Source organism: Citrobacter sp. Cpo142, from assembly GCF_030332425.1.
In the GTDB taxonomy this organism is placed as follows: domain Bacteria; phylum Pseudomonadota; class Gammaproteobacteria; order Enterobacterales; family Enterobacteriaceae; genus Citrobacter; species Citrobacter portucalensis.
Window position 1 is genome coordinate 228,992 of record NZ_JAOWHW010000109.1, and the last position, 230,686, is coordinate 459,677.

Consider the following 230,686-nt stretch of genomic DNA (forward strand, 5'->3'; position numbering starts at 1 on the left):
GGCAGCTGTTTCTTGGCCTGATCTTTATTGGCGTTACGCTTTTTTTACCTAGTGGTGTGATTGGCCTGTTTCGCAAAGGAGACAAATAATGCAGCCGGATGAAGGACTTTTTACACGCCAGATGCCGGGCGATCGGTTTCGCGAACAAACGGACCCGGTACTCCAACTGGAAAAAATTAACGTTAATTTCGACGGATTCCAGGCGTTAACGGATCTCTCGCTCAATATTGGCGTCGGGGAACTGCGCTGTATTATTGGCCCCAACGGCGCCGGGAAGACGACGTTAATGGATGTCATAACCGGTAAAACCAGACCGCAAAGTGGTCGTGCGATATACGACCAGTCGACCGATTTAACAACGCTGGATCCCATCGCCATCGCGCGTCAGGGGATTGGACGGAAATTTCAGAAGCCCACGGTATTTGAAGCATTAACGGTGGAGGAGAACCTGGAGTTGGCGCTGAAAAATGATAAATCTGTCTGGGGTTCTCTACGGGCACGACTCTCAGGCGAACAACGGGATCATATTGATGAAGTACTGGCGCTGTTGCGGCTGGGTAATGAGCGGGCCCGCCGCGCCGGACTGCTTTCGCATGGGCAAAAACAGTTTCTCGAAATTGGCATGCTGCTGGTGCAGGAGCCGCATTTACTGCTACTGGATGAACCCGCGGCGGGGATGACGGATGCGGAAACGGAATACACGGCGGAGCTGTTTCGCCAGCTTGCCGGTAAGCACTCTCTGATGGTTGTTGAGCACGATATGGGATTTGTTGAAACTATTGCCGATCGCGTCACAGTATTACATCAGGGACGTGTCCTCGCTCAGGGGAGCCTTCGCGATGTGCAGGCCAACGAGCAGGTTATTGAAGTCTATCTCGGGCGTTAAGGAGTTCATATGCTGCAGGTGAAAGAACTGAATCAATATTATGGTGGCAGCCATATTCTGCGCGGGGTGAGCTTTGAAGCGCGTATCGGCGAGGTGACATGCCTGCTGGGGCGTAACGGCGTGGGGAAAACAACACTACTAAAGTGTCTGATGGGGATTATTCCGGCCCGTAGCGGAAGCGTGCTCTGGCAGGATAAAAATGTCACTCACTGGAAGCCGCATCAGCGGGTCAGGGCCGGTGTGGCGTATGTCCCACAGGGGCGTGATATTTTTCCGCGTTTGACGGTAGAAGAGAATCTGCTGCTCGGTCTTTCCCGTTTTTCAGCACCGGAGGCCCGGCATGTGCCAGATGATATTTACGCGCTCTTTCCGGTTTTACAGGAGATGAAGCATCGGCGAGGCGGAGATTTGTCCGGCGGGCAACAGCAGCAACTGGCGATTGGGCGAGCGCTGGCAAGTCGCCCACAGCTGTTGATCCTCGATGAGCCCACCGAAGGGATTCAGCCTTCGGTAATTAAAGAGATTAGTCAGGTTATTTCTCAACTGGCGCACCGGGGTGATATGGCCATTTTGCTGGTGGAGCAGTTCTATGATTTTGCGCAGCAGCTAGCCGACAAATACCTGCTGATGTCGCGGGGCAGCATTATTCAACGCGGCGACGGTAAAAATATGGAGGCCGAGGGCGTACGGGGACTGGTTGCTATCTGAGGTATGCGACAGAGCGGTTTCGGCTCTGTCGCTATACTCATCAGCAGACTGCCGTCTGCCCCCAGGGCTTGGCGCGCATGCCTTTTATCATGAGCGTCCAGGCAAGAACGATCGCCACTATCAGCGCGACAAACAGCGACCATGGCGGCAATGTGGTTAAAATGACGCCGCTGACTAATGGGTTAACCGCTGCGCCAAGCCAGCCCAACGACTGGGCGGAAAAATAGCTGGCTTTCATGCCTGCTGGCGCGATGTTGTCGATAAGCATATATTCGCCCGGCGCGTAAATGACTTCGCCGATAGTGAAAAAGGCAGCAGAAATTCCCCATAACAACAGACTGTTGCCGGAAAAGGCGAAACCGATCAGGCCAACGACAAAGAAGACTGTACCCATTGTCATTAACGGGCGGATATTCGTGGCGGTGAGCCTGCGACCAAGTGCGTATTGCAGTGATACTACGATGGCGGCGTTCACGGGCAGGACCACCGCCACGACTTTCTCGGCAAAATCGCCATCGGCGACCACCATAACGTATTGCGAAATACAGGACGCAAAAGCACCGCCAACAAACGATGCCAGAAAGGCCGATAACGTAAACCAGAATAATGCCCGGTCGCGCAGGAGTACCGAAGGGGACCACACCGCGGCGTTTAAACCTTCTGATGGTGCTGTTGAACGTTTTACCCAGGTCTGGATAAACACCAGTGGCAATGCTGAACAGGCGGCAGCCAGCCAGAATGGCAGGTTAATGCTTTGCATCACCAGCAGCGTGCCCAGCGGTGGACCAACGGTCCAGCCAATATTCAGCACGGTATAGTTAAGCGAGAAAATTTTAGTCTTGTTGGTAGCAGACAGATTATCGGCAAACCAGGCCTTCAGCACCGTGGCGAAGACGGAGTAGGCACAGTTGATCAGAGCAAAGAGCAAAACCACGACCACCACGTTATGCACCAGTGGGATCGCAATAAAGCCGGACGCAAAGCCACAAATTGCCAGCAGCATAAAGCGTTTTTTTTCAAATTTATCGGCCAGGATGCCGAATCCAAGACTGAAAACGACGCCAATAGTCAGTGCTACTGTCATTGCATAACCGATCAGATCGACACCCAGGCCATACTGACGACTGAGGTAAATCGTCATGAATGGCAGAGTGGCGCCACGGCCAATTGTTAATAACAAAGATGACGCGAGTAACGCGAGAGTGGACCTTCTCAGAGAGATATTCATTTTCCTGCCCGACAATGCATGTTGTTATGTTTTTTTTAGATATAAGAAACAAATAGCATGCTAAAACTGTGATGTACACTCAATAAGTTGTCCGAAAATGCCTTGCGTGGCCTACCTGAAATAATGATCTGTTACGGCACAACGATTTCCGTTACTTTAACTTGTTTACAAAAATTTAATATTTGCAGGGGCGGTGGTATGTCGCGTAAAGACGGGTTATTGGCGTTACTGGTCGTTGTGGTTTGGGGACTGAACTTTGTGGTCATCAAAGTGGGGCTGCATAATATGCCCCCTTTAATGCTGGCAGGGCTGCGTTTTTTACTGGTGGCGTTCCCGGCAATACTCTTTGTTGCCAGGCCGAAAATCCCACTTTCGCTGTTGCTCGGCTATGGGCTGACCATCAGTTTTGGGCAGTTTGCGTTTCTCTTTAGCGCTATCAAATTCGGTATGCCTGCCGGGTTAGCTTCTCTGGTATTACAGGCTCAGGCGTTTTTCACCATCATTCTGGGGGCATTCGCCTTTGGCGAACGTCTGCAGGGTAAACAGCTGGTAGGCATTGCGCTGGCGGTATTTGGCGTGCTGGTGCTGATTGAGGCCAGTCTGAACGGGCAGCATGTTGGCATGCTCGGTTTTATGCTGACGTTGGCGGCGGCGCTAAGCTGGGCCTGTGGCAATATCTTTAACAAAAAAATCATGCAGCATACCTCGCGCCCGGCCGTTATGTCGTTGGTGGTATGGAGCGCGTTAATCCCTATTGCTCCGTTCTTCCTTGCTTCATTAATTCTCGATGGTCCAGCGCAAATTACCCAAAGTCTGGTGGCGATAGATATGACCACCATTCTGTCACTGGTTTATCTGGCGTTTGTGGCGACCATCGTGGGTTATGGTATCTGGGGTTCGTTACTCGGACGCTATGAGACCTGGCGTGTAGCGCCGCTGTCGCTGTTGGTGCCGGTCGTTGGACTGGCGAGTGCGGTTGTGCTGCTGGATGAAACGCTGACCGGATTGCAACTGCTCGGTGCGCTACTGATCATGGCTGGGTTGTATATCAATGTGTTTGGCTTTCGGTTGCGTAAGGTTGCGTCGGTGAGGGGCTAAAAAAAGCCCCGCAGTGGCGGGGCAATATAATTACAGGTTGCGCATATTGTAATATGGCACACCTAATTCGTCGGACTTGTCGCTGCCTGCACCCATATGATTAAAATCGAACGGGGACTGATCGTTCGCAGGGGGCATAATCATCGCGTCGCGACTGTTCTGGGTGGCAGGTTGCGCGGTCTGTTCCGCCATGCTCTGGCCCGAAACAACAAACAGTAGGGCCAGCATTGCATAAGACAGAAGTTTCATGATTTCCTCGGTTACGTCGTTAACTGGCGTTTAGCAATTACATTGATTAAGTGGGAGCAAATAGCGTGATTCGCCGTGCATATTCGTCATACGGTATTTATGCGGCGGAACATCAAAATAGTTTTTGAATGTCCGGGTCAGCGTCTGCTGAGACTCAAAACCGTAACGCTCTGCCAGATAAAGAATAGGTTCGTTACTTTCTTTTAGTTTTTGCGCTATTTCAGTCATTTTACGGCTGCGAATGTATTGACCCAGTGAATGACCGGTTTCTTTTTTAAACATCCGTTGCAGGTGCCATTTGGAGTAACCTGAACGCTCTGACACTTTTTCCAGTGAGAGCGGCGATTCAAGGTTATTTTCGATCCAGTCCAAAATGCTATGAATAGTGATTGTGTCAGTATTGCGTCTGGACATCGTCATACCTCTTTCTGTTTACGGCAGGATTCTCTTAAGCAAGTGCTCAAGTGTGGCTACTTCATCCGCCGTTAAGTTTTTTGTTAGTTCCTGGTGCAGGTCTTGCCCTACTAATTGATGACACTGCTCGCAAATTGCTGCGCCATGCTCGGTGAGTTTCACCAGCACGCCACGCTTATCATGTGGATTCGGAAGCCTTTCTATCCAGCCTTTACAGGCCAGTCTGTCCAGCATCCGCGTCAGGGCGCCAAGGTCGACAGACAGCACTTTTTTCAATTCGACAGGGGTGATGCACACCGCGCAACGGATGGAGCAGAGCACCTTGAACTGCGATGCCGTGATATCCAGCGGTGACAAATAGTCGTTTAACAAACGATCTTTTTTCTGATTAACCATATAGATCAAACGACCCAGTGGGATGATTTCGTTAAACAGATCACTGGTGTTTTTCACAATGGTTGCCCTGGCAAGTAGTTAGTCACGGCTGATATTATTGCTTAGGCAAATATAAGTCAAACGAATGAATCAGCAAATGCCACGTTTTGCTAAATCATCAGACTCAATACCTGGCGTGTGGAAATTTAACGATCTGATAATTATGGTTTATACGCGTAGATGAAAAATGAATCCTTACATCGCGAAAATGGCTTATCTTCTGGATTTCACCGTATACTTGCCGTTGACGATTAACGCACAGGAAAGATGACATTATGATGGACTTGTTTAAAGCAATAGGGCTGGGGCTGGTAGTCCTGTTACCGTTGGCAAACCCGTTAACCACCGTGGCGTTGTTCCTTGGCCTCGCGGGCAACATGAACAGCGCAGAGCGTAACCGTCAGTCACTCATGGCATCTGTTTACGTGTTTGCCATCATGATGGTGGCGTACTATGCCGGGCAACTGGTGATGAATACCTTCGGGATTTCGATTCCCGGACTCCGTATTGCGGGTGGGTTAATCGTTGCGTTTATCGGCTTCCGGATGCTGTTTCCGCAGCAGAAGGCACATGATTCTCCGGAAGCGAGAAGCAAGTCAGAAGAGCTGGAAGACGAGCCGACTGCCAATATCGCCTTTGTACCTCTGGCTATGCCAAGCACTGCCGGTCCGGGGACGATTGCGATGATCATCAGTTCCGCGTCAACCGTGCGCCATGGCTCCGAATTTCCGGACTGGGTGATCATGATCGCGCCGCCGATTATTTTTGCGGTTGTCGGGATTATCCTGTGGGGCTGTTTGCGCAGTTCCGGGGGGATCATGCGCCTCGTCGGCAAAGGTGGTATAGAAGCGATTTCTCGTTTGATGGGCTTCCTGCTGGTGTGTATGGGCGTGCAGTTTATTATTAACGGCGTGCTGGAAATTATTAAAACCTACGCTTAGAACACTGTGCCCGGTAATCGGTAATGTCTACCGGGCACATTTTTTACGAATGCTGAGGCTGTTCTTCCAGCGATACCGGCCATTTACGAAAGATAATCACCGACCATATCAACGCCACCACGGCAGGCACTGCGCCGACGTAACCAATCGTAGACATTGACCACTGCAAACTCACCTGATTGCCTACCAGCGCGCCAGCGCCAATACCGATATTAAAGATGCCTGAGAACAGTGCCATTGCGACGTCAGTCGCATCAGGAGCAAGCGCCAGCACTTTCACCTGCATGCCCAGACCTATCAGCATGATGGCGACGCCCCAGAAAATACTCAGGATAGCAAGGTGCATTTCGCTGTCAGCAGCGGGAAGTAACAACACCAGGCATACCGTCAACAGGGCAATGGCACTGCTAATCAGTACGGAAGCATGCAGATTCCCCAGCTTACCGAAAATGACGCTACCGACAATTCCCGCGCCACCCAGAACCAGCAACAGCACGGTAGCAAAGTTTGCGCTCAGACCCGCGACGGTCTGCACAAACGGCTCGATATAGCTGTAGGCCGTGTAATGTGCGGTGACCACAATCACCGTCAGTAGATACAGACTCATCAATGCCGGACGATGGAATAACACCGGCAGGCTTTTTAAAGAGCCGGAGTGCTCACTGGGTAGTTTGGGCAGGAGCTTAATCAGGCAAAGCAGGGTAACTAACGCCCCCATGCCGATGGCGAAGAAGGTGGTGCGCCAGCCAAAATACTGACCGACAATGCGCCCGATGGGCAGACCCAATACCATAGCCAGCGCGGTGCCGGTGGCAATCAGGCTGAGAGCCTGTGCACGTTTACCGGCAGGAGCCAGGCGGATCGCCAGCGATGCGGTGATCGACCAGAAAATAGCGTGCGCAAAGGCAATACCAATACGGCTAATTACCAGCACGGTAAAATTCCATGCCAGGAAAGAGAGAATATGACTGGCGATAAACACAACAAACAGACAGATCAGCAGTTTTCGGCGCTCCACCTGACTGGTAAGTAACATAAAAGGGAGCGACATCAGGGCGACAACCCAGGCGTAGATCGTCAGCATGATCCCGACCTGAGCAGTCTGCATATTGAAGCTTTGTGCGATGTCGGACAGCAAGCCGACAGGGACAAACTCTGTGGTATTGAAAATAAAACCGGCAATGGCAAGCGTAACTACCCGTAGCCACGCGACCTTGCGGGAAACAGTGTCTGTTGTCATATCAAATAAGAGGATTAGCTGCGAAAAGGTAAGGCCACGATCTTAAAACGTTTGCTGGCGAAAATACAATCATTTTGTGATGCGGATCTCATTTCATTGGCAGGGCGCCACAATTTGCTGCCGAACATTCCTCGTATTTTTAAGTATTTCAATAATAATGAAATTCCGGGCGTATGACTTCACCCGGATTTACAGGTATTCATGTTCTTTGAGGAGCGCCAGTTACTCCGGGCTCTGTGATAACTGAGGGTTCAACACCTCAATAAACGCTTCCAGCTGACGTGTCATTGCACCTCTGCGCCAGACCAGCCATGTATTCAGCCAGCGCCAGTTCTCGCTTAGCGGCCAGGCGTTGACCTGATGATGCCCTGGCATGCTCTCCAGCATCGAACGCGGGATCAATGCGATACCCGCGCCGGCAATGACGCAGGCCAGCATGCCGTGATATGACTCCATTTCATGAATGGTGCCGGGCATGGCGCGATCGGCATGAAACCAGCTTTCAAAATGGCGGCGATAGGAACAGTTGGCGCGAAAGGCGTAAATACTGCAACCGTTGACGTCACTGGCCCGCTTAATGGGGGGATGACCGTTAGGCGTGACAATCATCATCTCTTCACGGTAGACCGGCATTCCTTCAAGTCCCGGATGGGTAATTGGACCATCGACAAAGGCAGCGTTCAATGTACCGTCGAGCACGCCGTCCAGCATTGTGCCTGAAGGACCTGTCGCCAGCGCGAACTGAATTTTGGGGTAACGCTGGTTATATTCAGCCAGCGTGGCGGGGATGCGAACTGCTGCTGTACTTTCAAGCGAGCCGAGAGAGAAGAATCCTTGCGGCTCATCCCCGGCGACGACCATCCTGGCTTCCTCAACCAGTGCCAGGATCCGCTGGCTGTAGCGCAAAAAGTTGTGCCCGGATGGGGAAAGCCGCAGGCGCTGGTTTTCACGAATAAACAGATCAACACCCAGGTCGGCTTCAAGCTGACGTATACGGGTGGTGAGATTGGATGGCACGCGATGCACCTTCGCGGCGGCCTGCGTAATACTGCCAGTCTCCGCGACGGCATTGAACATTTCCAACTGCGTCAGATCCATAATATTCTCTATTCGTGAATGGTATGGTTAATATTATTCATTTTTCAGAAAGAGTAAATATGCTCATGATATAACCATACCCTGCGATAAAGAGAGGCACTTATGACTATCACAGCAGCAACACATGCGATTTCCATTGACCCTGCCAGCGGTGAAAGGCTGACGGCAACGCCGTGGGCCAGCGCGGAAGAGATTGATCATGCGCTGAACCTTGCCGCGAATGGCTATAACGAATGGAAACATACTTCCGTTGAGCACCGTGCGCAAACGCTGCGCCAGATCGGGCAAGCTCTGCGCCATCGTGCGGAAGAGATGGCGGAGTGTATCTCACGTGAAATGGGTAAACCCATTAAGCAGGCGCGTGCTGAAGTCGCCAAGTCAGCTGCATTGTGTGACTGGTACGCCGAGCATGGACCGACGATGCTCAATCCGGAACCCACGCTGGTGGAGAATAACCAGGCGGTGATTGAGTATCGTCCGCTAGGAACCATTCTGGCGATCATGCCGTGGAACTTCCCGCTCTGGCAGGTAATGCGAGGTGCCGTCCCGATTCTGTTGGCCGGAAATGGCTATCTGTTAAAGCATGCGCCTAACGTAACCGGCTGTGCTGCAATTATTGCGCAGGTTTTCGCTGATGCGGGTGTACCCGCGGGGGTTTACGGTTGGGTGAATGCCGATAACGCCGGGGTCAGTCAGATGATCAATGACCCGCGTATCGCGGCGATAACGGTAACGGGAAGCGTACGTGCCGGTGCGGCGATTGGCGCCCAGGCGGGTGCCGCGCTGAAAAAATGTGTGCTTGAACTGGGCGGCTCCGATCCGTTTATTGTCCTCAATGATGCTGACCTCGATCTGGCCGTTAAGGCGGCGGTCGCTGGGCGTTATCAGAACACAGGGCAGGTTTGTGCGGCAGCCAAGCGCTTTATTATCGAAGAAGGGATTGCGGCAGAATTTACTTCACGCTTTGTGGCCGCTGCGAGTGCGCTCAAAATGGGCGATCCGCTAAACGAAGAAAACGATCTGGGGCCGATGGCGCGATTTGATCTGCGTGATGAGCTACACCAGCAGGTAGAAGCCACCCTTGCCGAAGGGGCACGGTTACTGCTCGGCGGGGAAAAAATTGCGGGTCAGGGCAATTACTATGCCGTGACGGTACTGGGCGATGTCACTCCGGAAATGACGGCGTTCCGCCAGGAGCTGTTTGGTCCGGTTGCGGCAATTACCGTGGCGAAGAATGCTGAACATGCCTTAGCGCTGGCGAATGACAGTGATTTCGGCTTATCCGCCACGGTGTTTACTGCGGATGAAGCGCTGGCGCAGAAGATGGCGTCACGCCTGGAGTGTGGTGGCGTATTTATCAATGGTTACAGCGCCAGCGATGCTCGCGTTGCGTTTGGTGGTGTGAAGAAAAGTGGCTTTGGCCGCGAACTTTCGCACTTTGGCCTGCATGAGTTTTGTAACGTGCAGACCGTCTGGAAAAACCGCCTTTGATGGTGTGGGTGCCTCCGCTGGGGGCACCTGTCTTATTTCTGCAATTTTTCTGTCATTTACTCTCCGTACACTCGCGACTAACGCTTTGATACAGAAGAGTAATATGAACATAACGCAAATTTCCCATCGTCTAATACCCCGTCAGTTCGGTCTGTTAACGGGCATTTTTTGCATTATTGCGCTGTTCTCTGTTTTGCAGGTCGTGTCCTCCTTGATGCTCTCGGCCTCAGTCAGTGACGCACAGCAGAATGAAGGGCGTAATCAACTCGCGCTTTTGCAGCAGGCAAAGGTTGATGAAGCGCGGGTGGCGTTATTATCTGCCAGCGATTTACTTAACCGTGCGGGGATTTATTTTATGCAGGATGCCGCCACCGGATCGGACGGGAGTTGGCGTCCGTTAATGGAAGAGGCGTATCGGACGCTGGCGCAGTCAAAAAGTGCATGGGAGGCCTGGCGGGATATGAAGCCGCAGTCGGATCCGGATCTAACGGAGAGCTATCAGCGTTTTTATAGCGGTATTAAGGAGCAGGCGGACGGGCTGATGCAGTCAGGTTCTATTGATGCATTTTTTGCCGTACCCGTGCAGGCCTTTCAGACAGACTTTAACGGTAATTACGCGCGCTTTCAGCAGGGCAGTGGGCGACATGCGGAAGCTGGGCGTCAGCAGCTGTTGACCAGTCTTGAGCGTTTACAGAATCTATTTTTGTTTATTCCTCTGGTACTGGTGGTTATCGCCTTTCTGGTCTGGCGTAGTATGTTCCGTTGGGTGATTATGCCGCTGCGACGGCTGATCGATCATATCGATATTTTAGCGGCGGGTGATCTTTCCCGGCCAGCCCCGCAGGTAAGTCAGTTTAATCGGGAAGTGACGCAATTAAGTTCGCGTATTGCTGCAATGCAGCAGGGACTCTGCGCGCTGGTACGGCAGGTGAATGATGCCACCACCGCAATGGTAGGAAATATCAACGAACTTGCGCAGAACAATAAACAGCTATACCAGCAGTCGGCAAAACAAAGTGAAGAGTTGAGCACTGTGACATCGCATATTTCGGTTCTGGAAACGCATGTTGAGGATAACAGTGGCTTTGCTGAACTGGCGAATCAACGCGCAGTGCAGGCGCGTGATATTGCGGCAGGTGGAGACCGAATGATGGCGACGGTAAATGCGTCAATGCAGGCGATTGTGACTCGCTCGTCTGAAATGCGAGGGATTACAACGCTTATCGACAACATTGCATTTCAGACAAATATCCTGGCTCTCAACGCCGCAATCGAGGCAGCACATGCCGGGGAGCAAGGGCGCGGGTTTGCCGTGGTTGCGAAAGAAGTTGGGCTGCTGGCGCGAAAAAGCGGTCAGTCTACGCAAAACATTCAGACACTGATTAAACACTCGTTACAGGGCATTGAAGAGGGCTTTCACGCGGTTAACGGACTGGATAAGAATTTGCAGCAGGTTATCGCACTGGTGGAAAACCTCGGCGCGTTACTGAACGACATTTCGACTGCAACGTTAAATCAGGGGAACAGTATTCACCAGTTAACCCGTCAGCTCCATGTCCTGAACGGCGAAGCCCGACAAACCAGTGATCTGGTGAATGCTGCATCTGATTCTTCCTTACAGCTTCACCATGAATCTAACCAGCTTATGCAGGCCGTGGCCAGATTCCGCCTTCCGGCCTGACGTTGCGTATTCAGCTCTGTTATACTCGCAGGCCTTTCATACCTGCGAGCAAGGAGCATGTTGTGGCCAGGGCCATGGACAATTCAATTTTAGAGACCATTGTGCAGCAGGTTCGTCCGCTGATTGGTCAGGGTAAAGTCGCTGATTACATTCCGGCATTAGCCTCCGTCGACGGTTCAAAACTGGGTATTGCTATCTGTACCGTTGATGGGCAGCACTATCAGGCGGGAGATGCGCAAGAACGTTTTTCTATTCAGTCAATTTCAAAGGTGCTCAGTCTGGTCGTGGCGATGCGTCACTATCAGGAAGAGGAGATCTGGCAGCGCGTCGGCAAAGATCCTTCCGGTCATCCATTTAACTCCCTGGTGCAGCTGGAAATGGAGCAGGGTATCCCTCGCAACCCCTTTATTAATGCCGGGGCGCTGGTGGTTTGCGATATGCTGCAAGGGCGTCTAAGCGCACCTCGTCAACGGATGCTGGAAGTGGTGCGGGCATTAAGCGGCGTTTCGGATATCGCCTATGATGCGACGGTCGCGCGATCGGAGTTTGAGCACTCGGCGCGTAACGCCGCTATTGCCTGGCTGATGAAATCCTTCGGCAATTTTCACCATGACGTGCCCACCGTTTTGCAGAACTATTTTCACTACTGCGCGCTGAAAATGAGCTGTGTGGAACTGGCGCGGACTTTTGTCTTTTTGGCAAATCAAGGGCATGCCTTTCATCTTGCGGAGCCAGTGGTCACACCAATGCAGGCCCGGCAGATCAATGCGCTGATGGCGACCAGCGGCATGTATCAGAACGCAGGGGAATTTGCCTGGCGGGTTGGGCTTCCGGCGAAATCTGGCGTCGGCGGCGGCATCGTGGCGATCGTGCCACACGAGATGGCGATTGCTGTCTGGAGTCCGGAACTGGATCCGGCGGGAAATTCACTGGCCGGTATCGCCGTGCTGGAACAATTAACACAACAGCTGGGGCGCTCGGTTTACTGATGAAAACGCTCGATCCTCTTTTTGCCCGGCTGGCGAAATCAACGTTTCGCTCGCGGTTTCGTCTTGGTCAGAAAGAAAGGCAGTATTGTCTGGATAAAGGGGCGCCAGTTATCGAACAACATGCTGCGGATTTTATAGCTAAACGACTGGCACCTGCGTTTCCCGCCAATGATGGAAAACAGACGCCTATGCGTGGTCACCCGGTATTTATTGCTCAACATGCTACGGCGACGTGCTGTCGAGGGTGTCTGGCGAAATGGCATGATATACCTCAGGGTGTAGCGCTAAACGATGAACAGCAACGTTACGTTGTCACGATTATTTACCACTGGTTAGTGCTCCAAATGAATAAGCCATAGATAACATTATCCTATAATATGCCCCCTTGTGTTGTGTAATTGTTAAAAGCAGTATGAAGGGGTCAATCTAAGGAGAAACCATGGCTTCCGGCAAACCCTGCTTTGTGCTGAGCGCGACACAGATTCTGTCGCGAATCGACGAGCTCAGCGATGTTCTTGAACAGTGCGTCAATGACGGCGCCTCCATCAGTTTTATGCTGCCCTTTAATCGCGAAAAATCAGAGCCTTTCTGGATGAAGGTCGCGCAAAGTGTTTCTCGCGGAGAACGGATCGTTCTTGGTATGCAGAATGCGCAGGGGGTGCTTGTCGGTACCGTCCAACTCATTATCGATCAACCCGAAAATCAACCTCATCGTGCTGATGTCGCCAAACTGCTGGTTCACCCCTCAGCGCGACGCGGTGGCCTGGCCCGTGAATTGATGAACGAACTGGAAAGTTGCGCGCGTCAACAAGGTAAAACGCTGCTGGTGCTTGATACGGCGACTGGCAGTGGTGCGGAGTTGTTCTACCACAATTGCGGGTGGAAAAAGGTAGGGGTGATACCTGACTATGCCCAAATGCCCGATGGGACACTGACCGGAACCACACTTTTCTATAAAACGCTCTAATTTGTCGCCGGGGATTGATCAAAACAGGGTTTCAATGTATTAAAGTTTGCTAACCTATTGGACCAATTCAATCAGGTTGTATGACTAATCATAAAGGGAACCCATTGTGCAAACACTAAATCGTCGCGATTTCCCCGGTGCTCAGTATCCTGAACGCATTATTCAGTTTGGTGAAGGAAACTTCCTGCGCGCCTTTGTAGACTGGCAGGTAGATCTGCTCAACGAACATACCGATCTGAACGCTGGTGTGGTCATTGTTCGTCCTATCGAAAGTTCCTTCCCGCCATCGCTGAGTACGCAGGATGGCCTCTATACCACTATCATTCGTGGTTTGAATGAGAAGGGCGAGGCCGTCAGTGATGCCCGTCTAATTCGTTCAGTTAACCGTGAAATCAGCGTCTATAGCGAATACGATGAGTTCCTGAAGCTGGCGCATAATCCTGATATGCGTTTTGTGTTCTCTAACACCACGGAAGCAGGTATCAGTTACCACGCGGGCGATAAGTTTGACGACGCGCCAGCGGTTAGTTATCCGGCTAAACTGACGCGTCTGCTGTTCGAACGCTTCAGCTATTTTAACGGCGCATTGGATAAAGGCTGGATTATCATCCCTTGCGAACTGATTGATTATAACGGTGATGCACTGCGTGAACTGGTTCTGCGCTACGCTCAGGAATGGGCGCTGCCGGAAGCGTTTATTCAGTGGCTGGATCAGGCCAATGCATTTTGCTCCACGCTGGTGGACCGTATTGTTACTGGCTATCCGCGTGATGAGGTAGCTAAGCTCGAAGCTGAACTGGGCTATCATGATGCTTTCCTCGATACCGCAGAACATTTCTATCTGTTTGTCATTCAGGGGCCGAAGTCATTAGCAGCAGAACTACGTCTGAATAAGCATCCGCTGAATGTCCTGATCGTGGATGACATCAAACCGTACAAAGAGCGCAAAGTGGCGATTCTCAACGGTGCTCACACCGCGCTGGTCCCTGTTGCCTGGCAGGCAGGGTTGGACACCGTGGGTGAGGCGATGAATGACGCTGAGATTTGTGCTTTCGTGGAGAAAGCGATCTATGAAGAGATCATTCCGGTACTGGATTTGCCACGTGATGAGTTAGCTTCTTTTGCCAGCGCGGTAACCGGTCGATTCTGCAACCCGTATATAAAACATCAGCTGCTGTCTATTGCCCTGAATGGCATGACCAAGTTCCGCACCCGTATATTGCCGCAACTGCTGGCAGGGCAACAGACCAGCGGTAAACTGCCGGCGCGTTTGACGTTTGCGCTTGCCGCGTTAATTGCTTTTTATCGTGGAGAGCGCAACGGTGAGTCTTATCCGGTTCAGGACGATGCGCATTGGATAGAACGTTTTCAACAGCTGTGGTCCCAGCATCGCGATCGCCAGATAAGTACCGAAGCGTTGGTCAAATCTGTACTGGGTGTCAAAGAACACTGGGAACAAGATCTGACGCAGGTTTCTGGACTGGTGGAACAGGTCTCTACCGATCTGGATACCATTCTGGCAAAAGGTATGCGTGAAGCCGTTAAGCCACTGTGCTAAGGCGACTACCGACAACCCGGCTCAGGCCGGGTTTTTTCTGGATATGCATTAGTTACAACATACTATGTGGTTTAAATAATAAACCCGGTCTGTGACTTAGGTGCGACTTCGTTTTAAGCAGGACAAAAGTTGTTGGGATAATGTTGCGATTAACTTGCAACATTGATCGCTATCGCGTCTAATGTGACGGATTTCACATTTTCCCGAAGATAACCATGATCGTTCGTCCCCAACAACACTGGCTGCGCCTGATATTCGTCTGGCATGGTTCCGTATTATCTAAAATATTTTCACGACTGCTGCTGAACTTCCTGCTCTCCATCGCCGTTATCATCATGTTGCCCTGGTATACGATGTTGGGTATCAAATTTACCCTGGCACCGTTCAGTATTCTGGGCGTGGCGATTGCTATCTTTTTAGGTTTTCGCAATAACGCCTGCTATTCACGTTATGTCGAAGCCCGACACCTGTGGGGGCAGTTGATGATTGCTTCCCGATCACTACTTCGCGAGGTGAAAACCACCTTACCGGATGACGCCGAACTGGGACAGTTTGTTCGTCTGCAAATCGCATTTGCCCACTGTTTACGCATGACATTACGTCGAAACCCACAGGCAGAGCCGTTGGCGAAATATCTCAGCGAGAAAGATCTGCAGACGGTATTTGCCGCACAATCGCCAGCAAACCGCATTTTGTTGCTGATGGGGGAGTGGTTGGCCGTACGCAGACGTGATGGACAGCTGTCCGATATATTATTTCATAGTTTAAACAACAGATTAAATGATATGTCGGCAGTATTGGCAGGTTGTGAGCGAATTGCGAATACGCCAGTGCCGTTTGCTTATACTTTGATCCTTCATCGCACTGTTTATCTGTTTTGTATCATGCTGCCATTCGCGTTAGTGGTGGATCTTCACTACATGACACCGTTTATTTCAGTGCTTATTTCCTATACTTTTATCTCGCTCGATGCGCTTGCGGAAGAGCTTGAAGATCCGTTTGGTACTGAGAACAATGACCTGCCGCTGGATGCGATTTGCAATGCAATCGAAATCGATTTACTGCAAATGAACGATGAAACCAATGTGCCAGCAAAACATATGCCGGATAAACATTACCAACTAACTTAGTTTCGTTCTGTTTCCCACCATGCTGGCCGCATATCAGAAAACGAATGAAACTCCGGCGCCAGATCTTCATCATTAGGATCGTCAAAAGCGCCGGCTAAAAGCGCAATGACCGGAGCGTCATCGATGGCGCCCACGGAACTCCCGCACTGAGGGCAAAAAGCCCGACTGGTGGTTTCAGATGAGCGCCAGGTTGTCGGTTTTCCGGCTTTTCCCGTCCATTCTACATTTTCTGCATCAAACTCAATCCAGACGACGGTCGGGGCACCAGTATGTTTCCGGCATATATCGCAGGAGCAGGTATGGGAATTATTAGGACTGCTGGCTGTGAAACGGATCGAGCCACACAGACACCCACCAATGTAGACTTTAGACATAACAACTCCCGTCAGAAACATGTGGCAAGACACTAGCAGATGCCTGACATAGCCACTAGATCCTTATGATAAAAAGGCGAGGGCGCGCATACTCGGTAGCCCAGTCCTGTGATCTGTCTGATGATAAACGCTTAACTATTGCGTCTGGCAACAATAAACAACCGCGGAAATGCCAGCAAAATATTGCCGTTTTCCTGCAACGGATATTGTTCCTGGAGCAGTTCATGATAGCGCGCCAGGTAATGACGTTGCTCGCTTTCGCTCAAATCCTGCAGCCAGGGGCGGAGTCCCGTTGAGCTTACCCAGTCGATAATCGCCTGATGCGAATCCATAATGTGATAATACGTAGTACGCCAGATATCCACATCACAACCCGCTTCGGTCAAAATATCATAGTAGGCGTGAACGCCAGGAAGCGCTGCTCGGCCCCGATCAGGATAACCTTTTTCATAAGCCACTTCGCGCATCAGCACATGCGTGGGCTCCAGCCAGTTATCAGGCATTTGCACGGCCAGAACGCCGTTGTGACCGAGTTGTGAGACCAAATGTGGGAATAAGTCATAGTGATCGGGCACCCACTGTAACGACGCATTTGCATAAAGCAGATCCACGGGATGCTCGGGCTGAAACTGGCTAATATCCGCTTCGATAAAATGGCAGTCAGGTAATGCGTTGCGCGCTTCATTCAGCATAGCAGGTGAAGAATCGACACCTGTTGTCTTTGCCGTAGGCCAGCGCTGATGCAGCAATGCCGTACTGTTTCCCGGACCACAACCAAGATCAACAACTGAGCGGACATTTTCTAACGCCACACGGCTGAGTAATTCTGCTGCGGGTCTTGAACGTTCAGTTGCATATTGCAGATAAAGCGAAGGGTTCCAGTCGGCCATGTATAAATCTCCAGTATGAGAGGAAAAGTCAGAAAAGGACGGTATAAGACCTTGCCGATGAGCCACTTATTTTAGAAGATTATATGAAAATGAATGATAAGGGCAGGAATATGCTGGAAACATCAAGGTTGATATTACGACAATGGGAGGCTAAAGACCGGGCCCCTTTTGCTGCACTCAATGCCGATTCTGACGTGATGCGCTTTTTCCCCGCGCCGCTAGAGAAAGCTGAAAGCGATAACCTGGACGATAGATTTAGTGAAGGTATTGCAGAACGCGGCTGGGGATTTTGGGCCGTAGAGCTAAAAGAAACACACCAGTTTGTGGGCTGTGTGGGGTTACATCCACAACCTGATAAATTTCATTTTTCACCCTGCACCGAAATAGGCTGGCGCCTTGCTAAAGCATACTGGCACCAAGGTCTGGCGTTAGAAGCCGCGCAAGCGAGTCTTGCATTTGCTTTTGACGTACTGGCGCTAAATGAAGTCGTTTCATTTACTTCTGTGCTGAATAAGCCGTCAGAGAATCTGATGATACGAATTGGTATGAATAAAACAGAAGAGTTTGTGCACCCCGCGTTGCCGCCAGATCATCGATTGGCACAACATGTCCTGTATCGTCTTTGCCGATAATTAATCAGTCTATTTTGCTCCTTTTCTCATATCAGAGAAAATAACTAAGCCAATTCCAGCCAAAATAATGACGCTTGCGAGAAGGATTCTGACGGTGAGCGTTTCGCCCAAAAATATGATCCCACCGAGAGTGGCCAGACAAGGTACGCTGAGTTGAATAGTACTGGCCGTTGTGGACCGGAGTAAGGGGAGCAATGAATACCAGAGCAGATATGCACCTCCCGATGTAATTGCACCAGAAAGCACGCCCAGAACTAATCCATATATATCAATATGAAGATGAGAGCGGAAGAACAGAGGAATAATCAATGCGACCGGGATTGCCAGGATGAAATTCCCCCCGGTTGAGGCAGCAGCATCCGTGATTTTCTTCCCTGTGATACTGTAGAAAGCCCAGGCTAACCCAGCAATAACCATCATTATTGCGGCATAAAAGGAAGGACGCTCCACACCAGGAAATAGCAAAATCGCTATTCCAGCCAATGCCCCGAGTATTCCTGTTATTTTTAAAATTACGAGTTTCTCTCCCTGGGCTATTCCCCATACCGTCATGACGAGCTGAACGGTACCAAAGAGCAGCAGGGCACCCGCGCCGGTGCTAAGAGAAACATAGGCAATGGAGAATGAAAAAACATAGATGCAAAGGAGCAGGGCATTTAACCACTTGAACTCAAATTTTCTGCTGTCAGATGTTATCGCGATAAATAAAAAAAGGGCAATTGCGCCACTTATCAATCTGATGCTGCTGAATGAGATAGCATCAGCATGCATACCCTTCAATGCGAGTCGGCAAAGCACTGAATTTCCAGCAAATGCGATCATTGCGATGATGATTCTGATGAGCAAGATAGCGTCCTTTAGTCGATACGAGGTTTAGCGCAATATGCAGGTGTTGCCTTCAAAAACAGGTGTGTTGATTAATATAGTTGCCGACATCAACGACTGTGTTCGTGCTGGGCTCGACATTAAGAACGACAAAACGCATTTGCGGGCAGAACAGCTCTGCACTTTTCTTGCTGCACTCAGTTTGTAGCCATCGATGCTCACCCTGTTCGGTTACAACCGTGTTCACGTTTCCGTATTCGCTGCACACAAAACCTTTTTCAGTTGCTCTTTGCCTTGCTGCCTCCAGGCTCAGACCAATAACATTCAGCTCATCGACCTCTTTGGCGAGTGTGCTGTCGGAAACACGGGTTAATGTGCAGCTCGACAGCGTAGAGGTAAATAGTAGCAAGAGCGCGAAGCGTAGGATGGTTTTGCTTTTTTTGTTTCGCATTGTCCGATATGTACTCAATTTTATTATCGTATTTCTGAAAGTAAGTGAAGTCACCTGGTTCAGTATATAACGAACGATTACATACCATTGCTTAAAAATCACAGATGTGCGGCTTTATATTTTTAAATGAAAGCTACTAAAGACAGAATCTCATGACGTAATAATTGAGACTATGTACTTTTGGTCAGAGATATGCATTTCAAATTAGCGACGATGAAGATAAGAGCCTTCCCAGAGAAATGTCATCTTTCACATCAAATGAAGACCTCATTCTCACTAACATTGCGTAAGTGAAAGGCTGGTCTATGCTAAAAAAGCAATCAAATTTGCGTTGGCTTTTTGAATAATAACGATAATTCTCGCGTTTTCGGTGGCGAATATGAACAGGATTGTGATCGCTTTTTTAATGTGCTGTGGCGTTTTTTTTACAGTGAAGAATTGGGCGTCAGACGGATACAGTTACACAGTTTCACACCTCCTGCAACAATGGCGCAGCGTTACACGTTAGCTGCCTGGTTGGCGGCGAATCTGGCATTTGAACTAGCTCAGTGGCACGAAATTGCTCAATGGTATGGATTCGAGTCTGTTCCCGGTTTTTCTGCATTTTCCCCGGAAGACCTCTATTCAAATCTACTTGGTGCGCGTATCGCCATCAACGTGATTTTACGGGGCAGGGTGGAATCCATTGCGGCATACAACGCGGCGGTGGATCGCGAACTGCAGCAGGTTTTACTGCAACTTGGCGTCGCAACCCGGACTGAAACTGAGCGTAAGTTTCGCGAATTGGACGGCGACTGGTGGAACAGTAAACGTAGGGTTCCAGATAAATTTCTGGTGTTAAAGCGTAACTATAATCTTGAGCATAACCGGTTACCAACCCCAGTTTCGTACGAGAACGCCACGCCACTGCAACTGACTTTTCCCGCCGTGATCGAAGGATATCGGCTTGCGCGCCTGAGCGAGTTACAAATTTACCCGGGCACTTCCATGCAATCGCTTCCGCGACCGAAAACTTATTACGCACCCGATAGTTTTCAGTCCTTGGCTGACACAGCGAGTGAAGCAGACAAAATCCAGCTCGAACGTATGCACAAGTCGCGCTTTTAATCCGGTGCTTTGGCCTGGCAATTTAAATGCTGCGAGCTACGCTTTTACAGACGCTAACTCCTTCAATAATGAAGAAATTCTGCAGGTGGCATATGAAAACAGTTTTGATGTTCAGTGAAGTGAGAGTTGCGGTGGAATTGTAGAGGACATAAAACAGCTATTTGCATAACCAGCTGTAGCCGAGAGCCATCATCCAAAACTGTTAGCGCTGTTGAGGCAACTGCGCTTGAAAGAGTTTTGAGGCGTCATTATTGAGCAGCACAAGGATGACCATAAAACAGCAGATTCCGCCTTTATCTATGTTAGTGCGCATAATGTATGACGTTATGTTACAAAAGGGTTCTGAGCCATTCCGGTAGAATGGGGTTGGGTTTACCGGAATGGCGAGGGTTCGTCTTTACACATAGCGTGCATTATGCGCACCAGTGTTTCTTTATGAGTATGTTATAGAGATTGTGCCATCATCTAATATTTGTAGTTCAATATCGGACTTTACAAATTTCTCTCTAGTAAGCCCGCCAAAGGTTGATTGTACTAACCAAATCGTATGGATTAAATTGAATGTGGAATATTCTATTTTTTCCTCATCCACTTGATTTTTAATTGTTTTTATTAATTCACTAGCGAAGATAGGCAGGCCATCGAATGCCCATTTTGCGCCTTTCTCTTTTATAAGAGCTAGTTTTTTCTCGTCTTTTGCTTCTGCGATAATAGCTAATTTATTAACATCATACTTACTTTCAAAAAACAAAATCCCATTTTCATCAAAAATTTTGGTATGCACTGTCATTTTTATTTAGCCTAAATTGATTTAGTCGGCATCCCCCGTCCTGTAAAACGGGGGTAGTCTCAGGATAACTACGGGCTTTCAGCCAGCATAGCTAACTATTTTTGACCTTAAACGTTAATTCACCTTTTTCGTTTACATCTATCTCATTCATTTTATTTTCGATTAAAAAATGCACTAAATCAGACTCTTTATAAATGATGTTTATTCCATTCATAATGTTTTTCTTAGTGAGTTCATACGAAAGAACTCCTAAATCGATAGACTCAGAATCCTTCAATCGTATTGTTTTAATTAGATTTTTCTTCATTTCGGCTATCTCTGTATCTGTTTTGATTAATCATATTACATGTATACATATTTTCAATTACTAGTTGACAGGTAATCCGTTACAGGTGTACTTTTCTACTAAATGTAATTAGTAATGTGTATACACGGTGCTTTTATGAACATCATCTACTTCGACTACATACCAGATTTTGGAGTCAATGCTAGCATCGGCGGGGAATGGGACTTTTACCGCTCCTTTGATGAGCTGGTAGATGAATGTTTTTGCTTCTATGGTGATGATTTTCTTTTAGTTTCTGTCGTTCTGCATTCTGATTCTTTCGTGGGTTACAGGGAGTCACTGACATGCAACTGACGGAAAGAAATGTAAAAATTGACTATCTTGCATTTACCATGCCTTTCTGTTCCCTCAAATCGTTGGAAACGTACCCGCATGGGCTAAATGAATGGCGCAAGTACGGAATTTATCCAACATTTCATAACCATGTATCTCATAAGGATGCTTTTTTTACCGATGTGATTAAAGGTGGTAAATGGTGTCCGTCCGACGATGAGCTAAACGAACAGGTTCAAAGCTACACGACTGATTCAAAAGGTGAACTTGAGCAAAAAATAAATGACCTGAATAGGGAGATTTATTTAGCGCGTATGCATCGTCTTAAATTGTGGTTGTCCGCTGTCTTTGGGCTTCATCTTGGGCCAGAACGGGACAGAGGAGGCTATAACTATGACCGTTCAGCGCCTCTGTATTCAGTTGATGGCGGTTATGAGCATCTTGGAATGGTGTTTTGGGGTGGAAATAACGACACGATCTATATTCAGATCAGCGGTGAAGGGTGTACTCATGTTTTTAATGGCACGTCACCACATGAAATTTATAACTGGCTCAATCATCTTGATGTAACGATGTTGAAACGTATAGATCTTGCTGTTGATGATTTTGACGGTGTATTTACTGTTTCTGCTGCCATGCGGGATCATAAATGTGAGGCTTTTTATGGCGGTAAAGGCCCGAAGCCGGGTCTTGGCATTTCTCACAAATATCATGGTGATGGATCGTTACAGCAGGAAATGATTACTGTTGGTTCTCGTGAATCTCGTGTTTATTGGCGTATTTATAACAAAGCGCTTGAACAGAAAGTTGATGATGTCTGGCATCGTTCAGAAGCTGAACTTAAAGGCTTTCCGCTTGAGATACTACTGAACATAGAAGGGATTTTTACTGGTCTTTGTGAATACGCGCAACAGATCAATCCAGCCAGACCTAAAACACTTCAGCGTTCTGGAATTGTCCGGCTGGCGATTAACAGTTTTGAATCTGATGTTCGTTGGCTTCGCAAGCAGGCATCGAAAACCATTGCCAGAATTTTCCATCAACTTGGCAATGATTATGAAGCTGTCTTTTCTTCCATTGTTCGCAAAGAGCATATGGATGACCTGACGCTTAAATTCAGGACGCCAGATATTTACCAAAATATAGTGGCTCAAAAATTCTACAACCGTGAATGTGCATTCTAATAGAGGTTATTTATGGAACAGGAAACACTCAAAGTATTTTTTGTACAGTTTGGCACAATGAAAAATGATAAAACAAATGAAGATTTTAATTGGGGTAATGCGCAGGCATTATCTACTGAATTTGAATCAACGAATAGCTCATGTGGCTTTGCTCCGGCAAAAGTGAAAATTACACCAGATAATCGTCATGCTGTTTGCCTGAAAATGCGTGATGACCTGGAGAGTGCTTATAAATCTGGAAAGCCTTTTCTTGAAATTATACCGTCATATGGGCTTAAGGCATCTAAAGGTGTCATGATTCCTGTGATTGTTGATTACAAAATTGTTGGAAAGATAGATTTGAAGGGGTGATTTATTCCATCTGTTAATGTCACTTAGGTTTTTTGGGATATATGTCTGCTACAGACTTCGATTCTCTTTATCAATTAATATTTAATGCGGGGCTTGTTATTTGCTTTGGCCTTGGCGTTATTAGTGGTGGTCAAAGATGAGTGTACTATCTTACTTCTTTGCTGCTTATTGTGTTGGATGGGTTATATCCCATTCTATTCTGGTGTTTAAAAAACTATCTGAGGTTTCAATATGAAAAAATCAGTCGTTGCAAAAATCATTGCTGGCTCAACTCTGGTTATTGGTTCATCTGCCTTTGCAGCAGATGATGCAACCAGTCAGGCTAAAGCTGCTTTTGATTCTTTAACCGCTCAGGCAACCGAAATGTCCGGGTACGCATGGGCGCTTGTTGTTCTTGTTGTTGGTGCAACGGTGGGAATTAAACTGTTTAAGAAATTTGTAAGCCGCGCATCTTAATTCAATATCCTTTCGCTCCAACCATTTATTTGGGTGGCATCTGCCACCCTTTATTCAGGTAGCATAAATGAAGAAAATAATTATTGCTTTATTTTTTGCTCCTTTCTTTACCCATGCAACTACAGACGCTGAATGTTTAAATAAACCCGCATTTGATGGCACATTAAGTAATGTCTGGAAAGAAGGAGACTCACGTTATGCAAATTTTGAAAACTGCATTTACGAACTTTCGGGTATTGGTATCGGTTATGATAATGATACTTCGTGGAATGGGCACTGGACGCCTGTTCGTTCTGCTGATGGCTCTGGCAATGGTGGTGATGATAATTCATCTGGCGGGGGTAGTAATGGAGACTCAGGAAACAATTCTACGCCAGATACAGTAACACCAGGGCAGACTGTAAATTTACCGTCTGACTTATCTGCTCTGAGCGTTCCTTCTAATGTGGTTAAATCTGACTCAATAGGTTCTCAGTTTTCGCTTTATACAAATGCCAATTGCACAATGTGCTCAGGGTATTATCTGTCTAACAATGCTGATTCAATTGCCATTGCTAGCATTATGGAAACGGTAAAGTATGATTATAACCAGCCTGATATGTGGTTTGAGCAAACCGACAGTGACGGCAATCATGTTAAAATACTACAGAACAGTTATAAGGCTGTTTCTTATAATATCGAATCAAAACAGTCGGACGTGAATAACCCGACATACATTAGTTATTCTTATTCCGTTAATGTAAAGCAGGTTTCCTATGACACATCAAACGTCTGCATAATGAACTGGGAAACTTTTCAGAATAAGTGTGATGCCTCACGTGCTGTTTTGATAACTGATACGGTTACGCCATCTTATTCCAGAAATATAACAATACAGTCGAATATTAATTATCAGGGTGGCAATGGGTCAGGCGGGTCAGGCGGGTCAGGCGGGTCAGGCGGGTCAGGCGGGTCAGGCGGGTCAGGCGGGTCAGGCAATGATGGTGGCGGAACCGGGAATAATGGCAACGGAACCGGTGATTTTGATTACGTCAAAATGGCAAATGCCAATAAAGATGCACTGACTGAATCATTTGACTTGTCAGCTTTACAGGCCGATACAGGGGCATCTCTTGATGGTTCTGTACAGGGAACGCTGGATTCTTTAAGCGGATTTTCCGACAGCATTGGTGGGCTTGTTGGCAACGGGTCAGCTATTTCTGGTGAGTTTGCAGGTTCATCATCTGCGATGAATGCAATTGGTGAGGGTGATAAATCTCCTCTGCTGGACTCATTTCTGAAAGACGGATTATTTCCGACCTTACCTGAATTTAAACAATGTACGCCATTTGTATTTGCTCCCGGCAAAGAGTACGAGTTTATTATTGAGTGCAAATACATTGATATGTTTAAAGGTATTTTTGCTTTCATATTATATTTCTGGACGTTCGTTACTGTTTACGATTCTTTTTCTGGAATATTACGTAAGGGAAGGGGGTAACTATGCCAGCTTTTCTTGGGCTTCCTGTTCTGGCAAGATTTATTGGATGGCTTGCAGGTGCTCTTATTGCATATGCTGCCAAGTTTTTTACATTGGGTATTGCCAGAATAGCACTTGCAATTTCGCTATTCCTTGGTCTCATTATCGGTCTGAATGGATTGTTAGTTTCCTATCTCTCAGATCTTACTTCTGTATTACCGCCTGAAATTGCCAGTGCAATTTCTTATGTTGTTCCTGCTAATGCAGCACCATGTTTGTATGCGATTTTTTCGCTTAAAGCAGCAGTTTTTATTTTTGACGTTAAAGACAGAATTATAGGATACCTTGACTGGAATAAATCATAATGGCTGTATATGTCGTAACGGGAAAGCTTGGTGCAGGTAAAACACTGGTCGCTGTCGGTAAAATCCAGGACAAAATTGTTTCTGGTTGCAGGGTGGCAACGAATCTCGACTTGAGCATTCATAAGTTACCGAGAGTGGGAATATTTGCAAAGTCACCGGATGTTATACGGATACCTGATAAACCCTCACTGGAGGATTTACTGGCAATCGGGAGAGGCAATAATTCCTATGATGAAAATAAAAATGGATTATTGGTTCTTGATGAATGTGGAACATGGTTTAACTCACGCTCATGGGCTGATAAAGAAAGACAGTCCGTAATTAATTGGTTTTTACATGCCAGAAAACTGGGCTGGGATATTATTTTTCTTATTCAGGATTTATCCATCATGGATAAACAAGCTCGTGTGGCACTGGCCGAGCATGTTGTTTATTGCAGACGCCTCGATAAAATCACAATCCCATTCATTGGCTCAATTTATAGTGTAATAACGGGTTCAAAACTTCCGCTGCCAAAAGTACATGTCGGAATTGTTAAATATGGTGACTCTCCTCAGTCAATGACTGTAGAACGCTGGACTTATACGGGGCGAGATCTGTATGCCGCTTATGATACCAAACAGGCATTTTCAGACGCTTATGAGCATTCATCATTCTCATACCTGACACCATATCTTTCACATGGCAGGTATGCCGTAAAGAGGGACGCTACATTTTATATGAGACTTTCCAGAATCTATTTAAAGAAATATTCAAGAGTATTGTGCCTGTTTTGTGGTTTTGTATCAGCATTCGCATACCTCAGTCTGTCCAGACCGGAAGCGACAACTCAGATAAAACCAGCATCGCCGCAGATTATCACATCCCGTTATAAACCATCAGATTTGAAAATAACAACATCGTATCGAATGGGAAATACGGTTGGTTTTGAGTTTATGGATGCTAAGAAGCAAAAAATCGCATCTGACGATCTAATTAAAGACGGTTTCCGCATGGTCTATATAGCACCTTGCGCGGTAGAGCTTATTAAGGATGGGAAACATGAAAAAGTTACTTGCTAGTTTGCTTTGTGCATTGTCATTTCAGAGCTTTGCTATCCCTGTCGAACTGAATAACGCGCCAGTCAGGGAGTTTGTTTCATGGTATTCAAAAACAACCGGAAAGCCTGTGATTATTTCACCGGACGTAAAAGGGGAAATTACAGTTTACTCAGCGGATGTCACCAAGGATGAACTGTCTCAGTTTTTTACGTCGGTTCTCCGGGCGAACGGTTTTGACCTCAGTCCGGGTAATCCTGCTGTGGTTCAAAAGTTTAACCGTGATACGTATGAATATTCCGATTCATTCTCAGAGCCGGTTCCGGCATCCTCTTATGAGGGGGATGTTCCTCCTCCAACTGGAGACTTTTTCACTAAATCTGAGATGCGCGCCAATTTGATTACTCAGACGTATCCGGTCAATAACGTCAGAGCAAAGGATCTCGCACCAGTTATTGATATATTCCTGAAGGGGGAAAATATTGCAGGTACTAAAGTTTATCCTTTTGATGGGGCGAATATTCTTGCTGTAACGGCATCAGCATCACAACATAAAGAACTTGCAGCATTTTTTCCCTCTGTTGATGTGCCAAGAACGCAGGTTCTTGTTGAATCAGTCATTTTTGAAACAACGGCTTCCGATGGTTTTGATTTCTCCTTTGCAGCGGGAGATCCTTCCGGCAGTCCGGTGGCGGGAGGAATCAATACTGATCGCCTCACGTCTGTTTTATCCAGCACTGGCGGCTCCTTTGGTATTTTTAACGGCAACATTCTGGGGCTTAGCCTGAAAGCGCTTGAAACATCGAGCAAATCAACGCTTTTATCAATGCCGCGCATCCTGACTATGTCAGGCCATCCAGGAACATTTACGGCAGGGCAAAATGTTCCATTTGTTACGGGACGGGTCACGGGAGAAGCTGCAAATGTTAATAATCCATTTCAGACGATCGAGCGTCATGATGTGGGGATCTCATTGAAGGTTGTTCCGGTCGTGACACCCGGAGGATTGTTAATCATGGATGTTTCAACAAATGCGGACAGTATTTCTGATTCGCAAACGGCTTCCGACATCATCACAAATACACGCTCAATTTCGACAACCGTTCAGCTAAAATCCGGCCAGACAGTTCTGCTCGGCGGGATGGTGGATAACAGGGAAAGCGACAGTGATTCATCTGTACCGTGGGTATCGAAAATTCCCTTAATTGGTGCGCTCTTCACGTCCAAAAGCTCAAATGCAAACAAGCGCACGCTGTACATTCTCATTCGCGCCCGCGTCGTTAACCTGCTTTAATCCCGGATCACCGGCGTTCTCCCTGCGCAGCGGGGGGAACGTTGGTGAGAAGGGCGCTCAGACAGGAAAGTCCCCCCGTGCATATCAGGTGGAACAAATCGCCGCTTATCTCTTTTTTAATTATCGGCAGGCGGAACAAATCACCGTGCAACATTCCTGACTCAAAGGTGGGGAGCTATGCCGTTAAGGCATGGCAATAAATTAATAACCTAATAACCAATTGATAATATTATGTTTTTACAACCTTTTAAACTTGAAAGGTGGGGTGTTATGCCGTGGAACATAAGGAGAGGCAAAAATCAGGGGGGGAACAAATCGCCGCTTTCAGCTAATCAAGTGGATAGTTTTTTGCCTCATACTGCATAATCAGCGTAGACAGTTCATCCAGTTTTCTGGCTTCCTCAGAACCATCCGGCGGGTCGAGATCGTAAAGCGGTGAGACTTCTTTTAGAGCAGCGTAATATTCCTGTTCATTTTTTATCATGACGGAAGCGTTCCTTATGCTGATGGCAAGACGCCAGTTTATCGCATGCGAAAAAAATTTCTTTTCAGAGCAGTAGTAAACAACCGTGAACCCTGACATGCCCACGAAACCCGGACTCATTTTGCGGTAAGAGACAAGTAAGGTGCATGAGCCATTGCATAACCGCAGAGCTTGTCCGTCCTATAACATCGCAGACGATTTGTCGTGTGTAACTGGTGAGGAAACAGTACGACCATCCGCTTTGCATAATTGCTTACGACTGCATGACGATAATAGGACAGAAGCAATTGTGGCTGCAAAGGCTTTGGCGTTCATGTTTTTAACGGTAACTCCGGGAAGTGACAAAACTTGTTTTGGTGCTGACCGGGGTTGGCCAAGCCGCGCAGTCATTGATTATAGGTTTGGAGCTAATCCGGCGCGGCAGCTTCACCAGAGCCGTCCTGACGGACGATGACCTGATGGCTGGGTTTTCCTGTGCCAGAATGCTGGATTCTCTCTTACGCCTTACTGGTGCGCATAATGTATATTATGTTAAATACAATTGCTGCGTACTCAGTTGAGACTCCATGTGGCCCACGTTTGGCCATTGACCTCCTCTGCTCATTACAATCATGAAAGCCTGAGGAACAGAGTGCGTTCCTGCAGTTGAGATGCTTTGAATCCGTGGTGAAGATAAAAACGTTTAGCTTCGTCTGTGAGCGCATGTACCATAACGGCACGCACGCCAATATTTTCTGCCACTTTGTAACACCGCAGTACCGCATCGTGAAGCAGATCGGCCCCTAACCCTTTTCCACGAACAGAAAGATCTACGGCCAATCTGGCAAGGATAATTACGGGGATTGGATCTGGCATGTTACGCCGAAGATTGCCTGTTGCTTCTGTGTGGTTGACGCTACCTGTGGCCAGTGAATAAAAGCCAGTGACGTGTCGCGTGTCTGTTTTGCAGACAACAAACGTCCTGGCTGCGCCGAGAGCCTGATTTTTTAGCCCTTTTTGCTTTAACCAATCATCGAGAACAATTTCTCCGCTGACAAATTCCGCTAATTGATGAATGTGAGTTAGTGGTTCCGGTGCGGTTACAAATCCCACTGTGGTTTCCTTGCCAGTAGCTTCCTGATAGCGGGATCTTCGGCAACCGGAGCATCAAGCATCTCGATAAACTCAGCGTATTGTTCATCATTAAAATTAAACACTCGGCGATCGAGAATAACGTTCTCTGCCGCCTGGCAGGCCATTTCCAGAATAAAGTCTGTACGCGATTTATGTAGAATCTCTGCGGCCGCATCAATAAGCGCGCGTTGGGATTCTTTAGCTCTAAGGTTTAGCTGGACATCTGATTTCATTATTAAGCCTCTTGTATAGCAATTGCTTTACAAGCATATCATAAGGCTTATGTATAGCAACTGCTATACAGCATCGTTCAACTCAATACTCTGATAAGCAACAATAAAAAACCCGCCAGTGCTGGCGGGTTATGGCATGGTTTGTCTCTACAGTTAAGGCGTTACCATGTTAAACCAGAAATCAAAGCTATCTAAATACCCGAGGAACTCATCAAGCTTGGCATGATTGCCGGAAATTTGTACATCACCCTTCTCTTCTGCCTGTTTCAGCGATTCTTCCTTGAGAATGATTTTGTTCAACGTTGCACGGTTAAGCGTAATGGAGGCGTCAGCATTGCTGGCCTGTGTATCAGCGCTATGGTTAAGAACACCGTTTTCCAGTTCCAGTTTGTATTTACCGCCATCAGCACCTAAATCGACGTTGAAGACTGCCTGCGCATTTGCCGCTTTTTCTCCGTTAATATGTACCGCGAGATAATCAAAGAACATCTCAGGTGACATGGCTTTAACGGTATCCGGGCTGGCGGTATTTGGCGTCGCGCCTTTCACCACACCGTTGCGTAATTCTTGTGCACCAGTCAGATAAAAATTACGCCATGGACCGGACTCAGCCTGATAACCCATTTGCTCAAGGGCATCTGCTTCCAGATTACGGGCTTCTCTATTGCTCGGATCAGCAAAGACGATATTGTTAGTGACTTGCGCCACCCAACGGTAATTGCCTTGGGCGTAATCAGTTTTCGCTTTTTGCATGATTGCATCGGCGCCGCCCATATAATCGACATATTTCTTCGCGGCATCAACGGGCGGTAATTCATTCAGTGTTGCCGGATTACCGTTGAACCAGCCGAGGTAAAAGACATACGTTGCTTTCACATCATGGCTGACAGAACCATAGTATCCGCGGCTGGCCCATGATTTTTCCAGACCAGACGGCAGTTTGAAGTTAGCGGCGATTTCGTCACGGGTCAGCCCCTGGTTAGCCATGCGCAGCGTCTGATCGTTGATGTAACGGTACATATCACGCTGACTTTTCATTAACTTCACCACATTTTCATTACCCCAGGTCGGCCAGTGATGCTGAGCAATAATAATGTTTGCCTTTCCCCCCCAGCGGCCAATAACGTCATTGATATATTTTGACCATGCCAGCGGATCGCGGATCTTCGCGCCACGTAATGAATAAGTGTTATGCAGCGTATGGGTGACATCCTCTGCAGCTTCGATCATTCCCTTCTCTTCTACATACCACAGCATTTCAGAAGGTGCTTCCGATCCCGGCGCCATCATGAAGTCATAGGTTAGACCGTCGATAACTTCTTTCTGCCCGGTGTGGGTAATATAGTTAGTGGGTTCAATCAGCGTGACCGTACCGGCGGAGGTTGTCGTCCCCAGACCCGCACCGACCTGACCTTTTGCATCCGGTTTCAACAGATTGCCATACATGTAACTAGCTCGGCGACTCATGGCGTTACCTGCCATAATATTTTCAGATACAGCTTCCTTCATAAAACCAGCCGGTGCATATACCTTCACTTTACCGGATTTCACATCCGCTTCATCAATCACGCCGCGGACACCACCGTAGTGGTCAACATGGCTGTGCGTATAAATGACGGCAACAACGGGTCTTTTACCGCGATTCTTATAATAAAGGTCCATTCCCACTTTCGCGGTTTCTGCAGATACCAGCGGATCAATGACCGTAATACCCTCTTTCCCTTCCATAATTGTCATATTCGAGAGATCAAGATTACGGATTTGATACACGCCATCAGTGACCTGGAACAAACCGCCAATATTGATCAACTGTGACTGACGCCACAGGCTTGGATTAACCGTGTCGGGGGCTTTTTCGCCCTCTTTGATAAAGGCATATTGCTGAGGGTCCCAGACAACATTTCCCTGCTTCCCTTTAATCAATTCACTGGGAAGCGGAGCAATAAAACCTTTATGTGCGTTCATAAAATCGGTTTTATCAGTGAATGGCAATTGACCATATAAGGCGTCATTCGCACTTTTGGTCTGAGCAGTCGCATCTTTTGCTCCTTCCTGTGCCAATACAGGTAGTGATATTAATGATGTTGAACACACGCCAGCTAAAGTCAGATAACTTACTAGTTTATTAAGTTTCATAAATCCTCGCTAATAATATATTATCCAGAAGAAAGAAATCCTGCAGTTCTGATTGTTGAGAAGCTTCCGTAATACTGTACTTATCAGGTTTCTATGATCTAATGCTCGTAGGCTAACATGGTCTTATGAAACAATGTAATGCAATGGCATTTAATTTTAAATTTCCTTTTGTTTTTATTTAAACAAAATAGCTGTAGACACCTGACTGTATAAAAAGATAATAGCTGGCATCCATTGTCTTTAGAACACTATATATGCGCACTCTCTATCTACTTCTCATCGTTGGGATACTTTCTGGCTGTAATACTTCTCCCCCAGAGAAAGTTGTTAAAATCAATAAAATGGTGATCCCTGTTGTTCAGGCACAACCCGAGTCAAAATCAAGTAGTGACTCGGCATCCCTGTCCTTATATCAGGATAATAAACAGAAAATTGAAAACGTCGCGAGTTCATTAAAAAATGAATATCTTCATGAGGTTAAGCCAAGAGATATGTTTGACGTTCATAGCCAGGCATACCAGGTTTATGCTTCTTTAACCAAGCTCGAACAAATGCAGCAAATGAACAATTTTTATTATAAGGAGCATAATCAAACAGGACTGTTAAGCATTAATCAGTCCGTGAACTCTCTTATTGAATAACAAGAAATCCTCCTCAGAAAATGATGAGGAGGATTTCTTACGATTGATATATGGCATGCCACAACAATAGAATATTAAATTTAGATAATCGATTTGTAACTTGTTTGTGGGTTTATTTAAAATCGTTCAGGCAATTTATTGATGGAAGTAAGATACCCTCCGCGTTCAAAATCAATATACCCTCCTTTTTTTAACGCAGATACAACATTTAAAACACTGCTGCGCGATAAGTGGGTCCGATCCTGAATATAATCTAAAATAGAGACTCGCGTGCGCGTCTCTTCCGGCAACAAAATCATCTCTTCGAGGTGGTTACGTATCACTGAATAAGTACGCTGCTGTACGACTAAATCATCACGATAAAAGAGATAGCCCGTATGATATGAAAGCACTGCCGCCGCATCTTCCCACAAGCCTTGTTGATGAAAGAGTTCTCGTGCTTTATCGGCATCGACGCGTAATAATGTTGACTCAGCTTCAGCGCGCAATAAATGGCCGTGTACCGGTTGGATCATTTCGGCAATACCGAACAGATGGGGTTCATAGACGGTCACGATTAACAGACCATCAGAAGAACGTAAAATAGACAGCTCCCCTTGCAAAAAAAGGTAGAGTTGAGGCTTATTCTTGTATTTCCACATGATACGCCGCCGCGGCACAACCTTCATCTTTTCTGCAATCGGTTCAAGTGCTTGCATTAAGCGTTGTATGCTTTGTTCTGGGCGTACCGGAGGTGAAATTTGCATAATCAAACCTGTATTATTTAGATTGAAAACAATATGCTTTTACCTATATTCCATGAAGGTAGTACAGATTCATATTAAAACCATAAATTGCTCAATAATAAAAGTAGAAATTTATTTTTATTTAAACGAGCGTGTGTGATAAGACCACCAGCAGACGGTTACCAGACACTGTCGGATAGATAATCCGCCATGGTGACTATTAACAATGCGTGAGATAGTTAATCGGGAATAACGGCGCTAGAATTGATAGCTGTAGTTGACACTGGCAAACCATAGCCACGGATTCTTATACTGGCCTGCAAAGATATCAGATTTGACATTAGACGACTGCATGTGCAAATACTCAACGGCAACGCCAATATTGCTGGCTGGCGTAATCTGGTACTGTGCACCGGTGGCAAGTCGCCATTCATCGCCGGTTGGCATCGAAAGCGCTACATCACTTTGCGATTTGTACGGTGAACTGTCATAGGCAATACCGGCATTAATGCGCCACTGCTCATCGGGATGATATTGCACGCCCAGCGCTGTATGCCATGTATCTCTCAGACGATTATCACGATCGCTTTGCTGACCATTTATTGTAATCTGCGGGCTGCCAAACTGACTCCAGTCCTGCCAGCCAAGATCGCCCATCACTGACCATTGACAGTTGATATCGTGAACCAGACTAAGCATCACCTGCTGCGGAGCACGGACCTGTGTGGAGATCGGCAGATCATATCCAATATTAGGTATATTGGGAAAACGCGCTGTCCCGTCAATATTGAAATGATAATCAGTCTTACTGGTCCAGGTTACACCCGCCCGAGTATTGTCAGTTAAGTCCATTAATAACCCAAGGTGGTAATTCATCGCCCAGTCATGATCGCTTTGTTTCTCATCGTGGCCATCGACATCTCTGCTTAGCGACAGAAAACCATAGTTTAGCCCTGCAGCTGCGCCAACCGACACCTTATCACTTAGTTTCCATGCAACGGCGGGACTCAGCGTCATCGCAACCATGGTACTTTGTTTAATTAACCGATCCCCTGCCCAGTTGCCGAAGTCGATACCTAATCCATAGTTGCCGTACAAACCCAAACCGGCAGAAACGGTATCACTCAGCCGTTGCGTATAAAACATGCTGGCATTGGGGAAAAGCGTCATTACATTACCGGGGCTTTGCCTTCCATCTGTCGTATTGTTCAGCGTATAGGGAATATCTCCGCCCATCGCCTGTAATCCTCCGCTGACCATATGGTCAGGTAAACGGGTCATCCCCGCAGGGTTCGTTAACAGCGTAGAGGCATCCTGAGCACGAGCGGCCTGCCCTGCACCAGCCAGTGCGGTATCCTCCGTTCCGACTTCATAGAAGTAGAGCGCACTGGCGTGACCGACTGACGAAAAAATCATCCCGGAGAGAAAAATTATATTTTTTTTCATTGCATTACCTGTTTGGAGGGGGCGTTCTTTACTAAACGTAGGGTCAGCTATCACACTGTATTGATTTATGCTAATAGCATAATCAGGCATCAGGAATGATGTCGTGTTAAATTTCATCCAATATTAAATTTTATAATTCAACACAATGACATCTTAAAAGTCGACTTAATGAGAATTCTTCTTAAGAAGAGATTTGACATAAATTCTAATGTAAAGAAATGAAAATTTAATCTTTTCATAATAAAGTATGAGTGAAGTCGCCAACGGAAAAACCATAGTTATGATCATCACATAACTGTAATATGCGTTTTAAAAAGTAAAACCTTTACAGCCTTGAGGAGACCTTGTCTTCTCAAAACTGCGTGTCTCGAATATACCTTTAATTTCAATGGGGCACGATGGTCATCAACCGCTCAAACCTAATATATAAGTGAGGTGCATATCTTACTGTGCTAACTAAATTTCAGGAGAATAATGCTAATCAAGTCGTAGATACTTCATTTTTTTAAATATGGAGTTTTAATCATGTAATAACAATCAGGTATCTTATACGACTCATTCTTCTGTCAGTTTTTGTAAGTGGAAGAAAAGAGTGATGATAGCTAATACAGGTAAAGATAGGGGTAATGACTTATGGCCTCACAATATGACTTTACTGTCACTCTGCACGATCTTGCTTTTATTCTTAAGCAGATCAAAATATCCGAAGCGGCAACTAACCCGGATGGTAGCGTTAATGCTGAATTGCTTAGAGAATTAGTTTCCAGTCCGCTATTGCCTTATGGACTTCGCACGGTAGATGGTTCATGGAATAATCTTCTACCAGGCCAGGAGTTATATGGCTCTGCCGACCAGACAATGCCGAGATTAACCGCGTTAAACTGGCAAGATGCGGACCAAATGACCAGTTATATCCAAATTGGTGGCACCGTTATTGATGCCGACCCACGTATTATTAGTAACTTAATTTCCGATCAAACGGCATCTAACCCAGCCGCACTGGAGGTATTTAACGCGTTAAAAGATGCTCCCGGCGGGGGGACTATTACAGGAGACGGAGAAACGTTATCCATTCCTAATCAGTCTCCCGATATCGGTCTCTCCCCTGCTTTTAACGGCTGGATGACCTTCTTTGGCCAATTTTTTGACCACGGTCTGGATTTGATTCCCAAAGGCGGCAACGGTATCGTTTTCATTCCGCTACAGCCGGATGACCCTTTATATGTGGAAGGGTCGTCGACAAACTTTATGCTATTAACCCGGGCAACGGTGGATGAAAACCGAGAGACAGTAAACCTGACGACCCCCTTCATCGACCAAAACCAAACCTACACCTCCCATCCTTCACATCAGATTTTCATCCGCGAATACGTCATTATTGATGGGAAACCTGAGCCTACCGGGAATTTATTAGGCGGTGCGAACGGCGGACTGGCGACCTGGGCCGACGTTAAAAACCAGGCTGAAACTCTGCTAGGCATTAAACTCACCGATCAGGATGTGTTTAATGTTCCCCTGCTGGCAACGGACCGCTACGGTAATTTGATTTTAAGTGAAAATGGAAAGGTACAGATTGTTACCACCGGGGGACTGGTTGAAGCAAACGGCGGTCTGTTGCCTGAGGGAACATTCCGCACCGGCCATGCGTTTCTTGATGATATTGCGCATACTGCCGCGCCCAAAGTGGGTCTGCTGGCAGATGATGACACTGCGATTGGGGGCGAAGGAGCGCAACCGGCAGGAACCTATGATAACGAACTGCTCGATCGTCACTTTATTACCGGTGACGGGCGTGGGAACGAAAATATAGGTTTAACCGCGGTGCACGCCGTTTTTCACAGCGAGCATAACCGTCTGGTTGAGCAATATAAAACAACACTGCTGGAAACCGGTGATATCGACCTCATTAATCAGTGGTTGATGCCCAATCATCAAATAACGGAATTACCTGCCGATACCAGTACGCTGGTATGGAACGGTGAGTACTTATTCCAGGCAGGCCGCTTCTCCACGGAAATGCAATATCAGCACCTCGTATTCGAGGAGTTTGCCCGTACCGTACAACCCGCCGTCGATCCGTTTGTTTTCTCCAACACGGCGGATATAAACCCGATGATCTTTGCCGAGTTTGCGCATGTGGTTTACCGTTTCGGGCATTCAATGCTGACAGAAACCGTGGCGCGCACCGACATTGATATGCAAAGCGGTGATATTGACCTGATTTCAGCATTCCTGAATCCGGTAGCATTTAATCAAATCAACGGGGCCACCGTCACGGACGATCAGGCTATTGGCGCAATTGTGCGTGGTATGACGCGTCAGGTGGGTAACGAAATTGATGAATTTATTACCGATGCGCTGCGTAATAATCTCATCGGCCTGCCCCTCGATTTAGGCGCGCTTAATATAGCCCGTGGCCGTGACACCGCAATGCCGACGCTGAACCAGGCCCGCGAGCAGTTTTTTGCATTAAGCGGTGATAGTCAACTGAAGCCTTATACCAGTTGGGCTGACTTTACTACCTACCTGAAAAATCCCGCTTCAATCATTAACTTTATGGCCGCCTATGGTCAGCATGAGCTGATCCTCAATGCCACCAGCCTTGAAGGTAAGCGTGCAGCGGTAAACTTCCTGTTGTTTGGTGATGCTAACAATGCCCCGCCTGCGGATGCGATGGATTTCTTTAACAGTACCGGAGCGTGGGCAACCAAAGAGACCGGCCTGAATATGGTCGATTTCTGGATTGGCGGGCTGGCAGAGCGCAAAAATGAATTTGGCGGCATGCTCGGCTCAACCTTCAACTTCGTCTTTGAAACACAAATGGAAATGCTTCAGGACGGCGATCGTTTCTACTATCTGAGCCGCGTTCAGGGACTGAACTTACTCAATGAACTGGAGGCCAACTCGTTTTCCGCGCTGGTAATGCGTAACAGCGATCTTGGTGATGAGGGATCCTCCCACCTGCCCGCTAATCTGTTCCAGACACCGGACCATATTTTTGAAGTGAACCGCGTGCTGCAAACGGAAATCGACCCGAAATGGGGTAATCCGCTGAAGGATCTGCTCTCGCCGTTGTTGGTGCGTCGCGACCCAGGAGTGGATGTTGACGGCGATAGTTTTGCCGATGGCGGGTATCTGAAATATACCGGCGATGGGCATGTGGTGCTTGGAGGGACGGCAGGCAATGATACGTTAATCGGCGGTAAAGGGATCGACAGTCTGTGGGGTGATGGCGGAGATGACCGGCTGGACGGCGGCGACGAAGCAGACGTGGTCCATGGTGGTGACGGTGATGACATTATTACCGATACCGGTACGCCTGTTGGTGATGCGGACTTCCTGCACGGTGATGCCGGACATGACGTTATCTTCTCCGGTAACGGAAACGATCTGGTCTTTGGTGGCAGCGGTAGCGACTTCGTGGTGGTCGGCGAAGATGCGCAGGAGGTCTTCTCGGGTCAGGATAACGACTTTGCGCTTGGCGGCTCGGGTGGTGATTTCCTGATGGGCAACGAAGGCGATGACTGGCTGGAAGGCGGCGACGGGTTTGACACACTGGCGGGTGACAACTCTGAGTTGTTCTTCAACAGTACCATTATCGGTCACGATGTCCTCAACGGTCAGGGTAACGACACCGACTACGATGGCGAAGCCGGTGACGACATCATGATTCAGGGCGCGGGGATCCAGCGCAATAATGGCATGGCCGGTTTCGACTGGGCTATCCATAAAGGCGACCCAAATGGCGCTAACTCTGACCTTGGGATCCCTATTTTCGTCAACCAGCAGGAGTTTATTCTACGCGACCGTTTTGATCTTGTTGAAGGGCTGTCGGGCTGGAAATACGACGATATCCTGACCGGGACAGAACAGCCGATAGGTACTGCGCCTGTTCAGGGCGTTCCCCTCTCTAACAACCTGACCCAGGAAGGTGCGGACAGGATCACCGGTTTACAGGCTATTCTCGGCGTAGAGCGTTCTACAAATCCGGACGCGGTGCTACTGAACCCTGATGATGGTAGCGATATTTTACTCGGCGGTGGCGGTAGCGACCGCATTATGGGTAAAGCCGGTAACGATATCATTGATGGTGATGCATGGCTCAACGTGCGTATTGCCGTTACAGGTATGGCGGGACTCACCAGCGCCGAAGGTATGGCCGAACTGAAATCGTACATGCTGGCCGGCACGCTGAAACCGAATCAGCTGTCGATTGTGCGAGAAATCCTGCATGAAGGTAACGGCACGGAAACTGACGTCGCGGTGTACCGTGATGTCAGCAGCAACTATGTCTTTACCCGTATGGCGGACGGTAGCCTGCGCGTCGATCACGCCACGCCGGATGCCGCGCTGAACCTGAATGATGGCATCGATCGTCTGTTGAACATCGAAAAACTGGAGTTTGGCGATGGGAAGCAGCTGTGGGTGACGGCGCAGCAAGCGACGGGCGATCTGACCATCAGCAATCCTAACCCTTCGGTGGGCGACCTGCTGCGCGTCAACGTGGCGAACTTGCTGGATGGTAACGGCCTGGCGGCGGATGTGGCCATCACCATGACCTGGCAGGCATTCGTCAACGGCCAATGGCGAGACCAGGCAACCGGTGTTGAGTTCAGAGTGCCTGGCGCTATTCAGGGTGCTCCGCTGCGTGTGGTAGCCAGCTTTAACGACCGCATGGGTGACGCTGAAACCCTGGTGTCGGCACAAACTCAGGCGATCCTACCGCGAAATCAGGCCACGACCGGTGTGCCGGTAATTAACGACCTCACCCCAACTGAAAGCCTGACGCTGACCGCGGTGGTTTCAGGCATTGCTGACGCCGATGGTCTGAGCGGCGGTAATTTCACTTATCAATGGAGAATGAGTTCGCCAACCGGATTCGTCAACATTAACGGTGCGACTTCCGCCACCTATACGCCGGGTCAGGCTATGGTTGGCAGAACGTTGCAGGTGGTCGTTACCGTCGTCGACGATGAAGGCAACCCCCCTGTTGTCCTGACGTCGACCACCACCCAGCCCGTGGGCGATCTGATTGTGGGTACCAACGGGGCTAACACCCTCGTCGGCACTGCCTGGAGCGATATCCTACGCGGTGAAGGCGGTAATGACACCTTACTCGGCGGTGCAGGTGACGATCTGCTCATCGGCGGTGCAGGAAACGACAACCTCTCTGGTCAGGCTGGGCAAGATATTCTGCAAGGTGATGCCGGTAACGACACGCTTGATGGCGGACTTGGTGCCGACAGTATGACCGGTGGTACGGGCGATGATACCTACATCGTTGATGATTTCGGTGATGTAGTTATCGAAGGTGTGAATGGCGGCACGGACGTTGTCCGAACCAACCTTAGCAGCTACGACCTCACCGATAACGTGGAAGAACTGGTATTTACCGGCAGCGGCAGTTTTATCGGTACCGGTAATGCCATTGCGAACACCATTACGGGAGGGACCGGTAACGACTATCTGTTCGGTATGGGCGGTAACGACCAGTTGTTTGGTGGTATCGGGAATGACTTCCTCGATGGCGGAGATGGCGCTGATAACCTGCAAGGCGGAGTTGGTAACGACGTCATGATTGGCGGTGCGGGAGCGGATACCCTCTCCGGCGGTAGCGGGGACGATATTCTTAATGGTCAGGAAGGTAACGACATTCTGGACGGTGGTGCCGGGAGCGATATCTTCGCCTTTGGTGCCAACTTTGGGCAGGACCGAATTACCGGTTTTGACAGTAACCCCAACGGCGGGCAGGACTTCCTTGATCTCGTCTTGTTAGGTATCAACGCGGGTAATTTTGCCAGCAGCGTGTCTATCACCGGAAACAATGGCAACACCATTGTGACTATCGGTACAGATACCATCACATTGGTGGGCGTCAATTCGAACACCGTGAATATTGGTGACTTTTATCTGGAAATGCCCACTACCCTTGCCAGTAACAATGGCAATAGTTCATTGATCGTATAAGGAGAAGACTATGTCGCGCCAGCATACGCCAACAGAACTGAATGATGCATTAAAGGGAACGAAACCCACTTTTCTGATGCTGTTGTTTTTTAGTTGTGTGATTAATATGCTTATGCTGGCGCCGGCAATTTATATGCTACAGGTTTATGACCGTGTGCTGGTCAGTAAAAATACCACCACGCTGTTAATGTTAACCTTATTAATTGTCGGCTTGTACATCGTTATTGCCATGATTGAATCTGCCCGCGCGCAGGTTATGGTCAGGCTTGGCAACAGGCTGGATATAAAGCTAAGCCAGTTGGTTTTTAACGCAGCCTTTAAAAGAAAGATGGTTACCGGTGATAACAATCCGGCGCAATCTTTAGCCGAATTAGATCAGGTTCGTCAGTTTCTTTCCGGGAATAGCCTGTTCGCCTTACTGGATATTCCCTGGACGCCAATATATCTGTTCATCGCCTTTTTGGTCCATCCCCTGCTGGGATATCTTTCTCTCGGCGGAATAACATTATTATTTATTCTGACGCTGGTATCTGAAATCTCTACCAAGCGCCCGATTCAGCAAGCGCACGCCTTAACCATTAACAATGCTAGCAAACTGAATAAACAGCTGCAAAACGCCGATGCCATTGAAGCGATGGGGATGCTTTCGACCCTGAAGTCCAACTGGCAGGAGCAACATAACAAAGTGCTGGCGCTACAAACGCAGATTGCCGACAAAACGGCCGGGTTAAGCAGTCTCAGCCGCTTTGTGCGGGTGTTGCTGCAATCTATTGCGCTGGGCGCCGGGGCTTTACTGGTGATCGGCGGCCATATTACTCCGGGCCTGATGATCGCCGCCTCGATCATTCTTGGCCGCGTCCTCAATCCGGTAGAACAAGTCATTGGCAGCTGGAAGCAGTTCGTGCAGTTTCGTAGCGCGTGGCATCAGCTCTCAACCTTGCTGAAGGAGTATCCGGCACCGAAAGAGGTACTGACCCTGCCGCGTCCTAACGGCAACATCAGCGTCGAAAGCGTCTTCGCCGCAGCCCCCGGCCAGCCTTCCCCGCTACTGCGTAATATCTCATTCCAGCTGGAGCAAGGTGAAGTTCTGGGGATTATCGGCCCCTCAGCCTCAGGGAAAACCTCGCTGGCAAAGGTTCTGGTTGGCGTCTGGAAACCGCTATCAGGGAAAGTCAGATTAGACGGCGCAGATATTTGTCAGTGGGATAAAGCGCTGCTGGGCCCGTCTATTGGCTATCTGCCGCAGGATGTGGAACTGTTTGACGGTACCATCGCGCAAAACATTGCCCGCTTCGCGCAGAATGACAGTGAGCTTATCGTCGCCGCCGCATTACTGGCAGGCGTTCATGAGATGATCCTGCGCTTGCCACAAGGTTATGACACGCTGTTGGGAGCAGGTGGATATCAGCTCTCCGGCGGGCAGCGGCAGCGCATCGGGCTGGCACGCGCCGTGTATAACAATCCTGCATTCATCGTGCTTGATGAACCGAATGCCAATCTTGACGACGCGGGCGAATTCGCACTCGTTAAAGCCATCAATACCCTGCGTACTCAGGGACAAACCACTGTCATTATCTCACACCGCCCGACGCTGCTCGGCGTGGTCAATAAGGTTTTGCTGCTTAACGATGGCGCTATACAGGAGTTTGGTACCCGCGATCAGGTTTTTGCCCATTTGCGTCAGGCCAACGTACTGAAACCAGTGGCTACGCCTTCTCCATCCACGACTGAACAGCAACGTGAGGCCTGATGATGAAAAAGAAATCTGAGAACGCGGCCTCTGCTGGCGTTGATACTAATATCTGGTCGCCGATTATCCGGGGCGTGATCGTCATTGTGCTTGGTGTCGGTAGTTTTATCCTCTGGGCAGTGCAAGCGCCGTTAGATGCGGGCGTGGTCGCCGATGGTACGGTAACCGTATCGAGTAACCGCAAAACCATTCAGCATCTGAGCGGCGGTCGGGTAACGGATATCTTTATCAAAGAAGGCGACTTCGTGAAGAAAAATCAGGTCCTCGTCCGGTTGGATAAAATGCAGCTTGAAATGCGTTTCAGCGCGTTAAATGCCCAGTATATTTCTGCAAAAAGTATCGAAGATCGCCTGTTGGCAGAACGCGATGGACTGGATGCGATCGTCTTTAATACGACGCTGACGCAGCAATTATCTGGCAATAAACGGCTGGCAGAAGTCAGAAATCTGCAGGCTAAACTTTTCGATACCCGTCGCAAAACGATTCAGGATGAACTGTCGATGATTCAGGAAACGCTCGATGGTCTGGTAGGACAAACGGATAATCTCAATAAAATAAAAGGCTATCGTGACCACCAGTTTTCTCTGATTAACCGGGAGTTAGGGGCTATTCGCGCGCTGAGTGAAAAAAACTATTATCCCAAAGCGCAATTACTGGTGCTGGAGCGCGAGGCGGCAGAAATATCTGGCAGCGTTTCAGAAGATATTCTTAACATTGCCAAACTGAAATCGCAGCAAAACGAATTAAAAATTAAAGCCTACCAGGTGCGTCATCAATATTTACGTGAAGTTGAGTCTGAACTGACGGAAAACCAAAAAGAAGTGGCAATGCTGGAGGATGAACTGGCGTCCACCCGTCACGAGCTGGATAACACCGAGATCCGCTCGCCGATTAACGGCATCGTGCTGGATGTTAAAGTCAGTACCGTTGGCGGCGTCATCCAGCCTGGAGAACATTTAATGGATATCGTTGCCGCCGGGCAACCGATGCAAATCGATGCCAAAATACCGGTGCACGCCATTGATAAACTGGTCCCCGGTTTAACCGTTGATGTGCTATTCCCTGCCCTTAACCACGCGCTGTTACCGTCGGTCCCGGCCCGGGTTCTCACCATCTCGGCGGACCGCTTAATTGATGAAGCCACTCAGCAGCCTTACTACCTTGCGGAAGTACAGGTTTCAGCAGAGGGTGCGCGTTTGCTGGGCGATTACAAAATTAAAGCGGGAATGCCCGCCAGCGTGACGATCAAGACCGGTGAACGAACCCTGATGAGTTACCTGTTTAAACCGTTGATTGCCCGTCTGGAACTGGCTTTTAAAGAGTATTGAGCCATCCATTGCCGGTATGGCGTACGGCTTGTCGCGCCATACCGCTTTCTGCCATTGCTGGCAGCTTTGCTTTCTTGTAACCTCCTTCCCGTCACACTACTGACAAAATCTGGAACCACTGAACTGGACTTCATATGAATGCTCATATTTCTAAAGACCCTTTACATGGCGTAACGCTTGAAATGCAGGTCAATGCCCTGGTTGAACGTTATGGTTGGGCTGAACTGGCGCAACGCATTAATATCAACTGCTTTAAAAATGAACCGAGCGTTAAATCCAGTCTGAAGTTTCTGCGCCGTACGCCGTGGGCGCGGGCAGAAGTTGAAGCGCTTTACCTTGATTCGCAGCATGACCTGGCCTCAAACAACACCCCCGAACCGGCCTTCGATCCCTGGGCTAACAGCCGCAATAAAAAGAAATAAGAGCAAAATCAGATGGCAGCATCCGGTTTCTTTTCAGGAAATTATCAGAAAAAACTGGCGAAGATTCTCGCCCGTTCTCGTGCCAGACTACCGCTGACCAACATGAAATGGTTTGCTGTACTTGTGGGCAGTATGTTGTTACTTGGCAGCTGTTCTTCACAACCACCCGGTCACAAGACCACTCCGCTACCTCCGGTGAGCAAACCCCAGCAGAGCAAGGAGCCAGTGCGCGGGATCTGGCTGGCGACGGTTTCACGTCTTGACTGGCCGCCGATTTCATCCGTGAACATCAGTTCGCCTGCCCTACGCATCAGCCTGCAGCAAAAAGCGCTGACGGATAAGCTGGACAACCTGAAACGGCTTGGTATTAACACCGTTTTTTTCCAGGTTAAGCCCGATGGGACCGCATTGTGGAAGTCAAAAATTCTACCGTGGTCAGATACCCTGACCGGCACGATTGGCCAGGATCCGGGTTACGATCCGCTGCAGTTTATGCTCGATGAAGCGCATAAGCGCGGAATGAAAGTTCATGCCTGGCTTAACCCCTATCGCGTGTCCGTAAACACCAAACCTTCGACGGTCACTGAATTAAACAGCACGCTGTCACAGACGCCGTCCAGCGTATACGTCCTGCATCGGGACTGGATCCGCACTGCGGGCGAGCGTTTTGTGTTAGACCCCGGTATTCCCGACGTGCGCGACTGGATCACCAGCATCGTGGCGGAAGTGGTTGAGAATTACCCGGTTGACGGTGTGCAGTTTGATGATTACTTCTATACCGAATCTCCCGGCTCTGCGCTCAACGACAGCCAGACCTTCAGAAGATACGGTCAGGGGTTCGCTTCCAAAGCTGACTGGCGGCGCGATAACACGCAAAGGTTGATTGCCCAGGTATCGCGGACCATCAAGAAACTCAAGCCTGAAGTCGAGTTTGGCGTTAGTCCTGCGGGCGTGTGGCGCAACCGTTCGCACGATCCAGCGGGCTCCGACACGCGCGGCGCCGCAGCGTATGATGAGTCGTATGCAGACACCCGCCGTTGGGTGCAATTAGGTTTGCTGGATTACATTGCACCGCAACTCTACTGGCCTTTTGCCCGTGACGCAGCGCGTTACGATGTACTGGCAAAATGGTGGGCAGATGTCGTGAAATCAACCAACACTCGCCTCTACATTGGTGTAGCTCTGTATAAAGTCGGTGAACCATCGAGAAAAGAGCCGGACTGGACGGTAAAAGGCGGTGTGCCGGAACTGAAAAAGCAGCTCGATTTAAACGAATCCGAACCGTACATCAACGGCACGATCCTGTTTCGCGAAGATTATCTTAATCAACCGCAAACGCAGGAAGCTGTGACCTATATTCGCAATCGTTGGGGACGTTAATGGTTGTCCTCTGGTCAGTTTAGCGGGGAAATGTAGCGGGGAAACCTTGCCCCGCTCAGCTTTAATTTTCCGGGAAGTGTTGCGGCCGTATCTGCGTCACCGGGACATTAGCCGGCGGACATTATCATTAATTTGTTTCTGAATCGTCTTCAGCGTAGATAGCGTTATCTGATCGGGGTATTTGTCCCTGGCGATAGCGCTCAATGCAGTGGCAAAGTGACAGACTTTTTCGATTATGCCGTTCACATGGTCAGCAGATAACTCAGCTTCCTGAACGCCAAGCGACTGAAGGTGCTTTCTTTCGATATCCAGCGCCTCTCCCAGCACGTCCATTTGGTGATACCCACCAGGCCCTTCGCACCAGGTGACGTCGTAAGCCGGAGCCAGAGTCCAGTTTCCATCGGCGGACATTAAATAGGCAAAATTCTTCGGATGATCGTCGCGGTTGTTAAAAGCCACGTTGAAAACCACGCGTTCGAACGCTTTTGCCTTTTCTCTGACATCATTGGTACAAATCTGCGTGGCGCGCAGAAAATCCCGGTAGTCTAAAGCACCGGGTATCTGGTAATTTGCCCCGGTAAGTGCAGCCAGGCTCTGCATAGGAATTCGTATCGACTGGTCACGGTCGAAACGGCGAGTGGCAAATGCCGCCTGTCCGCCGGGCAGATTGAAATACGCCGTATCAGGCGTGGTGATCCCACATTGGCGCAAGCATTCAGCATAAACCGCTTCGATGGCACATACCTCAGCATGCTCCTGCTTGGCGGGAAATTTAATCAGCCAGCTTTCGCTCCCGGGTTGCGGCACCGTGGTGAATTTAGATGTGACAGCGTCACGATAAAGTAGCGCCTTAGGCCTTGCTCCTTGTGGCGAACCGCCCATCTGGAGCAGTTTGTGCAAAAATTCCCCGCCTTCGCCGCTCAGGACTTCCTGAACCTCAGCGGCCAGTTGTTCGAGAGGAACATTCTCTTTTGACAGCATCTCGACATCTGACTGAACGGGCTGGAATGTCATGGCGCCCATCGCGTTGTTGCCGACCCAGGTTAAACGCTCTAATGGACCTATGCGTGCTGCGTTGAGTCCGCGGCGTTTAAATAGTCGGTCCATCAACAGCATGCCCCAGCCGTCAGGTAGCGAATCATAAACCGGTCCGGGTAATCCCAACTGATGAGCCGGGAAATCCCTGCGCAAACGGGGACCGTTCAGCGGTAACATCAGACGGGACAGCTCCAGGCCCCTACGTAAGGCGTCTTCACTGTATTCAAAGGCGATCAACGGACGTCCGGTCAGGGCTGTGGAAGACACCAGTTTTCCCCACAGCCATTTTTCACCCCAACCTTCATAGAAGACATCAACTTGTTCAGGCATCAGGTTTTTTCCTTTTGATCCGCTGGCGCGTTGCGCTCTTTTCGTAACGCAAAATATCATCCAGACTATCAATCCTGGGTTTGAATAACCCCTCCAGTGCATCGCCATAGCCTAACACCATTGCGACTTTGACCAGATTCTCAAATCCTACATTCTTACCTGTTTCCAGATTTGAAACGGTATTCACACCGACACCTGAACGCGCGGCAACATCAGCCTGCGTCATTTGCCGCGCGAGTCGTTCTTTACGTAATCTGTCGCAAAGCAGTTTGACGATATCAGCAGCTGTATTGAGCGTTAAATCCATAATATTGGCCCTTATAAGAATAAAAGCTACTTTACACCCAATATTATAGAGTTAAATGATGGGGAATTCAAAATCTTATAAAACACAATAAAAGGGAGTTAAACCGGAAAAATTTACTTAAAAGCCATTATACTAGAGTTATCCGGGCACAAGGTCTGTACCCGGATATGGTGTGGTTATCAGGCAACGGAAGGCTCAGGTAACCTGAAGGATGAGACCAGCAGTGCCAGCTGTTCCGCCTCCTCTTTCAGCGCCTGCGTCCGTGCTGCGGCATCATCAATTAACGAGGCATTCTGCTGAACGGTGCTGTCCATTTCGGTAACGGCCAGCGTGACTTCGGAAACGCCCTTACGTTGTTCTTCACCCGCAACGCGTATTTCCCCCATCAACTGGCGCACCTGACGCACATTGCTGACCAGTTCTCCCAGACGTTCGCCGGCAGTGTGGATTTGCTGACTTCCGCTACCTACATGAGAAACGGATTCATCAATCAACGTTTTAATTTCCTGGGCGGCGGTGGCACTGCGCTGAGCCAGCGTGCGCACTTCGGAGGCCACGACGGCAAACCCCCTGCCAGCATCACCCGCTCTGGCGGCTTCAACCGCGGCATTCAGGGCGAGAATATTGGTCTGGAATGCAATGCTGTCGATGACCGCGACAATTTCCACCATTCTGCCGGATGAGGCGCTGACGTTATCCATTGTTGAGATCACGCCCTGCATCACATCGCCGCAGCGGTTGGCCGTTTGCGCGGTGCTATCGGATAGCTCATCCGCCAGTTGTGTATTACTGGCGTTTTGATGAACGGTCGCATTTAACTGTTCCATCGCCGCCGAACTCTCTTCCAGCGCAGCGGCCTGCTGCGTGACGCGAGATGAAAGCTCCATATTACTGTCAGCCAGGCTAACGGCGTTATTCGCTACCACTGTGCTACTGCTTCTGACGGTGATCAGGATGGCCGAGATTTTATCGACGAACAGGTTAAACGCCTCGGCGATAGCTGAAATCTCGTCTTTGCCACGAACATCCAGACGACGGGTAAGATCGCCTTCGCCCTGCGCAATATCATCAAGTGCCTGGCGAGTATCATCGAGACGCGAAATCAGTCGGCGAACCACCAGCCATGATCCCACCAGCAACAGCGTCATGATAGGGATCAATACTTCCAGAACATCCTGCATCATCACTTTGGCGAGACCGACGATGCGTGATTCAGGTGTCACCAGCCCCACGACCCAGCCGGTATCCGCCATCGGGAACAGCATTACCCGGGATGGCGTATTCAACACGTTGTCGTTCGCAAGCGTAATCGTCTTCACTCCATCCGCCGGGCGCAAGGATTTCAGACCGTTTTGCACCGGGATAAGCCACTGTGCGCTTTGCGCCAAATCGTTAATGGTTTTATATTTTGCCAGGTCGGCCTGCGGGAAATAGAGAATTTGTCCCTGCTTGTCTACCACAAACGCGTAACCACCGGTGCTGTTTCCCTGCTGCTGCATAAAAGTGGCGACGTTATCCAGACGGATATCGGTGGTAGCGACACCGGCAAACTTGCCCGCCTGTTGATAAGGCACGCTGCATGTCACCATGTTGACGCCTGAACTGGCATCCTGGTAAACGTCAGACCATAAACAGCTGTTTTGTGAATGGCCTTTGGCCAGTTGATACCAGCTTTCATTGTGGTATCCACTCGATCCTTCGACGTTATAATCATTGGAATACACCAGCTTTCCTTCAGCATTACGCGCCCAGAAAAAGCTTCTTTTCTCCACACCTGCGGTGAAGGCGTCTGGTTCTGGCCAGATGCCGCCGCCGGTAATAATCGAGTCTTTACCTTCACCAATAAGATGCGGAACAACGCTTTGGTACAGTGATTCATCGTTAGGCAACACTTCAGCCAGTCGCGACAGGCTGACGGTCTCACCTTCAATTCGGGACAATACGGTACTCAACTGACGGGTTAAACCTTGCCCTGTTTCTTCGATCAGAGCGGTGTTGATTTCAACGACGCGTGGCTGACCGCGCCAGAGCATAATCACCACGATAACAAGGCTCGTTACTGCAAGCAGCAGAATGCCGCCGATGGTTAAACGCGTTGAAATACGAGTAGGATACCAGGCCATACAAACTCCTTCTGCAAAAGGCTAACTTTTATCCAGTATCGGCACAGGCGTTTATATCTTTATAAAGTTTTCTTAAGTATTGCAAAACAAATTAGTGACAGTGTCACAAATAACAAAACCCAGCACTTTGGCTGGGTTTTTATAACAGTTAAATCTTATTTAGATAATTCTTTTTTGATTTCGTCTTTTATTTTACTTAATTCACTCTGCGGATGTTTCTTGCAAAGTTCAACGGTCAGAGGAACTGCAGTCGTAACGGTTTCGTTATAGTCGACGTAGTCACCACCTTTGAAGTCTTCGTCTTCATTGAGCACCCAGAAGGCCACCGGAGCCATAGTTTGTGGGTTTAAATCAATAAACTCCTGGCAGTTCATGCCTTTTGGAGTCACTTCAGTTTTAGCGTTATCTGTTGCTGCATTGACGCTGACACTGGTTAACAGCGCTGCGACCAGAATACCTGCTGTAGAAAGGGAGAATTTATTCATTGTAGTACTCCATTTATAATATAAATAATACCTACACTTGCGCTTAACACCGTTAATGTAGCTCGCGAAAAATAATACCCCTACCATCATAAGAATAAAGATTACTGTTATTGATATGGCTGAAATTTATATTTCCCATTACTGATTCTTATGTCTGAGGGGTAAATGTTGCCCACAATGTGATCGTTCCGACGAAATCAGCAGATTCATACCCCTCTTCCTCTGCCGTTGCACCAAAACTGAACTACGCTGCACAAATGTTGATCATTGGTTAATTAATATCGGTTTATTTTTAACAAAAACAGCCGACGTGCCGCTGTTACGCACATGGCACGCGTCCTGCATTGTTAATTCGCTAACAGAAATACGGTATCTGACAGGCAACTAACAGCGAGAAGGTAATGACAGCCAAACCAGAGTTATTTACCCGCATAGAGCAAACCTTTAGCCAGCTGACGCCCAGCGAAAAGCGCGTGGCCGGGTGGCTGTTAGCCCATGCTGTGCAGATCCCATTTGAAACCGCAGATGGCATCGCCAAAGCAACCGGCACCAGCGGCATTACCGTCGGACGTTATCTGCGTAAACTGGGCTTTCGTAACCTGGAGGATGCAAAAGCCAGTCTGCGTGAGCTTCCCGTTGTTCCCTATCAGCCCTGGGGAATGAACGAACGACTGGACTCCTGGCACCAGCAACAAAGCCTGCCGGATCGGGCGCATCAGTCGCTGTTGCTGGAGATCGACGCTATTACCCACGTCTACCAGCTCGCACAAGGCGAAACGTTTTTACGCATTGCACAGCAGCTGGCGCATGCGGAAGCCGTGTACATCCTCGGGATCCAGTCCACCCGCGGGATCGCCAACGCCTTTTTTAGTCACCTGGAATACCTGCGACCTAAAGTCAGCTACTCCGAAGGCCTTTCCGGCAGTTGGGTAGAGTCGCTGAACTCGGGATTCAGCCAGCCTTACGTGGTTATTACCGATATGCGCGCCTACTCCGCTATTTCGCGACAATATTGCCGTGTCGCCACAGAGCGCTGCATTCCGCTGGCGCTCATTACCGATGTGTGGTGCCCATGGGCCAGGGATTATTCCATTGATTTACTACAGGTAAAAACCGACACCGGACATTTCTGGGACTCACTGGCGCCTGTGAGCTGTCTGTTCAACTTATTACTTTCTGCGGTGGTGGCGCAACTGGGTGACGCCCTCGCAGGACGCCTGCAAACCAATCGCCAGTTACAACAACAATTTGGTCAATTCGAACAATAAACAGGAAACGTGCTATGTCAGAACTCCCAGAACTGGTCGATCTGTCGGTGATATTTCCGTCGCTGCATATCGATCTTAAATACGCTACTGCCGACAACATTACCGGCGCACCTATCTACCGGGAAGCGCGTTGTCTGTTGCACACTGAGGCGGTAACCGCGCTGGCTAAAAGCATCAGCATTGCGCAACTGGCCGGCCTGCAGCTTGTGGTGTACGACGCGTATCGCCCCCAGCAGGCGCAGGCGATACTGTGGAATGCCTGTCCCGACCCGCAGTATGTTGTCGATGTCGCAATTGGTTCCAATCACAGTCGCGGAACGGCCATTGACGTTACGTTGATGGACGATCGCGGCCATCTCCTTGATATGGGGGCCGGTTTTGATGAAATGCACGACCGTTCCCATGCCTGGCACCCGTCTGTACCTCCGGCAGCGCAGCGTAACCGCCTGCTGCTCAATGCCATTATGTTTGGCGGTGGTTTTGTCGGTATTAACAGTGAATGGTGGCATTTTGAATTACCTGATGCCGCCCGTTACCCGCTGCTTGACGATCAAATAAATTGTTACACCGTCACGTCCATAACAACACAACATCCCCTTTAATTCTGGAGCCTGGTTATGAAGACTACACCTGCGTTAAACGCGTTTTTCCGCCCCGCTCTGATAGCCGTTGCGTTAGCGTTTGCCCTGCCCGCCGCACAGGCTGCCGTTCCCAAAGATATGTTGGTGATTGGTAAAGCCGCCGATCCGCAGACGCTCGACCCCGCCGTGACCATCGATAACAACGACTGGACGGTTACCTATCCTTCTTACCAGCGGTTGGTTCAGTACAAAACCGACGGAGGTAAAGGCTCCACGGAAGTTGAAGGTGATTTAGCCAGCGGCTGGAAAGCCTCTGACGATCAGAAAGAGTGGACGTTTACCCTGAAAAACGATGCCAAATTCGCCGACGGAACGCCGGTAACGGCAGATGCGGTAAAGCAATCCTTTGAACGTTTGCTCAAAATTGGTCAGGGACCTGCGGAGGCTTTCCCAAAAGATCTGAAGGTCGACGTCATTGATAACAACACGGTGAAATTTACCCTCAGCCAGCCGTTTGCCCCGTTTCTGTATACGCTGGCAAATGACGGTGCCTCAATCATTAACCCGGCCATCTTAAAAGAGCATGCCACAGACGATGCCCGCGGATTCCTCGCGCAGAACACGGCAGGCTCTGGTCCCTTCATGCTGAAGAGCTGGCAAAAAGGACAACAGCTGGTACTGGTGCCGAACCCGCATTATCCCGGGGCTAAACCGACATTTAAGCGTGTCTCAGTCAAAATCATTGGTGAAAGTGCCTCCCGTCGCCTGCAACTGTCGCGTGGCGATATCGACATTGCCGATGCGCTGCCTGTTGACCAGCTTGCCGCTTTAAAACAGGAAGGCAAAGTGAACGTGGCGGATTATCCCTCATTGCGCGTGACCTATCTGTATCTCAACAACAGTAAGGCCCCGCTTAATCAGGTGGATTTACGCCGCGCCATCTCGTGGGCCACCGATTATAAGGGCATGGTCAACGGGATCCTGAGCGGCAACGGAAAGCAAATGCGTGGCCCGATCCCTGAAGGCATGTGGGGTTTTGACGATAAAGCCATGCAGTACAGTTTCGATGAAGCCAAAGCCAAAGCCGCGTGGGACAAAGTTGCCACCAAACCTGAAAGCCTGAGCTTCCTGTACTCCGATAATGACCCTAACTGGGAACCTATCGCGCTCGCCACCCAGGCAAGCCTTGGCAAACTGGGTATTAAGGTGAAACTGGAAAAACTGGCAAACGCCACCATGCGCGACCGCGTGGGCAAAGGCGATTACGACATTGCCATTGGCAACTGGAGTCCGGATTTTGCCGACCCGTACATGTTTATGAACTACTGGTTTGAGTCAGATAAGAAAGGCTTGCCGGGTAACCGTTCGTTCTATGAAAACGGTGTGGTCGATAAACTGCTGCGCAGCGCGCTGGCCACGACCGATCAGGTGGCCAGAACCAATGACTACCAGCAGGCGCAAACCATCGTGATTGATGAAGCGGCCTACGTCTATTTATTCCAGAAAAACTATCAGCTGGCGATGAACAAAGACGTCAAAGGATTTGTATTCAACCCCATGCTGGAACAGGTCTTCAATATCTCCACCATGAGTAAATAAGCCACGTTTATGCGGAGCCGCTCTGGCTCCGCAAGGGGAAGCTAATGACGTTCTGGAGTATTTTACGCCAGCGATGCTGGGGACTTATTCTGGTGGTTATCGGTGTTTGCGTAATCACCTTTATTATTTCACACCTGATACCTGGCGACCCCGCGCGGCTGCTGGCGGGTGACCGTGCCAGCGATGAAATTGTCGAAAATATTCGCCAACAGCTGGGGCTGAATCAACCGCTGTATGTCCAGTTTTTTCGCTATGTCAGCGATATTTTTCACGGCGATTTAGGCACCTCCATTCGCACCGGGCGTCCGGTACTGGATGAGCTGCGCATTTTCTTCCCCGCGACCCTTGAATTGGCTTTCTGTTCTTTGTTGCTGGCGCTGGTGATAGGTATCCCGCTGGGTATTTTATCTGCGGTCTGGCGTAACCGCTGGCTTGATCACCTTGTTCGGCTAATGGCAATTACCGGTATCTCCACGCCTGCATTCTGGCTGGGGCTGGGGGTTATCGTGCTGTTTTACGGTCATCTGCAAATTTTACCAGGCGGTGGGCGTTTAGACGACTGGCTGGATCCACCTGCTCACGTCACCGGTTTCTACCTGATTGATGCTCTGCTGGAAGGCAACGGCGAAGTCTTTTTCAATGCGCTTCAGCACCTGATTTTGCCATCGCTGACATTGGCTTTTGTACATCTTGGGATCGTTGCCCGTCAGATTCGTTCCGCCATGCTGGAGCAACTGAGTGAAGATTACATACGTACCGCCCGCGCCAGCGGGCTCCCGGGCTGGTACATCGTGCTGTGCTATGCATTGCCTAACGCACTTATCCCATCAATCACCGTCCTCGGCCTGGCGCTAGGCGATCTGCTCTACGGTGCGGTATTGACCGAAACGGTCTTTGCCTGGCCTGGCATGGGCGCCTGGGTGGTGACCTCAATTCAGGCACTCGACTTCCCGGCGGTAATGGGATTTGCGGTGGTGGTCTCGTTTGCCTATGTGCTGGTCAACCTGGTGGTGGATTTACTCTATCTGTGGGTAGACCCTCGAATTGGACGTGGAGGTGCTGAATGATGCTCACTCAAGAAACACCGACCGCCCCTCAGACTGCACGCCGCCGCACGGACTGGGCCAAACTGTTCTGGATGATGAAAAGTAGCCCGCTGACGCTGGTTGGCGGGGTCATTATCGTATTGATACTGCTGCTGATGGTGCTGTCGCCGTGGATAACACCCCACGATCCGAATGCCATCAATTTGAGTGCGCGCCTGCTGCCCCCGTCAGCCGCTCACTGGTTTGGAACCGATGAAGTCGGTCGCGATCTGTTCAGCCGCGTCTTGGTAGGAAGTCAGCAATCTGTCGTTGCGGGTCTGGTGGTAGTGGGGATCGCCGGGGGATTGGGCTCACTGCTGGGTTGCTTATCGGGTGTCATGGGCGGGCGTGCCGACGCGATAATTATGCGGATGATGGACATTATGCTGTCCATCCCTTCGCTGGTGCTGACGATGGCGTTGGCCGCCGCGCTGGGCCCCAGCCTGTTTAACGCCATGCTGGCGATTGCAATCGTCCGTATCCCTTTCTATGTACGCCTCGCCCGTGGCCAGACGTTAGTGGTGCGCCAGTTTACTTATGTACAGGCTGCCCGGACCTACGGCGCTTCACGCTGGCATCTGATTAGCTGGCACATTTTACGCAATTCTCTGCCGCCGCTCATTGTGCAGGCATCACTGGATATCGGCAGTGCGATCCTGATGGCCGCCACGCTCGGGTTTATCGGTCTGGGCGCGCAGCAGCCCAGCGCTGAATGGGGTGCGATGGTCGCAATTGGCCGCAATTACGTGCTTGATCAGTGGTGGTATTGTGCTTTTCCCGGCGCCGCCATTCTGATTACCGCCGTGGGCTTTAATCTCTTTGGCGATGGTATTCGCGATCTGCTTGATCCGAAAGCCGGAGGAAAACAGTCATGACACAACCCGTACTGGAAATCGAAGATTTGCATCTGAGTTTCCCCGGCTATAAAGCTGACGTGCATGCGCTGAACCATGTATCACTGCACATCAACCGCGGAGAAATTGTTGGTGTGGTGGGTGAATCTGGTTCCGGTAAGTCCGTGACCGCCATGCTCACCATGCGTCTGCTACCGGAGGGAAGCTATCGTATTCACCAGGGACGCGTTTCGCTGCTGGGTGAAGATGTGCTCAACGCCAGTGAGAAACAAATGCGCCAATGGCGCGGCGCACGCGTCGCGATGATCTTTCAGGAGCCCATGACGGCACTGAATCCGACCCGCCGTATCGGCCAGCAAATGGTGGAGGTGATCCGCCATCATCAGGCGTTAAGCCGAACGGATGCCCGCCAGAAAGCCGTTGCTCTACTCGAAGAGATGCAAATCCCGGACGCGCCGGAGGTCATGAAACGATTTCCGTTTGAGCTTTCCGGCGGTATGCGCCAACGCGTGATGATTGCGCTGGCCTTTTCGTGCGAGCCGGAGCTTATCATTGCCGATGAACCGACCACTGCTCTGGACGTCACGGTGCAACTGCAGGTGCTGCGTTTGCTGAAGTTAAAAGCGCGCGCCAGCGGAACAGCGGTGTTATTTATCAGCCATGATATGGCGGTGGTTTCACAGTTATGCGACCGGTTGTATGTCATGTATGCCGGGAGCGTGATTGAGAGTGGCCCGGCGCAAACCGTTATTCAACGTCCGACGCACCCCTATTCCATTGGCTTGCTGAAATGTGCACCGGAACACGGCGAACCGCGCGCATTGCTGCCCGCCATTCCCGGCACCGTGCCGAACCTAACCTGCTTACCTGCCGGATGCGCGTTTCGCGAACGCTGCTTTGCCGCTGGTCCTCGTTGTGAAGAGATGCCTGCGTTAAGTAGTCAGGGAGGCGCGGATCAACAATCTGCCTGCTGGTATCCGCAACTGGAGACAACACATGTCTGATTATTTACTGGCGCTGCAGGATGTTCATGTCAACTTTCCTGCGCGTAAAAACTGGCTTGGCAAGGTTACGGAACGGGTGCATGCGCTCAACGGTCTGGATTTACAGATTCACCAGGGTGAAACGCTGGGGATTGTTGGCGAATCCGGCTGTGGAAAAAGTACGCTGGCGCAACTGCTGATGGGCATGTTGAAACCCAGCCAGGGAAGCTATTCTCGCCGTGGTGAAAAACAGCATAACGGTATGCAAATGGTCTTTCAGGACCCTCTTTCATCGCTGGATCCGCGCTTACCGGTGTGGCGGATAATTACCGAACCGGTGTGGATCCAAAAACGGAGTCCGGAGCGTGAACGACGCATGCTTGCCGAGGATTTGGCACGGCAGGTGGGGATTCGTCCTGAATATCTCGACCGCTTGCCGCACGCGTTTTCCGGTGGACAGCGCCAACGTATTGCTATTGCCCGGGCGCTATCGTCAGAGCCGGATGTTATCGTCCTTGATGAGCCAACTTCAGCACTGGATATCTCCGTGCAGGCGCAAATTCTTAATCTGCTGGTGTCATTGCAGGCGCGCAGAAATCTGACTTACGTGCTGATATCGCACAACGTGTCGGTGGTCCGCCATATGAGCGACCGTGTGGCGGTGATGTATCTCGGGCAAATTGTTGAGCTGGGCGATGCCCAACAGGTTCTCACTCACCCCGCCCATCCGTACACACGATTATTGCTGGACTCGGTCCCTAAAACGGGCGCACCGCTGGCGGAAGATTTGGTGTTACGTAAGACTGAGCTACCGGGAAACCGAACGTTGCCCCAGGGCTGCTTTTTCCGTGACAGATGTCCATTGGCAACCCACGGTTGTGAGAAAAAACAGGCATTGCTGAAGGGTGATACCGGCTGTGACGTTCGCTGCTGGCGGGCGGTTACATGACCAGAGCCGTTGAGAAAAGTCAGGTGCGATACGCCTTTTTCAGTGAATCCACCAGCACCTCGGAAGCGGTAGATAATTTATGATGCGCCGAACGCAAAACCCCGATCCGACGCTGGATCACCGGCGTATCCAGATCGATACAGGTTGCGCCTAACTCTGTCATTTGCGTGCGGCATAGTGCAGGTACGGCGCTACCGCCCAGGCCGTTAGCCACCAGGCGGCCAACGGTTACCAACTGGTGGCTCTCCAGCGCCACTTCCAGCGTATGTCCGCTTTGCACCAGTTGTTCTTCCAGCATCAGCCGCACGGCGGACGGGCGTTGCAGGGTGATAAAATCCAGCGTCAGCAGTTCGCGCCACGCAATACGATCCCTGTCTGCCAGTCGACAGGTTGGCGGCACAATGGCGATAAAACGATCCACACCGAGCGGCGTGAAATGCAGATGTCCCGAATAGTCCGGCTCGAAGGCTATGCCCATCTCGACCCGCCCTTCACTGACCATTTCAATCACGTGTTCATTGATCACATCATGAACCGTTACGTTGATACCGGAATAAGAATCACGAAATGTTTTCAGTACCGATGGCAGGACGTTAGCGGCAAATGAGGGCATGGCGGCGATCGATATTTTACCGCGCTGCAGCGTAAAGCGCTGGCGCATGGCTTCTTCCGTATTCTCCCAGTCCGCCAGCAGCTGTCGCCCCATATTCAGCAGCGTTTCTCCCTCCTGCGTCAGGGTCACTTTGCGGGTCGTTCTTAACAGTAACGCCCCACCCAGCGAATCCTCCAGTCCTTTAATCGCCAGGCTTAACGCGGGTTGCGACATATTCAGTCTTTCGCTGGCATGAGCAAAATTCAGAGTGTGAGCTACCGCTAAAAACGCGCGTAACTGTTTGATGCTCATTCCCATTTCGCATTCCCTTAACTTGTTGAATACCTTTAATTAACATTAAATTGATAAAAAAACCCAATGAGTGAGTCACAAATTTAAAATTAACAAATCATTTTTCACCCCCAATGATGTCGGCAAGGACAACTTGGGAGGCAAGTGTATGGCTGGACTGGATAAACGTGTTGCCACTTATCAAGAGGCGCTGGAAGGACTGACCGACAACATGACGCTGCTGGCGGGCGGTTTTGGCTTATGTGGGATCCCTGAGAACCTGATTGCTGAAGTTCGCCGCCGGGAGGTTCAGGGACTTACCGTTGTGTCTAACAACTGTGGTGTGGATGGCTTTGGTCTTGGCGTGCTGCTGGAAACGCGTCAGGTGCGCAAAGTGGTCGCGTCCTATGTAGGGGAAAACGCCCTGTTTGAGAAACAGGTGCTTAGCGGCGAACTGGAAGCCATCCTAACGCCACAGGGTACGCTGGCAGAGCAGTTGCGCGCGGGCGGCGCGGGGATCCCGGCATTCTTTACCGCGACCGGATATGGAACCCCCGTGGCGGAAGGGAAAGAGGTTCGCGAGTTTGCCGGACGCCCTTACATCCTGGAGCAGGCGATAACCGGCGATTTTGCATTAGTTAAAGGCTGGAAAGCCGACTGGTACGGCAACGTCATCTATCGCCACACCGCACAGAACTTTAATCCGCTGATGGCCGCCGCCGGGCGCATTACCGTCGTGGAAGTCGAAGAGATTGTCCCTCCCGGAGAACTGGATCCTGCTGCGATTCACACTCCTGGAATTTTCGTTAACCGCATTATTCAGGGGCAGTTTGAAAAACGTATTGAACAACGCACCCTGCGCCAGAAAGGAGCCTGACCATGTTAACGCGTGAACAAATGGCGATGCGCGTCGCCCGCGAGCTGCGCGACGGGTATTACGTCAACCTTGGGATCGGCATTCCCACGCTGGTGGCGAACTACATCCCTGATGGCATGGACGTGATGCTGCAATCAGAGAACGGTTTGCTGGGGATGGGCCCGTTTCCCACAGAAGACGAAATTGATGCCGACATGATCAACGCCGGGAAACAGACCGTGACAGCGCGCAAAGGCGCGGCGATTTTCGACTCTGCGCAATCCTTCGCCATGATCCGCGGCGGCCACGTTGATCTGACGGTGCTCGGTGCGTTTGAAGTCGATGTTAACGGCAATATCGCCTCATGGATGATCCCCGGAAAAATGGTGAAAGGCATGGGCGGCGCGATGGATCTGGTTGCCGGAGCCGACAACATCATCGTGGTAATGACCCATGCTTCCAAAAGCGGTGAGTCCAAATTGCTTCCCGCCTGCACCCTGCCGCTGACCGGCGTGGCCTGCATCAAACGCGTGCTTACCGACCTGGCTCTGCTGGAAATTGCCGACGGTGCGTTCATTCTGCGTGAACGCGCACCGGGCATTAGCGTGGATGAGATTGTCGCCAGAACCGCAGGCAAGCTGATCGTTCCCGAAACTGTCCCCGAAATGCAATTTAACTGAGGAGCTGACCATGCAGGATGTTGTCATTGTCGCGGCAACGCGCACCCCGATTGGCAGTTTTCATGGTGCGCTGGCACCACTTTCCGCTGTGGAGTTAGGTACAGCGGTAGTCCGTTCGCTGCTGGAAAAAACGGCTGTGGCGCCTGAGCAAATTGATGAAGTGATTTTAGGTCAGGTTCTGACTGCGGGCTGCGGTCAGAATCCGGCCAGACAAACGGCGTTACGGGCAGGACTGCCGGTCACCACGCCCGCGTTAACCATCAACTTGGTGTGTGGTTCGGGTCTGAAGGCGGTGCATCAGGCGGTACAGGCGATTCGCTGTGGCGATGCGCAAATCGTGATTGCCGGAGGCCAGGAGAGCATGAGTAATGCGCCCTATTTTCTCGACGGGGCGCGGGCCGGTCTGCGGTTGGGTCATGCCAGCATGAAAGACAGCGTGGTGCATGACGGTCTGTGGGATGCGTTCAACGACTATCACATGGGAATTACCGCCGAAAATCTGGCGGATAAGTTTGTTATCAGCCGTGAGCAGCAGGATGCTTTTGCCCTGCGCTCCCAGCAAAAAGCCGCCGCCGCCATTGAAGCGGGTCGTTTTAGCGCGGAAATCACGCCGGTTAGCGTCCCACAGGGCAAAAAGCCGCCACGTGTGGTGGACCGTGACGAACAGCCTCGCCCGGATACTCAGGCCGACAAACTGGCGCAGCTTAAACCGGCATTTCGTCCGGGTAACGGCACGGTGACCGCCGGGAATGCATCATCCATCAATGATGGTGCCGCCGCGGTGATGTTGATGAGCGCAGCCAAAGCCGCAGAACTCAATTTGCCGGTGCTTGCCCGGGTGGCAGGCTACGCGGTTTCTGGCGTCGATCCCGCCATTATGGGCATTGGGCCGGTAGAAGCATCACTCCAGTGCCTGAAGCGTGCTGGCTGGACGCTGAATGACGTGGATCTTATCGAAGCCAACGAAGCATTTGCCGCACAAGCGCTGGCGGTTGGCGAATCCCTGAACTGGGACAGCAACCGGGTGAACGTGAACGGAGGCGCAATTGCGCTAGGGCACCCGATTGGCGCCTCAGGTTGCCGGATTCTGGTAACACTGCTGCACGAAATGGCTCGCAGCAACGCCGCAAAAGGGCTGGCTACGTTGTGCGTGGGCGGCGGTCAAGGTGTGGCGCTGGCAGTAGAGCGTTCACAGGAGGTATCTCATGCATAGTAAACCTATCTGCGTCCTGGGGGCGGGTTTAATGGGCGTCGGCATTGCTACCCACTTCGCCCGTTATGGTCACGATGTCTGGTTATACGATACCGATAGCAGCCGAATTGCAGAAATAAGCGGAGTTGCCGGCGGTATCCTGGATGAGCTGATAGCCACCGACCAATTTGCCATTGGTGAAAAAACGACGGTCGTGTCTCGCCTGCACGGCACGACCTCGCTACAGGATATTGCCGCATGCCGGTTACTGATTGAAGCGATCCCGGAGCGGCTCGAACTCAAGCACGCACTGTATGCGCAACTGGAAGATCTGATCGCGCCTGAAGCCGTTATTGCCAGTAATACCAGCGGCCTACCGCCGGATGCGCTGGCAGAAAAGCTCGCCCATCCTGAACGGTTGCTGATAGCCCATTTCTGGCACCCGCCTCATTTTATTCCGCTGGTCGAAATTGTGCCTGGCACCGCAACAAAGCCGGAATATCTCCATGAATTACAACAAATGCTGATCGCGATGCAACTTGAGGCGGTGGTGCTCGACCGCGCTGCCCCAGGGTTTGTCGGCAACCGACTACAGTTTGCCCTGCTACGCGAAGCGCTACATATCGTTAAAAGCGGCATCGCCAGCGCAGAAGTGGTTGATCAGGTGATGCGCGCCTCGCTCGGACGTCGCTATGCAATGGTCGGTCCGCTGGAGGCTGCTGATATGACCGGACTTTCTACGGTGCAGGACATTTGTCGGCATCTGCTTCCGGAACTGGCAACCGGCAGCGACATGATGTCGCTGGTCGCTGACAAGGTTGCCAACGGTGATACCGGTTTACGCAGCGGTCAGGGATTTTATCGCTGGGATGATTCGCGCAAGGAGTACATCCAGCAACGCAGAGAGCATCAGCTGCGTTTTGCCCTGAAACCATAACGTCTCTTTCTGTACCCCAATATAATAATAAGGAGTCATGATGAGTGTATTAATCGCCCTGGCAGCGCTGGGCCTGCTGATGCTGGCAGCCTATCGCGGATACAGCGTCATTCTGTTTGCCCCCATCGCGGCATTAGGTGCTGTATTGCTTACCGAACCCAGCGCCGTCGGCCCTGCCTTCACCGGCCTGTTTATGGAAAAAATGGTCGGTTTTGTGAAGCTGTACTTCCCGGTGTTCCTGCTGGGGGCAGTGTTTGGCAAGTTAATCGAGTTATCTGGATTTTCACGTTCCATTGTTGCCGCCGCTATCAACATCCTCGGTCGTCGTCATGCCATCCCGGTGATTGTGCTGGTATGCGCGCTGTTGACCTACGGCGGCGTATCGCTGTTCGTAGTGGCGTTTGCAGTGTATCCGTTCGCGGCCGAACTGTTCCGTCAGAGCAATATTCCTAAACGCCTGATCCCGGCAACCGTTGCGCTGGGTGCCTTCTCCTTCACCATGGATGCCCTGCCAGGCACACCGCAGATCCAGAACATTATTCCGACCAGTTTCTTCGGTACCAACGCCTGGGCCGCGCCGTGGCTGGGTTTGATAGGTTCCGTATTTATCATCGTTGTTGGGCTGGTTTATCTCGAACGTCAGCGTCGTAAAGCACAGGCTAAGAATGAGGGTTATGGCACTGAACTGTTAAACGAGCCGGAAACTCCGGATAACATTAATCTGCCGAACCCGATCATCGCGATCTCTCCGCTGATCCTGGTTGGGGTATTTAACCTGCTGTTTACCCGCTGGATCCCACAATGGTATGGCGCCACGCATCAGCTTGAACTTCCGGGCCTTGCCAAGCCGATTACCACCGAAGTCGGTAAAATCACCGCTATCTGGGCAGTGGAAGCGGCGCTGATTTCTGGGATCCTGCTGGTGGTGCTCTTCGGCTACCGCAACATAAAAGGTCGCCTGGCGGAAGGCAGCAGAACGGCGGTTGGCGGCGCGATCCTCGCGGCGATGAACACCGCGTCAGAGTACGGTTTTGGCGCAGTGATCGCCGCCCTGCCAGGTTTCCTTGTACTGTCAAAAGCACTGGCGGCTATTCCTGACCCGCTGCTCAATGAAGCTATCAGTATCACTACGCTCGCCGGGATCACCGGTTCGGCGTCTGGCGGGATGAGTATTGCCCTTGCCGCCATGTCTGACACCTTTATCGCGGCCGCTCACGCTGCCAATATCCCACTTGAAGTCTTCCACCGCGTGGCGTCTATGGCAAGCGGCGGTATGGACACCCTGCCGCATAACGGCGCGGTCATTACCTTATTGGCTATCACCGGTCTCAGCCATCGTCAGGCGTATGGGGGAATTTTCGCTATTACCGTCATTAAAAGTCTGGCCGTACTGTTTGTCATCGGCGTCTTCTACACCACCGGAATTGTTTAAGGAGAATCATCATGAACTTAACGGGAAAAACCGCTCTGGTTACCGGCTCGACCAGCGGTATCGGATTAGGTATCGCACAGGTGCTGGCGCAAGCTGGCGCCACCCTGATCCTTAACGGGTTTGGCGATGTTGAAGCAGCCAAAGACGCCGTGGCGCAGTATGGCAAAACACCAGGCTATCATGGCGCGGATCTGAGCGATGAAGCGCAAATTGCCGACATGATGCGCTATGCCGAGAGCGAATTTGGCGGTGTGGATATTCTTATCAACAATGCAGGGATCCAGCATGTATCCCCGGTGGAAACCTTCCCGGTTGATAAATGGAACGCGATTATCGCTATTAACCTCTCTTCCGTTTTTCACACCACGCGTCTGGCGCTTCCTGGTATGCGCGAGCGTAACTGGGGTCGCATCATTAATATCGCTTCTGTTCACGGCATGGTGGCTTCAAAAGAGAAATCTGCCTACGTAGCGGCGAAGCATGGTGTGGTGGGATTCACCAAGACCATCGCGCTGGAAACCGCGCAGACGGGTGTCACCTGCAATGCGCTGTGTCCCGGCTGGGTGCTCACGCCGCTGGTTCAGCAACAGATCGATAAGCGTATTGCCGAAGGCGCAGAGCCTGAGGCCGCGCGTGATGCCCTGCTGGCGGAAAAGCAGCCGTCGCGTGAATTCGTTACCCCAGAGCAGTTAGGGAATCTTGCGTTATTCTTATGTTCAGACGGTGCGGCGCAGGTGCGCGGCGTGGCGTGGAATATGGATGGCGGTTGGGTAGCGCAATAACATCATCAGGTGCCGGATAAGACCGACTTACATCCGGCACCATATCCTTATACGTTGTAGGCCGGATAAGACACAGTCGCATCCGGCACGCCACGATTAAGACTTCAGCTGATAATCCAGCGTTATTTCCGCTTTCAGAACCTGAGATACCGGGCATCCGGCTTTTGCTTTCTGGATGATGCCGTCAAACGTGGCGGCGTCTATCCCCGGCACGCTCACCTGGCTATGCAACGCGACTTTAGTGATCGCAAACCCGGCATCTACTTTATCCAGAGAAACATCGGCAGTGGTATCAATGGCATCTGGGGTAAACCCCGCTTCGCCCAGCATCAGCGAAAGCGCCATCGAGAAACAGGCTGCATGGGCCGCGCCAATCAATTCTTCAGGATTGGTGCCTTTCTCACCTTCAAACCGTGTATTAAACCCATACGGTTGCTGATTCAACACGCCACTTTCGGTCGACACAGTGCCTTTGCCGCGCTTAATGTCGCCTTCCCAGTGTGCCTGACCTTTCTTATGGATAGTCATTACCGCTCTCCTGTGTTGTCGTCGGAGTTACTAGTATAGGACGCCCGGGAAAAAGCATGTTACATACGGGATAGTTCTCATTTGCCGCTTAAGCATTGACCTTTCAGATAAAATGACCGACCATCCAGAAAGCCGTTATGTTGAACATCGGCTTTAAATCAGGTTGTATTTCGTCCGTTCTCATACGGGCTCGCCCTTGAAACCAGTAACAGGATTAAGGAGTTAGAATGAAATCGAACCGTCAGGCCCGTCATATTCTCGGACTGGACCACAAAATCTCAAATCAACGTAAAATCGTGACCGAAGGTGACAAAACCAATGTGGTCAATAATCCTACTGGAAGAAAGCGCCGCACTGACGGCAAGTAGCCTTTCGCACGTCTGACTGAGTAACGAGATAAACACCATTGCAACCGCAGTGGTGTTTTTGCTTATAAAACCCCTTAACCCATTCACAATGCTTTATACTTCGCCCGTTTCCCTGGCGGACAGGCTACATACGATCATAAAGAGCGCCAGGGACGGTTATTCAAAAAAGAGTGAGTGACATGGAAAACGAAACCAAAAAACTGCGTTCCCTTTACATCCCCTACGCTGGTCCGGTACTGCTGGAATTCCCTTTACTGAATAAAGGGAGCGCCTTCAGTGTGGAAGAACGCCGTAACTTCAACCTGCTGGGGTTACTGCCGGAAGTGGTCGAGACGATTGAGGAACAGGCTGAACGCGCCTGGATCCAATATCAGGGATTCAAAACCGAAATCGACAAACATATTTACCTGCGCAACATCCAGGACACCAACGAAACCCTGTTTTACCGACTGGTGCATAATCACCTGGATGAGATGATGCCAGTTATCTATACCCCAACGGTCGGCGCGGCCTGTGAGCGTTTCTCTGAGATTTATCGTCGTGCGCGCGGCGTGTTTATCTCTTATCAGAACCGCCACAATATGGACGATATCCTGCAAAACGTCCCTAACCACAATATCAAGGTCATCGTTGTCACCGATGGCGAACGTATTTTAGGTCTTGGCGATCAGGGGATCGGCGGGATGGGCATTCCAATCGGTAAACTGTCGCTGTATACCGCATGTGGCGGAATTAGCCCGGCCTATACTCTTCCGGTGGTACTGGACGTGGGGACCAACAACCAGCAACTGCTGAACGATCCGCTGTATATGGGCTGGCGCAATCCGCGTATCACTGATGATGAATACTACGAATTCGTTGATGAATTCATCCAGGCCGTGAAGCATCGCTGGCCGGACGTGCTGTTGCAGTTTGAAGATTTCGCCCAGAAAAACGCCATGCCGCTGCTGACCCGTTATCGTGATGAAATTTGCTCGTTTAACGACGATATTCAGGGCACCGCGGCGGTTACCGTCGGTACGCTGATTGCGGCTAGCCGCGCGGCCGGTAGCCAGTTGAGCGAACAGAACATCGTCTTCCTCGGTGCGGGTTCCGCCGGTTGCGGGATTGCCGAGCAGATCATTGCGCAGATCCAGCGTGAAGGTTTAAGCGAAGAAGCGGCGCGTCAACGCGTATTCATGGTCGATCGCTTCGGCCTGTTAACAGACAAAATGCCGAACCTGCTCTCCTTCCAGACCAAACTGGTGCAAAAACGCGAAAATCTCCAGCACTGGGATACACAAGAAGATGTGCTGTCGTTGCTCGACGTGGTCCGCAACGTTAAACCTGACATCCTGATCGGCGTTTCCGGACAAACCGGCCTGTTTACCGAAGAGATCATCCGCGAAATGCACAAGCATTGTCCGCGTCCGATCGTCATGCCGTTGTCTAACCCCACTTCCCGTGTTGAAGCTACGCCACAGGATATTATCGCCTGGACCGAAGGTAACGCGCTGGTTGCGACCGGTAGTCCGTTCGCACCAGTACTGTGGAAAGATAAAATTTACCCAATCGCCCAGTGTAACAACGCCTATATCTTCCCGGGTATTGGTCTGGGTGTGATTGCGTCTGGCGCGTCGCGCATCACTGATGAAATGCTGATGTCGGCGAGTGAAACGCTGGCACAGTATTCACCGTTGGTGCTCAACGGCGAAGGCCTGGTGCTACCGGAACTGAAAGATATTCAGACCGTTTCTCGCGCCATTGCCTTTGCCGTCGGTAAAATGGCGCAGCAGCAAGGTGTGGCGGTGAAAACCTCCGCCGAAGCGCTGCAACAGGCGATTGACGATAATTTCTGGCAAGCAGAATATCGCGACTACCGTCGTACCTCTATCTGACGCTTTGCCCGGCGGCAAACTGCTGCCGGGCGTTCAACACTTGCGCTTTTGCGCAACTTACGATTACACTTTCACCACCGATTAACATTCTGAAAAACAAAAGGAGGATACTTATGCTGTACTGTGAACGTTTTATCGTTTCACATGCTTTTGGCGATCGCCAGTGCTCAAGCGTTATCGGTATCGTGCTGCGATAACTTCTGCTTGAGCGAAGCTAACTTCTAAATCCCCTTCTCTCGGGCTTACCGGGTTATCGTCAGCGATGTTTGACGAGGCGTTTTTGCGCCTGTAACTCTTGAGTAAGCAACAATGAGCACATTACTAACCGCACAATCCTTACACGTTGATACGGCATTCGGCACGCTATTCGACGATCTTTCCTTTACCCTGAAAAAAGGCGACCGCATCGGGCTTATCGGTTACAACGGCTGCGGCAAAAGCACGCTGTTAAAACTGCTCGATGGCACGATCTCGCCCACCAGTGGGGCAATCGCGCAGGCGAATCACTGCCATCTCGCGCGTGTAGAACAACATCTACCTGACGATATACTGCCTCTTACGCTGCAGGAAGCCGTTCTCGCTCAATTTCCCGAGCATGAACGCGCAGCTCAGCAGTGGCGAGTTGAAGCACTGCTTGCCGAAATGGGTTTTACGCCAGAGAATTTATCTCTTACAGCGCAAACGTTGAGCGGTGGCCAGCACACGCGCTTGCTATTAGCGCGGGCACTGATGCGTAATCCTGACCTGCTGCTGCTGGATGAGCCGGGTAACCACCTGGATTTGCCTACATTACTGTGGCTTGAGCAGTTCTTACAGAACTGGTCTGGCAGTTTTGTGGTGGTCTCCCACGACCCGCAACTGCTGGATGCGGTGACTCACGGAACCTGGATCTTGCGCGATCGCACCCTCCATGCGTTTGATCTACCCTGTAGTGCAGCGCGTAAGGCTCTGGCAGAAAGAGATGTCAGCGATGCTCTGCGCCACAAGGCTGAGCAAAAAGAAATAGACCGGGTGACTGCCAGCGCCAAACGGCTGGCAACCTGGGGGCGGGTCTACGACAACGAAGATCTCTCCCGCAAGGCCAAGCAGATGGAAAAACAGGCACAGCGCCTGAAAGAGGTACAAACAGAAGTGACGTCAGGAAGTCAGTGGACACTAACATTGCAGGGTGATGCCCTGCGTGCAGATCGTTTGCTGGAGATGACCAATCTGTCTGTAGCCCCTGCTCCTGGTGCAGATACACTGTTTTCCATTGCCGGTATCCGGTTAAAAAGCGGCGATCGCGTGGCGATTGTCGGGCGTAACGGTTGCGGGAAATCATCGCTGTTAAGGCTTATCTGGCAACAGTTCCAGGCACAGATAGCATCAACTTCACTGGTGTTACACCCGCGCGTTACGCTGGGTTATTACGACCAGACGCTGCATCAGCTTGCCGATAACGATTCATTGTTTGACGCGCTGGAAGCGTTTGCCCCGGAGCCAGAGATTCGCAAGATGGCGCTGATTAGCGCGGGATTTCCGTGGGTTCGTCATGCGCAGCGGGTCAGTACATTAAGCGGCGGTGAGCGCTCCCGGCTACTGTTTGTGGGGCTGACGCTTGCACGCTACAGTCTGCTGATGCTCGATGAACCGACCAACCATCTGGATATGGAAGGCAAAGAGGCGCTGGCAGAAACGCTACAAAGCTATAACGGCGGCGTGTTGCTGGTCAGTCACGACCGGCAGCTTATCAGCCAAAGCTGTAATCGGTTCTGGTTAATCGACAATGGCGAACTCAGTGAATGGCACGATCTGGAGGCGGTCAATGCGCGTATTCGGGAAACGTCTGCGGAGATAACCGTTCCCAAAACGGCGGTCGTAGAGAAAACTGAAATAAGCGGTGACAGCGATAGATTACTGGAACAACTTCTCGATCTTGAGCAGCGTCTGGCCGACGATCTCGCCCGCAAGCCGAAACATCAAAAACCGTTGTTACAGGCGCAATGGCGCAAGGAGATAGAGGAGATAACGGCGAAACTCTGATAGCAACGCCCGGTGGCGTGACGCTTACCGGGCCTACAAAAACGTAGGCCGGATAAGCGCAAGCGCCATCCGGCAATGCGTTATTGCTGCGGTTTTTTCTCTTTCCAGGCATCCCAGGCCTGTTTGATCTCTTGCTTTGCCGTAGCGGCATCATTGAAACCGTTTAATTCGACCTTCTTGCGCCCTCCCGGCAGATCTTTGTATACGCGGAAGAAAGATTCCAGACGTTGAACTTCAATCTTGGGCAGATCGCTTAACTCTTTGATGTCGTCATAAGTGGGGTCAATTTTACTGGCCGGAACAGCGACAATTTTGTCGTCCTTTTCACCGCCGTCGATCATCTTCAGTACGCCAATAGCGCGCAGCTTAATCAACGTTCCCGGAGCAAGCGGCGCACGGGTATAAAAAATGACATCCAGCGGGTCGCCGTCACCGGCTAAAGACTGGGTGAGTGAACCGTAGTTGGCGGGATAGGCAACCGGCATTGACTGGAAGCGATCGGCAACGATAAAACCGGTTTTGGCGTCGGTTTCATATTTAATCATTCCGCCTGCCGGGATTTCGGTTACGGCATAAAACTCTTCCGGGTTGTTCTCCGTCTGAGGAAATTCGAGGATGTTCTGCGCCTGAGCTGAAGCACAAAGAAACACGCTGACTGCGAGTAATTTTTTCACCAGATGCATTGTCTTGTAACTCTTCTATTATCGGAAAGACAACACCTTACGTTCAGCAGATGACAGAAACATGACGTTTTTTTGGCAAAAAAATGGCGCTACCAATGTAGCGCCATTGCGTAGAGGGAACATCAGGGATTAGTTAACCCCCTCCTCGCTCTCTTTTTTCGCTTCTTGTCTTTCAACTTCGCGATACCAACGCGGGTGATGTTTCTTCGCCCAGCGACGGCTCACTTTCCCTTCAACCATGCCTTTAATCGATCCTTTCACCCAGAATGCCATATACATATGGATGAGGATGGCGTGCATCAGGATAATCCCCGCAGCCGCATGGATCAGCAGGCTATAGCGCACGACCTGCATCGGGAAGAACTGCGCAAAGTACGGACGCCAGATAATGATACCGGTAATCAGCAGCACGAAAATCATGCTCATAATCGACCAGAACATCATTTTCTGCCCGGCGTTGTATTTGCCCACATCCGCCACTTTGTGTTCATTGCCTTTCAGTACTTCCACAATGTTTTTCAGCCACGGAATATCTTTCTTATCCGGGATGTTGTGGTGCACAAAGCGTACAAACATGAACATCAGCGCCACGAAGATCAGTATGCCGAAGAACGGATGCAAAATGCGTCCCATCTGCGGCGTACCGAAGGTTTGCGTCAGCCATTGCAGAGTCGGGAAGAAAAATGAAATCCCCGACAGCGCTACCAGGAAGAAGCAGATCACCACCGTCCAGTGACAGGCGCGGTCGATAAATTTCGTGCGCACAATCATTTTCGACTTACTCATGATGATCCTCCTCGTCGTCGTCCACTTCCTTATTCGGACCAATACCAATGTAGTGGTAAATCAGTCCGGCGAAGGTGGCGATAAATCCGGCAGCGGCCAGCGGCTTCAGCGCCCCTTTCCACAGATTGATAGAGGTATCTATCTGCGGGTCTTTTGGCAGACCGTGATACAGTTCAGGCTGGTTGGCATGATGCAGAACGTACATGACGTGCGTGCCGCCCACACCTTCCGGGTTGTAAAGACCGGCATGTTCAAAACCGCGTGCTTTCAGTTTTGCCACACGCTGTTCGCCCATTTCCAGCATTTCCTGCTTGGTGCCGAAATGTATTGCCCCGGTCGGACACGTTTTCACGCAGGCAGGTTCCTGCCCGACGCTGACTCGGTCCACACACAGCGTACATTTATACACGCGGTTATCCTCTTTATTGAGGCGCGGAATATTAAATGGACACCCGGCAATACAGTAGCCGCAGCCGATGCAGTGCTCTGACTGGAAATCGACAATCCCGTTGGCGTACTGGATGATGGCCCCGGCAGACGGGCACGCCTTCAGGCAGCCCGGATCTTCACAGTGCATACAGCCGTCTTTACGAATCAACCACTCCAGCTTGCCGTTCTGTTCGGTTTCGGTAAACCGCATCACCGTCCAGGACTTGGCGCTGAGATCGGCGGGGTTGTCATACACCCCGACGCAGTGGCCAACTTCATCGCGGATATCGTTCCACTCTGAGCATGCCACCTGACAGGCCTTACAACCTATACAGGTGGAAACGTCGATCAGCTTCGCGACTTCTGCTTTGTAATCACGGGCCTGAGGCGGCGGCGTGATGGAGTTTGTTGCGGACCGTTTGATGATGTCCTGCGTTTCCATAGACATATGTTCGCCTCCCTTACGCCTTCTCGATGTTAACTAAAAACGCTTTGTATTCCGGCGTTTGCGAGTTTGCATCACCGACATTCGGCGTCAGGGTGTTGGCGATAAAGCCTTTACGCGCGACTCCTTCAAAGCCCCAGTGGATTGGGATCCCAACCGTTTCAACCTGCTGACCGTTGACGTTCAGGGTACGCAGACGACGAGTGACCACGGCAACTGCGCGAATAAATCCACGTTTGCTGCTGACTTTCACGTGATCGCCGTTGTTGATCCCTTTCGCTGCCGCTAGCGTTTCGCTGATTTCCACAAACTGCTCTGGCTGGGCAATCGCATTCAGTAATGCGTGCTTGGTCCAGGTATGGAAATGTTCGGTCAGACGATAGGTCGTCCCGACGTACGGGAAGTCCTGTTTCGTGCCCATACGGAGTTTATCCGCTTCGTACAGACGTGCTGCCGGGTTGGAGATCACATTCGGGTGCAGCGGGTTAGTACCCAGCGGCGTTTCCATCGGCTCGTAGTGTTCCGGGAACGGACCTTCCGCCATCTTATCGATAGCAAACAGACGCCCCAGCCCTTCCGGCTGCATGATAAACGGATTGGTGCCACTGCCCGGTGCCGCGGTGTTGAAGTCCGGGATATCGTTCCCCGTCCACTTCGTACCGTTCCACTGGATAAGCATGCGTTTTGGATCCCACGGTTTACCCTGCGGATCCGCCGAAGCGCGGTTATACAGTACGCGACGGTTCAGCGGCCATGCCCAGGCCCAGCCCAGCGTATTACCGAGACCTGACGGGTCGGCGTTATCGCGATTGGCCATCTGGTTGCCCTGTTCGGTCCAGCTACCGGTATAAATCCAGCAGGACGATGAGGTAGAACCATCATCACGCAGCAACGCAAAGCTGTTGAGCAACTGACCTTTTTTCGCAACCAGCACGCCGTTGGCATCATAGAGATCTTCCAGCGCATAGCCGTTGTTCTCTTTTGCCACTTCCTCGGAATGCGGTTCGTCCGGCTGCTTATAGTTCCAGCTCATTTTCAGAACGGGCTCTACAGCTTTACCGCCTTCAGTGCGATACATATCGCGCAGACGATGGTAAATACCGGCCAGAATTTCGCCGTCGTTGCGGGCTTCACCCGGTGCGTCCTGACCTTTCCAGTGCCACTGTAGCCAGCGGCCGGAGTTGGCAATGGAGCCGTCCTCTTCCGCAAAGCAGGTCGATGGCAAACGGAAGACTTCAGTCTGAATCGATGCCGGATCAACGTCGTTTGACTCGCCGTGGTTTTGCCAGAAAGTTGAGGTTTCGGTCACCAGCGGATCGATAATCACCAGATACTTCAGTTTGCTGAGACTCTGCACCACTTTGTTTTTGTCCGGGAAGGACGCAACCGGGTTAAAGCCCTGACAGATGTAGCCGGTGACTTTCCCGCTATCCATCATGTTGAAGTATTTGATGACGTCGTAGGACTGATCCCACTTCGGCAGCCACTCAAAGCCCCAGTCGTTCTCTTTCTGCGCCGCATTGCCGTAGAAAGATTTCATTAGACTGACGAAGAACTTCGGATAGTTACCCCAGTAGTTAACCTGGTCGGCCAACGTCGCTTTAGGCGTATTAGCAGCCAGATAGGTTTGCAGATCCGCCTGTTTCTCTGACGGCAGCGTCAGGTAACCTGGCAGACTGGTAGAGAGCAGACCTAAGTCGGTTAATCCCTGAATGTTGGAGTGACCACGTAAGGCGTTAACCCCGCCACCTGCCATCCCCATGTTGCCGAGCAGCAACTGGATCATCGCCATGGTACGGATGTTCTGCGCCCCTACGGTATGCTGTGTCCAGCCCAGCGCATACAGGAACGTAGTGGTGCGATCGGCTGCGCTGGTGGAAGCCAGCACTTCGCAGACTTTCAGGAAGTCTTCTTTCGGCGTACCACAAATGTTTTCCACCACATCCGGCGTGTAGCGGGAAACGTGCTGTTTTAACAGGTTCCAGACACAGCGAGGATGGCTTAACGTTTCATCGCGTTTCGCGTAGCCGTTTTCATCGAACTGGTAGTTCCAGGACGATTTATCGTATTGGCGTTTTTCCGCGTCATAGCCGCTGAACAGACCGTCTTCAAAAGCAAAGTCATCCCGCACCAGCAGGCTGGCGTTGGTGTAATGCTTCACGTATTCAGCGTTAATTTTGTTGTTTTCAATCAGGTACAGCAAGACGCCAGACAGGAACGTAATGTCCGTGCCGGAACGAATTGGCGCATAGATATCCGCCACCGAGGCTGTACGAGTAAAACGAGGGTCAACAACAATCAGCGTGGCATCATTGTTGTTTTTGGCTTCCATCGCCCAGCGGAATCCCACTGGATGTGCTTCAGCGGCGTTACCGCCCATCACCATCACGACGTTAGCATTTTTGATATCAACCCAGTGGTTGGTCATCGCACCGCGACCAAATGTTGGAGCAAGACTTGCTACCGTTGGTCCGTGTCAGACGCGCGCCTGGTTGTCTACTGCCAGCATGCCGAGTGAGCGCACAAATTTTTGCGTCAGCATGCCGGTTTCATTACTTGCCGCAGATGCACACAACATCCCGGTTGAAAGCCAGCGGTTTACCGTTACGCCCTGCTCATTCTTCTCAATAAAGTTGGCGTCACGGTCAGTTTTCATCAGCTTCGCGATACGGGTGAATGCTTCATCCCAGCTGATACGCTGCCATTTGTCGGAACCAGGAGCGCGATATTCCGGGTAACGCAGACGGTTTTCACTGTGCACGTAATCCAGTAATCCTGCGCCCTTAGGACATAATGCCCCGCGGCTCACCGGATGATCCGGATCCCCTTCAATATGGTAAATCGACTCTTTGGCGTTTTTTGCTCCATCTCCCAGGCTATACATTAATAGCCCGCAACCTACGGAACAGTATGTGCAGGTGTTTCGGATCTCTTTGGCGCGTAACAGCTTATAGTTTCGCGCCTGAGCCAGTGCCATTTTGGGTGCAAAACCCAAAGCGGCTACTGTTGTTCCCGCCATACCGCCCGCGCAGATTTTAAAAAATTGTCTGCGGCTGACGTCCATTGCTTTCCTCTTTTTTGCAGGGATTCGTACAGGACATCTCTCAAATCGCGCCAGCGCGGCATAATTGAAAGATGACATGTACAACTTCGCGACGAAACTATCAGCTATATCCATATTTTTTTTGCGTCAAATCAATAACGAAACGGTTCCGCTACTAAATAGTGCACTTTGTTTAACCTTTGTACCCATAAAGGAGTATGTGAAAAGCAATTAATTAGCGCGCTACGGTGTAAAGGTGCTATAAATTTCAGCTTAAATTTTTGCCAGTACCATGGACAGACAATCAGAATGACAAAACAAAAAGCAACGTTAATTGGGCTCATTGCCATTGTGCTCTGGAGTACGATGGTCGGACTCATGCGTGGGGTAAGTGAAGGACTGGGTCCTGCGGGCGGCGCAGCAATGATTTTTTCGTTAAGTGGCCTGTTGCTGATTTTTACCGTCGGCTTTCCGAATATAAGAAAGATTCCTGTGCGTTATTTAATCGCGGGTAGCGTGCTTTTTGTTACCTATGAAATATGTTTAGCGCTGGCTCTCGGTTATGCGGCTACTCGTCACCAGGCTATTGAAGTCGGTATGGTCAATTATCTCTGGCCGAGTTTAACGATATTGTTTGCTATTTTATTTAATGGTCAAAAAACAACCTGGCTGGTGATCCCTGGATTAATTATCGCATTGACCGGGGTTTGTTGGGTATTGGGTGGTGAAAACGGTCTTAATCCTGGTGAAATTATAAACAACGTTGCCAGCAGTCCGCTGAGCTATTTCCTCGCCTTTTTGGGCGCATTTATCTGGGCAACGTATTGCACGGTGACCAATAAATATGCAAAAGGCTTTAACGGCATTACGGTATTCGTTTTACTGACGGCCGCAAGTTTGTGGGTTTACTATTTTATGACTCCGCAACCAGAAATGATTTTCAGCACTTCGGTGACTATTAAAATGTTCTCAGCGGCATTAACGTTAGGATTTGCCTATGCGGCGTGGAATATTGGCATTTTGCATGGCAACGTGACCATCATGGCCGTAGGTTCCTATTTTACCCCAGTGCTCTCCTCCGCCCTGGCTGCTGTGTTACTCAGCGCCCCGTTGTCGCTATCTTTCTGGCAGGGGGCATTGATGGTTTGTGCGGGTTCGCTACTTTGCTGGTTGGCAACACGCCGCGCCTGAAAAAAATCCGGGTTTTATCGCGCAAATCTAAAACCCGGCTACACTGTAATCAAATTAATGAATAATAAATGTTCATTCCATTTGTGGCTTATGTTTATTTTTGTTTAATCAAATGTTAATAATTGGTAATTAATTAACTCAAGAAAATATTTCATGCTTATCTATAATCCTCGACATGTATATATTACACCTGCGTGACTAACGTCATTTAAACCATAGGCGGCACAATAGTCCCCTACGTAAATATACCCATTCAGATTTGTCACATATAAAGATTAATACAATCAGCTATATTATGTAGATCTGGATCACACAAACTCAAATATTTCGCAATATTATGAAACTTATTATTGAACTTATACCACTGCGTCATTTAAAAATAGTTTGCCATTGACGAACCCCTTCGTTTAGCAATGGTTTAGGAAACACACCAAGAAAAAATTATAAGGATTATTTAGAATGAAACTTAAATTAGTTGCAGTGGCAGTGACTAGCCTGTTGGCGGCAGGTGCGGTAAACGCAGCTGAGGTATATAACAAAGACGCAAACAAACTGGATATCTACGGTAAAGTTCACGCTCAGCATTACTTCTCTGACGACACCAGCAGCGATGGCGACAAAACCTACGCACGTCTGGGCTTCAAAGGCGAAACTCAGATCAACGACCAACTGGTTGGTTTTGGTCAGTGGGAATATGAATTCAAAGGCAACCGTTCCGAAAGCCAGGGTTCCGAAGCAGACAAAACCCGTCTGGCATTCGCTGGCCTGAAATTCGCTGAATACGGTTCTTTCGACTACGGTCGTAACTACGGCGTAGCTTACGACATCGGCGCATGGACCGACGTCCTGCCTGAGTTCGGTGGTGATACCTGGACCCAGACCGACGTATTCATGACCCAGCGTGCTACCGGCGTTGCAACCTATCGTAACACCGACTTCTTCGGTCTGGTTGAAGGTCTGAACTTTGCCGCTCAGTACCAGGGCAAAAACGATCGTACCGATGAAGTTGAAGCGAACGGTGATGGCTTCGGTCTGTCTACTACCTATGAATACGAAGGTTTCGGCGTCGGTGCTACCTATGCGAAATCTGACCGTACCGATCGTCAGGTGCGCAACGGCACCAACGGTCTTTACGCTTCAGGTCAGAATGCGGAAGTGTGGGCTGCTGGTCTGAAGTATGATGCGAACAACATCTACCTGGCGACCACCTACTCCGAAACCCGCAATATGACCACATTCGGTAAAATCGACGGTATTGCTAACAAAACTCAGAACTTTGAAGCTGTTGCACAGTACCAGTTCGACTTCGGCCTGCGTCCGTCCATCGCTTACCTGAAATCCAAAGGTAAAGATCTGGGTGCATACGGCGACCAGGATCTGGTTGAATACGTAGACTTGGGTGCTACCTACTACTTCAACAAAAACATGTCTACCTTCGTTGATTACAAAATCAACCTGCTGGATGACACTAACTTCACTAAAAATGTTGCGCAGATCAGCACTGACAACATCGTAGCTGTTGGTCTGAACTACCAGTTCTAATTTTGTTGTAGTCTGAATACAAAGCCAGTCCTTCCAGGGCTGGCTTTTTCTCTTAATGTAGACTCGGTCATAAGGAGTATGCCGTGCAGACATTCACTGGTCGTTGTCTTTGCGGACAGAGTCATTTTACCGTTGACGTCGAAATGCTGGATGTCTATGCCTGCCACTGTACGCTGTGTCAGAAATGGTCAGGCGGCATCGCCATGTATCTGGAAGCCAGCGCTCACCCGCTGATGTCGCCAGAATCGGCAGAACCTTCGCACTTCCCTTCTTCAAATCGTGGTGAACGGTTCTTCTGTTCCGGCTGCGGATGCCCACTGTGGTTTACGTTGACGGACAGCGATCGCTACTTTATTCCGTGGACACTTCTGGAACTTAATGAGGTAGATCGCCGCCGCCTGATATTAGCGGCAGAAATCTATACGGAAACACAGCCTGCGTTCTGGAGACTGACGGGGCAATACGCTCGACTGAGTGGGAAAGAAGTCGAAGAGATGGATTACCCCTGTCATTTAGCTCACTAGTTATTAACGTTGTACCTTTGCCAGACTGAACCACATTCCTATCGCTAATACGATAAGCATGCTGCCGGCGCTGCTTAATGCCACGCTATGTGACCAGGTGAACGCTTCTCTGGCAGCCGTCAGCAATGCTTCACTCAGTGACGGCGGGAGCGAGTGCGCCAGTTGTACCGCCTCCCCCATTGACGATGAGGCACGTTCCATTTCCTGCGCATTAAGTCCGGCTGGCGGCAGAATCGATGCAGAAAAGCTACGGCTCAACAGCAAACCAAAGATAGCGATCCCAAGTCCTGCCCCCAGTTCATAAGCCATTGTCTCAATGGCGCCCGCGGCCGCGGCTTTTTCCGCCGGCGCTGCTGCCATGATAGCCGCTGTTGAAGCCAGGAGCGCACTGGCGGCGCTGAAACCGAGCAAAGCCATCAAAATCCAGGCTTGTACCTGTTGGCTACTGAAATCCGTCATCGCCAGGCCGTAAAAACTAACGGCGCTCAGCGCCATGCCCGCCGTTGCCACACAACGTAATCCCAGGCGTGAAACCAGCATACCGGCAATCGGTCCGCTGAAACCACTGGCCAGCATCACCGGCAGCATGAACAACCCTGCCTGATACGGTGTTAAACCTTGAACAAACTGTAGTTCCTGTGCCATCAGCAACTCGAAACCCACCAGCGTTATCATCGCGGTCATCGCCATCACTACGCCACTTAAGATAATGCGATGCGTGAACAGACGCATATCAATCATCGGGCGGGCTGCCGCAAGCTGGATACGGACAAACTGCCACAACAGTAAAGCGCCGGTTAACAGCGTCAGGGCGATGGCAACGGTCGCCGTATGCCCTTTTAGCGCGGTTTTGGCGCTGTAAACCAACAGCAGAATGGCAACAATCAGCATGATCGCATGACCAAAATTTAACGATTGATCGCGACGTCCGGCCTGGCGTGGCACTAAGCGTGCGGTTAAGGCCATTACCACCAGGACAATTGGCACATTAATTAAGAATACGGACCCCCAGTAGAAGTGCTCCAGCAGCATCCCGCCAACCAGTGGGCCAAACGCCGCACCGCCGGAACCGACCGCTGCCCAGACGCCGAGCGCCATATTTCGATGCCGTTGCTCAGAGAACGTGGCGCGAATACCCGCCAGCGTTGCCGGAACAATCATCGCCGCGCCAATCGCCAATACCGCCCGGGTGGCAATCAGCCAGCTTGCGCTATGAGCAAAAGCGGCCGCCAGCGATGCGAGACCAAATAATCCACCGCCTAACAGCAGCAGACGTTTAAAGCCGATGCGATCCCCCAGCGCGCCCATTGGCAATACCATACCGGCCATTACCAGGGAATAAATATCAATGATCCACAGCAGCTCGTTACCACTGGCACCCAGCGTCATACTCAGCGTGGGCGCGGCAACGTGCAGCACCGTTGCATCAATCGCAACAGGGATGTAGACCAGCACAATAATGACTAACGTTAACCACTGACGAAACATAAAACTCCCTAACGAAACCAAAACTGGACACATGTCCAGCTTTAGCGATCCTACGGAAAATTGAACATATGTCCAACTTTTTGTTAGACTGCGATCTATACGGATACAGGAGGAATGATGAGCTATCTAAATCGGGATGAACGTCGGGAAGTGATTCTGCAAGCGGCAATGCGTGTCGCACTTGAAGAAGGATTTTCCGCCATGACGGTTCGACGCATTGCTGCCGAAGCTCACGTCGCGACGGGCCAGCTACATCACCATTTCGCCTCTGCCGGTGAGCTCAAATCCCAGGCATTTGTGCGCCTTATCCGCACCCTACTTGATGCCGAACTGGTCAGCGAAGACGCCAGTTTCCGTGAGCGACTGCATGCGATGCTAGGCAGTGAAGATGGTGGTCTGGAACCCTATATTAAGCTATGGCGTGAAGCACAGGTTGTTGCGGGTAAAGATCCGGAAATTAAAAGCGCCTACCTGTTGACCATGCGAATGTGGCACGAAGAAACCGCCAACATTATTACTCAAGGGCAGAAAGCCGGTGAGTTCTCATCCACGCCTGATGCCGCCGACGTCGCATGGCGTTTAATCGCATTAGTCTGCGGCCTGGATGGTATGTACATATTAGGTATTGAAGAAATGGCCGATCCTGCATTCGATCGTCATCTTGATCGTATGATTACGCAGGAGTTATTTATTTGATGTAATAGATGAATTAACAATACATCTTTTATGTTTACAATTAGTAACACTTAAGCAACGTGTAATTCTCCTATCACGCCGCGTTATTGCACTTTTTTATCTATTCTTTCAGTCAATATTCCTAAAACTTTTCAATAGTTTCTAAAAAGAAGCCGCGCGGCGCTGCATGCGTTTATTTCTTTTTCATGAACGGCATGTGCATGGAGAATAATATGTCATCATCAAATGAGAAAAATAATCGTTATCTTTTAACGGACTGGAAACCAGAGAACCCCGGCTTTTGGGAAAATAAAGGCAAGCACATTGCGCGCAGAAATCTCTGGATATCAGTAAGTTGCCTGCTGCTTGCGTTCTGCGTCTGGATGTTGTTCAGCGCCGTTGCCGTAAATCTGAATAAAATTGGCTTTAATTTCACCACTGACCAACTGTTTTTATTAACGGCACTGCCTTCTCTTTCTGGTGCAATATTGCGCGTTCCCTACTCCTTTATGGTACCTATATTTGGTGGGCGTCGTTGGACCATTTTTAGTACGATTATTCTGGTTATTCCCTGCGTCTGGCTCGGATTTGCCGTGCAAAATACCACTACTCCGTTCGGTGTATTTATTATCATTGCGCTGATGTGTGGTTTTGCTGGCGCTAACTTTGCCTCCAGCATGGGCAATATCAGCTTTTTCTTCCCCAAAGCGAAACAAGGTAGCGCATTAGGCGTTAACGGTGGTCTCGGCAACCTCGGCGTCAGCGTGATGCAGTTGATCGCGCCACTGGTGATCTTTCTGCCCATATTTACCTTTTTGGGCGTACAGGGCGTACCACAAGCTGATGGCTCGTTATTGTCGCTGGCCAATGCCGCATGGATTTGGGTGCCGTTACTGCTGATAGCCACCGTGGCAGCGGGCATGGGAATGAACGACATTGCCAGCTCGAAGGCCTCAATTGCCTCCCAGTTACCGGTCCTCAAGCGTTTTCATCTGTGGTTATTAAGTCTGCTGTATCTCGCCACCTTCGGTTCATTTATCGGTTTTTCAGCAGGCTTTGCCATGCTGGCGAAAACCCAGTTCCCCGACGTGAATATCCTGCAACTGGCGTTCTTCGGTCCCTTCATCGGTGCGCTTGCGCGATCGGCGGGCGGTGTTATCTCTGACAAGTTTGGTGGTGTGCGTGTCACCTTAATTAACTTCATCTTTATGGCACTGTTCAGCGCCCTGCTGTTTCTCACTTTGCCCGGCTCGGGCGAAGGAAGCTTTATCGCGTTTTATCTGGTGTTTATGGGCTTGTTCCTGACCGCGGGTCTGGGCAGCGGTTCAACCTTCCAGATGATTGCGGTGATCTTTCGCAAAATCACAATTTATCGGGTGAAGCTGCGCGGTGGTACCGAAGAGCAAGCTCAGCGGGAAGCGGTAACCGATACCGCAGCCGCCCTGGGATTTATCTCCGCCATTGGCGCTGTGGGGGGCTTCTTCATTCCTAAAGCGTTTGGCTCATCGCTGGCATTGACCGGCTCTCCTGTGGGTGCCATGAAAATATTCCTCGTGTTTTACATCGTCTGCGTGCTGGTGACCTGGTTGGTCTATGGCCGTAAATCACAAAAAAAATAACAAAATGGATACCGCAGGATCGGACATTTAGGTAGGCCGGATCAGGCCTGGCGTTCGATTCACCGTCGGCAATATTATCGAAGCAGGAGTTATGTCATGAGTAAACTGTTAGACCGCTTTCGCTACTTTAAACAAAAGGGCGATACGTTTGCCGAGGGGCATGGGCAAGTAATGCACACCAACCGGGACTGGGAAGACAGCTATCGTCAGCGCTGGCAGTTCGACAAAATTGTGCGTTCTACCCACGGCGTTAACTGTACCGGCTCATGCAGCTGGAAGATCTACGTTAAAAACGGGCTGGTGACCTGGGAAACGCAGCAAACCGACTACCCGCGTACCCGTCCTGACCTGCCAAATCATGAGCCCCGTGGCTGTCCACGCGGCGCCAGTTACTCGTGGTATCTCTATAGCGCGAACCGCCTGAAATATCCGCTGGTGCGTAAACGCTTAATCGAATTGTGGCGCGACGCCCTCTCCCGCCAGCCCGATCCGGTGCTGGCCTGGGAATCCATTATGAACGACCCGCAAAAATGCCAGAGCTACAAGCAGGTACGCGGGCGCGGTGGGTTTATCCGTTCTAACTGGAAAGAGCTTAATCAGCTGATTGCTGCCGCCAACGTCTGGACGGTGAAAACCTACGGCCCGGATCGCGTGGTCGGCTTCTCCCCGATCCCTGCGATGTCGATGGTTTCCTATGCCGCCGGCACACGCTATCTCTCGCTAATCGGCGGAACCTGTCTGAGCTTCTATGACTGGTACTGCGACTTACCGCCCGCGTCACCGATGACCTGGGGCGAGCAGACCGACGTTCCTGAATCCGCCGACTGGTATAACTCCAGCTATATCATCGCCTGGGGCTCTAATGTGCCGCAGACCCGTACCCCGGATGCGCACTTTTTCACAGAAGTACGCTACAAAGGCACCAAGACGATTGCCATTACGCCAGACTACTCGGAAGTCGCCAAACTGTGCGACCAGTGGCTGGCACCTAAACAAGGGACCGACAGCGCGCTGGCAATGGCCATGGGCCACGTCATCCTGAAAGAGTTCCACCTCGACAACCCCAGCGATTATTTCCTCAATTACTGCCGTCGCTATACCGACATGCCGATGCTGGTTTTACTGGATGCCCGGGAAGATGGCAGCTACGTGCCTGGACGCATGATGCGCGCCTCAGATCTTGTCGATGGTTTGGGCGAAAGCAACAATCCGGAGTGGAAAACGGTAGCCTTTAACAGTGCTGGCGAACTGGTTGTCCCGAATGGATCTATCGGTTTTCGCTGGGGGGAGAAAGGCAAATGGAACCTGGAACCACTGGCGGCAGGCGCTGAAACTGAACTTTCTCTCTCGCTGCTCGGTCAGCATGATGAAGTGACCGGTGTGGCATTCCCCTATTTTGGCGGCAACGAAAACCCGCATTTTCGCAGTGTAAAACAAGAACCGGTGCTGATCCGTCAACTGCCGGTAAAACATCTTACCCTCGCTGATGGTAGCCGTTGCCCGGTGGTAAGCGTCTATGATCTGGTGCTGGCGAATTATGGCCTCGATCGTGGTCTGGATGACGTTCATAGCGCACAAGATTACAGCGAAGTGAAAGCCTACACCCCGGCCTGGGGCGAGCAAATCACCGGCGTGCCACGCCGTCATATCGAACAGATCGCCCGTGAGTTTGCCGATACGGCACACAAAACGCATGGCCGTTCGATGATCATTCTCGGTGCTGGCGTTAACCACTGGTATCACATGGATATGAACTACCGTGGGATGATTAACATCCTGGTGTTCTGTGGTTGCGTGGGACAAAGCGGCGGTGGCTGGGCGCACTATGTGGGTCAGGAGAAACTGCGTCCGCAAACCGGTTGGTTGCCGCTGGCCTTTGCGCTGGACTGGAACCGTCCGCCGCGTCAGATGAACAGCACCTCGTTTTTCTACAACCACTCCAGTCAGTGGCGTTATGAAAAACTCACCGCGCAGGAACTCCTCTCTCCGCTGGCCGATGCGTCGAAATTTAGCGGACATTTGATTGACTTTAACGTACGTGCTGAACGAATGGGCTGGCTGCCGTCTGCGCCGCAGCTTAACCTCAACCCGCTGACAGTCAAAGCAAAAGCCGAACAAGCGGGGCTATCTCCTGCGCAATACACCGCACAGGCGCTGAAATCGGGTGATATTCGTTTTGCCTGCGAGCAGCCGGATAACGGCAAAAACCATCCGCGCAACCTCTTCGTCTGGCGCTCTAACCTGCTCGGTTCCTCCGGTAAAGGGCATGAATACATGCTCAAGTATTTACTGGGTACCGAAAGCGGGATCCAGGGGGAAGCGCTCGGTTCAAGTGAGGGGATTAAACCTGAAGAAGTTGAATGGCAGTCCGCGGCGATAGAGGGCAAGCTCGATCTGCTGGTTACCCTCGATTTCCGTATGTCCAGCACCTGTTTGTTCTCCGATATCGTTTTGCCAACCGCGACCTGGTATGAAAAAGACGATATGAACACCTCGGATATGCATCCGTTTATTCACCCGTTGTCCGCGGCGGTCGATCCGGCATGGGAATCGAAGAGCGACTGGGAAATATACAAAGGCATCGCCAAAGTATTCTCTGAGGTTTGCGTCGGACACCTTGGACAAGAAACGGATGTCGTGTTGCAACCGCTGCAACACGACTCTCCGGCAGAGCTGGCGCAGCCGTTTGACATTCAGGACTGGCGCAAAGGCGAATGCGATCTCCTCCCGGGCAAAACGGCACCGAATATCGCCGTTGTGGAGCGTGACTACCCCGCCACCTACGAACGCTTTACTTCACTTGGCCCGCTCATGGACAAACTCGGTAATGGCGGGAAAGGCATTGCGTGGAATACCCAGGCGGAAGTCGATTTCCTCGGCAAGCTGAACTATACCAAGCGCGAAGGCCCGGCAAAAGGACGCCCGCTGATTGACACCGCGCTGGATGCCTCTGAGGTGATCCTTGCCCTGGCACCGGAAACAAACGGTCAGGTGGCGGTGAAAGCCTGGGAAGCGCTGGGGGCGATGACCGGACGCGACCATACGCATCTGGCGTTGAACAAAGAAGACGAGAAGATCCGTTTTCGCGATATCCAGGCGCAGCCGCGCAAAATCATCTCCAGCCCCACCTGGTCTGGGTTGGAAAGTGAACATGTTTCCTATAACGCAGGCTATACCAACGTCCACGAGCTGATCCCATGGCGTACCCTGTCCGGTCGCCAGCAGCTGTATCAGGATCATGCGTGGATGCGTGCGTTTGGTGAAAGTCTGGTGGCGTATCGTCCACCTATCGATACCCGCAGCGTCAGTGAAATGCGCGAAGTTCCGCCTAACGGCTTCCCGGAAAAAGCGCTCAACTTCCTGACGCCGCACCAGAAATGGGGGATCCACTCTACCTATAGCGAAAACCTGCTGATGCTGACGCTGTCGCGCGGCGGACCGATTGTCTGGATCAGCGAGACCGATGCCAAAGAGCTGGGCATTGAGGATAACGACTGGATTGAAGCTTTCAACGCCAACGGTGCGCTCACCGCACGTGCAGTGGTGAGTCAACGTGTGCCGCCGGGAATGACCATGATGTATCACGCTCAGGAGCGAATCATGAATATCCCTGGCTCTGAAGTCACCGGGATGCGTGGCGGGATCCATAACTCGGTGACCCGCGTCTGCCCGAAACCCACGCACATGATAGGTGGCTATGCGCAGCTGGCATACAGCTTCAACTATTACGGTACGGTCGGCTCTAACCGCGATGAGTTCATCATGATTAGAAAAATGAAAAATATTAACTGGCTGGATGATGAAGGTCGCGATCAGGTACAGGAGGCGAAAAAATGAAAATACGCTCACAGGTAGGCATGGTTCTTAATCTGGATAAGTGCATCGGCTGCCACACCTGCTCCGTCACCTGTAAAAACGTCTGGACCGGGCGTGAAGGGATGGAATATGCGTGGTTTAACAACGTCGAGACTAAACCGGGGATTGGGTATCCAAAAAACTGGGAAGATCAGGAAGAGTGGCAAGGCGGCTGGGTTCGCGATGTTAACGGCAAGATAAGACCGCGTCTGGGCGGTAAGATGGGCGTCATCACCAAAATTTTCGCCAACCCGGTGATCCCGCAAATCGATGATTACTATGAGCCGTTTACCTACGATTATCAGCATCTGCATAGCGCGCCGGAAAGCAAGAATCAGCCCACCGCGCGTCCGCGTTCGCTGATTGATGGAAAGCGGATGGACAAGATTATCTGGGGTCCAAACTGGGAAGAACTGCTTGGCGGCGAATTCTCAAAACGTGCTCGCGACCGTAACTTCGAGAAGATGCAAAAGGAGATGTACGGCCAGTTCGAAAACACCTTCATGATGTATTTACCGCGCCTGTGCGAGCACTGCCTGAACCCAAGCTGTGTCGCCACCTGCCCAAGCGGTGCTATCTATAAGCGTGAAGAAGACGGCATTGTGCTGATCGACCAGGACAAATGTCGCGGCTGGCGCTTGTGCATCAGCGGCTGTCCGTACAAAAAAATCTACTTTAACTGGAAGAGCGGTAAGTCTGAGAAGTGCATTTTCTGCTACCCGCGTATTGAGTCCGGCCAGCCGACGGTATGTTCGGAAACCTGCGTTGGGCGTATCCGTTATCTCGGCGTATTGCTCTACGACGCCGACCGCATCGAAGAAGCGGCCAGCACCGAGCATGAGACCGATCTCTATGAGCGTCAGTGCGATGTATTCCTCAACCCGCACGATCCGGCGGTCATTGAAGAGGCGTTAAAACAAGGTATTCCGCATAACGTCATCGAAGCGGCCCAACGTTCGCCAGTCTACAAAATGGCGATGGACTGGAAACTGGCGCTGCCGCTGCACCCGGAATATCGCACCCTGCCGATGGTCTGGTATGTACCGCCATTGTCACCGATTCAGTCGGTCGCCGACGCGGGCGGACTGCCGCACAATGGTAACGTTTTGCCGGCGGTTGAGTCGCTGCGAATTCCGGTTCAGTACCTCGCTAACATGCTCAGTGCGGGTGATACCGGTCCGGTGCTGCGCGCGCTGAAACGTATGATGGCCATGCGTCACTATATGCGTGCGCAAACAGTGGAAGGTGTGACGGACACCCGCGCGATTGAGGAAGTGGGTTTGACCGTTGAGCAGGTTGAGGAGATGTATCGCTATCTGGCCATCGCCAACTATGAGGACCGCTTTGTGATCCCGACCAGCCACCGTGAAATGGCGCGCGATGCCTTCCCGGAGAAAAACGGCTGCGGATTTACCTTCGGTGACGGCTGCCATGGCTCAGATACCAAATTCAACCTGTTTAACAGTAGCCGTATTGATGCGATCGACATCACTGAAGTGCGCGATAAAGCGGAGGGTGAATAATGCAAATCCTGAAGGTTATCGGCCTGCTGATGGAATATCCCGACGAGCTGCTGTGGGAGTGTAAAGACGACGCGCTGGCGCTTGTGGCCAGCGATGCCCCCATGCTTACCGAATTTAGCCAGGGATTGCTCAATGCGCCACTGCTGGATAAACAAGCGGAATGGTGCGAAATCTTTGACCGGGGCCGGGCCACCTCTCTGCTGCTGTTTGAGCACGTGCACGCCGAGTCCCGTGACCGGGGTCAGGCGATGGTTGATCTGCTGGCTCAGTATGAAAAGGTCGGGCTACAGCTCGACTGCCGCGAACTGCCGGATCATCTGCCGCTGTATCTGGAGTATTTGAGCGTGTTGCCGGAGGACCAGGCCAAAGAAGGACTGCAGAACGTTGCACCGATTCTGGCTCTGTTGGGCGGGCGCTTAAAACAGCGCGATACGCCGTGGTATCAACTGTTTGACGCACTGCTGCTGCTTGCCGGAAGCCCTCTTTCAAGTGACAGTGTCACTAAGCAGGTTGGTGCTGAAACCCGCGATGATACTCGTCAGGCGCTGGATGCGGTGTGGGAAGAGGAACAGGTGAAGTTTATCGAGGATAACGCCACCGCTTGCGACAGTTCACCGTTACAAAACTATCAACGACGCTTTAGCCAGGACGTGGCGCCGCAGTATGTCGACGTCAGCGCGGGAGGCCCGAAATGATACAGTACCTGAACGTCTTTTTTTACGACATCTACCCGTACCTGTGCGGTACGGTATTTATCCTCGGCAGCTGGCTACGCTATGACTACGGGCAATATACCTGGCGCGCCTCTTCCAGCCAGATGCTGGACAAACGCGGCATGGTGCTGTGGTCAAACCTGTTCCACATCGGCATTCTGGGGATCTTTTTCGGTCACCTGTTCGGCATGCTAACGCCGCACTGGATGTATGCCTGGTTCCTGCCGATTGCGGTGAAACAACAGATGGCGATGATTGCCGGTGGGCTTTGTGGCGTACTGACGCTGGTTGGTGGCGCAGGTTTGCTGGTGCGCCGTCTGACCAACCCGCGTATTCGTGCGACATCTTCCACCGCCGATATTCTGATCCTCTGCGTTCTGTTGATTCAGTGTATCCTCGGCTTAACCACCATCCCGTTCTCTGCGCAACATCCAGACGGCAGTGAAATGCTGAAACTGGTCGGTTGGGCGCAGTCAGTGGTGACTTTCCAGGGCGGCGCATCTGCGCATCTGGATGGCGTGGCGTTGATTTTCCGTGTGCACCTGGTTCTGGGGATGACTATCTTCTTGCTATTCCCGTTCACCCGTCTGGTCCACGTATGGAGTGCGCCGTTTGAGTACTTCACTCGCCGCTACCAAATAGTGCGTTCCCGCCGATAATTGAACTCTGATGCCCGGTAGCGCTTGCGCTTACCGGGCCTGCATCGCTATCCCGCTTTTTGTGCGTTATGATGCTTCTCCATTTCAGGGAGAACGCTAATGAAACCACAGGTTTACCACGTCGATGCCTTTACCCCGGTCCCTTTTCGCGGCAACTCAGCAGGTGTGGTTTTACATGCTGATGGACTGAGCGACGCGCAGATGCAGCTCATCGCTCGCGAGCTGCGTCATTCAGAAACCGCATTTCTGCTGACCAGTGACGACAGCGATGTTCGCATCCGCTATTTCACCCCGACGGTCGAAGTTCCTATCTGTGGGCATGCTACCGTCGCCGCGCATTACGTGCGGGCCAGGGTGCTGAGTCTGGGTAACTGCACGGTCTGGCAAACCTCGTTGGCCGGACGTCATCGCGTGGATATTGACGCTACCGGGAACGACTATCGCATTAGCCTTGAGCAAGGTGAACCGGGTTTTGAACCTCCGCTGGAGGGCGCTGTTCGTACTGCGATTCTCGATGCGTTGCACCTGAGCGAAGACGATATGCTGGCAGGCTTACCCATTCAGGTTGCCACGACCGGGCATTCGAAAGTGATGATTCCACTGAAACCCGAGGTGGATCTCGACGCCCTTTCCCCTGATTTACCGGCTTTGACCGCCATCAGCCAACAAATTGGCTGTAACGGTTTCTTCCCTTTTCAAATCCGCGAGGGCGAAAACGCCACTGATGGCCGCATGTTTTCACCTGCTATTGGTATTGTGGAAGACCCGGTTACCGGCAATGCCAACGGTCCAATGGGGGCGTGGCTGGTTCACCATGGGCTGATGGCGCATGATGGGAAAACGTTACGTGTTCAGGGGCATCAGGGCCGTGCGCTCGGGCGCGACGGGATTGTTGATGTGACGGTGACTATCCGTGAAAACCAGCCGAAAAAAGTCACCATTACCGGTTCGGCGGTGATCCTGTTTCACGCAGAATGGGCGATAGATTTTTAATTGTTCCCGAAAGCCGGATAAGGCGATGACGCCGCATCCGGCATGACTTCCGATGCCCCTATTTCCCCGCCTCCGGATGCGTATCAAACGCCGCCATTACCGTCGCTAACTCATCTTCGGTAAACCCATGCTTCACGTCATCCACACCCAGTCCAAATCGTTCTTGCAACAACGCATACAAACTGGCGACGTCAGGCAAATTAATCTGCTCTACCGCATGTCCATCCTGATAATGGGTAAAGTGAAAATTGGTTAACGTTAATTTCCCGCCGTCGGGCAGATGACGGCACATCAGCAGATGATGGCGAAAATGTGATTGCGGCCAGTGTGCGGACCAGAAGTTGCCCATCAGATAATCGCTCTGATGCTGCACGACCAGATCGAAACGATACATTGACTGCCAGTGTTCGTGATGACGGAACTGGAGGATCCAATCTTCACCTTCCTGAATCAGCCGATATTCGCCGTGTGGCGTCTTCTGCTCAGTGTTAGCCTGCAGACGAATCGGCGCTGTCAGCGTTTGCCCGCCGAAGCCAACGTCGGCAATCCACTGTTCACCCTGTAATTCAATCAGCAACAAACGATGCGTGCGCGGCGGCAGGCTTGACGGATTTGCCAGTACCACGCGACCGAGAAGGCTACGTACGTTAAAACCGATTTCGCGTAGCGCGCGTTCAAACACGCCGTTCTGTTCAAAGCAATAACCGCCACGACGCGCCGTTACCAGCTTCTCTTCCAGCGACAAATCGTCAAGCTGCATCTCTCTTGGCAGTAATACGTCCAGGTTTTCAAAGGGAATCGCGGCGTTATGCAGTAAATGCAGCGCTTGCAAGGTTTCAATGTTGACGTTGGCCGAACCTGACCAGCCAATACGGGCAAAGTAAGCGGTTAAAAAAGGCGTCATACGGAGTTCCTGTTCGATTAATGCAGTACTTATAACGTATTTTTCGTTTTACGCTGTCGATTTTGTGCGTTGTTAATTCCTGTGAGGCGACAAAATCGCTAATACCGTTAATATCTATGTTTATTGTGGTGTGTTATCTCTCAGCCAAGGAGCATCCATGAGCCATTTTCGTCCGATCGAATTAAAACATGCCAGTCGGCTACTCAATCATGGCCCAACGATATTGATAACCAGCCGGGATGAGCATACCGAGCGGCGAAATGTGATGGCTGCGGCGTGGTCAATGCCCGTGGAATTTGAGCCGCCGCGGGTAGCAATTGTTGTTGATAAGACCGCCTGGTCGCGGGATCTCATTGAACGTAGCGGTAAATTCGGCATCGTTATTCCGGGTATCGCCGCCGTCAACTGGACCTGGGCCGTAGGCAGCGTTTCCGGTCGCGTGGAAGATAAATTCAACTGTTACGGCATTCCCGTGGTGCAAGGACCCGTGCTAGGTTTACCGCTGATAGAAGCGAAATGTCTGGCCTGGATGGAGTGTCGCCTGTTGCCAGCCACGGCGGCACAGGAAAAATATGACACTCTGTTTGGGGAAGTGGTCTCCGCTGCCGCTGATGAGCGAGCCTTCGTGGAAGGACGCTGGCAGTTTGATGATGGCAAGCTCAATACTCTGCATCACCTTGGGGCCGGAACGTTTATCTCCAGCGGGAAACGTATTATCGCAGGTGAATGATAGTATGCTAGCGGATGGCAGTTCTGCTCTGTCATCCGCAACTGTTTTCTTAAAACCTCTGAAAAACCAGTTAGATAAATTACTCTGCCTTCCTTGCCTAATCATTCATGTGAATTATAGTTAATCTTGCACTAACTCAAATACCTAATCAAAACGCTATCCGTCAAAGCAGCATCCCCAACTGTACTTTTGAAGTGTCAGAGAGGTTTTACGATGCAACTTAACAGAATCGCACAAAGTTTTATACTTGCTGGGTTACTCACATCGTTTTCTGTTCCTGTTATGGCCGCTGAAGCCCCCAAAGACGCAACCGCCGCCACGCAACAAGCCAACAACGCGCTTTACAACCAACTGCCCTTCTCCGATAACACCGACTTTACCGACGCCCACAAAGGCTTTATCGCTCCACTCCCGCAGGACGTGATCAAAGGCGAGCAGGGAAATGTTATCTGGAATCCGCAGCAATATGCGTTTATCAAAGAAGGCGATAAAGCCCCGGATACGGTAAACCCGAGCCTGTGGCGTCAGTCCCAGTTGATCAACATCAGCGGGCTGTTTGAAGTAACGGATGGCGTTTACCAGATCCGTAACCTCGATCTGTCGAACATGACCATTATTGAAGGTAAAGAAGGCATCACCGTCGTTGACCCGCTGGTCTCGGCAGAAACGGCCAAAGTCGGGATGGATCTTTACTTTAAAAACCGCGGTCAAAAACCGGTTGTCGCGGTAATTTATACCCACAGCCACGTTGACCATTACGGCGGCGTTCGCGGCGTTGTTGATGAAGCCGACGTTAAAGCGGGCAAAGTGAAAGTTTATGCACCAGCCGGCTTTATGGAAGCCGCGGTCGCTGAGAATATCATGGCGGGTAACGTCATGAGCCGCCGCGCGAGCTACATGTACGGCAACCTGCTAAAACCTGATGCCAAAGGCCAGGTCGGCGCGGGACTGGGAACCACGACCTCCGCGGGAACCGTTACCCTGATTGCGCCAACAAATATCATTGAGAAAGATGGACAAAAAGAGGTCATCGACAGCCTGACTTATGACTTCATGCTGGCCCCGGGTTCCGAAGCACCGTCGGAAATGCTGTGGTACATCGAAGAGAAGAAACTGATTGAATCCGCTGAAGATGTCACCCACACCCTGCACAATACCTACTCCCTGCGCGGAGCCAAAATTCGTGAGCCGCTGCCGTGGTCCAAATACATCAACGAAGCGATTGTGCGCTGGGGTGATAAAGCCGAAGTGCTCATGGCGCAGCACCACTGGCCAACCTGGGGTAATGACAAGGTGGTCAGCCTGCTGAAAAGCCAGCGCGATCTGTATCGTTACATCAACGACCAGACGTTACGCATGGCTAACGAAGGTCTGACCCGCGATGAAATCGCCGCCAACTTTAAGCTGCCGGACTCACTGGCCCATACCTGGGCTAACCGCGGTTACTATGGTTCCGTGAGCCATGACGTAAAAGCGACCTATGTGCTCTACCTCGGCTGGTTTGACGGCAACCCGGCAACGCTGGATGAGCTGCCGCCGGAAGAGTCTGCGAAGAAATTTGTCGACTACATGGGCGGCGCTGACGCCATTTTGCAGAAAGCCAAAACCGACTATGACCAGGGTAACTATCGCTGGGTGGCTCAGGTGGTGAGCAAAGTGGTATTTGCCGATCCAAATAACCAGACCGCGCGTAATCTGGAAGCGGATGCGCTGGAGCAACTGGGTTATCAGGCTGAATCCGGCCCGTGGCGTAACTTCTATCTGACCGGGGCGCAAGAGCTGCGAAACGGCGTAGTCAAAGGCCCAACCCCGAATACCGCCAGCCCGGATACCGTTCGTGCTATGACGCCGGAAATGTTCTTCGATTATCTGGCAGTGCATATTAACGGACAAAAAGCGGGTGATGCGAAGTCTGTATTTAACATCGATCTTGGCAGTGATGGCGGTAAATATAAGCTTGAACTGGAGAATGGCGTCCTGAACCATACCGCCAATGCCGAAGCGAAAGATGCCGACGCCACTGTCACGCTTAATCGCGATACGCTGAACAAAATCATCCTCAAAGAAGTGACGCTGAAACAGGCACAAGACAGTGGTGATGTGAAGATTACCGGTGACGGCGCCAAGCTTGATGCCATGCTCGGCTATATGGATAAATTCGAATTCTGGTTCAACATCGTTACACCATAAGCACAACGAAAACGGGCGGAAATCCGCCCGTTTTTTCTTACATGCTGTAGCCAGGTTTTTTAATTAATCTCGCCATCTGCGGCGCAATTTCCGCATCCCACACGCCCTGCCACGCCTCTGGCTCAACTTCATTGAGCGCCACGCTGACTGAACTGTCTTTGCTTTGCAAATGGCGAATAATAACCTCGGAAATATCCGCCGCCAGGGCGGTTTTTTGTTCGTCGGTAAGAGCGCGAGGAAAACATTTAATATCAACGTGCGGCATAGCAGATTCCTTATAGTTTTGGATTGCAGGTAACTTATGCGGACTCTCGTTCTACCAGATGAAAACCGACATCAATAATATCGTCTTCACGCGGAATTTGTTCGATACGATCGGCAAGCAGTGAGGCGGCGCGTTGCCCGATGGCCCGTCTGTCGACGCTGACGGTGGTGATGGCGGGCCGGTTGCTGGCAGCAAAATCCAGATCGCCAAAACCGATTACCGCTAACTCTTGCGGCACGCGTATACCGCGGCTCTCGGCTTCCATGATTGCCCCCTGAGCTAACGTATCTGAGCTACAGACAATGACATCAAACTCGCGATCCGCCAATAGCTGCGTCAATCCTGCGCGTCCCAATGCCAGAGAGGCCGGAAGCGGGACATCCACCTGTGCGTCAGCCGCAATACCATGACGACTCAACGCATCGCACAGTCCTTGTTTACGCTGGCCTGCCCGACGATCGGCTGTCCATAACAACCCCGGACGTCGATAACCTTTTTCCAACAGATAGTCTGCCACCGCCTGCCCGACCTTTTCATGCGAAAAGCCGACCAGCATATCGATGGGTGTTGGGGTTAAATCCCAGATTTCCACGACCGGGATGGCCGCATTAAGAATCACCTTTTTCAGCTCGGCGGTATGATGAATACCGGTAAGTACTACGCCATCCGGGCGACGAGAAAGCAGCGTCGCCACCAGCTCCGCCTCTGTTTGCGGCGTATAACCCGACACGCAGAGCAAAATGTGGTATCCGCGTTCTGCCAGTTCATCACTTAATGACTGGATGGTATCGACAAACATATTGTTGTTAATTTGCGGAATAACCACGGCGATAAGCTTGCTGCGACGTGACGCCAGTCCCCCAGCCAGTGCGTTGGGAATATAGCCGGTGGCGCGCACCGCCTGCATCACTTTTTCAACCGTTTTCGGGCGCACCATCTGCGGGGTATTCAACGCCCTGCTCACCGTCATGGGTGACAATCCCGCGGTACGGGCAACATCTTCCAGCGTGGGGGCGCGCGGAGGTTTGGGATTTTTCACTGTCGATGCCCTTGTCAAAAATCGCTGATTTATGCTGGCATTATTCATCATGATTTGGGCTATTGCCAGCGACTCTCGGCGATAACGCTGAGAAAACAGCAGCTTAGTTAATTATCGTTAATTAAAATGATAGCGCAATCATAATGATTTGTGCATTTCTCCATAAAGTACTGGAATGTGACGTCGTTTATAATTTACCACCCTTTTCTCTCTGTATTTGTGAGCGATTGTTCAAATTGCAGTCAATTCACTGGCGCTGTGATTGCGCTAACATTAAAAATGATAGCGCAATCATTTGTTATCACCAGGAGAGAACAATATGTCTTTAAGTGCCAATTCCGATGCCGTAACCTATGCCAAATCGGCCAACGCCAAAACCGCAGCAGAAACCGGTGACCGTATTGAATGGGTAAAACTGTCTCTGGCTTTCCTTCCGCTGGCAACACCCGTGAGCGATGCCAAAGTGCTCACCGGTCGCCAGAAACCGCTAACCGAAGTCGCCATAATCATTGCCGAGATCCGCAGCCGCGACGGGTTTGAAGGTGTGGGATTTAGTTACTCCAAGCGGGCTGGCGGCCAGGGGATCTATGCGCATGCCAAAGAAATTGCCGATAACCTGTTAGGCGAAGATCCAAACGATATTGACAAGATCTACACCAAGTTGCTCTGGGCTGGCGCTTCCGTGGGGCGCAGCGGCATGGCGGTACAGGCTATCTCCCCTATCGATATCGCCTTATGGGATATGAAGGCCAAACGTGCAGGATTGCCGCTGGCAAAACTGCTTGGCGCGCATCGGGACTCCGTTCAGTGCTACAACACCTCCGGCGGATTCCTGCATACCCCGCTGGATCAGGTGCTTAAAAACGTGGTTATTTCCCGTGAAAACGGCATTGGAGGTATCAAACTCAAAGTTGGTCAGCCAAACTGCGCCGAAGATATTCTCCGCTTAACCGCGGTGCGTGAAGCACTGGGGGATGACTTCCCGCTAATGGTCGATGCCAATCAGCAATGGGATCGGGAAACCGCCATCCGTATGGGACGTAAAATGGAGCAGTTCAATCTAATCTGGATTGAAGAGCCGCTGGACGCCTACGATGTTGAAGGCCACGCCCAACTGGCCGCCGCGCTTGATACCCCAATAGCCACCGGTGAAATGCTGACCAGCTTCCGCGAACATGAACAGCTGATCCTCGGCAATGCCAGCGATTTTGTGCAGCCCGATGCACCGCGTGTGGGAGGGATTTCACCGTTCCTGAAAATTATGGACCTGGCGGCTAAACATGGTCGCAAACTGGCTCCGCACTTCGCTATGGAAGTTCACCTGCATCTGTCCGCCGCTTATCCACTTGAACCATGGCTGGAGCATTTCGAATGGCTGAACCCGTTATTTAATGAACAACTTGAGCTGCGTGATGGCCGGATGTGGGTTTCCGATCGTCACGGTCTGGGCTTCAGCATCAGCGAGCAGGCGCGCCGCTGGACGCAATTAACCTGCGAGTTTGGCAAACGACCTTAATGTATTTGGCGGGTAAGCAATACCCGCCCTCCTCCCCTACAAAAACGCTCTCAACCTTATGAAAGGAGTGGGTGATGAACACAATAATAAAGCGCACAAAAGTGCGTTACGGCATTCTGATATTTCTGTTTCTTGCGACCGTATTTAATTATGCCGATCGCGCGACGTTATCCGTCGTGGCGCCGATTATGAGCAAAGAATTAGGTTTTGATCCTGAAGCTATGGGGCTGGCCTTTTCTGCCTTCGGTATTTCTTATGTCATTATGCAACTACCCGGCGGCTGGCTGCTGGATCGCTATGGCTCGCGTCTGGTATACGGCTGCGCACTGATTGGCTGGTCGCTGGTGACTATGTTTCAGGGCACCATTTATCTGTACGCCAGCCCGCTTGTCGTATTGATTATCTTACGATTACTGATGGGGGCGATTGAAGCTCCGGCCTTTCCGGCCAATAGCCGATTAAGCGTGCAGTGGTTTCCTAATAACGAACGGGGCTTTGTTACCTCAGTCTATCAGGCCGCGCAATATATCTCGTTAGGGATTATTACGCCGTTAATGACGATTATTTTGCATAATCTCAGTTGGCACTTTGTGTTTTATTACATTGGGGCAATAGGCGTTCTTCTTGGCATCTTCTGGTTGGTCAAAGTCAGAGATCCCATGCATCATCCAAAGGTGAACCAGCAGGAAATTGACTATATCCGGGAAGGCGGTGGTGAACCGTCGCTGGGTAATAAAAAAGAGCCACAGAAGATTACCTTTGCGCAAATTAAAAGCGTCTGCGTCAACCGCATGATGATTGGCATTTACATCGGACAGTTCTGCGTAACGTCAATTACCTGGTTCTTCCTGACCTGGTTCCCTACCTATCTGTATCAGGCGAAAGGCATGTCGATCCTCAAAGTGGGATTTGTCGCCAGTATCCCGGCCATTGCCGGTTTTATCGGTGGATTATTAGGCGGCGTTTTCTCCGACTGGCTTTTAAAACGCGGCTACAGCCTGACGATTGCCCGTAAGCTCCCGGTTATCTGCGGGATGTTACTTTCCTGCGTCATCGTTATCGCCAACTACACTTCGTCAGAATTTGTGGTGATCGCGGCGATGAGTCTGGCGTTTTTCGCCAAAGGCTTTGGCAATCTGGGATGGTGCGTACTTAGCGATACCTCGCCAAAAGAAGTGCTCGGTATTGCAGGCGGCGTATTCAATATGTGCGGCAATATGGCCAGTATCATCACGCCACTGGTAATTGGCGTCATTCTGGCGAATACCCAGTCTTTTGATTACGCCATTCTGTACGTCGGTTCGATGGGGCTGATTGGCCTGATTTCTTATCTGTTTATCGTGGGTCCATTGGATCGTATTACGCTGACCCCTTCTGTCGCGTAATTTAAACTTATGGCGATAGTTCGCCCGCTGTTCCGGGATTTGCACTCCTGCGGAACAGCGTTTTTTTATTCAAATAATCTTATTGCTTTTCAGTACAGTACGCAGTCTCGGATGCTGACAAACCGCATCGGCGATGGCGCTAATATTCGGCGTGTTGTCCTGAAACCAGTCATGCCCTGGTCCCCAGGTGCGCATAACGGCAATGTAAATGTCCAGCAGTGTTAGCTGATCCCCAAATGCGTACGGCTCGGCGCTTAGCTGGTTGTTCAGCCACATATAGAGGGATTTACGGTACTCGATACAGTTCTTTTTCAACTGAGCCGGGGCGTCCGGTACCCATCGATCAGGATAATCGGCATAGGTAAACGTGGGATAGACATTTGCGACCAACCATATCAGCAGACGCTGAAACTGCTGGCGTTCGGCGTGTCCAACGGGTGGTGAAAGTTCGGGGCGACGATCGAGGATCATCAGCGCGATCGCCGCCGTTTCCGTCATCACGCTGCCATTTTCCAGTACCAGCGTGGGCACCTGACACAGTGGATTCATTGTTTTAAGCAACTCCCGCGAAGGACCATCGCTGTCAAAACCGTCCACATCAATAAAGCTGTAAGGGATATCCGCCAGTGTGAGCATCACTTCACTGATGGCCGATCCCCAGCCAGGTACCCCATAGACCTTAATCATGCTGCAATCCCCAAAGTTAAAACCCTAAGTGTAGAGCAGCATTCGACAACCTATGCAGGCATGATTATTACTTTCATAATAACAATGGTCGAATACCGGGGGAGAATAAGCAATGCGTTCCAGTATGTTTGAATACATGAACATTTTTGTACAGGTTGTTGAGCAAGGTGGATTTGCCAGAGCCGCAGATGTGTTACACCTGCACCGCCCTGCGGTCACCAAAGCTATCCAACATCTTGAAGACGATCTGGGGGCAAAGTTGCTTAACCGCACGACTCGTAAAGTGAGTCTGACAGAAGAAGGTGATGCCTTTTACCAACGCACAAAAAAACTGCTCAGCGATGTTGATGACATCATGGCTTCTTTTTCACCTACTCGCCCGCCACGCGGAAAACTCAGGGTTAATGCTCCTCTGTCGCTTGCGCACTCCGTGTTAGTTCCTGCGCTGAAAGATTTCCAGTCGCGATATCCTGACATCGAGATGGTACTCACCTCCACCGACCGTAGAATCGATATGCTTGCCGAAGGCATCGATTGCATGATCCGTATTGGCGAGCTACAAGATTCGACCTTGATCTCCAGGCGGCTTGGTGAGGTCAAAATGGTGACCTGTGCTTCACCTGATTATCTGCAAAGGCAGGGGGTGCCGCAGGTGCCAGAGGATTTATCCCGACACCAGGCGCTTAACTTTTTTAGCGAGCGTCATCGCGAAGCGCTGGAATGGACCTTCATCAATAGAGGTAAAACCGAATCGTTCACCCCCGCAGGGCGGATAAGCGTTGATAACTCCGATATTCTGTTAACCGGCTGCTTATCTGGACTCGGCATTATTCGTGGCGTTCATGCTGTCCTTGCGCCCTATCTTCAGTCAGGCCAGCTTGTTGAGGTGCTGGCCGATTATACCGGAGAATCAAAACCAGTTTCGGTGCTTTACCCGGACAGACGTCATCTCGCCCCTCGGGTTCGGGTATTCATTGACTGGTTATGCGAACTTTTTAGCCAACAAAAACCGCGGCTTCAGGGATTATTACAAAATAAGTAATAATGAAGTTCCGCAACAGCGGTTTTTCACTCTCATCTGAGTCGTTAAATTGTGCAGACCCAATACAGAACAATTTACTGAGGTCTGCTATGTCTAAGGTCGTAGTTTTTAATCAAATTGGTGGCGCTGAAACCCTGAAGATTCAGGAGATGCAGGTTCCCGCGCCTGATGCAAATGAGGTTCAGATCCGCGTGCGGGCTATTGGTATCAACCGTGCTGAAGTTATGTACCGCACCGGACAGTATATTTACCAACCTAATTTCCCGGCGCGACTGGGTTATGAAGCCGCTGGAGTCATTGAATCAGTGGGAGACAACGTACGTGAGTTTGCACCTGGCGATTACGTTAGCGTCATCCCGGCATTCAGCTTTCATCAATATGGAATGTATGGTGAAGTCGTTAATGCCCCCGCTCACGCGGTCGTAAAGCATCCACAAAACCTGAGCTTTACTGAGGCTGCTGCCAGTTGGATGATGTATGTGACCGCTTTCGGTGCGCTGGTTGAATATGCGGATATTAAGCCCGGTGATAACGTGCTGATCAATGCTGCTTCCAGCAGCGTCGGACTGGCGGCAATTCAGATTGCTAACATGCGGGGAGCAAAACCGATTGCGATGACACGGACCAGTGAGAAACGTGATCAGCTGCTGCAACTGGGCGCGGCAGAGGTTGTTGCAAGCCAGGAGCAGGATCTGGTGGCCGAGATTCAGCGGATTACTGAGGGTAAGGGAACCCGCGTGGTGTTCGATCCGGTCGGTGGCCCAGCGGTGGCAAAAATTGCCCAAGTGATGCCAGCCGGTGGGCTCTTTTTCCAGTATGGTTCGCTTGATTCACGTGACCTTTCTATCCCGGTCATTGAGATACTCGGCCGTCATCTGACCTTCCGCGGCTATGAGATTTTCGAAATCACCACGGATGCAGAAAAACTTGCGCGGGCGAAACGGTTTATCTTTGAAGGATTGCAGTCTGGCCAGCTCAAGCCGCTGATTGATAAAACCTTTGCCTTTGATGATATCGTCGAAGCACATCAATACATGGAAGCCAACGGCCAGGTAGGCAAAATCGTCGTCACTGTATAACCTCTGTGCGGCACAGCATTGTGCCGCAATGTATCTCAAAGCACTTTCGACAAAAACTGCTGAGTGCGCGTGTGGCATGGATGATTCAGCACCTGCTCGCTGCTGCCCTGCTCGACGATTTTGCCATCGACCATAAACACCACCTGATCCGCCACTTCCCGGGCGAAGCCAATCTCATGCGTTACCACAACCAGCGTGGTTCCCGACCTCGCCAGTGCTTTAATGACATCCAGTACTTCACCGACCAGTTCAGGATCCAGCGCAGATGTAGGTTCATCAAACAACATGACGCGCGGATTTAGCGCCAGCGCACGGGCAATAGCGATACGCTGCTGCTGACCGCCGGATAAGTGACGCGACCAGGCATCGGCTTTATTACGCAACCCAACTGCATCAAGCAGAGTTAATGCTCGCTCGGTGGCGGCTTTACGCGATGCCAGTCCGTGTGCAATGGGCGCTTCAATCAGGTTCTCCAGCACCGTTAAGTGCGGGAACAGATTAAAGTTCTGGAACACATAGCCGACATTAACCCGCTGGCGCAAAATTTCCGCCTCTTTCAACTCATACAGCTTGTCTCCCTGCCGACGATAGCCAATGTAATCGCCATCGATTTGAATAAACCCCTCATCGACGCGTTCCAGATGGTTGATGGTCCGCAGGAGTGTTGATTTCCCTGAACCGGACGGGCCAAGAATAACCGTTACCGTACCGGGAGGGATCTCCAGCGACACATTATCCAGCGCTTTGTGGCGACCAAAGTATTTGCTGACACCGGTAATAGAAATATGGCCTTCAGGCGAGTGGGACATGGACGGCCTCCTGCTGTGGACGTTGACGACTGCGTTTTTCTGCACGACTTACCCGGGCGGTATTGATGGCTGAACGTCGTTCGCTGCGTGCCAGCGCACGTTCGACCAGGTGCTGAATTAACGACAGGACGCTGGTGATCACCAGATACCACACCGCACCCACCATCAACAGCGGGATCACTTCCTGCGTGCGGTTGTAGATCATCTGGATGGTGTAGAACAGCTCCGGCATTGCCAGCACGTATACCATCGCCGTCCCTTTCGCCAGGCTGATGATTTCATTGAAGCCAGCAGGCAAAATGGTGCGCAGCGCCTGCGGCAGAATGATCCGCAGCGTACGTCGCCCTGCCGGTAAGCCCAGTGCTGCCGCTGCCTCGTACTGACCGTGATCGACCCCTAAAAATCCACCGCGAATAATTTCAGCGGTATAGGCGCTTTGTACCAACGTCAGGCCAACCACCGCAGTAGAAAACTGGCCGAGCACATTGATGGTCTCAAAACTTCTCCACTGAATGGGAGTGAACGGAATACCAATTGTCAACGTGTCGTACAGATAGGAGAAGTTGTACAAAACGATCAGCACCACAATCAGCGGTAACGAACGAAACAGCCAGATGTACCCCCATGCCAGACCGTTCAACAGCCAGGAAGATGAAAGCCGCGCCAACGCCAGCAGACCGCCGATGAGAATACTCAACAGCGTCCCGATCAGCGTCAGTAACAGCGTTTGCCCGAGGCCGGACAAGATAACCGGATCAAAGAACCAGCGGGCAAACACGCTCCATTCCCAGCGCGGATTAAACGCCACGGACTGGAGAATTACCGCAAGGGCAAATAAGGCAATGACCGCGCCTACGGTACGCATGGGATAACGTGCCGGTACGACTCTAATGCTATCTGTCGTTTTCATTTTCTCTCCTCAGGCGATTCTGGCCTGACCGGCAATAGTCAGCAGTTTGGTAAAGCGCAGCCGTCCATCAAACGGCGGCAGGCTGTACTCTTCGGGATCGCGCGTCGTATCAAATTGCGGATCGTAGCCCTGGCTTAAATAAAGTCTGACGGCCTCCGGCTGGCGAAATCCCGTGGTCAGATAAATCCGGCTGTAGCCTGCGAGCAGCGCTCTACGTTCCAGTTCCTGCACCACGCGCGCTGCCAGCCCCTGCTGACGCAGGCTGCTTTTTGTCCAGATACGCTTAATCTCGGCGGTGTCCTTGTCGTAAGGTTTGTAAGCCCCGGTGGCGATAATTTCGCCGCGGCGCTCCAGTACCACAAAAAGTCCCTGCGGCGCCAGATACCATTCGGTCAGTTCCACTTCAGCGTCGCGAGAAAAGTAATCGCCATAGCGGGCGGCATATTCACCGAACAGACCGTTCAAAATGGGCTGCAGTTCGCTGGCTTCCGGTGAGAGCACGCGAAATTGATCGCTCACGATGACCTCCTTAGTCGCCTAAACCGGCCGGGTTGATTTCAGATTGTGGAATGCGTTCCACCCCTTCTCCCCAACGATTCAGCACCTTGTCATAGTCGCCGTTGCCAATCACACCGTTGAGGGCGGTTTGTACCGGCAGAACCAGACCGCTGTCTTTTTTCAGCGTCACAGCAATGTGTGCCGCTTTTGGCCAACCGCCATCAACGCTACCCACTAATTGCGTTTTACCGTTGAGTGCAGCTTTCCACGCGCCGATTACATTAGGACCGAAGTAGGCATCGGCGCGGCCTGACTGTAGGGCCAGGGTTTGCGCGGCATCATCTTTGGTATACACCGGCGTAAACGGCTGTAACCCTTTCTTCACGTTCTCATCATTCCAGGCCAGCAGGATGGCTTCCTGGTTAGTCCCCGAACCGACGATAATGCGCAGTCCGGCGATATCTTCCGCCTGCTCGATTTTCTTCAGCTTGCTGCCGGTTTTGACATAAAAGCCAAGAGAGTCCTTCCGATACGTCGCGAAATCGAATTTTTCTTTGCGTGCTTTGGTGACGGTAATATTGCTGATCGCGGCATCGTATTTGCCGGAAGTGACGCCCAGCGGCCAGTCTTCCCATGACGTGGGCACAACGTTGAGCTCCAGTCCCAGGCTGTCCGCCACCAGACGCGCGATGTCCGCCTCGCTGCCGATCAACGTCTTATTGTCATCGGCAAAGACGGTCAGCGGCGGCTGGCTGAGCCCGGCAATCGCCACGGTGAATTTACCCGGTACGGCCAGGTGCAGGTTTGCGGGCAACTGCGCAATCGCCTGCGGATTCTTTGCCGTATTGATCGGCGCTTTATTGGCTTCCAGGCTTACGCCGGTGCCGTTAATCGTCACCTCATTTGCCCAAACGGTCGCGCTGAAAGCCAGTGACAGCGCGAGAAATACTGATTTTTTCTGCATAGCGTTTTCTCTTATTGTGTGAATTGATTTGCAGGTGTCGCTAATCCCAGGCTTGCGCGCAGGGTCGTACCGGGATATTCATGGCGGAACAGGCCTCGCGTCTGAAGCACAGGGACAACCTGTTCGACAAAACGCGGGAAGGTATCCGGCGTACCTCCCTGGATGATAAAACCGTCTGCGGCTTTTTCGTCGAACCACTGCTGCAGGCCGTCGGCAACCTGTTGTGGCGTGCCGCTGAAACGCGGACGTGGACTGGCCGCTTCCAGAGCGACCTGACGAAGTGTTAAGCCTCGCTCGCGCGCGTTGCGCTTGATCTCATCAGTCGTACTGCGAAAGCTGTTTTGTCCGAGGGAACCCAGATCCGGGAACGGTGCGTCCAGCGGATATTGGGCAAAATCATGATGTTCAAAGTAGCGGCCAAGATAGTTCAGCGCGTCAGTAACGGAGACCAGCGCAGCGGTAGTCTGATACTGCTGCTCCACGTCCTCTGCGCTGTCGCCAACAATAACGCTGACGCCCTGGAATATATGCAGTTGATCGGGATGTCGTCCGGCGATTTCCAGCTGGCTTTTTACATCCTGATAGAACGCTTTAGCCTCTGCCAGCGACTCCTGATGGGTAAAAATGGCATCAGCATGCTGCGCCGCTAATTTTTTGCCATCTGCTGAAACTCCCGCCTGAAATATAATCGGACGGCCTTGTGGCGTACGCCCAATATTTAACGGCCCGGCAACCTGGAAATAATCTCCATGATGGTTAAGCGTATGCAGTTTTTGCGGATTAAAAAATTCCCCGCTTGTTTTATTACGGGTAAAAGCATCGTCTTCCCAGGAATCCCACAGCCCTTTCACTACCTGTAAATATTCATCAGCAATACGATAACGCTGGGCATGCTCTGGATGCTGAGCGCGAGAATAGTTTTTTGCCGATCCTTCCAGAGGTGACGTAACCACGTTCCACCCGGCGCGCCCCTGGCTGAGATGGTCCAGGCTAGCGAACTGCCGTGCGGTCGTAAACGGCTCGCTGTATGATGTGGACACAGTGCCAACCAGTCCCAGATTCTGGGTGATGCTGGCCAAAGCGGATAATACCGTCAGCGGCTCAAAACGATTTAAAAAGTGCGGGATTGATTTTTCATTAATATACAGACCATCAGCGACAAAAATAAAATCCAGCTTCCCTTTTTCCGCAATAAGCGCCGTCTCTTTGACAAAATCAAAATTAATACTGGCATCGGCCTGAGCCGCCGGATGACGCCATGCGGACATATTTCCCGATGCGCCATGCAGAATAGTGCCGAGCCGTAGTTGCCGATTTTCAGCCATAATAACCCCTACCCAACAGGTAAACTTAAAGATGTGCGAATGCCGTTTTTGCTAACTGCGCAAAATAATGCGCGGCAGGTTCAATTAAACGCTCGTCCGGATTGAATCCCGGGTGATGTAATCCGTATTCACTGGCGCTGCCAATACTGACAAATGCGCCAGGCGTATTTTGCAGGTAGACGGCAAAATCCTCCCCGCCCATATGCAGGTCGGCATGGTGGGTGGTATAGCCTGACTGTTTCGCCACCGCGGTGGCAATATCGGCCCAACGATCATCATTTACCAACGCGGTCGGTCCCGCATGCCAGATTACGTCGATTTGTGCGCCAAAGGCGTGGGCAAATCCGGCGGCGATGTCATTAAACCGGGCCTTAACCTGCTGCTGTACCTGGGTTCGGTGCGTTCTGAGCGTCCCTTCCAGCTCAACGGACTCTGGCAGTACGTTCCATGTGTTTCCTCCCTGAATACGGGTCACGCTGAGCACCACCGAATCCAGCGTGTTAACGTCGCGGCTGGCAACGCTTTGCAGCACCGTTACCAGTTGGCTGGCGAGCAGGATGGCATCCTTACCTTCATGCGGACGCGCCGCATGTGCGCCCTTGCCATTAATGCGCAGTACGAAGCGGTCGACATTGGCATAAAATGCGCCGCCGCGTGTGGCAAATTCGCCCACCGGCAAACCGGGCTCATTGTGCATACCGAAAATAGCCGCTACGTTTTGCAGCGCACCGGCGCGGATCAACGTTTTTGCGCCGCCGAAACTCTCTTCAGCTGGCTGAAACAAAATACGTACTCGCCCCGGTAAGGTTGTTTCCTGTTGTTTTAGCAGAAGTGCTGCACCAAGCATAACGCTGGTATGGACGTCATGCCCGCAGGCATGCATCACGCCCGGCGTGAGGGAGCGAAACGGAACGTCGGCGCTTTCTTCTATCGGTAGCGCGTCGATATCCGCCCGCAGCGCGATGACATCTTCCCCCTGACCAATTTCCGCGACCAGACCGGTTTTCAGCTCGAATGGCAGAATGTCGACGTCCGCAGCGTGCAACCAGGCGTGAATGCGCGCCGTGGTTGCTTCCTCCTGTAGAGAAAGCTCCGGATGCTGATGTAGTTCACGACGCCAGTCGATAAGCGTTGAGCCGAGAGTCATCAGAGCACCTCCACGGCATTATGGGCTTGCGCCAACAAACGCAGCGATGTCAGACGCGCATGCCCTTGCGCCACTGGCGTGTCGATAATGAATTCGTCAATGCCAAATTGCGTATGCAGAGCATTCAGCTTTGCCATCACCTCCTGAGCGGTGCCGTGTAGCAACGCCTGCTCACGACGCGCGATTTTGCGTGGTGGGCTGCCAGACTGAGCGGCAAACGCCAGCGCCTGTTCTTCGCTGGCTACCGTGACACGTTGACCATCTTCCAGCTCCACGCCCCAGAGTTGTACGTTTTCCGCCAGTTGCGCAGCGGTGTCGTAACTGTCAGCCACAATCACCTGCACGGCGACTATCGTCGGGCGTGCACTGTGGGTCTGCCAGAAGGACAAAACGTCATGCAATAACGCTTTGTCACCATTGAGGTGCGCTGCGAAGATGAAATTCCAGTCGGATTGCGCTGCTAACTGCGCGCTTTGCACACTGGCTCCCAGAACAAACTTTTCCGGTGGTATCGGTGGAATTGGCGTCGGGAATACCGTCTCCCCGCTTTCCGTTCCGCTCAGCGCCAGCCAATCGTTAAGCAAAGAAAGCTGGTCGGCAAAACTGCCTTTTTCTTCCTGATGCAGCCCATGCTGTAACGCCTGGGTCGACAGCGGTAAGCCGCCAGGGGCTTTCCCTACGCCGAGATCGACACGTCCAGGAGCCAGCGATGCCAGAAGATTGAAGTTTTCCGCCACTTTGTACGGGCTGTAATGTTGCAGCATCACGCCGCCGGAACCTACGCGGATATGCTGGGTTTGCCCGAGGATCCAGGCGATCACCAGCTCCGGCGATGGGCTGGCCAGCTGTGGTGTATTATGGTGTTCCGCGATCCAGAAACGATGGTACCCCCACTCTTCTGCCTGTTGCGCCAGGCGCAACGTCCGGGAAAGCGCGGTCGCGGCAGTTTCACCTTCCCCGATGGGGCTTTTATCCAGAATACTCAGGCGATATGACATGTTACGAGCCTATGTTTGTTAACATGTCTTTATTATTAATTTATCAAATAGCCATACTGAAACATTTAATTCACATTTACTCAGCTAAAAAGTAGATAACAGCCCCTGTCGCTGCCAGGGTTAAAATTTGGATCGCCCAGTACTGGTTGTAACGCTAAACAGAAAAACACCCGCAATTAATAGCCTACAAAATATAATAGGGTCGTTGGCATCACGGTAATAGCATCAAAATCATTTCATGCCAGTTTTCTTTTTACGAAAAGGTTTTTTAACGCGATTTACGTTAAGTCAGTTTAAACGACTTGTCACGTTATACGCTTGTATTAATTGTTTCAATTTTATGATGCAGGATGAATGATTTACATAGAAATTTTTATTTTAACTACTTCCACAGAATTGATGATTAGTAGAGAATGCAACGTTTCTTATTAAAACGGTCTAAAACAGATTTTTATATCCCCCGATTTTATTGCGGGGATTTTTGTATGGATTATACATAGCACCATGGGACCTCTATGAAAAGTAACATGCCCGTTACACAAATTGAGCACGCACTTAACGATAAAGCGACGCTGCTTTCTACGACGGATAAAGAAAGTCATATTACCTACGCTAACTCCGCGTTTATTGATGCCAGCGGATTTAACGAACAGCAATTAATGGGCGAACCGCATAATATTATTCGCCATCCCGATATGCCTCCCGCGGCGTTCGCCGATATGTGGTACACGCTACAGCAGGGAGACAGCTGGACGGGGATGGTGAAAAATCGCCGGCAGAATGGCGACCATTACTGGGTTCGCGCCAACGTTACGCCGGTCTGGCACAATGAAAAACTCACCGGCTACATCTCGGTGCGTACCGTTCCTTCGCGCGATGAAATAACTCAAAGCGAAAGCTTATATCAAAAAATTAATAATCAGCAGCTTAAAGGATTTCGACTTTTTAAAGGCATTGTCATTCGTCGCGGAATATTGTCATGGGCATCAATGTTTAAATGGCTGAGCATTAGCCAGCGCGTCAATTATTCTTTAGGGGTAATCGCTCTGCTCGCTGTTCTATTTCTCTTCGCTCCTGTTAATCCATTTATTCAGGCGGGAGGGTTGCTGTTCTTATTTCTGATGCTTGCTATTTACCTTAAGTATCAAATTTGTCAGCCAGTTAATACGCTACTGACGCAAATGAAGAAAGTGGTATCTGGGAGAAAACCTGATAACTGTCATTTAAATCGGGTGGATGAGATCGGAATGCTGATGCGTCTGGTTAATCAGTCCGGGCTTAATCTGAATTCACTGGTCGATGATGTCAGTACGCAAATATCCGGCATTCGCGCCATCAGTCAGCGGGTATCAAAAGAAGGTACGGCACTGCACAAGCGTTCAGAAGAAACCTCTGCCGACCTGCAACAAACCGCTGCAGCCATTGAAGAAATTGGTAGCGCGGTACAGCAAACTGCTGAGACTGCGGCTCATACTATGACCATGGCCGATAAAACCAGCGCCAATGCGGCAGAAGGCGGCGATATTATGAAACAAACTATTGCCATGATGCAGGCGATATCGCGTGACAACGGGCAGATAGTCGACATCATCGGCGTTATCGACAGTATTGCTTTCCAGACTAATATTCTGGCGCTCAATGCCGCGGTTGAGGCCGCGCGAGCCGGGGAGTCCGGGCGTGGTTTTGCCGTTGTGGCGGCAGAGGTCCGTAATCTGGCGCAGCACTCGGCGTCTGCAGCAAAAGAGATCAAACAACTGATCGAGAAGAACGTCGCCAACGTGAATAGCGGCGTCAAAATGGTGGAGCAAACGGAAACGCATCTCACCGGGATGATTGGCGATGTCCTGCAGATGTCGATGATGATCAAAGATATTAGTCTGGCGACGCGTGAGCAAACCCAGGCGCTGGATCTGATTAACGATTCGATTTCACGCGTTGGCACCATGACACACAATAACGCCGAGATGGTGGAGCGTGTCACCGATGCTACCGCCGATCTGACTCAACGTTCATCGCGCTTACAGCAGGCCGTTCAGGTCTTTGGCGTATCAGCATAACCTTACGGCGCTTATCGGGTTAATGTCTCGATAAGCGCACTCCTCTCCACGTATTTACACCCTTCTCTTTTATTGGCTGAATCGAGGCCACACCGCGCCAGTGCTGGCTGTACAAAATGCTGAATTCTTGTTATCGGGGCTTTGCGGAACCGAACAATTGAATGTAGGATGCTCGGCCGGCAGTTTTCCCCCATAACACAATGAAGGGTAAGGCTGTTTTCGCCGCAGCTGGTGCGGCAAAAAGGATTTTGTATTTTTGTCAGGTCAACAGGAAAAGTAATGAACACAAACAACACGCAAGCCGCGGAACAACATGCGGCGAAACGACGCTGGTTGAATGCCCACGAAGAGGGGTATCACAAAGCGATGGGTAATCGACAGGTACAAATGATCGCCATTGGCGGCGCAATTGGTACCGGGTTGTTTTTAGGGGCTGGCGCACGCTTGCAGATGGCGGGCCCCGCTTTAGCGCTGGTTTATCTGGTGTGCGGTATTTTTTCGTTCTTTATACTGCGCGCGCTTGGTGAACTGGTTTTACATCGCCCTTCCAGCGGCAGCTTTGTCTCCTACGCTCGTGAATTTTTAGGTGAGAAAGCCGCCTATGTGGCTGGCTGGATGTACTTCATCAACTGGGCGATGACCGGCATTGTCGATATCACCGCGGTGGCGTTGTATATGCATTACTGGGGCGCATTTGGGGATGTACCGCAGTGGGTGTTCGCCCTCGGCGCGCTGGCTATTGTCGGCACCATGAACATGATCGGCGTGAAGTGGTTCGCGGAGATGGAGTTTTGGTTTGCGCTGGTCAAAGTGCTGGCGATTGTGATTTTCCTGGTGGTGGGTACCGTCTTTTTAGGCACTGGAAAGCCGCTGGATGGTAACACCACCGGTTTCCATCTGATCACCGACAACGGTGGATTCTTCCCACATGGCCTGCTGCCGGCGCTGGTACTGGTTCAGGGGGTGGTTTTCGCATTTGCCTCTATTGAACTGGTGGGCACTGCCGCTGGTGAGTGCAAAGATCCGCAAACCATGGTGCCAAAAGCGATCAATAGCGTTATCTGGCGTATTGGTCTGTTCTATGTCGGTTCTGTCGTGCTGCTGGTTCTGTTACTGCCGTGGAATGCCTATCAGGCGGGGCAAAGCCCGTTTGTTACCTTCTTCTCCAAACTGGGCGTGCCGTATATCGGCAGTATCATGAATATTGTGGTGCTCACCGCGGCGCTTTCCAGCCTTAACTCTGGGCTGTACTGCACCGGGCGTATTTTACGTTCCATGTCGATGGGCGGATCGGCGCCTAAATTCATGGCTAAAATGAGCCGTCAACAAGTACCCTGGGCTGGGATCCTCGCCACGTTGGTCGTCTATGTCGTCGGGGTATTCCTGAACTATCTGGTGCCGTCGCAGGTGTTTGAGATCGTGTTGAACTTCGCGTCGTTGGGCATTATTGCGTCGTGGGGCTTTATCATGGTCTGTCAGATGCGTCTGCGCCGGGCCATAAAAGAAGGTAAAACGGCAGACGTCAGCTTTAAACTGCCGGGCGCTCCGTTTACCTCGTGGCTAACCCTACTGTTCCTGCTGAGCGTGCTGGTGCTGATGGCGTTTGACTATCCAAACGGCACCTACACCATCGCGTCGTTACCGTTGATTGCCATCCTGCTGGTTGCAGGCTGGTTCGGTGTGCGTAAACGCGTCGCGGAAATCCACCGCACCGCGCCGTAATGGCTGAAGGCCTGACAGGTTAACCCTTCAGGCCTTCTTTTTTAGTTCGCTTCAATCAACTGCGCTACATCGCTGCTGTTAATTTCCCGCGCATTTCCATCCTGATCGGTATAGCTGGTCATTCCCGTATCTTTATCCAGTTTTGGCTTGCCCTGGGTGGTAATGGTTTGTCCGCTTTTGGTCGTCATGACGTAATCGGTGGTGCATCCTGCCAGGGTAAACAGCATTACGCCTGCACAAAGACAGATAAATGGCTTTTTCATGGTATTCCCGTGTTATTCAGTTAGCCGTTGAGGGCGTAGTGTAAGTCCCTGAAGTGGGTCGGGCTACCGCCGGGGTGTAACGAGGCGTATCGTGGGGTTTAGAGAAATGACAGGAGGGGGTTCCCCCTCCTGATATTTTATAGCGCAATACGAATAACATCGTCCGGCTGGGTGGCTTCCTGCTCGCGGGTAGATTTCTGTTTCACGCTGACGTACAGGGTTTTGCCATCGGCGGAGAGCGCCAGGCTATTCGGGAACGTTGGGGTCTCGAATGTTTTGACGACTTTATAGCTTTTCGCGTCGATCACACTCACTTTACCGGCCTGGCGATGAGTCACGTAGGCTTCATTACGCGTTGGGTTGAACAACACGGCCAGGGATTCCGGCGCGGCGACTTTTGCCAGTACATTGCCATTACGGGTGTCGATTACCAGCACTTCCGCCGCTTTAGAGTCGGTGACAAATGCGCGGTTGCCCGCTGTGTCCAGGCTCAGGTTGATAAAGAAATGCTCTTTCCCATCATCCAGCAGTTTTTTGCGGCTAAGAATTTTGTTGGTGGCGGTGTCGATGGTAATGAATTCACCGTCCGCATTGGCGGTGTACAGGCGTTTAGCCTTGCTGTCGACCGCCAGAGCGGTGCTCATTTTGCCGGTATTTTGGATGGTGTCCTTCAGTTTAATGGCCTCGCCGTCCACCACCCAAATCACGCTTTCTTTACCAATGCCGCTAATGTATACCGTGTTGGTGGCGTCATCGGCGGCCAGCTCACGCGGCTGCAGCGGGCGAACATCTTCAGAACGCTTACGCGCATCCAGCACCAGACGTCCTTTCACCGCGCCCGTTTTGGCATCCATCGCCGTTACCGCGCTGTTTACCGTGTTACCGAACCACAGCGTTTGCGTGGCGTTGTTGATGGTGGCACCAAACGGTTTGAGATCGTTATGAATCACTTGAGTCACTTCGAGGGTGACCGGGTCAAGGCGGTAAACCACCCCGCCGGTATCCAGTTTGCGGCTCTGTGAGGTCGCCAGCCACAGCGCGTTCTCTTGCTGGCTGTACGCCATTTCATAGGCGCCTTTGCCCACGGCTTTGCGCAGCAGTTCTTCTGCGGCCTGCGTAGTAAAAGATGATGCAACGAGCAGTGAACCTAACAGTAAAGAACCACGCAGACGCGGTGAAAACAGATGACGTAAAGACATGACGACTCCCTTTGATAAATTCGTTTGTTACTGCTTCACATAGCTTCAATGAGCAAAATCATGGTTTTGCCTTTTTAAGAATGAGAATAGTAATCATTATTTATCTCAATGTGGAGTGTTTATTCGCTTTCGTGTAGTAACCTTCTTATTTTCTCCATGAATAATCGCTTTTCATCCAGATAACGTCATTGGCATTTTACCAGGCCTACATTTTGTACGAAGCAGGCCTGGTTACAGGCATTCACCGTCTTCCACCTTTACGTATCAATCCTCAGCAAGACGAATCACTACCTTGCCGAAGTTTTTGCCGGTCAGCAGACCGATAAAGGTTTGTGGCGCATTTTCCAGACCGTCGGTCACCTGCTCGCGGTAGTGGATTTTGCCCTCTTTAACCCAGCGCCCCATCTCCCGCTGAAATTCATGAATGCGGTGCCCATAATCCTGACCAATGATAAAACCCTGCATGCGGATACGCTTTTTCAGCAGCGTTGCCATTAACAGCGGTAATCTGTCAGGTCCGGCCGGAAGCGACGTGGCGTTATAACCACTGACAAGGCCACAAAGTGGAATCCGCGCTGAGGTATTGAGCAGTGGCAGAACGGCATCAAATACTTTTCCGCCGACGTTTTCGTAATAAATATCGATCCCCTGCGGGCAGGCTTTTGCCAGTTGTTGCGCAAAATCTTGTGCGTGGTGATCGAGGCAAACATCAAAGCCCAATACCTCGGTGGCATGTCGGCATTTCTCTGCCCCACCCGCCACACCGATCACCCGACAACCTTTAAGCTTACCGATCTGCCCGACCGTTGCGCCAACCGGCCCGGTTGCGGCGGCTACCACCAGCGTTTCTCCCGCTTTCGGCTGACCGATATCCAGCAGGCCCATATAAGCGGTAAACCCCGGCATACCCATAACACCCAGCGCCCAGGAGGGATGTTCGGGATGATCGCCAAGCTTCACCAGCCCGTTACCGTCGGAGATGTCATAGTCCTGCCAACCGCTGTAGCTCAATACCCATTCGCCTGGCTGGTAGTCCGGATGGTGGGATGACACCACGCGACTTACGGTCCCCCCCACCATAACACCACCAATCTCTACTGGTGGTGAGTAAGATGGCTCATCGCTCATACGGCCACGCATGTAGGGATCGAGGGAAAGATAAACGGTGCGCAGCAAAATCTGGCCTTCACCTGGTGTTGCCACCTCATCTTCTTCAAGACGGAAGTTCTCTGGGACCGGCGCGCCATGCGGGCGGGAAGCCAGTACCCAGCGACGGTTACGATTAGTCTGTTGACCCATGATGTGCTCCTCTGCTTTTGGCATGAATCCATCAATAGTAGCAGTCTGCGCCTGCTATTTAGCTGACGACGTGGTTTAACCGCACAACCAGGTAAACGCAGGGTTGCGCGGTTTCATTGATAAACCGACAGTCATTCGGCGGGCCAAGTTCCAGGCAATCACCTGCCTGCATTTCATGGCGTACGTCCCCTTCCACAAAGACTAATTCCCCGTGCTGTAACCAGATAAGTTGTCTGGCCTGCACATAGGAAGAGGCAGGCATCGGGATATCACTACCGGCGGGTAATTCAATCTGCACCAGATCGATAGGCAGATCGCTGCGCGGTGAAACATGGCGGCGCAGATAGTGGCTTTGCGGGTCGTGCCAGACGGGCTGATCGACGAAGCGCAGCAGCTTGCCCTCCTGCATTTCAGCCCGCGCAATCAGGGTAGACATGCTGATGCCAAACGCACCGGAAAGCCTACCCAGCAGCGTAGCCGTTGGACTACTCTCGCCGCGTTCTATTTTATGGATCATGGCCCGCGACACGCCCGCGCGCTCGGCAAGTTCCGTGAGTGACCAACCTCGGGATTCCCGCTCAATGCGAATTCTTGCACTGATCCGTTGATTTATGCTGTCTTCAATAGTATTCATATTGTAATACTATAGTGAACAACCCCTGAGGTTCAACATGTCAATTCGATTTGCCAGCAAGGAAGACTGCGCCGCCATTGCAGAAATCTACAACCATGCGGTACTGCATACGGCGGCTATCTGGAACGATCAAACGGTCGATGCCGAAAACCGTATTTCCTGGTATGAAGCCCGCCAATTGATGGGGTATCCGGTGCTGGTGAGTGAAGAGAATGGCGTGGTTACGGGATACGCCTCCTTTGGCGACTGGCGTAACTTTGATGGCTTCCGTCATACCGTTGAACATTCGGTGTATGTTCATCCTGAACATCAGGGAAAAGGGCTAGGACGGGCACTGCTCAGCAGACTGATAGACGAAGCCCGCGCATGCGGCAAGCATGTGATGGTGGCAGGTATTGAATCTCAGAATCAGGCATCACTGCATCTGCACGGCTTGCTGGGCTTTAAAACCACCGCGCAAATGCCGCAGGTTGGCACTAAATTTGGGCGGTGGCTGGATCTGACCTTCATGCAGTTACAGTTAGACGATCGCCGCGAACCGGATGCCCGTATATGAACCAGACGCTGACCCTCTCCTTTCTGATTGCCGCGGGTATTGGTCTGGTGGTGCAAAATACCTTGATGGTACGCATCACGCAGACGTCTTCGACGATCCTTATCGCCATGTTACTTAACTCGCTGGTCGGGATCGTGCTGTTTGTCAGCATATTGTGGTTTAAGCAAGGTTTGGCAGGGTTTGGTGAATTGGTTTCCAGCGTACGCTGGTGGACGCTCATCCCCGGATTGCTGGGATCGTTCTTTGTTTTTGCCAGCATCAATGGGTACCAAAATGTGGGGGCCGCTACCACTATCGCGGTGCTGGTGGCTAGCCAGTTAATCGGCGGGCTGGTGCTGGATATTCTACGTAGTCACGGCGTGCCGCTGCGGGCGCTGGTAGGTCCGGTCTGTGGCGCGGTGCTGTTGGTCATCGGGGCGTGGCTGGTGGCGAGACGTTCGTTTTAATTGCCTGATGGCGCTTCGCTTATCAGACCTACAGAACGTGCCTGTAGGTCGGATAAGGGAAATATCAGAGGATTGTGCCGCCTTTGGTCAACTGTTCTCGACGGGCTTCCATATCTTCTTTATGCTGACGGCCATGATGTGCGATCGCCGTACGCAAACGCTGTTGCTGGGTATAGCGATCTTCCCGGCTCAACGCGACATCATCGCTGAGCTCAATCAGCAATTCATTCATATGCGTAATGACGCTCTCTTCAATGGCGGCATCAACACGTGCGCTGACCTCATCCAGATGCGACATAACCTCTCCTTAACTCATTAATTTAATTTTGCTTTTGAAAAATCACTGCCCATCAGGCTGACGCTGTATCCGCTGACATTGCTGCGCGTAGCGTAGAACGTTTTACCGTTTGCCAGGGCTATCCACGGAGCCTGCTGGTAGAAAATCTCTTGCGATTGCTGGTAAAGCGCGGCGCGCTCTTCCGGTTTACTCACCAGCTTCGCCTTTTGAACCAGCGAATTATACTCTTTATCGCACCAGCGCGCGGCGTTAGATCCGGTTTTTATGCTGTCGCAGCCCAGCAGCACATCGGCGAAGTTATCCGGATCGCCGTTGTCTGACATCCAGCCAAACAACGCGGTGTCATGCTCACCTTTACGCATTCCGGAGAGATATTCCCCCCACTCGTACGACACAATTTTCGCCTTCACGCCCACCTTTGCCCAGTCGCTCTGGATCATCTCAGCAATCCGTCGGGAGTTCGGGTTGTAAGGGCGCTGAACCGGCATTGACCACAGCGTCGCTTCAAAGCCGTTTTCCAGCCCCGCCTGCTTCAGCAGATCTTTCGCCTTTTGCGGGTCGTAAGTGTAATCCTGCAGATCTTTATTGAAGCCCATCATATTCGGCGGAATCGGCGATTTTGCCACCGTACCGGAACCTAAAAAGACGGCGTTAATAATGGCCTTTTTATCGGTCGCGTAGTTTAGCGCCTGACGCACCAGTACGTTATCAAACGGTTTTTTCTCGGTATTAAACGCCAGATATCCGACGTTCAGCGCTTCAACCGAATGCAGCGTCAAATCTTTATTCTTTTTAATCTCGTCAAACTGTACGGGGGCTGGCGCCGGGATTATCTGGCACTCATTGGTTTGCAGTTTTGCCAGCCGCGTCTGGACGTTTGGCGTGATTGAGAAGATCAGGTGCTTCGTTGGAACGGCGCCATCCCAGTAGTTAGGGTTGGCAAGATAGCGGATTTGCGAGTCCTGCTTGTACTGTTGCAACACGTAAGGCCCGGTGCCAATCGGCCAGTTATCGACGTTTTCCGGGGTGCCTTTTTTCAGCATCGCGTCGGCATATTCCGCAGAAAGGATGGAGGCAAAATCCATACCCCAGTCGGCAAGAAACGCGGCGTTAGGTTCATTGAGGACAAACTGAACGTGAAAATCATCAACCTTCTTCACTTCTTTAATCAGTTTATCCAGACCGACATCGTTAAAGTATTCGTAGCTTCCCTGAGAAACCTTGTGATACGGATGATCGGCATCTTTCTGCCGTAATACCGAGAAAATCACGTCATCAGCGTTGAAGTCGCGGGTCGGTTTAAAGAATTTATTACTGTTGAATTTCACGCCCTGACGCAGGGTAAACGTGTAAGTCTTACCGTCCGGGGAAATCGTCCAGTCCGTTGCCAGAGACGGTATCGGGGTATTCTTTACCGGATCAAAGTTGATGAGTCGGTTGTAGAGCACCTGTGAACTGGCCACAAATGAAGGACCTGAACTGGCGATTTGCGGGTTAAATGACTCCGGCGATGCTTCAGAGCAATAGATGATGGTGTCAGTATTGGCCGCGAACGCAGCGCCTGACGGTAAGACGGCGCTGAGAGCCAGCGCGAGTATCGTTTTCCTTGCAATCATGGTTATAAGCCTTCTTATTTTATTATTAACAGGGATATCAGAGCATAGCTGACAAAAACTGACCAATAACAAATCACTATCAGGTTATTCTAATCCGGTGTATTTCGCTGAATAATTCATCACCCTAAGCGAATTAATTTCCCTTAAGTCTTTTTCAAAACGTCAAGATTTTTCCCGGCACTCTATGCCATGAAAATTAGCCCCTTTTTGCCTCTCTTTCGCCGTTTGCTCGTTTTTATAAAACGTAAAGTAGATACGTGAAGAAGTCTAAGGGGTAACAACGTGGCAAAAACTCTCTTGCGCAGCGGCAATTTGGATGACTATCAGGCCGTGGGCGGCGGTGGTCAGGCCGTGTTTGATTCAGCATTGCAAATTCGTGAAACGCTTCGTCTGCGTAAACAGCAGGCGATGGTGGATTGTCTGGCGATCCCACAAATTAACGACAGCGGCGATCGGGTTGACTGGTATTCCCCGATAGAAGGGAAAGCCGTGGCGTGGAAAGCCGCTGATGAAGAGGCACGTTTTCGTGCGCTGCGCTATCTGGGAAGCACGCTGGAAAATGCGGCGACCCTGAGCCGTAAAAGTCTGCAATCGGGGAAAACCTCGCTACAGCTGTTTGGCTCACTGCTCGAAAAAGCCATCCAGTTTCCCGGTGAAAACCACGTATTTCTGGTTGATGGCAAACCCGTTATTACGTTCTGGGGCTTCGTCAATTTGAATGAAAATCCCCGCGACGATGTCCTCGACTGCCTGCGCATTGCCGATGTTCCTCCTGTGGTTACCGTAGCAGAGCCAGAACAGGAAGCAGAAATCGCACCGGAAATTACCTTTGCCGAGGCCGATGTCCCCTTACTGACGCCGGTCGTTGATCTGCCAAAACCGACTGAACCTGAACCCACGGTCATTGTTAACGAACCTGAAGTTACTGCGCCGCCGGTACAGGAGAAGCCCATACGCCGCCTGCCGCTGTGGAGCCTGCCCGTTGCCGCAGTGATTATTGCAGCCATCGTTGGGCCGCTGCTGTGGAAGCAACAGACCGCCCAGCCCGGACCCGCAGTCGCCGCTGTTGAAGTCGCTAAGGTTGATATGGCACCGCTGCCAGCATTGACATCTGCACTGCCCCTGCATCGTGCTGAAGTGACTCCCGCTGTGAAGAAAGAGAAACCTGTCGAAGGACCGGTGGTGATTGCCGCAATTCCAAAAGATGCACTGGTGATGGATGCCAACCAGATGAAGGCAGGAACGACACGTTTTCTCAACGGTAACTGGCGCGTCATGGTCGATGTTAAAGATCCGGTGAGCGGCAAAGCGCCGTCCCTGCGCTATCAGATCCAGGCCAATAAAGGCACTGCACGCGTGGTTCATGGTGACAATATTGTTTGTCGTGCCGAGATTTTCTCCGGTTTGCACCAGTCGGGTGAATTAATGATTAAGAGTCGCGGCAATGCCCGTTGTACCGACGGGTCACGTTATCCGATGCCTGAAATTACCTGTAAAGCGGGAACCAACGACGTCGCCGCCTGTACCGCGCGTTATGACGATCACGCGGAAATCCCTCTGACGATCAAAAAGATAGGTGCCTGATTTTATGTTGGTGAATCTGTGTGATTACAAACAGAGCGTGACGCTCATCGCCAATAGCGGTGTGCAATTTCTGGATTTCGGCCTCACGCCGCAGGAATCTGCGCACCATGGACGCTTTGTACGCAAAACGGCAAACGGTCCGCTACTGCGACTGGATTTCGATCTGACGTCAGGACGCTATACCTTACCGGGCAGCACCGGCGCACAACCTGAAGTGGTGAAGCCGGAAAGTACCCAGACGTTACATTATTCGCTGGACGTGCTCGACGGCGTCTGGCTGCCGCTGCCGTTTCTGCGCTTTAACCCGCCGCGTACATTTATTGAAGGCCCGGATAACTGGGCACGTGTGCAGGTTCGAAAGCTGGCGCAGCCGGACAGCGCGGGCAACACCCACCGTGTTACCGTAGCGCTGGACAGTCAGCTTACTGAAAATGCCCCCGCAGCGTTAACCCCCAACGAAAACGATCTGCTTAACGGTACACGGTTTGCGCTGGCCTGGCATGACAGCGAAATTGCTGATTTCCTTGACCAGACCTGGATTGATGGCTGGTTGCGCGAATCTTTTATGCACCATGTCACCCAACATGAGAACCGCTCAGAACAAGAGATCCAGCAGGCGCTGCGTAACTTTGAATACCAGGCGCACTGGCTGAATGTGCTGACCCTGTTAGGTGAGCAGCTTTCTGTCCCGGAAGTGAAACTGGTTACGCACACCCTTAGCACACCCGCCATTCCCGTCGATCTTATTTTGGATATCGGTAATACCCATACCTGTGGTGTCCTGATTGAAGATCACGGGGATGCCAATGACGGGCTGCGTCAGACCGCTGAATTGCAGGTCCGTTCGTTAAGCGAGCCGCAGTTCCTCAACGATCCGCTATTCACCAGTCGGCTGGAGTTTTCCGAAGCGCGCTTTGGTAAGCAGCATTTTTCCGTTGAGAGTGGGCGTGATGACGCCTTTATCTGGCCGTCGATTGTGCGTGTGGGTGATGAAGCCCGTAAGCTGGCGATGCAGCGTATGGGCACCGAGGGCAACAGTGGGATCTCAAGCCCGCGCCGCTATCTGTGGGATGAAACGCCGGTGTTACATGACTGGCGCTTTAGCCAGATGAATGGCAAAACCCAGCGCGAACCGCTGGCTACCGCCTTCCCGCTGATGAACCTGATGAACGATGACGGGCAACCGCTGTTCAGCCTGCCGCAGGACGATCGTCTGCCGGTATTCTCACCGCAATACAGCCGCAGCACGCTGATGACGCATATGCTGTGCGAAATACTGGCTCAGGCGCTGGGGCAAATCAACAGCGTGGCGACGCGTTTGCGCCTCGGATTCCCGGCGTCTCCTCGTCAGTTACGGACGCTAATCCTGACCCTACCGTCGGCGATGCCCAAACAGGAGCGCGAGATTTTCCGCCTGCGCATGTTTGAAGCTATTGCCCTGGTCTGGAAAGCAATGGGCTGGCACCCGCAGGATGAAGACTTCACCACCCGTAAGCAGCAGGAAAAGAGTGTGGTTCCCGTACCTGAAATTCAGATGGAATGGGATGAAGCCAGTTGCGGGCAACTGGTGTGGCTGTATAACGAGGCTATCTCACACTACGATGGCCACACCGAATCGTTCTTTAACGCCCTTGCCCGCCCGGACCGTTTGCCAGAGCCTGGTGAGACTAAAGGCCGTGCACTGCGCGTGGCATCGATCGACATTGGCGGCGGGACAACGGATATGGCCGTCGTTCATTACCAGCTTGATGACGGCGTTGGCGCGAACGTCAAAATTACCCCGCATCTGCTGTTCCGTGAAGGTTTTAAGGTGGCTGGCGATGACATGCTGCTGGACGTGATTCAGCGCTGCGTGTTGCCTGCGCTGCAAACCCGCTTACAACAGGCTGGCGTGACCGACGCCGCCGCATTGCTGGCCACGCTGTTTGGCGATTCCGGGCGCATCGATACTCAGGCAATTCTGCGTCAACAAACGGCGTTACAGCTCTTTATGCCGCTCGGTCATGCGGTCCTCTCTGCCTGGGAACAAAGCGATATTAACGACCCGGTCGCCGGGCTACATGCCACCTTTGGGGAACTCCTGAGTCAACAACCCACGCGCAACGTGATGAACTACATCCAACAAGCTATCGACCATGCGTTACCAGCAGGGTCGCCTGCGTTTGATGTTCTGAGCGTGCCGTTACAGGTACAGTTCAGGCAGTTACAAGAAGCACTATTGGCGGGGCAATTTACCCTGACTTCCCCGCTGCACGCGGTTTGTGAGGCCATTTCACATTATCGCTGCGATATCTTATTAGTGACCGGCAGGCCCGCCTGTTTACCGGGTGTACAGGCGTTGATCCGCCATCTGCAGCCCGTTCCGGTTAACCGTATGATCTGGATGGATAACTACCGCGTACACGAGTGGTATCCGTTTAGCCAACAGGGGCGGATTGGTAACCCCAAATCCACCGCTGCAGTAGGCGCTATGCTGTGCAGCCTGGCGCTGGATTTGCGTTTGCCACGCTTTAACTTTAAAGCTGCCGATATCGGCGCTTACTCGACCGTACGCTTTCTCGGTGTGCTGGATAATACGGTCAATACCCTGCGTGATGAGAACATCTGGTATCACGATATTGATCTGGATAAACCTGGGGCGAAGCTGGATGCCCGGTTGCATTTCCCGTTACGTGGCAACGTGACGTTAGGATTCCGGCAACTGGCAAACAGCCGCTGGCCTGCCACACCGCTGTATACGCTCAGCATAAACTCTGCCGAACTGGCAAAAACTATCGCCGGAGATGGCGTGTTGAATGTTCGGCTGCAGCTACGCGGCGGCAGCAAAGAAAATGGCCCGGAATTCTTCGTCCTGAGCGATGCCTGGTTACAGGATGGCACCCCCGTTGCCGCCAATGCCTTAACGTTAAAACTGAATACGCTGGCAGACCGTCGCCATAGCGGTAGCCATTACTGGATTGATAGCGGGAGCGTGTACCTGAAATGAGTAAGATGTTAAATACCGCGCAGGCCGCCATCGAGTGGGTGGTAGATACCCGTCAACGTGCAGCGCGTCTTGATGATGAAGCGGATGCCCTGCTGGCACAGCTTACGCTAGCCGTAGTGAGTGAATCTGCGCTGAAGACGACCTTTTCATCGCAAGGATGTATAGGGTTATATGGACACTCACAATCGGCAAAAGCACATCTGCTGGCGGCATTGTGCTGCAATGCCACTGGCAAAGTGAATATTGTTACCCCGGATCGCAGCTTTGATTATTTCTCGCATATTAATCCGGGCCATGCACCAACCAATATGGCGATCCGCTTTACGCGCGATGAAAATCCGCATGATAGCGAATGGCCGTTGCGTCTGCGGTTACTCAGTGAAGCCGAACTGGTACAGCTATTTATCGCCCAGTTCAGCGCACTCCCGGACAACCGACAGGTCGAGAAATCGATTATTGAGGCGCGCCTGGAAAAATGGCAAACGCTGCGTCAGCGTCACCCGGTGCCGGGCATTACCGCACATGATGTTGCTGCAATCGGTCGTTTCTGGCGCTCCTGCGTACCGGCAAACCAGCAGCAAATTGACGATGCACTATGGTATCAGTTTGCCACGTTGCTGCCCGCACTGGACCTGACTACCCGGGCAAACGCCTGGGCGTTACTGTGGGGAGAACAACCAGAGCTGACGCAGCAGTGGTTGGCGCTGGCACACACGTTGCAACAAACCGGACACGCGCAAGAATTAGCGGCCCCGCTGAGCCTGCTGGTTGATCATTTTGGTTTACCTGCCGAAAGTTTCCTGACCCAAGTGGCATTGACCGGCAATAATGAGACGCAAAGCGATGTGGTGGTTCATCCGATTGAAAATCATCAGTTGCTCAATGCGGTCAGCCTTTCTTTGTCGTCACTGGCGCTGCTCACGCGCGAGCTGGTCCTGACGGTTGAAGACTCGGTGCTGGAGAATGTCGATCTGCTCGATATTCCCCTCGCCCCGGATGCTCATCCGCATCCACTGTGGCAGGCAAAATTAGGCTGGATGCTGGAACATTATCGCCAGCATCTGCAACCGGATGTCCTCTTAATCTGCAACGCGGTCTCTACCCGCGCCCAGACGCCCGCCATCACCCGCAAGCTGTTGGGCTGGGTCAACGATACCCAACCCGTTCATGACGCCGCATTACCGGGCGTGGTTTGGGCCATTACCCCGCAGGATGCGCGTTTTAGTACCCAGCAAAACCTTGATGAATCCGTGCAGCAATTAATGGGCAAGCCCGGGCTGCATTGGGGTACGTTGCAGGCGCTGGATAAACATAGCTTACAACGCCTTGTCGAATGGCTGACTCAGGCAACCTCACCACAGCAGCGCCAGGCCAGGTTGACTTCTCTGCGCGAGCAGCATCAACAGCGCATCCGCGAAACCCTGATAAGCTGGATTAATCCCGCGCAAGCCGAATCGGGTAGCCACGAGTCGGTGATCCGCCAGTTACAGGCGCAAGCGGCAAAACATGGCGAACTGCTGGATGGTTTGCTCCCGCCGATGCGCATTTTTGAGTCGCTGCTGCGTATTCAGCAACCACGCGAGGAGCAGGTAAGCGGTTTATTTAATGAAGAGATTGATCTTTTTGCCGAGGTGCGTGACACACTGCACTCGCCAGAAAGCCAGGAGACCGGATATCAGGCGCACAAAATGTGGATTAACCACGTGCGTCAGTGGTGTCGCGATGAAAATAATGCCCGCCGTTTACGACTCGATCCCCGTACGTTAAGGCAGGTTGCCGACATCCTCGTCACCACCAGCTATCGTCTGGAGATGCCGCAACGCTTACAGCGCATTATGCAGCGCGAAAACGTCTGTGCCGCGCAGCTACACGCCGATATTGGTGATTTTATTACCTGGCTTGGATTTGCCGACGTTGCAGAGGAACAACGCCCTGCCAGCAGGATCCAAAAAGGATCGGCTATTTTTAGCGCGCCGAAGCAATCGCCGATGCTACGCCTGACGAAGCTGGATGAACAACCCTCGCATGGTGCAAGCCGTTACGTTTACGACTGGCTGGTTGCCTTGTACACCCGTGCGAATGAGAATGCGGGATATCAGCACCCACAGGATGTCACTGAAACCGACAAAAAACGATTAGATGCCCTGCTTTTCTCCTGAAACGGCGAATACGCCGTCATCAGAAAAGAGAAAACATCAGCGCAACGGGAAAACTCATCGGCCAGGTCGCCCCGACTAATACCGCGCTAAGAAAGCGAATCCGCTTTTTATCGCGGGAAAGAAACCAGGTGATGATTGCCGTGATGACGGCCATCACCGCATAAAAAACCAACATTTTTTGGTATAGGGACATTTAAGGCATCCTGGCCAGAAGGGAAAATCGCGCGCAATATGCTCTTTTTCATGACTCACATCAAGTTTTATTAATTAATTTAAGAAAAACGGCTGTAAAACAACCCATTTTCATTATGTTCAGAATTCGTACTATTGCGGATAGTTATAAGCCGTACTATACCCATAAGGGTTAAAACGAAAGGTGGCAAAAATGAATGTTTCCAGTAAAACTGTGGTGCTGATAAATATATTTGCTGCTGTAGGACTTTTCAGTCTGATATCCGCAAGGTTCGGCTGGTTTGCTTGATGTAACTCTTCTTGATTAATTGCAGCGTCCGCTGGCAGAGAGGATCTTCTCTCTGCCATCAGTAAACGATCTTCCCACTCTGCCTCACCGGGTAAATTATCCTTAATATGTAATACCCCTAATCCTTCTGCGGCATTATATTGCCCGAATATCGGCCTGGTGTTGTGCCGGTATGCTGATGAAAGAACGCAATAAAAGCACTGTCGCTGACAAACTCCAGATATTGCGCAACCTGGCTGATATGGCCTCCGTCAGCCAACATCTCCATGGCTTTTAACAGCCTAAATTGCTGCCGCCAGTCCTGATAATTCATCCCGGTATCCCTGATAAATATTCGACTGATCGTCCTCTCGCAGGCCCCAACCTGTCGGGACAATTGATTCAGGCGTGGTGGCAGTTCGCCCATGCGTAATCCCTTGAGCCACACGTTAAGCCGCGGATCTGAGGGATACTGCAATGTCCAGTTTTCACTGCGGGCGGCACGCATTTCCTCACAAAAAACAGTAATGAGGCTGGACTGCTGTGCGGCTGGCATTTCCCATGGCCAGAATGCCATACGTTCTATCACTTCAAAAAAAAGCGGATTTACTTCGACTATCTGCAGTGGTAACTCAGATAACGGCAATGTGGTTGAAAAATACAAAGAGCGATAAGCCATCACACCACGCATTATGGCGCGATGTACCGTGCCTGCCGGGATCCAAACCGCACGACGTGGCGGTAGCAGACACAGGGCCTGCTCCAGTTCAATCGTAATACTTCCCGCTGCCGAAAAAAGTAGCTGATGACGAAGATGACTGTGCCGCCCGGAATCATGTACGCCCATATCGGCAGCAATACCGATGACTGGTTTATCAAAGCTATCCGCATCAAAAGCATCATCGGGGGCTATTTTCATTATCTGTCCGATATTTGATATTTAAAGTCCTGACAATGGTAATGCGACATACCCCTTTCAGCAATAATGCCCGCCTGTTTTCTGTCTCTCTGGATATTGCTATGAACACACTTCGTCGCCCACCGCTGTGGCTACTTACGCTACTGATTATGTTTCCACAACTGGTGGAAACCATTTACAGCCCGGCATTGCCGGGTATCGCTACCTCTTTTCACGTAAGCAGTGAGCGCGCGGCTCAAACACTCTCCGTTTATTTTGTTGCTTTCGCCGTCGGCGTAGCGATGTGGGGCTGGCTGAGCGACTGCATCGGACGACGTTGGGCGATGCTGGCAGGACTTATCTGCTATGGAACAGGCTGCGCAGCGGCTGTTGTTGCCACCGACTTCAGCGTTTTGCTGCTGGCGCGGATGATCTCCGCCATCGGTGCGGCTGCCGGGTCGGTCGTGGTACAGACCATGCTAAGGGACTGTTATGAATCAACTGCGCTATCCCGCATATTTTCTGTAATGGGTGCTGCGCTGGCATTGAGTCCAGTTTTTGGCCTGCTAAGCGGCGGTTGGCTGGTAAGCCTGTATGGCCATACCGGTGTCTTTGTTGCCCTTGTGCTGTTGGCGTTGCTACTGCTAATACTGACAGCGACCATGCTGCCAGAAACCCGGCCCGAACATACGCTCAGCCCGAAGCTTGCCGGATTGTTCTCCCGCATGATGCGGGACAATGATTTGCGGAAAAACGCCATGCTGGTTGCCCTACTGAACACCATGCTGTTTAGCTATTACAGTCTGGCGCCGTTTCTTTTCGGGCAATTAGGATGGAGCTCCAGAGCCTTTGGCTGGACGGGGTTACTACTTGCGTTTGCTTCTCTGTCAGGTAGCCTGCTGAACCGAAGACTGTTAACGACTGGTCTGACGCCGGAGCGACTGGTACGTTATGCCTGTGTGCTGGCAGCGTTGTCAGGTCTCGTCGCGTGGTGTTTACAGCACTCCGCGTGGATCCTGATTCCGGTGTTCGGCGTGGTGATTGCCTATGGTATCGCCATTCCCAATGTGCTGAGTCAGGCGCTGCGTCACTACCGTGAACAGGCCGGTGCCGCCGGTGCTTTGTTCGGATTAAGCTATTACCTGTTACTTGGGATGATGCTGGGTTTAGCAGGCATGGTGCAGCAACTGGGGCTGGTTCTGAGCGTCTGTGCCCTACTCGCCTGGCTTTGCAGTCTGGGCCGTAGATAAACCCGATGGCGATCCTGAAAGCACAAAGCCCCGGCTATATGCTGGGGCTTTGTTGTATCAATTAGCCTGACCTCGCGGATATTTCCAACTTACCGCCGTCCGATGGCGACGAGGCCAGTGGCGCGAATAGTATAGACACACGTATGCCAATATTTAGCTATCCGTGCCCCATTCGCCGATCGCGCTTAAGATATTACTCATGCTTGATCATAACATGGCGAATAACCGTGTAATCCTCCAGCCCATAAACCGACATATCCTTTCCATAGCCGGACTGTTTTTGCCCACCGTGCGGCATCTCGCTAACCAGCGTGAAATGGGTATTGACCCAAGTGCAACCATATTGCAGGCGAGCGCTAAAGCGATGCGCTCGCCCAACATCCCGGGTCCAGACGGAGGATGCCAGGCCGTATTTCGAATCGTTGGCCCATGCCAGCACCTGATCTTCATCATCAAATACGGTCACGCTGACCACCGGACCGAAAACTTCCCGCTGTACGATGGCATCGTCCTGCTTCGCCCCAGCAAGCAGCGTCGGGGCAAAATAGTAGCCTGAACCATCCACTTTTTTACCGCCGGTGATGACCTTAATATGGCCCAACGCTTTAGCCTCATCGACCGCTTTAGTCACGCGATCGAGATGTGCCTGCGAGCTCACCGGTCCCAGCTCGGTCGATTCATCATTCGGCGGACCGATTTTCAGGCTGGCAACGGCGGCGCCAAGTTTTTCGACCAGTGCATCATAAATGCCTTTCTGGGCATAAATTCGACAAGCGGCGGTACAGTCTTGCCCGGCGTTGTAATAACCAAAGGTCCGCACGCCGCTCACCACTGCATCCAGATCGGCATCATCAAAAATGATCACCGGAGCTTTTCCGCCCAGTTCCATATGCGTACGCTTAATTGACGGCGCGGTGTGCTGAATAATGTGTTCGCCGGTTGCAATGGAGCCGGTCAGCGAAACCATACGCACTTTTTCATGGCCGGTCAGCGGATCGCCCACCGTTTTACCGCGACCAAACAGCACGTTAATCACGCCAGCCGGATAAATGTCTTTGGCGAATTCGGCTAATTTAAGCGCCGTCAGCGGGGTAATTTCTGACGGTTTAATCACCACGCAGTTTCCCGCAGCCAACGCTGGAGCCAGCTTCCACGCCGCCATCATCAGCGGATAGTTCCACGGCGCAATAGAGGCCACCACGCCCAGTGGATCACGGCGAATCATCGAGGTATGCCCTTCCAGATATTCACCGGCCGCCTGTCCTTGCAGGGTACGCGCCGCACCGGCGAAGAAGCGGAAAACATCGACAATAGCGGGAATTTCATCGTTGAGAACACAGTGCAGCGGTTTACCGCAGTTAAGTGATTCCAGCTCAGCGAAGGTTTGCGCGTTATCAGCAATAGCATCCGCCAGTTTCAGCAGCAGTTCAGAGCGGACTTTCGGCGTGGTTTGCCCCCAGGTGGCAAACGCGGCGTCTGCTGCACGTACAGCGGCATCAACCTGCATGGCTGACGCCTCAGCAATCTCCAGAATGAGTTCACCAGTGGCAGGGTTATAGACTGGCTGCTTTTCACCTTCACCGTTGACCAGCTCGCCATTAATCAGTAATTGATGTTGCATAGCAATTTCCCATATCGTCGTTTATTTACCGTTTCCGGCGAGAGTGTCGCCTTCACGCGTTAGCCACCAGGCCCCTAAAATTGGCAGTGTTGTCACCAGCATTACCAGCAATGCCACAACGTTGGTGACCGGCACATCCCGTGGACGGCCCAATTGATTGAGCAGCCACAGAGGAAGTGTTCTTTCATGTCCGGCGGTGAACGTTGTCACGATGATTTCATCAAACGACAAGGCAAACGCCAGCATCCCCCCCGCCAGAAGTGCCGATGCCAGATTTGGCAGCACGACATAACGAAAGGTTTGCCAGCCATTGGCGCCAAGATCCATAGACGCTTCGACCAGACTCCATGAGGTACGGCGAAAACGCGCCACAACGTTGTTAAACACCACCACCACGCAAAACGTCGCATGGCCCACCACGATCGTGAGAAAACCCGGCTCCAGGTTGATGGTTTTAAACGCCGTCAACAGCGCAAGGCCGGTAATAATGCCCGGCAGCGCGATCGGCAACAGTAGCAACAGCGATATTGCACTTTTGCCAAAAAAGTCCCTACGCCACAGCGCGGCCGCGGCCAGCGTCCCCAGAACAAGGGCAATAGCTGTCGACAACGCAGCGATCTTAAGTGACAACGTCACAGACTCCAGGATATCGCTACGCTGCGCAGCAACGCTAAACCACTTCAGCGTTAATCCCTGGGGTGGAAAACTAAAAGCAGCCTCCTCAGTATTAAAAGCATAGGTGGCGATGATGAGGATGGGAAAGTGCAGGAAAATAACCCCGCCCCATGCCGCCAGTTTGAGTAGCCAGGGTGCGCGTTCAGAGTGCATCGAAAGCTCCCAGACGCTTCACGAACGCCAGATACAGTGCGATTAACACAATCGGCACCAGAGTAAATGCCGCCGCCATCGGCATATTGCCGATCGCCCCTTGTTGCGAATACACCATGTTGCCGATGAAATAGCCCGGCGGTCCCACCAGTTGCGGCACAATAAAGTCGCCCAACGTCAGAGAGAAGGTAAAGATCGAACCCGCTGCAATGCCCGGTATCGCCAATGGAAGCACCACATAGCGGAAGGTTTGACGCGGACGCGCGCCCAAATCAGCAGAAGCCTGTAACAGCGACGGCGGAAGTCTCTCCAGCGCGGCCTGTACCGGCAGGATCATAAACGGCAGCCAGATATAGACGAACACCAGGAAACGCCCTAACCCTGAAGTCGACAGCGTATTGCCGCCTACCGCAGGTAATGTCAGGAACGAAAGCAGCAACGGCTCCAGCCCAAGGTGGGTTAAAAACCACTGCGCCACGCCGTCTTTAGCCAACAGCAGCGTCCACGCATAGGCTTTAACGATGTAGCTGGCCCACATTGGCAACATTACGGCAATGTAAAAAAAAGCCTTCATTTTGCCGCTGGTATAGCGAGCCATATACCACGCCATCGGAAACGCCAGAATCGCGCTGGCGATGGTGACCGCTACCGCCATCGTCAGAGTGCGCAAAATGATGTCGTAGTTAGCGGGATTAAACAGCGCCTGCAAATTCGCCAGCGTCAGGTCTGGTGTGACCGACATGGTGAAATCGTCGAAGGTATAAAAACCTTGCCACAACAGTGTCAGTAATGAGCCAAAGTAGACGATGCCAAACCACATCAGCGGTCCGAGGAGCAGCAAAAACAGCCCCAGCGCCGGATTACGCCAGAAGTAACCTGAGATCCGGTTCAGGTTGGTCGACTGTGGAGGCGAATGTAAGACGTTCATAGCCATTCACCTCTCCTCAACCAGCGGTACCATCACGTCGCGGGACCACGATGCCATCACCTGCTGACCCGGCGACAACGTTGACGGTAGCATTTCTCCCGTCAGGTTAGCCTGGCTAACCAGCAGTTTTTCCCCTCCGGCGAGTTTCAGCTCAAACCGTGTCGCCGCACCCTGGTATTGCACCGCCTGGATTATCCCCGGAGCCTGGACTTCTCCTCCGGCATCATTTAAGCGAATATGTTCCGGACGCAGAGAGAACATCCCCTGTAACCCGCAAACGTTCGCCGACATCGTCGCATCGAAGACATTTGACGTTCCGACGAAACTTGCCACAAACGGTGTCCGCGGACGCATATACAGTTCACGCGGAGAATCCACCTGTTCGATGCGACCGTTATTAAACACCGCCACACGATCGGACATCGACAGGGCTTCACCCTGATCGTGGGTAACAAAAATGAAGGTGATGCCAAGGGATTGCTGTAATTTTTTCAGCTCCAGCTGCATCTGCTCACGCAGTTTGAGATCCAATGCCCCGAGCGGTTCATCCAACAGCAGGACGCGCGGCTCATTGACCAGCGCCCGGGCAATCGCCACGCGCTGCCGCTGACCACCGGAAAGTTGCGACGGTTTGCGTTCATAAACAAAACCGAGCGCAACTTTATCCAACGCCTCTCGCGCTTTGGCGTGGCGCTGTTTTTTATCGATGCCTTTGACCATCAGCCCGTAAGCGACGTTGTCGAGAATCGACATGTGCGGGAATAACGCGTAATCCTGAAATACCGTATTTACATCCCGCTCCCAGGGCGGCAATTCGCTGGCCTGTTTACCAAAAATAGTGATTGCGCCGCCTGACAGTTGTTCAAACCCAGCAATCAGGCGCAGACAGGTGGTCTTGCCGGAGCCGGATGGCCCCAGCATAGAGAAAAACTCACCGTCGTTAATCGCAATACTTACCCCATCAACTGCTCGAACATCCCCATACAAACGCGAGACGTTATGAAACTCCACTGCGTACGTCATAAAACCCCCAGCGGAATTAACGACCGCCCATAATGGCGATGTAATCCTGCGTCCAGCGACTGTAAGGAACGAATTTTCCACCTTCGGCAATCGGCGTTTTCCAGAAGGCAATTTTGTCGAAATAACTATAGCCGTTGGTTTCACAGCCTTTTTCACCCAGTAACGGGCTGGCTTTACAACCTTCAGGCACTACTGGCAGAGAACCAAACCAGGCCGCTACGTCGCCCTGTACCTTCGGGGTTAATGACCAGTTCATCCATTTGTAAGCACAAACCGGGTGTTTCGCTTCACTGTGCAGCATGGTGGTATCAGCCCATCCGGTAACCCCTTCTTTTGGGAAGACCGTGGCAATTGGCTGACCTTCGCCTTTCAAGGCGTTAGCCTGATAAGGCCAGGCGCTTGACGCTACCACGCCTTCGTTTTTGAAATCGCTCATTTGCACGGTGGTATCGTGCCAATAGCGATGGATCAGCGCGTGCTGATCGCTCAGGACTTTGATCACCGCCTGATACTGTTTTTCAGTGAGCTGATAGGGATCGGTAATACCCAACTGCGGCTGAGTGGCTTTAACGAATAACGCGGCATCGGCAATATAGATCGGGCCATCGTAGGCCTGAACGCGCCCTTTATTGCTTTTCCCGTCCGCAAGTTTTTGCTCAACAAACACCACGTTCCAGCTATCCGGCGGCGTTGGGAAAATTTTGGTGTTATACATCAGTAGGTTTGGTCCCCACTGGTACGGTGTGCCATAAACTTTTCCGCCAACGTTAAACCATTCGCCTTTTACCACGCGTGGATCGATGGTTTTCCAGTTAGGGATCAGCGCGGTATTAATTGGCTGAACGCGTTTTCCCATAATCAGGCGCAGTGAGGCATCACCAGAAGCGGTAACCAGGTCGTAGCCGCCTTTTGCCATCAGGCTGACCATTTCATCAGATGTGGCTGCCGTTTTTACATTAACCGCGCAGCCGGTATCTTTCTCAAACTGTGAGACCCAGTCATATTGTTTATCGGTTTGCCCACGTTCGATATAGCCCGGCCAGGCAATAATATCCAGGCGGCCTTCCGGTTTATCTAATGATGTGGGGGGTTCGGCTGCCTGCGCAGTCATCAGCGTCATACTGAGTGCGCACAGGCTACTGAGGGCAAACTGCTTGCTCATAACGTCTTACTCCTGTCTAAAAAATATTGAGCGGCAGCCTTGCCGTAAATATATGTCCTTTTCTAAAAATAGTCGGGGTGTTGTAAGCGTTCCTGCTGGCGCAAGGAAATTTAATCAGGTTGTGAGCTAACGCTCATTACGCTACAGACTCTGACCAGGGGGTAATCTTCTGGAGTATAGACAAGGAGTTAGACGCAGAGGTGGCAATAGTATTAACTATTGATATTTTGTATGGACGCACCCGATATAAATAATACCGTGGTTCAGCATTCACTATTTCGAAAATAAGAACACGCTATTCATTTATATTGAATAGCGCGTTATGGTTTATTTCATCATTTCACGAATTAATTTACCAAGCTGTTTTACGGCCTGCTCTTCGCGATCTCCCCAGTGCCATGCAGTATTAAAACGAAAAAAACGTGTCCAGCTTCCCGAGGTCGAGAACATTTTCCCCGGCGCAATACTGATGTGGTGTGCCAGCGCATGGGTACTGAGCACACCGGCATCAAGCGGTTCCGGCAGCTCCAGCCACAGAAAATAACCGCTGTCGTTGTGGTGAATTTTGACTTCCGCCGGAAGATGACGCAGCAGCGTTTGCCAGGCCTGTTGTTTACGTTCCGCCAGTTGCCGACGCAAGCGCCGTAAATGCGCGTCATAGCGCCGGGTTGAAAGATAATCAACAAGGGCAAGCTGCATAGGCGAACTGGTAGATAAGGTGCTCATTAGCTGGAGTCGCTGAATACGCCGGGCATGTTTCCCTGCTGCTACCCAGCCAATACGAAATCCTGGCACCAGGCACTTCGAGAAAGACGAACAATGCAGAACGCTGTCGGCGCGATCCCAGGCTTTGGCAGGCAACGGTTTTTCGCGGCCAAAGTACAACTCGCTGTAAACATCATCTTCAATCAACATTACGTGGTATTTTTCCAGCAAGGCGACCAGACGCGCCTTTTTCTCTGCGCTGAGCGTAAAACCCAGTGGGTTTTGGCTGTTGGTCATTAGCCAGCAGGCTTTTACCGGGTACTCCTGCAACGCCTGCTCCAACGCAGCAAGATCGATCCCCTCGTTAACGTCGGTGGCCACCGACAACGCCTTCAGACGTAATCGTTCCAGGGCCTGCAACGCCCCGTAAAAACAGGGGTTTTCGACAATCACCCAGTCACCCGGTTCAGTGACCGCTTGCAGGCTCAGATTAAGGGCTTCCAGCGCGCCGGTGGTGATGACGATTTCGTCAGGTGAAATGGTCATCCCCTGTTGAGCATAGCGACGGGCAATGGCATGACGCAGCTCAGCATTCCCCGGCGGCAGGTTTTCAATCACGCTCATGGCGGTGGCAGTTTTACTCACCTGCGCCAACGAGCGATTCAACTGCTGAAGTGGAAACAGACGCGGGTCGGGGAATGCGGAGGCAAAGGGCATCACTGACGCATCCCGGCTGGCCTGCAACATATCAAAAATGTAAGTATTGATATCCACCGCTTCATCGCGCATGACCTGCACCTGCGGCGCAGCAAGTTCACGTTCGGGGCGCGCGGCGACATAATAACCCGACTGCGGTCGGGCGATAATCCGCCCCTGGCTTTCCAGCAACTGGTATGCGTGTCCGACGGTCATAAAACTCATGCCGCTGCTGACCACCTGCTCACGCAAAGATGGCAAGCGATCGCCTGGCTGCCATACGCCAGACGCAATCTGATCGCGAATTTGCTCTGCCAGTCGCTGGTACTTTTTCATTTTTCGTCCTGATTACCGGTGTCGGTGACAACCACTGTATATATCAGTTTACATAATCAGGGTGTTATTTATAACTGTTATAGTTAACAGTTTTACAACATCGTTAATGACAGTTCTTTGCCTAAGGCGCGCGCAGCTATCTGCACTGCATCGATTTTTGTCGCGTGATTTAAATCGAATAAGCGAGTGATCTCCTGCTTAGGCCTGCCGATCCTGTTTGCCAGTTCCTGCTGGGTGATATTGGATTCAAGAAAGGCATTTAACAACAGAACTTTAGACGCAACGCTCAGTGGTATTTCCACATAGTCAGCTTCAGTACCTACTGCAGAAGGTAAAGGAATCGGTTCGTTATCGTCGAAATAGAATTCAAAAGCGGTAACCAATGCACCCTGCGCAGCTTGCAAAGCCTCATGGCGAGTTTCTCCCTGAGTCAATGCTTCAGGAATATCCGGAAAAAACACCACAAACCCACCTTCCACGGCGGGTATTAGATTAACGGGATAACGCATGATTTTCTCAAAATTTCTCATATAATCAGCCTTATATTGATGATGATTACTGTAAGCCAAGCTGCTTTTGGATCGCTTTTCGCAGAGCCTCTTTTATCTCATCACCAGGATGCCTGGGCATAACGCTACGCCTTCCCTGATACCTCAACTTCAGATGATTTGAGCCGTTTGTAACTTCAACTCCCTGAGATTCAAGCCAGCGTCTGAACTCACTTTGCTTCACTGCGCCTCCCTGTCGTCTATTATACACACAAAGTAAACATTTATGATTACTTTTTAATTGTCTTGCTAGTAATAACGCAAAATCACTAGCGTGGGGAGGACGCTATTCAATAACAGGAATCCAGCTTCCAGATTTCATATCAGCGAGTACAACCTATAACAGCGCTGCAACTGTTATGGTTAAAAAGAACTGTTCTGTTTCTGCCTTCCATTGCTCCTCAGACTTAGAATTGCGCTAAATCAATTTTGCCTGCGGAGTTAAGCATGTTCGGTCTTGACGCGTTTCACCTGGCAAGGATCCAGTTCGCGTTTACGGTATCCTTTCACATCATCTTTCCGGCTATTACTATCGGGCTCGCCAGTTATCTGGCTGTGCTGGAAGGGCTATGGCTAAAAACGAAAAATCCCACCTGGCGATCGCTTTACCATTTCTGGTCGAAAATATTCGCCGTAAATTTTGGTATGGGTGTAGTTTCCGGGCTGGTGATGGCTTATCAGTTCGGCACCAACTGGAGTGGTTTTTCCGAGTTCGCCGGGAGTATCACTGGGCCGTTACTGACCTATGAAGTATTAACCGCCTTCTTCCTCGAAGCGGGCTTCCTTGGGGTGATGTTGTTTGGCTGGAATCGGGTTGGTCCAGGGCTTCATTTCTTTGCCACCTGCATGGTCGCACTGGGTACCATTATTTCAACCTTCTGGATCCTCGCCTCCAACAGCTGGATGCAGACACCGCAAGGCTATGAAATAGTTAACGGCCAGGTCGTTCCCGTCGACTGGTTCGCCGTTATTTTCAATCCTTCATTCCCCTATCGTCTGCTGCATATGTCGGTTGCCGCCTTCCTGAGTAGCGCGTTGTTTGTTGCTGCCTCGGGGGCATGGCATTTGCTGCGCGGGAATAACACACCAGCAATTCGAGCGATGTTTTCGATGGCGCTGTGGATGACATTAATCGTCGCTCCACTGCAGGCCTTGATTGGCGATATGCACGGTTTGAATACGCTGAAGCATCAGCCGGCAAAAATTGCTGCGATTGAAGGACACTGGGAAAATCGCCCCGGTGAACCGACTCCGCTGCTGCTGTTCGGCTGGCCGGATATGGAGCAGGAACGCACCCGCTATGGGCTGGAAATCCCGGCGCTAGGCAGTCTGATCCTGACCCATAGTCTGGACAAACAGGTCCCGGCCCTAAAAGAGTTTCCTAAAGAAGACAGGCCCAACTCCACCATGGTGTTCTGGTCGTTTCGCATAATGGCCGGGCTAGGCATGCTGATGATCCTGCTGGGTACTTTTGCCCTGTGGCTGCGCTATAAGCAGCGTTTATACACCTCACGCCCTTTTCTGCGCTTTGCCTTATGGATGGGCCCCTCCGGTCTGATTGCCATCCTTGCCGGTTGGGTGACCACTGAAGTTGGCCGTCAGCCGTGGGTGGTTTACGGTCTGCAACGTACGGCGGATGCGGTTTCTGCACATGGCGATTTACATATGAGCATCAGCCTGCTGTCCTTCTTTGTGGTGTACAGCTCAGTGTTTGGCGTGGGTTACAGCTACATGATCCGCCTGATCCGTAAAGGGCCACAGGAAGATGACCCGACCATTCCGCCGACAGGCACACCTGCACGGCCGCTTTCAGCCGCCGTCCTCGATTCTCAACCGGAGGCACACCGCTAATGGGTATCGATTTATCAGTTATCTGGTTTGTGATTATCGTCTTCGCCACGCTGATGTATATCGTGATGGACGGTTTTGATCTCGGGATTGGCATTTTATTCCCAGCGATTCAGGACGCTGACGATCGCGATGTGATGGTCAACAGCGTCGCCCCGGTATGGGACGGCAATGAAACCTGGCTGGTGTTGGGCGGAGCCGGATTATTCGGCGCTTTCCCCCTGGCCTATGCGGTGATTGTCGATGCGCTGACGATCCCGTTGACCCTGATGCTAATCGGCCTGATTTTTCGCGGCGTCGCGTTCGAGTTTCGCTTCAAAGCCACACCTGCGCACCGACCATTCTGGGATAAAGCCTTTCTCGGCGGTTCTATCCTCGCGACATTTACGCAGGGTGTCGTGGTGGGCGCCGTACTCAACGGATTTTCCGTTACCGGACGCAGTTACAGCGGCGGCCCTTTCGACTGGTTGACACCGTTCACGTTGTTCTGCGGCGTTGGTCTGGTCGTAGCTTACGCCCTGCTGGGGGCGACATGGCTGGTGATGAAAAGCGAAAATCCGTTACAGGATAAAATGCGCAGTGTGGCCAAAAAACTGCTGCTGGCAATGTTGGTTGTGATTGCCATTATCAGCCTGTGGACACCACTGGCACATAGCGCGATTGCCGAGCGTTGGTTTAGCCTGCCCAACCTGTGGTTTCTGATGCCGGTTCCGCTGCTGGTTGCGCTTATCAGCATCTGGCTGTGGCGCTCACTGGGCCAGCAAAACAGCCATACGCTGCCTTTTGTATTGACACTGGGGCTGATTTTTCTCGGGTTTAGCGGGCTGGGGATCAGTATCTGGCCACATATCATTCCACCGTCTATTACGCTCTGGCAGGCGGCGGCTCCGGCACAAAGTCAGGGCTTTATGTTGGTTGGCGCACTGCTGATTATCCCGATAATCCTGGTGTACACCTTCTGGAGCTACTACGTTTTCCGCGGCAAAGTTCAACATGGTGAGGGGTATCATTGATGCAACAAACAATCTGGACACGCCTGATGTGGCTGGTGATCCTCTGGGGGGGCAGTGTGCTGGCCCTGGCCGCCGTTGGTATGTTCTTTCGTCTCCTGATGACAGCTGCCGGATTTAAGTCCTGATACTCTCCTTGCAAACAACCGGGCTGCACTGTATTGCCCGGTTGTAACAAATCCCAACACTGGCTAAACAAATATGTAAAAAACATCGAAATGGCAAAACAGAGATTGTCATTAACCCGATTAAAATATTGAATAGTCACCTGGCGAAATTATCGCCAATTCCGCAGCTAACGTACCAGAGGGTGCATGATGTTTAAGAAAGGGTTAACGGTGTTATTGCTGGCCAGCGCGCTTTTTTCCGGTCAACTTTTCGCTACTAATCAGGGACATGAATATCTTCAGGTGCAGGATGCCGATCATTTACTACGACACACGGCCGACAGCGATGAGTTGCGAGTGACGGCGGAAGAATCCGCCGCCGATCTTCGTGAACACCATCACTGGCAAAAATCACGCAAACCCGATACACATCTGAGCTAACGATTAACCTTTGCGCTTCGGCAGTGTCTTCATCAGTTCTTCGGGGCTGACGGAAGCCACGACGCTGCCCGGCAACGGCATCTTCAGAATGTGATGCTTCATCTTGCCGATTACGTGCATTTCGCACGGTCGGCAATCAAATTTCAGCGTCAGGACTTCATCGCCGTTAACCAGTTGCATCGGTGTCGCTTTCCAGCTCTTGATGTTCCCTTTCGCCTGTTTCGGACACAAGTTAAAGGCGAAACGCAGGCAATGTTTGGTGATCATCACCGGCACTTCGCCCTTTTCTTCATGAGCTTCATAGGCTGCATCAATCAACTGAACGCCATAACGGTGATAAAACTCACGCGCTTTTTGGTTGTAGACGTTAGCCAGGAAACTCAAGTGCGTTTGTGGATAAACCGGCGCTGGCTGAGATACCGGTTTGCGGCTACCGCGCTGATAGCTTTGCAGGCGCGCTGCATCCAGCATATCAACGGCTTCACGCCGGAACTGATTTAGTTGACCGTTTGGCACAAACAGCGCGCCCGGCAGATTCACCTGAATATTACGGACGTAGTACATCGTCTGACCAAGTTTTGCCAGTCCGTCCTGTAGGTTACTCAACGCTTTTTCCGCATTGTTCGCTTCCTCAAACTGGCCGTCCAACGTATGGGTGATACTCACGCCCTCTTCACTGGTGAGCGTCAGAATCAACTGCTCCTGCCAGCCGCCGAGCTCAATATCGATCGCAACACGGCGTTCGCTGGAAGTTTTTGTTAACGCTTGCTGCCAGTTATGATCGAGGTTGCGATTCAGCGGATGATGCGGACGCACTTTGTGCAGGTCGGCGGGCATTTCATTCGGCCATACCCGATAACGATTGTTCCCCGTTTTTTCCACGGTGTTGGCGCGGAATCCAACAACCTCGCGTTTGATTAACACGTTCAGGCCATCCCCGTTTGCCAGCGGTTCAGTCACCTCAACATCGAGATGATCTTTCGCCACCTTCAGGACTTCGCCGACCGGCAAACCGATAAACTTTGGCGAGTCGAATGCGCCGATATCCCCTTTACGGGCATTCACAAAATAATCGGTGCTGCCGCGATGGAAGGTTTTCTCTGTGGATGGGATAAAGAAATGTTCGGTACGTCCCGCTGATGAACGGGCCAGATCGCCGCGTTCTTCAATGATGGCGTCGAGCATCTGGCGATAATGCGCGGTAATATTCTTCACATAACTCATGTCCTTATAGCGCCCTTCAATTTTGAAGGAACGCACACCTGCGTCAATCAACGCACCCAGGTTGGCGGTCTGATCGTTATCTTTCATCGACAGCAGATGTTTTTCATAGGACACCACGCGCCCCTGATCGTCTTTCAGGGTATACGGCAGACGGCAAGCCTGGGAACAGTCGCCGCGGTTAGCGCTGCGTCCGGTTTGTGCATGTGAAATATAACACTGTCCTGAATAGGCAACGCACAGCGCACCGTGAATGAAAAATTCAATAGTCGCCTCCGTAGCCTGATGGATGGCCTTGATCTGCTCAAGGCTCAGTTCGCGCGCCAGGACAATCTGGGTGAATCCGACATCAGCAAGAAACTTCGCCTTCTCGACGCTGCGAATATCACATTGAGTGCTGGCATGCAGCTCAATGGGCGGAATATCCAGCTCCAGAATTCCCATGTCCTGCACAATCAGGGCATCAACGCCGGTTTGATACAGATCGGTAATTAACCGCTGCGCGGGCTCCAGCTCATCATCATGCAAGATCGTATTTAGCGTCACAAAGATTTTCGCCCCGTAACGATGAGCGAAAGGCACCAGTTCGGCGATATCTTTCAGGCTGTTACTGGCATTATGACGCGCGCCAAAACCTGGTCCGCCAATGTACACAGCGTCTGCGCCGTGTAATATGGCTTCACGCGCAATGGCGGTATCCCGGGCCGGGCTTAACAATTCAAGGTGATGAGGCTGCTGGCGCATACAGTTGTTATCATCCACAAGCGATAAAAATGGCGGCTATTGTAGTCACAAGCGCGGCTTTTCGGAATAGTTTTCCCGATTAACTACGCGGGTAATGGATCAGCGAATGAAAGTGCGCTGTTTGTTCGTGACCGTTACGGTAGCTATGCGCCCTGTCTCCGGCAAAACGCACCCCCTCGCCGGGTTTAATGGTGCGCCACTGTCCCTCAATACACATATCCAGCAGCCCATTTATCACCACCACGTGTTCTATCACGCCGGTTTCATGCGGAGTCGATTCACTGAGCGCGCCGGGTGCCAGCAGTATCGAAAAATGATCGAAGCACAACTGCGGATCCCACGGAAACAGCGGCGTGACGACCATCGCCTGCTGCTGGGGATCAAATATTGGCGCACTGTCTGACTCCGGTGGTGAAATGAAGGCCGAAAACGGGACGTTCAGTCCGGTGGCAATTTTCCACAATGTCGCCACCGTTGGGCTGGATTCGTTGCGCTCAATTTGCCCCAGCATGGCTTTCGACACCCCGGTTTCCTCCGCCAGACGCGACAGGCTCCATTCCCGCTGGTGACGAAGCGTTCTGAGCGTTGTGGCCAGATAGTGGGTTAAGTTATCCATTTTTCTCCTTCCTAACTCTCCCTTCTCAGGGCTACAGCTTAACACTTGTACGCTATAACGCACAGTGCTACAGTAATTGACCGTTATAACGCACACGGAGTCACTATGCGTGCATTTTCCATCCCTCTGCCCACCATACTATCGGGCTTCGTGGCTGTCCTGGTCGGCTACGCCAGCTCGGCTGCCATTATCTGGCAAGCGGCTCTGGCCGCAGGTGCGACGACTGAACAAATCGCGGGCTGGATGACCGCGCTGGGAATAGCAATGGGTGTTAGTACGCTGGCGCTGACATTATGGTATCGCGCCCCTGTGCTCACAGCCTGGTCAACGCCCGGTGCCGCGCTGCTGGTAACGGGCCTGCACGGGGTCTCTATTCAGGATGCCATCGGCGTTTTTATCGTGGCTAACGCGCTGATTGTGCTATGCGGCGTAACCGGACTATTTGCCCGCCTGATGAAAATCATTCCCCACTCGCTGGCATCAGCCATGCTGGCCGGGATCTTGCTGCGTTTTGGTTTGCAAGCATTCAATAGCCTGAACAGTGAGCTTATTTTGTGCGGTAGTATGCTGGTGGCATGGCTGGTGCTAAAAGTTATTGCCCCAAGATATGCCGTTATCGCTGCGATGTTAGTGGGTATTGCCATCGCGCTGATGAAAGGTGACATTGTCACTAATGATGTTGATCTGTCACCGGTTATGCCAGCGTTTATTGCCCCACACTTTTCATTAGCCCACAGTATCAGCATTGCGCTACCGCTGTTTCTGGTCACTATGGCTTCGCAAAATGCCCCCGGTATTGCGACCATGAAAGCATCGGGGTATTCGTTACCCGTTTCCCCCCTGATTGTTTTTACGGGTCTGCTGGCGCTGCTATTTTCGCCGTTTGGCATCTATTCCATCTGCATTGCCGCCATAACCGCCGCAATTTGCCAAAGTCCTGAGGCGCATCCGGATGCAAATCGACGCTGGCTCGCCGCCGCAGCCGCGGGTGTCTTCTATCTTCTGGCTGGGGTGTTTGGCGGTTCGGTCACAGGACTGATGGCAACCCTGCCCGTAAGCTGGATCCAGATGCTGGCTGGTCTGGCATTGCTTGGCACGATTAGCGGTAGTTTATATCAGGCCTTACATAATGAAGCAGAACGCGATGCGGCCATCGTGACTTTTCTGGTTACGGCCAGTGGTCTGACGGTATTTGGCGTTGGGTCTGCATTCTGGGGGCTGGTTGTCGGCGGTATCTGTTACACAGTATTGACGTTATTTCGCCGCACGTAGCTGCGTTGGCGTTTTACCCGTCATTTGTTTAAACCGATTACTGAAATGACTCGCCGAACTAAATCCGCAGGCCATTGCAATATCCGACAGGCTGCGTGATGAATAGCAGACCAGATGCTGCGCCAGCGCCATACGGCACTGCATGACGTACTGATGCGGCGCCATATTCATTGACTGGCGAAACATTCTGGCAAAATGGAATTCGCTTAGCGCTGCCTCGCTTGCCAGATCGCTCAGGGTTATGGGATACGCCAGATGCGCGTCAATATAGGCCAGCACGTTGCGCAAGGTGGCTGGCGCAAGCCCCCCGGTGACGACAGGAAGTCGCCATTGAACGTTGCTGTAATGCTGGATCAGATGCGTTAACAGTAGTGAAGATGCCGCGCTGAGCGTGAGGTGATTAGCGGGTTGCTGCCAGTCGTTACCAAGCAAAAACTGACGGTAAATCGCCGTGATCCCCGGGTCGCTGCCAAACGTATGCTCTTCGAGTGTGAAGCTATAGGGGCTTTTGTCCCAGACTTTTTCACCCACTTCGCGCAGATGAGCGTCGGTACAATAGAGATGAACAAAGGAAAGATCGTCACGAATATCCCAGCTGGACTCACTCTCTTTCGGCATCAGGCAAAAACGGTCAGGTCCCCCGCCATTCTTCCAGCCTCCCGCCGTTTTGTGGTAACTCTCGTAGCCATCTGCGATGTATAAACTGAGCGTATGGTGATCACAATATTGGGTGATGGTATCGCGTTTGTTCGACCAGGCCGCCAGTTGGATCCCCGAATGTAACGCAACCGATTCATGCAACACGGCATTATGTTTGCGTAAGTTTTCAAAGGCACCGTAGGGCTGAGACATACCATCACATTCAAAATAAGTTAGCAGGCTTTCAGTCTATAACAGCCACATATTGTTAACAGCTGCCTTTTTGCTTTTACGCTAAAAAAGCGCAAGATTTTGCAAGTCCGCCGCAAGCCGATGAAAGCCTCCTGCAGCCAGACATGACACAGTGTGAGCCTGACTACAAAAAGAGAGAGTTGTATGAACGCACTGTTGTACTGCCTGGTGGTGGTTATTTGGGGAACGACATGGATTGCGATTTATTTGCAGCAAGGTCCGGTTTCTGCGCCGGTTTCTATCTTTTGGCGCTTCGCTGTTGCCAGCTCGGTGATGATAGTGACCCTATTGTTAAGCGGTAAATTACGCAAACTGTCTGGTCGCGATCATCTGTTTTGTCTGTTACAGGGCGGATGCGTTTTTTGCTTCAACTTCTGGTGTTTTTATACGGCTGCGGCGTGGATAAATACAGGCCTGGAGTCGGTGATCTTCTCGATGGCCGTCCTGTTCAATGCAGTCAATAGCTTCATCTTTTTTGGGCAAAAACCACCGCTGCGCTTCTATATTGCAGCCGGTCTGGGACTCACTGGCATCGTGACTCTGTTCTGGCAGGATTTGCTCAACAGCGGGTTTAATCATTCACTGCTGCTGGGCATCGGTTTGAGCGCTCTGGGAACCTTCGGCTTCTCACTGGGTAATATGATCAGCCTGCGTCACCAGAAAAAAGGGCTGGAAGTGTTAACGACCAACAGCTGGGCCATGCTGTACGGTACGCTGCTGATCGCGGCCATTGCGCTGGTTCGCGGCGACAACTTCACACCACAGTGGACATTCAGCTATCTTAGCGCGCTGTTATATCTGGCTATTTTCGGCTCAGTGATTGCCTTTGGCGCTTATTTCACGCTGGTAGGTCGCATTGGTCCCAGTAAGGCGGCATACAGCACGCTGCTGTTCCCGCTGGTGGCGCTGACGTTGTCAACATTGTATGAAGGATACATCTGGCAAGTTAATGCGATTGCCGGATTGGTGTTGATCTTACTGGGAAATCTGGTGATGTTTGCCCGACCGGAAGCATTGATGGGTAAAATACTCTATCGTCGTCGTGTGGCATAAAAAAACGCACCATCCTGAGATGGTGCGTTCATCATTTTTATTGTGGTTTTTTGTTCACATCAAACATGGAGGCATCGGTCGCCATGTCATCAACAACTTTCTTCAACGTTTCGAACGCCATCGGCGTGCTTTCGTTGTTCAGGTCTTTACCTTCACCCTTACGTACAACTTTAATCACCGGTTTATTGGTCGCTGCATCAATCAACTCACCCTCGAAATAGAGGTTGGTATCCATGGTACGGTGACCCGTCGCCATTTGCGTTCCTGCAACGAGCAGTGCAACCGGGACCACTTCATAGAACTGCAGTCCTTCTTTGCTGGTCGCTACACCGGTAATCGCCCCGCGGAAAATCAGACTACGTGGCCCTGGGGTTGTAACCAGAGGTTTACGCTGACCGATCGCCGTTTTCAACTTCGTATTGGTATAGGTCAGTAATTGATCAAGAACCTGCTGCCCTACCTGCGTAGTAGGTTTAGGAACCGGATAATACGTTACCGGGTTATAAACAATGTTGTCATATTTGGATTCGTTGTAGCTCGGGTCAACCCAACGGAGTACCGTTTGTCCCGATGCTGATTTTGTTTCCTTCAGATCAGAGTAATTTTTTAAAAACCCAGAATATTTATCCGGCTCGGTCACTTTTGACGCACAGCCGGATAATGCCAACAAGCCAGTAAGCACTGCAACTTTAAATAAAGTTTGAGTACGCATGAAACGATCCCTTTAGTTTTCGCAATGATGCCTAAAAAGGATAGCAAAACAGTTTCATTTTGGATGTACTAAAAATGGTAAGCACCGCACAATTTTATCTCTGCGCTCAGCACAAAAAATGCTGAACGCAGAAAGAGTTAACCCAAACGGGAGGTTCAGGAAGTTTTGCGTGCCAGCATGGTGGCAAAGCGCAGTTTAATTCGATTACCGTTTTCATCTGTACGATGAAGTTCACCTACGTCTTCGTTATATTTCAGCAGATCCCACCCACTGTAATAGTTGCGTAATTCTCCGGTTTTAAACGCGAACGGAAAACCTACTGTGCACGGAAAATCATCAGTATCCATCGCTGCGACGATTAAGTTATATCCACCCGGTTTAGTACAACGTTGCATATTCTCAATAAGGCCAGGGATCGTTTTAGCTTCAAGGAACATCAGTACAACGGTAGAAAGAATAAAATCGTATTCACCCTCAAAACGTAACGCATTAAGGTCAGCGACCTTCGCGTTGAGGTTGGTCAGCCCCTCAGCCGCTTTGATGCGCTCAAGGTTAGCGATGCTCATTGGGTTTTTATCCCATGCGGTAACGTCATAGCCGTTTGCCGCCAGGTACAGGCTGTTTCGGCCGTTACCGCAGCCCAGATCTAACGTTTTACCTGGTGCAACCACTTTTGCCGCTTCAACGACATCGGAATGCGTACGGGTTAAATCATATTTTTCAGTAAAGTAGTTTTCGTCGCAAAGGGTCATTATTTATCCTCAGATTTCAGTAATGCAGCACGCTCCGTGCGGATGAGCAGTTTCCCCTGCATCAGCAATGCAAACGTACGTATCAGTAATAATGCAATGATAAAATTGGTAAAAATAAACAGTGGGATAGACAGAGTATGAAAAAATCCTGATTCGCTGCTGTGTCCCAGATGCAATCCTGTCGTCGCCAGGGCCGACACGCCAAACGAGAAGCTCCAGAAAGACGCATTAAATGGCTGTGACAAATACCACGGCATGAGGCGTAGCATGAACAGAAGTTGCAGCAGACCATAACCAAATAGCATTTTAGCTAACGTATCCCCCTCGCCGCCGTTGACGCTAAGCCAGGCGCTACAGGCGACCAGCGCGGGTGCCAACTGTATACCAAGTGAAGTCCGTAAAACCGTCGGCAGCTCGCCACAGCTTCGTAAACGCTGCAGAATAACCGGCTCCAGGCTGAGCCAGGAAAATACCCCGGCGCCCAAAAACACCAACCCGGCGTCGTTGAAGCCAAGCGCACCACAGGCCATGGCGCTGATAAAATTATTGGCAACGGTTGGCAGATACAGGCCCGGTGTGGTGGCCTCTTCCGGGTGCTCACCACGCCATAATCCTGCCGTTTGCCAGGCCGCGTACGCCAGCTGTATCACCACGCCAATGCTGAACAACACAATCGCCAGCGGTCGAAACCATGGGACAAAACCAATCGCGACCAGCATCGTTGTGGCCGGAAACAGACTGACAAAACTGCTCATCACCGGGTGACGAATTTCCGCCAGTACGCTGTGCGGAAAACGCAGTAAGCGATTCACAAATGCCAGCGTCAACAGTCCCCAAATGACCATTGCGAGGATCACTAAACCGTCGCCAATCCAGTGGCTTACAGGCCACACCTGGCTGGCATAACGCCACGCAAACCCCATCCCGATGATGCCCAGTACCATGCCAAAATAACCGGCCGGAAGATTGAGGACCCGCTCACTCTGTTTGTTCTTACTCATTTTGTTTATTTTTTAAAGTATATTTGAAATACATTTTATGGAATTTCCACGAATTTAGCCAGTGCGGAAAACTTTGCTACGTTTAACTAAGGTGCGCAACATGGAAATGAGCTATGACCAAATATCGTCTGGGCGATGAACCTCGCGCCTTTAGTTACCAGGATAATGGCAATAAAAAGAGCGTATTACTACGCCAGATAATTGCTCTTATTGATTTTAATGATGTTAAAGCCGGTACGCCCGGCGGCTGGATTGATGATGAAAGCGTGCTATCACAAAGTGGCGATTGCTGGATTTACGATGAGAATGCGCTCGCGTTTTCCGGCGCGACGATATCCGGAAACGCCCGTATCACACAGGCAAGCGTGGTCAGAGATGGCGCGCAGATTGGTGATGCCGTATGGATTGACCGAGCAGAAATCAGCCATAACGCACAAATACGTGACAACGTCACAGTTCGGGATTCTATTGTTCGCGGTGAGTGCCTTCTCTACGGTGATGCGTGCGTTGTGTGTGACTCTGAAATCATCGCTGCCAGAGGGTTAACGCGTGAAAGCGACCAGCTCCTGCAAATTTACGATCGGGCGACCGTCAGCAATTCACGCGTGGTGCATCAGGTGCAGATCTATGGTGATGCTATGATCAACTATGCCTTTATAGAACATCGGGCTGAAGTTTTTGATTTTGCACAGGTAGAAGGCAATGAAGAGAATAATGTCTGGATCTGCGATTGCGCTAAAGTCTATGGCCATGCGCGTGTCATCGCCGGAACTGATGAAGACGCCATTCCTACCCTGCGCTACAGCTCGCAGGTGGCGGAACACGCGGAGGTTGAAGGTAACTGTGTCCTGAAACACCATGTGCTGGTCGGGGGGCATGCAAAATTACGCGGTGGCCCAATTCTGCTGGATGGGCACATCCTGATTGAAGGCCACGCCTGTATTCTGGGTGAAGTGCTGATCGAGCATCATATTGAGATAACCGATCAGGCCCAAGTTGAAGCCTTTGATGGCGATGCGATCCATCTGCGCGGGCCAAAAGTGATCAACGGCGAACAACGTATCACGCGCACCCCTATCGCCGGTTTATTCTGAAGAACCATCAATGATGCGGGCGTAGAGATTCACGTCATGGTAATCGCCATTAAGGAATTCCGCCTGTTGCATACATCCTTCCAGTCGGAAGCCATTGCGCAGTGCAACCTGGTTGCTCCTGACGTTATCTACACGACATTTAATCACGAAACGGCGAATCTCCTGGCGCTGTGCATAATGACGAATCATTGCCTGTAGCGCCTGAGACAGAATGCCTTTGCCCTGGTGCTCTTCGTCCAGCCAGTAACCAATATAAGCGGCTTTGTTCAGCGGCTCTATCTGGTTAAACGAGATAACGCCAGCCACCTCCCCTTGTTCGAAAATAAGGAACATTTTGGCGTAGCCGCGCTGGTGCAACATCATATTCCCCTGCACGTTTTTGCGCGTGTCGTCCTCAGATTCGACAAACTGCGGCCAGTTCAGTGACTGTTGGAGCCAGGTTTTATTTTTAAGCACCAACTGATGCAGAGGGGTGACGTGTTGTTCTTCTACCGCCCGCAGTTCCAGCGCGTCACTAACGATAATTATTTCTGACATGTTTATCTCCTTTGCGATCGTAAACGGGGCATTTCTGACTGGCAGTAGCCGATATTACTCTGTTTAGCACCGAGGATGTCTTATTTTTATGCTGTAACAGCAATCACTTAGAAAGAATCTCTGGCGTGGAACCCGTTACTCTGGTGATCCGGGTATCCCCTCATGGATAGACCGTAATGATGACAATAACACTTTCATTCTATTGCTAAGGAGCAAGCATGGCAGCACCTTTGGGTCGTTTAGCACTTATTCCGCTTTTACTGATTACCGCCTGTCACCAACCTGTTTCCACCACGCAAGCAGGCCCCGTTCCCTTTGCGGTCAATAAGCAACAGGTTGTGGATAATACCACGCTGGAAATTTCCCGCAGCGCGCTGGAATATAACATCCATAAAGTTCAGCAACTGCTGGGAGATAAAACCCGGATGTGCGCCATTCTTAAAGGCGACGCGAACGGCCACGATCTCTCACTGGTAACGCCGGTGATGATGCAAAACGGCGTGCAATGTATTGGCATCGCCAGTAACGAGGAAATCAGTACCGTTCGCCAGTCAGGCTATACATCGCAGCTCATGCGCGTGCGTAACGCGACGGAGAAAGAAATGCGCCAGGCGGCGGATTTCGATACCGAAGAGCTTATCGGTAATCTGGATATGGCTAAGCGTCTAAGTGCAATCGCTCAGGAGAAAGGTAAAACTATTCGTATCCATCTGGCGCTGAACTCTGGCGGTATGTCGCGTAACGGTCTGGAAGTCAGTACCGCCGCAGGTCTGGAAGAAGCACGCGCTATTTCCGCATTACCCGGCCTGAAAATTGTCGGCATCATGTCGCATTTCCCGGAAGAAGATGCGGCAGTGGTAAAACGCGATCTGGCCCGTTTCAATACGCAATCAGCCCAGGTATTGAAAATTACCGGGCTTAAGCGCGAAGATGTCACCCTGCATGTCGCGAATACGTTCGCTACCCTGACCGTTCCAGAATCCTGGCTCAACATGGTGCGTGTTGGCGGTATTTTCTATGGCGATACCATCGCCAGCACCGAATACAAACGCGTCATGACGTTTAAATCCGCCATCGCGTCGGTAAACCATTACCCCAAAGGAAACACCGTCGGGTATGACAGAACCTATACCCTTAAACGTGATTCCGTTCTGGCCAATATCCCGACAGGTTATGCCGATGGTTATCGCCGTGTGTTCAGTAACGCGGGACACGTGCTGATCCGCGGCCAGCGGGTTCCGGTACTGGGTAAAACATCCATGAATACCGTGATCGTCGATGTAACCGATTTGCCGCAGGTTGCATCCGGTGATGAAGTGGTGCTGTTCGGTAAACAGGGAAATGCGCAGGTTAGTGCAGAAGAAGTCGAAGAAATTAGCGGCGCGTTGTTCACTGAAATGTCGATCCTCTGGGGGGCGACGAACAAACGCGTGATGGTCGATTAACACCTAAAACAGGAAGGGCTTCCGTTTCTCGCAGGAAGCCCTTTTACACAGCAAGCGCCGTTCTACTTAGCTCTCACTGACACTCTCTTTTTGCAATATTTTGAGCAGATCTTCCTTCAGGTGGAGTTTCTGTTTCTTAAGACGAACAATGTCCAAACTATACCCCCGACCATCCGAACCTTCCAGTCTGGAGATCTCATGATCAAGGCTGTTGTGTTTTTCGAATAAGGACAGAAAGCGAGGGTTCTCGGATTTCAGTCGGGAAATAAGGTCTCTGTATTCTGGAAACATACTTTCTCCCTGTTAGTGGACAAGAACGTGTATAAGAAATACACACCCACAGAGTACCCATTTGCTATACAGAAAAATGCGAACAGGATCGAGTAAATAGTGTACAGAGTCGTTACGAGGATGAATGCAGATACGGCTCCCCATCAGGAGAGCCGTAAAGGGCGTGATTAACGCATCTCGCGGTCGTCAACGTACTGACGTTTATCCGGCGCTGGCGGGAAGTACTGATACAGCCAGGTTTCGCTGATGGCGTCACCCTGACAACGCAGGAACATACGCATATCTACCGGATCGGTTGAGTCAGAAGTCGGATACCAGTCAAACTGAATGCGATAACCGTCGATAGGCTCCACGTAGAGGATCTCAATCTGTTTCGCTTCACCGCTGGAGAGCGTAATCACCGGTTCAATGCCTTTCGGCGCAGCCGCTTTTAGATCACCACCAACGAAGTCAACGGCAAAACGACGCGCCCATTTTTCCGGGTAATGCTCGCCCGGTGCCCATCCTTCCGGGAAGCCGCCCATGCCTGTCCGGGTCGCCATCACGCGAGCCAGCGGTGAACGCACCGGCGGTTGAGCGCTCCAGTACAGGCGATATTTGAATTCCAGCTCATCGCCGGCTTTGATCTTCTTGTCCGGCTGCCAGAAGCAGACAACGTTATCCAGCGTTTCGCCGGTCGTCGGGATCTCCATCAGACCGATGGTCCCCTTGCCCCACTGGTTGCGCGGTTCGACCCACAGACTTGGGCGCTTGTTATACCAGCCCATGATGTCCTGATAATGGGAGAAGTCGCGATCGAGTTGCAGCAAGCCAAACCCTTTCGGGTTGTTATCGGTATAGGCGTTGAACTGCAGCTTTTGCGGGTTATTCAGCGGACGGCAGATCCACTCGCCATTGCCCCGCCACATCGCCAGGCGATCGGAGTCATGGATTTGCGGGTGAATAGTGTCGCACATCCGACGCTCATTGTTGCCGCAGCTGAACATGCTGGTCATCGGCGCAATGCCGAGCTGCTTGATGTCTTTGCGCGCATAGATGTGGTTTTGTACATCCATAATCACCTGCGTTTTCTCGCAGTGGATCACGAACTTGAATGCGCCGGTTACGCTTGGGCTGTCGAGAAGCGCATACACGGTAAAAGAGGTTGCGCCCGGTTTAACCGTTTCGAACCAGAAAGAGGTGAAATCAGGAAACTCTTCTTTACTGTCGGTGTAGGTATCTACCGCCAGACCACGGGCCGATAAACCGTACTGATAGGTGTCATCCACGGCGCGGAAATAGCTGGCGCCCAGGAAAGAAACGACATCGCGGCGGGCCAGTTCTGGCGCTTTAAACACGCGGAATCCAGCGAATCCGAGGTCAGTCTGCCCTTCCAATTGTTTGGTATCCACACCCGCGTCGTTGTATTTAAACAGTTCCGGACGGAAGTGAATTTCACGCGCCATATGCGTACTACCATCAACCGAGAACATGCGTACACGACGACGGAAGCCCATTCCCACGTGGAAGAACTGCGCATCAAGCTGACGATTTTCAACATTGTTCCACAGAGACTGCTCTGCGTCATATTGAATGCTGTTGTAGGCCTGCGGCGTCAGTTTCGCCAGCGTTTCCGGTAACGCGCGCGGTGCGCCGCCCCAGGGCTTCTGTGCTAAGTCATGGGCCATCGATTGCAGAACGGAAAAATCAAAACGTACGGTTTTTCCGTCTGCAATGTCAGACTCTGCCGCAAAGGCGGCGCGGGAAAAGAGTGATGCAATACCACTGGTTCCGCACACGGCGGCCATTGCCATTGAACCTTTAATAAATCGTCTGCGATTCATGCCTGAAAGTGAGTCCTTCTGGTCGTGTAAATGGTCCCGCGCCGGTCAAAATCAGCGGCAAGAGAGTGCACATTTCTGACCGCTCACTCTAGACAAAATTCATTAATAATCCAATTGTTGGTCGCCGATTATCTGTACAAAATCGAAAATATTTTATGTCGATGGGAACAGGCCGAATCCCATGTAAATTCCATTAAAGTAAACCACACCGATGTTTACTTCGCTCTTGAGCCTCCTGATATAGCGCAAACTCATCATAAACCGCGCAACCCAGCGCCTGTTCAAACGCGTCGCGGCTGGAATTTCCGTGGCTGCGAGCTTGTGTTTCATTACCCAAATTGGACTGGAAAATTCCTGCGGCGCTCACCGGTAAAAAATCTTCGTAGGTGATGGGTTGCGCAACCAGCCAGCCCCGTTCAATAAGCGGCTGCGGATCGTCATCCGGGCGAATCGCCTGCCGATGCGCTTCACCCGATGGCGTCAGACGATAGCGGAACCAGGCTAGCCCCTGCTGGCGCAGCAGGAATTCGCTGTCCGGGAAGGCTTTGAACACCTCCTGAAGATGTAGCTGGTGCGTCAGATTGTCTTTCCCCGTTCCCGCTTTATTCAGCAATTCGTCGTACAACGCTCTGCCTTTCGGCGTCAGGGCCACGCCGCGCTGTTCGATTTCACCAAAACGCGCCGTGTGAGTGCCGCGCATTTCACCGGCAAACAACACCGGTTCTTCCAGCGCTTTGAAACTGGTCTGACGCAATAAAATGGGCACCTCGCGGCGCGGCGGCCCTTCAATCAGTATTTTGGGCTCAATGCCGCATTCCGGCATCATCGACTGCACCCGGTCAATATCCAGCGTTCGCGGTGTCAGATGGTTGATATGACAACCGGGGAAGCACACTACATCAGCAATCAGCCGATGTTCGTTATGTAATGCGTGATAGGTCTCTTCATCGACCGTGGCGTGCTGATGCCAGCGGAATGTTTCCAGCGCTTCATGCACAAACTCTTGCGCCTGTTCAGTTGTAAAACTGCCCTGCGCATCAAATTCATCCAGCAGCTCGTGGCAACGGCGGGTGAAAATATCGCGTTTCGCGAGGATCTCAGCGGCTTTTTGCCGCAGCGCGGCGTTTTCGATTAGTTCGAGCCGTAATAACGAGGTGAATACCCGAAACGGGTTGCGCGATAGCGAGGCATCGTCGATGGGACGGAAGGCTGTGGAATGTACTGGGACGCCCGCCTGGGAGAGATCGTAATAACTCACCGGATACATGCCCATAACGGCAAACATCCGGCGCAGCGTAGAAAGCTCCTGCGCGGTACCCACTCGAATGGCGCCATGACGCTCAACGTTTAGCCGGGCCAGTTCATCCGCATTCGCCAGTTTTTCATGCAGCGTCGGATTATTTTCCAGTACCGCCAGATTCACATCAGCGACAAGTTCCAGCAACGTGCCGTACTGCGGGACTTCCTGCTGGTACATTGCTGACATTGCCTGCGAAAATTGTTCCCGAATCTCATCTGCCGTGATGGTGTTCGCCATAATGTCATGCCTCCAGTGAATATTACCTGGAGTGTAGAAAACGCCGCTGACTCCGGTGGGAAGAATTTACAAAGTGTGACCCCGCGTAAACTTCCCACCCATACAAAAGATGAACAGTACCTACTGGCGTGGTTTCAAATGACTTTCCAGCCAGGGCAGCATCTGTTTTTTACGGCTAAGCATACCTTCTACCTTGCAAGGCTGCGGGATGTCTGAAAGTTCTGATCCAGCAAACCACAGGCTGGTGTCACCAAGATTGATGTCAGTGAGCATCAGCACGACTAACGCAGCATTCTTTTCTTCTGCATAGCTCGCCATTTCCTGACGGAGATCGTCCAGCACCGCATCCACCTGTTGCAGCGCATACAGTTCAAGCTGCGCTACACAGACTGAATGTCCATGGATGGTGAAGGTTTTAATGTCTTTCTGCAGAAGTTCGCGGGCGCTCATCCCTTCCACGCTTGTTTTGGCTGACAGCAGGTCGCGGCTGAAAGCGTCAAGATCCACTCCGGTTTTTTGGGCCAGCGCATCAACCGCCTGACGATCGTCAGAGGTGGTCGTTGGTGAACGTAGCGTGACAGTGTCACTCAATACAGCACCGAGCAGTATAACAGCCTCAGAGGAAGATAACTGGTTGCGTTCATCCTCCGTCATCAGTTGCCACAGCAGGGTTGCGCTACTGCCGACGGGCTTCACCCACACTTCCGGTGGCAGACGGGTGACTAACCCACCGAGTCGGTGATGATCGATAATTCCCACCACGTTACTTTCGGTCAACGATTCCGGCCCCTGGGTAGGCTCGGTGAAATCGACCAGCCAGACATCACGATCGGTCAGTTCAAACGCCAACCGTTCAGGCATCGTCAGCCCCGCATGCTCAAAGATAAACTGCGTTTCGCGGTTAGGCTCGCCCAAACGCCATGCCGTCGCCTGCTGGCCACGTAAACTAAGCCAACGCGCCGTCATTGCGGCGGTGCAGATGGCATCACTATCGGGATTAAGGTGCCCTATTACATGTATCATTCATCAGTGCCTTGTGAAGAGAAATCGTTCAAAAGTAAACAATCACCAAAGTATAACGACTGGGCACACTCCCTTCCATGATCCCACTCCCCAGCAATGCTGTACAAAACATAAGCAAAATAAATCAGTTGTAAGTAAAACATGATAAATGTTAATAATATTTTGCTATCAGGTTATCAAAAACAAACAACTTTACTTGTCACCGATACGACTCTGTTTTTAACATCGCTTATGGAAAAAAATGTTCTGTTCAATCAGCGCATTCGCTTGCGCCACCTTCATACTTTTGTCGCCGTTGCACAGCAGGGAACGTTGGGGCGCGCGGCTGAGACCCTTAACCTGAGCCAACCGGCTCTCTCCAAAACGCTAAATGAACTGGAGCAACTGACCGGGACCCGGCTCTTTGAGCGTGGCCGCCTTGGCGCGCAGTTAACGCTGCCCGGAGAACAGTTTCTTACCCACGCGGTAAGAGTGCTGGATGCGCTCAACACCGCCGGACAAGCGTTAAATCAGCGCGAAGAGTCGCAGACTGATGTAGTACGGATCGGGGCCTTACCCACCGCGGCACTGGGCATTCTGCCTGCGGTAATTGGTCCTTTCCACAAGCAGCAAATGGAGACCACGCTACAGGTCGCCACCATGAGCAATCCGATGATTCTGGCAGGTTTAAAATCCGGGGAAATCGACCTTGGCATTGGTCGCATGGCCGATCCAGAATTGATGGTCGGTCTGAATTATGAATTGTTGTTTCTGGAATCACTTAAACTGGTCGTGCGCCCTAACCATCCGCTGTTGCAGGAAACCATCACGTTAAGTCGGGTAATGGAGTGGCCGGTGGTGGTTTCGCCAAAAGGAACTGCACCTCGCCAGCACGCAGAAGCATTGTTGCAAAGTCAGGGTTGTAAAATGCCGCCAGGCTGCATTGAAACACTGTCAGCATCGCTTTCCCGCCAGCTGACGGTTGATTACGACTATGTGTGGTTTGTCCCTTCAGGCGCGGTTAGAGAAGATTTACGCCAGGCGACGCTGGTGTCGTTGCCGATACCTACCCACGGTGCGGGTGAACCCATCGGTATTCTTACCCGTGTCGATGTGCAACTCTCTCAGGCCGCGCAGATCCTTATCGCCGCAATACGCAAAACCGTACCGTTTTGATGCCAAATATTAAGGGACCATCAGGTCCCTTAATTTATTGTTAAAACGTTTCCCAGTTATCGCCACTGGCCGTTGCCGTCTGCGGACGCGATTGGTCAGGCGTAGTGGTTACGGGAGGGCGTTTAATTGCACTCGTTCCCGTTAAGCGAAATGTACCTACGGCTTCCGTTAAGCGCGCCGCCTGCTCTTCGAGAGATGCCGCCGCAGCCGATGCTTCTTCAACCAGCGAGGCATTTTGCTGCGTAACCTTATCCATTTCTGATATCGCCTGGCTCACCTGTACGATGCCCCGGCTCTGCTCATCAGAAGCCGCCGCAATTTCTAACATAATGTCGGTGACGCGTTTTACCGCATCGACAATATCCGTCATCGTATTGCCCGCCGCGACGACTTCTCCGGAGCCCTGATCAATCAGTCGGACCGATTCGCTGATCAATCCTTCAATCTCTTTTGCCGCCTGAGCGCTGCGGCTTGCCAGCGTACGGACCTCACTGGCCACCACTGCAAATCCACGCCCCTGCTCTCCTGCCCGCGCCGCCTCAACCGCCGCGTTCAGCGCCAGGATATTGGTCTGGAAAGCAATGCTATTAATCACGGCTGTGATTTCGGAGATTTTCTTCGAGCTCGTTGAGATATTGCCCATGGTTTTCACCACGCCAGAAACCATCTGACCGCCCCGACTGGCCTTGCCGGACGCATCTTCCGCCAGCTTGCTTGCGTGATGCGCGTTGTCGGCGTTTTGCTTCACCGTGGCGGTCAGCTCTTCCATGCTGGCTGCCGTTTGTTCAATCGCCGCAGCCTGTTGTTCAGTACGTGAAGACAGATCGGTATTACCCGCCGAAATCTCACTGGTACCGCGGTAGATTTCTTCCGCGCCCTGACGTACCGTGCCCACCGTTTTCCCCAACGATCGTTGCATTGCCTGTAGGTGACGGCTCAGGCGACCAATTTCGCTACGCCCGGTCGGTTCATCTTGCATCGTCAGATCGCCCGCGGAAATTTGCTCAATACGCTTGGCCGCGCGTAACAGAGGATGAATGACCGTGCGGCGCAGAACAATGAACGTCATTACGGTCAGCGCCAGCGCAAGAACGAATGCACCCAGCATAAAAGCCATGCCGAGTTGTGTACGCTGATGCGCCTGTTCGCTTAACTGGTTCGCCCTTGCGGTACGAATGTCGATCGCTTTTAACAATACCTTATTGTAAGCAGAGTCCAGCGGTCGGGCCTGTTCATTTTCATGGTTGATGATCGCTTCAAACATGCCGTTTTTAGCGTACTTCAGCATGGGCTGTAAGCCGTCGGTATAGGCTTTGAAGCTGGCGCTCAGTTCAGCATCTAGCGCTTCATCAGCAGACGATTTTACCGCACGCGACATATACGCGTTAAAACCGTCCTGCGACTGCTTGATCCGTTTTTCGGCCTCGGCAATATTGGCCTTCATGTCATCCATTTCGGCGATACGGCTCGCCGCGCCGGCGTGGATCATATTGATACGTGCGGTGCGTAAGTGGTTAGAGCTGTTAGATAACCCCATCCTGACCTGAATCTCATCGGTCACGTCGCGCTGATCGCGATCGGCCTGCATAAGAAAATAGCTTGCCAGCCCAGAACTTAGGGCGAACAGCAGGAGAATGCCACCGAGAATGGAGGAAAACAGCGGAACCAGCCGGATTTGATGCAGAAAGCCCAGTTTATGCTGGGCTTGCATCGATGTAGTGTTGTCCATGACCGTCGACTCTCTTGTAGGGTTTATGCGTGAAAACACGCCCGTTAGATAGTCATCGGCAATCCGGGAAGTTTACTTACCGTGAAAAGCGCCGGATTCGTCACACTTTCACAACATAATTCTAAAAAATTCAGGAAAGTGCCAGCGGTTAAATCCGCTGGCCAATGAATCAGTTATCGCCAAAGTGGATAACGGTACGGATGGACTTACCCTGATGCATTAAATCGAACGCTTCGTTAATCTGCTCCAGCGGTAAACGGTGGGTGATAAACGGATCCAACTGAATTTTCCCACTCATCGCATCTTCAACCATGCCAGGAAGCTGAGTGCGCCCTTTCACGCCGCCAAATGCGGAGCCGCGCCAGACACGCCCGGTAACCAGTTGGAACGGACGCGTTTTGATCTCTTGTCCTGCTCCCGCCACGCCAATGATGATGCTTTCGCCCCATCCTTTATGGCAACATTCCAGCGCTGCGCGCATCACGTTAACATTACCGATACATTCAAAGCTAAAATCCACACCGCCGTCAGTAAGCTCGACGATCACATCCTGAATCGGTTTGTCGTAATCCTTCGGGTTGATGAAATCGGTCGCGCCCATCTCACCTGCCAGCTTAAATTTTTCCGGATTGGTATCAACGGCCAGAATACGCCCGGCTTTCGCCTGCACCGCGCCCTGAATTACCGCCAGGCCAATACCGCCCAGACCGAATACGGCTACGGTGTCGCCTTCTTTCACTTTTGCGGTGTTATGGACTGCTCCAATACCGGTGGTCACGCCACAACCCAGCAGACACACTTTGTCCAGCGGGGCCTGCGGGTTAACCCTCGCCAGAGAGATCTCCGCGCAAACGGTGTATTCGCTGAAGGTGCTGGTGCCCATATAGTGATAAATCGGCTCACCGTTATACGAGAAGCGCGTTGTGCCATCCGGCATCAGACCTTTGCCCTGGGTCGCACGTACGGCCTGGCACAAGTTGGTTTTACCCGATTTACAGAACTTACACTCGCCGCACTCTGCGGTGTACAGCGGGATCACATGATCGCCCGGTTTCAGACTGGTAACGCCTTCGCCTACTTCAACCACAATGCCACCACCTTCATGGCCAAGTACCGCCGGGAATACGCCTTCCGGATCGTCGCCAGAGAGCGTAAAGGCGTCGGTGTGGCACACGCCGGTATGGGTAATTTTAACCAGCACTTCACCTTTCTTTGGCGGTGCGACGTCGATTTCGACAATTTTTAACGGTTGGCCGGGGCCGAATGCAACTGCTGCACGTGATTTCATTTGTCTCTTCCCATTATTGCGAGGTGATGGTGTTATTTTAGATAAGCACGCAGAAGATGGCCGATTTCAGCCATGCGCACAGCACGCTGATCTGGCGTAGTTTCCCCGCTGACCAGCTCGTCTTTCAGATGGATCTCAACCATTTCGCCCATCAGGCCATTGGATGCACCGCGCACGGCGGCAATTTGCTGCAGGATAGCCAGACACGGTTCGCCGGACTCCAGTGCGCGCTCAAGCGCATCAACCTGACCGCGAATACGGCGTACACGGGTGAGAATGCGTTTCTTGTCTTCAGGTGAATGCGGCATACGCCCTCCAGATACTATAGGGGGGTATACTATCAGATTTGTTATTTGGCTGTAAAATATATGATTACTGATTATGTTAACGCATTGATTTTTATTATATTAGTTTGAACAACACCCTGATTGGTTTTAACTGTGTCAGATGCACCCAAAGATTATGTAGATTAATAAGACCTGCCTGAGCCAGTATTGCTAGGGTGATCATCAATGTGGACGCGGTAATCACAAGCATCAAACGACTAATATTTTTCTGGATCCTGATCTGCTGCTTTTCCCGTTTATCTTCAGATTCCCATGAAACAATTGTTGAAATAGCCTTGCCTTGTATATAATATTTTTCATCACTAAATCTGACATCCTCTGTAATTACAAGTGACTGGAGCAGCAGAAAGACCTTCCTCCTGAAATCTTCATTCTTGATATGTTTATACCAAAGCGTCCCGTACAATAGATCAACAACCTCATCACATGTTACTCCAGTGTGAGTTTTCTCTGGCGATTGATGTACATATTCGTTCACCAGCATCTGTAGCAACATTATACGATCAAGTCCACTCAACGCCTTGTTACTGGCGAATGAAGAAAAGAGATTGCTTTTTGCTCTCGTCAGAGCATTTTTTACATAAGCAATACGTGTAAAATAATTTATTGCAAAAAGAAAAATCGAATCAAACCTTAACGGACCTTGCTTTCTCCAATGAATAATCTCAACATTCATTTTTTCAATATCATTGAGTGGAAGGTTTATTTTCTCCATATAGGCGTGCTGCTCAGCATGCCATTTTTCAAGCACAACATTTTTGCCTCTTAGACTCACAAGCTGATATTTTTCTTGTTTTACATCCGAAAAATAAACACCATAGTAATTATATACTTGATCATCCACATGATTTTTCAGAGTAAACCGTGGCAGAAAATAACGCCATAATCTACCTTTAGCTCTCGAAACTAAGGATTCTATGAACATAATTGCGCTCTAACATCTTTAATTTGTCACAGTTAATGATAGTTCACTGTGCGAATAAAAAAGCCCTCCCCCATTCGATAATGTGGAGGGCTTTTGTACACCGATTTAGTGCTTATCAGTGATCTCAACAACGACATGGCGATCTGGAGCAAGGCAATTAATCAGCTGCTGTCCGGTCTGCCCATCACAACTGGATCCTGTGACAGAATCACTCGAACCATGTCCTTGTGCAGTAATATTTGCAGCCGGCATGCCTAACGCGACTAATTCATCGGCAACAGCCTGAGCGCGCTGGGCTGACAGTTGCTGGTTATAATCTGCGGCTCCGGTGCGATCGCTATAGCCAATAACAACGGTCGCTTTGTCTTTGGCCGGTTGCAGACCGGGATTTCGGTATAGCTGCGCAATCGCCGCTTTCCCTTCTGGGGTTAGTGCTGCTGAATCATAACCAAACATCACATCAGATTTTAAGTTAAAACGCTGAGGTTCAGGCGCAGAAGTGGCGGCAACTGCCGGAGCAGGCGTAACCTCCGCGTCGTCATGCTGGCCAAAGCGATATGACAACCCAGCGGTAACGGAACTAACATCACTCGATACGCCAATCTGGTTTTCATTACCCACGTTGCTCACCCATTGGTATTCCACGCGACCAGCCCAGTTCTTGTTAAAGGCATATTCCGTACCGACAGCCACAACCGGACGCACACCGGTATCAAAGCGGTTATTGCCTTTAATATCTGACTCCGCGCGATATCCCATTGCCCCTGCACGGCCGTAGAGATCCCAATTATCTGTCAGACCATAACTTGCCTTCAAAGATAATTGCAGGCCCTGACTTTTCATTTGAGAACCAGATGCGCCATTTTTACCGTTGAATTGCATATTGCCTAAATAGTCATAACCGCCTTCAACTGCCAGCCATGGAGTAATCTGATAGCCTGTAAATACACCACCACCGACGTTATCGTTATCAAAACCAACATCACCATATTTATTACCATTAGCCCCCGTTTGCTGGCTTGCGCTGGTATCAAAGTAATGCGACCAACCAAATTTCCCACCTGCATACCAGGTTCCCGCATCCGCTGCGGCAAATGCCGTAGTCGCGGTCAGCGCATTTGCAATAATGAGTGTAATAAGCGTCTTTTTCATAAATTTCCTATTATAGACTTGCCGTTTGTCAGTTAGTTATCTGTTAGTCGGCGCTACAATAAAATTTTTAATGGCGGCTGATAATCGTTTTTTTATTTATTTCTGGACAGTTTTAGAATCGCTCCAAAGACTTATTTACGATAACCACCCTACCCAACCCGCAGTAAATCGCTGTATCTCGTTGTATAACGCGGTGAGAGCATATCTCGCTTCATCGCCCACGGTTGTTGTATACCTTGTCCGGCAAAATAGAGCGTTCCTTTACCTTTTTCAGCATTGAGCGTATCCAGAACGGCCATCAACTTATCGCTGTTATGCCGTGGAACGTTGTCATCAAAAAGATTCAACTGTGCAACGCCTGAGCTAAAAAAATCGCCCAGCATGACCCCTGCTTTTTGATAACGTTGTCCCTCTCGCCATATTGCGTCCAGGCTACGTGTGGCCGCCCTTATAATTTCCCGACTATCCTGGGTTGGTGTCAGCAGTTTTATCGATGCGCTGTTACCATAATACGGCTCATTCAGGGAAAATGGGCTGGTTTTGATAAACGTAGAGATAAACCGGCAGAACTGGTGCTCTCTGCGTAGCTTTTCCGCAGCACGTGCAGCATAGGTACAAATAGCCTCTCTCATCGCATTGTAATCCGTAAGTTTTTCACCAAACGATCTTGAACAAATGATCTCCTGCTTAACTGGCGCAAACTCCTCCAGCGCCAGGCAAGGTTCACCGCGCAACTCCCGCACAGTGCGCTCAAGCACCACATTGAAATGTTTGCGGATAAAGCGAATATCGGTATCCGCCAGGTCGCAGACCGTTTTAATGCCCATAGCATCCATTTTTTTACTGATACGGCGTCCGATACCCCAGACTTCATCAACCGGAAGCGCAGCCATCAGCTTACGCTGGCGCTCAATATTCGAGAGATCCACCACCCCGCCAGTCTGTTCCTGCCACTTTTTGGCCGCATGGTTCGCCAGCTTGGCCAGGGTTTTGGTCTGGGCGATACCGACCCCAACCTTAAGATGTGTTTTCTGTAAAATGGTTTCTCTGATTTCCCGACCAAAATCCGTAAGATCCCTGCAGTTTCGCACGCCGGTTAAATCACAAAAGGCTTCATCGATACTGTATATTTCCACGCGTGGAGACAGCTCCTCCAGAATCGACATCACCCTGCTGCTCATATCCGCATACAGCTCGTAGTTCGAACTAAAGCAGAACACGCCGCTGCGCCTGAACAGATCTTTCTGTTTGAAGTATGGCGCGCCCATATTGACGCCAAGCGCCTTCGCTTCCGCGCTGCTGGCAATGACACAGCCATCGTTATTTGAAAGAACAACAACGGGTTTACCTTTCAGGTCCGGTCGGAATGCCGATTCACAACTGGCATAAAACGAATTAACATCCACCAGCGCAAACATAATCAGCCCGCGGCTTTGATGATAAATGTCACCACGCCAAATATATCCAGCGTGTCCTCGCTGCCGATCATGATCGGCGCGTAGGCGCTGTTCTCTGGCTTCAGCATCACCACCGGATGCAATTGCAGGCGCTTAACGGTGAATTCGCCTTCAATAGCAGCAATCACAATATCTCCGTGGGCCGCTTTTCTGGCACTGTCGACTACCAGCAAGTCGCCAGCACCAATCCCTGCCCCCATCATGGAGTCGCCAGACGATTTAACAAAATAGGTTGCGCTGGGATGCTGCACCAACAGGTCGTTGAGATCGATACGTTTCTCAACGTAATCCTGCGCAGGAGAAGGAAAACCGCAGGGTACGAGATCGCTAAATAGCGGGAAGTGTTTGATTTCGCTGTGTTCTACTGGCTGGAAAAACAACATAATAATCTGCCTCTCATATAACTGTATTTATATACAGTAGTTTTAATGAAGACAGTGATCAAGTGACGGGAGTGATGAACTGAGCGTTGTTTAATCATCTTGCCGGTAAGCGTTTATGCTATCTGGAAAAATAATTTTCGGTTTTATTCCACAGAAGAAAGTACAAATTTTCGCGACATGTACTCAGCCGGAATGATAACGACTACGGCGCCCTGAAAGCGCGTATAGTGGCGTACTAAAATCATTAAAACGGACACATTATGACCACCGCAGGGAAAAGTCATCCGCTGGCCATTGGCGGCCTCATCACCTTAACGCTCATCTGGAGCTACAGCTGGATCGCGATGAAACAGGTCACGCACTACATCGGCGCGTTCGACTTCACCGCACTACGCTGTTCTTTTGGCGCATTATTGTTATTCATCGTTCTGTTACTGCGTGGCCGAGGAATGCGCCCGACACCTTTCGGCTATACGTTAGCGATCGCCTTACTACAAACATGCGGCATGGTTGGATTATCACAATGGGCGCTAGTCAGCGGCGGCGCAGGTAAAGTAGCCATACTGAGTTATACCATGCCATTCTGGGTGGTGATTATGGCCGCCATTTTCCTCGGTGAACGCATTCGGCGTTTACAGTATTTCGCCATTGCCGTGGCAGCTGCGGGATTATTGCTGGTTTTACAGCCATGGCAACTGAACTTTGCCTCAATGCAAAGCGCGCTACTGGCGATCCTTTCTGGGATCAGTTGGGGGGCCAGCGCGATTGTCGCCAAGCGAATGTATACCCGCCATCCGAATATCGATCTGTTAGGGTTGACCGCATGGCAGATGCTGTATGCCGCGCTGGTGATGAGCCTGGTGGCCTGGCTGGTTCCACAGCGAGCTCCAGACTGGCAACCTGTCGTTTTCTGGGCATTAGCTTATAGCGCCGTGCTGGCGACGGCGCTGGCATGGAGTTTATGGCTGTTTGTGTTGCGTAACTTACCAGCCAGTATTGCCAGCTTAAGTACGCTGGCGGTACCTGTCTGTGGCGTTCTGTTTTCCTGGTGGTTGCTGGGTGAAGAGCCTGGTGTTGTTGAAGGCTGCGGTATTGTGCTGATTGTTGTTGCGCTAGCTATTGTCAGCCTGAAAAAACGCGTCTCCCAGGTTCAAAGCGTACGAAAAGCACCACCTTGCGAAAATTAATCGGCTAAAAAAATGCCCCACATTGCGGGGCGTTATATCAGGAGCGTTTACGCGGCATCATGCGCAACAGCGTATTATCCTTCCAGAAATAGTGATGCATCAGGGCCGCAACGGCATGCAGGGCAATAACAAAATAGCCCAGGTTTGCCAGCGTCACGTGCCAGGACTTCAGCATATCCACTAAATCAAAGTTAGCCTCCGCCGCATGCGGCATAACGATGCCGAATGCAATCCACGGATTACCCCGGTTGTACATCATCACCAGCCCAATAATAGGCAGCACAATAAACAACAGATAGATAACCAGATGCCCCAGATGCGCCATGCCGGTCATCATTGGCTTTGGTTTTGGCACAATCGGCGGTGCCGGATATTTCAGCCTGACCAGCAGACGCGCCACCATCAGCGTTAATATCGTGATACCACAGGATACGTGCACCATGTTGAATAAGGGACGATAGCTGCGCGGGAAAAATCCGCGAAACTCCATGGCGCTGTACGCCACGATAACCAACAAAAAGACCAGCCAGTGAATACCGATTTGCAGGCCAGAATACTTATTCCCCATAACACTTCCTGAATAAAAACAATAATGCGTCAACATAACGGGCTTTTGTTAAAAATTCATTAACTTTTGTTCACCCATTTTCAGTCGCTTACGCTTAACCGCAAGAACCGCTATTGCCGAGGATGCCTGTCTGGACTAAGCCTGGTAGGGAAAATATGTCGTACCGCCTCATCCTGACAGGAGAAAACCATGAGTAAAATTGGCATTAACGGTTTTGGTCGTATCGGTCGTCTGGTATTGCGTCGACTACTGGAAGTCAAAAGCAACGTGGAGGTTGTGGCCATTAATGACCTCACCTCACCTAAAATCCTCGCCTATCTGTTAAAGCACGATTCAAACTACGGCCCGTTTCCCTGGAGCATCGACTTTACCGAAGACGCGCTGATTGTCGACGGTAAAAAAATCGCGGTTTACGCAGAAAAAGAGGCCAAAAATATCCCATGGAAAACCACTGGCGCTGAGATAATCATCGAATGCACCGGTTTTTATACCTCGACAGAAAAAGCCAACGCGCACCTGGATGCAGGGGCCAAAAAAGTACTAATATCCGCCCCGGCTGGCGATATGAAAACCATCGTCTTTAACGTCAACGACGACACAATGGATGCGAACGATCGGATTATCTCGGTCGCGTCGTGCACCACCAACTGCCTGGCACCGATGGCGAAAGCGCTGCACGACAGCTTCGGTATTCAGCTTGGCACTATGACCACCATCCACGCCTACACAGGAACGCAGTCGCTGGTTGATGGTCCACGCGGGAAAGATCTGCGCGCCTCACGGGCTGCGGCAGAAAATATCATTCCCCATACCACCGGAGCCGCCAAAGCCATTGGTCTGGTCATTCCGGCGTTGAGCGGAAAATTAAAAGGCCACGCCCAGCGTGTTCCGGTGAAAACCGGATCCGTTACGGAACTGGTTTCGATATTGGGGAAAAAAGTCACTGCTGAAGAGGTCAACAACGCGCTGAAAAAAGCCACGCAAAATAATGAGTCATTTGGTTATACCGATGAGGAGATTGTCTCATCAGATGTCATTGGCTCGCATTTCGGTTCGGTATTTGATGCGACACAAACCGAAATTACCGAAGTGGGCGATCTACAGCTGGTAAAAACCGTCGCCTGGTACGATAACGAATACGGTTTTGTCACCCAACTTATTCGTACGCTGGATAAATTTATCAAGCTCTAATGTTCTGGCGGAGGCCCGCCTCCGCCCTCTTTCATTTCCCGCGAATTCAATACGTTGTGAGTCTCTCCCCGTTTTCGATTCACTGACTGTGCTATAGCTAACCTTTGCCACTGAGGGAGCATAGTAATGGAAGCACTGAGTCGTGAAACGTTAGAAAACATGATGGAGCAAGCCGTTGCTAAGGCCGCCACCGTCTCATTCTGGCCGCAGGGTGAAGCCCCCGGAGCAAAAAACAGCGATGCGATCTTTACGCCAGAACCCCGACATACAGGAACATCTCAGTATGATCGTGCTGTCACCGGTATTCGCGCCCCGGAAATTACCGTTTATGCCCCCGAAAAACCTAACGGCGTAGGGATCCTTGTTACACCGGGAGGTTCTTACCGTCGCGTGGTGATGGATAAAGAAGGCAGCGTACTGGCACCATTCTTTAACGCCCGCGGTTATACCCTGTTTGTGATGACCTACCGCATGCCGGGTGATGGCCATGAGGAAGGTGCAAACGCGCCGCTGGCCGATGCCCAGCGCGCCATGCGCTACATTCGTGCCAACGCCCATGAATGGAAAATTAACCCTGATCGTATCGGTGTGTTGGGCTTCTCTTCCGGTGGTCACGTGGCCGCCAGTCTGGGAACCCGGTTTGCCGAACCGGTTTATACACCGATTGATAGCATAGACGAGCAACCAACGCGTCCTGCGTTCATGGCGTTGGTCTACCCGGTGATTACTCTGCGCGAAGACATCGGTCACCCGGGATCCCGTCTTGAGCTGGTTGGCGCTAAGCCCGAAAAGGAAGATCTGCGCCACTATTCTCTGGAAGAACGCGTGGATAGCACAACGCCGCCGACGTTCCTGCTACACGCCATTGACGATCCGGCGGTGAAAGTGGAAAACAGCCTGGTCTTCTTTAATGCGCTACGTGAGCAGGGAGTTCCGGTCGAAATGCATCTGTTTGAACGCGGTAAGCACGGATTTGGTATTCGCGATGCGCAAGGGTTACCGCTGGCCATCTGGCCGGAAATGATGATGAACTGGATCGCCACCAAAGTGTGAGAATTGCGCCGGGTGGCGTACAGGCTCACCCGGCGAAAAACTTAAGACTGCAAATACACTACCTGTGTTTGCAGGTATTCATTCAGACCGTGTTTACCATCTGCCCCGCCAATCCCGGACTTGCGCCAGCCAGCGTGGAAGCCCTGCATCGCCTCGAAGTTTTCGCGATTAATATAGGTTTCGCCAAACTTCAGCCCCTTAATCGCTTTCATTGCCGTATTCAGATTCAGCGTATAGATCGATGAGGTCAATCCGTAGTCGCTGTCGTTGGCCATCGTCAGCGCCTGTTCCAGCGTATCAAACGCCACCACCGGCAGCACCGGGCCAAACGTCTCCTCGTGCATAATCGCCATTTCCTGACGCACGTCTAACAGTAACGTCGGTGGATAGTAATAACCTTTGCCGACAACAGCCTTACCGCCCAGCACCACACGGGCGCCTTCCTGCACCGCTCGCTCGACTTTTTGCTCTACACGCTCCAGCGCAGCGGCATTAATCAGTGGCCCCATCGCAATGTCATTGCGTTCGGCCGGATTGCCAAACTGCACTGCTTTCATCGCCTCACCCAGACGATTAACGAACTGGTCATAGATACCTTTCTGAACGTATACGCGCTCAGCACAGTTGCATACCTGTCCGGTATTAATCACCCGTGAGTCAACAATGGCCTTCACTGCCAGCTCAAGGTCAGCATCGTCCATCACGATAGCTGGAGCTTTACCACCCAACTCCAGACAAACTTTGGTGATGTTTTTGGCCGCTGCGGCCATAATTTTCTCACCTGCGCCGACGCTACCGGTCATGCTCACCATGGCGACCTTCGGGTTTCCGGCCAGCTCCTGACCGACCGTTTCACCGCGTCCCAGCACCAGGTTAAAGACTCCGCGCGGTAAACCAATGTCATCAACAATTTTGGCAAAGGCGATGGCGTTATTCGGTGTGAATTCACTCGGCTTAATGACGATGGTATTCCCCGTCAGCAAGGCGGGAGCCAGTTTGCGGGCAATCAGGAAAAACGGGAAGTTCCACGGTAGAATGCCCGTCGTCACGCCCAGTGCACGCTTAAACAGCAGGATATTCTCACCCGGGCGATCGCTTTGCAGGATCTCGCCTTCATAGCGACGCGCCCACTCCGCCATGTAATCGATATAGTCGGCGGTAAACGCGACTTCAACGTCAGCCAGTTGTTGAATTTTTCCACCTTCCGCCACAATCAACGCGCTGATTTCATCGGCTCGCTGGCGGATACCTGCAGAAATTTTGCGTAACCAGTTTGCCCGTTCAATGGCAGGCAACGCTTCCCATTGCGGCTGAGCGCGATCCGCAGCATCGATCGCTTTACGCGCATCTTCGGCACGCCCATCGGGAATACGCGAGATAATCTCTTCCGTGGCCGGATTGACGACATCAATCCAGGCGTCATCGTGCCAGGTCACAAACTGCCCATCGATATACATAGGATGTTGTACGGGTACTGACATGCGGCTCTCCTGTGATTGATTTGTTTTTAACAAGTAAAACTATTGTTAATTAATATCAATCATGCATGACGCATTATCGCTGGAGTGGCGGTTCTGTGAACTGCTTCATAAAAGCATCTGGAAAAGTGATGATGAAGAGAAAAAACAGGTGGGCTTTCTGCCCGTTTGCCATAAAACGCCGACAAACGGGCAGCAAAAATTACAGAGAACGGCTCTCCAGTAAGTCGGTCAGCGCGGTATCATTTTTTAGCTGCTGCCAGGCTTGCTCAACGTCCTGGGGAATATCAACATGTACGATAAAATCGTGTCCACAGGGCCCATACCCGGCAGCATCATCCCGCAGGCGCGGAAGTTCACCGGTAATGAGAGAAAGATAGCGGTCTACCGACCATAAACCTTCTGCTGCTGGCACAAAATCCACGCCGTTGTGCTGTTGGGCCAGTTCAGGAATGAAACCAGGGAAACTCAGCCAGCGCGGCGCATGCGGCTCATCGCGGGTTACGCGCTGAAACGTGGCCATTGTGCGGCGTTGCATAGTGGGATCCTGCACCACAATGACGGTATGAATGCTTTCTGCCGCCTGATTCAGTAACGCACAGCTAAATCGGGCATTTTCACCGCAGTTTGTCGACTGATCTTCCACCCAAATTTTCTCACCTGGAATTTGCCAGAACTGGTGAGCAATATCGGCAAGGATCGCCGCTTCCGCGCGCCCGGTAGTACGAATGATGTTATAACGCGGATGCCGGGCAATCGCATCATACAGAAAGCGCGTGGAATGACCGATACCACCGCTAATCAGCAAGGGAACCTGTTGCTCTTTCGCGATCCGACAAGCAGCGTCGATGGTCGGAATAACCGCGTTCCCTGCCAGAATCACGCAATCTGACTGAACGGAGATATTCCCCGTAAAATCATTCTGCGCCAGCCATCGCCCTACGGTATTGATAGCCGCAAGAGTGGTTGCGGAAAGTGTCGGAAACTGACTCATATTGATGACTCCTGGTGTTTATCTTTACCGGGTACAGATGCCGGATGGCGACTACGCTTCATCCGGCCTACGGCCCTGCACCGATTTATCCCGAAATCTGCTCCATCGCCTGCAGAATACGTTTATCGGAGATCGGATACGGTGTACCAAGCTGCTGGGCAAAATAGCTGACGCGCAGCTCTTCTATCATCCAGCGGATCTCTTTGACATCGGCATCTTGACGGCGCGCGGGAGGCAGTTTATTGAACCACTGCTGCCAGGCCTGCTGCACACTGTCCACTTTCAGCATCTGTGCACGGTCACGGTGCGGGTCGATAGCCAGTTTTTCCAGACGTTTTTCAATAGCCTGCAAATAACGCAACGTATCGCCCAGACGTTTGAAACCATTGCCGGTAACAAACCCGCGATACACCAGGCCGCCCATTTGCGATTTGATATCCGCAAGACCCAGCGCCATGGTCATATCCACGCGCCCTTTCAGACGTTTGTTGATATTAAACACTGCGGTCAGGATCTGTTCGACCTGCTTCGCAATCTCCACCACCGTATCGTTCAGTTCAGCCCGCACTTTTTCATGCAACGCCGCGAAGCCTTCTTCGGTCCACACCGGACCACCGTTGGCGTCAATTAACTGATCCACACCGCAGGAGATACAGTCGTCAATCAAATCCAGAACTTTACCGTATGGGTTAAAGTACAGCCCCAGCTTGGCTTTATTGGGCAGCTTCTCGTGCAAATATTTGATTGGCGAAGGAATATTCAGCAGCAACAGGCGGCGTAAACCGCACCACATCGCCTGCTGTTGTTCCAGCGGATTATCAAATAGTTTGATGGCAACGCTGTCACGCTCATCGACCAGCGCCGGCCACGCTTTCACCTTATAGTTACCGCGTTTTTGTTCGTAACTTTCCGGAAGCTGACCGAAGCTCCAGATGTGCAATCCACTCTGTTCGATACCGTCATCGGCCACCGCAGACAATGTTTCCTGAACTTTGCCCTTCAGCGCATCTTTCAAATCCTGTAGCGAACGCCCTTCCTGCAGCTTCTTGTTCTTATCATCCACCACCCGGAAGGTGATTTTTAGGTGATCGGGCACCTGATCCCAGTGCCAGTCATCGCGATCAACGGTAACGCCGGTCATGCGGCGCAGTTCACGCTCCAGCGCGTCCAGCAGCGGCAGTTCCAGCGGCGTGACGCGGCCTAAAAACGCTTCTGCATAGTTCGGCGCGGGCACAAAGTTACGGCGTACCGGTTTTGGCAACGACTTAATCAGGGCTATCACCAGTTCGCGGCGCAGTCCCGGGATTTGCCATTCAAAACCGCTCTCGTCGATCTGATTGAGCAGCGGGAGTGGAATATGTACGGTCACACCGTCCGCATCGGCTCCGGGTTCGAACTGGTAGCTCAGGCGCAGCTTAAGGTTACCCTGATGCCAGAAGTTCGGATAATCCAGCTTACTGATTTTCTCTGCGCCCTCTTTGATGAGCATGCTCTTTTCAAAGTTGAGCAGATCCGGTGTTTCACGGCTGACCTTTTTCCACCAGCTATCAAAGTGACGAGCAGAAACTACGTCATGGCTGATACGTTGGTCGTAGAACTCAAACATCGTTTCGTCATCGACGAGAATGTCGCGGCGGCGCGATTTATGCTCCAGCTCTTCGATTTCATTGCGCAGTTTCAGGTTGTCGCGGAAGAAGGCGTGACGAGTCTGCCAGTCGCCCTCCACCAGCGCGTGGCGGATAAACAGCTCACGGCACAGCGCCGGATCAATCTGGCTGTAATTCACCTTACGGGCCGCAACAATCGGTAAGCCGTAGACGGTGACTTTTTCTGTCGCCATCACAGCACCCTGCGCACGTTCCCAGTGCGGTTCACTGTATGAACGTTTGATCAGATGCTGGGCTACCGGTTCCACCCATTCAGGATCGATACGCGCGGCAATACGTCCCCACAGGCGGCTGGTTTCTACCAGCTCTGCCACCATCGTCCACTTCGGCGGTTTTTTGAATAAACCCGACCCCGGAAAGATCGAGAAGCGAGCGTTACGCGCCCCGGTAAACTCCTGTTTATCGGTATCTTTCATCCCGATGTGCGACAGTAAACCGGTCAGCAACGCGACGTGGATCTCCCGATATTCAGCAGGTTCACTGTTAACCGGAATACCCAACTCTTTCACCACCTGGCGCAGTTGCGTGTAGATATCCTGCCACTCGCGCACGCGCAGGTAGTTCAGGAAATCGACTTTGCACTGGCGACGAAACTGGTTTGACGACAGTGCTTTTTGCTGCTCGCCGAGGTAGTTCCACAGATTCACAAATGCAAGAAAATCAGACTCTTTGTCGTGGAAACGGCGATGTTTCTCGTCGGAAGCCTGCTGCTTGTCCATCGGACGCTCGCGCGGATCCTGAATGGACAGCGCCGAGGTAATGATCATCGCCTCACGCACACAGCCATGTTTTTGCGCTTCCAGCACCATGCGTGCCAGGCGCGGGTCCACCGGCAGTTGCGACAGCTGACGGCCCAACGGCGTTAACTTGTAAGCGGTTGCCTGTTCGTCGGTGGTTATCGCCCCCAGCTCTTCGAGCAGGCGTACACCGTCCTGAATATTGCGCTTATCCGGCGCTTCAACAAACGGGAACGCCGCGATATCGCCAAGCCCCAACGCGGTCATCTGCAAAATAACGGATGCCAGGTTGGTACGCAGGATCTCCGGGTCGGTAAACTCCGGACGCGACAGGAAATCGTCTTCGGAATAAAGACGAATACAGATCCCTTCCGAAACACGACCGCAACGGCCTTTACGCTGGTTGGCAGAGGCCTGCGACACTGGTTCAATCGGCAAGCGCTGAACTTTGGTACGGTAACTGTAGCGACTGATACGCGCGGTGCCCGGATCAATTACGTATTTGATTCCCGGAACGGTCAGCGACGTTTCCGCCACATTGGTCGCCAGCACGATACGGCGACCACTGTGCGACTGGAACACGCGGTTCTGTTCGCTGTTTGAAAGGCGCGCATACAGCGGCAGCACTTCGGTGTGGCGTAAATCCAGCTTATTCAGGGCATCGGCGGTATCACGGATTTCACGTTCGCCGCTCATGAAGATCAGAATATCGCCTGGCCCTTCACGTCCCAGTTCATCTACGGCATCAAAAATTGCCTGCAGTTGGTCACGCTCAGTGTCATCTGCATCTTCAACAATCGGGCGATAGCGCACTTCCACCGGATACGTTCGGCCGGAGACTTCGATAATCGGCGCGTTATTGAAATGCTTTGAAAAACGTTCAGGATCGATGGTCGCCGACGTGATGATAATTTTTAGATCCGGGCGACGCGGTAGAAGTTCTTTCAGATAGCCGAGCAGAAAATCGATATTCAGACTGCGTTCATGCGCTTCATCGATGATGATGGTGTCGTACTGCATTAGCAGCCGATCCTGTTGGATTTCCGCCAGCAGGATACCGTCCGTCATCAGCTTGACCATAGTGTTATCACTGACATGATCGCTGAAACGAACTTTATAACCAATACAGCCGCCAGGCTCGGTCTGCAGCTCTTCCGCAATACGGTTCGCCACGGTGCGCGCCGCCAGACGACGCGGCTGGGTATGGCCTATCAGCCCTTTTACCCCGCGCCCCAGTTCCATACAGATTTTGGGTAACTGGGTGGTTTTCCCCGATCCGGTCTCACCGGCGACAATCACCACCTGATGATCGCGAATTGCCTCCAGAATATCCTGTTTTTTCTGGCTTACGGGCAGGTTTTCCGGATAGCTGATTTCCGGACGCGCCGCTTCACGCAGCACAACTTTACCGGCTGCCTGTTCAATCTCTTTCGCCATCTCCTGGTAAATGGCCTGTTGTGCATCAGGATTTTTAACCTTCTTCACACCGTGCAGACGGCGGGCAAAACGCTGTCTGTCACGCAGCATCAGTGAGTCCAGCTGTTGCTGCAACATGTTGAAGGTTAATTTTTGTTGTTCTGTCATAGCGTTAAAAGGCAGTGCTCTGCCGGGTTAAATCTCTTTTAGATGATGGGTATAGAGTACCACATCGGCGCTTTTCATGTGTTGTTCAATAATTTCGAACATAGGATTCGATATATTGCGCTATCACTGCGACAGGATTGTGAATAAAGTGTCAACAAGCAACGGGGCACTCCCCCTTCAAACACATAAAAGGAAACACCCATGAGCAAGGTATTAGTTCTTAAATCCAGTATTCTGGCAGGGTACTCTCAGTCTGGTCAGTTGTCTGATTATTTTGTTGAACAGTGGCGTGAAAAGCACTCTGCTGATGAAATCACTGTCCGTGACCTGGCTGCAAATCCTGTACCGGTACTGGATGGCGAACTGGTGGGTGCGATGCGCCCGAGCGATACACCGCTGACACCGCGTCAGCAAGAAGCGCTGGCGCTGTCCGATGAGCTGATTGCTGAGCTGAAAGCGCATGATGTGATTGTTATCGCCGCGCCGATGTACAACTTCAACATCCCAACGCAGCTGAAAAACTACTTTGACCTGATTGCCCGCGCCGGTGTGACTTTCCGTTATACCGAGAAAGGCCCGGAAGGTCTGGTGACAGGTAAACGCGCGGTGGTGCTGACCAGCCGTGGTGGTATTCATAAAGACACACCAACCGACCTGATCACGCCGTACCTGAACGTATTCCTGGGCTTTATCGGCATCACCGACGTGAATGTCGTCTTTGCTGAAGGTATTGCTTACGGCCCGGAAGTGGCGTCTAAAGCACAGTCCGACGCGAAAGCCGCTATCGACAGCGTGGTAGCTGCCTGATAATTCCCCCTCTCACCATCCGGTGGGAGGGTTTCTCCGACACTTACTTCTTTCCCTGCATCTGTATCTGTTTGCCGTGAATGCGATTAATATCACGCCAGATGGTTGCATAATCCCTGCATTTCGCCAGATTCTCTTCCCAGCAATGAAGCAAAAATTGTTCAGGCTCCGCGACATCCCGGCTTAACAGCTTGAATACCCAACGATTCCAGACGTACCACTTGAGAAGCCACATGATTTCACCCCACGACGCGACCGGTGTTGGACTATACCAGCATCCATTTTATGCCGTGTGGCAACTATTGCGATGTCGATGAATAATTCAGCGTCGTGTCCCTCTGGCTGTGTGAAAAAACGATTTACTATTTTTTCAACCACTTACCATTAATACCCTGCACATACTCTCCCGGTTTCGCTCGAGCAACCAGCTTTTGCCCGGCCATTTTCGCCACTTCATCTGGCGGAATATTATTGCTCTCTGCCAGTTGCTGATAGCTGGCGTGGCGCGCTTTATTAATCTCACTCACCAGTGCCTGCGTTTCGGCATCGGTTTGCAATGCAACCAGATAGCCATTGAGCGTTTCCCCTACTCGACCCTGCGTTCTGGCTTCATTCAGGGTCAATGCCCACGCATTGCTACTGAGTAAACTCAGGACGACCAGCGCCACTGCAAACTGTTTTCTCATCATGACCTCAGAACAAATCGCTGCGCGATTTCAATAAGCTTTCGACGTCTTTATCAACTTTGATATGGATCTCATGCTCGATTTTGACGTTCATATTAATGGTGATGGGCTCTTTTGGCGCAGCCACTTCGATTCTGGGAGTGCACCCTACCAGCAGAGATGAAGTCAGCAGACCCAGCATGGCAGCTATCGTTTTCATTGTTGTTCCTCACATTCCTTGCCTTCCGGGCAATGGGTTTCCGGCAGCGCTGCATTTTGTTCAAGCCATGCCTGTAAATTGTCGCCAAAACGCAAACTGCGCCATAGCGTAAAGACGTTTTCTTCGTGGGTATAATTCAAATTAACCGTACCTACTTTGCCATCCACCCGACTATTGCCAGTCACGGTTGACTGCATGGTTAAGACACCGAGGTTATCCAGATTTATTTTCGTCCACGAATGGCTTATTTCCATATAACGCAGCCAGTTAATGGCCGCCCCCGCAGCCATGTTATCTTTGACAACCGCATCCGCAGTGTCCTTATCAATACGCAACGTCATCGGCCCTGGATTAGTCAACCAGCCGTCTTTAATGATCCATTTTTCGTTATCCAGCCATAATGGCAACGCGCCACTGACCGGGCCAGACATGGCGAACTGTTTGGGGTTAACCGCGCTGATAAGCTCGCTGGAAGAGATATTCTGCACTCGCAATAAGGCCGGATCATGCTGCGGCATTCGCAGTTGCTGCATGATGATTTTGCCCCCCAGCAGGTCGGCGCTGACATCGCTCAACAGTAACGGATTGTTTTCACTCCAGGGGTACGCCCCCTGCAGATCGGCAGCGATATTCCTCACCGTCACCTGATTGACCACTTCCGCAATACGCAGTGAAATAGGTCCACGCGTACCCAACTGCCATGCACCTTCACTAAACCGGAAAGGCAATACAAAATCGACACCGTTGATTTGGTTATCGGGCATCCAGGCGCTACCGCCTTTTAACACTCCATGACCGCCCGCTTCAAAGCCCTGCTCCGGGGCTGCCGAGAACGCGACCTGCGCGTACAGCTCACCTTCACGTAGCTTCATTTTCCAGTCAGGTGGGACCAGAGGCTGGAATACGGTGAGCGATTGTTTTGGCCACCAGGCCTGTCCGCGCAGGCGGATACCGTCCCAACGACCATTCAGCTGTACGGGTCCAATCGCCCCCGCGTGAAGCTGGCCTTTGAACTGGAAAATTGTCGGATCGCTACCTTCCACGCTGAACTTCAGCGTCGATGGTGGTAACACGCTTCCCCCGGTGAAGGTGGTGCTCCCTGCGTCCAGCGACAGTGCGCCGCTAAATGTTGGTTTGGTTGCATCACGCACCCAGACTATCGGTTCGTCCATCACCAGACGTGGGTTTTCCACCTTCATCGTGCCGTATTGCAGATGATCAAATCCGGTGGAAAGATCAAATAGCTTCAGGGTGTTGTCATGCCATTCCCCTTTACCCGCCACGTCCCAACGCGCATGCATCGGCGTAAAGCTGCCTTTACCCCAATATCGCCACTGCCAACGACCGGCATCAGGAAGAAAATCATTTGCCAGGCCATCCAGATGCAATTCAAAGCCCCCCATCTGGTTTTCATGCGCACGTAAAATAGCCTGCAGACGCCCATCCACACCGCGTTGCGTAACTTTAACCCCTGCCAGCGGCCAGCGAATCTCGTCAATATCCAGCGAATCAATCACCCGTCCACGTGAGCGCAGCAGCGCCCCTGGCTCGAAAGCCAATTGCGGATCGTTCAGACTTCCGGTGAGTCTGGCGGGTAATTTCGCGTAGAAGATCAGATCGCCCTGTTTCGCTTCACCGGTCAACTGTAGCGGCATATCGCTACTATCCATGCCAAGCTTACCTGGCCCCAGCGTTAATACGGCGTTTCCTTTACCGGCATCGCCATGCGTCAGAATGTTCAGACGCCCGCTCACCACCGCGTTTTCCAGTCCGGCCTGCCAGTTTTCAACTTTCATGCCCAGCCGGCCACTTAAAGGGAATCCCTGATAAGGCCAGTTCCAGCGTCCGTCGCTGATGGTCAGTTGCTGGCGTGTTATTTCCCACGGAAGGTCAAGCAGCGGATCGGCATTATCCCGCGCCATCACGATCAGTTGTCCGCTGTTTTGTTGCCACTCCAGTTCGGCGTCCACAAGCGTAGGCTCTTGCGGCAAACTTAACGTCGCAACCGCATGACCGCTTACCGGTAGTCCATCGGGCACCAGTGGCATCGTAAATTCACCGACCAGTTTTACTGGCGGCAGGCCTTCAAATGCCGCAACATCCAGCTCCGTTACCGTGAGGTTTTGCCCGTGCAAACGCCCCTGAAATTTAACTTTTTCACCCTGGTAACGCAGCTGTTGAGTAGAGGGAGTGAGCGAGAGTGACAGTTTTCCCTGCCATTCCTGCCATGGAGAAAGGATAAGTTTGTCGATGTTAATCCAGGTATTGGGCAGCATTGACTGCCATTCAGCCAGCGTTTTAGGCGCTACCGGCGATGGCTCTGCCTGCGGCAATTTGGCCAGGCAAGCTGAATCCAACTCAATGGTCCCGACATTCAGCGCCCAGCGGCTGGGGTGAGACAGATCCGCCTGAGTGATGCGTGCTAGCGGGCAATCTTCAACCAGATAGCGGAGTTCAGGTATATGCAACCCATGCCGTGTCAGCCGCGGGCTCTCATCCAGCGCGATGCGTGTTCCAACGGGTAACCAGATACCCACCAACGTAGGCACCCACAGGCCAAGCGTCATCACTAGCGTCAGCGGCACGAGAATCAATAATAAGAGGAGTGCCAGAACGGCTTTATATTTACCCTTCATGGGTAGTTAATATCCTGATTTAGCAAAAATTTAAGCCGGTTTAGGCCTGTATTGTGGCATGTTTAACTGGATATGCCCACATTAAGGATAGATAACCGATTTACAGGCACGCTGTTACACGTGCCGTCGGGGATATTAAGATTCAGACTCAATGAGGCCTCAGTTGTCCATCGCTATGTTTAGGTCCGATACGACCTGCTTCTATCAGAATTTCCTCAATGAGTTCTTCGAGGCACTCCCTACCATGATGATCGCAGACCAGATGTACCTGCCGGGAAATCTCATCAGGTTTCATACCATCGCATAATGCCGCCTTGAGCATTAGGGTGGCCCATCGTTTTGCTTCAGAGTGAGTCAGCATAACCCCTCCCGATAATTGCTACCTGTATAAGCGTAGCTGTCCGGATGTGATTCGGCTGGCTTTTTACCTGCCGCGATATTCGGGTGTTGAGTTGGATAGAAAAATATCCAGTTGTTGAAATTGTGTAACCTGCCCACACTAACAACAGATACGCTGAAATTATTCATTACGCCTATGACTATCAATAACTTTTTAGATTTTGTAAAATAATTTGAATTGAATTAATGTGACGTCAAAATCACTGGAGAAAGTCTTATGAAACTCGCCATCTATAGTACAAAACAGTACGACAAGAAGTATCTGCAGCAGGTTAACGAGGCTTTTGGTTTTGAACTTGAATTCTTTGACTTTCTGTTGACGGAAAAAACAGCCAAAACCGCCAATGGCTGCGAAGCCGTGTGCATTTTCGTCAACGACGATGGCAGCCGCCCCGTTCTGGAAGAACTGAAAAAGCATGGCGTGAAATATATCGCGCTGCGCTGCGCCGGGTTCAATAACGTCGATCTCGACGCAGCAAAAGAGCTGGGTCTGCAGGTGGTTCGTGTTCCAGCTTATTCACCAGAGGCCGTCGCAGAGCATGCGATTGGCATGATGATGACGCTGAATCGCCGTATCCACCGCGCCTATCAGCGTACCCGTGATGCCAACTTCTCTCTTGAGGGGCTGACCGGTTTTACTATGTATGGCAAAACCGCTGGGGTGATCGGTACCGGTAAAATCGGTATCGCTGCACTGCGGATCCTGAAAGGTTTTGGTATGCGTCTGCTGGCGTTCGATCCTTACCCGAGCGCTGCTGCGCTGGAGTTAGGCGTTGAATATGTCGATCTTAAAACGCTGTTTGCCGAGTCCGATGTCATCTCTCTGCACTGCCCGTTAACACCGGAGAATTATCATCTGCTCAATCACGAAGCCTTTGAGCAAATGAAAAATGGCGTGATGGTCATTAACACCAGTCGTGGTGCATTGATCGACTCACAAGCCGCTATCGACGCGCTGAAAAACCAGAAAATTGGTTCTCTGGGTATGGACGTGTATGAGAACGAACGCGATCTGTTCTTTGAAGATAAATCTAATGACGTCATTCAGGATGATGTGTTCCGTCGTCTGTCAGCCTGCCATAACGTGCTGTTTACCGGTCATCAGGCATTCCTGACAGCTGAAGCGTTGACCAGTATTTCTGAGACTACGCTACAGAATCTGGCACAAATATCCAAAGGCGAGACCTGTCCAAACGCCCTCTTCTAATCTCTGTGCTCCCCTGACGTCAGGGGGGCATTTTCAGACAATCACCGATGATAAAACATTCAGTATCATTATTATATTGAATGTATTCCCGTCACAAACGTAGAGAAATTTAATGAAGAAAGTTGTCACGTTGATTGCGCTCAGCATGCTGATGGCTGGCTGTGTGAGCAATGGAAAAGTTTCCGTCAATCGCGAACAGTTGCAGCATCACCGCTTCGTTTTGCAAAGCGTGAATGGTAAAGCCGTCACCGCCACCAACAACCCACCTGAGTTAAGTTTTGGCGAAAACATGACGGTATCAGGCAAGATGTGTAATCAATTCCACGGCCAGGGCAAGCTGTCCGACGGTGAGTTGAAGGTAAAAGATATGGCGATGACGCGTATGATGTGCGCCGATCCGCAGCTTAACGCGCTCGACGGGATCGTCAGCGAAATGTTTAAGCAAGGCGCACAGGTCGATCTAACTGCTGACCAGTTAACGCTGGCGACAGCAGAACAAACGCTGACGTATAAACTCGCGGATTTAATGTAGGAAACGCGGAGACTCAGTAGCTCCCACAACTTCCGGCGGCAAGCGACTGCTCACTACAGCGTTTGCCGTTGGGTAGCGCGCACATCCCGATGGCTGAACCATCCAGTTGACGAGCAACAGAGAGCGAACCGCCAATCATGGCGCAATTAGCTTCTCCAGAACTGGACATTGCTGCCTTCATGCCCGGTGCGACATGCGCGGCGGTTGCCTGCTGAACAGGTTCGCTGCTACAAGCCGATAATAATAACGCGGCACATCCTACCCAAAACGCTGCGCGCATCTTACTCCCCTCTGAATATTAACCAAACGACACAGCCATAAATAATAGGCAGCGGAAACACCGCCGTCGAGAGGCAAAATACGCATTTATGCGCACTGTTTACATTTTCTGGCAATTTTTTGCCTGCTCCTTTGATCAAACCATTCATTCTGTTTATTCCAAGGACACAAAAGCGAAAATCTCTCTTTAGCGCTTTTGCTAAAATAGAAAGATAACAACCAGGATTCGCCGCCGTTATGCGAGTCCCTCTTTTTGCGCAATGTAAGGGTGTCAGTATGATCACAATTGACGGTAATGGTGCGGTTGCTTCAGTCGCATTTCGTACCAGCGAGGTTATCGCCATCTACCCGATTACGCCCAGTTCGACGATGGCTGAGCAGGCGGATGCCTGGGCCGGGAACGGGCTTAAGAACGTGTGGGGGGATACCCCTCGCGTCGTAGAAATGCAGTCAGAAGGCGGCGCGATCGCAACCGTTCATGGCGCGTTGCAGACAGGTGCGCTCTCTACGTCGTTTACCTCATCGCAGGGCCTGTTGCTGATGATCCCAACGCTGTACAAACTGGCCGGTCAGTTGACCCCGTTTGTACTGCACGTTGCGGCTCGTACAATTGCTACTCACGCATTATCAATCTTTGGCGATCATTCCGACGTGATGGCGGTGCGCCAGACAGGATGTGCGATGCTGTGTGCCAGCAGCGTTCAGGAGGCACAGGACTTTGCACTGATTTCGCAAATAGCTACCCTGAAAAGCCGGGTTCCGTTCATTCATTTTTTTGATGGTTTCCGTACATCCCATGAAATCAATAAAATTGTGCCACTGGCCGACGACACGATCCTTGGACTGATGCCGCAGGCGGAAATCGATGCTCATCGCGCTCGGGCGCTTAATCCAGAGCATCCGGTTATTCGCGGTACGTCTGCGAACCCGGACACCTATTTCCAGTCACGCGAGGCAACAAACCCGTGGTACAACGCGGTTTACGATCATGTAGAACAGGCGATGAACGATTTCGCCGCAGCGACAGGTCGCCAGTACCAGCCATTTGAATATTACGGCCATCCTCAGGCTGAGCGCGTCATTATCTTAATGGGCTCGGCAATTGGAACCTGTGAAGAAGTCGTGGAAGATCTGCTGGCGCGTGGCGAGAAAGTTGGCGTTCTGAAAGTGCGTCTGTTCCGTCCATTCTCTGCCAGACATTTACTGCGCGCGCTGCCGGAAACCGTACGCAGCATCGCCGTCCTGGATCGCACGAAAGAGCCCGGCGCACAGGCAGAACCGTTGTATCTGGATGTGATGACCGCATTGGCGGAAGCCTTCAACTGTGGCGAGCGAGAAACGCTACCGCGAGTGATTGGCGGACGTTATGGCCTTTCTTCCAAAGAGTTTGGTCCAGACTGCGTCATGGCGGTCTTTAATGAGCTGAGCAGCGCGAAACCGAAACCTCGCTTTACGGTCGGCATTTATGATGATGTCACCAACTTGTCGCTACCGTTACCGGAAAACACCCTGCCCGGTACAGCTAAGCTCGAAGCGCTGTTTTACGGGCTGGGCAGCGACGGTAGCGTGTCAGCCACCAAAAACAATATCAAGATTATTGGTAACTCTACGCCATGGTATGCACAGGGTTATTTCGTCTATGACTCGAAAAAAGCAGGCGGTCTGACGGTTTCCCACCTGCGCGTCAGCGAGCAGCCTATTCGATCGGCATATCTGGTGTCGCAAGCCGATTTTGTTGGCTGTCACCAGCTGCAATTTATCGATAAGTATCAGATGGCCGAGCGCCTGAAACCAGGCGGTATCTTCCTGCTTAATACCCCTTACAACGTGGATGAAGTCTGGGCGCGTTTGCCGCAGGAAGTTCAGGCGGTACTAAATCAGAAGCAAGCCCGTTTCTACGTGATTAATGCGGCCAAAATCGCCCGCGAATGCGGTCTGGCAGCGCGTATTAACACCGTGATGCAAATGGCATTCTTCCATTTGACGCAAATCTTACCCGGCGACAGCGCGTTGGCTGAATTGCAGGGTGCGATTGCGAAAAGTTACAGCAGTAAAGGACAGGACCTGGTTGAACGTAACTGGCAGGCTCTGGCCCTGGCGCGCGAATCCGTCGCCGAAGTAGCACTCCAGCCAGTTGATCCGCACAGCGCAAACCGCCCTCCGGTGGTTTCTGATGCCGCACCTGATTTCGTGAAAACAGTCACCGCGGCAATGCTCGCCGGTCTGGGTGATGCCCTTCCCGTATCCGCGCTGCCGCCAGACGGCACCTGGCCAATGGGCACCACGCGTTGGGAAAAGCGTAATATCGCCGAAGAGATCCCCATCTGGAAGGAAGAGCTGTGTACTCAGTGTAACCACTGCGTTGCCGCTTGCCCGCACTCGGCAATCCGCGCCAAAGTGGTTTCACCTGAAGCGATGGAAAACGCTCCTGCCAGCCTGCATTCTTTGGATGTGAAATCTCGCGATATGCGCGGTCAGAAGTATGTCCTGCAGGTTGCACCAGAGGATTGCACCGGGTGTAATCTATGCGTCGAAGTTTGCCCGGCGAAAGATCGCCAAAACCCGGAAATCAAGGCCATCAATATGATGTCGCGCCTTGAGCATGTTGAAGAGGAAAAAGTTAACTATGACTTCTTCCTCAATCTGCCGGAGATCGACCGCAGCAAGCTTGAACGCATTGATATCCGTACCTCGCAGTTAATCACTCCGCTGTTTGAATATTCCGGCGCCTGTTCTGGTTGTGGTGAAACGCCGTATATCAAACTGCTTACGCAGCTGTACGGTGACCGCATGCTGATCGCTAACGCGACCGGCTGTTCATCAATTTATGGCGGTAACCTCCCCTCAACGCCGTATACCACCGATGCCAAGGGCCGTGGACCGGCGTGGGCAAACTCTCTGTTCGAAGATAACGCCGAGTTTGGTCTGGGCTTCCGTCTGACGGTGGATCAACACCGTGTGCGCGTCATGCGTTTGCTGGAACAGTTTGCCGATAATATTCCGGCTGAACTGAACGATGCCCTGCATGCTGAAGCGACGCCAGAAGTACGTCGTGAACAAGTTGCCGCGCTGCGCCAGCATCTGAAAGATGTTGAAGGTGCGCAGCAACTGTTAACCGATGCCGACGCGTTAGTTGAGAAGTCCATCTGGTTAATTGGCGGCGATGGCTGGGCTTACGATATTGGTTTTGGCGGGCTGGATCACGTCCTGAGTCTGACCGAGAACGTCAATATTCTGGTACTGGATACTCAGTGTTACTCCAACACAGGCGGACAAGCGTCGAAAGCCACGCCGCTCGGGGCGGTTACCAAATTTGGTGAACATGGCAAGCGCAAGGCACGCAAAGATCTGGGCGTCAGTATGATGATGTACGGACATGTTTATGTCGCGCAGATTTCTCTGGGTGCCCAGTTGAATCAGACGGTAAAAGCTATCCAGGAAGCGGAAGCCTATCCGGGTCCGTCGCTGATTATCGCCTATAGCCCATGTGAAGAGCATGGCTATGATCTCGCGCTAAGCCACGATCAGATGCGTCAGCTGACGGCAACCGGATTCTGGCCGCTATACCGCTTTGACCCGCGTCGTGCAGACGACGGTAAATTGCCGCTGGCGCTGGACTCTCGCCCACCGTCAGACACGCTGGCCGAAACATTGCTTAACGAGCAGCGCTTCCGCCGCCTGAATGCCCAACAGCCAGAAGTTGCAGAACAGCTGTGGAAAGACGCCGCAGCCGATCTACAAAAACGCTACGACTTCCTGGCCCAACTGGCAGGCAAAGCGGAAAAGAGCAGTACCGAATAATACTTTTATCTCAGTATTAACCCGGAACCAAAAAAAAAGCCCGAACAGTTGTTCGGGCTTGTCAATTTATTCGCTGGCTAATTAATAATTACCATCAATATACCAACGAAAAATAAAGCGTGACAATAAAGGCATATAACACGCGCAGAATAGCCCAACACAATTCACTTGTATAATTTTTATTTTATATATATCCGATATACACATTCACGAAAATTATCACCATTTCCGTAGAATTATTTATTTAAGGTTTTACTTAAGACGTAACAATTCATATTTATCTCTTTACGGAACTTCTCCTTTAGCATGCTTTTACTCCCTACATGGGTAGTCACAGGTTAATAAAAAAACTAAAGGATTATTTCAATGAACAGAAAAGTACTGGCTCTCGTAATTCCTGCCCTGCTGGCTGCAGGCGCGGCTCACGCTGCTGAAGTTTACAATAAAGACGGCAACAAATTAGATCTCTATGGCAAAGTAGACGGCCTGCATTATTTCTCTGACGACGCTAACAGCGATGGCGATCAGACTTATATGCGTATGGGCTTCAAAGGCGAAACTCAGGTTAACGATATGATCACCGGTTATGGCCAGTGGGAATATCAGATTCAGGCCAACGGCACCGAAGGCGATAAAGGCGACTCCTGGACTCGTCTGGCATTCGCAGGTATTAAAGTCGGCGACTACGGTTCATTCGACTACGGCCGTAACTACGGCGTCATGTACGACGTTGAAGGCTGGACCGATATGCTGCCAGAATTCGGTGGCGACTCTTACACCAAAGCAGACAACTTCATGACCGGTCGTGCAAACGGTGTTGCAACCTACCGTAACACCGACTTCTTTGGTCTGGTTGACGGTCTGAACGTTGCGCTGCAGTACCAGGGTGCGAACGAAAATCAGTCACCAGAGCAAGAAGGCACCAATAACGGTGGCGACGATCGTAACATGAAGAACTCTAACGGTGACGGCTTCGGTATCTCCTCTACCTACGATCTGGGTATGGGCGTGAGCTTCGGTGCCGCATACACTTCTTCTGACCGTACTAACGAGCAGGTAAACCATTCGACTGCAGGGGGTGATAAAGCTGACGCATGGACTGCTGGTCTGAAATACGACGCGAACAATATCTACCTGGCAACTATGTACTCTGAAACCCGCAATATGACTCCGTATGGTGGTTCTGACGGTAGTGATAATACTATTGCCAACAAAACTCAGAACTTTGAAGTGACTGCGCAATACCAGTTCGACTTCGGTCTGCGTCCGGAGGTTTCTTTCCTGATGTCTAAAGGTAAGGATCTGTCCTTGTCCGGAAATGCGGCAAATCCTGCAGGAACTAGCGGCGATAAAGATCTGGTTAAATATGCTTCTGTAGGCGCTACTTACTACTTCAACAAAAACTTCTCCACCTACGTTGATTACAAAATCAACCTGCTGGACGAAGACGACAGCTTCTATGCTGGCAATGACATCTCTACTGATGACACTGTAGCACTGGGTATGGTTTACCAGTTCTAATCCGTCAGCCCGCTGGCAACAGCGGGCTCTCTTTATGTTCTAACAATTCTGTTTTATCCAGATCAAAACATTATATCTGTTGCGCTAAAACACATCTCTGATAGATGATATCTTGCATTAAGGTCTGCAGTAGAGGATACCTGCAATGAATCATCATCCTGTAAAATCATCCCGTATTGCATCCGTCGGCTATGACGAATCCTCTTGCACGCTAGAAATTCGCTTTCACCAGTTGGCTACCCTGCAATATCAACAGGTCCCTGCCCGTATTTTTCGTGATTTCCTGATCGTGGTCTCTAAAGGCCGATTTTACGATGGGGTAATAAAAGGCAAATTTCCTGAAATCAAAATAAAGTGATGCCGAAATGTGATCTTTGTCATTGTACATAAAGTGCCATTACGCGGTAAGCTTTAAGAGGATACTTAAACAGGAGGTTTTATGAACAGAACGATTCTTGTACCCATCGATATTTCAGACTCAGAATTAACTCAACGCGTTATTGCCCATGTTGAAGCAGAAGCAAAGATTGACGATGCGCAGGTTCATTTTTTGACCGTCATTCCGTCCTTGCCTTATTACGCTTCCCTGGGACTGGCCTACTCGGCAGAGTTACCGGCCATGGACGATCTGAAAGCCGAAGCAAAATCTCAACTGGAAGAGATTATCAAGAAGTTCAATATCCCAACGGACCGAGTGCACGTTCATGTCGCAGAAGGTGCGCCGAAAGACAAGATTCTTGAGATCGCCAAAAAATTACCGGCCGATATGGTCATTATTGCCTCACACCGACCTGACATCACCACCTACCTGCTGGGCTCTAACGCCGCAGCCGTGGTGCGTCATGCGGAGTGTTCGGTACTGGTAGTCCGCTAAGCTGTCTGGCCCGCACATCGTTGCGGGCTTTTTGTTTCTACCTCTTTTACCCTTGATTCCTGTCCTAAATGTGCTGACATTTTTCCCGCTTATCCGTACCATACACGCCACAGTTTTTATATCAGACTTCTTTTGCCGGACGATCCGGCGTGATGCATACTCTTCTGATGCCACACTATGAATTGAGCCTCTATTAAATGTCGCAAAATCAAGATATTAGCAAGAAAGAACAATACAACCTGAACAAATTACAAAAACGTCTGCGTCGTAACGTCGGCGAAGCCATTGCCGACTTCAATATGATCGAAGACGGCGATCGCATTATGGTGTGCCTTTCCGGCGGGAAAGACAGCTATACCATGCTGGAGATCCTGCGTAATTTGCAGCAAAGCGCCCCGATCAGTTTTTCCTTAGTTGCGGTTAACCTCGATCAGAAACAACCCGGCTTCCCGGAGCACATTCTGCCGGAGTATCTGGAACAGCTGGGCGTTGAGTACAAGATTGTCGAAGAAAACACTTACGGGATCGTCAAAGATAAAATCCCTGAAGGCAAAACGACCTGCTCGCTCTGCTCTCGCCTGCGTCGCGGCATTCTGTACCGTACGGCAACCGAATTAGGTGCCACCAAGATTGCGCTCGGCCACCATCGCGACGACATCCTGCAAACGCTGTTTTTAAACATGTTCTACGGCGGGAAAATGAAAGGCATGCCGCCGAAGCTGATGAGTGATGACGGTAAGCACATCGTGATCCGCCCGCTGGCTTACTGTCGTGAGAAAGATATCGAGCGTTTCTCCGAAGCGAAAGGTTTCCCAATTATTCCGTGCAACCTATGCGGCTCACAGCCTAACCTACAGCGTCAGGTCATTGCTGACATGCTGCGTGACTGGGATAAACGCTATCCAGGTCGTATTGAAACTATGTTCAGTGCGATGCAGAACGTTGTACCTTCCCATCTGAGCGATATCAATCTGTTCGATTTTAAAGGCATTAAGCACGGTTCAGAAGTTGTGGACGGCGGTGATTTAGCGTTCGATCGTGAAGAGATCCCGCTGCAGCCGGCGGGCTGGCAGCCAGAAGAAGATGATGCTCAACTGGATGAGTTACGCCTGAACGTGGTGGAAGTGAAGTAAGCGTCTGTCAGGTCTACAACGTGTATATGCTCGTTGTAGACCTGATAAGCGGAGCGCCATCAGGCGCCCCGACGGGCAGTTATTTCAGTAACCGAACCCGGCAAGTCTTGCCTTTAATCTTACCGTTTTGTAATTGCTTCCACGCCTTGTGCGCTATGTTCTGGCGAACGGCGACATAGACGTGTGCCGGATGAACGGCAATTTTGCCGATATCGGCGCCATCCAGGCCAATATCACCGGTCAAAGCCCCCAGAACATCGCCAGGACGCATTTTAGCCTTTTTACCACCATCAATGCATAACGTCGCCATCTCTGCTTCCAGCGGCAGAATTGACACGTTAGCTGGCGCAGGCAGCCAGTTCAGCTTCAATTGCAACATTTCAGAAAGAATATTGGCACGCTGTGCTTCTTCCGGCGCACAGAAACTAATCGCCAGACCGCTGTTACCGGCACGCGCGGTACGTCCGATACGATGGACGTGGACTTCCGGATCCCACGCCAGTTCGAAGTTAACTACCAGCTCAAGCGATTTGATATCCAGGCCACGTGCGGCTACATCGGTGGCAACCAGGACGCGCGCGCTACCGTTGGCAAAACGAACCAACGTCTGATCGCGATCGCGCTGCTCCAGGTCGCCATGTAATGACAGTGCGCTTTGCCCTGCCGCATTCAGTGCATCACAAACGGCCTGACAATCTTTTTTGGTATTACAAAAAACCACGCACGAGGCAGGCTGATGCTGGCTGAGTAGCTTTTGCAGCAGCGGAATTTTTCCGTGGCTGGAGGTTTCGAAAAACTGCTGTTCAATCGCCGGTAACGCATCGACTGTATCAATTTCAATCGTTAATGGGTTTTGTTGTACCCGGCCACTGATTGCAGCAATGGCTTCCGGCCAGGTTGCGGAAAATAGTAGGGTCTGACGTGACGCTGGCGCAAAGCGGATCACATCATCAATCGCATCGCTAAAGCCCATATCCAGCATGCGGTCGGCTTCATCCATAACCAGCGTATTCAGGGTATCCAGAGAAACGGTGCCTTTTTGCAGGTGGTCAAGTAAACGACCCGGTGTGGCAACAATAATATGTGGTGCATGTTGTAGGGAGTCACGCTGTGCGCCAAAAGGTTGCCCACCGCACAGCGTTAAGATCTTGGTGTTTGGCAGGAAGCGCGCTAAACGACGCAGTTCACCCGCCACCTGGTCGGCAAGCTCGCGCGTTGGGCACAGCACCAGAGACTGCGTCTGAAACAGCGCGGCATCAATATGCTGTAATAGCCCAAGACCAAAAGCAGCCGTTTTGCCACTGCCGGTTTTAGCCTGCACGCGAACATCTTTACCCGCCAGGATTGCCGGTAACGCAGCAGCCTGAACAGGCGTCATTTCAAGATAGCCCAGCTCGTTAAGATTCTCGAGTTGAGCAGCAGGTAAAACATTCAGGGTTGAAAAAGCGGTCACAATTTAATCTCGCGGTAAAAACTCACATTCAGCAGGCGCGTATCCTCGCAGATCTGTGCCCGTGATGCGACAATTTAATAGGTTCTTCATCCGGCGGCGGATCCGGCATTGGCTGCGGACGAGGAATGGGGTCGGGAATGGGAACCGGGTCAGTCGGTAGCGAATCAGTGTGCGACGTTGCAATCAGACAGGTCATATGCCCCTCCAGACATTCATGTTGACTCTTTTAGGGTAGACGCTGATTTCCTGCAAGCAAAAAAAAGCCGACTAATCTAAGTCGGCGTCGTACGAATCAATTGTGCTATGCAGTAATTCAAAAAAGGAAGTAAGACAATATGGAGCGCAACGCCCATCGCTTGACGTTGCATTCACCTGCGAGAGAGATATTGCCCCGAATAGGTAGATGGTTTATTGACTTCGCTCAAAAATCAGGACGTTTTCATGCGCAAAAGCCACTAAAAAACGTTGTTGTTACAACCATTTACTACGATGCAACCATAAAGTAACACCACCAATCAGGACCACTAACAGAATACAAAAGAGTGAGAAACCAAACTGCCAACCACCGCCGGGGATACCGCCGAGGTTGACGCCGAAAAGCCCGGTTAAAAATGTGCTGGGAAGAAAAACCATTGCCATCAATGACATTGTATACGTTCGGCGAGCCAGAGACTCCTGCATCACCTGCGCAATTTCATCCGCCATAATACCGGTCCGGGCAATACAGGCGTCTATTTCATCCAGCCCTCTCCCCAGCCTGTCAGCGATATCCTGCATCCGTCTCCGATGGTCGTCGGTCATCCAGGGTAAACGTTCACTCGCCAGACGCGCATAAACATCTCTCTGAGGAGCCATATAACGTCGCATTACAATCAACTGTTTGCGCAGCAATGCCAGGAAGCCGCGTGGGGGAATTTGTTGATCGAGCAAGTTATCTTCCAGATCGATAATTTTGTCGTGCAGTTGTTCGATAAATTCGCTGGCATGGTCGGTTAGCGCATCACAAACATCCACCAGCCAACTGCCACAATCAGCCGGTCCCGTTCCTTCCTGGAGATCGCTGACCACATCATCCAGCGCCAGCACTTTGCGCTGGCGGGTTGAGACAATCAGACGTTCATCCATATATAAACGCATCGCCACCAGTTGGTCAGGTCGCTCATCGGTGCTGCCGTTGATACAGCGCAGTGTAATCAACGTACCTTCCCCGACTCTGCTGACGCGTGGGCGCGTACTTTCGCCTGCCAGCGCATCACGCACATTATTGGGAAGTAAAGGCGTTGTCGCCAGCCATTGCGCGCTTTCAGGATGGGTATAATTAAGATGTAGCCAACAGGGATGCTGACTGTCGATAACATCGTTATCTTCCAAGGGTTTCACCCCACCCCGGCCATCCAACAGCCAGGCAAACACGGCATCCGGCACATTAACATCCGTTCCCTTAATGGCTTCCACAGCGCCTCCACAATCATTCAGCTTTTTTCGTTAGTCTAGCCGTCAGAATATGTTAAGCAATATCTCATTGTCCCATTGTGCTGAAATGATTCATAAAAGTATCAGGTAATACAAAAAGCGCCGACGAATGCGACGCTTGCATCTAGATGGCCTGTTAAGCCCGCTGCCATCTCTCTGACTCAAGAGTGTTACTTAAGCGAAATTTATGCGTTCGCGACTGGAGATCAATCACCTGGTTTTTCAGGATACCTGAGGAATCAGAAAGCTCATCAACCATAATGGCATTACTTTGGGTTACATTCTCCAGTTCGGCCAGTGCATGAGTAATTCTGATAATTCCTTTCTCCTGCTCCTGTGTAGTGGTTAATATCTCGCCCATCAATTGGTTTAATTGACCGGCACCACCGACAATGTCATGCATATTTTTTTCTGCTTCACGGACAATAGCTGCACCTTGCTGAACATTTTGATGGGTTTGGGCAATCAGTTGCTTAATATTCTTAGCAGCATCTGCACTACGGTGTGCAAGCATTCTTACCTCACCGGCCACCACGGAAAAACCTTTGCCATGTTCACCGGCCCTCGCCGCTTCCACGGCAGCATTCAATGCCAGAATATTTGTCTGGAATGCGATACCATCGATCAGCGTAATAATTTCCGTCATCTGCTGGGCACATTCGGTGATTGATCGCATATTTGTTGCAACCTGCACCATTAATTCTCCACCCTGAATGGCGCATTGCGTGGCAACTGTTGCCTGGACGCTGGCGATTTGCGTGTTGTCAGCATTATTTCGCGTATTAACGGCTATTTCATCCATATTAGCAGCTGTTTGCATCAATGCTCCGGATTGTTGTTCCGTTTTCACTGAAAGCGCAGCGCTGCGTTCCGCAAGCTGTTCAGAGAGCGCCATCGCCGTTTGCGAGGATGTTCTGATCTCATTAACGAGTGTTGAAATATTACTCGATAAACTATTGATGCCCGGTATTAGTCTACCCGCACAATTATTACCAAACTCTGGAATACTGATCGCCAGATTCCCAGATGTCACTTCTTCAATGCTTCTTTTAACCGTATTGATCGGCATGACCAGATATTTCGTCATGTACCACCACAAGCATAATATAGAAATAACGCTTACCGCATTTGTACCAATTATAATTTCCGGAGTGGCCGAAAAAATCAATTCAACAATATTGAGAGCAACTGCCGTAATCAGCAGAAATAAAATAATAAAGGTTCTGACGCTAATATCATTTAACATTTTAGGCCTGTTCACAAAGAAATTACGTAGATATTATTTTTTATAGCACCTGCAATGCAGAATGCCATTGCTCTGCGACGAAAGCTGTACTTTCAATGAGAGTCTGCAGCCCTTTTACTTAAGGCGATAAATTACACCTTTTATTTCTATTAGTTCAGTATTTTATCCCATCAAGTTACTGTGATGACGCCAGGCATCAGATTATTGTGATGACAAGCACATAGAGAGCATAAAACGCACAGAACTATAAATTTGGTGAATGTTTATATAAGTAATGGTTCGTTATTTTCACTATCGCCCTGCTCCCTCTAATACCCGTGTAAAAACACAAGAACATTCCTGGTTTTATCATGTTAACTGGACAAAACCTGCTAGATTTATTACCACGGCCTTTTTTCGATAGGTAGTATGATGTTGAACGTGTCATGGGACCCTGTATTGATTGGGATTTCCTTTGTGGTCGCGTTTATTGCCTCTTTTATTGCTCTCGATAGTGCAGGCAAGGTGGCGATATCCAACCGACGAGAATCTACCTTCTGGCGGTTGTCTGGCGGGGCTACGCTAGGGATGGGTATTTGGTCGATGCATTTTATCGGTATGCTGGCCATGAAAATGAGTATGCCGATCAATTACCATTTTTCGCTCACGGCATTTTCTTTCTTTATTGCGCTCATTTCTGCAACTCTCGCCATTAATATCGCTATTTCAGGTAATACGCTTTCAACAAAACGATTAGTCGTTGCCACGGGAATATTAAGCGCCGGTGTCGTCACCATGCACTACGTTGGCATGTATGCCATCATTGAGCATGTTGCCATCCTATGGAGTCATTCGCTGATACTGCTCTCAGTAATGATTGCCATCGTTGCATCTGGTGTGGGTTTGTGGCTGGCGTTTCATTTGCGCCAAAATACCCGTCGAGCCCTGTTCAATCGGCTTGTCGCCGCCCTTATTATGGCGCTGGCGATTGCCTCTATGCATTACACCGGGATGGGAGCGGCAACATTCACCCATTTTGGACACACTGTACACAATGGGCTCAGCACACTGGAACTCTCTGTCTGGGTCTGCGCCGTCACGCTGGTTATTTTGGGTATCATGCTGGTGGTGTCGATGGTGGATTCGCAACTGCGTACCTCCCGGCTGGCAGACAACTTACATCAACTTAACTGCCAGCTTGAGCATCAGGTCCACTTCGACGCACTGACCGGACTTGCCAATCGCACACAGATAGATGCCTGCTTACAGGCCTGTCTACAACATTCCAAACTGCATCAGCATCAATTTGCTCTGGTATTCATCGACCTCGATCGCTTCAAAGTCGTTAACGATACCTGGGGACATCACATCGGCGATCAGTTGCTGATCGCCAGTACGCAGCGAATCTACAGCTGCCTTGATGACACCATGACGCTGGCGAGGCTGGGGGGAGATGAGTTTATTCTTCTGGTTCCTGACTGTAATAAAGAGACTATCACCGCTCTGCTGACCCGGATTGCGGCTGCGATTGGCGATCCTTTCACGCTGTTTGGGTACACCATTCGGGTTTCGTTAAGTGCGGGAAGCAGTATTTATCCTGAACATGGTTCCACATTGCATGAGTTAAAAGTAAAGGCTGATATGGCGATGTATCATGTCAAACAGGCTGGCAGAAACGGTTGGGCTATTTATAGCCCGGAAATGGAAGCTATCGCCGATACACCGCCGACATTTTTACAGGAACTGTCACAAGCACTGGAACACGATCAGTTTGAGCTTTGGTATCAACCCAAATACACCGCCGGAGATCATTCCCTGACCGGTTTTGAAGCGTTATTACGCTGGCATCACCCGGAACGCGGCATGCTGTTACCCGCTGAGTTTCTGCCTGCGCAGGAAGAAACGGGCCTTATCATTCCGGTCGGGAAATGGGTTATCCAGCAGGCATGTCAGCAGTTGCATCAATGGAAGTTACAAGGCCATGCGGAATGGACCCTCGCCGTTAATCTTTCCCCTTCCCAGTTTGAACAACATGATATCGTTGATGTGGTTTGCAGCGCCCTTGCACAATATCAACTATCACCTGCATATCTCACGCTGGAATTGACTGAAAGTACAGCACTTAAAAATTTAAAACGTAGCGCTGAAGTCTTGAATGCATTTTCAGCTTTAGGGATCACCGTTTCTATTGATGATTTCGGCACCGGTTATTCAAATATATTGATGTTGAAGTCTCTTCCGGCACGGGAATTAAAAATTGACAGAGTATTTGTTAAAGATATCAGCGAGAACAGCAAAAATACAAAGATTGTGTCTACTATTATTGACATAGCCCACTCTATGAATATGCAAGTGGTGGCTGAAGGAATAGAGACCCAGGAGCAGGAAATACTCCTGACCCAGATGGGATGTGGCGTGCTGCAAGGTTTCTTGTTTGCAAAACCGTTGCCTGCGCATCAGATCCATGAATTGATTCCAACGGAAAGCAGCATTAAGCAACAGCGAATTGTACAGTCTTTATCTCCTCAACAATCAATAACATTATGAGACTGTAATATAAAAAAACAGATGCCATTAAACGGGCAACACAGCAGATAAAGATAACGGGATTATCGATGAGCACAACCGAGCTGCATTCACTGGATTTATTAACCCTGCCGGTGTGGATTGTTTCGCCGCATACCGAAGAACTGGTGTTCGCTAATACCGTTGCGCGGGAACTGATGCAGGCCCCCTGCTTTTCTCTACTCCGCAAGGGCATATTTTCAACACATGCCCAGAATGATTTAACCATGTATCTCAGCTATTTGAGAAATCATCACGATATTGTGGAAATCCTTACGGTTTACCGCGAAGGTGAGGACGTCGCGATGGCCAGCCGCCTGTCAATCCGAACCCTGCCGGAATCAGGTGATGTTATTCTTTTCGAGGGCATTGAAACACCGACTTCGCAAGGTCTGAAAGCGAGCCGTTCAGCAAATTATCAGCGAAAAAAACAGGGATTTTACGCGCGTTTTTTCCAGACCAACTCAGCCCCAATGTTGCTTATCGATCCGTCCCGCGATGGGCTGATCGTTGATGCAAATCTCAGTGCGCTAAATTTTTATGGCTATAGCCATGATACGATGTGTCAGAAACATACATGGGAAATCAATACGCTGGGTCGTCATATACTCCCGGTGATGCATGAAATCGCCCATCTTCCCGGTGGCCATAAACCTTTGCATTTTGTGCATAAACTGGCAGACGGCACCTCCCGTCACGTACAAACCTATGCTGGTCCAATCGAAATCTACGGTAATAAGCTCATGCTGTGCATTATTCATGATATTACCGAGCAAAAGCGGCTGGAACAGGAGCTTGAGCGTGCGGCCCTGCGTGACGCCTTAACGGGATTGCTTAACCGCCGACATTTTTATCAGGTAACCGAGCCGGAACAGACCCACGCGTTGTCATTGACACAGGATTACAGCCTGCTGTTGATCGACACCGATCGCTTTAAAAGCATTAACGATCTTTTTGGTCATTTAAAAGGTGATGAGGTACTTTGCGCTCTGGCACGCACACTGGAATCTTGTGCGAGAAAGGACGATCTGATTTTTCGCTGGGGAGGTGAAGAATTTGTGCTGCTACTGCCGCGAACCTCGTTGGACACTGCCCTCAATCTCGCAGAAGTGATACGGGCGACGGTGGCCAAAGTGACTCTCCCAGGCCTTCCCCGCTTTACCGTCAGTATTGGTGTAGCACGGCACGAAACAAATGAAAGTATCGATGAGTTATTCAAACGCGTTGACGACGCGTTGTACAAAGCCAAGAACGAAGGCAGGAACAGAGTGTTGGCTGCCTGATGTTTACGTCGTTCAGCGACTACGTTTAGCGTGACGCTCCCAGTTGTCTTGTTTTGCTTGTGCGGTTTTACGCAATGCCACATAACATGCCCCGCTGCCGCCGTGATGCGGCAGTGCGGCGCAGTATGCTTGCACATCGTCAAATTCCGTCAACCAGCGCGCCACGTAGCTGCGAATAATATTGGCATGGGAGTTATCATCACGCCCCTTGCCGTGTATTACCAGCACGTTACGCAATCCTTCTTGCTGCGCCTGCAGAATAAAACTAAAGAGCATCTGACGACATGTTTCAACAGGTTGGCGAATAAGATTGAGGCTTGCCTGCTGCGGGTATTTCCCGTTTCGCAGCTTGTCAGTCACTCCGTTCTGTAAACCTTCGCGACGAAAGTCGAGCGGCACACTTAACGGGACAATATCGAGAAATCCCGTCGAGAGAAAATTATCCAGTTGAAGCGTATCGATACGCGCCGGAGTGCGAAGATTGCGTATGGGCTGCCAGTGTACATCGGCACGGTTTTTCAGCGGTTGAACATCCCCCATAGCGTCAAGAAACAACGATGCATCATCAAGGTTCATGTTTCATCCTCCAGCATATTGCGACGGGCATTATCATAACCGCGCACTATTATACCGACAACTATACCGGTAACGGTTTACGGTTATTTCCAATAATTAACCGGATCCGTTGCGCTGAACCGATCTACTCACGACAAGTTGATATCCGTTTTTAGGGGTATAGCTGCGACGGTCACTGGCGTGATAATGTGTAGCCTCGCCTGAATGCTGTAATGAGAGAAACGGATGCTTAACTTACTGGAAGACACCATCGACACGCCGCTGGGCCCGCTATGGATTATTTGTGATGAACAATTTCGCCTGCGCGCAGTGGAATGGGATCAGCACAGCGATCGCATGGAACAATTGCTTGATATCCATTACCGTACAGAAGGTTATCAGCGCATTACCGCCAAAAATCCAGGTGGATTAAGCGACAAACTCTCTGAGTATTTTGCCGGAAACCTCAGCATCATTGACACGCTGGAAACAGCAACTGCTGGCACGCCTTTCCAGCGTGAAGTCTGGCAAGCATTACGCACTATCCCCTGCGGGCAGGTCATGCACTATGGTCAACTGGCCGAACAGTTAGGACGCCCCGGCGCTGCAAGGGCCGTCGGCGCAGCTAATGGCTCCAATCCAGTAAGCATTGTGGTCCCCTGTCATCGCGTCATTGGGCGCAACGGCACCATGACCGGATATGCCGGCGGCGTACAACGAAAAGAGTGGTTATTGCGCCACGAAGGTTATTTGCTACTCTAGATTCCAGGCAATTAATGCCTTATTCATCACACTTCCGCATAATGCGACCCTAAATTAAGTGTGGTTAATCAAGAGGATACAAACATTCATTCCAGTTATGCCTGAATTATTCTCTATTGGGAGTAGCTCAGGCTTACGTGCTCACCAAAAAGATGTTAAAATTGACAAATATCAATTACGGCTTGAGCAGACCTATGATCCCGGAAAAGCGAATTATACGGCGCATTCAGTCTGGCGGTTGTGCTATCCATTGCCAGGATTGCAGCATCAGCCAGCTTTGCATCCCGTTCACACTTAACGAGCATGAGCTTGACCAGCTCGATAACATCATCGAGCGCAAAAAGCCTATCCAAAAAGGGCAGACGCTCTTTAAAGCAGGTGATGAGCTTAAATCACTCTACGCTATCCGCTCCGGAACGATAAAAAGCTATACCATTACCGAACAAGGCGATGAGCAAATTACCGGTTTCCATCTGGCGGGTGACCTGGTAGGTTTTGACGCCATTGGCAGCGGCCATCACCCGAGCTTTGCTCAGGCGCTGGAAACTTCAATGGTATGCGAAATTCCTTTTGAAACACTGGATGACCTGTCCGGTAAGATGCCGAACCTGCGTCAGCAGATGATGCGTCTGATGAGTGGCGAAATCAAAGGCGACCAGGATATGATCCTGTTGTTGTCGAAGAAAAACGCTGAAGAGCGCCTGGCGGCCTTTATCTACAATCTGTCTCGTCGCTTCGCCCAGCGTGGATTCTCGCCTCGTGAATTCCGCCTGACCATGACCCGTGGTGACATCGGTAACTACCTCGGTCTGACGGTTGAAACCATCAGCCGCCTGCTGGGTCGTTTCCAGAAAAGCGGCATGCTGGCGGTGAAAGGCAAATACATCACTATTGAAAACAGCGACGCGCTGGCGGTTCTTGCCGGCCACACGCGTAACGTTGCGTAACCTTTCCGCAAGCCTCTCTGTTATCCTTCTGTCAAATCATTAAATTTTCCCGATTTATTGATCTGGCAGGAGGTTATTCCCTGTTTCAATCTACATTATTGGGTTACTCTTTTAATTACAAACTGCAGTGACAGTTGTAAGGAGACCCTGTATGGCTATGTATAAAAATATGCTGGTCGTCATCGACCCGAACCAGGACGATCAACCAGCATTACGGCGAGCTGTTTATTTGCATCAACGGATTGGTGGCAAAATTAAAGCCTTTTTGCCGATCTATGACTTTTCCTATGAGATGACTACCCTGCTGTCGCCCGATGAGCGTACGGCAATGCGTCAGGGGGTTATCAGCCAGCGAACTGCATGGATACGTGAACAAGCGAAATACTATATCGAAGCAGGGATCCCTCTGGAGATTAAAGTGGTCTGGCATAACCGACCCTTTGAAGCCATCATCCAGGAAGTCATCAGCGCCAGGCATGACCTGGTCCTCAAGATGGCGCACCAACACGACCGCCTCGAAGCCGTAATATTTACACCAACCGACTGGCATTTATTGCGTAAATGTCCAAGTCCGGTATGGATGGTGAAAGACCAGCCATGGCCTGAAGGGGGTAAAGCACTGGTTGCCGTAAACCTCGCCAGTGAAGAGGCTTATCACAACGCGCTCAATGAAAAACTGGTCAAGGAGACGCTACAGCTTGCAGAACAGGTTAACCATACCGAAGTGCATCTGGTTGGCGCCTACCCTGTCACACCAATCAACATCGCGATTGAACTGCCTGAATTTGATCCCAGCGTTTATAACGACGCAATTCGTGGACAGCACCTGCTGGCCATGAAGGCGCTACGCCAGAAATTCAGTATTGATGAGAAAGTGACGCACGTTGAAAAAGGCTTACCTGAAGAGGTCATTCCTGATTTAGCCGAGCACTTGCAGGCGGGTATTGTGGTATTGGGGACCGTCGGACGTACCGGTATTTCTGCTGCGTTTCTTGGTAATACCGCGGAACAGGTTATCGATCATCTACGCTGTGACCTGCTGGTCATCAAGCCGGATGAATATCAGACACCAGTTGAACTGGACGACGAAGAAGACGATTAACCACACAATGAAATGCCGGATGGCGATATCATCCGGCATTTTAAACGCCTAGTGTTGCTCCTCACCGCCGAGGAAATAGATACCAAGCGGGATAGCCAACAGAATCGTAAACACCATGCTGTAGACACAAATCATTGCAGATTGAATGGCGTACATTGAAGCGGTCCAGTCGGATAGCGGAATGTCATACTGTTCAATAACGCCACCGATCGTCGCTCGCGTCACGACCGACGCTGCGATAATAAACACTCCAAGCAGGCACAACAGAAACTTCCGTCCCTTCGCTGTTTTCAGCTTAGCCATGATCATAGTACTGTCCTTTTGCAGATGAAAACCTTGTCACTTTGCGCTAACAATACCATGACATCAACTGACTGTCTGCTACATAAACCGCATACAGGGTTGACGTCAGCGTTATTTCGCTGAAAATAACGCTGATTGCATTATTTATCTCTCCTTTTGATTAATGATCTGACCTCCTTAACTGGGTAAAATATCTGGGGATTAGGATGTCAGATGATATTTAGCTAACACGGAGTTGCCAGGAAGAATCATGATCGCTGAACTGTTTATGAATAATGCGTTTAATTTGACGGTAATTCTTAGCTGCTGTGCCGCGCTGGTCCTGATGAGCGTCTGGTATCATCGTGGAGAGCGTCGCTGCAAAGGATTCATATTTCATGCCGCACAATTTTTTGTCTATGCCATTATCATTGGGACGTTTGGCAGCATTGCTAATAACGTTATCGAAAGTTACAGCCTGAAATTTATCTCCCCCAGCGTGGTCGACTTTATCTGCACCTCGTTGATTGCGTTGATCCTGACCATCAAACTTTTTCTGGTGATTAATCAGTTTGAAAAGACGCAGATTAATAAAGGCAGAGATATCACCAGCGCGAGGATCCTGTCGCGTATCATCAAGATTACCATCGTGGTTGCCATCATTTTACTGTATGGCGAACACTTCGGTATGAGCTTATCCGGCCTGTTAACCTTTGGCGGTATTGGTGGTATCGCAGTGGGTATGGCGGGGAAAGATATTCTGAGCAACTTTTTCTCAGGCATTATGCTCTATTTCGACAGACCGTTTAGCATAGGCGATTGGATCCGCTCCCCGGACCGCAATATTGAAGGCACGGTGGCAGAAATTGGCTGGCGAATGACTAAAATAAACACCTTCGACCATCGTCCATTGTATGTGCCAAACTCGATTTTCTCCTCCATCAGCGTAGAAAACCCAGGGCGCATGACCAACCGGCGAATTAAAACGGTGATCGGGTTACGATATGAGGATGCCGATAAAGTCGGTGCCGTTGTCGAGTCGGTTAGAGAAATGCTGCAAAACCATCCAGGAATAGACCAGAAACAAACTCTGTTGGTCTATTTTAATGAATTTGCCGATTCATCGTTGAATATCATGGTGTATTGCTTCACGAAAACCACCGTCTGGAAGGAATGGCTCGCGGTACAGCAAGACGTTTATTTAAAGATTATCACGATAGTCCAGGCAAACGGCGCCGACTTTGCGTTCCCCAGCCAGACGCTGTATATGGATAATCCTGAAACATCGCCATCGACACACTAACAAAAGAAAAGACGCGGAAATCCGCGTCTTTTTTGTACTTATTTCAATGAGGCAATATCAATTACAAAGCGGTATTTCACATCGCTTTTCAACATCCGCTGCCAGGCACGATTAATATCCTGAATATCGATCACCTCGACATCGGCGGTAATACCATGCTGACCGCAAAAATCCATCATCTCCTGCGTTTCGGCAATACCGCCGATAACTGAACCCGCCACAGACCTACGCCCAAGGATCAGGGGAACCGTATTCAGCAACGGATCCAACGCACCAAGATAACCAACCAACACCAGCGTACCGCTTAGCGCCAGGGTTGGGATATAAGGGTTCAGGTCATGAACGTAGGGCACAGTATCGATAATCAGATCAAACTGATTCGCTGTCGCTTTCATCTGTTCACTGTCAGTGGAAAGCACAACGTGACTGGCCCCCAAACGTCTGGCATCAGCTTCTTTGCCCGGTGAACGCGTAAACAGCGTAACTTCCGCGCCCAGCGCATTTGCAAGTTTGATTGCCATATGCCCGAGGCCGCCCAGTCCGACAACCGCGACTTTACTGCCCTCACCTACCTGCCAGTGGCGCAAAGGCGACCATGTCGTGATCCCGGCGCAAAGTAGCGGCGCCGCACCGCGTAAATCGATCCCTTCAGGGACCTTCACCACAAACTTTTCAGTAACGACTATTTTGTCAGAATAGCCGCCGAAAGTGGGCAGACCATCATGGCGGTCAATATCGTTATACGTTAGAGTGTTGCCTTCTTCGCAATATTGCTCTAATCCCTGTTCGCAGGCGTTGCAGTGTTGGCATGAATCAACCATGCAACCTACCCCTGCGAGATCGCCCACGTTGAATTTTGTTACCGACTTACCAACATGCACCACGCGGCCAATGATTTCATGCCCAGGTACCATCGGATATTTAGCACCGCCCCAATCGTTGTAGGCGTTATGGATATCCGAGTGGCATACACCGCTGTATAAAATATCGATAACCACATCATCTTCACGCGGATCGCGACGAACAAAATTATGGGGGACTAAATCCTCTTTCACCGCCAGAGCAGCATAACCCTTCACATTCATGACCATTGAGATCTCCTCAGGGATTAGGTGTTACCAGAACCAGCATAGTTCAGGGCAGCAGGTTGTACTCAGCATCGCTAACCGGTTCCAGCCATTCGTTCGACGCGCCAGGGGCCGGGATTTCCACGGCGATATGAGCAAACCAACTATCACGCGCAGCACCGTGCCAGTGTTTCATTCCCGCCGGAATGTGCACGACATCACCGGTTTTCAGCTCACGTGCCGGTTTATTCCACTCCTGATACCAACCTCTGCCACCGGTCACCAGCAATATCTGTCCGCCCTTATGATGAACATGCCAGAAGTTACGACAACCCGGTTCAAATGCGACATTGCCAATTACCACGCCTTCCATGGAGAGCATGGTCAGATAGCTGTCGCCAGTGAAATACTTCGCATACGCTTCATTTTTCTCTCCACGCGGAAAGACGCTGTTACCATCAAATTGTTCGTTCATAATCTCCACGCTGGCGCTGGGCGCGGTATTCAATTGATTTTGCATTTCGACTCTCCAAAACGGTGGCGACATGTGCCACCGGATGCTGAAAACAGTAAAATTATAGAGACTCTACGTGCCGGTGATTAGAGGGAGAAAAAAGGACAAACTTATGAATCGTGCTCATTAATAATGAGGGTACAATTTATCGGCTGGAGATCGCGTAAAGCCTTACGCTACGATTTCAATCAAGTTACCGTCAGGATCATGTATTACCGCTTCGTAATAGCCATCACCTGTGGTGCGCGGGCCAGAGACTAATATCCCTTGTTCTTTTGCACGCTTCGCCATGGCATCAACATTTTCACTACTGCCAACTGAAATGGCGAGATGCACCCATCCGCAACAATTATTGTCAGGTTGCTGCCCGATAAGACCCGGTTTGGTCATTAACTCAATCGCAATTTCCTCGCCAATTTTGACAAAATAAGATTCAAACCCAGGATTGGTTTTGCTGCGGTATTTCTCGTTGATCTTGCCGTCAAAAAACGATACCCAGAAGCGAGCTTGCTGCTCGAGATCCTGTGTCCATAACGCCATATGCGCAATCTTCATAGCGAACCTCTTCCCATTGTATCGAGAATAGTACGGCCCCTGTAAGGGATGTTGACATCGTTAATCATAATGCACGATCATGCACTCTATTGCTCGATGTTTATTTCACCTGGAGTATCTATGCTCGATTACGCCGCATTCCCGGAACAGCGTCAGGCGCTTATCTTTCAGATCCTGCAAGAAAACGGCAGGGTCATTTGTTCTGAACTCGCTAACCGATTAGGCGTTTCTGAACACACAATTCGTCGTGATTTGCATGAATTGAGCAAAGATGGCGTGTGTAAAAAAGTTTATGGTGGCGCGGTCATTACACTCCCTGAATCCGAAGACATCGACGTGCGCAAGAGTATTAATGTAGCCAAAAAGAGCAACATCGCGCAGAGATGTGCCAGGCTGGTCAAATCTGGAAGCTGTATTTTTATCGACACGGGTAGCACCAATCTGGCAATGGCAGAAGCTCTGCCCGCCGAACTGGCGTTAACCGTGGTGACAAATTCGCCGGAGATTGCCGCCGTTTTGCTAAAAAAACCGCTGTTTGAAGTCATTATGCTGGGTGGCGTGGTGCAGAGATCTTCAGGTGGGTGCGTGGGAGCTTCCGCCATCGCACAAGTGCAGGACATTTTATTCGATCAGGGATTTATTGGCGGCTGCGCGATGTCGCCTGAATCCGGCTTAACGGGATTTGATTATGCGGATTGTGAGTTCAAAAAAGCGGTGATAAAACAATGTAATGAAGCTATCGTCGCGCTAACGGCTGAAAAAATCCCAGCCGTCGCCCGATATGTCGTGACCGAAAGCAGCAATATCGATGTGATTGTTGTAGAGGACAACATCAGCAAAGAGTACGCCACAGCGTTCCAGGCGCACGACATTCGAATTTATACCGTCTAACCGCGGTAGGCTCGCTGAAAATTTACTGTGCTAAACGTCGCTCCTGGCGTCAGCGCGGTGATCGCTGACAGATAATCCAGACGGATTTTTTGCTGATTTTCAGATTGCTCCACTACCAGAAATTCTTCTTTTTCCACTGTGGTACACGTCGTCAGCGCTTTAGCATCAAAACATGTGCCATCTGTTAGTTCAATGTGCAACCGATAGTGGTACATGCAGGCGATTTCCAGATAATCATGAAGATCGCAATCTATCGGGTGATACTCTTCGGTCGTTTTCAACACGCTATCTTCCCCAACGTCTTGTATATTCGGGAAATCGCCAACGCAACTTCCCGAACTTTCCAGCTATTTCAACGCTTCAATGGGAGCGCCGAAATTAATATGCAGCACATTGCCGTCAATCACCAGCGCCGGAACAGATTTCACGCCAGCCACTTCAGCCTCAGCAACCCGATCAGGTTGCTCTCCCAGATGAACCACATCTATTTCTACATCCGCAGACAAATGCTGCAGAAGTGTCTGTTCTGCGGAAACACAAACCGGGCAACCTGCATGATAGAAACGAGCTTTAGTCATGATACATCTCCTTTAAATTATAGTATCGATTCGATACCACAATTCATGCTACGCTGCTTTTACCCTTTGTCAATATAGTTTTTAATCGATACTATATACCGAGGAGGATTTGTTATGCCCGACATGTCACTTTTCGATGTACTTGACCGGCTGTCCAGCCTGACAAGGATGTGGTTTCGCCAGCACCCTTTACTGGCGGATCTCCAGCCAGTACAACTTAGCGCGTTAATGTATCTGGCCCGTTGCAACCGTTATTCCAATACGCCTCTTGGCGTGACAGACTACCTTGGTCTCACCAAAGGTACCGTGTCGCAATCGCTGAAGCTTTTGGAAAACAAAGGGTTGATTGTTCGCAAGCCGGATGACCGTGATAAACGTAGCGTCCATCTACACTTAAGTGAGTCGGCCAATACCTTACTGGACGCCCTGCTCCCGCCAACGTTTTTGGTGGTGGGTGAAACGGCGATGGGTGAACGCGCGACTGTACTTAAGGAGCTACTGTTTGAACTGTTACGTGGGATCCAGCGGACCAACAATGTGCCTGGCTTTGGACTTTGCCATAGCTGTCGCTTCCACCAAAAAACGGGTGGTCAGGGATTTTGTAATCTGACGAAAGAGAGATTGAGTGAAGAAGATTCATTGCTGATTTGCCGGGAGCATCAGCCGCCGGAAACATAAAATGGCTGATGCAAAATCACACCAGCCATTATCTCTGTTAGTGCTTAACGATATACATTGTGCGGCTATAGGCCACATCTTCAGGGTTAGTAATCGGATATCCTTTCAACCACGGTTTAATTAAACGCCCGTTGGTATACTGATAAATCGGCGCAATAGGTGCCTGTTCCATCAGAATTTTCTCCGCGGCGTTATAATCGGCATTGCGCGCTTTCTCTGTATTCTCCAGAGTTGCCTGGGTCAACACTTTGTCGTACGCCGGATCATTAAAGCGGGAGATATTGCCCGTATGGGTCGATGTTAATAGCGACAAGAACGTAGAAGGCTCATTGTAGTCACCCACCCATGAGGCGCGGATCACATCAAAATTACCGGTATTACGGCTGTCGATATACGTTTTCCATTCCTGGTTCTGCAGTTTTACGTCAACACCGAGGTTCTTCTTCCACATAGAAGCCACTGCGATAGCAATCTTCTGATGATTTTCTGAGGTGTTGTACAGCAGCGTCAGTTTAAGCGGTTTCTGCGGGCCATAGCCCGCCGCGCGCAGCAGCGTTTTCGCCTGCGCGTTCAGCTCTTCCTGACTCATTTGCTCAAACGGTGAAGGTTCCGGCACAAATCCTGCCGTTACATCCGGCGTAAAATGCCATGCTGGTTTCTCACCGGTACCCAAAACTTTCTCCGCCATCAGACGACGATCGATAGTCATGCTGAGCGCCAGGCGCACGCGTGAGTCGGCAGTCGGTCCCTTCTGGGTATTGAAGGCATAATAATAAGTACCAAGCTGCGGCGGGGTGTAAACCTGACCCGGGATATCCTTCAACAGTTTCTGGTACATATTTTTCGGGAAGGACTCGGTAATATCAATATCACCAGCAAGATAGCGCTTGGTCGCAGCTGATTCCTGGTTGATCGGCAGGAAGGTGACTTTTTGCAGCACTGTTTTGGCGTTGTCCCAATAATGCGTGTTCGGCACCACTTCCAGTTTTTCGTTTACGACGCGATCTTTGAGCACATAGGCGCCGTTACCAATCAGATTGCCTGGTTTGGTCCACTCTTTGCCGCTCTCAACGTTGGCTTTTTGTACCGGATAGAATGCAAAACTCGCCGTCAGATTGGCAAACCAGGGCAGCGGTTTATCCAGTTGAACTTTCAATGTCCGTGCATCGACAGCACTAACGCCAAGTTTATCAGGCGTGGCTTTGCCATCGATAATAGCCTGAGCATTATTAATACCCGCCAGCGCAGCAAACCAGGCAAACGGCGACAGCGTTTTTGGATCAACCAGACGCTGCCAGCTATAGACAAAATCCTGCGCCGTTACCGGCGTACCATCCGCCCATTGCGCATTGTCACGCAGCGTAAACGTCCAGATGCGGTTATCGTTACTCTTCCACTGGGTAGCGACGCCAGGCACGATCTCACCCTTCTCATTCTGGTTGACCAGCCCTTCAAATAGATCACGAATCACCTGTATTTCAGGCAGCCCAACGGCTTTTGCCGGATCAAGCGACGCCGGTTCGTCTTTTATATGACGCACCAGTTCTTGTTTCTCTGCCAGTACCGTTCCGCTGGGAACATCAGCAGCCCAGGATAAAGAAATGCTGCTAACCAACAACGCACAACAGGTTACTGAAACAGAATGCTGCATAAGGTACCCTCAATTCCGGCTACTAAGTGAATGTGTAATTATTTGTATCGCCAGCAGGAAATGCAATTAACTTCCGACAAGAAAGAGATATTACACCTGAAAAGATAAGTGTGTGAAAACGATTTGATTATCCGTACATTTTGCACAACACTGCGAGTAACAATCCAAGCATTCAGAGATGACTATGACCGTTACCCGTCCCCGTGCCGAGCGCGGCGCATTCCCACCTGGAACCGAACATTACGGACGTTCCTTGTTAGGCGCACCGCTAATCTGGTTTCCTGCACTGGCAGCCGATCGTGAAAGCGGCCTGATACTGGCGGGAACGCACGGCGACGAAAACTCCTCGGTCGTTACCCTTTCCTGCGCATTGCGTACGCTTAACCCTTCCCTGCGTCGCCACCATGTGGTGCTGGCCGTAAACCCTGACGGTTGCCAGCTTGGGCTGCGCGCAAATGCGAACGGCGTCGATCTGAACCGTAATTTTCCCGCCGCAAACTGGAGAGCGGGCGAAACGGTGTATCGCTGGAACAGTAGTGCAGAAGAGCGTGATGTGGTGTTGTTGACCGGCGAAAGTCCGGGTTCGGAACCAGAAACCCAGGCGTTGTGTCAGCTTATTCACCGAACTCATCCCGCCTGGGTAGTCTCTTTCCACGATCCACTGGCCTGTATTGAAGATCCCAGAAGCAGCGAGCTGGGTTCGTGGCTGGCACAGTCGTTTGAATTGCCTCTGGTCACCAGCGTAGGTTATGAAACGCCCGGCTCTTTTGGGAGCTGGTGCGCAGACCTGAATTTACACTGCATAACCGCCGAATTTCCGCCCATTTCATCGGATGAAGCGAGCGAAAAATACCTGCTGGCCATGTCCAATCTGCTGCGCTGGCACCCTAGAGATGGAGCTGCCCGGTCGTAAAATGCAGGGCTGGCTCCGCATCGCTGGCCAGCCAGGTCGGGCCATCAAGATCGGCAAAGTTAACCTGCGGCGTAAGCGGTAACGCCGCACCGATCGCCCGGGAGGTACACAGCATGCAGCCCAGCATCAGCGCAAATCCCTGCTCGCGGGCTTCCGTTGCCAGCGCCAGTGCTTCCGTCAGACCGCCTGTTTTGTCCAGTTTGATATTGACCATTTCATAGCGTCCGTGCAGCGCTTTCAGGCTACTGCGAGTGTGGCAACTTTCATCTGCGCAGATGGGCAGCGGATGCACAAAATTCTCCAGCGCGGCATCATCCTGAGCCGGCAGCGGCTGCTCCAGCATCGCCACCCCTAAATCAGCCAACAGCTGACAGCGTGCCGCAAGGCCTTCTGCCCGCCAGGATTCGTTGGCGTCGACAATAATCGTGGCGTCAGGAACAGCCGCACGAATGGCAACCATCCGCTCACTAATCAAGCGAGCATCCAGTTTAACTTTCAGCAGTCTCGCACCATTTCCCCACAGCGCAGCCGCGCTCGCGGCCATTTGTTCCGGCGAGCCAATCACCACGGTTTGCGCCGTCGTCACCACTTCAGCCAGTTCACTTCCCACCAATTCCGCCAGCGACGTCTGCTGTTGACGCGCACTCAGATCCCACAACGCACAATCTACGGCATTTCGCGCAGCCCCTGCTGGCAGCAGCTTTTGCAGCTCTTCACGCGTCAGTCCGTTTTCCAGTTGTGGCGCAATGCTCATAATTTGCGCCAGGACAGAGGCATCGCTTTCACCGTAGCGCGGGTACGGTGTGCACTCGCCAATACCTGTGACGCCATTTTCTGTCAATTCGACGACAACCACATGCGCTTCGGTCCTGCTCCCACGGGCGATGACAAAGGGAGTGTGCAGCGGCCAGGCTTCCTCATATACCTTAACTGTTCTCATTTGTTTTCCTTAATGCAGTCCCTGAAGCGGATATCCGCAAATAGCGTTTGCCGTGTTAACTGTTGATGGCATAAACTAGCCTCGACGTTAACTATATGTAAACAGGAAGATAACCATGTCACAAACAGTTCATTTCCAGGGCAACCCGGTTGCAGTTGCCGGCTCCATTCCTCAGGCTGGAAGCAAAGCTCAGGCTTTTACCCTTGTGGCTAAAGACCTGTCTGACGTTACGCTGGGCCAGTTTGCAGGCAAGCGCAAAGTGCTGAATATTTTCCCAAGCATCGATACTGGCGTTTGCGCGGCATCGGTACGTAAGTTTAACCAACTGGCGACAGAAATCGACAATACCGTCGTACTGTGTATTTCGGCCGACCTGCCATTCGCCCACTCTCGTTTTTGCGGCGCGGAAGGTCTGAGCAACGTTATCACGCTGTCCACCCTGCGCAACGCAGAATTCCTGAAAAACTACGGTGTTGAAATCGCTGAAGGCCCGCTGAAAGGTCTGGCCGCACGTGCCGTAGTTGTTATCGATGAAAATGACAACGTCGTCTTCAGCCAACTGGTCAATGAAATCACCAACGAACCAGACTACACAGCGGCGCTGGACGTACTGAAAGCGTAAGCTGCGTTTGCATACAAAAATGCCTCCACATGGAGGCATTTTCATTTACGGCATTACTCTTCGCTTTTTTTCTGTTGGCTCAGGCCGTACTCGCGCAATTTATTGGCAATCGCGGTATGCGAAACGCCGAGGCGCTTGGCCAGCTTGCGCGTGCTGGGATAATTCATATACAGCTGCGTCAGCACGGAGCGTTCAAAGCGGCTGGTAATTTCATCCAGCGACCCTTCCATTACCTCTTCTCCGACCGCAACCGTTGCCGCATCATAATCCGGCAGCAAAATATCCTGTGGCCGCAGTTCATAGCCTTCAAGCTGGGTCAGCGCCCGGTAGATAGCATTTTTAAGCTGACGCACGTTGCCCGGCCAACCGTAACGGGTTAACACCGTGCTGAGATCGGCGGACAGCTTCGGACGCGGCACGCCCTGCTCATCGGCAAAACGCGCCACGAACAGTTCGGTGAGCGGCATAATATCTTGTGGGCAATCGCGCAGCGGCGGCAGGTTTAACGTCAGTACATTCAGACGATAATAGAGGTCTTCACGGAAAAGTCCTTTCTGCACCAGCTCCACAAGGTTCTTTTGCGTGGCGCAAATCACACGGACATCAACATGAACTTCGTGATCTTCTCCCACGCGACGGAACGTACCGTCATTGAGAAAACGCAGCAATTTGGTCTGCATACGCGGCGACATTTCGCCAATTTCATCTAACAGAACCGAACCGCCATTCGCCTGCTCAAAGAACCCTTTTTTACCTTCCGGCGCATGGCCAAACAGCTCGCTTTCAACCGCATCTTCAGGGATTGACGCACAGTTCAGCGCCAGATACGGTTTCGACGCACGCGGGCTTGCCAGATGGCAGGCATGAGCAAAGAGATCTTTGCCGGTGCCGGTATTACCAGTAATCAGTAGCGGCGCGCTCAGCGTCGCCAGCTTGCGCGCTTGTTCTACGACGTGTTTCATTTTGGTGCTGACGGCAATAATCTGGCTAAACGCACTGAGATCCTGCGTTGTCATATTTTGCAGCTGACGTCCCATTCGGATGGTGGAGCGCAACATCACCACCGCGCCGGTCAACATCTGCTCCTGATTTTCGCCCTGCAAATGGACGGGCGTAATTTCCATCAGGAAATTCTGCCCGTTAATCACGACATGTTCGCTATGGGAATCCTGCGGATTGCTTTCCAGCCAGCGCTGGAAGTTAAACCCATTGATTAACTGGGCTGCGGTATGGTTGCGCATCCGCTCCTGGGTGTGCGCAAAAAGTTGACAGCTCGCAGGGTTCGCCATCTCAACTTTGCTTTTCATATCAAGAGAAAGGACCGGCTCTGGCAACGCTTCAAGCAGCGCACTTAGTGCCAGATGTTCACGTTCGGAAGGCATCCATGGCACGGTACGCACATCCGTAACCCCTGAAATACGGCGAATTTCAGCCATCAGGCTGCTGAAGTTGGTGAACTCCAGCTCCGCAAAATTAAGGTAAATCCGCCCGATGGGGTCAATTTCGATGCCGCGTAAATCAATGCTTCTCAGCACCAGTAAATCGAGCAATTCGCGGGTCAGACCAAGACGGTCTTCACAAAAGACTTCCAAACGCATAGGAACCTTCATCAGGACAAGGGATTATGTAGTAAATGATAAGACAGTATTTGGTTCGCAGGAAGAACTCTGTCAACAAATATTGACAGCGCGCTGGAAAATTGGGCGCCGGGGCGTAAAGTTATACGATCGGCGCCTGTTTTTTAGCTAACTTTCGCGCGGAGATTTGTTTTTTTGTAAGGTCTCTTTCACCTGACCAATCAGTTGACGGCGAAAATCGCCCAGTCGTGGCTTATCATCATCGATCCACGGCAGCGGTCGGCAAAGTTCCATAGCTTTAATGCCCAGACGCGCCGTTAACAACCCCGCGCCAATGCCCTGTGCGGCACGCGTTGATAAGCGGGCGGCTAAATCCTGCGACATCCAGTCCATCCCTACTTCCCGCACCAGCTCACTGGCCCCGGCAAAAGCGATATTCAGCAGCACCAGGCGGAACAGACGCAGACGGCTGTAATAACCAAGTTCAATGCCATACAGCGATGCAATGCGATTAATCAGCCGTAGATTTCGCCAGGCGATAAACGCCATATCCACCAGCGCCAATGGGCTGACGGCAATCATCAGCGTGGACTCTGCCGCAGAACGGCTAATCTCACGCCGGGCTTGCGCATCCAGTACCGGCTGCACAAGATGGGCATACAGACTGACCACCTCGCGATCGTTCTGCGTTTCATGAATTGAGGCATACCAACGCTGCAATGCTGGATGCGACTGATCGATACCCGCCTGCTGCGCCAGTTTTTCACAAAATGCACGACCTTTTCCGGTTCCATGGCTGTGGAGCAAATCTCGCGCTTCATCACGTTCGTGCGCGCGCTGACGCAATCGCCACAATCTGCGCCACTCGGTCGCCACCGATCCGACACCTGCACCGATAATCAATGCGCCTGCGGCACATCCTCCCAGCGCGACCCAGTCCTGAGTCTGCCAGGCGTTCATGGTCCACTGCACACCCTGAGCAACAACGCTCACGCCAAACAGCGCCAGCCCGCCCATCACCATCTTGCGCCACAGACTGCGTTTGGGGCGTAAGGCCGCATCAATGACGGCCTCCGCCTGACCTTCGTCTTCCAGGGGTTCATCCACTTTCGCCGGAGAAAAAGTCTGCGCCTCCGTTTCGTTGAACATTTGCTGTGCTTTAAACGCCGTGTTTTGTTCCACGTCCAGCGGACCTGAGAAATCGATACGCGGTTTTAACGGCTCGCTCATCGCAATTTATCTCCTATTAAAAACTCCAGCGCGGCATCGAGGCGGATATGTGGTAAGGGTTTATCGACATCCATAACCTGCGGGCGAAACGCCTCAAACTGAAAGCCCTGGCTGTCCCAAAATGCCTGCCCAGGTAAACGCGCGGGCACTTCCCCCGGATAGACTGTCAGCGGTTCGCCATCGCTCAGACGATTACCACGCAACGCCGGGATCTTTTCACCTTTCACATCGATCAAGCCGCTGGTGGTTGCCTGCACCGATGCCAGCCCCAGACAATCCATGCTGATACCTTCGAACGCAGCGTTTTGCCATGCGTCCTGGATCAGCTGCTGCAATAACGACACCATATTGGCGTGCTGATCCACCGTGACGTGGTCGGCTTTGGTGGCGGCAAACAGCAGCTTGTCGATCACTGGAGAAAATAGCCGACGAAACAGCGTACGCTGCCCGTAATGGAAGCTTTGCATCAACTGAGTAAGCGCCAGGCGCATGTCGTTGAACGCCTGTGGCCCGCTGTTGAGCGGCTGCAGGCAATCGACCAGCACAATCTGGCGATCAAAGCGCAGGAAGTGATTCTTATAAAACCCTTTGACGACCTTTTCGCAGTAATAATTGAATCTTTCGCGCAACATGCCCGCGTTGGTGTGTTTGTCAGCCTGCGCCAGCTTTGATTCCCCCCAGGCATCGACATCCGGCCACGGGAAGAATTGCAGCGCAGGCGCGCCCGCCATATCCCCGGGCAGGACAAAACGGCCCGGTTGAATAAAATGTAGGCCCTGCTGTTTACACTGATGCAGATACTCCGTCCAGGCGGCAGCAATTTCCGCCAGACGGTTTTCATCAGCAGGCGCCAACGGATCCAGCCCCTGGCATAACTGCCGCCATTTTGCCGACCATTCGCCCCGCTGCCCCTGCAATAATCCGGTCATTTGCCGCGACCAGCTCAGATAATCCTGGGCAAGCATCGGTAAATCGAGCAGCCACTCCCCCGGATAATCGACGATCTCCAGGTACAGCGTGGAGGTGTCTTTAAAGTGGCGCAGTAAAGAGTCATTGGATTTATAGCGTAGCGCCAGACGTATTTCACTCACGCCGCGCGTAGGGGTCGGCCAGGTCGGCGGAGAGCCGTACAGCTGAGCCAGTCCCTCATCATAGGTAAAGCGCGGAATGCCAAAATCGCGTTGAGGAACCCGTTTCACGCCGAGCAAACGCTCTTCGCGCACGCAGCTGAGCAACGGCAGACGCGCACCGGCATGAATATTGAGTAACTGATTTACCATCGCGGTGATAAACGCAGTCTTACCGCTGCGGCTAAGTCCGGTGACAGCCAGGCGTAAATGCCGGTCTACGCCGCGATTAACCAGCGAATTGAGTTCATTTTTAAGTCGCTTCATCGCCATCCCGTTTTGCTGAAGGAACCGAAGAAATTATAACAAACAGGAAGTAAAGATAGGGGTCAATTCTTACTTATCAACTACCTGAGCTGTATCAGGTGGCATTATTCTTACCACCTGCAGCAGAAGAACTGCGTACGGCTTATTTATTCTCTACTTTAGGAAGCGAGATCTGGTTGATGCCACCTTCATTCGTCACCTGCGTATAGCCCATTTCAGTCAACATATCCTTCGCTTGTCCCGATTGACGCCCGGAGTTGCAGTACAGCTTCACAGTGTCGTTCTTATCAGGAACTTCAGCTGCAATACGTGCCTTCATCTCTTTTAACGGAATATTGACGGCCCCCTGAATATGCTGCTGTTGATACTGTTCAGGAATGCGAACATCGATCCAATGTTCCGCAGCATAAACCGGCATGCCGATGACCAGAGCCAACGCTAATACACCTTTTTTCAACATAATATCTTCCTGACTGATAGTTGGATTTACCTCTACACTATACGCCAGTTCTTAAGAAAATATTGCGACCGCATTATCACCGTCTGCAGGCACGGACGATTGTTCCACAGGTTACCCGTGCTGCAGTTAGCCTGTTGATTTTTCTACCCGCATTTGATGTTCCTACCCAACAATTAGGTGAGCAAAGCTGTAATTTATTATTTAATCTGATGGCAGGTGAGAAAGGATTACAGAATATCACTATAGGAACACAAATATTGCTGACCGACTTCCTGATATAAAACCTGGGTATTAATGCCCTGCGAAATAGATTTTTTAGTTCACCTTCAATACCCGTGGTAACGACCCAAAAGAATTTTGACAGCCCCAAAATTATATTTGTGAGCTGCCGCAAATTAACTGAGGGAATATTGATTAATTGTTGCTTGCTTTTGCTGATTCAAATATCAGGGTTGATTACCTGAATAACGTTTCGACAATTTTGCCGCAGCCCGACTCAACACCGGTTCCAGAACCAACGCCAGCAGCATTTTTAGCGGGCGTCGGGCGACGGACTTCACCGCCCACCCTGCTACACCCGCCGGGCCGTAGCGCAGCGCGGTCAGAAGCACCAGCTTACCTGCTATTTTAAAGCCCGGCTTAACCCTTTGCCCGGCACGTTGCCAGCGATTGTTCATTTCTGTCCTCACAATTGACGGAAGCGACTACGTAAGGAAAAAGTATCGGACGTCACATAACGCTCCATTTCACGTAAACGCTTTTCACTAGCCGCCAGCTCGCGATCGACGGCATCCAACAGCTCACCGCTTGATGGCTGCTGCTCGCCGGAAACCACATTGTCCGGCATCGGATCCAACACAAACGTCAGCACGATGTAGGCGACGAAGGTGAAAAAGGCCAGGCCAAAAAAGACTGACAACACCACCAGGATCCGTACCAGCTTCACAGGCACATCGAGATAATGCGCAATACCTGCGCAAACCCCCTTCACCATGCCCTGCTGCGGAATACGCCACAGTTTTTTGTTCAGGTTAACGCCTCCCATTAGCGGTCCCTCCAGTTTGGATGTTCAGCATCGAGGATGTCTTCCAGCGCCTGAATGCGCTCGCGCATCCGCTGTGCGTCATCGTTGAGTTCAACCAGGCGTTGCTGTTCACTTTGCGACAGTTCGCCACGGCTGGAACGGTTGCTGTAATGCAGCCAGAGCCAAATCGGTAAAACGAACAACACAAAGATGGTTAACGGGATGGCCAGAAATAGCGCGCTCATGAGTACTCCTTACAGGTGATGAGCGGCGGCGCGTTCGGGCGCCGCCAGATGTTATTATTGCTTGTCTTGCTGCATTTTGGCTTTAAGTTGCGCCAGCTGCTCGCTGATTTCATCATCTGCTTTCAGGTCAGCAAATTGCTGATCCAGAGACTTCTGTTTACCGAAGTTATGGCTTTCAGCCTCGGCTTCCATCTGATCGATACGACGCTCGAAAGATTCAAAGCGCGCCATCGCTTCATCGAGTTTACCGCTGTCCAGTTGACGACGAACATCACGCGAAGAACTCGCTGCCTGATGACGCAGCATCAACGCCTGCTGACGAGCACGGGTTTCACTGAGTTTATTTTCCAGCTCACCGATCTCTTTTTTCATACGCGCCAGCGTATCGTCAACCAGCGTCACCTCATGCTCCAGAGAGGCAATTAAATCGGTCAGTTTCTGCTTTTCAATTAACGCAGAACGCGCCAAATCTTCTTTCTCTTTACGCAGCGCAAGTTCTGCTTTTTCTTGCCACTCTGCCTGTTGGGCACTGGCCTGTTCGATACGGCGAGATAATTGTTTCTTTTCTGCCAGCGCACGCGCTGAGTTAGAACGTACCTCAACCAGCGTGTCTTCCATTTCCTGGATCATCAACCGCACCAGTTTCTGCGGATCTTCAGCCTTTTCCAGCAACGCATTAATATTGGCGTTCACGATGTCGGCAAAACGAGAAAAAATACCCATAATGTAATCCTCACTTACTGTTCTGATATCGGGCTATGCCCTGCTGTTTTCATAATGCACTTGGCGTGCCAACTTTTTATGCAATTGATTTTATTGTAATTATATAATTTTACCTGCCAGGCTAATTAGCGTAAATTGGTGAATAACACTAACAAATGGTGAATTTCATCATGGCTGGATACAAAGATAATCTTCTGGGTGAAGCGAACAGCTTTATTGAAGTGCTGGAGCAGGTTTCTCATCTGGCACCGCTGGATAAACCTGTACTGGTTATAGGTGAGCGCGGGACCGGGAAAGAACTTATTGCCAACCGCCTGCACTACCTCTCCACCCGCTGGCAAGGCCCGTTTATTTCGCTTAACTGCGCGGCGCTAAACGAAAATTTGCTTGATTCCGAACTGTTTGGTCACGAAGCGGGCGCCTTTACCGGCGCGCAAAAACGCCATCCGGGACGTTTCGAACGCGCCGACGGCGGTACGCTGTTTCTCGATGAACTGGCGACTGCCCCGATGTTGGTACAGGAAAAATTGCTGCGCGTTATCGAATATGGCGAGCTTGAGCGCGTAGGTGGTAGCCAACCATTACAGGTTAACGTACGACTTGTTTGTGCAACCAATGCCGACTTACCTCGCATGGTTAGCGAAGGCACTTTCCGCGCGGACCTGCTGGATCGCCTGGCCTTTGACGTGGTGCAACTCCCACCGTTACGCGAGCGTCAAAGTGACATTATGTTAATGGCCGAACATTTTGCCATTCAGATGTGCCGCGAGATCGGGTTACCTCTGTTTCCGGGTTTTAGTGCCGAGGCCAGAGAAACGCTTCTCCACTACCGTTGGCCGGGCAATATTCGTGAACTGAAAAACGTCGTGGAGCGATCCGTTTACCGGCATGGAACCAGTGATTACCCGCTGGATGAGATAATCATTGACCCCTTCCGCCGCCACACTACGCAGCCGCAGGCGCCGGAAACTAAACCGATGTCTGTAGGGTTACCGCTGGATCTGCGTGAATTCCAGCAGCAGCAAGAGAAAGACTTTCTACAAACCAGCTTACAGCAGGCAAAATTTAACCAGAAAAAAGCCGCTGAATTACTGGGTCTGACTTACCATCAGCTTCGCGCTTTGCTGAAAAAACACCAGATTTAAAGCACATTTGCAGATGTCATATTGGCGGATTTGACGCATAACCTCATCAGGGTTTACCATGACGCCATTACTGTACAAAAAAACAGGTACAAATATGGCTCTGGCACTCGTTGGCGAAAAAATTGACAGAAACCGTTTCACCGGTGAGAAAATTGAAAACAGTACATTTTTTAACTGTGATTTTTCAGGTGCCGACCTAAGTGGTACTGAATTTATCGGCTGTCAGTTCTATGATCGTGAAAGCCAGAAAGGGTGCAATTTTAGTCGTGCAATGCTGAAAGATGCCATTTTTAAAAGCTGTGATTTATCCATGGCGGATTTTCGCAATGCCAGTGCGCTGGGCATTGAAATTCGCCACTGCCGCGCACAAGGCGCAGATTTCCGCGGCGCAAGCTTTATGAATATGATCACTACACGCACCTGGTTTTGCAGCGCATATATCACTAACACAAATCTAAGCTACGCCAATTTTTCGAAAGTCGTGCTGGAAAAGTGTGAGCTGTGGGAAAACCGTTGGATGGGTGCCCAGGTACTGGGCGCGACGTTCAGTGGTTCAGATCTCTCCGGCGGCGAGTTTTCGACTTTCGACTGGCGAGCAGCAAACTTCACACATTGCGATCTGACCAATTCGGAGTTGGGTGACTTAGATATTCGGGGCGTTGATTTACAAGGCGTTAAGTTGGACAACTACCAGGCATCGTTGCTCATGGAACGTCTTGGCATCGCGATTATTGGCTAGTCTTCAGGGAGCGGTGAATATTCCGCCCCCTGCACTGCTTTTTACCCCTCAGGCATCGCTGAAGAGTGGTGTGTGGAAATTTTCCACTCTTTACCGTCCCATGCATAAGTGAATGTGTAGCGGGCTGAAACCGTTGATTTGTCCGCGAAGGTAAATGTGTAGGTACCGGTGTCTATCGCCTTATTACACCCCAGGCGAATGGTACGCATGTCAATTTTCCCGGTCGGCTTTTTCGCAAGAAAATGCTCGAAATAATCAACACGCTCAGCGTCCGTTAAACGCGCTTTATTGGATACAGTAGGCAGCAATACCGCATCGCTAAGATAATTTTCAGATACCGTCTGCGCGTTACCTGTTTTCAATGACTCGTTCCACTTATCAAATAGCGCTTCGATTTGCGCTTTATTCACCTTCACACAGTCTGGAGTCGACGCAGCAAAAACGGCTCCAGGCAATAGGGCAAGTGAAACAACAAGGCTCAGTAATTTATTCATACAATTCATTCCATTAGAGGTTATATGGCAACAGAAAACTGTTCATAACCAGGATCAAAGCCAAAATGCATTTAATAACCAATGGAAATCATCACCATAAATGGGTGAGAAGATTAAGATGCCATGAAGAAAAAATGGAATTAACATATTGAAATAATTATAGATACTTTAGCTATTACAACTCACATAACGTGTACTACTTCCTGAATGATTATAGTTCAGCATTGATAGTGACACTCTAAATGCTCGCTCCACACTTCGTTATCGATGCCATACTCCATCTTCCGAGTACACACTGATATCAATCAGTAAACAACGACAGGAACGCCCCCACGTTTATAGCAAGTCAGATGGGCCATGAAAATGCTAAGATAGTTAACAGAGAAGATTCAAAGTAGATAGCAGGTATGAATTTTGACCATGTCGCGGTGTTGAACTCGCGCTTATCGAGCCTGTTACTCCCAAAAACAAACGGTAATGGCAAATGTCATTAAGTATTAGTAAGATAGCCTCTTTATATAATCCATTAAAATTATGCGCCTGGTTTTATCATCTCTGATCGTGATGGCTGGATTTCTGAGTGGTCAGGCTGCTGCTGCGCCTGAGCAAGCTCCGCACGCTGATATCCGTGACAGTGGGTTTGTCTATTGCGTCAGCGGGCAGGTCAATACGTTCAACCCACAAAAAACGAGCAGCGGTCTCATCGTCGACACGTTAGCGGCCCAATTGTATGACCGACTGCTTGATGTAGATCCCTACACCTATCGGCTGGTGCCTGAGCTGGCTGAAAGCTGGGAAGTGCTGGATAACGGCGCAACCTACCGCTTCCATCTGCGTCGTGACGTTCAGTTTCAGAAGACTGCCTGGTTCACCCCCACCCGCAAACTAAATGCGGACGATGTGGTGTTTACCTTCGAGCGCATCTTTGATCGCCACCATCCGTGGCACAATGTGAACGGTAGCAGTTTCCCCTACTTCGACAGCCTGCAGTTTGCCGATAACGTCCAAAGCGTGCGCAAACTGGACAACAACACCGTTGAATTCCGCTTAACGCAACCGGATGCCTCCTTTATGTGGCACCTTGCCACACACTATGCCTCCGTAATGTCGGCCGAATATGCCGCTAATCTGGCAAAACAGGATCGCCAGGAGTTGCTCGACAGACAACCCGTCGGCACAGGCCCGTACCAGCTTTCGGAGAATCGTGCCGGCCAATATATTCGGTTGCAGCGACATGAAAAATTCTGGCGTGGTACCCCCCTGATGCCGCAGGTCGTAGTGGATCTCGGCTCTGGTGGAACCGGACGCTTATCGAAATTACTCACTGGCGAGTGCGACGTCCTGGCCTGGCCTGCCGCCAGCCAGCTCAGCATATTGCGTGATGACCCTCGCCTGCGTCTGACGCTGCGCCCGGGGATGAACATTGCCTATCTGGCGTTCAACACCAATAAACCGCCGTTGAATAACCCTGCCGTGCGGCATGCGCTGGCGCTGGCCATTAACAACCAGCGCTTAATGCAGTCTATCTACTACGGGACGGCAGAAACCGCGGCATCTATTTTGCCTCGCGCCTCGTGGGCTTATGATAACGAAGCTAAAATTACAGAATACAACCCGGCAAAATCGCGCGAGCAGCTAAAAGCGCTGGGGCTGGAGAATCTGACATTACAACTTTGGGTCCCTACCAGCTCTCAGGCCTGGAACCCCAGTCCGCTGAAAACCGCCGAGTTGATTCAGGCAGATATGGCTCAGGTGGGTGTGAAAGTGAAGATCATCCCTGTAGAAGGTCGTTTTCAGGAGGCGAGATTAATGGATATGAACCATGATCTGACGTTATCCGGCTGGGCGACGGACAGTAACGATCCTGACAGTTTTTTCCGGCCGTTGCTCAGCTGTGCCGCCATCAATTCGCAGACCAACTTTGCCCACTGGTGTAATCCGCAGTTTGACAGCATTCTGCGCAAGGCCCTCTCTTCGCAGCAGCTTTCATCGCGAATAGATGCCTACGACGAAGCGCAAAATATTCTTGCACAAGAGTTACCTATTCTGCCGTTGGCCTCTTCACTGCGTCTACAGGCTTATCGCTACGACATCAAAGGATTGGTGCTCAGTCCATTCGGTAATGCCTCTTTTGCCGGCGTGTCCAGGGAAAAGAAAGATGAGGTGAAAAAACCATGATTATCTTCACCTTGCGTCGATTTTTATTGCTACTGGTAACCCTGTTCTTCCTGACCTTTATTGGCTTCAGCCTGAGCTACTTCACGCCTCATGCGCCGTTGCAGGGTGCATCGCTGTGGAACGCCTGGGTATTCTGGTTCAATGGTCTCATCCACTGGGATTTCGGCGTATCCAGTATTAACGGTCAGTTGATCTCAGAGCAGCTGAAAGAGGTGTTCCCGGCCACAATGGAACTGTGCATTCTTGCCTTTGGTTTTGCACTAATGGTTGGGATCCCCGTTGGTATGCTGGCCGGTATCACGCGGAACAAATGGCAGGACCGCTGCATCAGCGCATTGGCTCTGATGGGGTTTTCTATCCCCGTTTTTTGGCTGGCGCTGCTGCTAACATTGCTCTTTTCACTGACCCTCGGCTGGTTACCCGTTTCCGGGCGTTTTGATCTTCTCTACGAGGTGAAACCTGTTACCGGTTTTGCCATTATTGATGCGTGGATCTCCGACTCGCCCTGGCGCGATGAAATGCTGGTCAGCGCTATCCGTCATATGGTGCTCCCGGTGCTGACGCTCTCCGTTGCGCCCACCACCGAAGTCATCCGCCTGATGCGTATCAGCACCATTGAGGTCTTTGACCAGAACTACGTCAAAGCGGCGGCCACACGCGGTTTGTCACGATTAACGATTCTGCGTCGTCACGTCCTGCACAACGCCCTTCCGCCGGTGATCCCGCGTCTGGGCTTACAGTTTTCCACCATGCTGACGCTGGCGATGATCACCGAGATGGTCTTTAGCTGGCCAGGTCTTGGCCGTTGGCTGATTAACGCGATTCGCCAGCAGGATTACGCGGCGATTTCAGCGGGCGTGATGGTGATTGGTTCCCTGGTTATCATCGTTAACGTCATCTCTGATATTTTGGGTGCTATGGCTAACCCTCTGAAACATAAGGAATGGTATGCCTTACGATAGCGTCTATAGCGAAAAACGCCCGCCGGGTACGTTGCGCACCGCATGGCGCAATTTCTATGGTGATGCGACTGCGATGATCGGCCTGTACGGCTGTGCGGGACTGGCTATTCTGTGTATTTTTGGTGGTTGGTTTGCCCCTTACGGCATCGATCAGCAATTTCTCGGCTATCAGCTTTTACCGCCGTCATGGTCGCGCTATGGCGAAGTCTCATTCTTCCTCGGGACTGACGATCTGGGACGTGACGTTTTAAGTCGTCTGCTCAGCGGTGCGGCCCCGACCGTTGGCGGCGCGTTTGTCGTCACTCTTGCCGCCACGCTGTGTGGCCTGGTATTGGGCGTAGTTGCCGGTGCGACGCACGGCTTGCGCTCTGCGGTGCTGAACCACATTCTGGACACCCTGCTGTCGATCCCTTCTCTGCTGCTGGCGATTATTGTGGTGGCCTTTGCCGGGCCGCACCTGACACACGCCATGTTTGCCGTCTGGCTGGCGCTGCTGCCGCGCATGGTGCGCTCCGTTTACAGCATGGTGCATGACGAGCTGGAGAAAGAGTACGTCATTGCCGCTCGCCTGGACGGTGCAACCACACTGAATATTCTGTGGTTCGCCGTTCTGCCCAATATTACCGCTGGCCTTATTACTGAAATCACCCGCGCACTGTCGATGGCGATTCTGGATATCGCCGCGCTGGGTTTTCTCGACCTTGGCGCACAGCTGCCGTCCCCGGAATGGGGAGCCATGCTCGGCGACGCGCTGGAGCTGATTTATGTCGCACCTTGGACGGTGATGCTGCCAGGCGCGGCAATTATGATAAGCGTGTTGCTGGTTAACCTACTGGGTGACGGCGTGCGCCGCGCAATTATTGCGGGGGTGGAGTAATGCCATTACTGGATATCCGCAACCTAACCATTGAATTCAGGACCGGTGACGACTGGGTAAAGGCTGTTGATCGTGTCAGCATGACATTGAATGAGGGTGAAATCCGCGGGCTGGTCGGCGAATCTGGCTCCGGCAAGAGTCTGATCGCTAAGGCCATTTGCGGTGTCGCTAAAGATAACTGGCGCGTAACCGCAGACCGTATGCGTTTTGATGATATCGATCTGCTACGCCTTTCCGCGCGTGAACGACGCAAACTGGTCGGTCATAACGTCTCCATGATCTTTCAGGAGCCGCAGTCATGTCTCGATCCGTCCGAGCGTATTGGACGTCAACTGATGCAAAATATTCCGGCATGGACCTACAAAGGTCGCTGGTGGCAGCGCATCGGTTGGCGCAAACGCCGTGCGATTGAACTCTTGCACCGCGTCGGGATAAAAGACCATAAAGATGCCATGCGCAGCTTCCCATATGAGCTGACCGATGGCGAATGCCAGAAGGTCATGATCGCTATTGCATTAGCTAATCAGCCGCGTTTGCTGATTGCCGATGAACCAACGAACGCGATGGAGCCAACCACCCAGGCGCAAATTTTCCGTCTGCTAACCCGTCTGAATCAAAACAGCAATACCACCATTTTGTTGATAAGCCATGACCTGCAAATGCTCAGCCAGTGGGCTGACAAAATCAACGTGATGTACTGCGGACAAACGGTCGAAACCGCGCCAAGTAAAGATTTGGTCACCATTCCACATCATCCTTATACTCAAGCGTTGATTCGCGCTATTCCTGATTTTGGTAGCGCAATGCCGCACAAAAGCCGCCTGAATACCATGCCAGGAGCTATTCCATTGCTGGAACAATTACCCATCGGCTGTCGTCTGGGGCCACGCTGCCCTTATGCACAACGCGAATGTATTGAAACCCCAAGACTGACCGGAGCAAAGAATCATCTCTACGCCTGTCATTTCCCGCTGAACATGGAGAGAGAGTGAGATGGTAGAAACCCTGCTCGAAGTTCGTAATCTGAGCAAAACCTTTCGCTACCGGACAGGTTTATTTCGCCGCCAGACCGTTGAGGCCGTTAAGCCCCTGAGTTTCACCCTGCGCGAACGTCAGACGCTCGCCGTCATTGGTGAAAACGGCTCGGGGAAATCTACGCTGGCAAAAATGTTGGCGGGTATGATTGAACCCACCAGCGGTGAGCTGCTGATTGACGATCATCCGTTAAAATATGGCGATTATTCATTTCGTAGTCAGCGGATCCGTATGATTTTCCAGGATCCGTCAACATCGCTTAATCCTCGGCAACGTATCTCGCAGATCCTCGATTTTCCGCTACGTCTGAATACCGACCTCGAGCCTGAGCAGCGTCGTAAACAGATCGTGGAGACCATGCGCATGGTCGGATTGCTGCCCGATCACGTAAGCTATTACCCACATATGTTGGCCCCAGGGCAAAAACAGCGTCTGGGCCTTGCCCGCGCGCTCATTTTACGCCCCAAAGTCATTATCGCCGACGAAGCCCTGGCCTCTCTGGACATGTCGATGCGTTCGCAGCTCATCAATCTGATGCTGGAATTGCAGGAAAAACAGGGGATTTCGTATATCTATGTGACCCAACATATTGGCATGATGAAGCACATCAGCGATCAGGTATTAGTCATGCATCAGGGCGAAGTGGTAGAACGCGGCAGTACAGCGGATGTTCTGGCGTCCCCTCTTCATGAGCTTACCCGCCGCCTGATTGCAGGTCATTTCGGCGAAGCGCTTACCGCTGATGCCTGGCGAAAAGATCGTTAACAAACGGCTGCCCTCCTCAACCGGGGGGCATTCTGCCATCAGTGACACAATGTGGGTAAGAGCAGCGTATCAACTTCGGTAAACGCGACTGACGGGTAAAGGGCACCACCTTGCATTGCCCAGACACCTGCGGTACTGGCCTCGTCGATAAGTCGTACTGTTTCTACTCCCTTCACCACAACACGGTCGCAATATTCCCTGATATTTTTGATCAGCACCGGGAACATCGGTTTTTCTACCTGTTCCAGGAAGAAACCGCGATCCAGTTTCACAACGTCAAAATGACCGCAAACCAGCGGACTGGCCCCTACGCTGCCGGAGCCAAGATCGCCCAACCACAATGCGTTTGGGCCGTCGCGAAGTGAATTAATCAGCAGATTATTCAGGCACATGGTATTCGACAGAAAACGTTCTGAAAGTTCCAGTGCAATAAATGGTAGAGCATGTAAGGCCGACTTGATGGCTGGATCACCAATCGCCAGCAGTGCCATTTCGTCAATGAGGTTCAGGGTGCAAATAAGGCTGTTGTGCTCAAACCAGTCACGCTTTTCGGCAATTAATCGAATTTGCTCGAGCATGAAATTACGCTTTTGTTCGCTATCCCACGCTGAAATGATGAAATCTGGATGCAACGGGTGAACCGTATCTGAAGTAAACCGGGCGTTAATCTCCACACCCAGTAATTTATCTGTTGTGTCTCTCATCGGTTCCGCGATGAAATGATAGTGCATAAGACCACTCCAATTGATCATAACATCCTGATAATGCACTTCCAATCACAATCAATCAATAATATCGATCAATGATTCGATATTGATCGATAAAAACAATATATCATAACAAGCTGAATATTGTCACATTTATTGTTTTAAGAAAGTTCCTACCTTGCTATGTTTATTAACATCAGCTAGCAATGAAATAATACCATTTCAATGCCTTTGAAACCTCGTATTTTCTCTGATTCACCGACGTTAGATGCCTGAACGAAGCACAAGCGGAGGGGGATGATATACTCCTCACATGTAATGACGTGACAGGTCACGTGAGGCGGATAACCATTCTCCAGGGAAAAAGCGTGGGATATAATTTCAGGCCAATTTCGAGTGTGTTTAATGCGTCAATCATAACTCATTGATTGATATAAGATAAGTGTTAGCCAAAAGGATTAAAGCCATGGGTTTTTTATCAGGTAAGCGCATTCTGGTGACAGGCCTTGCCAGTAAATTGTCTATCGCATGGGGAATCGCTCAGGCGATGCATCGCGAAGGTGCCGAACTGGCGTTCACCTACCAGAACGACAAGCTGAAAGGTCGTGTGGAAGAATTTGCAGCGCAATTAGGCTCCAACATTGTTTTGCAGTGTGATGTGGCTGAAGATGCCAGCATTGACGCCATGTTTGCTGAACTGAGCAAAGCCTGGCCGAAATTCGACGGTTTCGTACACTCCATCGGCTTCGCACCTGCTGACCAACTGGATGGCGATTATGTGAACGCAGTTACCCGCGAAGGATTTAAAATTGCGCATGACATTAGCGCTTATAGCTTTGTTGCGATGGCAAAAGCATGTCGTTCCATGCTAAACCCTGGCTCTGCGCTACTGACGTTGTCCTATCTGGGCGCAGAGCGTGCAATCCCTAACTATAACGTGATGGGCCTGGCGAAAGCCTCATTGGAAGCAAACGTCCGTTATATGGCTAACGCAATGGGGCCTGAAGGCGTACGCGTAAACGCAATTTCCGCAGGTCCAATCCGCACCCTCGCCGCTTCCGGTATCAAAGATTTCCGTAAAATGCTGGCCCATTGCGAAGCTGTTACGCCGATTCGCCGCACTGTTACCATTGAAGATGTGGGCAACTCTGCGGCATTCCTGTGTTCCGATCTTTCTGCCGGTATCTCTGGTGAAGTCGTACACGTTGACGGTGGTTTCAGCATCGCTGCAATGAATGAACTAGAACTGAAATAATCTTCCACTGTTCTCTGGGCGGCCCGCTGTCGCCCATGATGCTCGTTTTTAATTCCCCTCTACCCTGTCCCATATATGCTTTTCTGATATTTATTATCACGTAACAATCTTTCATCCCCTCTTCTGCTTACGTCAGGATATTGCAGCGCAAACGATCCGGCGAGTGGTATGACGACGTGTCCGGGTCGCCACTTTTTAGACCAAGGACCGCCCATGGAACAACGCCGAATTGAAGGCAAAAGCCACTGGTATCATGAGACGCAATCCAGCATGTATCCACAAGATGTTCTGCCGCTGGTGCCGGAAGCCGCTCATGTCGACGACTGCTTTTTACTGGATCTGGCGATATCTGATGACGCCCTTTTACCTTTTCAATCCTGGTTAATCCCTGCCCGTAAACTTGCACAGATTCTCTTCCCGACCCACGTAAACCAGAGTCAGATGCACACATTCAGCGCCTATGAACGGATGAGTACGGCGTTAACCGTCGCTCAGGTATATGGCGTCCAGCGATTATGTAATCACTATGCCGCGCGTCTAACACCGCTTCCTGGGCCGGACTCCTCGCGGGAAAGTAACCATCGACTGGCGCAAATCACCCAATATGCTCGTCAACTTGCCAGCTCTCCTGCCGTGATAGGCGCGCGCGATCGCCAGCATCTGGATGCTGTCGGGCTAACCACCAGCGATAGCATTCTGATGAATCAAATTATCGGATTCGTCGGTTTTCAGGCCCGTATCGTGGCCCTGTTTCAGGCCTGGTGTGGACATCCGGTGCGCCGAATTCCGGGTCTCGATATACAACAATTCGCTCACGCTGCGCCATTTAATGCAACAAACACAACCTGGCACGCTGCGCCATTCCCGATAGAAAAACATCTTAATCATGATGAGTCGATAGACAGACGTTATCCCGAGGAACTGCAAGCGTTACTGCCATTACTGATACATTCCCCCGTCATTTTGGATTTACTCGGGTCGCTCATTTCCAGCACGCAACGTAGCGGGATACCGGTACAGGCATTTTCATTGGCGACGCTGATGACTTCACGGATTAATGGCAGCGTGGCCTGTTTTAATGAACATGCGTATTCAGCTCATGAATTAACCGAGGCCATTACCGTTCTTCGCCAGGATGAACGTGAATTACAACGTTGGGAACAACGACATCCGGTTGAGCGCGTTACCCTACAGGCGGTACAATGGCTGACCCGGGCGCCCGACCGCTTTAGCACCGCACTGTTAACGCCTTTGTTCGATCAGGGAATCTCTTCAGAGCAGGCCATTAACCTGCTAGCCTGGAGTGGATTGTGCGGATGGTTGAATCGCTTGAAAATCGCGCTGGGCGACACTGATTAACCGATCCACTTACTGAAAGAGCGCTTGCTGCCACTGGCAGAATCGCGTAAAACTGTCAGCCGCTCTTTTAGCCACGAAAATAGACAATTATGCTTCAGGACAACCCGCTGCTAGCGCAGCTTAAACAGCAACTACATTCCCAGACGCCACGTGCTGAAGGGGTGGTAAAAGCCACGGAAAAAGGCTTTGGCTTCCTGGAAGTCGATGCACAAAAAAGCTATTTCATTCCACCGCCGCAGATGAAAAAAGTGATGCATGGCGACCGTATTGTTGCGGTTATCCATACAGAAAAAGATCGTGAGTCTGCTGAGCCGGAAGAACTGATCGAACCCTTCCTGACGCGCTTCGTGGGTAAAGTTCAGGGCAAAAATGACCGTCTGTCCATTGTGCCGGATCATCCGTTACTGAAAGATGCTATTCCTTGTCGTGCAGCCCGCGGCGTTGAACATGAATTTAAAGAAGGCGACTGGGCTGTTGCAGAAATGCGCCGCCATCCGCTGAAAGGCGATCGCACCTTCTACGCCGAGTTAACCCAATTTATCACTTTTGCTGATGACCACTTTGTCCCGTGGTGGGTCACACTGGCACGCCATAATCTGGAAAAAGAAGCCCCAGACGGTGTAGCAACCGAAATGCTGGACGAAGGCCTGGTTCGTGAAGATTTAACCGCCCTCAATTTCGTCACCATCGACAGCGCCAGCACCGAAGATATGGACGATGCGCTGTATGCTGAAGAACAAGCTGACGGCACACTACAATTAACCGTCGCCATTGCCGACCCAACAGCCTGGATTGCAGAAGGCAGCAAGCTGGATAAAACGGCAAAAATTCGCGCGTTCACCAATTATTTACCGGGGTTCAATATCCCGATGTTACCACGTGAATTGTCTGACGATCTCTGCTCTCTGCGCGCGAACGAAGTGCGCCCGGTTTTAGCTTGTCGTATGAGCATTACTGCCGATGGCACGATTGAAGACAACATCACCTTCTTCGCCGCAACCATCGAATCTAAAGCGAAGCTGGCCTATGACAATGTTTCCGACTGGCTGGAAGGTACAGGCGAGTGGCAACCAGAAAACGACGCGATTGCGGAACAAATCCGTCTGCTGCATCGTATTTGCCTGAGCCGAGGAGAGTGGCGTCATAACCACGCGCTGGTCTTTAAAGATCGCCCGGATTACCGTTTCGTTCTCGGTGAAAAAGGTGAAGTACTGGACATCGTCGCTGAGCCACGCCGCATCGCAAACCGTATCGTGGAAGAATCCATGATTGCGGCAAATATTTGCGCCGCCCGTGTGCTTCGCGACAAGCTGGGCTTCGGTATTTATAACGTCCATATGGGATTCGACCCGGCCAACGCCGACGCTCTGGCCGCGCTGCTGAAAACCCACGGTATGCACGTCGATGCCGAAGAAGTACTGACACTGGAAGGTTTCTGCAAACTGCGCCGCGAACTGGATGCACAGCCATCCGGTTTCCTCGACAGCCGAATTCGCCGCTTCCAGTCTTACGCTGAAATTAGTATTGAGCCAGGTCCACACTTTGGGTTGGGTCTGGAGGCATATGCCACCTGGACTTCCCCAATCCGTAAGTATGGCGATATGATCAACCACCGTCTGCTTAAGGCCGTCATCAAAGGCGAAACCGTCGCCCGACCTCAGGATGATACCACCGTGCAGATGGCAGAACGTCGTCGCCTGAACCGGATGGCTGAGCGTGATGTGGGTGACTGGCTATACGCCCGTTTCCTGAGTGATAAAGCCGGAACCGACACCCGCTTTGCGGCCGAGATCATCGACGTCAGCCGCGGCGGCATGCGCGTGCGTTTAGTTGATAATGGCGCTGTTGCCTTTATTCCGGCCCCCTTCCTGCACGCCGTGCGTGACGAACTGGTCTGCAGCCAGGAAAGTGGTACCGTACAAATCAAAGGTGAAGTGGTTTACAAAGTCACAGATGTGATTGACGTAACTATCGCCGAAGTTCGTATGGAAACCCGGAGCGTTATCGCGCGTCCAGCAGCGTAAACTGACAAATCCAACGACCTTTCTCTTTTTTGAAAGGTCGTTTTCTTTTTTTACCGACCAAATTTCAACCACACACTACACTTCTCTCATCCAGTCAAAATTTTTTTTACTATTTTTCAGTTCCGCTGGCTTTGCTTTTTATGGATTCTGGATTACATATAAATATATAAATAAAACAATACGTTCAGCCATAATCACCCTGAATGAATCATGGCTACCCTTACTTTTGAGGCTTTATGCGCTTTAAACGGGATAGTACACATCATGAAAGACGTCCGGGAGCTGGTTACGTTGTATAGCTATGTGGGCACTCATAACCCCTACTGGCGTTTGTCAGAGGATTGCAACATCCTGCATTTCTCTATTGATGAAACAGCAGAAGCTGAGCAGACCATCGAATTATCACCCGAACAGGCGGACCGCATTCGCGAGATGACGGTAATTACGTCAAGCCTGTTGATGACGTTACCCATTGAAAATGACGATATTCCGGTACATTTGGTCGGGCGGAAAATCAATAAGCGCGAATGGGCCGGTAGCGCATCAGCCTGGGATGACACCCCTTCCGTCGCACGCGACCTGGCTCAAGGTCTCTCTTTTGCCGAACAGGTGGTTTCAGAAGCCAATTCCGTTATTGTCATTCTTGACCGAATGGGCAACATTCAGCGTTTTAACCGTTTGTGCGAAGAGTACACCGGACTCAGAGAACGTGAAGTCATTGGCCAAAGCGTATTCACACTGTTTATGAGTCGACGTGAAGCCGCAGCCTCCAGACGTAACATCGAGGTCTTTTTTCGCGAAGGCAACTCATATGAGGTCGAACGTTGGGTGAAGACCTGCAAAGGTCAGCGCCTGTTTCTTTTTCGCAATAAGTTTGTACATAACGGTAGCGGCAAGAACGAAATATTTCTGATCTGTTCCGGCACCGATATCACTGAAGAACGCCGCGCGCAGGAACGCCTGCGGATGTTGGCTAATACCGACTCCATCACCGGATTACCGAACCGTAACGCCATTCATGAGCTGATAAGCGACGCGATTGAGAACGCAGGTGATACTCAGGTTGGGATTGTATATCTCGATCTTGATAACTTCAAAAAGGTGAACGATGCCTACGGGCATATGTTTGGCGATCAGCTATTACAGAGTGTGTCGCTTGCAATCCTCAGTTGCCTTGACGACAACCAGCTATTGGCTCGGTTTGGCGGTGATGAATTTATCGTCCTTGCCACCGAAACATCCCAGAGCACACTGGAGGCTACCGCATCGCGCATTCTGACACGCCTGCGTCAACCCTTTCGCATTGGCCTGATTGAAGTCTATACAGGCTGCTCTATTGGTATTTCCCTCGCTCCACAGCATGGTCAGGACTGCGAAAGCGTCATTCGTAACGCCGATACGGCCATGTACACCGCGAAAGAAGGCGGCCGCGGACAGTTTTGTGTTTTCTCTCCGGAAATGAATCAGCGGGTTTTTGAATACCTGTGGCTGGATACTAACCTGCGCAAGGCACTGGAAAACGATCAACTGGTTATCCATTATCAGCCAAAGATAACCTGGCGAGGCGAAGTGCGCAGCCTGGAGGCGCTGGTACGCTGGCAGTCTCCGGAACGCGGCCTCATTCCACCACTGGAATTTATCTCCTACGCCGAAGAATCAGGGCTTATTGTTCCGCTGGGGCGCTGGGTTATTCTGGACGTTGTGCGTCAGGTTGCAAAATGGCGCGCCAAGGGAATCAATCTGCGCGTGGCGGTAAACGTTTCTGCCCGCCAACTCGCCGATCAGACGCTATTTACCGATCTCAAACAGGTGCTTCATGAACTCGACTTTGAATATTGCCCCATTGATGTCGAGTTAACGGAAAGCAGTTTGATTGAAAATGAACAGTTGGCACTGTCCGTCATTCAGCAGTTTAGCCAGTTGGGAGCGCAAATCCATTTGGATGATTTTGGTACCGGATATTCGTCACTGTCTCAACTGGCACGCTTCCCGCTTGATGCAATTAAACTGGATCAAACCTTTGTCAGGGATGTACACAAACAACCTATTTCGCAGTCGCTGGTACGTGCCATTGTTGCGGTCGCACAGGCACTCAATCTGCAGGTCATCGCCGAAGGTGTTGAAAGCGCGAAAGAGGATGCGTTTTTAACCAAAAATGGTGTCAACGAGCGTCAGGGTTTTTTGTTTGCCAAACCAATGCCTGCAGTTGCATTTGAACGTTGGTATCGACGGCACCTGAATAAAAAAACACGCTAATGCAGTGGGATCAAACGTTGAAAATAGCCATAAATGGACATTACCTAACGATCCTATCTGCATGTAATCACAGAATATATAATATTCTTCTATCATTGAAGTTAATACTATTTTTCCCTTCTCTTTTGCCATGAAATTCTGCATCATGAAATTCAAACTCTATTGCCATTAGGATGATAACCATGTCTGATATCGACGCTCAGCGTCTGGCCGAACGCATTGATACCGTGCTGGATATCCTCGTTGCAGGTGATTACCACTCAGCCATCCACAATCTCGAAATTCTGAAGGCTGAGCTGCTAGACACGGCCAAAGAAGATGCCGAGTCTTTGCCCAAAAAGCACAAGGCTCCCTGGGAGATCTGATGACATTAACCCTTTAATGTCGCTGCTATCAGCAAACTGCATATGAGGCAGTTTCCGTTTAATTTCCGATACGATATCGCAATAAAATTAATATTATGAATTCCCGACAACAATCTATTTTGCAGATGGTGACTGATAAAGGTCAGATGAGCGTTGCCGAACTGGCAAAAATCACCGGTGTCTCAGAAGTGACGATTCGACAGGATCTGAACACACTGGAAAAACAGAGTTATTTACGCCGTGCGCACGGTTTTGCTGTTTCATTGAACAGCGATGATGTGGAAACGCGCATGATGACTAATTTTACGCTGAAGCGTGAGCTGGCCGAATTCGCCGCATCGCTGGTAAGCCCAGGCGAGTCCGTATTCATTGAAAACGGCAGCAGCAATGCGCTCTTGGCCAGAACGCTGGCGGAGCAAAAAGATGTCACCATCATTACCGTCAGCAGCTATATAGCCCATCTGC

Annotated in this window: 217 protein-coding genes and 2 pseudogenes (2 of these 219 cut by a window edge); 113 read left to right on the forward strand and 106 right to left on the reverse strand. The window is 51.1% G+C overall.

The genetic code is table 11. The features are described from left to right. The 3 genes in view from urtC to urtE are tightly spaced (at most 9 nt apart) and all read left to right on the forward strand, a layout consistent with a single transcriptional unit that may run on beyond the window. Window positions 1-89 carry the 3' portion of an urea ABC transporter permease subunit UrtC gene (gene urtC / locus OGY18_RS07810; protein ID WP_003832929.1) on the forward strand. The gene continues 985 nt to the left of window position 1, outside the view, so the window shows 89 of its 1,074 coding nt (coding positions 986-1,074); its start codon lies beyond the left edge, outside the window; it ends in the stop codon at window positions 87-89. Continuing rightward, window positions 89-886: an urea ABC transporter ATP-binding protein UrtD gene (urtD, locus tag OGY18_RS07815; RefSeq protein WP_286552490.1), complete on the forward strand. Its 798-nt coding sequence runs from the start codon at window positions 89-91 to the stop codon at window positions 884-886. The genes urtC and urtD overlap by 1 nt, the downstream gene beginning before the upstream one ends. Before the next feature lie 9 nt (window positions 887-895). Further along, on the forward strand, window positions 896-1,594 hold the full coding sequence (gene urtE, locus OGY18_RS07820) for an urea ABC transporter ATP-binding subunit UrtE (protein WP_003832931.1): 699 nt from the start codon (window positions 896-898) through the stop codon (window positions 1,592-1,594). A 40-nt stretch (window positions 1,595-1,634) separates the two neighbouring features. Here the strand turns inward: urtE and ydeE are convergent, their stop codons facing one another. Next, the gene (gene ydeE, locus OGY18_RS07825) at window positions 1,635-2,822 is read right to left on the reverse strand and encodes an efflux MFS transporter YdeE (protein ID WP_149384276.1); all 1,188 of its coding nucleotides are present in this window, start codon (window positions 2,820-2,822) and stop codon (window positions 1,635-1,637) included. A 198-nt stretch (window positions 2,823-3,020) separates the two neighbouring features. Here ydeE and eamA point away from each other — a divergent pair, with 198 nt between their 5' ends. Then, a complete protein-coding gene (eamA, locus tag OGY18_RS07830) occupies window positions 3,021-3,920 on the forward strand; it encodes an O-acetylserine/cysteine exporter (protein WP_126957165.1) in 900 nt (299 codons plus the stop codon). A 30-nt stretch (window positions 3,921-3,950) separates the two neighbouring features. Here eamA and marB read toward each other — a convergent pair whose 3' ends face one another. Genes marB through marR form a run of 3 tightly spaced genes read right to left on the reverse strand, consistent with a single transcriptional unit; the run spans window position 3,951 to window position 5,036 of the window. Next, window positions 3,951-4,169 (reverse strand): multiple antibiotic resistance protein MarB, encoded by a 219-nt coding sequence (gene marB, locus OGY18_RS07835; protein ID WP_191236280.1) that lies wholly within the window; start codon window positions 4,167-4,169, stop codon window positions 3,951-3,953. Window positions 4,170-4,199: 30 nt separating this feature from the next. Further along, on the reverse strand, window positions 4,200-4,583 hold the full coding sequence (gene marA / locus OGY18_RS07840) for an MDR efflux pump AcrAB transcriptional activator MarA (RefSeq protein WP_003032424.1): 384 nt from the start codon (window positions 4,581-4,583) through the stop codon (window positions 4,200-4,202). A gap of 18 nt (window positions 4,584-4,601) precedes the next feature. Beyond that, window positions 4,602-5,036, reverse strand: coding sequence for a multiple antibiotic resistance transcriptional regulator MarR (marR, locus tag OGY18_RS07845; protein ID WP_003832935.1), 435 nt, complete (start codon window positions 5,034-5,036; stop codon window positions 4,602-4,604). A gap of 257 nt (window positions 5,037-5,293) precedes the next feature. Here marR and OGY18_RS07850 point away from each other — a divergent pair, with 257 nt between their 5' ends. After that, the gene (locus tag OGY18_RS07850) at window positions 5,294-5,959 is read left to right on the forward strand and encodes a MarC family NAAT transporter (RefSeq protein WP_063941584.1); all 666 of its coding nucleotides are present in this window, start codon (window positions 5,294-5,296) and stop codon (window positions 5,957-5,959) included. Window positions 5,960-6,002: 43 nt separating this feature from the next. Here the strand turns inward: OGY18_RS07850 and OGY18_RS07855 are convergent, their stop codons facing one another. After that, entirely contained in the window at window positions 6,003-7,199 is a 1,197-nt protein-coding gene (locus OGY18_RS07855) for a sugar transporter (RefSeq protein ID WP_284969117.1), read from the reverse strand. A 222-nt stretch (window positions 7,200-7,421) separates the two neighbouring features. After that, window positions 7,422-8,297 (reverse strand): putrescine utilization regulator PtrR, encoded by an 876-nt coding sequence (ptrR, locus tag OGY18_RS07860; RefSeq protein ID WP_286552492.1) that lies wholly within the window; start codon window positions 8,295-8,297, stop codon window positions 7,422-7,424. A gap of 102 nt (window positions 8,298-8,399) precedes the next feature. Here ptrR and sad point away from each other — a divergent pair, with 102 nt between their 5' ends. From sad to OGY18_RS07895, 7 genes are all read left to right on the forward strand, one after another. Beyond that, window positions 8,400-9,788, forward strand: a complete 1,389-nt coding sequence (sad, locus tag OGY18_RS07865) for a succinate-semialdehyde dehydrogenase (RefSeq protein ID WP_191236281.1) — start codon at window positions 8,400-8,402, stop codon at window positions 9,786-9,788. A 103-nt stretch (window positions 9,789-9,891) separates the two neighbouring features. Continuing rightward, on the forward strand, window positions 9,892-11,469 hold the full coding sequence (locus tag OGY18_RS07870) for a methyl-accepting chemotaxis protein (protein ID WP_149384271.1): 1,578 nt from the start codon (window positions 9,892-9,894) through the stop codon (window positions 11,467-11,469). 62 nt (window positions 11,470-11,531) lie between these two features. Beyond that, a complete protein-coding gene (glsB, locus tag OGY18_RS07875) occupies window positions 11,532-12,458 on the forward strand; it encodes a glutaminase B (protein ID WP_003832944.1) in 927 nt (308 codons plus the stop codon). Then, on the forward strand, window positions 12,458-12,817 hold the full coding sequence (locus OGY18_RS07880; RefSeq protein WP_126318118.1) for a DUF4186 domain-containing protein: 360 nt from the start codon (window positions 12,458-12,460) through the stop codon (window positions 12,815-12,817). The genes glsB and OGY18_RS07880 overlap by 1 nt, the downstream gene beginning before the upstream one ends. 80 nt (window positions 12,818-12,897) lie before the next feature. Beyond that, a complete protein-coding gene (locus tag OGY18_RS07885; protein ID WP_149384269.1) occupies window positions 12,898-13,425 on the forward strand; it encodes a GNAT family N-acetyltransferase in 528 nt (175 codons plus the stop codon). Between the two features lie 106 nt (window positions 13,426-13,531). Then, complete coding sequence (locus OGY18_RS07890; RefSeq protein WP_286552495.1) at window positions 13,532-14,983, forward strand: tagaturonate reductase; 1,452 nt, start codon at window positions 13,532-13,534, stop codon at window positions 14,981-14,983. 215 nt (window positions 14,984-15,198) lie between these two features. After that, entirely contained in the window at window positions 15,199-16,113 is a 915-nt protein-coding gene (locus OGY18_RS07895) for a bestrophin family protein (protein WP_032943428.1), read from the forward strand. Here the strand turns inward: OGY18_RS07895 and OGY18_RS07900 are convergent. Together OGY18_RS07900 and tam are read right to left on the reverse strand one after the other, a co-directional pair. After that, window positions 16,110-16,487, reverse strand: coding sequence for a GFA family protein (locus OGY18_RS07900; protein WP_003832953.1), 378 nt, complete (start codon window positions 16,485-16,487; stop codon window positions 16,110-16,112). The genes OGY18_RS07895 and OGY18_RS07900 overlap by 4 nt on opposite strands. A gap of 131 nt (window positions 16,488-16,618) precedes the next feature. Beyond that, a complete protein-coding gene (gene tam, locus OGY18_RS07905; RefSeq protein WP_286547320.1) occupies window positions 16,619-17,377 on the reverse strand; it encodes a trans-aconitate 2-methyltransferase in 759 nt (252 codons plus the stop codon). Window positions 17,378-17,487: 110 nt separating this feature from the next. On the opposite strand from tam, the gene OGY18_RS07910 reads away from it, so the two are divergent. Continuing rightward, window positions 17,488-18,009 carry a GNAT family N-acetyltransferase gene (locus OGY18_RS07910; protein ID WP_286552702.1) on the forward strand — a complete coding sequence of 174 codons (522 nt, stop codon included), beginning with the start codon at window positions 17,488-17,490 and terminating at the stop codon, window positions 18,007-18,009. Window positions 18,010-18,018: 9 nt separating this feature from the next. Here OGY18_RS07910 and OGY18_RS07915 read toward each other — a convergent pair whose 3' ends face one another. Together OGY18_RS07915 and OGY18_RS07920 are read right to left on the reverse strand one after the other, a co-directional pair. Then, window positions 18,019-18,855 carry a DMT family transporter gene (locus OGY18_RS07915; RefSeq protein ID WP_003832960.1) on the reverse strand — a complete coding sequence of 279 codons (837 nt, stop codon included), beginning with the start codon at window positions 18,853-18,855 and terminating at the stop codon, window positions 18,019-18,021. Between the two features lie 52 nt (window positions 18,856-18,907). Beyond that, entirely contained in the window at window positions 18,908-19,285 is a 378-nt protein-coding gene (locus OGY18_RS07920; RefSeq protein ID WP_003832962.1) for a hypothetical protein, read from the reverse strand. A gap of 417 nt (window positions 19,286-19,702) precedes the next feature. Here OGY18_RS07920 and OGY18_RS07925 point away from each other — a divergent pair. Next, a pseudogene (locus OGY18_RS07925) lies at window positions 19,703-20,392 on the forward strand (DUF4056 domain-containing protein); the annotation flags it as partial. Window positions 20,393-20,825: 433 nt separating this feature from the next. Here the strand turns inward: OGY18_RS07925 and OGY18_RS07930 are convergent. Both OGY18_RS07930 and OGY18_RS07935 read right to left on the reverse strand, forming a co-directional pair. Next, the gene (locus OGY18_RS07930; RefSeq protein WP_080330024.1) at window positions 20,826-21,182 is read right to left on the reverse strand and encodes a hypothetical protein; all 357 of its coding nucleotides are present in this window, start codon (window positions 21,180-21,182) and stop codon (window positions 20,826-20,828) included. 91 nt (window positions 21,183-21,273) lie between these two features. Then, window positions 21,274-21,489 carry a hypothetical protein gene (locus OGY18_RS07935; protein ID WP_080330023.1) on the reverse strand — a complete coding sequence of 72 codons (216 nt, stop codon included), beginning with the start codon at window positions 21,487-21,489 and terminating at the stop codon, window positions 21,274-21,276. Window positions 21,490-21,812: 323 nt separating this feature from the next. Here OGY18_RS07935 and OGY18_RS07940 point away from each other — a divergent pair, with 323 nt between their 5' ends. The 8 genes from OGY18_RS07940 (at window position 21,813) to OGY18_RS07975 (ending at window position 27,947) form a co-directional block, all read left to right on the forward strand. Further along, complete coding sequence (locus OGY18_RS07940; protein WP_170975144.1) at window positions 21,813-22,985, forward strand: replication initiation factor domain-containing protein; 1,173 nt, start codon at window positions 21,813-21,815, stop codon at window positions 22,983-22,985. A gap of 12 nt (window positions 22,986-22,997) precedes the next feature. Then, window positions 22,998-23,336, forward strand: coding sequence for a hypothetical protein (locus OGY18_RS07945; RefSeq protein ID WP_080330020.1), 339 nt, complete (start codon window positions 22,998-23,000; stop codon window positions 23,334-23,336). A gap of 41 nt (window positions 23,337-23,377) precedes the next feature. After that, window positions 23,378-23,476 carry a tail virion protein G7P-2 gene (locus OGY18_RS07950; RefSeq protein WP_015979771.1) on the forward strand — a complete coding sequence of 33 codons (99 nt, stop codon included), beginning with the start codon at window positions 23,378-23,380 and terminating at the stop codon, window positions 23,474-23,476. 91 nt (window positions 23,477-23,567) lie between these two features. Next, entirely contained in the window at window positions 23,568-23,792 is a 225-nt protein-coding gene (locus OGY18_RS07955) for a major coat protein (protein ID WP_015979773.1), read from the forward strand. A gap of 67 nt (window positions 23,793-23,859) precedes the next feature. Further along, the gene (locus tag OGY18_RS07960; RefSeq protein ID WP_286552500.1) at window positions 23,860-25,272 is read left to right on the forward strand and encodes a phage attachment proteinphage attachment protein, G3P family; all 1,413 of its coding nucleotides are present in this window, start codon (window positions 23,860-23,862) and stop codon (window positions 25,270-25,272) included. Window positions 25,273-25,274: 2 nt separating this feature from the next. Beyond that, window positions 25,275-25,616, forward strand: a complete 342-nt coding sequence (locus tag OGY18_RS07965) for a minor coat protein (protein ID WP_080330447.1) — start codon at window positions 25,275-25,277, stop codon at window positions 25,614-25,616. Next, on the forward strand, window positions 25,616-26,677 hold the full coding sequence (locus OGY18_RS07970) for a zonular occludens toxin domain-containing protein (protein ID WP_137370604.1): 1,062 nt from the start codon (window positions 25,616-25,618) through the stop codon (window positions 26,675-26,677). Before OGY18_RS07965 ends, OGY18_RS07970 begins: the two co-directional genes overlap by 1 nt. Beyond that, entirely contained in the window at window positions 26,658-27,947 is a 1,290-nt protein-coding gene (locus OGY18_RS07975) for a secretin GspD/PilQ domain-containing protein (protein WP_286552503.1), read from the forward strand. Before OGY18_RS07970 ends, OGY18_RS07975 begins: the two co-directional genes overlap by 20 nt. Before the next feature lie 328 nt (window positions 27,948-28,275). Here OGY18_RS07975 and OGY18_RS07980 read toward each other — a convergent pair whose 3' ends face one another. From OGY18_RS07980 to OGY18_RS07995, 4 genes are all read right to left on the reverse strand, one after another. Further along, a complete protein-coding gene (locus OGY18_RS07980; protein ID WP_157858749.1) occupies window positions 28,276-28,431 on the reverse strand; it encodes a hypothetical protein in 156 nt (51 codons plus the stop codon). Window positions 28,432-29,040: 609 nt separating this feature from the next. Next, window positions 29,041-29,523: a GNAT family N-acetyltransferase gene (locus OGY18_RS07985; protein WP_286552505.1), complete on the reverse strand. Its 483-nt coding sequence runs from the start codon at window positions 29,521-29,523 to the stop codon at window positions 29,041-29,043. Beyond that, window positions 29,511-29,777: a type II toxin-antitoxin system TacA family antitoxin gene (locus OGY18_RS07990; protein WP_008784769.1), complete on the reverse strand. Its 267-nt coding sequence runs from the start codon at window positions 29,775-29,777 to the stop codon at window positions 29,511-29,513. Before OGY18_RS07990 ends, OGY18_RS07985 begins: the two co-directional genes overlap by 13 nt. Window positions 29,778-29,930: 153 nt before the next feature. Beyond that, window positions 29,931-31,913, reverse strand: coding sequence for an alkyl/aryl-sulfatase (locus tag OGY18_RS07995; protein ID WP_149335332.1), 1,983 nt, complete (start codon window positions 31,911-31,913; stop codon window positions 29,931-29,933). Window positions 31,914-32,167: 254 nt separating this feature from the next. On the opposite strand from OGY18_RS07995, the gene OGY18_RS08000 reads away from it, so the two are divergent. Further along, window positions 32,168-32,554 carry a KPN_03583 family lipoprotein gene (locus OGY18_RS08000; RefSeq protein WP_286552509.1) on the forward strand — a complete coding sequence of 129 codons (387 nt, stop codon included), beginning with the start codon at window positions 32,168-32,170 and terminating at the stop codon, window positions 32,552-32,554. Window positions 32,555-32,670: 116 nt separating this feature from the next. Here OGY18_RS08000 and OGY18_RS08005 read toward each other — a convergent pair whose 3' ends face one another. Next, window positions 32,671-33,300: a winged helix-turn-helix transcriptional regulator gene (locus OGY18_RS08005; protein ID WP_003832974.1), complete on the reverse strand. Its 630-nt coding sequence runs from the start codon at window positions 33,298-33,300 to the stop codon at window positions 32,671-32,673. Window positions 33,301-33,537: 237 nt separating this feature from the next. Continuing rightward, window positions 33,538-34,725, reverse strand: a complete 1,188-nt coding sequence (locus OGY18_RS08010; RefSeq protein WP_286552511.1) for an OmpP1/FadL family transporter — start codon at window positions 34,723-34,725, stop codon at window positions 33,538-33,540. A gap of 633 nt (window positions 34,726-35,358) precedes the next feature. On the opposite strand from OGY18_RS08010, the gene OGY18_RS08015 reads away from it, so the two are divergent. The 5 genes from OGY18_RS08015 to OGY18_RS08035 all read left to right on the forward strand — a co-directional run bounded on the left by OGY18_RS08015 (window position 35,359) and on the right by OGY18_RS08035 (window position 45,572). Continuing rightward, a complete protein-coding gene (locus tag OGY18_RS08015; protein WP_286552512.1) occupies window positions 35,359-40,692 on the forward strand; it encodes a peroxidase family protein in 5,334 nt (1,777 codons plus the stop codon). 10 nt (window positions 40,693-40,702) lie between these two features. Next, window positions 40,703-42,442 carry a type I secretion system permease/ATPase gene (locus OGY18_RS08020; RefSeq protein ID WP_057067763.1) on the forward strand — a complete coding sequence of 580 codons (1,740 nt, stop codon included), beginning with the start codon at window positions 40,703-40,705 and terminating at the stop codon, window positions 42,440-42,442. Continuing rightward, on the forward strand, window positions 42,442-43,770 hold the full coding sequence (locus tag OGY18_RS08025; RefSeq protein WP_188055309.1) for an HlyD family type I secretion periplasmic adaptor subunit: 1,329 nt from the start codon (window positions 42,442-42,444) through the stop codon (window positions 43,768-43,770). Before OGY18_RS08020 ends, OGY18_RS08025 begins: the two co-directional genes overlap by 1 nt. 134 nt (window positions 43,771-43,904) lie before the next feature. Beyond that, a complete protein-coding gene (locus OGY18_RS08030) occupies window positions 43,905-44,192 on the forward strand; it encodes a VF530 family protein (protein ID WP_286552520.1) in 288 nt (95 codons plus the stop codon). 12 nt (window positions 44,193-44,204) lie between these two features. Next, on the forward strand, window positions 44,205-45,572 hold the full coding sequence (locus OGY18_RS08035) for a glycoside hydrolase family 10-like protein (RefSeq protein WP_286552523.1): 1,368 nt from the start codon (window positions 44,205-44,207) through the stop codon (window positions 45,570-45,572). A gap of 96 nt (window positions 45,573-45,668) precedes the next feature. Here the strand turns inward: OGY18_RS08035 and OGY18_RS08040 are convergent, their stop codons facing one another. The 4 genes from OGY18_RS08040 to hdeB all read right to left on the reverse strand — a co-directional run bounded on the left by OGY18_RS08040 (window position 45,669) and on the right by hdeB (window position 49,855). Continuing rightward, complete coding sequence (locus OGY18_RS08040; RefSeq protein WP_286552524.1) at window positions 45,669-46,940, reverse strand: type II toxin-antitoxin system HipA family toxin; 1,272 nt, start codon at window positions 46,938-46,940, stop codon at window positions 45,669-45,671. Next, window positions 46,933-47,247: a helix-turn-helix domain-containing protein gene (locus tag OGY18_RS08045; protein ID WP_003832988.1), complete on the reverse strand. Its 315-nt coding sequence runs from the start codon at window positions 47,245-47,247 to the stop codon at window positions 46,933-46,935. Before OGY18_RS08045 ends, OGY18_RS08040 begins: the two co-directional genes overlap by 8 nt. Before the next feature lie 179 nt (window positions 47,248-47,426). Then, entirely contained in the window at window positions 47,427-49,370 is a 1,944-nt protein-coding gene (locus OGY18_RS08050; protein WP_148361974.1) for a methyl-accepting chemotaxis protein, read from the reverse strand. A gap of 155 nt (window positions 49,371-49,525) precedes the next feature. Further along, window positions 49,526-49,855: an acid-activated periplasmic chaperone HdeB gene (gene hdeB / locus OGY18_RS08055; RefSeq protein WP_003019999.1), complete on the reverse strand. Its 330-nt coding sequence runs from the start codon at window positions 49,853-49,855 to the stop codon at window positions 49,526-49,528. 401 nt (window positions 49,856-50,256) lie between these two features. Here hdeB and OGY18_RS08060 point away from each other — a divergent pair, with 401 nt between their 5' ends. Genes OGY18_RS08060 through OGY18_RS08090 form a run of 7 tightly spaced genes read left to right on the forward strand, consistent with a single transcriptional unit; the run spans window position 50,257 to window position 57,174 of the window. Then, window positions 50,257-51,123: a MurR/RpiR family transcriptional regulator gene (locus OGY18_RS08060; RefSeq protein WP_003020002.1), complete on the forward strand. Its 867-nt coding sequence runs from the start codon at window positions 50,257-50,259 to the stop codon at window positions 51,121-51,123. A gap of 14 nt (window positions 51,124-51,137) precedes the next feature. Next, window positions 51,138-51,725, forward strand: coding sequence for a D-alanyl-D-alanine dipeptidase (gene ddpX / locus OGY18_RS08065; RefSeq protein WP_286552528.1), 588 nt, complete (start codon window positions 51,138-51,140; stop codon window positions 51,723-51,725). A gap of 15 nt (window positions 51,726-51,740) precedes the next feature. After that, the gene (locus tag OGY18_RS08070; protein ID WP_286552530.1) at window positions 51,741-53,303 is read left to right on the forward strand and encodes an ABC transporter substrate-binding protein; all 1,563 of its coding nucleotides are present in this window, start codon (window positions 51,741-51,743) and stop codon (window positions 53,301-53,303) included. A gap of 44 nt (window positions 53,304-53,347) precedes the next feature. After that, complete coding sequence (locus tag OGY18_RS08075; RefSeq protein ID WP_003020008.1) at window positions 53,348-54,370, forward strand: ABC transporter permease; 1,023 nt, start codon at window positions 53,348-53,350, stop codon at window positions 54,368-54,370. Further along, window positions 54,367-55,263, forward strand: a complete 897-nt coding sequence (ddpC, locus tag OGY18_RS08080) for a D,D-dipeptide ABC transporter permease (protein WP_003832993.1) — start codon at window positions 54,367-54,369, stop codon at window positions 55,261-55,263. The genes OGY18_RS08075 and ddpC overlap by 4 nt, the downstream gene beginning before the upstream one ends. Beyond that, a complete protein-coding gene (locus OGY18_RS08085; protein ID WP_286552532.1) occupies window positions 55,260-56,246 on the forward strand; it encodes an ABC transporter ATP-binding protein in 987 nt (328 codons plus the stop codon). The genes ddpC and OGY18_RS08085 overlap by 4 nt, the downstream gene beginning before the upstream one ends. Beyond that, a complete protein-coding gene (locus tag OGY18_RS08090; RefSeq protein WP_164562782.1) occupies window positions 56,239-57,174 on the forward strand; it encodes an ABC transporter ATP-binding protein in 936 nt (311 codons plus the stop codon). Before OGY18_RS08085 ends, OGY18_RS08090 begins: the two co-directional genes overlap by 8 nt. A gap of 19 nt (window positions 57,175-57,193) precedes the next feature. Here the strand turns inward: OGY18_RS08090 and OGY18_RS08095 are convergent, their stop codons facing one another. Next, window positions 57,194-58,084, reverse strand: a complete 891-nt coding sequence (locus OGY18_RS08095; RefSeq protein WP_003020016.1) for a LysR family transcriptional regulator — start codon at window positions 58,082-58,084, stop codon at window positions 57,194-57,196. 142 nt (window positions 58,085-58,226) lie between these two features. Between OGY18_RS08095 and OGY18_RS08100 the strand changes: the two genes are divergently transcribed. From OGY18_RS08100 to OGY18_RS08125, 6 genes are read left to right on the forward strand one after another with little or no spacing between them, the layout of a single operon-like run. After that, entirely contained in the window at window positions 58,227-58,934 is a 708-nt protein-coding gene (locus tag OGY18_RS08100) for a CoA transferase subunit A (protein ID WP_032939731.1), read from the forward strand. A gap of 2 nt (window positions 58,935-58,936) precedes the next feature. Then, the gene (locus OGY18_RS08105) at window positions 58,937-59,593 is read left to right on the forward strand and encodes a CoA transferase subunit B (RefSeq protein ID WP_003020022.1); all 657 of its coding nucleotides are present in this window, start codon (window positions 58,937-58,939) and stop codon (window positions 59,591-59,593) included. A gap of 10 nt (window positions 59,594-59,603) precedes the next feature. Beyond that, complete coding sequence (locus OGY18_RS08110; protein WP_286552536.1) at window positions 59,604-60,806, forward strand: acetyl-CoA C-acetyltransferase; 1,203 nt, start codon at window positions 59,604-59,606, stop codon at window positions 60,804-60,806. Continuing rightward, a complete protein-coding gene (locus OGY18_RS08115) occupies window positions 60,799-61,722 on the forward strand; it encodes a 3-hydroxyacyl-CoA dehydrogenase family protein (protein WP_286552538.1) in 924 nt (307 codons plus the stop codon). The genes OGY18_RS08110 and OGY18_RS08115 overlap by 8 nt, the downstream gene beginning before the upstream one ends. Window positions 61,723-61,759: 37 nt before the next feature. Continuing rightward, window positions 61,760-63,154 carry a GntP family permease gene (locus OGY18_RS08120; protein ID WP_196776256.1) on the forward strand — a complete coding sequence of 465 codons (1,395 nt, stop codon included), beginning with the start codon at window positions 61,760-61,762 and terminating at the stop codon, window positions 63,152-63,154. Between the two features lie 11 nt (window positions 63,155-63,165). Further along, window positions 63,166-63,936 (forward strand): 3-hydroxybutyrate dehydrogenase, encoded by a 771-nt coding sequence (locus OGY18_RS08125; protein ID WP_286552540.1) that lies wholly within the window; start codon window positions 63,166-63,168, stop codon window positions 63,934-63,936. Between the two features lie 96 nt (window positions 63,937-64,032). Here the strand turns inward: OGY18_RS08125 and osmC are convergent, their stop codons facing one another. Beyond that, the gene (gene osmC / locus OGY18_RS08130; protein ID WP_149384250.1) at window positions 64,033-64,464 is read right to left on the reverse strand and encodes a peroxiredoxin OsmC; all 432 of its coding nucleotides are present in this window, start codon (window positions 64,462-64,464) and stop codon (window positions 64,033-64,035) included. A 227-nt stretch (window positions 64,465-64,691) separates the two neighbouring features. On the opposite strand from osmC, the gene sra reads away from it, so the two are divergent. The 3 genes from sra to OGY18_RS08145 all read left to right on the forward strand — a co-directional run bounded on the left by sra (window position 64,692) and on the right by OGY18_RS08145 (window position 68,731). Continuing rightward, window positions 64,692-64,832 carry a stationary-phase-induced ribosome-associated protein gene (gene sra, locus OGY18_RS08135; protein ID WP_003833009.1) on the forward strand — a complete coding sequence of 47 codons (141 nt, stop codon included), beginning with the start codon at window positions 64,692-64,694 and terminating at the stop codon, window positions 64,830-64,832. Between the two features lie 179 nt (window positions 64,833-65,011). Beyond that, on the forward strand, window positions 65,012-66,709 hold the full coding sequence (gene maeA / locus OGY18_RS08140; protein WP_003833011.1) for a malate dehydrogenase: 1,698 nt from the start codon (window positions 65,012-65,014) through the stop codon (window positions 66,707-66,709). Window positions 66,710-67,018: 309 nt separating this feature from the next. After that, window positions 67,019-68,731 carry an ABC-F family ATP-binding cassette domain-containing protein gene (locus OGY18_RS08145; protein WP_286552542.1) on the forward strand — a complete coding sequence of 571 codons (1,713 nt, stop codon included), beginning with the start codon at window positions 67,019-67,021 and terminating at the stop codon, window positions 68,729-68,731. 80 nt (window positions 68,732-68,811) lie between these two features. Here the strand turns inward: OGY18_RS08145 and OGY18_RS08150 are convergent, their stop codons facing one another. From OGY18_RS08150 to fdnG, 4 genes are all read right to left on the reverse strand, one after another. Then, window positions 68,812-69,414, reverse strand: a complete 603-nt coding sequence (locus tag OGY18_RS08150; RefSeq protein WP_286552543.1) for an inorganic diphosphatase — start codon at window positions 69,412-69,414, stop codon at window positions 68,812-68,814. A gap of 129 nt (window positions 69,415-69,543) precedes the next feature. Then, window positions 69,544-70,200: a formate dehydrogenase-N subunit gamma gene (gene fdnI / locus OGY18_RS08155; protein WP_003020054.1), complete on the reverse strand. Its 657-nt coding sequence runs from the start codon at window positions 70,198-70,200 to the stop codon at window positions 69,544-69,546. Further along, window positions 70,193-71,077 (reverse strand): formate dehydrogenase N subunit beta, encoded by an 885-nt coding sequence (fdnH, locus tag OGY18_RS08160; protein WP_003833024.1) that lies wholly within the window; start codon window positions 71,075-71,077, stop codon window positions 70,193-70,195. The genes fdnI and fdnH overlap by 8 nt, the downstream gene beginning before the upstream one ends. Window positions 71,078-71,090: 13 nt before the next feature. Next, on the reverse strand, window positions 71,091-74,138 hold the full coding sequence (fdnG, locus tag OGY18_RS08165) for a formate dehydrogenase-N subunit alpha (protein WP_166465412.1): 3,048 nt from the start codon (window positions 74,136-74,138) through the stop codon (window positions 71,091-71,093). A 288-nt stretch (window positions 74,139-74,426) separates the two neighbouring features. Here fdnG and yddG point away from each other — a divergent pair, with 288 nt between their 5' ends. The 3 genes from yddG to OGY18_RS08180 all read left to right on the forward strand — a co-directional run bounded on the left by yddG (window position 74,427) and on the right by OGY18_RS08180 (window position 77,374). Beyond that, on the forward strand, window positions 74,427-75,308 hold the full coding sequence (gene yddG / locus OGY18_RS08170; RefSeq protein WP_063941986.1) for an aromatic amino acid efflux DMT transporter YddG: 882 nt from the start codon (window positions 74,427-74,429) through the stop codon (window positions 75,306-75,308). A gap of 459 nt (window positions 75,309-75,767) precedes the next feature. Further along, entirely contained in the window at window positions 75,768-76,850 is a 1,083-nt protein-coding gene (gene ompD, locus OGY18_RS08175) for a porin OmpD (protein ID WP_008784801.1), read from the forward strand. Between the two features lie 83 nt (window positions 76,851-76,933). After that, window positions 76,934-77,374 carry a GFA family protein gene (locus OGY18_RS08180; RefSeq protein ID WP_003833032.1) on the forward strand — a complete coding sequence of 147 codons (441 nt, stop codon included), beginning with the start codon at window positions 76,934-76,936 and terminating at the stop codon, window positions 77,372-77,374. A 3-nt stretch (window positions 77,375-77,377) separates the two neighbouring features. On the opposite strand, the gene OGY18_RS08185 is transcribed toward OGY18_RS08180, so the two are convergent. Continuing rightward, on the reverse strand, window positions 77,378-78,862 hold the full coding sequence (locus tag OGY18_RS08185; RefSeq protein ID WP_286552546.1) for an MFS transporter: 1,485 nt from the start codon (window positions 78,860-78,862) through the stop codon (window positions 77,378-77,380). Between the two features lie 117 nt (window positions 78,863-78,979). On the opposite strand from OGY18_RS08185, the gene OGY18_RS08190 reads away from it, so the two are divergent. The 7 genes from OGY18_RS08190 (at window position 78,980) to OGY18_RS08220 (ending at window position 88,899) form a co-directional block, all read left to right on the forward strand. Then, window positions 78,980-79,558, forward strand: coding sequence for a TetR family transcriptional regulator (locus OGY18_RS08190; RefSeq protein WP_003833036.1), 579 nt, complete (start codon window positions 78,980-78,982; stop codon window positions 79,556-79,558). 212 nt (window positions 79,559-79,770) lie between these two features. After that, window positions 79,771-81,156 carry a NarK family nitrate/nitrite MFS transporter gene (locus OGY18_RS08195; protein WP_198579193.1) on the forward strand — a complete coding sequence of 462 codons (1,386 nt, stop codon included), beginning with the start codon at window positions 79,771-79,773 and terminating at the stop codon, window positions 81,154-81,156. Window positions 81,157-81,252: 96 nt separating this feature from the next. Continuing rightward, complete coding sequence (locus tag OGY18_RS08200; RefSeq protein ID WP_008784806.1) at window positions 81,253-84,993, forward strand: nitrate reductase subunit alpha; 3,741 nt, start codon at window positions 81,253-81,255, stop codon at window positions 84,991-84,993. Then, window positions 84,990-86,534, forward strand: a complete 1,545-nt coding sequence (narH, locus tag OGY18_RS08205; protein WP_003833042.1) for a nitrate reductase subunit beta — start codon at window positions 84,990-84,992, stop codon at window positions 86,532-86,534. The genes OGY18_RS08200 and narH overlap by 4 nt, the downstream gene beginning before the upstream one ends. Beyond that, window positions 86,534-87,229 (forward strand): nitrate reductase molybdenum cofactor assembly chaperone, encoded by a 696-nt coding sequence (narW, locus tag OGY18_RS08210; protein WP_003833045.1) that lies wholly within the window; start codon window positions 86,534-86,536, stop codon window positions 87,227-87,229. The genes narH and narW overlap by 1 nt, the downstream gene beginning before the upstream one ends. Further along, window positions 87,226-87,906, forward strand: coding sequence for a respiratory nitrate reductase subunit gamma (gene narI / locus OGY18_RS08215; RefSeq protein WP_003833047.1), 681 nt, complete (start codon window positions 87,226-87,228; stop codon window positions 87,904-87,906). Before narW ends, narI begins: the two co-directional genes overlap by 4 nt. A gap of 99 nt (window positions 87,907-88,005) precedes the next feature. Continuing rightward, a complete protein-coding gene (locus OGY18_RS08220; protein ID WP_149280955.1) occupies window positions 88,006-88,899 on the forward strand; it encodes a PhzF family isomerase in 894 nt (297 codons plus the stop codon). Window positions 88,900-88,957: 58 nt separating this feature from the next. Here OGY18_RS08220 and nhoA read toward each other — a convergent pair whose 3' ends face one another. Continuing rightward, on the reverse strand, window positions 88,958-89,803 hold the full coding sequence (nhoA, locus tag OGY18_RS08225) for an N-hydroxyarylamine O-acetyltransferase (RefSeq protein ID WP_198579197.1): 846 nt from the start codon (window positions 89,801-89,803) through the stop codon (window positions 88,958-88,960). Window positions 89,804-89,960: 157 nt separating this feature from the next. Here nhoA and OGY18_RS08230 point away from each other — a divergent pair, with 157 nt between their 5' ends. Further along, window positions 89,961-90,533 (forward strand): flavin reductase family protein, encoded by a 573-nt coding sequence (locus tag OGY18_RS08230; RefSeq protein WP_003833054.1) that lies wholly within the window; start codon window positions 89,961-89,963, stop codon window positions 90,531-90,533. Window positions 90,534-90,746: 213 nt separating this feature from the next. Next, window positions 90,747-92,723, forward strand: coding sequence for an alkyl/aryl-sulfatase (locus OGY18_RS08235; RefSeq protein ID WP_286552552.1), 1,977 nt, complete (start codon window positions 90,747-90,749; stop codon window positions 92,721-92,723). 37 nt (window positions 92,724-92,760) lie between these two features. Here OGY18_RS08235 and pptA read toward each other — a convergent pair whose 3' ends face one another. Together pptA and OGY18_RS08245 are read right to left on the reverse strand one after the other, a co-directional pair. Further along, complete coding sequence (gene pptA / locus OGY18_RS08240) at window positions 92,761-92,988, reverse strand: tautomerase PptA (protein ID WP_148361961.1); 228 nt, start codon at window positions 92,986-92,988, stop codon at window positions 92,761-92,763. Window positions 92,989-93,022: 34 nt separating this feature from the next. Continuing rightward, a complete protein-coding gene (locus OGY18_RS08245) occupies window positions 93,023-94,027 on the reverse strand; it encodes a LacI family DNA-binding transcriptional regulator (RefSeq protein ID WP_164562774.1) in 1,005 nt (334 codons plus the stop codon). A gap of 319 nt (window positions 94,028-94,346) precedes the next feature. Between OGY18_RS08245 and OGY18_RS08250 the strand changes: the two genes are divergently transcribed. Both OGY18_RS08250 and OGY18_RS08255 read left to right on the forward strand, forming a co-directional pair. Further along, window positions 94,347-95,543, forward strand: coding sequence for an L-talarate/galactarate dehydratase (locus OGY18_RS08250; RefSeq protein WP_286552555.1), 1,197 nt, complete (start codon window positions 94,347-94,349; stop codon window positions 95,541-95,543). A gap of 74 nt (window positions 95,544-95,617) precedes the next feature. Continuing rightward, entirely contained in the window at window positions 95,618-96,928 is a 1,311-nt protein-coding gene (locus tag OGY18_RS08255) for an MFS transporter (protein ID WP_286552558.1), read from the forward strand. 69 nt (window positions 96,929-96,997) lie between these two features. Here the strand turns inward: OGY18_RS08255 and OGY18_RS08260 are convergent, their stop codons facing one another. Then, complete coding sequence (locus OGY18_RS08260) at window positions 96,998-97,615, reverse strand: glutathione S-transferase family protein (RefSeq protein WP_286552560.1); 618 nt, start codon at window positions 97,613-97,615, stop codon at window positions 96,998-97,000. Between the two features lie 112 nt (window positions 97,616-97,727). Between OGY18_RS08260 and OGY18_RS08265 the strand changes: the two genes are divergently transcribed. Then, the gene (locus OGY18_RS08265) at window positions 97,728-98,657 is read left to right on the forward strand and encodes a LysR family transcriptional regulator (protein WP_286552563.1); all 930 of its coding nucleotides are present in this window, start codon (window positions 97,728-97,730) and stop codon (window positions 98,655-98,657) included. An 89-nt stretch (window positions 98,658-98,746) separates the two neighbouring features. Further along, window positions 98,747-99,736, forward strand: coding sequence for a zinc-dependent alcohol dehydrogenase family protein (locus OGY18_RS08270; RefSeq protein WP_286552565.1), 990 nt, complete (start codon window positions 98,747-98,749; stop codon window positions 99,734-99,736). Between the two features lie 35 nt (window positions 99,737-99,771). On the opposite strand, the gene OGY18_RS08275 is transcribed toward OGY18_RS08270, so the two are convergent. Genes OGY18_RS08275 through OGY18_RS08300 form a run of 7 tightly spaced genes read right to left on the reverse strand, consistent with a single transcriptional unit; the run spans window position 99,772 to window position 106,387 of the window. Continuing rightward, window positions 99,772-100,545, reverse strand: a complete 774-nt coding sequence (locus OGY18_RS08275; RefSeq protein ID WP_286552567.1) for an amino acid ABC transporter ATP-binding protein — start codon at window positions 100,543-100,545, stop codon at window positions 99,772-99,774. Further along, on the reverse strand, window positions 100,529-101,455 hold the full coding sequence (locus OGY18_RS08280; RefSeq protein WP_286552569.1) for an amino acid ABC transporter permease: 927 nt from the start codon (window positions 101,453-101,455) through the stop codon (window positions 100,529-100,531). The genes OGY18_RS08275 and OGY18_RS08280 overlap by 17 nt, the downstream gene beginning before the upstream one ends. A gap of 9 nt (window positions 101,456-101,464) precedes the next feature. Then, window positions 101,465-101,974 carry a GNAT family N-acetyltransferase gene (locus OGY18_RS08285; RefSeq protein WP_003833076.1) on the reverse strand — a complete coding sequence of 170 codons (510 nt, stop codon included), beginning with the start codon at window positions 101,972-101,974 and terminating at the stop codon, window positions 101,465-101,467. Between the two features lie 10 nt (window positions 101,975-101,984). Next, window positions 101,985-102,917 carry an ABC transporter substrate-binding protein gene (locus tag OGY18_RS27505; RefSeq protein ID WP_032943502.1) on the reverse strand — a complete coding sequence of 311 codons (933 nt, stop codon included), beginning with the start codon at window positions 102,915-102,917 and terminating at the stop codon, window positions 101,985-101,987. An 11-nt stretch (window positions 102,918-102,928) separates the two neighbouring features. Further along, a complete protein-coding gene (locus OGY18_RS27510) occupies window positions 102,929-104,242 on the reverse strand; it encodes an LLM class flavin-dependent oxidoreductase (RefSeq protein ID WP_502873477.1) in 1,314 nt (437 codons plus the stop codon). Window positions 104,243-104,267: 25 nt separating this feature from the next. Further along, a complete protein-coding gene (locus tag OGY18_RS08295; protein WP_126318036.1) occupies window positions 104,268-105,389 on the reverse strand; it encodes an amidohydrolase in 1,122 nt (373 codons plus the stop codon). Further along, a complete protein-coding gene (locus OGY18_RS08300) occupies window positions 105,389-106,387 on the reverse strand; it encodes an MsnO8 family LLM class oxidoreductase (protein WP_191222573.1) in 999 nt (332 codons plus the stop codon). Before OGY18_RS08300 ends, OGY18_RS08295 begins: the two co-directional genes overlap by 1 nt. A gap of 515 nt (window positions 106,388-106,902) precedes the next feature. On the opposite strand from OGY18_RS08300, the gene OGY18_RS08305 reads away from it, so the two are divergent. Then, window positions 106,903-108,444 carry a methyl-accepting chemotaxis protein gene (locus tag OGY18_RS08305; protein WP_286552571.1) on the forward strand — a complete coding sequence of 514 codons (1,542 nt, stop codon included), beginning with the start codon at window positions 106,903-106,905 and terminating at the stop codon, window positions 108,442-108,444. A 279-nt stretch (window positions 108,445-108,723) separates the two neighbouring features. After that, complete coding sequence (gene ansP, locus OGY18_RS08310; RefSeq protein ID WP_079937292.1) at window positions 108,724-110,166, forward strand: L-asparagine permease; 1,443 nt, start codon at window positions 108,724-108,726, stop codon at window positions 110,164-110,166. A gap of 41 nt (window positions 110,167-110,207) precedes the next feature. Here the strand turns inward: ansP and OGY18_RS08315 are convergent, their stop codons facing one another. From OGY18_RS08315 to OGY18_RS08330, 4 genes are all read right to left on the reverse strand, one after another. After that, window positions 110,208-110,429, reverse strand: coding sequence for a YgdI/YgdR family lipoprotein (locus OGY18_RS08315; RefSeq protein ID WP_003833091.1), 222 nt, complete (start codon window positions 110,427-110,429; stop codon window positions 110,208-110,210). A 137-nt stretch (window positions 110,430-110,566) separates the two neighbouring features. Further along, entirely contained in the window at window positions 110,567-111,628 is a 1,062-nt protein-coding gene (gene yncE, locus OGY18_RS08320; protein ID WP_148361951.1) for a 7-bladed beta-propeller protein YncE, read from the reverse strand. Between the two features lie 264 nt (window positions 111,629-111,892). Beyond that, window positions 111,893-112,927 (reverse strand): NADPH-dependent curcumin/dihydrocurcumin reductase, encoded by a 1,035-nt coding sequence (curA, locus tag OGY18_RS08325; RefSeq protein ID WP_148361950.1) that lies wholly within the window; start codon window positions 112,925-112,927, stop codon window positions 111,893-111,895. Between the two features lie 58 nt (window positions 112,928-112,985). Further along, window positions 112,986-113,561: a helix-turn-helix domain-containing protein gene (locus OGY18_RS08330; RefSeq protein WP_213194275.1), complete on the reverse strand. Its 576-nt coding sequence runs from the start codon at window positions 113,559-113,561 to the stop codon at window positions 112,986-112,988. A 37-nt stretch (window positions 113,562-113,598) separates the two neighbouring features. Between OGY18_RS08330 and OGY18_RS08335 the strand changes: the two genes are divergently transcribed. Then, on the forward strand, window positions 113,599-114,117 hold the full coding sequence (locus OGY18_RS08335) for a GNAT family N-acetyltransferase (RefSeq protein WP_286552576.1): 519 nt from the start codon (window positions 113,599-113,601) through the stop codon (window positions 114,115-114,117). After that, window positions 114,114-114,563 (forward strand): DMT family transporter, encoded by a 450-nt coding sequence (locus OGY18_RS08340; RefSeq protein WP_286552579.1) that lies wholly within the window; start codon window positions 114,114-114,116, stop codon window positions 114,561-114,563. The genes OGY18_RS08335 and OGY18_RS08340 overlap by 4 nt, the downstream gene beginning before the upstream one ends. 64 nt (window positions 114,564-114,627) lie before the next feature. On the opposite strand, the gene OGY18_RS08345 is transcribed toward OGY18_RS08340, so the two are convergent. Both OGY18_RS08345 and OGY18_RS08350 read right to left on the reverse strand, forming a co-directional pair. Beyond that, entirely contained in the window at window positions 114,628-114,861 is a 234-nt protein-coding gene (locus tag OGY18_RS08345) for a YdcY family protein (protein ID WP_003020183.1), read from the reverse strand. A 17-nt stretch (window positions 114,862-114,878) separates the two neighbouring features. Then, on the reverse strand, window positions 114,879-116,477 hold the full coding sequence (locus OGY18_RS08350; protein ID WP_003833106.1) for an ABC transporter substrate-binding protein: 1,599 nt from the start codon (window positions 116,475-116,477) through the stop codon (window positions 114,879-114,881). A gap of 282 nt (window positions 116,478-116,759) precedes the next feature. Here OGY18_RS08350 and OGY18_RS08355 point away from each other — a divergent pair, with 282 nt between their 5' ends. From OGY18_RS08355 to OGY18_RS08365, 3 genes are read left to right on the forward strand one after another with little or no spacing between them, the layout of a single operon-like run. Beyond that, window positions 116,760-118,061 (forward strand): SrfA family protein, encoded by a 1,302-nt coding sequence (locus OGY18_RS08355; protein ID WP_286552580.1) that lies wholly within the window; start codon window positions 116,760-116,762, stop codon window positions 118,059-118,061. A gap of 4 nt (window positions 118,062-118,065) precedes the next feature. Then, window positions 118,066-121,047, forward strand: a complete 2,982-nt coding sequence (locus OGY18_RS08360; RefSeq protein WP_286552581.1) for a virulence factor SrfB — start codon at window positions 118,066-118,068, stop codon at window positions 121,045-121,047. Then, window positions 121,044-123,206, forward strand: coding sequence for a virulence factor SrfC family protein (locus OGY18_RS08365; protein ID WP_286552583.1), 2,163 nt, complete (start codon window positions 121,044-121,046; stop codon window positions 123,204-123,206). The genes OGY18_RS08360 and OGY18_RS08365 overlap by 4 nt, the downstream gene beginning before the upstream one ends. 19 nt (window positions 123,207-123,225) lie before the next feature. On the opposite strand, the gene OGY18_RS08370 is transcribed toward OGY18_RS08365, so the two are convergent. After that, the gene (locus OGY18_RS08370) at window positions 123,226-123,399 is read right to left on the reverse strand and encodes a GhoT/OrtT family toxin (RefSeq protein WP_003020198.1); all 174 of its coding nucleotides are present in this window, start codon (window positions 123,397-123,399) and stop codon (window positions 123,226-123,228) included. A gap of 192 nt (window positions 123,400-123,591) precedes the next feature. On the opposite strand from OGY18_RS08370, the gene yncL reads away from it, so the two are divergent. Continuing rightward, complete coding sequence (gene yncL, locus OGY18_RS08375; protein WP_071524268.1) at window positions 123,592-123,687, forward strand: stress response membrane protein YncL; 96 nt, start codon at window positions 123,592-123,594, stop codon at window positions 123,685-123,687. A 118-nt stretch (window positions 123,688-123,805) separates the two neighbouring features. On the opposite strand, the gene OGY18_RS08380 is transcribed toward yncL, so the two are convergent. Next, a complete protein-coding gene (locus tag OGY18_RS08380; protein ID WP_148361944.1) occupies window positions 123,806-124,585 on the reverse strand; it encodes an AraC family transcriptional regulator in 780 nt (259 codons plus the stop codon). A gap of 101 nt (window positions 124,586-124,686) precedes the next feature. On the opposite strand from OGY18_RS08380, the gene OGY18_RS08385 reads away from it, so the two are divergent. Further along, window positions 124,687-125,814, forward strand: coding sequence for a multidrug effflux MFS transporter (locus OGY18_RS08385; protein WP_286552587.1), 1,128 nt, complete (start codon window positions 124,687-124,689; stop codon window positions 125,812-125,814). A gap of 193 nt (window positions 125,815-126,007) precedes the next feature. On the opposite strand, the gene patD is transcribed toward OGY18_RS08385, so the two are convergent. The 8 genes from patD to OGY18_RS08425 form a co-directional block, all read right to left on the reverse strand. Further along, window positions 126,008-127,435, reverse strand: coding sequence for an aminobutyraldehyde dehydrogenase (gene patD, locus OGY18_RS08390; protein WP_003833127.1), 1,428 nt, complete (start codon window positions 127,433-127,435; stop codon window positions 126,008-126,010). Between the two features lie 21 nt (window positions 127,436-127,456). After that, a complete protein-coding gene (locus OGY18_RS08395) occupies window positions 127,457-128,263 on the reverse strand; it encodes an ABC transporter permease (protein WP_003020204.1) in 807 nt (268 codons plus the stop codon). Continuing rightward, a complete protein-coding gene (locus OGY18_RS08400; RefSeq protein ID WP_126957589.1) occupies window positions 128,253-129,197 on the reverse strand; it encodes an ABC transporter permease in 945 nt (314 codons plus the stop codon). The genes OGY18_RS08395 and OGY18_RS08400 overlap by 11 nt, the downstream gene beginning before the upstream one ends. Next, complete coding sequence (locus OGY18_RS08405) at window positions 129,198-130,214, reverse strand: ABC transporter ATP-binding protein (RefSeq protein ID WP_275396899.1); 1,017 nt, start codon at window positions 130,212-130,214, stop codon at window positions 129,198-129,200. Window positions 130,215-130,230: 16 nt separating this feature from the next. Continuing rightward, window positions 130,231-131,376 (reverse strand): putative ABC transporter substrate-binding protein YdcS, encoded by a 1,146-nt coding sequence (gene ydcS / locus OGY18_RS08410; protein WP_079937306.1) that lies wholly within the window; start codon window positions 131,374-131,376, stop codon window positions 130,231-130,233. A gap of 327 nt (window positions 131,377-131,703) precedes the next feature. Next, complete coding sequence (locus OGY18_RS08415; RefSeq protein WP_149280979.1) at window positions 131,704-133,113, reverse strand: aminotransferase-like domain-containing protein; 1,410 nt, start codon at window positions 133,111-133,113, stop codon at window positions 131,704-131,706. Window positions 133,114-133,205: 92 nt separating this feature from the next. Next, window positions 133,206-133,622: a type II toxin-antitoxin system HicB family antitoxin gene (locus OGY18_RS08420; protein ID WP_286552703.1), complete on the reverse strand. Its 417-nt coding sequence runs from the start codon at window positions 133,620-133,622 to the stop codon at window positions 133,206-133,208. A 46-nt stretch (window positions 133,623-133,668) separates the two neighbouring features. Then, a complete protein-coding gene (locus OGY18_RS08425; RefSeq protein WP_047411120.1) occupies window positions 133,669-133,845 on the reverse strand; it encodes a type II toxin-antitoxin system HicA family toxin in 177 nt (58 codons plus the stop codon). Between the two features lie 263 nt (window positions 133,846-134,108). Between OGY18_RS08425 and OGY18_RS08430 the strand changes: the two genes are divergently transcribed. The 4 genes from OGY18_RS08430 to OGY18_RS08445 all read left to right on the forward strand — a co-directional run bounded on the left by OGY18_RS08430 (window position 134,109) and on the right by OGY18_RS08445 (window position 137,067). Beyond that, window positions 134,109-135,512 carry a cytochrome ubiquinol oxidase subunit I gene (locus OGY18_RS08430; protein WP_126318004.1) on the forward strand — a complete coding sequence of 468 codons (1,404 nt, stop codon included), beginning with the start codon at window positions 134,109-134,111 and terminating at the stop codon, window positions 135,510-135,512. Further along, window positions 135,512-136,522, forward strand: a complete 1,011-nt coding sequence (cydB, locus tag OGY18_RS08435) for a cytochrome d ubiquinol oxidase subunit II (protein WP_286552599.1) — start codon at window positions 135,512-135,514, stop codon at window positions 136,520-136,522. The genes OGY18_RS08430 and cydB overlap by 1 nt, the downstream gene beginning before the upstream one ends. After that, complete coding sequence (locus OGY18_RS08440; RefSeq protein ID WP_267390987.1) at window positions 136,522-136,647, forward strand: DUF2474 domain-containing protein; 126 nt, start codon at window positions 136,522-136,524, stop codon at window positions 136,645-136,647. The genes cydB and OGY18_RS08440 overlap by 1 nt, the downstream gene beginning before the upstream one ends. A gap of 189 nt (window positions 136,648-136,836) precedes the next feature. Beyond that, the gene (locus OGY18_RS08445) at window positions 136,837-137,067 is read left to right on the forward strand and encodes a DUF2554 family protein (RefSeq protein ID WP_003020233.1); all 231 of its coding nucleotides are present in this window, start codon (window positions 136,837-136,839) and stop codon (window positions 137,065-137,067) included. A 3-nt stretch (window positions 137,068-137,070) separates the two neighbouring features. Here the strand turns inward: OGY18_RS08445 and OGY18_RS08450 are convergent, their stop codons facing one another. Both OGY18_RS08450 and OGY18_RS08455 read right to left on the reverse strand, forming a co-directional pair. Beyond that, the gene (locus tag OGY18_RS08450) at window positions 137,071-139,032 is read right to left on the reverse strand and encodes a peptidase U32 family protein (RefSeq protein WP_286552606.1); all 1,962 of its coding nucleotides are present in this window, start codon (window positions 139,030-139,032) and stop codon (window positions 137,071-137,073) included. A gap of 79 nt (window positions 139,033-139,111) precedes the next feature. Then, window positions 139,112-139,648 carry a helix-turn-helix domain-containing protein gene (locus OGY18_RS08455; RefSeq protein WP_286552607.1) on the reverse strand — a complete coding sequence of 179 codons (537 nt, stop codon included), beginning with the start codon at window positions 139,646-139,648 and terminating at the stop codon, window positions 139,112-139,114. A gap of 105 nt (window positions 139,649-139,753) precedes the next feature. On the opposite strand from OGY18_RS08455, the gene OGY18_RS08460 reads away from it, so the two are divergent. Continuing rightward, window positions 139,754-140,920 (forward strand): benzoate/H(+) symporter BenE family transporter, encoded by a 1,167-nt coding sequence (locus OGY18_RS08460; protein ID WP_286552609.1) that lies wholly within the window; start codon window positions 139,754-139,756, stop codon window positions 140,918-140,920. Here OGY18_RS08460 and OGY18_RS08465 read toward each other — a convergent pair. Further along, window positions 140,903-141,772: a helix-turn-helix domain-containing protein gene (locus OGY18_RS08465; protein WP_286552611.1), complete on the reverse strand. Its 870-nt coding sequence runs from the start codon at window positions 141,770-141,772 to the stop codon at window positions 140,903-140,905. The genes OGY18_RS08460 and OGY18_RS08465 overlap by 18 nt on opposite strands. A 183-nt stretch (window positions 141,773-141,955) precedes the next feature. Here OGY18_RS08465 and OGY18_RS08470 point away from each other — a divergent pair, with 183 nt between their 5' ends. Beyond that, complete coding sequence (locus OGY18_RS08470; RefSeq protein ID WP_286552613.1) at window positions 141,956-142,864, forward strand: DMT family transporter; 909 nt, start codon at window positions 141,956-141,958, stop codon at window positions 142,862-142,864. Window positions 142,865-142,901: 37 nt separating this feature from the next. On the opposite strand, the gene OGY18_RS08475 is transcribed toward OGY18_RS08470, so the two are convergent. From OGY18_RS08475 to tehA, 3 genes are all read right to left on the reverse strand, one after another. After that, entirely contained in the window at window positions 142,902-143,576 is a 675-nt protein-coding gene (locus tag OGY18_RS08475) for a DUF3313 domain-containing protein (RefSeq protein ID WP_003833157.1), read from the reverse strand. 155 nt (window positions 143,577-143,731) lie between these two features. Then, on the reverse strand, window positions 143,732-144,328 hold the full coding sequence (gene tehB / locus OGY18_RS08480) for a tellurite resistance methyltransferase TehB (protein WP_003833160.1): 597 nt from the start codon (window positions 144,326-144,328) through the stop codon (window positions 143,732-143,734). Continuing rightward, complete coding sequence (tehA, locus tag OGY18_RS08485; protein WP_275396894.1) at window positions 144,328-145,329, reverse strand: dicarboxylate transporter/tellurite-resistance protein TehA; 1,002 nt, start codon at window positions 145,327-145,329, stop codon at window positions 144,328-144,330. Before tehA ends, tehB begins: the two co-directional genes overlap by 1 nt. A 113-nt stretch (window positions 145,330-145,442) precedes the next feature. Between tehA and ydcK the strand changes: the two genes are divergently transcribed. After that, entirely contained in the window at window positions 145,443-146,423 is a 981-nt protein-coding gene (gene ydcK / locus OGY18_RS08490; RefSeq protein ID WP_286552616.1) for a YdcK family protein, read from the forward strand. Here the strand turns inward: ydcK and rimL are convergent. After that, a complete protein-coding gene (rimL, locus tag OGY18_RS08495; RefSeq protein WP_148361937.1) occupies window positions 146,415-146,960 on the reverse strand; it encodes a 50S ribosomal protein L7/L12-serine acetyltransferase in 546 nt (181 codons plus the stop codon). The two genes, ydcK and rimL, sit on opposite strands and share 9 nt — an antisense overlap. A gap of 218 nt (window positions 146,961-147,178) precedes the next feature. On the opposite strand from rimL, the gene alr reads away from it, so the two are divergent. Next, the gene (alr, locus tag OGY18_RS08500; protein ID WP_286552618.1) at window positions 147,179-148,405 is read left to right on the forward strand and encodes an alanine racemase; all 1,227 of its coding nucleotides are present in this window, start codon (window positions 147,179-147,181) and stop codon (window positions 148,403-148,405) included. Between the two features lie 66 nt (window positions 148,406-148,471). Here the strand turns inward: alr and OGY18_RS08505 are convergent, their stop codons facing one another. The 4 genes from OGY18_RS08505 to OGY18_RS08520 all read right to left on the reverse strand — a co-directional run bounded on the left by OGY18_RS08505 (window position 148,472) and on the right by OGY18_RS08520 (window position 153,079). After that, window positions 148,472-148,696 (reverse strand): HP1242/YdcH family protein, encoded by a 225-nt coding sequence (locus OGY18_RS08505; protein ID WP_003833168.1) that lies wholly within the window; start codon window positions 148,694-148,696, stop codon window positions 148,472-148,474. Between the two features lie 167 nt (window positions 148,697-148,863). Continuing rightward, window positions 148,864-150,519, reverse strand: coding sequence for a glucan biosynthesis protein D (locus OGY18_RS08510; protein ID WP_103015377.1), 1,656 nt, complete (start codon window positions 150,517-150,519; stop codon window positions 148,864-148,866). 193 nt (window positions 150,520-150,712) lie between these two features. Beyond that, window positions 150,713-152,056, reverse strand: a complete 1,344-nt coding sequence (hglS, locus tag OGY18_RS08515; RefSeq protein WP_286552620.1) for a 2-oxoadipate dioxygenase/decarboxylase HglS — start codon at window positions 152,054-152,056, stop codon at window positions 150,713-150,715. A 120-nt stretch (window positions 152,057-152,176) separates the two neighbouring features. Beyond that, window positions 152,177-153,079, reverse strand: coding sequence for a manganese-dependent inorganic pyrophosphatase (locus OGY18_RS08520; protein ID WP_003833173.1), 903 nt, complete (start codon window positions 153,077-153,079; stop codon window positions 152,177-152,179). Between the two features lie 231 nt (window positions 153,080-153,310). Between OGY18_RS08520 and pcaQ the strand changes: the two genes are divergently transcribed. Continuing rightward, complete coding sequence (gene pcaQ, locus OGY18_RS08525) at window positions 153,311-154,234, forward strand: pca operon transcription factor PcaQ (RefSeq protein WP_003020288.1); 924 nt, start codon at window positions 153,311-153,313, stop codon at window positions 154,232-154,234. Window positions 154,235-154,274: 40 nt separating this feature from the next. On the opposite strand, the gene OGY18_RS08530 is transcribed toward pcaQ, so the two are convergent. The 7 genes from OGY18_RS08530 to OGY18_RS08560 form a co-directional block, all read right to left on the reverse strand. Beyond that, window positions 154,275-155,963, reverse strand: coding sequence for a methyl-accepting chemotaxis protein (locus tag OGY18_RS08530; protein ID WP_286552621.1), 1,689 nt, complete (start codon window positions 155,961-155,963; stop codon window positions 154,275-154,277). Between the two features lie 169 nt (window positions 155,964-156,132). Further along, window positions 156,133-157,251 (reverse strand): S-(hydroxymethyl)glutathione dehydrogenase/class III alcohol dehydrogenase, encoded by a 1,119-nt coding sequence (locus tag OGY18_RS08535; protein WP_126317976.1) that lies wholly within the window; start codon window positions 157,249-157,251, stop codon window positions 156,133-156,135. A gap of 32 nt (window positions 157,252-157,283) precedes the next feature. Beyond that, entirely contained in the window at window positions 157,284-157,559 is a 276-nt protein-coding gene (locus OGY18_RS08540) for a metal/formaldehyde-sensitive transcriptional repressor (RefSeq protein WP_003833178.1), read from the reverse strand. Window positions 157,560-157,653: 94 nt separating this feature from the next. Further along, a complete protein-coding gene (locus tag OGY18_RS08545; protein ID WP_148361933.1) occupies window positions 157,654-158,442 on the reverse strand; it encodes a hypothetical protein in 789 nt (262 codons plus the stop codon). Between the two features lie 186 nt (window positions 158,443-158,628). Then, window positions 158,629-159,675: a porin OmpA gene (gene ompA / locus OGY18_RS08550; RefSeq protein ID WP_286552624.1), complete on the reverse strand. Its 1,047-nt coding sequence runs from the start codon at window positions 159,673-159,675 to the stop codon at window positions 158,629-158,631. A 149-nt stretch (window positions 159,676-159,824) separates the two neighbouring features. Next, window positions 159,825-161,093 (reverse strand): Y-family DNA polymerase, encoded by a 1,269-nt coding sequence (locus OGY18_RS08555; RefSeq protein ID WP_286552627.1) that lies wholly within the window; start codon window positions 161,091-161,093, stop codon window positions 159,825-159,827. Window positions 161,094-161,095: 2 nt separating this feature from the next. Beyond that, window positions 161,096-161,515, reverse strand: a complete 420-nt coding sequence (locus OGY18_RS08560; RefSeq protein WP_149280989.1) for a translesion error-prone DNA polymerase V autoproteolytic subunit — start codon at window positions 161,513-161,515, stop codon at window positions 161,096-161,098. Between the two features lie 260 nt (window positions 161,516-161,775). Here OGY18_RS08560 and OGY18_RS08565 point away from each other — a divergent pair, with 260 nt between their 5' ends. Beyond that, the gene (locus OGY18_RS08565) at window positions 161,776-162,702 is read left to right on the forward strand and encodes a DMT family transporter (RefSeq protein WP_286552630.1); all 927 of its coding nucleotides are present in this window, start codon (window positions 161,776-161,778) and stop codon (window positions 162,700-162,702) included. Window positions 162,703-162,739: 37 nt separating this feature from the next. Here OGY18_RS08565 and cybB read toward each other — a convergent pair whose 3' ends face one another. Then, window positions 162,740-163,270 (reverse strand): cytochrome b561, encoded by a 531-nt coding sequence (gene cybB, locus OGY18_RS08570; protein WP_003833183.1) that lies wholly within the window; start codon window positions 163,268-163,270, stop codon window positions 162,740-162,742. Between the two features lie 189 nt (window positions 163,271-163,459). Here cybB and gap point away from each other — a divergent pair, with 189 nt between their 5' ends. After that, the gene (gene gap, locus OGY18_RS08575; protein WP_008784871.1) at window positions 163,460-164,461 is read left to right on the forward strand and encodes a type I glyceraldehyde-3-phosphate dehydrogenase; all 1,002 of its coding nucleotides are present in this window, start codon (window positions 163,460-163,462) and stop codon (window positions 164,459-164,461) included. Window positions 164,462-164,587: 126 nt separating this feature from the next. Continuing rightward, window positions 164,588-165,514: an alpha/beta hydrolase gene (locus OGY18_RS08580; protein ID WP_286552631.1), complete on the forward strand. Its 927-nt coding sequence runs from the start codon at window positions 164,588-164,590 to the stop codon at window positions 165,512-165,514. Window positions 165,515-165,555: 41 nt separating this feature from the next. Here the strand turns inward: OGY18_RS08580 and aldA are convergent, their stop codons facing one another. From aldA to hrpA, 3 genes are all read right to left on the reverse strand, one after another. After that, window positions 165,556-166,995 carry an aldehyde dehydrogenase gene (aldA, locus tag OGY18_RS08585; RefSeq protein ID WP_286552633.1) on the reverse strand — a complete coding sequence of 480 codons (1,440 nt, stop codon included), beginning with the start codon at window positions 166,993-166,995 and terminating at the stop codon, window positions 165,556-165,558. Between the two features lie 199 nt (window positions 166,996-167,194). After that, a complete protein-coding gene (locus OGY18_RS08590; protein ID WP_148361929.1) occupies window positions 167,195-167,986 on the reverse strand; it encodes a YdcF family protein in 792 nt (263 codons plus the stop codon). Window positions 167,987-168,071: 85 nt separating this feature from the next. Then, window positions 168,072-171,974 (reverse strand): ATP-dependent RNA helicase HrpA, encoded by a 3,903-nt coding sequence (gene hrpA / locus OGY18_RS08595; protein WP_286552636.1) that lies wholly within the window; start codon window positions 171,972-171,974, stop codon window positions 168,072-168,074. Window positions 171,975-172,175: 201 nt separating this feature from the next. Between hrpA and azoR the strand changes: the two genes are divergently transcribed. Beyond that, window positions 172,176-172,781 (forward strand): FMN-dependent NADH-azoreductase, encoded by a 606-nt coding sequence (gene azoR, locus OGY18_RS08600; RefSeq protein WP_003020341.1) that lies wholly within the window; start codon window positions 172,176-172,178, stop codon window positions 172,779-172,781. Between the two features lie 43 nt (window positions 172,782-172,824). On the opposite strand, the gene OGY18_RS08605 is transcribed toward azoR, so the two are convergent. The 4 genes from OGY18_RS08605 to OGY18_RS08620 all read right to left on the reverse strand — a co-directional run bounded on the left by OGY18_RS08605 (window position 172,825) and on the right by OGY18_RS08620 (window position 176,302). Beyond that, the gene (locus tag OGY18_RS08605) at window positions 172,825-173,016 is read right to left on the reverse strand and encodes a hypothetical protein (protein ID WP_008784880.1); all 192 of its coding nucleotides are present in this window, start codon (window positions 173,014-173,016) and stop codon (window positions 172,825-172,827) included. 127 nt (window positions 173,017-173,143) lie between these two features. Further along, window positions 173,144-173,467 (reverse strand): YdbL family probable chaperone protein, encoded by a 324-nt coding sequence (locus OGY18_RS08610; RefSeq protein WP_148362672.1) that lies wholly within the window; start codon window positions 173,465-173,467, stop codon window positions 173,144-173,146. Between the two features lie 7 nt (window positions 173,468-173,474). Next, window positions 173,475-173,666, reverse strand: a complete 192-nt coding sequence (locus OGY18_RS08615) for a YnbE family lipoprotein (protein WP_008784882.1) — start codon at window positions 173,664-173,666, stop codon at window positions 173,475-173,477. Then, complete coding sequence (locus OGY18_RS08620; RefSeq protein WP_286552638.1) at window positions 173,663-176,302, reverse strand: YdbH family protein; 2,640 nt, start codon at window positions 176,300-176,302, stop codon at window positions 173,663-173,665. Before OGY18_RS08620 ends, OGY18_RS08615 begins: the two co-directional genes overlap by 4 nt. A 616-nt stretch (window positions 176,303-176,918) precedes the next feature. On the opposite strand from OGY18_RS08620, the gene ldhA reads away from it, so the two are divergent. Together ldhA and hslJ are read left to right on the forward strand one after the other, a co-directional pair. After that, the gene (ldhA, locus tag OGY18_RS08625; RefSeq protein ID WP_126317941.1) at window positions 176,919-177,908 is read left to right on the forward strand and encodes a D-lactate dehydrogenase; all 990 of its coding nucleotides are present in this window, start codon (window positions 176,919-176,921) and stop codon (window positions 177,906-177,908) included. Between the two features lie 112 nt (window positions 177,909-178,020). Next, window positions 178,021-178,440 carry a heat shock protein HslJ gene (gene hslJ, locus OGY18_RS08630; protein ID WP_048216300.1) on the forward strand — a complete coding sequence of 140 codons (420 nt, stop codon included), beginning with the start codon at window positions 178,021-178,023 and terminating at the stop codon, window positions 178,438-178,440. Between the two features lie 13 nt (window positions 178,441-178,453). Here the strand turns inward: hslJ and OGY18_RS08635 are convergent, their stop codons facing one another. Continuing rightward, on the reverse strand, window positions 178,454-178,720 hold the full coding sequence (locus tag OGY18_RS08635; RefSeq protein ID WP_003833199.1) for a putative hemolysin: 267 nt from the start codon (window positions 178,718-178,720) through the stop codon (window positions 178,454-178,456). A gap of 275 nt (window positions 178,721-178,995) precedes the next feature. On the opposite strand from OGY18_RS08635, the gene nifJ reads away from it, so the two are divergent. The 5 genes from nifJ to ttcA all read left to right on the forward strand — a co-directional run bounded on the left by nifJ (window position 178,996) and on the right by ttcA (window position 186,048). Then, window positions 178,996-182,520 carry a pyruvate:ferredoxin (flavodoxin) oxidoreductase gene (nifJ, locus tag OGY18_RS08640; RefSeq protein WP_286552642.1) on the forward strand — a complete coding sequence of 1,175 codons (3,525 nt, stop codon included), beginning with the start codon at window positions 178,996-178,998 and terminating at the stop codon, window positions 182,518-182,520. 366 nt (window positions 182,521-182,886) lie between these two features. Next, on the forward strand, window positions 182,887-184,041 hold the full coding sequence (gene ompC, locus OGY18_RS08645) for a porin OmpC (protein WP_079937340.1): 1,155 nt from the start codon (window positions 182,887-182,889) through the stop codon (window positions 184,039-184,041). Between the two features lie 145 nt (window positions 184,042-184,186). Next, window positions 184,187-184,399 carry a KTSC domain-containing protein gene (locus tag OGY18_RS08650; RefSeq protein WP_003833205.1) on the forward strand — a complete coding sequence of 71 codons (213 nt, stop codon included), beginning with the start codon at window positions 184,187-184,189 and terminating at the stop codon, window positions 184,397-184,399. A gap of 81 nt (window positions 184,400-184,480) precedes the next feature. Beyond that, window positions 184,481-184,915 (forward strand): universal stress protein UspF, encoded by a 435-nt coding sequence (gene uspF / locus OGY18_RS08655; protein WP_003833207.1) that lies wholly within the window; start codon window positions 184,481-184,483, stop codon window positions 184,913-184,915. Between the two features lie 197 nt (window positions 184,916-185,112). After that, window positions 185,113-186,048: a tRNA 2-thiocytidine(32) synthetase TtcA gene (gene ttcA, locus OGY18_RS08660; protein WP_003833209.1), complete on the forward strand. Its 936-nt coding sequence runs from the start codon at window positions 185,113-185,115 to the stop codon at window positions 186,046-186,048. A gap of 79 nt (window positions 186,049-186,127) precedes the next feature. Here the strand turns inward: ttcA and dbpA are convergent, their stop codons facing one another. From dbpA to OGY18_RS08680, 4 genes are all read right to left on the reverse strand, one after another. Then, window positions 186,128-187,501, reverse strand: a complete 1,374-nt coding sequence (gene dbpA / locus OGY18_RS08665) for an ATP-dependent RNA helicase DbpA (protein WP_286552646.1) — start codon at window positions 187,499-187,501, stop codon at window positions 186,128-186,130. Between the two features lie 28 nt (window positions 187,502-187,529). Continuing rightward, complete coding sequence (ynaL, locus tag OGY18_RS08670; RefSeq protein WP_003833213.1) at window positions 187,530-187,697, reverse strand: proline-rich small protein YnaL; 168 nt, start codon at window positions 187,695-187,697, stop codon at window positions 187,530-187,532. 275 nt (window positions 187,698-187,972) lie between these two features. Continuing rightward, entirely contained in the window at window positions 187,973-188,956 is a 984-nt protein-coding gene (zntB, locus tag OGY18_RS08675; RefSeq protein WP_032943570.1) for a zinc transporter ZntB, read from the reverse strand. Window positions 188,957-189,110: 154 nt separating this feature from the next. Beyond that, window positions 189,111-190,220: a methyl-accepting chemotaxis protein gene (locus OGY18_RS08680; RefSeq protein ID WP_126317932.1), complete on the reverse strand. Its 1,110-nt coding sequence runs from the start codon at window positions 190,218-190,220 to the stop codon at window positions 189,111-189,113. A 411-nt stretch (window positions 190,221-190,631) separates the two neighbouring features. Here OGY18_RS08680 and OGY18_RS08685 point away from each other — a divergent pair, with 411 nt between their 5' ends. Both OGY18_RS08685 and OGY18_RS08690 read left to right on the forward strand, forming a co-directional pair. Next, window positions 190,632-192,746, forward strand: a complete 2,115-nt coding sequence (locus OGY18_RS08685) for a putative bifunctional diguanylate cyclase/phosphodiesterase (RefSeq protein WP_286552704.1) — start codon at window positions 190,632-190,634, stop codon at window positions 192,744-192,746. Between the two features lie 68 nt (window positions 192,747-192,814). Further along, on the forward strand, window positions 192,815-194,047 hold the full coding sequence (locus tag OGY18_RS08690; protein WP_286552648.1) for a GGDEF domain-containing protein: 1,233 nt from the start codon (window positions 192,815-192,817) through the stop codon (window positions 194,045-194,047). A 12-nt stretch (window positions 194,048-194,059) separates the two neighbouring features. On the opposite strand, the gene smrA is transcribed toward OGY18_RS08690, so the two are convergent. Then, entirely contained in the window at window positions 194,060-194,623 is a 564-nt protein-coding gene (gene smrA / locus OGY18_RS08695) for a DNA endonuclease SmrA (protein WP_286552649.1), read from the reverse strand. Window positions 194,624-194,848: 225 nt separating this feature from the next. Here smrA and ogt point away from each other — a divergent pair, with 225 nt between their 5' ends. From ogt to uspE, 3 genes are all read left to right on the forward strand, one after another. Continuing rightward, window positions 194,849-195,364: a methylated-DNA--[protein]-cysteine S-methyltransferase gene (gene ogt, locus OGY18_RS08700; protein ID WP_267449189.1), complete on the forward strand. Its 516-nt coding sequence runs from the start codon at window positions 194,849-194,851 to the stop codon at window positions 195,362-195,364. 194 nt (window positions 195,365-195,558) lie between these two features. Further along, window positions 195,559-196,311 carry a fumarate/nitrate reduction transcriptional regulator Fnr gene (gene fnr / locus OGY18_RS08705; protein WP_003020397.1) on the forward strand — a complete coding sequence of 251 codons (753 nt, stop codon included), beginning with the start codon at window positions 195,559-195,561 and terminating at the stop codon, window positions 196,309-196,311. Between the two features lie 151 nt (window positions 196,312-196,462). Continuing rightward, window positions 196,463-197,413: a universal stress protein UspE gene (gene uspE, locus OGY18_RS08710; RefSeq protein ID WP_003833229.1), complete on the forward strand. Its 951-nt coding sequence runs from the start codon at window positions 196,463-196,465 to the stop codon at window positions 197,411-197,413. Between the two features lie 48 nt (window positions 197,414-197,461). Here uspE and OGY18_RS08715 read toward each other — a convergent pair whose 3' ends face one another. Next, window positions 197,462-197,722 (reverse strand): DUF2534 family protein, encoded by a 261-nt coding sequence (locus OGY18_RS08715; protein WP_003020403.1) that lies wholly within the window; start codon window positions 197,720-197,722, stop codon window positions 197,462-197,464. Window positions 197,723-197,966: 244 nt separating this feature from the next. Here OGY18_RS08715 and OGY18_RS08720 point away from each other — a divergent pair, with 244 nt between their 5' ends. Beyond that, window positions 197,967-198,998: a mechanosensitive ion channel family protein gene (locus tag OGY18_RS08720; RefSeq protein ID WP_003833232.1), complete on the forward strand. Its 1,032-nt coding sequence runs from the start codon at window positions 197,967-197,969 to the stop codon at window positions 198,996-198,998. A gap of 38 nt (window positions 198,999-199,036) precedes the next feature. Here OGY18_RS08720 and OGY18_RS08725 read toward each other — a convergent pair whose 3' ends face one another. The 3 genes from OGY18_RS08725 to OGY18_RS08735 all read right to left on the reverse strand — a co-directional run bounded on the left by OGY18_RS08725 (window position 199,037) and on the right by OGY18_RS08735 (window position 201,134). Then, complete coding sequence (locus OGY18_RS08725; protein ID WP_286552654.1) at window positions 199,037-200,089, reverse strand: NAD(P)-dependent alcohol dehydrogenase; 1,053 nt, start codon at window positions 200,087-200,089, stop codon at window positions 199,037-199,039. A 43-nt stretch (window positions 200,090-200,132) separates the two neighbouring features. Further along, window positions 200,133-200,540, reverse strand: coding sequence for a cupin domain-containing protein (locus tag OGY18_RS08730; protein WP_188048001.1), 408 nt, complete (start codon window positions 200,538-200,540; stop codon window positions 200,133-200,135). A 210-nt stretch (window positions 200,541-200,750) separates the two neighbouring features. Beyond that, on the reverse strand, window positions 200,751-201,134 hold the full coding sequence (locus OGY18_RS08735; RefSeq protein ID WP_286552655.1) for a VOC family protein: 384 nt from the start codon (window positions 201,132-201,134) through the stop codon (window positions 200,751-200,753). A 120-nt stretch (window positions 201,135-201,254) separates the two neighbouring features. Here OGY18_RS08735 and OGY18_RS08740 point away from each other — a divergent pair, with 120 nt between their 5' ends. After that, the gene (locus tag OGY18_RS08740) at window positions 201,255-202,025 is read left to right on the forward strand and encodes a DeoR/GlpR family DNA-binding transcription regulator (RefSeq protein WP_284969029.1); all 771 of its coding nucleotides are present in this window, start codon (window positions 201,255-201,257) and stop codon (window positions 202,023-202,025) included. Here OGY18_RS08740 and OGY18_RS08745 read toward each other — a convergent pair. Both OGY18_RS08745 and OGY18_RS08750 read right to left on the reverse strand, forming a co-directional pair. Continuing rightward, window positions 202,022-202,306, reverse strand: coding sequence for a Rho-binding antiterminator (locus OGY18_RS08745; RefSeq protein ID WP_353622745.1), 285 nt, complete (start codon window positions 202,304-202,306; stop codon window positions 202,022-202,024). The two genes, OGY18_RS08740 and OGY18_RS08745, sit on opposite strands and share 4 nt — an antisense overlap. A 66-nt stretch (window positions 202,307-202,372) precedes the next feature. Next, window positions 202,373-202,603, reverse strand: a complete 231-nt coding sequence (locus OGY18_RS08750; protein WP_008784905.1) for a glutaredoxin family protein — start codon at window positions 202,601-202,603, stop codon at window positions 202,373-202,375. Window positions 202,604-202,717: 114 nt separating this feature from the next. On the opposite strand from OGY18_RS08750, the gene OGY18_RS08755 reads away from it, so the two are divergent. Next, window positions 202,718-203,281, forward strand: a complete 564-nt coding sequence (locus OGY18_RS08755) for a MarR family winged helix-turn-helix transcriptional regulator (protein WP_286552662.1) — start codon at window positions 202,718-202,720, stop codon at window positions 203,279-203,281. Between the two features lie 37 nt (window positions 203,282-203,318). Here OGY18_RS08755 and mppA read toward each other — a convergent pair whose 3' ends face one another. Then, complete coding sequence (mppA, locus tag OGY18_RS08760) at window positions 203,319-204,932, reverse strand: murein tripeptide ABC transporter substrate-binding protein MppA (RefSeq protein WP_008784907.1); 1,614 nt, start codon at window positions 204,930-204,932, stop codon at window positions 203,319-203,321. 184 nt (window positions 204,933-205,116) lie between these two features. Here mppA and mpaA point away from each other — a divergent pair, with 184 nt between their 5' ends. Next, on the forward strand, window positions 205,117-205,845 hold the full coding sequence (gene mpaA / locus OGY18_RS08765; protein WP_286552664.1) for a murein tripeptide amidase MpaA: 729 nt from the start codon (window positions 205,117-205,119) through the stop codon (window positions 205,843-205,845). Here mpaA and ycjG read toward each other — a convergent pair. Then, complete coding sequence (gene ycjG, locus OGY18_RS08770; RefSeq protein ID WP_126317911.1) at window positions 205,820-206,785, reverse strand: L-Ala-D/L-Glu epimerase; 966 nt, start codon at window positions 206,783-206,785, stop codon at window positions 205,820-205,822. The genes mpaA and ycjG overlap by 26 nt on opposite strands. A gap of 115 nt (window positions 206,786-206,900) precedes the next feature. Between ycjG and tpx the strand changes: the two genes are divergently transcribed. Beyond that, window positions 206,901-207,407, forward strand: coding sequence for a thiol peroxidase (gene tpx / locus OGY18_RS08775; protein ID WP_003020437.1), 507 nt, complete (start codon window positions 206,901-206,903; stop codon window positions 207,405-207,407). A 53-nt stretch (window positions 207,408-207,460) separates the two neighbouring features. On the opposite strand, the gene tyrR is transcribed toward tpx, so the two are convergent. From tyrR to pspE, 4 genes are all read right to left on the reverse strand, one after another. Beyond that, window positions 207,461-209,005 carry a transcriptional regulator TyrR gene (tyrR, locus tag OGY18_RS08780; RefSeq protein WP_003833259.1) on the reverse strand — a complete coding sequence of 515 codons (1,545 nt, stop codon included), beginning with the start codon at window positions 209,003-209,005 and terminating at the stop codon, window positions 207,461-207,463. Between the two features lie 147 nt (window positions 209,006-209,152). Further along, window positions 209,153-210,214, reverse strand: coding sequence for a YcjF family protein (locus OGY18_RS08785; protein WP_032943592.1), 1,062 nt, complete (start codon window positions 210,212-210,214; stop codon window positions 209,153-209,155). Beyond that, window positions 210,211-211,608, reverse strand: coding sequence for a YcjX family GTP-binding protein (locus OGY18_RS08790; protein ID WP_003833262.1), 1,398 nt, complete (start codon window positions 211,606-211,608; stop codon window positions 210,211-210,213). Before OGY18_RS08790 ends, OGY18_RS08785 begins: the two co-directional genes overlap by 4 nt. A 142-nt stretch (window positions 211,609-211,750) precedes the next feature. Then, entirely contained in the window at window positions 211,751-212,068 is a 318-nt protein-coding gene (gene pspE / locus OGY18_RS08795) for a thiosulfate sulfurtransferase PspE (RefSeq protein WP_004201265.1), read from the reverse strand. A 155-nt stretch (window positions 212,069-212,223) separates the two neighbouring features. Between pspE and OGY18_RS08800 the strand changes: the two are divergent. Beyond that, a pseudogene (locus OGY18_RS08800) lies at window positions 212,224-212,349 on the forward strand (LacI family DNA-binding transcriptional regulator); the annotation flags it as partial. Window positions 212,350-212,514: 165 nt separating this feature from the next. Here OGY18_RS08800 and pspD read toward each other — a convergent pair. Genes pspD through pspA form a run of 4 tightly spaced genes read right to left on the reverse strand, consistent with a single transcriptional unit; the run spans window position 212,515 to window position 214,060 of the window. Continuing rightward, a complete protein-coding gene (gene pspD, locus OGY18_RS08805; protein WP_003833267.1) occupies window positions 212,515-212,745 on the reverse strand; it encodes a phage shock protein PspD in 231 nt (76 codons plus the stop codon). Window positions 212,746-212,753: 8 nt separating this feature from the next. Further along, window positions 212,754-213,113 carry an envelope stress response membrane protein PspC gene (pspC, locus tag OGY18_RS08810; RefSeq protein WP_003020497.1) on the reverse strand — a complete coding sequence of 120 codons (360 nt, stop codon included), beginning with the start codon at window positions 213,111-213,113 and terminating at the stop codon, window positions 212,754-212,756. Beyond that, entirely contained in the window at window positions 213,113-213,337 is a 225-nt protein-coding gene (gene pspB / locus OGY18_RS08815) for an envelope stress response membrane protein PspB (RefSeq protein ID WP_003020509.1), read from the reverse strand. The genes pspC and pspB overlap by 1 nt, the downstream gene beginning before the upstream one ends. A gap of 54 nt (window positions 213,338-213,391) precedes the next feature. Then, window positions 213,392-214,060, reverse strand: coding sequence for a phage shock protein PspA (gene pspA, locus OGY18_RS08820; protein ID WP_003020532.1), 669 nt, complete (start codon window positions 214,058-214,060; stop codon window positions 213,392-213,394). A gap of 155 nt (window positions 214,061-214,215) precedes the next feature. On the opposite strand from pspA, the gene pspF reads away from it, so the two are divergent. Next, on the forward strand, window positions 214,216-215,205 hold the full coding sequence (pspF, locus tag OGY18_RS08825) for a phage shock protein operon transcriptional activator (RefSeq protein ID WP_161495982.1): 990 nt from the start codon (window positions 214,216-214,218) through the stop codon (window positions 215,203-215,205). Between the two features lie 94 nt (window positions 215,206-215,299). After that, entirely contained in the window at window positions 215,300-215,944 is a 645-nt protein-coding gene (locus OGY18_RS08830; RefSeq protein WP_004201260.1) for a quinolone resistance pentapeptide repeat protein QnrB9, read from the forward strand. A gap of 41 nt (window positions 215,945-215,985) precedes the next feature. Here OGY18_RS08830 and OGY18_RS08835 read toward each other — a convergent pair whose 3' ends face one another. After that, window positions 215,986-216,438 carry an SgcJ/EcaC family oxidoreductase gene (locus OGY18_RS08835; RefSeq protein WP_003833285.1) on the reverse strand — a complete coding sequence of 151 codons (453 nt, stop codon included), beginning with the start codon at window positions 216,436-216,438 and terminating at the stop codon, window positions 215,986-215,988. Between the two features lie 534 nt (window positions 216,439-216,972). On the opposite strand from OGY18_RS08835, the gene sapA reads away from it, so the two are divergent. Genes sapA through sapF form a run of 5 tightly spaced genes read left to right on the forward strand, consistent with a single transcriptional unit; the run spans window position 216,973 to window position 222,255 of the window. After that, entirely contained in the window at window positions 216,973-218,616 is a 1,644-nt protein-coding gene (sapA, locus tag OGY18_RS08840; protein ID WP_003833288.1) for an ABC transporter substrate-binding protein SapA, read from the forward strand. Then, window positions 218,613-219,578: a peptide ABC transporter permease SapB gene (gene sapB, locus OGY18_RS08845; RefSeq protein ID WP_003020545.1), complete on the forward strand. Its 966-nt coding sequence runs from the start codon at window positions 218,613-218,615 to the stop codon at window positions 219,576-219,578. The genes sapA and sapB overlap by 4 nt, the downstream gene beginning before the upstream one ends. After that, on the forward strand, window positions 219,565-220,455 hold the full coding sequence (gene sapC, locus OGY18_RS08850) for a peptide ABC transporter permease SapC (RefSeq protein WP_003833291.1): 891 nt from the start codon (window positions 219,565-219,567) through the stop codon (window positions 220,453-220,455). Before sapB ends, sapC begins: the two co-directional genes overlap by 14 nt. Next, window positions 220,455-221,447 (forward strand): peptide ABC transporter ATP-binding protein SapD, encoded by a 993-nt coding sequence (sapD, locus tag OGY18_RS08855; RefSeq protein WP_003020556.1) that lies wholly within the window; start codon window positions 220,455-220,457, stop codon window positions 221,445-221,447. The genes sapC and sapD overlap by 1 nt, the downstream gene beginning before the upstream one ends. A gap of 1 nt (window position 221,448) precedes the next feature. Continuing rightward, complete coding sequence (sapF, locus tag OGY18_RS08860) at window positions 221,449-222,255, forward strand: peptide ABC transporter ATP-binding protein SapF (protein ID WP_003020558.1); 807 nt, start codon at window positions 221,449-221,451, stop codon at window positions 222,253-222,255. 38 nt (window positions 222,256-222,293) lie between these two features. Here sapF and OGY18_RS08865 read toward each other — a convergent pair whose 3' ends face one another. Further along, complete coding sequence (locus OGY18_RS08865) at window positions 222,294-222,986, reverse strand: EAL domain-containing protein (protein ID WP_003833297.1); 693 nt, start codon at window positions 222,984-222,986, stop codon at window positions 222,294-222,296. A 442-nt stretch (window positions 222,987-223,428) separates the two neighbouring features. Between OGY18_RS08865 and fabI the strand changes: the two genes are divergently transcribed. From fabI to yciT, 6 genes are all read left to right on the forward strand, one after another. Further along, complete coding sequence (gene fabI / locus OGY18_RS08870) at window positions 223,429-224,217, forward strand: enoyl-ACP reductase FabI (protein ID WP_020996373.1); 789 nt, start codon at window positions 223,429-223,431, stop codon at window positions 224,215-224,217. A gap of 213 nt (window positions 224,218-224,430) precedes the next feature. Further along, the gene (locus OGY18_RS08875) at window positions 224,431-225,576 is read left to right on the forward strand and encodes a carboxymuconolactone decarboxylase family protein (protein WP_191235469.1); all 1,146 of its coding nucleotides are present in this window, start codon (window positions 224,431-224,433) and stop codon (window positions 225,574-225,576) included. Window positions 225,577-225,665: 89 nt separating this feature from the next. Then, the gene (locus tag OGY18_RS08880) at window positions 225,666-227,600 is read left to right on the forward strand and encodes an exoribonuclease II (RefSeq protein ID WP_057067367.1); all 1,935 of its coding nucleotides are present in this window, start codon (window positions 225,666-225,668) and stop codon (window positions 227,598-227,600) included. Between the two features lie 264 nt (window positions 227,601-227,864). Next, on the forward strand, window positions 227,865-229,856 hold the full coding sequence (pdeR, locus tag OGY18_RS08885; protein ID WP_286552672.1) for a cyclic di-GMP phosphodiesterase: 1,992 nt from the start codon (window positions 227,865-227,867) through the stop codon (window positions 229,854-229,856). 182 nt (window positions 229,857-230,038) lie between these two features. Beyond that, complete coding sequence (locus OGY18_RS08890; RefSeq protein WP_003833313.1) at window positions 230,039-230,221, forward strand: YciZ family protein; 183 nt, start codon at window positions 230,039-230,041, stop codon at window positions 230,219-230,221. Window positions 230,222-230,316: 95 nt separating this feature from the next. Beyond that, window positions 230,317-230,686, forward strand: partial view of a DNA-binding transcriptional regulator YciT gene (yciT, locus tag OGY18_RS08895; protein ID WP_003020580.1) — the 5' end (the start) only. 383 nt of this gene lie beyond the right edge of the window; the window shows 370 of its 753 coding nt (coding positions 1-370); it begins with the start codon at window positions 230,317-230,319; its stop codon lies beyond the right edge, outside the window.

Excerpts from the sequence above, each read along its gene's own strand:
- narW (WP_003833045.1), top strand. The coding sequence starts at position 86,534 with ATGCAAATCCTGAAGGTTATCGGCCTGCTGATGGAATATCCCGACGAG.
- ynaL (WP_003833213.1), bottom strand. The coding sequence starts at position 187,697 with ATGACCTGTCTGATTGCAACGTCGCACACTGATTCGCTACCGACTGAC.
- OGY18_RS07895 (WP_032943428.1), top strand. The coding sequence starts at position 15,199 with ATGATCGTTCGTCCCCAACAACACTGGCTGCGCCTGATATTCGTCTGG.
- pspC (WP_003020497.1), bottom strand. The coding sequence starts at position 213,113 with ATGGGAGGCGTTAACCTGAACAAAAAACTGTGGCGTATTCCGCAGCAG.
- OGY18_RS08725 (WP_286552654.1), bottom strand. The coding sequence starts at position 200,089 with ATGGTCATGAATGTGAAGGGTTATGCTGCTCTGGCGGTGAAAGAGGAT.
- OGY18_RS08270 (WP_286552565.1), top strand. The coding sequence starts at position 98,747 with ATGTCTAAGGTCGTAGTTTTTAATCAAATTGGTGGCGCTGAAACCCTG.
- OGY18_RS08235 (WP_286552552.1), top strand. The coding sequence starts at position 90,747 with ATGCAACTTAACAGAATCGCACAAAGTTTTATACTTGCTGGGTTACTC.
- ldhA (WP_126317941.1), top strand. The coding sequence starts at position 176,919 with ATGAAACTCGCCATCTATAGTACAAAACAGTACGACAAGAAGTATCTG.
- marA (WP_003032424.1), bottom strand. The coding sequence starts at position 4,583 with ATGTCCAGACGCAATACTGACACAATCACTATTCATAGCATTTTGGAC.
- OGY18_RS08020 (WP_057067763.1), top strand. The coding sequence starts at position 40,703 with ATGTCGCGCCAGCATACGCCAACAGAACTGAATGATGCATTAAAGGGA.
- OGY18_RS08470 (WP_286552613.1), top strand. The coding sequence starts at position 141,956 with ATGAACGCACTGTTGTACTGCCTGGTGGTGGTTATTTGGGGAACGACA.
- OGY18_RS08125 (WP_286552540.1), top strand. The coding sequence starts at position 63,166 with ATGAACTTAACGGGAAAAACCGCTCTGGTTACCGGCTCGACCAGCGGT.
- OGY18_RS08370 (WP_003020198.1), bottom strand. The coding sequence starts at position 123,399 with ATGTCCCTATACCAAAAAATGTTGGTTTTTTATGCGGTGATGGCCGTC.
- ompA (WP_286552624.1), bottom strand. The coding sequence starts at position 159,675 with ATGAAAAAGACGCTTATTACACTCATTATTGCAAATGCGCTGACCGCG.
- OGY18_RS08465 (WP_286552611.1), bottom strand. The coding sequence starts at position 141,772 with ATGTCTCAGCCCTACGGTGCCTTTGAAAACTTACGCAAACATAATGCC.
- OGY18_RS08275 (WP_286552567.1), bottom strand. The coding sequence starts at position 100,545 with ATGTCCCACTCGCCTGAAGGCCATATTTCTATTACCGGTGTCAGCAAA.
- hslJ (WP_048216300.1), top strand. The coding sequence starts at position 178,021 with ATGAAGAAAGTTGTCACGTTGATTGCGCTCAGCATGCTGATGGCTGGC.
- OGY18_RS08740 (WP_284969029.1), top strand. The coding sequence starts at position 201,255 with ATGCTCGATTACGCCGCATTCCCGGAACAGCGTCAGGCGCTTATCTTT.
- OGY18_RS08045 (WP_003832988.1), bottom strand. The coding sequence starts at position 47,247 with ATGGATTTAACGCTCAATACAGCTGCTGATATCGTCAAACTGCTTTGC.
- urtE (WP_003832931.1), top strand. The coding sequence starts at position 896 with ATGCTGCAGGTGAAAGAACTGAATCAATATTATGGTGGCAGCCATATT.
- OGY18_RS08295 (WP_126318036.1), bottom strand. The coding sequence starts at position 105,389 with ATGACTCTCGGCTCAACGCTTATCGACTGGCGTCGTGAACTACATCAG.
- pptA (WP_148361961.1), bottom strand. The coding sequence starts at position 92,988 with ATGCCGCACGTTGATATTAAATGTTTTCCTCGCGCTCTTACCGACGAA.
- OGY18_RS08785 (WP_032943592.1), bottom strand. The coding sequence starts at position 210,214 with ATGAGCGAGCCGTTAAAACCGCGTATCGATTTCTCAGGTCCGCTGGAC.
- OGY18_RS08445 (WP_003020233.1), top strand. The coding sequence starts at position 136,837 with ATGTTTAAGAAAGGGTTAACGGTGTTATTGCTGGCCAGCGCGCTTTTT.
- OGY18_RS08890 (WP_003833313.1), top strand. The coding sequence starts at position 230,039 with ATGTCTGATATCGACGCTCAGCGTCTGGCCGAACGCATTGATACCGTG.
- ptrR (WP_286552492.1), bottom strand. The coding sequence starts at position 8,297 with ATGGATCTGACGCAGTTGGAAATGTTCAATGCCGTCGCGGAGACTGGC.
- OGY18_RS07885 (WP_149384269.1), top strand. The coding sequence starts at position 12,898 with ATGGCTTCCGGCAAACCCTGCTTTGTGCTGAGCGCGACACAGATTCTG.
- maeA (WP_003833011.1), top strand. The coding sequence starts at position 65,012 with ATGGAAAACGAAACCAAAAAACTGCGTTCCCTTTACATCCCCTACGCT.
- OGY18_RS08115 (WP_286552538.1), top strand. The coding sequence starts at position 60,799 with ATGCATAGTAAACCTATCTGCGTCCTGGGGGCGGGTTTAATGGGCGTC.
- OGY18_RS08005 (WP_003832974.1), bottom strand. The coding sequence starts at position 33,300 with ATGCAAATTTCACCTCCGGTACGCCCAGAACAAAGCATACAACGCTTA.
- OGY18_RS08260 (WP_286552560.1), bottom strand. The coding sequence starts at position 97,615 with ATGATTAAGGTCTATGGGGTACCTGGCTGGGGATCGGCCATCAGTGAA.
- OGY18_RS08755 (WP_286552662.1), top strand. The coding sequence starts at position 202,718 with ATGCCCGACATGTCACTTTTCGATGTACTTGACCGGCTGTCCAGCCTG.
- pdeR (WP_286552672.1), top strand. The coding sequence starts at position 227,865 with ATGAAAGACGTCCGGGAGCTGGTTACGTTGTATAGCTATGTGGGCACT.
- OGY18_RS08830 (WP_004201260.1), top strand. The coding sequence starts at position 215,300 with ATGGCTCTGGCACTCGTTGGCGAAAAAATTGACAGAAACCGTTTCACC.
- OGY18_RS08590 (WP_148361929.1), bottom strand. The coding sequence starts at position 167,986 with ATGAGTCAGTTTCCGACACTTTCCGCAACCACTCTTGCGGCTATCAAT.
- OGY18_RS08195 (WP_198579193.1), top strand. The coding sequence starts at position 79,771 with ATGTCATCATCAAATGAGAAAAATAATCGTTATCTTTTAACGGACTGG.
- OGY18_RS08405 (WP_275396899.1), bottom strand. The coding sequence starts at position 130,214 with ATGACGTACGCAGTGGAGTTTCATAACGTCTCGCGTTTGTATGGGGAT.
- azoR (WP_003020341.1), top strand. The coding sequence starts at position 172,176 with ATGAGCAAGGTATTAGTTCTTAAATCCAGTATTCTGGCAGGGTACTCT.
- OGY18_RS08360 (WP_286552581.1), top strand. The coding sequence starts at position 118,066 with ATGTTGGTGAATCTGTGTGATTACAAACAGAGCGTGACGCTCATCGCC.
- OGY18_RS08880 (WP_057067367.1), top strand. The coding sequence starts at position 225,666 with ATGCTTCAGGACAACCCGCTGCTAGCGCAGCTTAAACAGCAACTACAT.
- hdeB (WP_003019999.1), bottom strand. The coding sequence starts at position 49,855 with ATGAATAAATTCTCCCTTTCTACAGCAGGTATTCTGGTCGCAGCGCTG.
- OGY18_RS07990 (WP_008784769.1), bottom strand. The coding sequence starts at position 29,777 with ATGAAATCAGATGTCCAGCTAAACCTTAGAGCTAAAGAATCCCAACGC.
- OGY18_RS08100 (WP_032939731.1), top strand. The coding sequence starts at position 58,227 with ATGGCTGGACTGGATAAACGTGTTGCCACTTATCAAGAGGCGCTGGAA.
- OGY18_RS08035 (WP_286552523.1), top strand. The coding sequence starts at position 44,205 with ATGGCAGCATCCGGTTTCTTTTCAGGAAATTATCAGAAAAAACTGGCG.
- OGY18_RS08380 (WP_148361944.1), bottom strand. The coding sequence starts at position 124,585 with ATGAAAATAGCCCCCGATGATGCTTTTGATGCGGATAGCTTTGATAAA.
- OGY18_RS08730 (WP_188048001.1), bottom strand. The coding sequence starts at position 200,540 with ATGAACGAACAATTTGATGGTAACAGCGTCTTTCCGCGTGGAGAGAAA.
- sad (WP_191236281.1), top strand. The coding sequence starts at position 8,400 with ATGACTATCACAGCAGCAACACATGCGATTTCCATTGACCCTGCCAGC.
- OGY18_RS07920 (WP_003832962.1), bottom strand. The coding sequence starts at position 19,285 with ATGCGAAACAAAAAAAGCAAAACCATCCTACGCTTCGCGCTCTTGCTA.
- OGY18_RS07945 (WP_080330020.1), top strand. The coding sequence starts at position 22,998 with ATGGAACAGGAAACACTCAAAGTATTTTTTGTACAGTTTGGCACAATG.
- OGY18_RS08185 (WP_286552546.1), bottom strand. The coding sequence starts at position 78,862 with ATGTTTCGTCAGTGGTTAACGTTAGTCATTATTGTGCTGGTCTACATC.
- OGY18_RS08075 (WP_003020008.1), top strand. The coding sequence starts at position 53,348 with ATGACGTTCTGGAGTATTTTACGCCAGCGATGCTGGGGACTTATTCTG.
- urtD (WP_286552490.1), top strand. The coding sequence starts at position 89 with ATGCAGCCGGATGAAGGACTTTTTACACGCCAGATGCCGGGCGATCGG.
- sapF (WP_003020558.1), top strand. The coding sequence starts at position 221,449 with ATGGTAGAAACCCTGCTCGAAGTTCGTAATCTGAGCAAAACCTTTCGC.
- ddpC (WP_003832993.1), top strand. The coding sequence starts at position 54,367 with ATGATGCTCACTCAAGAAACACCGACCGCCCCTCAGACTGCACGCCGC.
- OGY18_RS08620 (WP_286552638.1), bottom strand. The coding sequence starts at position 176,302 with ATGAAGGGTAAATATAAAGCCGTTCTGGCACTCCTCTTATTATTGATT.
- sapB (WP_003020545.1), top strand. The coding sequence starts at position 218,613 with ATGATTATCTTCACCTTGCGTCGATTTTTATTGCTACTGGTAACCCTG.
- OGY18_RS08365 (WP_286552583.1), top strand. The coding sequence starts at position 121,044 with ATGAGTAAGATGTTAAATACCGCGCAGGCCGCCATCGAGTGGGTGGTA.
- OGY18_RS08750 (WP_008784905.1), bottom strand. The coding sequence starts at position 202,603 with ATGACTAAAGCTCGTTTCTATCATGCAGGTTGCCCGGTTTGTGTTTCC.
- OGY18_RS07910 (WP_286552702.1), top strand. The coding sequence starts at position 17,488 with ATGCTGGAAACATCAAGGTTGATATTACGACAATGGGAGGCTAAAGAC.
- OGY18_RS08060 (WP_003020002.1), top strand. The coding sequence starts at position 50,257 with ATGACAGCCAAACCAGAGTTATTTACCCGCATAGAGCAAACCTTTAGC.
- eamA (WP_126957165.1), top strand. The coding sequence starts at position 3,021 with ATGTCGCGTAAAGACGGGTTATTGGCGTTACTGGTCGTTGTGGTTTGG.
- tehA (WP_275396894.1), bottom strand. The coding sequence starts at position 145,329 with ATGAGTAAGAACAAACAGAGTGAGCGGGTCCTCAATCTTCCGGCCGGT.
- ydeE (WP_149384276.1), bottom strand. The coding sequence starts at position 2,822 with ATGAATATCTCTCTGAGAAGGTCCACTCTCGCGTTACTCGCGTCATCT.
- OGY18_RS08015 (WP_286552512.1), top strand. The coding sequence starts at position 35,359 with ATGGCCTCACAATATGACTTTACTGTCACTCTGCACGATCTTGCTTTT.
- OGY18_RS07950 (WP_015979771.1), top strand. The coding sequence starts at position 23,378 with ATGTCTGCTACAGACTTCGATTCTCTTTATCAATTAATATTTAATGCG.
- OGY18_RS08090 (WP_164562782.1), top strand. The coding sequence starts at position 56,239 with ATGTCTGATTATTTACTGGCGCTGCAGGATGTTCATGTCAACTTTCCT.
- OGY18_RS07995 (WP_149335332.1), bottom strand. The coding sequence starts at position 31,913 with ATGAAACTTAATAAACTAGTAAGTTATCTGACTTTAGCTGGCGTGTGT.
- curA (WP_148361950.1), bottom strand. The coding sequence starts at position 112,927 with ATGGGTCAACAGACTAATCGTAACCGTCGCTGGGTACTGGCTTCCCGC.
- OGY18_RS08345 (WP_003020183.1), bottom strand. The coding sequence starts at position 114,861 with ATGTCGCATCTGGATGAGGTCAGCGCACGTGTTGATGCCGCCATTGAA.
- OGY18_RS08120 (WP_196776256.1), top strand. The coding sequence starts at position 61,760 with ATGATGAGTGTATTAATCGCCCTGGCAGCGCTGGGCCTGCTGATGCTG.
- OGY18_RS08085 (WP_286552532.1), top strand. The coding sequence starts at position 55,260 with ATGACACAACCCGTACTGGAAATCGAAGATTTGCATCTGAGTTTCCCC.
- OGY18_RS08615 (WP_008784882.1), bottom strand. The coding sequence starts at position 173,666 with ATGAAAACGATAGCTGCCATGCTGGGTCTGCTGACTTCATCTCTGCTG.
- OGY18_RS07900 (WP_003832953.1), bottom strand. The coding sequence starts at position 16,487 with ATGTCTAAAGTCTACATTGGTGGGTGTCTGTGTGGCTCGATCCGTTTC.
- OGY18_RS27505 (WP_032943502.1), bottom strand. The coding sequence starts at position 102,917 with ATGCAGAAAAAATCAGTATTTCTCGCGCTGTCACTGGCTTTCAGCGCG.
- OGY18_RS08025 (WP_188055309.1), top strand. The coding sequence starts at position 42,442 with ATGATGAAAAAGAAATCTGAGAACGCGGCCTCTGCTGGCGTTGATACT.
- ydcK (WP_286552616.1), top strand. The coding sequence starts at position 145,443 with ATGACCAAATATCGTCTGGGCGATGAACCTCGCGCCTTTAGTTACCAG.
- OGY18_RS08145 (WP_286552542.1), top strand. The coding sequence starts at position 67,019 with ATGAGCACATTACTAACCGCACAATCCTTACACGTTGATACGGCATTC.
- hrpA (WP_286552636.1), bottom strand. The coding sequence starts at position 171,974 with ATGACAGAACAACAAAAATTAACCTTCAACATGTTGCAGCAACAGCTG.
- mppA (WP_008784907.1), bottom strand. The coding sequence starts at position 204,932 with ATGCAGCATTCTGTTTCAGTAACCTGTTGTGCGTTGTTGGTTAGCAGC.
- OGY18_RS08535 (WP_126317976.1), bottom strand. The coding sequence starts at position 157,251 with ATGAAATCACGTGCAGCAGTTGCATTCGGCCCCGGCCAACCGTTAAAA.
- OGY18_RS08300 (WP_191222573.1), bottom strand. The coding sequence starts at position 106,387 with ATGTCATATCGCCTGAGTATTCTGGATAAAAGCCCCATCGGGGAAGGT.
- OGY18_RS08735 (WP_286552655.1), bottom strand. The coding sequence starts at position 201,134 with ATGAAGATTGCGCATATGGCGTTATGGACACAGGATCTCGAGCAGCAA.
- OGY18_RS08580 (WP_286552631.1), top strand. The coding sequence starts at position 164,588 with ATGGAAGCACTGAGTCGTGAAACGTTAGAAAACATGATGGAGCAAGCC.
- OGY18_RS08865 (WP_003833297.1), bottom strand. The coding sequence starts at position 222,986 with ATGCACTATCATTTCATCGCGGAACCGATGAGAGACACAACAGATAAA.
- OGY18_RS08790 (WP_003833262.1), bottom strand. The coding sequence starts at position 211,608 with ATGAAGCGACTTAAAAATGAACTCAATTCGCTGGTTAATCGCGGCGTA.
- ompD (WP_008784801.1), top strand. The coding sequence starts at position 75,768 with ATGAAACTTAAATTAGTTGCAGTGGCAGTGACTAGCCTGTTGGCGGCA.
- yncL (WP_071524268.1), top strand. The coding sequence starts at position 123,592 with ATGAATGTTTCCAGTAAAACTGTGGTGCTGATAAATATATTTGCTGCT.
- sapC (WP_003833291.1), top strand. The coding sequence starts at position 219,565 with ATGCCTTACGATAGCGTCTATAGCGAAAAACGCCCGCCGGGTACGTTG.
- pspB (WP_003020509.1), bottom strand. The coding sequence starts at position 213,337 with ATGAGCGCGCTATTTCTGGCCATCCCGTTAACCATCTTTGTGTTGTTC.
- OGY18_RS08835 (WP_003833285.1), bottom strand. The coding sequence starts at position 216,438 with ATGAATAAATTACTGAGCCTTGTTGTTTCACTTGCCCTATTGCCTGGA.
- smrA (WP_286552649.1), bottom strand. The coding sequence starts at position 194,623 with ATGAACCTTGATGATGCATCGTTGTTTCTTGACGCTATGGGGGATGTT.
- OGY18_RS07970 (WP_137370604.1), top strand. The coding sequence starts at position 25,616 with ATGGCTGTATATGTCGTAACGGGAAAGCTTGGTGCAGGTAAAACACTG.
- ttcA (WP_003833209.1), top strand. The coding sequence starts at position 185,113 with ATGTCGCAAAATCAAGATATTAGCAAGAAAGAACAATACAACCTGAAC.
- OGY18_RS08000 (WP_286552509.1), top strand. The coding sequence starts at position 32,168 with ATGCGCACTCTCTATCTACTTCTCATCGTTGGGATACTTTCTGGCTGT.
- OGY18_RS08635 (WP_003833199.1), bottom strand. The coding sequence starts at position 178,720 with ATGCGCGCAGCGTTTTGGGTAGGATGTGCCGCGTTATTATTATCGGCT.
- narI (WP_003833047.1), top strand. The coding sequence starts at position 87,226 with ATGATACAGTACCTGAACGTCTTTTTTTACGACATCTACCCGTACCTG.
- OGY18_RS08605 (WP_008784880.1), bottom strand. The coding sequence starts at position 173,016 with ATGTGGCTTCTCAAGTGGTACGTCTGGAATCGTTGGGTATTCAAGCTG.
- OGY18_RS08330 (WP_213194275.1), bottom strand. The coding sequence starts at position 113,561 with ATGAATACTATTGAAGACAGCATAAATCAACGGATCAGTGCAAGAATT.
- OGY18_RS08335 (WP_286552576.1), top strand. The coding sequence starts at position 113,599 with ATGTCAATTCGATTTGCCAGCAAGGAAGACTGCGCCGCCATTGCAGAA.
- OGY18_RS08265 (WP_286552563.1), top strand. The coding sequence starts at position 97,728 with ATGCGTTCCAGTATGTTTGAATACATGAACATTTTTGTACAGGTTGTT.
- OGY18_RS08415 (WP_149280979.1), bottom strand. The coding sequence starts at position 133,113 with ATGAAAAAGTACCAGCGACTGGCAGAGCAAATTCGCGATCAGATTGCG.
- OGY18_RS08350 (WP_003833106.1), bottom strand. The coding sequence starts at position 116,477 with ATGATTGCAAGGAAAACGATACTCGCGCTGGCTCTCAGCGCCGTCTTA.
- OGY18_RS08385 (WP_286552587.1), top strand. The coding sequence starts at position 124,687 with ATGAACACACTTCGTCGCCCACCGCTGTGGCTACTTACGCTACTGATT.
- OGY18_RS07975 (WP_286552503.1), top strand. The coding sequence starts at position 26,658 with ATGAAAAAGTTACTTGCTAGTTTGCTTTGTGCATTGTCATTTCAGAGC.
- narH (WP_003833042.1), top strand. The coding sequence starts at position 84,990 with ATGAAAATACGCTCACAGGTAGGCATGGTTCTTAATCTGGATAAGTGC.
- OGY18_RS08520 (WP_003833173.1), bottom strand. The coding sequence starts at position 153,079 with ATGATACATGTAATAGGGCACCTTAATCCCGATAGTGATGCCATCTGC.
- OGY18_RS08475 (WP_003833157.1), bottom strand. The coding sequence starts at position 143,576 with ATGCGTACTCAAACTTTATTTAAAGTTGCAGTGCTTACTGGCTTGTTG.
- fdnI (WP_003020054.1), bottom strand. The coding sequence starts at position 70,200 with ATGAGTAAGTCGAAAATGATTGTGCGCACGAAATTTATCGACCGCGCC.
- OGY18_RS27510 (WP_502873477.1), bottom strand. The coding sequence starts at position 104,242 with ATGGCTGAAAATCGGCAACTACGGCTCGGCACTATTCTGCATGGCGCA.
- pspD (WP_003833267.1), bottom strand. The coding sequence starts at position 212,745 with ATGAACAATCGCTGGCAACGTGCCGGGCAAAGGGTTAAGCCGGGCTTT.
- pspA (WP_003020532.1), bottom strand. The coding sequence starts at position 214,060 with ATGGGTATTTTTTCTCGTTTTGCCGACATCGTGAACGCCAATATTAAT.
- pspF (WP_161495982.1), top strand. The coding sequence starts at position 214,216 with ATGGTGAATTTCATCATGGCTGGATACAAAGATAATCTTCTGGGTGAA.
- OGY18_RS08110 (WP_286552536.1), top strand. The coding sequence starts at position 59,604 with ATGCAGGATGTTGTCATTGTCGCGGCAACGCGCACCCCGATTGGCAGT.
- patD (WP_003833127.1), bottom strand. The coding sequence starts at position 127,435 with ATGCAACATCAATTACTGATTAATGGCGAGCTGGTCAACGGTGAAGGT.
- OGY18_RS08420 (WP_286552703.1), bottom strand. The coding sequence starts at position 133,622 with ATGCGTTATCCCGTTAATCTAATACCCGCCGTGGAAGGTGGGTTTGTG.
- OGY18_RS08430 (WP_126318004.1), top strand. The coding sequence starts at position 134,109 with ATGTTCGGTCTTGACGCGTTTCACCTGGCAAGGATCCAGTTCGCGTTT.
- OGY18_RS08030 (WP_286552520.1), top strand. The coding sequence starts at position 43,905 with ATGAATGCTCATATTTCTAAAGACCCTTTACATGGCGTAACGCTTGAA.
- OGY18_RS08190 (WP_003833036.1), top strand. The coding sequence starts at position 78,980 with ATGAGCTATCTAAATCGGGATGAACGTCGGGAAGTGATTCTGCAAGCG.
- uspE (WP_003833229.1), top strand. The coding sequence starts at position 196,463 with ATGGCTATGTATAAAAATATGCTGGTCGTCATCGACCCGAACCAGGAC.
- OGY18_RS08250 (WP_286552555.1), top strand. The coding sequence starts at position 94,347 with ATGTCTTTAAGTGCCAATTCCGATGCCGTAACCTATGCCAAATCGGCC.
- mpaA (WP_286552664.1), top strand. The coding sequence starts at position 205,117 with ATGACCGTTACCCGTCCCCGTGCCGAGCGCGGCGCATTCCCACCTGGA.
- ompC (WP_079937340.1), top strand. The coding sequence starts at position 182,887 with ATGAACAGAAAAGTACTGGCTCTCGTAATTCCTGCCCTGCTGGCTGCA.
- OGY18_RS08440 (WP_267390987.1), top strand. The coding sequence starts at position 136,522 with ATGCAACAAACAATCTGGACACGCCTGATGTGGCTGGTGATCCTCTGG.
- OGY18_RS08095 (WP_003020016.1), bottom strand. The coding sequence starts at position 58,084 with ATGGGAATGAGCATCAAACAGTTACGCGCGTTTTTAGCGGTAGCTCAC.
- uspF (WP_003833207.1), top strand. The coding sequence starts at position 184,481 with ATGAACAGAACGATTCTTGTACCCATCGATATTTCAGACTCAGAATTA.
- OGY18_RS07855 (WP_284969117.1), bottom strand. The coding sequence starts at position 7,199 with ATGACAACAGACACTGTTTCCCGCAAGGTCGCGTGGCTACGGGTAGTT.
- OGY18_RS08690 (WP_286552648.1), top strand. The coding sequence starts at position 192,815 with ATGAGCACAACCGAGCTGCATTCACTGGATTTATTAACCCTGCCGGTG.
- OGY18_RS08565 (WP_286552630.1), top strand. The coding sequence starts at position 161,776 with ATGACCACCGCAGGGAAAAGTCATCCGCTGGCCATTGGCGGCCTCATC.
- sapD (WP_003020556.1), top strand. The coding sequence starts at position 220,455 with ATGCCATTACTGGATATCCGCAACCTAACCATTGAATTCAGGACCGGT.
- ddpX (WP_286552528.1), top strand. The coding sequence starts at position 51,138 with ATGTCAGAACTCCCAGAACTGGTCGATCTGTCGGTGATATTTCCGTCG.
- OGY18_RS08650 (WP_003833205.1), top strand. The coding sequence starts at position 184,187 with ATGAATCATCATCCTGTAAAATCATCCCGTATTGCATCCGTCGGCTAT.
- nhoA (WP_198579197.1), bottom strand. The coding sequence starts at position 89,803 with ATGACGCCTTTTTTAACCGCTTACTTTGCCCGTATTGGCTGGTCAGGT.
- OGY18_RS08715 (WP_003020403.1), bottom strand. The coding sequence starts at position 197,722 with ATGATCATGGCTAAGCTGAAAACAGCGAAGGGACGGAAGTTTCTGTTG.
- OGY18_RS08255 (WP_286552558.1), top strand. The coding sequence starts at position 95,618 with ATGAACACAATAATAAAGCGCACAAAAGTGCGTTACGGCATTCTGATA.
- OGY18_RS07880 (WP_126318118.1), top strand. The coding sequence starts at position 12,458 with ATGAAAACGCTCGATCCTCTTTTTGCCCGGCTGGCGAAATCAACGTTT.
- ansP (WP_079937292.1), top strand. The coding sequence starts at position 108,724 with ATGAACACAAACAACACGCAAGCCGCGGAACAACATGCGGCGAAACGA.
- OGY18_RS08400 (WP_126957589.1), bottom strand. The coding sequence starts at position 129,197 with ATGGCTATGAACGTCTTACATTCGCCTCCACAGTCGACCAACCTGAAC.
- yncE (WP_148361951.1), bottom strand. The coding sequence starts at position 111,628 with ATGTCTTTACGTCATCTGTTTTCACCGCGTCTGCGTGGTTCTTTACTG.
- OGY18_RS08875 (WP_191235469.1), top strand. The coding sequence starts at position 224,431 with ATGGAACAACGCCGAATTGAAGGCAAAAGCCACTGGTATCATGAGACG.
- OGY18_RS07965 (WP_080330447.1), top strand. The coding sequence starts at position 25,275 with ATGCCAGCTTTTCTTGGGCTTCCTGTTCTGGCAAGATTTATTGGATGG.
- tehB (WP_003833160.1), bottom strand. The coding sequence starts at position 144,328 with ATGACCCTTTGCGACGAAAACTACTTTACTGAAAAATATGATTTAACC.
- OGY18_RS08040 (WP_286552524.1), bottom strand. The coding sequence starts at position 46,940 with ATGCCTGAACAAGTTGATGTCTTCTATGAAGGTTGGGGTGAAAAATGG.
- hglS (WP_286552620.1), bottom strand. The coding sequence starts at position 152,056 with ATGGCGAACACCATCACGGCAGATGAGATTCGGGAACAATTTTCGCAG.
- tyrR (WP_003833259.1), bottom strand. The coding sequence starts at position 209,005 with ATGCGTTTGGAAGTCTTTTGTGAAGACCGTCTTGGTCTGACCCGCGAA.
- fnr (WP_003020397.1), top strand. The coding sequence starts at position 195,559 with ATGATCCCGGAAAAGCGAATTATACGGCGCATTCAGTCTGGCGGTTGT.
- marB (WP_191236280.1), bottom strand. The coding sequence starts at position 4,169 with ATGAAACTTCTGTCTTATGCAATGCTGGCCCTACTGTTTGTTGTTTCG.
- OGY18_RS08505 (WP_003833168.1), bottom strand. The coding sequence starts at position 148,696 with ATGTTTCCAGAATACAGAGACCTTATTTCCCGACTGAAATCCGAGAAC.
- OGY18_RS07935 (WP_080330023.1), bottom strand. The coding sequence starts at position 21,489 with ATGAAGAAAAATCTAATTAAAACAATACGATTGAAGGATTCTGAGTCT.
- OGY18_RS07955 (WP_015979773.1), top strand. The coding sequence starts at position 23,568 with ATGAAAAAATCAGTCGTTGCAAAAATCATTGCTGGCTCAACTCTGGTT.
- alr (WP_286552618.1), top strand. The coding sequence starts at position 147,179 with ATGGCAGCACCTTTGGGTCGTTTAGCACTTATTCCGCTTTTACTGATT.
- OGY18_RS08560 (WP_149280989.1), bottom strand. The coding sequence starts at position 161,515 with ATGTTGTTTTTCCAGCCAGTAGAACACAGCGAAATCAAACACTTCCCG.
- OGY18_RS08450 (WP_286552606.1), bottom strand. The coding sequence starts at position 139,032 with ATGCGCCAGCAGCCTCATCACCTTGAATTGTTAAGCCCGGCCCGGGAT.
- OGY18_RS08050 (WP_148361974.1), bottom strand. The coding sequence starts at position 49,370 with ATGGCCTGGTATCCTACTCGTATTTCAACGCGTTTAACCATCGGCGGC.
- sapA (WP_003833288.1), top strand. The coding sequence starts at position 216,973 with ATGCGCCTGGTTTTATCATCTCTGATCGTGATGGCTGGATTTCTGAGT.
- ycjG (WP_126317911.1), bottom strand. The coding sequence starts at position 206,785 with ATGAGAACAGTTAAGGTATATGAGGAAGCCTGGCCGCTGCACACTCCC.
- tam (WP_286547320.1), bottom strand. The coding sequence starts at position 17,377 with ATGGCCGACTGGAACCCTTCGCTTTATCTGCAATATGCAACTGAACGT.
- OGY18_RS08680 (WP_126317932.1), bottom strand. The coding sequence starts at position 190,220 with ATGTTAAATGATATTAGCGTCAGAACCTTTATTATTTTATTTCTGCTG.
- OGY18_RS07930 (WP_080330024.1), bottom strand. The coding sequence starts at position 21,182 with ATGACAGTGCATACCAAAATTTTTGATGAAAATGGGATTTTGTTTTTT.
- osmC (WP_149384250.1), bottom strand. The coding sequence starts at position 64,464 with ATGACTATCCATAAGAAAGGTCAGGCACACTGGGAAGGCGACATTAAG.
- OGY18_RS07980 (WP_157858749.1), bottom strand. The coding sequence starts at position 28,431 with ATGATAAAAAATGAACAGGAATATTACGCTGCTCTAAAAGAAGTCTCA.
- OGY18_RS08070 (WP_286552530.1), top strand. The coding sequence starts at position 51,741 with ATGAAGACTACACCTGCGTTAAACGCGTTTTTCCGCCCCGCTCTGATA.
- OGY18_RS08105 (WP_003020022.1), top strand. The coding sequence starts at position 58,937 with ATGTTAACGCGTGAACAAATGGCGATGCGCGTCGCCCGCGAGCTGCGC.
- OGY18_RS08685 (WP_286552704.1), top strand. The coding sequence starts at position 190,632 with ATGTTGAACGTGTCATGGGACCCTGTATTGATTGGGATTTCCTTTGTG.
- nifJ (WP_286552642.1), top strand. The coding sequence starts at position 178,996 with ATGATCACAATTGACGGTAATGGTGCGGTTGCTTCAGTCGCATTTCGT.
- cybB (WP_003833183.1), bottom strand. The coding sequence starts at position 163,270 with ATGGGGAATAAGTATTCTGGCCTGCAAATCGGTATTCACTGGCTGGTC.
- OGY18_RS08280 (WP_286552569.1), bottom strand. The coding sequence starts at position 101,455 with ATGAAAACGACAGATAGCATTAGAGTCGTACCGGCACGTTATCCCATG.
- fdnH (WP_003833024.1), bottom strand. The coding sequence starts at position 71,077 with ATGTCTATGGAAACGCAGGACATCATCAAACGGTCCGCAACAAACTCC.
- OGY18_RS08395 (WP_003020204.1), bottom strand. The coding sequence starts at position 128,263 with ATGCACTCTGAACGCGCACCCTGGCTACTCAAACTGGCGGCATGGGGC.
- OGY18_RS07850 (WP_063941584.1), top strand. The coding sequence starts at position 5,294 with ATGATGGACTTGTTTAAAGCAATAGGGCTGGGGCTGGTAGTCCTGTTA.
- OGY18_RS07960 (WP_286552500.1), top strand. The coding sequence starts at position 23,860 with ATGAAGAAAATAATTATTGCTTTATTTTTTGCTCCTTTCTTTACCCAT.
- OGY18_RS08010 (WP_286552511.1), bottom strand. The coding sequence starts at position 34,725 with ATGAAAAAAAATATAATTTTTCTCTCCGGGATGATTTTTTCGTCAGTC.
- ogt (WP_267449189.1), top strand. The coding sequence starts at position 194,849 with ATGCTTAACTTACTGGAAGACACCATCGACACGCCGCTGGGCCCGCTA.
- tpx (WP_003020437.1), top strand. The coding sequence starts at position 206,901 with ATGTCACAAACAGTTCATTTCCAGGGCAACCCGGTTGCAGTTGCCGGC.
- gap (WP_008784871.1), top strand. The coding sequence starts at position 163,460 with ATGAGTAAAATTGGCATTAACGGTTTTGGTCGTATCGGTCGTCTGGTA.
- OGY18_RS08220 (WP_149280955.1), top strand. The coding sequence starts at position 88,006 with ATGAAACCACAGGTTTACCACGTCGATGCCTTTACCCCGGTCCCTTTT.
- OGY18_RS07940 (WP_170975144.1), top strand. The coding sequence starts at position 21,813 with ATGCAACTGACGGAAAGAAATGTAAAAATTGACTATCTTGCATTTACC.
- OGY18_RS08230 (WP_003833054.1), top strand. The coding sequence starts at position 89,961 with ATGAGCCATTTTCGTCCGATCGAATTAAAACATGCCAGTCGGCTACTC.
- OGY18_RS08200 (WP_008784806.1), top strand. The coding sequence starts at position 81,253 with ATGAGTAAACTGTTAGACCGCTTTCGCTACTTTAAACAAAAGGGCGAT.
- pspE (WP_004201265.1), bottom strand. The coding sequence starts at position 212,068 with ATGTTGAAAAAAGGTGTATTAGCGTTGGCTCTGGTCATCGGCATGCCG.
- OGY18_RS07870 (WP_149384271.1), top strand. The coding sequence starts at position 9,892 with ATGAACATAACGCAAATTTCCCATCGTCTAATACCCCGTCAGTTCGGT.
- OGY18_RS08460 (WP_286552609.1), top strand. The coding sequence starts at position 139,754 with ATGCGTGCATTTTCCATCCCTCTGCCCACCATACTATCGGGCTTCGTG.
- OGY18_RS08610 (WP_148362672.1), bottom strand. The coding sequence starts at position 173,467 with ATGAGAAAACAGTTTGCAGTGGCGCTGGTCGTCCTGAGTTTACTCAGT.
- aldA (WP_286552633.1), bottom strand. The coding sequence starts at position 166,995 with ATGTCAGTACCCGTACAACATCCTATGTATATCGATGGGCAGTTTGTG.
- OGY18_RS08510 (WP_103015377.1), bottom strand. The coding sequence starts at position 150,519 with ATGAATCGCAGACGATTTATTAAAGGTTCAATGGCAATGGCCGCCGTG.
- OGY18_RS08150 (WP_286552543.1), bottom strand. The coding sequence starts at position 69,414 with ATGCATCTGGTGAAAAAATTACTCGCAGTCAGCGTGTTTCTTTGTGCT.
- OGY18_RS08455 (WP_286552607.1), bottom strand. The coding sequence starts at position 139,648 with ATGGATAACTTAACCCACTATCTGGCCACAACGCTCAGAACGCTTCGT.
- OGY18_RS08305 (WP_286552571.1), top strand. The coding sequence starts at position 106,903 with ATGAAAAGTAACATGCCCGTTACACAAATTGAGCACGCACTTAACGAT.
- yddG (WP_063941986.1), top strand. The coding sequence starts at position 74,427 with ATGACAAAACAAAAAGCAACGTTAATTGGGCTCATTGCCATTGTGCTC.
- fabI (WP_020996373.1), top strand. The coding sequence starts at position 223,429 with ATGGGTTTTTTATCAGGTAAGCGCATTCTGGTGACAGGCCTTGCCAGT.
- OGY18_RS08530 (WP_286552621.1), bottom strand. The coding sequence starts at position 155,963 with ATGGACAACACTACATCGATGCAAGCCCAGCATAAACTGGGCTTTCTG.
- sra (WP_003833009.1), top strand. The coding sequence starts at position 64,692 with ATGAAATCGAACCGTCAGGCCCGTCATATTCTCGGACTGGACCACAAA.
- OGY18_RS08555 (WP_286552627.1), bottom strand. The coding sequence starts at position 161,093 with ATGTTTGCGCTGGTGGATGTTAATTCGTTTTATGCCAGTTGTGAATCG.
- OGY18_RS08540 (WP_003833178.1), bottom strand. The coding sequence starts at position 157,559 with ATGCCGCATTCACCTGAAGACAAGAAACGCATTCTCACCCGTGTACGC.
- OGY18_RS08315 (WP_003833091.1), bottom strand. The coding sequence starts at position 110,429 with ATGAAAAAGCCATTTATCTGTCTTTGTGCAGGCGTAATGCTGTTTACC.
- OGY18_RS08720 (WP_003833232.1), top strand. The coding sequence starts at position 197,967 with ATGATCGCTGAACTGTTTATGAATAATGCGTTTAATTTGACGGTAATT.
- OGY18_RS08340 (WP_286552579.1), top strand. The coding sequence starts at position 114,114 with ATGAACCAGACGCTGACCCTCTCCTTTCTGATTGCCGCGGGTATTGGT.
- pcaQ (WP_003020288.1), top strand. The coding sequence starts at position 153,311 with ATGGAAAAAAATGTTCTGTTCAATCAGCGCATTCGCTTGCGCCACCTT.
- rimL (WP_148361937.1), bottom strand. The coding sequence starts at position 146,960 with ATGTCAGAAATAATTATCGTTAGTGACGCGCTGGAACTGCGGGCGGTA.
- cydB (WP_286552599.1), top strand. The coding sequence starts at position 135,512 with ATGGGTATCGATTTATCAGTTATCTGGTTTGTGATTATCGTCTTCGCC.
- ydcS (WP_079937306.1), bottom strand. The coding sequence starts at position 131,376 with ATGAGCAAGCAGTTTGCCCTCAGTAGCCTGTGCGCACTCAGTATGACG.